This is a genomic window from Fibrobacter sp. UWT3, assembly GCF_900230125.1.
Taxonomy (GTDB): Bacteria; Fibrobacterota; Fibrobacteria; order Fibrobacterales; family Fibrobacteraceae; genus Fibrobacter.
In genome coordinates this window covers 346,029-576,714 of sequence record NZ_OCSS01000001.1, presented here as the reverse complement: position 1 = coordinate 576,714, position 230,686 = coordinate 346,029, and the positions used below count along the sequence as shown (strand labels likewise).

The following is a 230,686-nucleotide window of genomic DNA, read 5'->3' as shown; positions in this document are numbered from 1 at the left end:
GCTTCTTGCAGGCTTCGGTGAGGCCCTCGTCGCAATCGAACGGCAGGTCGGGAATGATGCAGGCCGAAACACCCGCATCCTTGCACATACGTACAAAGTTGTCTATACCCGGCGTAAAGGCAAGTGAGCCGTAGGTCATGATGTAAATCGGCGTTTCGGGGTGGCGTTCGTGAATTTTCTTCACGACTTCAAGCCCCTGCCTGGTGGAGTAACCCTTCTCGAGAGCGACGGTAGAGGCCGTCTGGATAGCGGGACCGTCGGCACTCGGGTCACTGAACGCGAGCTGGATTTCAAGGATGTTGGCGCCACCCTTCACGAGAGCGTCGGCGATGGCGATAGAAGTTTCTGCGTCCGGGAACCCGGCAATGAGATGAGACATTAAGTTCATAGATTAGACGATAGACCGCTTCGCTGGTAGACGATAGACGAAAGATCTTAATTTCAATCTACTTCATCTAGAAGCATTGCTTGGTCTTCTCCTTATAGTTAAAGTTTAATTGTTTATTAATTGGATTTATCCTTAAATACGAGAAAATGAAAATTCTTTCGTCTTTCGTCTGTAGGACCGAAGGTCCGTTCTTTCGTCTATTTGTTCATTATCTCTGCGTCGTGGATGTCTTCGTTGTTTTCGAGGCGCTTGAGTTCGGCCTTCAGGAATTCCTTCCACTTTTCGGGGCGGAACACCGGACTCGTGATAAAGATGTCCTTGTCGCCGCGGCCGCTCATGTTGATGACGAGCGCCTTGTCCTTCGGGAGTTCCTTTGCAATCTTCATGGCGGCGGCACCCGCATGCGCGCTTTCGAGCGCAAAGAGAATGCCTTCGTTACGGGCGAAGAACTTCACGGCTTCCAGAGCTTCCTTGTCGAGAATGCTCGTGAATTCCACACGGCCCGATTCACCGAGGGCGGCGAGTTGCGGCCCGATTCCCATGTAGTCGAGACCCGCAGAAATGGAGCGCGTCGGCAGCGACTGACCGTCTTCATCGATGAGGAAGCGGCTCTTGTAACCCTGCACAATACCTTCGCGGCTCGCGTTACCTGTCATGCGGCTCGCATTCTCGCCCACGTTCGGGCCAATACCACCCGCTTCCGCACCAATCAGGCGCACGTTCTTGTCTTCGATAAACGGGGTAAACACGCCGATGGAATTGCTTCCGCCACCCACGCAGGCGACGACCGCAGCGATATCGATGTTGCGTTCTGCGGCCTGGCGCTTGACTTCTTCGCCGATGATGGACTGGAACGTACGCACGATATCCGGGAACGGTGCGGGTCCGAGGGCGGAACCGAGCACGTAGTGCGTGTTCTGGAAGTTCGTGGCCCAGTCGCGCATCGCCTCGTTCACGGCATCCTTCAAAGTGCGGCTACCGCTCGTGACCGGCACAACCTTCGCGCCATACATTTCCATGGTCGCCACGTTCGGCTGCTGGCGGCGTACATCGACTTCGCCCATATACACCACACATTCGAGCCCGAGTTTGGCGCAAGCGGCGGCAGTGGCGAGCCCGTGCTGGCCGGCACCCGTCTCCGCGATGATGCGGGTCTTACCCATCTTCTTTGCGAGCAAGCACTGACCGATGGCGTTGTTGATCTTGTGGGCGCCCGTGTTGGCAAGGCCTTCGAGCTTGATGTAAATCTGCGCACCGCCTAGGAGTTCGGTCGCGGTCGGGGCAAAGTACAGCGGAGTCTCGCGGCCAATATAGTCGCGCTGGATAACGTGCAACTCCTCGAGGAATTCCGGATCGTGGATGTACTTGTTGAAGGCCGCTTCGAGGTCGTCGAGCGGGCGGCGGATGATTTCGGCAACATACTTGCCGCCGAACTTGTCAAAGAAACCATTGTTTGATGTAATCATAGTCATTAGTTGTTTTTGTTAAAGTGTCATCCTGAGCGAAGGGCGAAGCCCGAAGTCGAAGGATCTATTTTAAGGTTTTGTCTTATTGATTAAGGGTTAAAGTTTCTCGGGGTAAAAAATTAAAGGCCTTCGGGAGTCCGAAAGCCTTTTTCAATTCTTGATTTTAAGCACTTGATGAAATCAGCAAAACCGGACTCTATGTTCTAGAGCCCCACCACCAACGGTTGAAACGGATTACTGCATTCATCTTCATGTTGCCAAAATTAGGAATGTATCTTTTTGATGGCAAGGGGTCGCCCCAAAATTTTTGAAAAAAAAATTGAAGGCCCCCGGAGGAGCCTTCTGAAACACTAGATGAAAAGGCAAGTCCTAAATCCCTTTTCCCGAGAACCCTGCCGCTAGCGGCCAGAGCGGATTGCCCGTTTCATCCTTATGAAATTCAATATATATACTAATTCTTTGTCTGTCAATAGGTTACAAGCAAATTTTTGTAAATTAAAATTTAGTCAAAAACGCCTATTTTTGCAAAATTTGGAACAGTTTGCGCATTTTTTCCGCATTTTTGATGCCCGGAGCGTCTTCGACGCCGCTGGAGACATCGACAAGTTCGGGGCGGAATTTGGCCACGATTTCGCCCACGTTTTCGGGATTTATACCGCCCGCAAGCCAGAGCGGCAGGTCGCCCGCTTTTTCTCGCAGTAATGATTCGGGAATGGTCTTGCCCGTACCGCCGGGAATGCCTTCGACTTTCGCGTCCAGCAAGATGCGGGGTTCGCCGCAGGTGCGGAGGTCGGCAACGTAATCGAAATCCGCAGGTTCGCCCACGCGGGCAGCGCAGTAGCAGGCATAATCTTCGGAAGGTCCCTGAGCCGGTTGATGAGCCTGTCGAATTAGTCGAAGGGCCGGGTTAACTCCGTGGAACTGCACCGCATCCAAGACGCCTTCCTGAGCGAGCCTGATGGCGGTCTTGCCTTCGGGGGATTCCGGATCGGTAATGACGCCGACAAGGAGCGGAGATCCTTCGACTCCGTTAACACTACGCTCAGGATGACACAAGCGAATTTTCGCAGCGAAACCGCGCACGAATTCTTCGGTCGTGAGACGCTTGGTGGTGCTGAATACAAACCCGAGCATGTCGGCACCGAGTTCAGCGGCAAGCATGCCGTCTTCTTCGCGTGTGATGCCGCAGATTTTAACAAGCGGATGAGGCCGCACGCCCCCTTCGGCAAGCTCAGGGAACTTTGCGGAAAACCTTTTGGCATCCCTGCGTTCCGCGAACTTTTTCCAGAACTTGCCGCGGGCATTTTCGCACCCGCTTTCGAACGCAGCCACAACTTCCTTCGCAAGCGGCGGGTTCTTCGCGACAGCCTCGCCCACAAGGATTCCCGTGAACCCGAGGTTGCGTGCATACGCGGCGTCGCCTGCGCTCAGTATGCCCGATTCAAAAACCGCCTTCGCCGGCAACTTACCGCGCACTGCTGCAGGAACCAGCGGGTCGGTGTGGAATGTAGCGAGATCGCGCGAGTTCACGCCCGCGACAATCGTCTTCGCGGCATCTGCCCCGAGCGCCTCCAGAACAACATTCAACTTCCGGAAGTCATCATTCTCGCGGACCTCGACAAACGCCTGTATCCCGAAGCCCTGGGCACGCTTCGCCATTTTAATAAGTTGTTCGTCATCCAAGATTCTTGCAATCAGGAGCACCGCATCGGCACCGCAACGGTACGCGATATCGATTTCCTCTTCGAACAAAAGAAAGTCCTTGCGCAAAACGGCGCAGGCGTGCAGTCCCTTCTTCGTACGTTCTTCCATCGAGTCCGCAACTGCAATCAGGTCGCGGAGCGTTCCCTTGAAAAAATTGCCTTCGGTCAGCACGGACACCGCCTGGGCGTGTGCATCCGCATACGTGCTGGCAAGCCCAACCGGGTCAAGGTCCGGAGCGATGTCACCCTTCGAGGGCGATGCACGCTTGACTTCAAGAATGGCACCCGGCGTTCCGAGGAACTCGATGTGCCCGCGGCGTCGCTTCTCCGGAATCTCTATTCCGAAATTCAGGCCCAGCCGCTCGATATCCTCGCGGCGCATCCGTACGATTTTTGACAAAATATCTTCGCTCATCGGTTACCTTCAATCCGGGTTTCGGGTAAGAAAATTTAAAAAATTTTGCGTTTATATGGAAACACTTGCCAACAATAAACGAGCCGGGCGTCCCGTCACTAAAAAGTAAGTTTAATGTAAACTACAGACTCGTGGATAAACATACCCATAATACTAACTTTGGGTAACTCTAGAGGATTTATGAAACTGAGCAAGTATCCGAGTGCCCCGTTGTTTTTGCTGTTTGTCTTTTGCAGCATTTTCGTTCAGATGGGCCTGTTCGTCCATTTCCAACGTTGGCTCTCCTTCTCGTTCGAAGGTTCCGCCTTCTGGTGGCGCAGCATGCTTCTGCAGGTCGCCATCTTTGCCCCGAGCATCTTCATGATGCCAGCGGCAAGCTACTTCGCGGGCCACTACCACAAGGGCCGCGTGATGGCGTGGTCGTCCGTGGGCATGCTCGCCTCTGTCATCGCGATTGTCGTGTGCTACGTCGCGGGTGCGGAATGGGTGGCCTATGGCCTGCTGGGCCTATACGGCGTGTTCCTCGCGGTCCTCACTCCGGCAAAACTCGGGATAATGAAGGAAATCGTCAAGAACGAGGACCTCGTGAAGATAAACTCGTGGTACATGGCGCTCTCCGTGCTCGGCACCGCGGGTGCGGCGTTTTTCGCGATGGGGCTTTCGGGCCGCCCCGATTCCCCGGTAAGCATTGACCTTACGCTCTGGATTTATCTCGGGCTCAGCGCACTTTCGACCCTTGCCGCCTTCTTCATCCGCGCGGGCGTATCGCACAACGAACTCAGGATGCGCTCCCCCATGCGCAATTTTTCTGCCACCTGGAGCCACCCCATCGTGCGGCTCGCCATCCTCGGGCTCACCGCCTTCTGGGGCGTAACGCAGATATTCCTCATACTCATCCAGAGCATGAACGACATGCTCAACACGGCGGTCATTCCCATATCGATGTTCATCGTTGCCGCGGGTTACTTTGTCGGTGCACTTTCCGCCAGCTGGGCTTCCAAGGGCTTTGTCGAAACCGGGCTCATCCCGTTTGCCGCGGCCGCTTCCGCTATCACGATGTTCGCCATCCCGTTCGTGCACAACGACTGGCTGCAGGCAGTTCTCTACGGCATCATCGGGTTCAGCACCGGCGCAGGCTTTGTGATACTACGCACTGTCCTCCAGAGTTTCACGCGCCCCGATACCGCAGGCCGCATACACGCCGTCGCGAACATGATCCAGATGGCGTTCCTCGTGCTCATCATGGGCGGGCAGACGCTGCTCCTGATATTCACGCCAATTACACTCGATTACTGCTTCATGATTCTCGCGGTAATCCTCGCGCTGTGCTTTATCATGAACCTGAAGCAGACCCCCATGACGCTCCTGCGCGCATCGCTCCGCTTCGCGTTCGCCTTCGTGTTCCGCTACCGCTTTATCGTGAAGGGAGTCGAGAACATTCCCGAAACAGGCCCCGTGCTCCTCGTAGGCCCGCACTTCAGCTTTATTGACTGGGCCGTGCTCCAGATGGCATCGCCGCGCCCGCTACGCCTCGCAAGCAACCGGAACACGTTTGCCGACTGGTACCAGCGCTGGTTCATGCACGGGAAATACGTGATAGACATTAACCGCCGCGACCCCGCCCCCGCCATGGAACAAATCCGCAAGGCGCTCATGGACGGCGAAGCCGTGGTCATCTTCCCCGAAGGCGAAGTTTCCAAGACACCGTTTGTTTCAAAGTTCTCGCTCGACTACAGCAAGGCAATCGAAAACACAGGCGCGCAGATAATCCCGTTCTACATCCAGGGCCTCTGGGGCAGCCGCTACAGCCAGGCATCCGAATGCGTGATGCGCCCGCAGGCGTTCAACCGCGTGATAAGCGTCGGGTTCTCCAGGCCGCTCCCCACAAACGCATCCGAAAAGGAAATCCGTAAGGACCTGCAGTTCCTCGGCAGCGATATATGGAACCTCGCGATGGAACGTTCCGAATCCATCATCCCGCTCTGGTTCAAGGCGATGCGCAAGCGCCGCAGCCGCCCCATACTCATAGACCCCGCGGGCAACCACGTGAACGGCTACGACATGATTCGCCTTTGCCATCACTTCGGCAAGGCAATCAGGTCAATTGCGAGAAACGAGAAGAACATCGGGTTCATGCTCCCGACAAGCCGCGACGCCGCACTCGGGATTATCTCGATTCTCGGTACCGGCAAGACGAGCGTCAACCTGAACTATTCCTCCCCCGTCGACACCATCCTCGGCTGTATCGAAAAGGCAGAAGTTTCTACCGTCATCACGACGCACGCCTTCCTCGACAAGCTCTGCAACAAGAATGGTGAATTTGTCCACATTGCAGAAAAGTGCAAGATAATTTATCTGGACGACGAAGAAAAAAAGATTTCCACACTCGACAAGCTCATATCCTCGTTCATCACACGCGCATGCCCCAGAAGCATCCTGAGGCCGCTCTGGTTCACTTCCGCAAAGCTCTCTGACGATGCGGTCATCCTCTTCAGTTCCGGTTCCGAAGGCACGCCCAAGGGCGTAGAACTCACGCACAAGAACGTAATCTCGAACGCGCTCCAGGGCGACAACGTCATCAAGCTCTGCCGTACCGACGTGATGACGGCACTGCTCCCGCTTTTCCATTCGTTCGGGTTCACGCTCACGTTTATCCTGCCCCTCCTTGACGGCGTGCCCATGGTGCTCTGCCCCGACCCGACCGACATCAAGACACTCGCCCGCGTGTGCGCCCAGTACAAGACGACCATCCTCATGGGCACCCCCACGTTCCTGCGCGCGATCGCGATAAACCGCTGGGTACACCCGATGTGTCTCGATACGCTCCGCTATATTATCGCGGGTGCCGAAAAGCTGCGCCCCGAAATGCGCGAGGCGTTCAAGCTCAAGTTCGGCAAGGATATCTACGAAGGCTACGGCTGCACGGAACTTACCCCGCTCGCGACGATAAACGCGCCCAACGTGCTGCTCGATGACTTCCTCACCATGGAAAAGTGCAGCGACCCCGATACCATCGGGATGCCGCCTCCCGGTACCGTAGCCGCCATCATTGACCCCGAGACAGACGAGTTCCTGCCGCAAGGCGCCGAAGGCATGCTCGCCGTCACCGGCCCGCAGGTGATGAAGGGCTACCTGAAGGACGAGGAAAAGACAAACAACGTTGTCTTTATTACCGAAGGAAGGCGCTGGTACAAGACCGGTGATAAGTGCATCATTACCGAAGAAGGATTCGTGAAGATTCTTGGGCGATACAGCCGCTTCGCGAAACTCGGAGGAGAAATGATCTCGCTTACCGCAGTCGAACTCCGCATCGGCGAAACGAAGATTCTTGACGGCAAGGAATTCGCCGTCACGGCTGTTCCCGATTCCTCGAAGGGAGAACGCATCGTGTTGCTCGTGAAGGAAGCGGAAGACCCGGAAGATATTGCCCGCAAGTTGCGCAAGTCCGGCATGCCGCCCCTGATGCAGCCCGGTAGCGTATTCAGCGTCGAGAGCATCCCGAAGCTGGGTAGCGGCAAGTGGGATTTCCCGGGTATGAAGAAACTCGCCGTTGAACTTGTCGAAGGCAAGCAGGCTCAACCAGTTTAGCCATCCTTGCCCCTCCCGCTGTCATGCCCGGCTTGACCGGGCATCTTTTCATTCGTCATCCCCGACCTGGTCGGGGATCTTTTTGTTTCCGCTGTGTAAAAATTGCACGTAAACAAAATTTATTTGGCTCATTTTGCCTGCGAAATCGTTTTATAGTATAGATAGGGCCTTCTCTATCCGCCTTTGCGGGGGCGTTCCCGCAGTTAATGGATAAAAATGACAAGAGAGGAATTCCTCGCCATGGTCAAGGACGTACACGATCACCCCGAGCATCTGGCGAAATATCGTAAGAAGTATAAGAACGTCTACCCGTTCAGCGACGGCATTTTCAAGATGCTCATGGCGAACGAGGCAAAGCCGCAGCGCACCGTGAAAATCCTGAACGCCATGCTCGGGCTTACCGGACGCAAGGCCATCAAGACATACACCCTCGGGGTTCCGGAGAACCCAGGTGTACTCAACGACAAGACCGCCATCTTCGACATCTACGGCACGACACAGGCGGGTGAGCCGGTGCTTATCGAGGTGCAGCAGACATTCAACAAGCTGTTCGTTGACAGGCTCATCTACTACACCGGCCGCGTCGTCTCGCGCACTGTCAAGAAGTCGCAGGACTACAAGCTGCCGCACATCTACGTGCTCTCGCTTTTGACCGAGAACCAGTTCCCGAAGGAGCCGGACACTTACCTGCACCATGCGCAAATCGTGCGCAACCGACGCATTTTCTACAATAAGTTGGACATCTATCTGGTCGAAATCGAGAAGTTCTTCGCCATCGACAAGCGCACCCCGCCGAGCAAGCGCGAAACGACCGACAGGGCTGAAATGCTGCGTTTGTTCCGCGACGTACTCGAGGAAAACGAAATCCCAGAAGAAAAGCTGAAGAAACTGCTTGACAAGGACTTTATGAAAGATGTATCTTTAGTAGGGTACACTGACGAAACACTCCTGAACGAGGTTGACGGGATGACGAACATTATTTACGAAAAACAGGGATCATACCTGCAAGGCGGCGAAGACAAGGCAAACGAAATAGCCCTTGCGATGCTTGCCCGAAATTATTCCGTTGATGATATCGTGGCAATCACCAAACTCCCGAAGCAGGAAGTGGTCAAGCTGAAGCGGCAAGCCGCGAAAGAACTGGCAACGGCGTAGTTCTATTGTCATCCTCGCCCATTCCTTCGTCATCCCCGACCTGGTCGGGGATCTTTTTGTTTCCGCAATGTAAAAAAATGCACGTAAACAAAATTTATTTGGCTCATTTTGGCCGCGAAATCGTTTTATAGTATAGATAGGGCACTCCCTATTCGCCATCGCGGGGGCGTTCCCGCTATAAAACAGAATAAAATGACAGAAAATGAAAACTTTGTAGAGTCGGATATTCGCGATATCGCTCACGAATTCAACGTGATTGTGGACTCCGTGAAAGATGACAGGAGCAATTTCGTTCACGACAGATACTTTAGGTTCGCCTTTGCGAAACCCTCCCGCATGGCGGAACTCCTGACGCTGTTTTCGCGTCACAATCCCTCGCTCAAGGGATTCCTAGACACCATCGACCTTGCAAGCTTGCGAGGATCGAGCGAAAACCTTTCCAGTGACAAGCATGCAGGCTCCGCGGACCTCGTTTTCGAGGCGAATCTCAAGGACGGCGGCGTCACCGGGCTCTACGTGGGAATCATCGCCGAGCACAAGTCCACCAACAGGGACAATGTATTTCTCCAGATTTCGGAGTATTATCACCACCTGTTCCTGGAGCGCGGAAAGGACGTGCCCGTGGTGGCATTCATCGTCTATAACGGAGAGGATGGCTGGGATCCGCTCAGCGAATCGCGGTTTCCGAACTATCCCAAATATTACCACGACATCGGATTTCCTTTCAAGGTGGAATTCTTGGATGTGGGACACGCCATCGACGATGCAGAATTGAAGGCTCTTTCGCCCATTACCCTTGTCGCGCTCACCGCAATGAAGTATATTTGGGACATGGAGAAGTTCTCCGTGTCCTTCCGCGAGGCGGCGAAGTACCTGCTCAAGATGCAGAATACCGATGAGGGGAAGGATTTTATCAAACAGTCGCTTTCGTATTTCTTTTGGAAGTGGCCCTACAAGAGCGAGGTAATCAAGATGGATAGTCCGGAAGCCATTGCGAACAAGGGTTACGAAACCTTCGGCGAACATTTCTTCAATGCCGGCGAGGCGAAAGGTGTGTCTAATACCATCAGCGTTTTCGAGAAACTGGGTGTTTCTCCCGAAAAGATTGCTGAGGCGAAGGCGATGCTGGCAGAGCTCGCGAATAAGTAACCACCATCGTCATCCCAGCCCCCTCCTTCGTCATCCTCGCGACTTGTGCTGCCTGCACTGAGCTATGTCGAAGTGAGCTTTGCCGAAGCAAGGCGAGGATCTTTTCATTCGTCATCCCCGACTCGGTCGGGGATCTTTTTGTTTCCGCAGTGTAAAAATTGCACGTAAACAAAATTTATTTGGCTCATTTTGTCCGCGAAATCGTTTTATAGTATAGATAGGGTCTTCCTTATCCGCGATACGGGCGCGTTCCCGCTATAAAACGGAAAATGAGCACAAAAAACATTCCCTTTGAACAACTCCCCATCACGGACAGGTTCATGTTCGCAATGGTCTTTAGCCACAAGGAAATCGCAAAGCCCTTCCTGGAGGCGATTCTCGGCATCAAGATTCACGAACTCAAGGACCCCGAACCCGAGAAGACCATCGAAGTCAGCCCCGTCAGCAAGGGCATCCGCTACGACGTTTTCGTGAAGGAAACCGGCCCCAATGGCGAGAGCATTCGCAGTTTTGATATTGAACTGCAAATGGAAAACACCGACAACATCCCCAAAAGGACTCGCTTCTACCAGGCAATGTGCGACAGCGATGCCTTGCTCAAGGGCGAAAAATACTACAACCTGAAAGAACTCTACATCATCTTTATCTGCCCCGACGACATTTTCAAACAGGGACGGGCAGTATACAGGTTCAAGAATCTCGATGTCGACAACCCGAAAATCGAAATGGGAGACCAGTGCTTCAAAAATTGAGCTTCGCTCCAAATTCGCTGCGACTCGCAAATGCCGACATAAATGTCGTCGCTTGCTCGTCTTGCAGAATTTATTTATATATTTAACAAGTACCGCGAAATCGCCGAGAAGTCCATCCGGGATTACTTGGAATACTTCGCAACAAAGAAGCCGATTTCCCCGGAAACTAGGGAAATCGACAGATTCGTAAAATGGTACCAGACGGACAGTAACACGAGGATTCGCTATATGACTCTGCAACAGGAAATTGACATAGCCATTGACAAGGCAGAAACTCGAGCGGCCGAAGCGGAAGCTCGCGCCGATGAAGCAAATGCTCGTGCAAACGAAGCAAACGCTCGTGCAGACGAAGCAAATGCTCGCATAGCCGAAGTTGAAGCTCGCGCAAACGAGATGGAGAAGAAGCTCCGGGAGCACGGACTGCTGTAACCCTCGCGCCTTGATTATGTCATGCTCGCGACTTGTGCTGCCTGCACTGAGCTATGTCGAAGTGAGCTTTGCCGAAGCAAGGCGAGGATCCTTTTAAGCGGGCTTTTTGTTTCCGCAATGTAAAAATTGCACGTAAACAAAATTTATTTGGCTCATTTTGGCCGCGAAATCGTTTTATAGTATAGATAGGGCCTTCTCTATCCGCGACACGGGCGCGTTCCCGCAGTTAATGGATAAAAATGACAAGAGAGGAATTCCTCGCCATGGTCAAGGACGTACACGAGCATCCCGAGCATCTGGCGAAATATCGCAAGAAGTACAAGAACGTCTATCCGTTCAGCGACGGCATTTTCAAGATGCTCATGGCGAACGAGGCAAAGCCGCAGCGCACCGTGAAATTCCTGAACGCCATGCTCGGGCTTACCGGACGCAAGGCCATCAAGACATACACCCTCGGGGTTCCGGAGAACCCAGGTGTACTCAACGACAAGACCGCCATCTTCGACATCTACGGCACGACACAGGCGGGTGAGCCGGTGCTTATCGAGGTGCAGCAGACATTCAACAAGCTGTTCGTTGACAGGCTCATCTACTACACCGGCCGCGTCGTCTCGCGCACCGTCAAGAAGTCGCAGGACTACAAGCTGCCGCACATCTACGTGCTCTCGCTTTTGACCGAGAACCAGTTCCCGAAGGAGCCGGACACTTACCTGCACCATGCGCAAATCGTGCGCAACCGACGCATTTTCTACAATAAGTTGGACATCTATCTGGTCGAAATCGAGAAGTTCTTCGCCATCGACAGGCGCACCCCGCCGGGCAAGCATGAAACGACCGACAGGGCCGAAATGCTGCGCTTGTTCCGCGATGTTCTTGAAGAAAAGGACATCCCTGAGGAAAAGCTGAAAAAACTGCTTGACAAGGACTTTATGAAAGATGTATCTTTAGTAGGGTACACTGACGAAACACTCCTGAACGAGGTTGACGGGATGACGAACATTATTTACGAAAAACAGGGATCATACCTACAGGCTAAAGAGGATGTCGCTCTCGCGATGCTGGCCGAAGGCCTCTCCATTGAAATGATTGTCCGTATCACCAAGCTCCCGAAGCAGGAAGTGGTCGAACTGAAGCGGCAAGCCGCGAAAGAACAGGCAACGGCGTAATCCCTTTGTCATCCCAGCCCGGCCTGCTGTCATGCCCGCGCAGGCAGGCATCTTTTCATTCGTCTTGCCCGCCCATTCGGCCTTGCTTGCTTCGGCTTTACTCAGCACAAGCAGGGGCTGGCTCCGGCGGGGATCTCCTAGCATATCCTACCCCCTTGTCATCCTCGCGGAGGCGAGGATCCGCTAGAATCAATCAAACAGCAAAAGCCCCGGACGGTGTGCGTCCTGGGGCTTTGATTGTTTAGGGGTAAATGGAAGATTCCCCTGTGGAGGGAGCATGTGTAATTTCGAGAAATACGCCCTTAATTAACCGTCAACGTCACTTTGCAACCCGTTTCATGCCCATTCAACCAAACAACATATGTTCCAGCTTCGCTTACAGTATATGTATATCCACCATTTTCACTAATATTTTCCACTTTTGTCTTTTGAGTGCCATTCAGCTTTATTTCATAAGAACATTTGCTATTAGCACAATCTCCTATACCAAACCTGAATGTTGTATTATTTCCATTTGTGATAGTATAATTATCAAGTTTACAGTTATATGTATATGGTCCATACGTCAACGGCTCTACCGTACAATACAAATTACCTCCTACATATACATACAATGTCACATCTGTTGCATAATAATTAGACAGACTCATATCAACAACATCGTTGCCTGTATTATTACTACTTTCTGCATACTTATTGTCCGCTGCATCCTTCACAACATACGTTTTGTTTTTCATAAACTGGCCTGGATTATCCATCTTCAGTTGACTTTCCTGTTCGCCCCATTTACGTGCTTGCGGGAAATAACAATGAGCAGGAATCGTCATAGAAGTTCCCATCGGAATGCGACAAGATGTTTCCTCTCCATTCAACCAGACGACATATATACCATCACCTTTGCCCGATATAGATACATCTATTCCTCCAGAACCATTCGTTTCTGTATTAACAATCGTTCCGTCAGCTTTTTTCACTTGATATTTGCACTTGTTATTATCGCATTGTTCAATTTGGAAATGCACCTTGTCGTTTCCATTAGGCTTGCAATCTTTCAAGAAGGGGTTTTTCACTCTCGGCGTTACAGAGCACACTTCCGACCCAGCGACAAACACTCTTAACTTAGAATCCGTAGCATAATAGGTATTCGGCATTTGAATTTCTATTTGTTGGTTGGTGCTAGTTGTTCCGGTTGCGAGACTATTGTTGCCTGAAGCGTCCTTTACAACATACGACTTATTGCCATAGGCACCATCGTAATTATCTATCTTTATTTTTACGCTATTTGAGCCCCAATTATAGATTCCATCACTATAGCAAGCAACTTGCCCAGGATTGTCAACCGGAATGACCGGCTCCGCAATAAATGCAACCTCGCATTCGTGTTTTACGGTAGTCTTGCTATTGGTCAAGCTCACTTCATATTTTTTCGTAGTTCCAACAGCATTTGTGCTATTGGTAAATGAAGGTAAGGCTCCAAAATGGTATTCAAAACTAGTGTTCGTCACACTCGTTCCCGCAATGGTGTAACTACACCCATTGTCGCAGCCCGACACATTGGCAGGCGTTATCGAAACGTTATCCGTTCTACCTACAATCGCCTGTAAATTCGCGGGACACGTAAATGCAGGGTCAGGTTCCACAATATTTACCGCACAAGTAGTAGCTTCGCCATTCAACCACAGGACATAATTTCCAAAGCCAGACATTTCCACCTTAGTCTCATTTTGAGATAAGGTCTGGTCTCCATTGGTAATACTTGTTGTTGTGCCACCATTGGTTTTCTTCACATTATAGGTACATGCATTACCAGAACATATTTGAGAGAAGTTGAACTTGAAATAATCTTTGCCATTCTCATTCACCTTCGAGCATGTCGGCGACAATTCGCTAACATCCAAAGCTGCGGAGCATGAGTACGCATCGAGGAAACTTCCATTTTCCATCAAGTAGAGATAGAAAGTTCCGTCCTTCAGCGTATTTGCACCATTGATGTCAAACGACAACTCGCTAGACTCATTCGTCGTGCCTTCCGCAACCTTAGTACCCGATGAATTTCTTAGTTCATATTTTCGGTTACTAATATCATAACCATGACTCTTGATATAAGCCTTAAAGTTCGCATTTGCTCCCGGCTGATACCCCGTACCCGAGAACCAGCATTCTGTCTTCAATTCACCTTGATGGTTATTTGTCTTCTCTTGAATTTCAAACTCTGCGACACACTCTGCAAACGGATAATCCGAATTCATCGGACTCTTCACCTTATAGGTGTACGAGCCTACCGCATACTCCGCTGTGGCATAAGATTGTCCACTCGGAGTGTTGCCGTTGCCATTTGGAGTCACATTGATAGATCCGCTACCGTTCTTCGGGTATCCATCCAACATGGCGTCACCAATATAAACTTCGTATTGGCAGCCACCCGTGGGGCAGCCATCAAGGTTTATATTAAACTGCGGCATGCCTTCGCCCTGTTTTTTCGGCGAGCCCGTAACACCACAAGAGCGGTTAATTGAGCCTATCGTCGAAGGTGTTACAGAACATTCCTTCGAAGCTGTAGAACCAGTTTTGTTCACAATAGAAGCAAAGAACTTGTAAGACTTGCCCTGATACTCTGCATAAGGATTGTCAGCCTGCTCTATTTGAGCCTTCTGATCATTCCACGTCACATCCGCAGGCAACCTGGAAATATCAAATACAGTCGCGTTATCAACTTTCGCTTCCACACCATACGATGCAATATTATCTTTATTCTGAACACCTACCAGTACAGTCCATTTTCCATCAGCATAGCTAGCAGTACATTCCGAAATGTCAACGGCATTTTTACAAGATGCGACAACACTCTTGACTAAGAGAGCTGAGCTTCCACGATTTTTAAAGATAATCTGCTTTACATGTTCGGGGTCAAAGCCCTCCGCACCGACCGTCATTGCATCGTCAACACTGAAACTTGCTTTTCCGGTAGTCATGACAACCGATTTACTCGCATAACCCTGGGCACCCCATAGGGCATTTTCGCTCATTAGCCAAATTTCAACATCTACACCAGATGCAGGATCACCATTCGCTTCAGCCAGCTCAATAGAAAGGCTTGTTTCGCGAAGGTTCGCCGGATTTGTCAAAGTCACAGTCGTTTCTTGTCCAGCGGACAGCGGTTTGTCCTTGGCATCGTCAATAGCGACATGATCTGCACACTTATTGATTTTTCCAGTCCAGAAGGGGCCACAGTGCGCACGTTCATTCTTCATCTCCTTCGTCCATTCAATTTCTTCTGAATTTAGCGAGCATTCAAGCCACGCCTTTGCAGTCTTGACATCATTTTGTCCCGCATCTTTGTAACCATGCTGCCCAGCACCCGTTTCGGCAAAAGAATATCCGCTAGTCGTACATCCCACTGGGGTAGCGCCAGAGGCTCCGCCACAAGCGTCATCGCCATTGTAATAATAGTACTTCTCAGTACAATTGTACGTTTTCGAGTCATACCAACCCGAATGGCCTATCCACGGTTTAATGTAATGAGCATCTTCAGTTGTCGCCGTTGGAATCACGCCATTTGTCGCGACTGCAGCAAACGAGCATTTAACTACCGGATAATAGTCGTGGCATTCCGCCGAATAGGTATCACTCTTCCAGCCGATACCATACAGTTTAAAGTTCGGGTCAGCCAGGCTGAATCCAACAAACTCGTGGGCAACATCCATATAGCTCGTACCAATGTCGTTCAAATCAAATACAAAACCATATTCCGTCGGAGTTCCGTAATAATTCCCCGTAAATGCGGCTAATGAGAGTTTCCCATCCACACTGATTGTCGCAGACATCATTACCATGCTCGATGCATAAACTAGCGCCGGATTGTCGTTGTCATCAACCAAGACTCCATTCAAGCATTTACCGCTATTGGAGCACAACTGCGCTGTCAGGTATCCTGTTTGTCCGGCAAAAACGTTCAACATCAAGTATTCACTGCCCGATACATTAGAATGCAGCAAGAAGCCAGACTTTGAAATTTCTTGCGTATTGCGGTTATGGCTTGCAGTTTCCTTTGGCAACTGGAACAAAGCCTTCATTGTTCCATACGTACCAGCATTCACCGTACTCATCACCGTAACAGGTTGAACCGTAACACGCCCCTGGCGGCGCAAGGAAACGCTACCAGCAACCTCATCAATATTGCTCATCTCGCCCGAAATCAAGTGCCATTTAGACTTGGTATATTCGCCCGTCGCATCAATTGCCCCAACGCATGTTGCATCATCTGCATCGCCACACTTATCTATGCAATACTCCATATCAACAGAGGTGCAGCGCACATCGCCAGACTTAAATTCTTCAAAGAAGCAATGCTTATCGCTTTCATTAAAATGCGCGTAGATAACCGAATTGTCATCTTTGATAGTAAATTCGCGATAAGTCTCACTAGATATAGCCTCGGTTACCGGGCAGCTAACGCCCGAGCAACTCCAATAATTGAATTTAGGATACGATGTACGGCTAACAGTTAGTGATACCGTTTGTCCACTGAAGGCTGACACATAACAAGATTTATCATCACCGGATGTACTATACTGACATACAGAACTTGTGCTGCCAACATTAATCGATATCACAGGATCATATCCGGATATTTCTCCAACAAACGTCAAGCGAATAGTCTTCTTGAGAGCCTTAATACTCGCCCGCAATTCCTTTTCAGAATCCACAGCGATTTCCGATATATCGTAGGAATTGCCTTCCGTAGGGATAATCACGACGCAGTTTTCAACGTTCCTGCCAGCAAGCTGCAACGTCCCTGAACCGCCAACGACAATATTCCAACGATTATTTCTTTCTTCGGTACCGAAGGTAATACCGGAAGGTTCCACCCAGGTTTCATCTACACTGCAAGAAGGCCAAGATGCATCACCTCGTTGACCTTCGGGCGGGCAGACGCTAGAATTCGATTCACAATATTTAGCAATATCATTATCCGTCACATCAACACGCTTCAAGGTCGCGCTACTCGCCATATAAACAGTGGCGGTGTAAGGGCTGCCAATATGGTATCCGTCTCCAGAAAGCAACTGGAACGTAATAGAGCCGTGCGTTGCAGAGGCGTCGGTCGCTACCGAGAACAAGGTTACAATCTTACTTGTCGAAGGATCGCCCTGTATCGGGAACGAGCAGGTTGATGATTCATCCGACCTAGTACCAGAAGCACCAAGCGTATAGCTCCAATGTTCGTCAGCACTCGGGCAGGTTGTGTACAATGTTGTCGCGGGAGTATTCGGAGGAATCACGACATTGACATCCTTTGTCATACCTGCAGAAATTTTCTGATCAGGATCGACAAAAGTTATCGGCAGCGACCCACGATGATTATCACCAACAACTACCCAGAACGGCACATCGCTATAGCCATTAGCCTTTGCATTACAGGTATAGATACCCTTGGCAAGCGCCACACCCGAATACAGTTTTCCTGTTGTTGAAAGACTTCCGGAACCTCCAACGCAAGACCCCACGCTAACATCAGCCTTTTTCAACGTTGATCCATTCAGGGGAACAACATTGTAGTAATCATTCAACTCACCAAACGGATCGCCCGGCAAATAAATGACACGAGGCAACACGATAAACGACGGATTGAGATTTGCCTGATTGTTACCAGACGGAAGAGTCTCGTTATTTTCGTACTGCGATTCTAGTGTCACGCCTAATTGAGGAGCCATTGAAATATAGTAAGCATCCGTACCATTTGTTGTCGCGGTTTCCTCTTCTGTTGTTTCCGAGCCTGACGCAGACGAAGCGCCGCCACTGCCGGTTCCGCCCGTACCACCGCAAACAGAACCATCATTCGGGCAAATAACGCCTGCCTCGGACAAGGCATTAACCAATTCCTGATTATACGTAATGGAAGAAGACTGCAACTTGCCAAGCCCCGCGCAGGATTCCGCAGTCGCATAAATGGTTCCAGTCAGGTTAAACTGGTTTCCCGAACCAATATCCCCTTCGGTATAAATAAAGTAGTTCGATACAGTCACGTCATTGAGTGTATTTGCGCCCTTCTCCAGGTAAAGAAGGACTCTTGTATCGCCAGATGTTTGAGGGAGCTTTGTATAGAGAGCGTCTTTCGCAATAATAATGAACTTGCCATTCAAAATTCCCGAGGGGTTCGTACTGTTTGTTCCTCCAGAAACTTTGACCACAAGGTAGCCATTATAAAGATTCTTTTCTCTCTTGGTTGCATCGGTGGTATTTTCCCGATAGCACGCGTTCAGTTTTGTTACAAGATCATTACTGTATCTTGTAATGTTTGCTGCGCAACCCTTGTTCGCGTAGGGTTCAAACATGGTCTTGGCAGTAACCAGTACATCATCAACTTTGTAGGAAGAACCATCGCAACCAGGTTTCTTTTCCCAGATTTCATTACAACTATCCTTTACCGCCTTAGCACATTCCAATTTGGTAGAAGGTTCATCCCTAGTAACGGTTCCATTAGACATAAACCAGGGGGTCACGCCACAAATCGGGCGGAACTTGTCCCGTTCATGTCCCGGGCCACCATTCTGGTTTGTGCAGTAGGGAGACCCCGTTGGTTTCCCATCCTTGTAATTAAGACGTTTGCGATCGTGGTTTTCAAAGCCATCCCAGAAGCGCTGACCATCCACATGATACGCAAGCATTTCGACACCTTCTGTGGCATCCGAACAGTACTGCCACCCAAAAGTATTGTGTTCCCATTTATTACACCATATCCAATAAGGGTCAGTAATGGATGTAAGCGTCACATCATCATGGCCAGGTTCAAGATAATACGAATAATACAGTTTATCCTTGGATGCTTTCTCCGGATACGGAGAATATTCTGCACCATTCCAACGTTCCGCCTGACCGACCTTACCTTCATGGCCGTTATCACAGTACGCATGATTCATATCCGGAGCCATAACGCCGGGCTTGACATTGCACTTGATTATCTCATCTGTAGTTTCCGTAAACTTGTTTTCAACCAAGGAATTGTACGAACTCCAGGGATATCCCGATTTCATGTAGACCGTCTTACCGGCCCCACCTAAAATAATCGTTTCATACTTATCATAATGGTCACCATCAGAAACCAAGTTTGTATCAGCACAATTCAGCAAAGTATACGTAGCCTCGCCCCATCCATACCAGCCGTTAGGCTCTTGTTTTTTTGAACTTCCCGTACACGAAACCACAGTCTTCGGCTGACAGCCCATCCAGCTACACCACACTCTTTCGCAGGAGCAGCCGCTGTACTTTACAGAGCCATACCAAAGATTTTGCGTTCCCGGCATCCACACGTTGCCTTCACTTTTAAATACATAATTCGTCCCCTTCGATATAATATGGGCATCCTCGGCGAGGCAAAGATCTCCTTTAATGGTCATAGGCTTTGCGCTCTGGACAGTCTGGAGGTCACCGTTCAACGTGACATGTCCCCCAATTTCAAACGGGCCCGCCGAACTGGGGCTAACATTTCCTTCAAAATAAGCATTCCCAGACGCATTTATGTTACCCGTAAAATTCTTCCCCACATAAAGGTCCTTGCCCATCAAACCGTTGTTTTCGGGGCTCATATTTCCGCCAACGCAAGCGAGTTCGCCTATCGAAACATTATTACCGGTTAGTTCAGCATTTCCCGTCACAACGAATTTCTTTTCAATCCCCTGCGGGTTACCATACCAGTTACCATTCACGATGGCAGAAGTCATCGTCAAGGAACCAGCACCATCATAACTGCCACCAAAATACGCATAGTCAAATGGGATTTTTTTCTTTGTGGTTTGAGGTACAGGAAGCGAAACCTGGTACAAGCCGCTCACGTTAAAAATGGCTATTTCGCTATGTTTTGCCCCACCATTAGCTTCACCCGACGAAAGGACCTTCAATTTGTATGTAGACCCAGAAGTATTCACGCCAACCAACCAAACATGATGGTTCTGGCCCGGGCGCTGCAGCGAGCGGAGATTCGCATCAAGATTAATTGGAACGTAATTGCCGTCCATGTACTGTTTGACAAGGGCTCCTACATCATTTGCATGGAACGTCATCCAAGCACGGGCATTTTCAATACCAGCCACCGCACTCTGATACGCCATCTGTTTTTGCATGCGCGAGCCCGACGAACGGCCTTCCGAGGTAAGCCACTTGTAGGTCGCAGTCGCCGCAATAGTCGCAACAAGCATAAAGAGAAGCACGGTGACAAGAGATACACCAGCTTTCTTGCTACTAATTCCAAACTTCATATTCCGCCTCCTAATCACTGGGGCCGTTACTCGGCATAGGAACAACAACATCTACGCTACCGCCTTCACCGTTCCGTGAGATTTTCAGTTTCAACCGAAGAGCCTTTATGTTCTTCTTTTCCGCTTTGTGCGTTTCGGTAGCGTAACCGCCATCGTTAAACACATAGTTTGTGCCGACAACTTTCTTCAAATTCAAGTTACTTATTGTGATTTTTCCCTGATGAATCAAGGGTGAATAACAAGCAAACGTGAACGCCATGCAGGCATTCTCAATTTTTTGCGGAACAGAGAATCGCATTGTGCGCTTCCCCCCGCCTTTATCAGCATCAAGAGGCGGAAAGAAAAGAAAATCCTCTAGCAATTTTACGCCATCTTTCCTCGGGACATCCCCAGTACTCACACTTCTAAACCCAACCGACAAATGATCCACCCCCGGAACGAATGAAAGGCTTCTATTCTTCGCATCTCCCGAATAAGCGTTTGGAGAATCGACATTGAACGAAATCTCATACTCCTGATTAGCTTCAAGGGTTATCTTTTCACATGCCGTCGCCCATGTTTGAGTTCCTTCCAATGTATTATTTTTCATTGCGAAAATCTGATTTAACTTCCGACTGCCCTCATCAAGAATACCCGGAGAGTCATCGTCTGATTTGAAATTTGTGAAAAAATCAGATATCGTAACACTTGTACCGCCTTTTCCCAACTCCCCCAGAGAATTGACTGTCGTAACAGCCACATATTTCATATCGCCAGTCCGTGGAAAGAAATTGAACGCTCCACCAGCATCCGCTGCCGGGAACACTTGTTCATTCGCTTCCAACACACCAGGTTCAGCGGCTTCAACAGCGAAAGTCGCAACGCCATCAGCCATTTCAATACCTTCAGGAGTTCCACCGACATCCGCGCAAGGTTCATCATCGGCAAGAGTCAAACCCGTTCTCTTTTCAACAAGTTTGCACGAGCGTTTCAGCTTTGCGTCTTCCACATACCAACGAACTTCCTCAGTAGCCTCGTAGTATCCGTTAGCATCGTAACGCAGGCGACGTATAGTTAAATCACTCTGGTTGCTACTTGCCGAAACCCTGAAAGAAGAATAATCTGCGCTGCTACAAGAACCCGGCGCCGGATCCATATAAACACTAGTATGCACATCGCCGAAGTTATTGCCATCATCCGTAGTCCCCGCTTCCATCGAGCTCTTCGCGCCGGTCTGAGCCACGTCAGTCTTGAAAATGCTGGCCACGTTCTCGGCGACCTCGGAGGCCTTGAGCATGCTCTGCGTGCGGACGCGCATCTTGGTCGAATTGCTGAACGCCTGGCCCGCGACAATAACGACGATACCCACGATGGCGATATAGACCATCAGTTCCATGAGGGTAAAGCCTGCGCGCTTGTCTGTAGTAATCTTTCCCATACCGTCCACAGTCCGTTCAGTGTACACAAAAACCCGCGGCATACGCCGCGACGCGGGGCCCACACGGGTCCCGTCCTGCTTAAAATAACTTTTTTCGGGAGAGAAGGCTCAAAAAATCTTTACAAAACGGCCAAAAGTGGGATTTTTCACTAAAAAAAGGGGGTTTTGCGGTGGCCATCCGCCTAGCGGACCTATTTAACGCAAATTTCGCGTAGAATAGAAAGTTTTGAGCCCCCGAACTGTTGCAAAAAAATGCAACAGTCGAATTCGCATCCAGCTCGCCACTTTCCAGACCCCCTTGATGTGCCTAGATATCGTAGGTCTTGCCGTTGGTCTCAAGCTTCCATGGGAGCATCGCAAAGATACTCCATGATGTTTTCGACAGCCAAAAGTGGGCGTTCCCCGGCTTGGTCCCTGAGCCTGCCGAAGGGGGGCCGGGGGCGGGCTCTCGCGGCATGAGTTTATCCTGAGCGTAGTCGAAGGACCTGAGGGCCGAGCGCAGTTGACGAGCGGCCCTCCCGGCCCTTCGGGCATCTTGTGCCCCGCATCCAGCAACTGCCCTACCTCAGCGGGTTCTTGTCGCTCTTGTACCACTTCATAAACTCGGCGATGTCGCCGATGTAGGCTCCAGTGGGGCTTGTAGCCGCATTCCGCCTCGAGCTTCGTGGTGTCGGCGTTCGTCTGGTAAACGTCGCCCGGCTGCATCGGCAAGAATTCCTTCTTGGCGGGCCCGCCGCATACAAACTAAACACGGCTGTCAACCCAGTCCCCGCTACAACGCAGAATCAAAGAATTTTTTCTGAAAGACGTTCAAGTGCCTACTATCAGCCGCAGCCAAAACGACCTTATCCATTGTATCAGAATCTAAATTTCCGATTAGGCTCACTTGACCGTTTTGCATCAGCATCTTAAAGTCGGCCACGCTCTTGACAAAAAGAGCAGAACAATCCACAAACGAATCATGCTCCAAGAAAGCGAAATCCGAGGCGCAAATCTTCAACTGCGTTTCCATTCCCTTCTTTGGATAAGGGCGGGAATTAATCGTAACCAAACCCACTTGACCGGACAACTCATTCACAAACACGAGCATCTTCTGATGGTCGCAGTTCACAATCGTGCCCGTCATGGAACGGACAACATCCCCTTGAACGAGATTGATTTCAGCCATTCTTTACACTCAGGGCTGCCAGGGTTTCGCGCTCGTTCTTCACGATTTCGCGAATTTCGTCATCGGCATTGATTTCGTCAAGGATTTCGCTCATGCGGATTGAGGTGTTCTCGCCCTCTTTCCACGCAGAGTTCCAGGCGGAGGCATGCGACTTTTGCACAAGCCCGTCAAAACTTAGTTTGGCATTCTCGTCAAACGCCTTCTGCAATGTTTCCACATCCGATTCCGACAGGTAATCCGTATTACACTTTTTCGAGATGTCGAAAAAGCCCTTGTCGTACTGCGTAAACACGCGGAGTTCAGGCGAACAGTTACCCTTAATCATGTCGTAAAGGGCCGACGGGACCGGGCCATAATTCATGGCAATATACGTATCCCCCGTCACGGAACGACCGTACTGTTTGAGATGCAGCAAGTCCGCGAACCACAGGATCTTGAACAGCTTATGGATGCGTCGATCCTGTTCTGGAAGACGCTCCGCGACCCAAAGTGCAGCATTCAGCAAGACATCTGTACCATATATGGGATTAATCATAAGCCATTACCCTTTCGGCCCAATATACATATTCTTTTATGCATCTGACAACATACACGCTCATAAATGCCGCCTTTTTTCACCGATTGCACATTTGTTCACTACTAAATATAAACAAACGCGGGACGATTGTCAATAGGCCAGCCCCGTTTTTTTAAGAAAATTTTGGCTCTTTTTTTGAGCATTTTCTCCCTAGGTTTCTCAAACTGTAAACTCCGCTTAGAACATCGGCCTTGACTCGGCTGACAGAAACAGGGGCCTTCAATACATTAATCCGAACAACCTCTTTTTTCGTCAAATTTCGCGTAAATTCGGAATTTCCGAATTTTCTGCGCAAGTTTCAACCGCAATAAAGTTGCAGCGGCACGATTCTGGACATCAATTCGAAATGCTTGTCCAGCGATAAAAGCTGCACTCCATTTTGCATGGCGTTCTGCGCAATCATTATATCGGGCAAGCCGACCTTGTTTATGCCGTGTTTCAGGTTCTCCGTCTGCATAGAAACAATGCCATTCCAGTCAATTTGCATGGGAACCCTCGGCAACAAATAAAGCAGGTCTTCAAGTTCCTTCTCTTTGCGAATCCTTATGGACGGAACAAGTTCCGACAAAATCAGGTCATTAACACAAATTTCATGACGATCAATCAGCACATTGAGCGTTTCCAGGGATTTACCGCCATGAAAGCCGTCTATCCATACGGATGTATCAACGAGGATCATCGCGGCCCCTCAGAGAATCCAGATTGACATCGAGATCAACCTTGCCGAAATATTTTTTCAAACCGGAAATGTCGGGTTTGGCATTCCGTTTCTTTTCAAGGAGAATCATCGCGATTTTCCACTGCAACTCTTCAAGCTGGTGAAAAGGCAGCGATTCCACCTGCGACTCAAGCTCTGCAAATGCTGTTTCTGACATGGCGGCGACTCCTTGTTAAACGAGGTTTTCTACTCTCGAATATACCTTTTTTTCGTCCAAAAACCTAGTATTACACATTTGTTCACTATCAAATATACGCAAACGCGGGGAGGTTGTCAATACCCCCGCCGCATTTTTTGAAAAATATTTCGCGGGGGCGCGCCAGCGACCCCGCGGGCATCTTGTGCCCCGCATCCAGCAACCCACCCTACCTCAGCGGGTTCTTGTCGCTCTTGTACCACTTCATGAACTCGGCGATGTCGTCGTGCAGGCTCCAGTGGGGCTTGTAGCCGCATTCCGCCTCGAGCTTCGTGGTGTCGGCGTTCGTCTGGTAAACGTCGCCCGGCTGCATCGGCAAGAATTCCTTCTTCGCGGGCTCGCCGTAGGCGTTCTCGATTTCGGCGATAAAGTCCATCAGCTTTACGGGATGGCTGCAGCCGATATTGTATACTTTGTACGGAACGCCGTTCGGGCACTTTTCCGCGACAGGCATGTGGTCGAGCGCATGCACGCTGCCCTCGGCGATGTCGTCGATGTAGGTGAAGTCGCGAATCATGTCACCGTTGTTGAACACCTTGATGGGCTCGCCCTTCGAGATAGCGCGGGCAAAGAGCATCGGGCTCATGTCGGGGCGTTCCCCGGCCAGGGCCGGGGGCGGGGCTCTCGCGGCATAAAATTGCGGCATCACGCCGCAATGCTACGGTTCAAAGAACCTCTTTTGGAAGGGCTTTAGAACGTCTTTCGAATCTATTTTAGCCTTGAGTTCGGTTTCACCAATAATCCCAACATTAGCACAGTTCACATAAGACTTAGGCTTACTCAGAGCAGGGCAATCATCCTTGGTAATTACTGGTTGGTCTTTAGCATCGATTTCGACTTTGCTTTCGGGGTCAAAGCTATACCGGTCCGAATTGATTACGCTTCCACGAGACTGTTTTCGCGAATATAATTTCGAAGTTCTTCCGGAGCCTCAATCTCCTCCAAGATAGCCTCTAACGAGATTTCCTTATTAGGCTCCGTAGAATTGTAGGCTGACTTGTGAGAAAGATCGATTAGTTCTTCAAAGGACTTGTCTTTATACTTTTCGATAGCCGCGTCCAATTCGGCCTTGTCAGTTTCGGAAAGATAAAATTCGTTAGCCGCTTTCAATGGAGTCAAAAAGCCTCTTTCCACGCCAACGTCATAGCGTTCGAAAATCGAGTTCTTAAACTTGACCTCATCGTAAAGGACGGAAGGAACCGGGCCGTATGGCAATGCCGAATACTTTGCACCCGTAATGGAGCGGCCATGCTTTTTCAAATGTTCCATGTCGGCAAACCACAAAATCTTAAAGACCTTGTGCAGACGGCACTGCTCCTTGGGCAACTTATTTGCCACATACAGAGCAGCATTGAATATGACTTCCTTTTTGTAGTCAACCATGTCGCCTTTGCTCCTACGCTATAAATTTACCTAATCTACGACAAAATGTCACCACCAACTCAATAAATTATCGTGCAAATCGGGAGATTTGTCAATTATTTTCGTTTTTCACCCCAAATATACATTCCCATTTTGTCACAAAGTGTCAAAATGAGTTTTTTCTGTAAAAAAACACGACAGAGGGGCGCAAGCCCCTCTGTTGTGTTCATTTTACAGAATCTCCCCTAGCAGCTGGCGATAATCTGGTTCTCGAAGTGGGAATATCCGGTTTCCTCGTTGTCCCACATGATGCAGTCCTTCATCGTCAGGTTCTTGAGCTTGCAGTTGTCGCCGATAGTCACGTTCGGGCCGATGGTGCAGTTCTCGATGGAGACATTCTTCCCGATGATGCACGGGGGAATCAGCCTGGCATTGTGAATGGAATCCCGCTGGTCGACGGCGGCGCGGCTGACATTGTTGAGTTCAGGGCGTTCCCCGGCCAGGGCCGGGGGCGGGCTCTCGCGGCATAAAATTGCGGCCTCACGCCGCAATTTTTCCGCCTAGAGGGCCGAGTGCATTTGACAAGCGGCCCTCCCGGCCCTACGGGCTTCGATCCCTAACGCAGATGCGGGACTTACCTATTCCCGTACATTTTTTCGTAATACTTTTCGTAGTCGCCGCTCGTGATGTTGTCGAGCCATTCCTGGTTGTCGAGGTACCAGCGCACCGTCTTCTCGATGCCTTCCTCGAACTGCAGGGACGGTTCCCAGCCGAGTTCCTTCTGGAGCTTGGTGGAGTCGATGGCGTAACGCGCGTCGTGGCCCAGGCGGTCGGTCACGTAGGTGATCAGGTTCATGTCCTCGCCTTCGGCGCGGCCGAGCAGCCTATCGACAGTCTTAATCACGACCTTGATAATGTCGATGTTCTTCCATTCGTTGAAGCCGCCGATGTTGTACGTCTCGGCAATCTTTCCGTTATGGAAAATCACGTCGATGGCGCGGGCATGGTCTTCCACGAAGAGCCAGTCGCGCACGTTCTCGCCCTTGCCGTAAACCGGGAGCGGCTTCTTGTGGCGGATGTTGTTGATGAAGAGCGGGATGAGCTTTTCGGGGAACTGGTACGGACCGTAGTTGTTACTGCAGTTCGTGACAATCGTCGGCATGCCGTAGGTGTCGTGGAACGCACGCACAAAATGGTCGGAACCGGCCTTGCTTGCGGAATACGGGGAATGCGGCGTGTACTTCGTCGTCTCGTAGAAGAAGTCATCGCCGTAAGCCAGGTGATGCTCGGAGCTTGAGGCCGTCGTGGTGAACGGGGGCGTGATGCCTTCCGGGTGGTTCATCTTGAGAGCTCCATAGACTTCGTCCGTCGAAATGTGGTAGAAGCGCTTGCCTTCGTACTTTTCCGGGAGAGATTCCCAGTAGAGCTTCGCGGCCTGGAGCAGGGCAAGGGTACCCATGACGTTCGTCTTGGCAAACGTGAACGGGTCCTTGATGGAGCGGTCCACATGGCTTTCTGCCGCCAGGTGAATGATACCGTCGACTTTTTCATCCTGCATAAGCTTGTAGAACGCGTCAAAGTCGCAAATGTCCATCTTCACGAACTTGTAGTTCGGCTTGCCTTCAATGTCTTTCAGGTTTGCGAGGTTGCCCGCGTAGGTAAGCTTATCGAGGTTGATAATCTTGTATTCCGGGTACTTGTTCACGAACAGGCGAACCACGTGGCTTCCGATAAAGCCTGCACCACCGGTAATGACGATATTCTTCATAGAGACTCCTTACAGTTCAAATGCGAAGCCCAAATCCTTCAATGCCGGATTCTTCGTGTCCTTTTCACTCAGCAGCGGTTCAAAACCGTTGCCCACCGGCCACTTGATGCCGATCGCGGGGTCATTCCACATCAAGCCGCCTTCGTCCTTCGGGTCGTAAAGGCGGGTGCACTTGTATACGAATGTCGCCGTCTCACTGAGTACCACGAATCCATGCGCAAAGCCCTCGGGAATGTAGAACTGTTTCTTGTTCTCGGCAGAGAGCGTCACGCCTTCCCACTTGCCAAACGTCGGGCTGCCCTTGCGCAGATCCACCGCCACGTCAAAGACTTCGCCATCGATCACGCGCACGAGCTTTCCCTGCGGGTTCTTCTTCTGGAAATGTAGGCCGCGAAGCACGCCCTTCTTGCTCTTGGACTCGTTGTCCTGAACAAACACCATGTTGAGGCCAGCGGCATCGAATTCGCCCTTGTTGTAGGTTTCCATGAAGTAGCCGCGAGCATCGCCGTAAACGGTCGGCTCGATGATGGTCACGCCCTCTATAGATGTTTTGGTGAAATTAAATTTTCCCATAATACTATTCTCCTATTTCCTTTTTATTATAACTCTAAATTTGTATTCTCAAAAAAAGGATTACATACAATTGAAAATTTAAGCACGGTGGAAGTCGTCCTCCACGCGGATGATGTCATCCTCGCCGGTGTATTCGCCCACCTGGACTTCCACGATCACGAGCGGGAGACGGCCTTCGTTCTGCAAGCGGTGCACTTCGCCCATCGGGATGTAGGTCGACTCGTTCGGGCGGACCAGGAACACCTTGTCGCCGACGGTAACAGTCGCCGTACCGCTCACGACCACCCAGTGTTCGGAGCGATGCAGGTGCTTCTGCAGGGAGAGGCGTTTGCCCGGCTTGACCACGATGCGCTTCATCTTGTAGCGCTCGGTGGATTCCAGCACAGAATACGTACCCCACGGGCGGCTCACCGTCTGCGGCACGTTAATGAGGTCGGAGCCGCGGACCTTAAGCTCTTCCACAACCTTCTTCACCTTCTGGCTGCTGCTAAGCGGGGCGACCAGGAGTGCGTCCGGCGTGTCGACGATGAGCATCTTGTCGAGGTCAATCGTGGCGATAGCGCGCTGGCTACCCATCACGAGGGAGTTCTTCGAGCCCACCGCGATGTGGCGCGGGTTCACGTTGTTGCCGTTCTCGTCGTGCGGGTATTCTCCGTACAAACTATCAAAGCTTCCGAGGTCGCTCCAGCCGATGTCGCTCGGCACGACCTTCACCTTCTTGGACTTCTCCATCACGGCGTAGTCGATAGAGTTGCTCGGGATAGCGAGCATGTCGTCGCGGTCGATGCGGATGGGTTCGCCTTCCTCGATAGTCGCGTTGGCGAGTGCCTTCTGTGCGGCGGTAAGAATATCCGGGGAGTACTTCTTGAGTTCCTCGAGAAAAGTCTTCGCCTTGAAGCAGAAGATGCCGCTGTTCCAGTAGAAGTTGCCTGCGAGCAGGTACTTCTCGGCGGTCGCGAGGTCGGGCTTCTCCACGAAGCGCTTCACGTTCTCGCCGTCGGCCTCGATGTAGCCGTAGCCGGTCTCGGGGCTTGTGGGTGTGATACCGAACGTCACGAGGTTACCCGCCTCGGCGAGTTCCTGCGCACGGAGCAGGACCTTCTTGTACTCGTCCTTCTTGCGGATCACGTGGTCCGAGGGGGACACGAGCACGACGGTCTCGGGAGCAAGCTTGAGGCATGCAAGCGCAATCGCGGGTGCGGTGTTGCGGCCCACGGGCTCCAGCAGGAACTTGCTGCCGGTCAGTCCTTCAGCCTCAAGCTGGTCCTTCGCGAGGAAGAACTGGTCGGCATTGGAGACAATAAACTGCGACTCGCAGACGGTAGCGTTCGTGACGACCGTCTTGCGGAACAGGGACTGCCCGTCAAAGAGCGGGGCAAACTGCTTGGGCATGAGGGAACGGCTCACGGGCCAAAGGCGCGTGCCCGAACCACCACAGAGAATCAGGTTAATCATATGCCAAACCTCTATCCTATTAGGCTTTTCATCAAAACAATTGTTTCACAACCTTAATGTTTTTCCGCAAGATTTTCAATATATCTCTTCGCGGCCAAATAATCTGTATTCCGCAAAGCCGTAGATACAGCATTGTCAGAAATTCTTTTTCTCTCACTTGGCTTCATTGCCATAATTTTCTTAATAATATCAGCCAATTCAATCTCATCTCCCGCTTTACACAAAAAACCATTTTCACTATCAATAATTACTCCATCCATACCCTCGTTTTTTGAGGCAACGGTCAAACAACCCGCCCCCATAGCCTCCAAATAAACCAATCCAAAAGCCTCTGCTTCACTAACCATCACAAACAAGTCTGTTTCCTTCAATTTCTCTGACACATCTTCCCTAGGGATTCTGCCACAAAAATTTGTTATTGACATCAAGTCATTCGAAGTCGCATAATTTTGCAGTTTCTTTTGTTCATTGCCATCCCCAATGAAATTAATTTTTGAGATACTGTTTGCCGGCAGAAGTTGAACCGCCTTCAAAATTGTAATCGGATGTTTTCTTGCAACAAGGGTCCCTACAAAAGAAACTACCAATGGTTTCGATTTAAAATCTCGAAAGTCATTTCCAACAATAAATTTTTCAGGAATACCCGATAGACACAGGAACGTTCTATAATTAGGTCCAAAAATGCTTATAAACTTTCTTTGCAAGTCTCGTGACCGCATGCCCCAAACATCGATGTCGCTAAAATACTTTAAAAAGGCTTTGCTATTCTTTTTTTCGTCAACATCATGAATAACCATACAAGTTTTACAATTATATTCATGCTTAAACATGGATAGTAATTCAAGTTGCGGACTCCACCAATGCCCCACAATAACGTTTGGCACAAAATTTTCTTCTTTTAGAAAAGTTCTTATTTCATTAAACTGCTTCTTAACCCGCAATTTTAAAATCAATCCATGAGGAATAATCTTCTTTATAGGAAACCGACAAACATCAACTCCATCAATCTGATATCTCTTTTTTTTGTTGTCGTAAATTGTAGGAACACCACTACCAAGTTTTGATGTAAGAAAATCACGGAAAAATCTGGCAATCGTCAAAAACACTTTGGGATACAACACATAATTGTGAACAACCTTCACGTTATACCCCATTTCATTCCACTCTTGTGCAAAATAATGCACTACTTTAGTTTCTTTAAAATCACAATCTTTAGCGGGATAATTTTTTGTTAGAATCAAAATGTTTTTCATGACCAGTCCTATTTCTCAATGAATATTGTACTATAGACAAAATACATATGGGGATGTATTTATTATACATATACGGGTTTCCCGAACTCATAATGGATAATATTGAATATATCGTCAACGCAGTACACAACTTCAAAGCAACATTCTTTTCTTTACTTTTCATTGCTAGTAAAGGGATTAGCACTATTATATAAAGGTATGCCAGCGCACCAAAGAGACCCATTTCAATAAATATATGTATCAAGGGATTATCTATTTGAGTTATAGAATTAAAGCCGGCTCCAAAGAAATAGTCAATTGTATCCATCTGATTTGCGATATAGTCCCATGCAATTTCTCTGTACTGCGCCCTCATAATAGCAGAGCCCGATTGATCCATAACAGTTGTTACCCCAAACAGATTCAATACGCCCGAATACATATTATAACAAAAAGCATTTACCTTTTCCTCAAAAGAAGGCTTAAAAAAATATAGCGATACAAAAGAAACTATACTTATCGCAGATCCCCAAACAACTTTTCGAGGCAATCGTTTTAAAGATACATTCTTCTCATAGAACAAAAATAACGAACCTATAAGGAAAATAAACAAAGGTGTTCTTTTTTCACACGCAAGCAGAATATAAAGTCCTATTGCAATCAAAGCAAACTTTATTGTCAATCCGACTACATCTTTTTTTTGTATACAAATCAGCGCAAACATGTTAATAAGCGCACCCGAAGCAACAGAAAACGGCTCCAAAGCGTAAAAGTCATTCTCTCGCCTAGCATACCACGCTTCATCCCCGACAACCATATTGAAGTAGCTTACACCGAAACCAATAATTAGACATGGCAGGGAAGTCCAGAAAAGCACCTGCGGGAAGTTGCCATAATCCACCGACCCTCTATGTGTTCCAATAGCAACTGAAAAAACAATGACGAAGGCTACATAAAAGAACTGTTGCGATCCAAAACCATCTCCTATAATTATATATACCAAAGCAATCAGTTCAAAAAGAAAGATAAAAATCAAAGAGAATGGCATCCTGAATTGAAAAACGTTCTTTAGCGGCCCCCAATTTGCCGAAAAGGCAAAAGACACGAGCATAATCAAATGAGACCACTTGACCACAGGAAAGAAATGACTTAAATACATCCCAATAGGCACGCCAACAAGAGCCAGAGCCATGCCAATTAAAATTCTATTATTTATGAATCCTTCAAATAATTTCATTTGGCATATCTTTGTGCCAACAATCGGACACAATTCTCTAATGAGTATTTTTCTTCCACCATTTCCTTTAACCTAGGTTGTCTATCACGGCATTCCATTGCCTGGCAAACCGCTTGGCCAATGGCGTCAACAGAATAAGGATCCACATCAAAAGCCATGCCGCCATAATACTCTTTAGGGCCACCGATTTTTGTTATTACAATATCACAGCCACAAGCAGCAGCCTCTACAGCAACCATCCCCACCCCTTCATTTATACTCGGCAAAGCAAAGACTTTAGCCTGGGAATAAAGATCCATCAATTGTTTATCGGAAATTCGCCCCACATAAGATACATTATCCGCAGCATCAATTTTTTTTTGCATTGCAGATATCTTATCCGGAGAACAACTTCCCGCCAGCACAAGATCGAATTTGTATTTTACAGCTGCATCTATTAGCCGATTGACATTTTTTCGATTGTCCGTGATTTTGCTAACATGCAAACAAAAAGGTTTTCGTTGTTTATTGTAAGGAATCCGGGGAGTTCTATACGAAAGCGGAATGATGTATATGTCTTTAGACGGAATCCCATAAGCATGTTGAACGTATTGAAATTCATAGTGACTACGAACAAACCACGCTTTGAATAAGCCCTTGCATTTTGCCACCAAACTATTCATAGAATACATACGTAGTTTTTCTATTTTCATTACAGAGGCTAGTCTATACTTAAAAACCGGCTGAATCGTATCAATAATCGGAGAAAAAAACAATCGACTGTTATATTGAGCCAAAGAACCCGCTAAACGAAACGTATGTTCCGTTTGTCCAAAAATATGTATTGCGTCATAACAATCCCAGTCAATCACATTCCAAGGGGAAATCAAATCCACCTCATGTCCCTGACGCATCAACTCTTCCGCCCATATCTTCGCTTGCAGGCGTATCCCATTATAAGGAGACACACCATGTGAAGACTCTATCACATATGCTATTTTCATATACAACTACTTCTTTTTCGCAGCGCACAATGCATCAATGAAACCTAATCCATACTTTAAATCGGGTTCCATATAATTGCCTTCAGCCCATTCATTCCAAGACTTTAACATAACAATTTTATTCTTTTTCTTTTTTACATTTTGAAGAGTCTTTCTAGCCTGTCTTTCAAAAAGTTCAGGAGAAACACCAACAAACACTCGGCCTTTCACACCACTTCTAGAAGTATGATCCCAACGAGGAATCAAAAACGGAATAACATCTTCGTTATAATCCATATCTTCCCGCCACAAATGTTCGCAAACATATTTAAAATCAGTCTTTACAGGAGAAGGCCATAACTTTCTTCGTATATTCCATAGTTTTTTTCTAAACTTAGAGAATTCAACCGAAGCGTCAGTTCTCGATTGCATTGACGGAGTAACTGCATCAAAGCCCATAGAAATATATTTTTTATAATCTTTTTCATCATCTAGATTTGCAACAAAATACACTCCATCTGCAACATTCGATTCCTTAATCCAACTATTCCACAGTTGTATAAAGTTACCAACATCATCAAATTGTTGGGGTTTATAAATCAAAAAGAAAGGTTTTCCATCTACTCGGACATATCTAGGATCTTTGAACAGTTTCAATGCGTATTCAAAATGTTCTCGATAATCATTCGTCCCTTCGTAGCGCTGCTCCATCAGCATTTTATCACCCGACCCATCTTTATTCCATTGTTTCGCCTTCCAAGACTCGTTAGCCCAACCAAGACAAAATGGGAAATCCGGTGAGCCAGATTCCAAAACCTCATCAATAATATTGTTCATCAGTTGGCGGCCCTTTCCACCAAACCAATAATGCCAATAACAAAATCCATCTACACCAGCTTGTTTGGCTAGTTTCACTTGTTGCTGGCGGACAATTGGCAATCGAAGATCATAATACCCCAGATCGGCGGGCACCTTGGGCTGATAATGTCCTTTGAACAGTGGTTTTGCTTTACCAACGTTAGTCCATTCAGTAAAACCTTTCCCCCACCATTCATCATTCTCTTTAAATGGATGAAATTGAGGTAGGTAATATGCTAGAATTTTAAGTTCAGACATAACTTTCCCTATATATGAGGTGATTTGTATACAAGATTTGAAAAATTATCGTAATCGAGATTTGACGGCTTCTATAAATGTGAGTGGAAAAGACATCCAAAAATACCATTTATTCCCATAATACCTAAAAAGTATTTTCCAAGCATTTTTTACCTTATATCCCTTTCTATTTCCGACATGCGATACGTTCTCTGACGCAACATTTTTTCGCCTTATCAAAAGCATCCAGTTAAATACAGCGATGTATTTTTTCATAATATCTTTTTTTACATACTCATAACATTTTTCAGTGACAACTCCCTTTTGCACATACTCCGTCCAAATGTTAAGAAAACTCTCTACAAAGACCTGATAAAAATTATACCCTCCATTATTAGAGAAATCCACACCACTTTGCATTACAGATTTTCGGACAAAAAGATTCTTGTTTCGAAGCGAAGCAGACATTATGTAGAAAGGAACTTGCAACAAATGTGTTGGTATGTATCTTTCGCAATTTTCAACAAGCGCAACAGATTCCTTCAAGAAAATACAGCCGCTCATAAAAGTAATCCAATAAGAAACCGACTCCAAGAAATCGTTATGATTTGAGTATTCTTGAATTTCAGATGAGTCATCATCACTCTTTACAACACTTAAATGAATTAATCCATAATCCCCATGTTGAATTAAATCTAAGATATACGAAATAGAACCATCTTTCAGAAGATCATCATCGCCTAACAACCAAATGTATTTGCCAGATGCCCATTGCATACATTTGAGGAAATTTCGTGCAGCACCAACATTTTCAGGATTCCTACTATAGGTAATCGGCAATCCCTGATCAATAAATGATTGGACAACCTGCGGCGTATCATCATCGGAAGCATTGTCGGAAACGAAAATTTCAATTTCCGATGAATCAATTGACGTCAATTGTTCTCGGAAACTATTCAACGATGTTGATAAAATCTTAGCACGATTCCATGTCGGAATGCATATTGAAAGTAACGGTTGTTTAGTCATTGTGCCATTCCCTCTTTTTATGACGATAAATGCAATTAACCCAAGCTAGCGAAACAAAACGGAGCAATGCAAACGCTATTGTAATGCCGTAAACACCATATAGATTTCCAAATGTAATTGTTGATACGCAGCATAATATTCCGACAACAATAGAATTAAGCAACAAGGGTTCTTTTTTATGGCATCTTAAATATGTCGCCCAACAATTTATAGGGAACATTGTCCATATAGCCCAGGCCATTAGACTCAACGGAAGTATCGGCAAAAATCTATCCCCAATGTGGATTTCAAATAGCATAAAATCTATTTTTTGAATAACATACATAACAATGACAAAAGATATCAAGCACGAAGTCCCTACAAGCATCATTTGTTTCATCGTTTTGCCAAAAAGCAAATCTAAATTTTCATAATCCTTCTGCGCAATGAATCCTGAAAGTCTAGGCACCTTTGTGTTAATCCAACTTTGCGTTAGCGCCTGTAATCCATTGAGAGCTGCCAAAGTCATACCCATTTGTCCTGCAATTTTCGCCCCCTCAGTCGCAAACAATACGGGATTAAACAATTGAAAAATAAAATATCCACTAACCCAACTTAAAGCTATTCTCCATTGGTATGGGAATATTTCTTTCATATAAAGGACTTTTTCTGATTTATAATCATTCCAAATATTTTTCAAGATTTTAAAGAACGGAGATCTTACAATAATTACAGCAACAACAAAGACCCTTACAAAAGCATCGGCTCCAGACACAAACAATTTTCCACCAATAGAAAGCCCACCCCAAACAACAATCGGATGCATAACTTGTTGAACAAAACGCAACTGCGCAACTTCCTTGACTTTTCCGAGACCTTCCAAAAAAGCCGTAATCGGAGACAGCAATAGGTTAAACGCAGTTCCAACAGCAAGTAGAAGCCAAGGCAGCAGCCACTCTATATTCCTGTGTTCTGCACTGTACTTAGAGAAAAAAAACGAACCAAAAACACCTAGCGCGACAAATACAAGAATTGCGACAATAAGATACCATTTTGCACAGAATTTCAAAAGCGAAGAAAGTCTTGACCGATATTTTTCTTCGCCTTCCATTATATATTCAGGATTCAGCTTTAAATGTGACGCTTCATGAGCAACAAACTGAGTTATGACGCCCGTTAGGCCTAACTCAAAAAACACCTGCAAAGCAACAATACTGCCAAATGTATAGTAGAAGCCCTGCTCTTCCGGAGAAAGATTTTTGGCAATGAAAAATACCGTGAATAAGGCCGTCGATATCGATAATCCGCGACTCAACAAGGTGAAAAAAACCGCCTTGTCTATACCCATTTTCTGCGTTATAAACGTTCTAAAGCTCATATCATCTTGATGATATCGACATAATTTCCGCAAGTTCTTCTGGAGGAAGCAACGGTTTCATATCTTCCAAAGGACGAGACGCCATTTGTCCTTCGGGAGTCTTGTAGTTCGCTTGACGCGGAACAATTGGCTGATCAGGATCAACCCACACCATTGTCAACGAAGGTCCACTGAAATTCAAAGACTCTGTAATAACCCTAGCCATATCATCTATTTTCTTCAATTCAAAAGTCTTTATGCCATAAGCTTCCGCTACACCGCGTATATTACCAACGGTCAAGCCACTTTGGCAATCGCAACCGACATAATGTTTATTAAATACGTTTGTTTGCGTATTTCGGACCGTTGAGTACCCCTGATTATCAAGGATAAACATCTTTATTGGGAGATTATCTCTACGAATCACTTCAAGTTCTTGAATATTCATGACAAAACCGCCGTCCCCATTCACTAGAACAACTTTTTTTCCTGTTGCATACGCGCCACCTATAGCAGCAGGAAGGCCGTTACCCATAGAAGACAATCCCTTCGTCACAAATACGCCCTGATTTTTCTTAGCATTAAACGCTTGAATTGCAGCATCTACACAAGTTCCCGCCCGACCTCCAACATATACATCATCGGCAGTCATTTGTTTTGAAAGTTCATCCATAAAATAGAATGAGTTTACATATTGAGAATTCTTCAACCATTCTGGATTCAACGATGGATACTTATCATTCCATTCTTTCCCCTTTGCAATCCATTGTGTATTATCATTTTGTTTCAAATCATTTCGATTCAGTAAGCTTCTAACAAATGCACCGGCATCGCAGCACATTTTCATATACGGATGTAATGTAGTTTTCTCAAGTTCAGCTTGATCAATATCAACCATCACATGTTTTGCATTTCTTGCATACCCTGCAAAATTAAACCCCGTTTGCAAAAGAGCTAATCTAGTGCCGATAGTAATCAAAACATCCGCATTCTGAAGAACAAAATTGGCCGCTCGTTGACCGACAGCACCCGGTCTTCCCATATAAAGAGGATGGTCGCATTCTAGCAAATTCATTCCATTCCAATGAACCAACACCGGAATATTCAATTTTTCAGCAAGCTGTCTGAATTCATTTTTCGCATTAGCAATATTTATACCATGACCAACATAAAATACAGGACGTTTAGCATTATTCAGTAATTCGACAACTTCATCAAGCTGGTCCTGTTTAACAAAATATCGCGCTGTTTTTTCTGGAATAAACCCATCAAGAGAATCTTCTTCTACACGACATGCCTGAACATCGACGGGGATATCTAACAAAACTGGTCCTGGTCGCCCTTCTTTGCACATATAAACAGCCTTTTCTAATTCGTAGCGAATCTTCAACGGGTCTGTTATGCAAACTGCATATTTGGTTATCGGTTTGGCAATATCAACAATTCGAACTTCCTGAACCCCCAACTGTCTCAAATTTGGATCCTGAGCCATATCAGCCCTTTTTACTTGTCCAGTAATAACCAACAACGGTGTAGATTCAATCCAAGCACCAGCAACACCAGTCAACGTATTTGTCGCAGCAGGTCCACATGTAGTGCAAGCTACACCAATATTATTCGTGATTCGAGCATAGGATTCCGCAGCAAACGCACACGCTTGTTCATGCAGCATACACACGGATTTGATTTTTTGACAATAGCCCATTGAATCATCTATATGCATAGCCATTCCGCCTGGCAGCATAAAAATGTGTCTAACGCCAACAGATTCAAGAAATTTCAAGATATAATCGGAAACTTTTATCATATTTTACTTTTTCCACCTAGAGTCTATTTCGGTTACGTCGATATTGGATTTGTAGTTTTTTTAATAGTGGGTTCATGAACAACCATATTCATTACCGGTTAAGTTAAAATATATCCTTTTTTCTTGTTAAGTGGTATACCCTTGTGGTCTAGGCAGCCTGTTTTGACAGCCTATATTCCACCGGTGTCATGTAACCGAGCGAACTATGGAGCCGTTTCCGGTTGTAGAACAGCTCGATGTACCTGAAAACGGCCTCCCGCACGTCTTCGATGTCCTTGAAGTCTCGCCTGTAGGCCATCTCCTTCTTGAAGCTTGCGAAGAAGCTTTCCATGCAGGCGTTGTCGTAGGGGCAGCCCGGGGCGCTCATCGAGGGCGTTATCCCATTCTCCGAGAGCATCGTGCGGTAGCCCATGCTGCTGTACTGCACGCCACGGTCGGAATGGAAGATTAGTCCGTCGTGATGGCCGCGTTGCATGATGGCATTGGACAACGCGCGCTTGACAAGTTCCGTGTCGATGTTCTTGCTCACGGCATAACCCACCGCCTCCTTGTTGCATAGGTCAAGTACCACGGCAAGGTACACCCAGCCAAGCGTAGTCTTGACGTAGGTGATGTCGCCGGCCCAGACGGCGTTCAGACTGTCGGGATCGAACTTCCGCTGCACCAGGTTCTCGCTGTACATGGAGTCACATTTGCCCTTGCGGTAGGGTTTCCATTTCTTGAGCGTGACCGGATAGAGACCGTTCTCGCGCATGATGCGGCGCAGTTTCCACACCTTTACCTCGTCACCCTTGTCATGGAGTGCCGCCTGCATCTTCGGGCAACCGTACACGCGGTGGTTTTCTTCGAAGGTGTCGCGGACCTTCTGGACAAGCCGTTCTTCGCGGGCCTTCTTCTCGGCACGTTTTTCCTGCTGGCGCGACCACTGGTAGTAGGAACACTGCGGTATTCCTAGGGCTCTGCACATCTTCCTGACTGAGTATTTCTTGCGGTTCACGTGTATCGCCTCGCATTTCAGTCGTGTGGTCGCATAAAGATGTGCAGGGATTTTTTTAGGATCTCTACCGTCTCCTTCTCGTCCGCAAGCTCCTTTTCACGCTTCTTCAGGAGTTTTTCCAGTTCCCTGTTCTTGGCGGCGAGTTCCTCGACGGACACCTTGCGGATTCGCCGTTCCTCGCGGTAGCTCGGCAGGTTGTGTTCCTTGCGGTACTCGTTTACCCACCGACCGACTGTATTGGGCCCGATTCCGAGTTCCTTGGCTATTTGGTTTGCTGACTTTTCGCCTTTCAGGACCAGCTTGATGACCTGTTCCCTTGTCTCGGAGCTATAGTTGATTTTTGCCATTGTTTTACCTTTTGGGGGTTGCGCAATGAATATAGTAGCTTATGCTACCCTCTTATTAAACTCCTGCATGGTCCACCTTTTTTTTCAAAAAAAACAGAATCCGTTCGTCCTGACATTTTTATGATTATTTTAGCAATATCCGATAGCAAAAAAGTTTCATCTATAGCCAAATTATAATCATGATGAGCTAACGGATTCAAAAGAGCGTATTCTATAATAGGCAAAACATCATTAATGTCAATGAAACTGAACCGACAATCCTGACGAAGTTGTATGGGCATTTCCATAATCGCTTTAACACACAAATTACTTATGATATTTTTTGTAAAGCGCTCATATTTGTCGATTGTTCCAAAGAGTCGCAAATTATAAATATTGGAGCTATTTACGGCGTCAATATTCATAATATATTTGCCCAATCCATATTTATTTTGAGGAATTCTTTTGCCAAAATCAACTTCCGAGGCTCGAATAATCGGTGCGCTTTTATCAAATTCAGCACCACTTCCAAAATAAATCATTTTTTTCATTCGACTAGCCTGTTTTGCTAAAGAAAAATACATTCTAAGATTGCTTTCCAATTCCTCATCAACAAAATGACCATTATGAACTGATGTTGGGCGAAATGTTGCGCAATGGATTACGTAATCGATTTTATTATTGTTGAAATATTCGGTTACATTGACATCATTTGTTAAATCTAATTCTGTACTGCTTGGCGTTAGCAAATTAAACTTATTTGAAAAATACTCTTTAATCAATTTTCCCGTTACGCCACGTGGACCAGCACCAGTTATGAAAATAGTTTCCATATTGTTACCCAACAAATTTCTCAATTTCTTCTACACAAAGATTGTACACATTTTCGTTTTTATAACGTTTGTACCAATCGGCTACAAGAGCCAAACACTGTTGCATATACAGCCTTGGTTTCCATCCTAAACGGGTCTTGGCCTTGGTAATGTCCAGCATCAGCAATTGAGCTTCGTGAACAGCGTTAGGATTAGAAGAGTCCTTCAATTCGCCCTTGCCAAAATTTTTGACCAGTTCTGTTGCAACTTCCCAAACTGTAGAAACGGATTCCGATTCAGGGCCAAAGTTCCAGCCTTCGCAATATTCAGTCGGTTTATTCCACATTTTCTGAGCAAGCAACATGTAGCCAGAAAGAGGTTCCAGCACATGTTCCCACGGGCGTACCGACTTGGGCGAACGAATATCGATTGGCTTGTTTGCTTCCAGAGCTCGGATACAATCGGGAATAATTCTGTCAAGAGACCAATCGCCACCACCAATCACATTGCCCGCACGAACGGAGGCTATCGATTTGCCATGCTTTTTGAACTGTTCCGGGTTAAAGTAGCTCCGACGCCATGACTGAATGGCTATTTCGCAAGCCCCCTTCGAGGAACTATACGGATCATAACCTCCGAACGGATCGTCTTCCCTGTAGCCACGAAGCTGTTCCTTGTTATCGTAGCATTTGTCTGTGGTTATCATCACACCAACCTTCACACTATCGGTGGCACGAATCGCTTCGAGAATATTGATCGTCCCCATGACATTTGTTTCATAAGTTTCTACGGGCTTTTCATAGCTCAAACGGACAAGAGGCTGCGCAGCCAAATGAAAAACAATCTCCGGCTGGTATTCAGCAAAGATATCTTTCATTTTCTGTAGGTCTCGAATATCCGCACGAATATCGGCTTTAATTTTTGAGCCGATACCGCTCAAGACAAAATTATCCTTTACAGAATTCGGTTCCAACCCGACGCCAATCACTTCGGCTCCAAGTTCATGAAGCCAAACAGAAAGCCAACTACCCTTGAACCCCGTATGACCGGTTACAAGCACTCGTTTGCCTTTATAGAAGTTATTGAATATGTCTATCATAACTCTACCATTTTTTCCACGGAGCCCGATTACAAGCCAAAAGCTTTTCCAAGCCTTCCTTTTCTCTAATGTTGTCCATGCACTGCCAAAAACCCGTGTGCGAGTAAGACATTAGCTCACCATCACTAGCAAGTTTTGCCAGCGGCTCTTTTTCAAACACGCAAGTATCATTCGTGAGATAATTGAATATTTCAGGTTGCAACACCATATAACCAGCATTGATTGTAACACCGTCATTCACACTTTTTTCACGGAAAGACTTGACCGCATTGTTCCCTCCAATATTGAGAACACCCTTGTCTTGAGCTAATTTGACTGCAGTAAGCGTCGCTATTTTACCATGACTCTTATGGAACTCAAAAAGTTTATTGATGTCTACATCGCAAACGCCATCTCCATAAGTCATAAAAAAAGGTTCATTCCCAATGTATTCCTGGACACGTTTGATACGTCCACCAGTCATCGTATTGTAGCCGGTATCAACAACAGTAACTTTCCATGGTTCGATGTGGCTATGGTGAATCGTCATTTCATTTTTATCGTTGCGAAAATCAAAAGTCACATCAGAATTCTGCAGGAAATAGTTCGAGAACCATTCCTTGATATACTCTTGCTTGTAACCGGCACAGATGATGAATTCCGTATGACCATAATAAGCATATTCCTTCATGATATGCCACAAAATAGGCTTGCCGCCGATTTCAATCATCGGCTTAGGTCTAAATGCTGATTCCTCAGATATTCGGGAACCAAAACCACCTGCCAAAAGAACTGTTTTCATAAATCATTCCTTTTTTTTGCCAGCATTTTTCAAGAATGCATCAAAGTTCACGCAAACCAATCTATTTTTCTATTAGAATTTCGCGCAATATTTCCGCCCCTTTTCGCCAACTGTATTTTTCAAGAACAACATCAGCAGATTCAATAGGAGTATTCATCGCCACATCCAAATCCACATCAACACAATGTGGATTGATATACCATACAGTTTTACCAAAATTTTCGTGCATTACGGGGATATCAGAAACTATTACGCGACAACCCGTACTAAGCGCTTCAAGAGGAGGTATTCCAAATCCCTCATAAAAAGACGGGAAAAGGAAGGCTTTGCTATTTTTCATCAAGAACTTAATTTCGGAGTCAGAAAGATACCCCAAAAAGCGTACATTTGAAGGCAAAGGTGCATCAACCTTTCCAAAAATTTTTCCATCCGAAGATCCTGAAACAGCAAAGATATCTTTCGGATGTTTGGAAGCATATTCATAAACCCATTTCAGATTTTTATGAGGAGCTTTAGTTCCTAGTGAAAAAAAGTAATTTCCCTTTTCAAGGCCAAATTTCAAAAGTGTATTTTCATCATCTTGGATTTGTAGCATATGTTGCCATCCTGCCCCCACATTCACTATTCGATGTTTGGCAACACCAAAAAAATTACACAATTCGTTCTTTGCAAAATCCGAGTCTGTAAAAATTTTCTTTGACCACTTTGAACAAATCCAGTGTATTATGTAATACCAAATAAAAATTTTTTTCGTAAACCATTTGGGGTTCTTTTCAACATTTGCATCATAGATAAAAACATAATCAGGCTTTAGAATCGGGGCGACATGGCACATATGTAACGCAGGTAATCCCATTTTCAGCGCAAAAAAAGGCATATATATTTGGTCAAATATAATTGATGCTTTTATATTCGTTCTATGTATTTTGATATTTTGGAAACAAGGGACATCGTGCGCATCTTTAGGCAAAACCAAAAGAACATCACCACACATAAGCATAGGGTCCAATGCATTCAGCATTTCTCTCGCATAACGCTGAACTCCAGTTATGCGCTGCGAAAAGAACTTCCCATTGATGATTATTTTCGCCATGTTTCGAACATTTCCTTAATGGTTTCTTTAATATCTGTCCCCGGCCAGAATTCCTTAATGCGGGAATTATCCGCACATAGATACGGCAAATCCACTGGGCGGAACTTTTCGGGATCAACACACACTTCTACGGGACACTTGCAAGCGAGATGATATAATCCAGCAAATCAGAAAGTTTGTTAGCCTTGCCGGAACCGACATTATAAACAGTATATTCCGTATCGTTCTCCAAAAGTTTGCGATAGGTCGTCACGACATCGCGGACATCGGAAAAATCACGCGACACAGCCAAGTTGCCCACGAATATCTTCCCAGGCTTGCCAGTTTTCTCAATATCGGCAATTTGCTTCACGAAACTCGGCAACACAAAGTTCGTTGTCTGGCCGACTCCCGTATGGTTAAAAGAACGGGTGCAGACTATATTCATCCCATACTTTTTACGGTACAGTTCAGCAAAGTTTTCCTGAGCGACTTTCGTAATGCCATAAGGATTGCTCGCTTCAAGCTTATCATCCTCGTTGAGCGGAGAATCTTTCGGAGCATATTCCTCGGCAGAACCGACCAAGAGAACCTTGGCTTTGGGGCAATGTTTTTGGACCGCGTTCAGAATGTTGAGCGTTCCGCGGACATTGACTTCCAAAGTTGCAATGGGGTCTTTCCATGATGCGCCAACAGAACTGATGGCGGCAAGGTTCACCACATAATCAAACATCGCTTCGGAAAACTTCTTTTCCAGGGAATCGACATCAAGGATGTTCAATTCGGGAATATCGGCAGCATAGACTCGATGCCCATTGCTTTCGAGTTCCTTAGTCAGATACTTGCCGACAAAGCCTGCAGCCCCAATGACAAGCGTCTGTTTCATTAAATCTTGCCTTCCGCCAAGAGTTTCTGGTCATTTTCGACCATACGCTTGATGAGTTCCGGATAGCTGATTTCGCGCTTCCAACCAAGGGTCTTTTCTGCCTTGGACGCATCGCCAATGAGCAAGTCGACTTCGGCAGGGCGGTAGAACGCCGGATTCACCTTGACGACAACCTTATCAGTTCCCTTGAGAGTCGCGTATTCATCGACACCCTGACCATGCCATTCAATAGCCATACCAGCAGCTTCGAAAGCGAGGGTCACGAATTCGCGAACCGGATGGGTCTCGCCAGTCGCAATGACAAAATCATCTGCCTTGTCCTGCTGCAACATGAGCCACATAGCCTTCACGTAATCCTGAGAATGGCCCCAGTCACGCTTGGCATCAAGGTTTCCGAGTTCGAGAACATCCTGCTTCCCAGCCTTAATTTTTGCAATAGCGATGGTAATCTTGCGAGTCACAAATTCAGCACCACGACGTTCAGATTCATGGTTGAAGAGAATGCCGGAGCAGGCGAACATGCCATAGCTTTCGCGGTAGTTCTTCGTAATCCAGTGACCATAAAGCTTGGAAACACCATACGGACTACGCGGATAGAAAGGGGTTGTTTCGTTCTGCGGAATAGCCTGCACTTTGCCGAACATTTCACTAGTAGATGCCTGGTAGAAACGAGCCTTGGGGCGGGTCAGGCGGATTGCCTCAAGAATATTCGTCACGCCGATGGCATTGATATCAGCCGTAGAAAGTGGAGTTTCCCAGGAAGTCGTCACAAACGACTGGGCAGCCAAGTTGTAGATTTCATCGGCTTCAGAAATTTCAAGCGCACGGATAAGGGACGCCAAATCCGTCATATCACCAAAAATAAACTGAACCTTACCCGACAAGTGAGCTGCATTGTTGAAATCGAGTTTGCTCTTGCGGCGAACCAAGCCAAAAACCTTGTAGCCCTTAGAAAGCAGAAGTTCTGCCAAGTAAGAGCCGTCTTGTCCAGTAATGCCCGTAATAAGAGCGTTCCTGCCAGTTTTATTCATGTTGTACCTTCTTTATGCAAAAGACTAAAAACTTAGAATTGTCTTCAACCAATTTCTTAATGAATATTTCTTATACAAATCTTCCGAAATGTCCTTGTAAGGCTTTTTGAAAAAAGTACTTTCAAAATCAAGCGATTTATCAGTTTCAAAAACCATCACATTTGCCTCGTCATAAAAATCGTAATATTTTATATCTGCATTTGACGTAATCATTTTCTTCTTTGCGCCCAAGCATTCCAAAGTACGAATTGTCAACCCAGTTTGGCCACCCTGAGGAGAATCTAAAACGCATTTTGACTTTTCAAAAACCGCCATCATTTCTTTCGCAGCGATTTTATCTAGTTTAAATTCACTTAATTTGGCATTTTTATATTCGGGAGCAGTCAATTTATGGTAGATGTACTTTAGTTTTGAGGGCATATAGTGGTATATGAACTGTTTAGGCCATATCGGCTTCAACGCCCTCGCTATTTCATTGATATTCTTGTACTTTAAAGGATGCGCGGTCCCTACATAGGAGCAATCGTATTCAAATTTTTCACAAGAAGCCTTACTGCCAATATCTTCATACATTCTAGTATAAAATAGTGGCAAGAAATTGTATTTAGAATCGCGTTTGCAATCATAGCGATCAAAGGAATACAGTTTGTCAAAATAAGGATGAATAGAGGTTGAATAAGGCAAATTCTTTTCAGAGTCCCACTGGTACATTACGAATTTCGCCTGCGGGTTCATATCCTTCATCTTTTTCACCATAGTGGCAGAAAAAGCGAAAGTCATGCCACCAACAACGAATACATAATCGTATGACTTCCCAGAAATAAAGGGCAAGACCTTGTTCTTGAAATATCGCTTTGTGAAAAAACGAATGAAACTCTTATTGATTCTTCCTAAAGCCTTTGAAACATTGGAATTACTGGGGGCATCGCAGACATAGTCTACGTCATACCCCATCCTTTCCAATTCCGCAATAATTTCTTTGTAGTAACCAAAGAAAACCGGAGCTATCAGCAAAACTTTCTTAGCTTCATTCATTTTTTATTCTTTAAGATTTTCTGAATTTTTTCGTCATTTCCCCAAACAGCCTTAGAATCGTATGGCCTATCCGGGAAAGCCCCATACTTGAGCTTTATGGAATAATTGTTTTCTTTGATAAAGCGTTCAACACGATCTGCAAGTTTTTCCGGATGACCAGAGCAAATGTTTATGATTCCATTGATTTCGCTTTGGCTGACGGCCGCAGCCACCTGCCTGCAGAATTCTTCATAATCAACGAAATCCCACTGATTTTGCCCCATCGTAAACGGGAATTCCGTTTTTCCTTCCTTCTCGGCAGCCGTAATCTTTGAGAAAATAGAGCAGCCAAACTGAGAGTTGCCTACGATATAATAACCTCTTAACCATTGGAAAGGAATCGAATGTTGCGAGGCCAACAATTGAGTAATACTACGCAATGCGTTTTTGGCTATACCATAAAGACTCATCGGATTGCATGGAGTATTTTCATTGATGCTGCCTTCGAAAAAGCCTATTTCGTGCATAGAGCCCATCACGGCTAATTTTTTCACTCCAGATTCCACCATTTTCTTGATGAAATTGTAATGCTTCGGAAGGTCATCTATATGAGCATTAGAATTGTGCACAAAACCATCACGCCAAGCCAAATGCAACAAGATATCTGGGCGACCAAAATATTCAAAAGGATTGTCAACTTCAAATAAGTTGCAATCCATTTTGGTCGCACGCTCGTCGACATATTGGGTTTTAAAATCAGCCGCAACAACAGAATGTCCGTTATCAAGAATTGCCTTTACAATTCCTTGGCCTAAATATCCATTTGCTCCAGTAACTAGAATTTTCATATCTCACCTTTTAAATCTTTACTCCAGTCCCTTCCCGTTGCAGTCCTTATACCAATCGCGGAAGGCTTCTTCCAGCGTGTAGCTGAGCGGGTAGTTTTCAGATAATTTTTTTCCGTTGATATTGGTGGAAACCATCAACTTTTTCACGCGGGCGGGGCAAATACCGAGGCCCAAGCCCCCAAAAATTCCGCATACGGTCGCGGCAGCCATCATGGGCTTACGCGGGATAAAGGGAATCCAGCGCCGCATTCCGGTCGCCTTGAGCATCGTCTTGCAAATCTGCTCAATAGTAAACGACGGATAGTAACAGCAGTTGTGCAACTGGATTCTGTCGGCCTGTTCGTTTTCGGCCATGGCAAGCATCACGCGAGCAAGGTCCTTCACATAGATACACGCCTTGATGGTGTCCTTGCGGCCGGCATAGGCAAACTTGTGGCTCTTAAGCCCCTTGTAAAGGCGGGTCATGTTGCCGTGCTCGCCGGTACCGAATACGATTCCCGGACGCACGATGGATAGCTTTCTATCGGCGCTTTCAGCAGCCCATTCACGGTGAATTTTCTCAGCAACCAACTTGGAAATGCCGTAAGGAGTGTTCGGGGTCGGGAGAGTGCCTTCGGACTTCAGGTCTTCGGCAGCACCATACGGAGCAATGCTGCTGGTAAAAACAATGTTGTTGATGCCGTGCTTGCGAGCAAAATCGCACACATTTTCTGCACCGCGGATGTTTGTCTCGAAGTATGCGTGATCAGGGTGGCCCGGCGTGCGGTGAATCGCCGCGAAATTGAAAATCAGGGTGTCCTTGCCAAATTCGCCATTCATTGAAATCGGCTGACGGACGTCGACCCTTTGTGAGAATTCCGCGCCATCAGCAAGTAAATCCGCAATATAGACCTTTGCGTCTGGATACTTTTCGCGGAGAAGGTTCGCAGTGTGCGTCCCGATAAAGCCGCATCCACCGAAAATAATGAACTGATTGAACTGCATATTACTCCATTAAAGCCCAGGTTATAAAGCCTTCCCCAGTCTACGGGGAACTGCGGGGTGCGGTCCGGCAAACAAAAAGTCACTAGTCAACGTCATCGCGAGGGTCTCGTCCGTTCAATGTGCGGCAATCCGTGATATCCGTTACCACAGATTGCGTAATTGCGTATAAATTTAGAAAATTACGGAATTGTTACAAGGGGGCATGCGGTATATGGCTGGGGAAAGCACAAAATTACATGCAAGGCGGCATAATTTCGGACTCCCGGCAGGGACTTGGGAAAATTTTCGGGAAAAAAAATAAAGAGCCTATTGACAACCGTAGAAAAGCGACACACGCCATTCAGCGGTAATTTCATCGCAAAAAAAACACATTTTGCGAGAAATTTTCTCATAAAATATTGCTTTTTAGGAAATTATTTGTTATTTTTTATATCGGAGAAACAAAATGCTACTGAATTTCACCGTTTCAAATTGGAAATCCTTCAAAGGCAGAACATCCTTGTCCATGATTGCGAGCAAGGAGAAACAGCACGCGAACCACATTCAGTATTTACCAGAATACAAGCTGAACGTGCTCCCCATCGCTGTTGTTTTTGGCGCTAACGCGGCAGGCAAGTCGAACCTGGTCAAGGCAATCGAGTTCGCGGTGGGGCAGATTACCTCTACCGATTTCGACCCCTACCACAAGGAAATGGTGGACACGTTTAGAATCGATCCGGATTATTCTTCCAAAAATAGCGAGTTCGAGTTCACTTTTACAATTGACGACCAGATGTACCACTACCGTTTCGCTCTCACCCACGAAGGCTATGTTGCCTGGGAGAAGCTGGAACGTGCACGCGGCAAACGCCTGAAAATCGTATTCGAACGCGACGAAAGCAACGCTTTCAATTTCGAATCTTCTATGCCCAAGGAGGCACGCAATGCAATCCAGGGCACGCTCAGGCAAAGGCTCGCATTGTCTTACATGCAGATTCAGGACGTTCCCGGCCTTGAAGAGCTGAAAAAAATTTATTTCTGGTTCCGTTTCAAGCTTGTCGTGCTTACGCCTGCCAGTCGTCTTATCCGCTTTACGGACAAGACCATGCCGACCGACAAACTCTCCATGGTCCTGCACAAGCTGGACACGAGTATCGAGAAAATCGACTTCAAGCCGTTCAACGACTATTCCAACTTCTTTGCGAAGGACTACATCGCCGAAATCGTAAGAATCCTCTCCTCGGGAACGATCAATGTCCTGGCGATGGGAAACAATGACGATTTTTATCGATTTGAATTCCTGAACGGCGAACTAAAGTGTTACAAGATGATTTCGTATCACCGCGGAACAAACGGAACCTTAGTCCCATTTGAAATTTCCGAAAATTCCGACGGCACACGTCGATGCCTGCACTTGTTCCCCGCCTTCAATGATCTCGTGTCAATCGGTTCGGACTGTTGCTATGTCATCGACGAACTGGACAGAAGCCTGCACACCAATCTTGTAAAACAGTTGCTAGCCTCTTTCCTTGAAACCAGGAACCAGGATACTCGTTCGCAGTTGGTGTTAACAAACCACGACATAGAGCAGATGGACCAAGACGTACTGCGCCGCGATGAAATCTGGATTGCCGAACGGAGCGCGGAATTTGGATCGACAGAACTGTCCTCTCTTGACGAATTCATTATAAAGGAAGCCAAGATTCGCAAGGACCGCAACTTGCCCAAACTGTACCTCGACGGTTGCCTTGGTGGCGTACCGAATATCGAGTCTTACGCAAACCTGTTTGATTACGCCAATGAGGAATCGGATGGGCAATGACGAGAAAAGATTCAATGAGCTGATCGCAGGATTACACCGCAAGAGCAACAGAAAGGCTCTTGCCGCACCTAAACCCATTCAGACGCAAAAGACCCCTTGTTCCTCGTGGGCCGATGTCAAGCAAGGCTTTCAGTTGAAGTCGGTCAAACCCTTTATTCCGGCAGAAAGTGTTCCCGCACCTATATTGCCTCAAAAGAGAGAGCCCGACCTAGTTTCCGCCGTGAAGGACCTTCTTGTGAGAAATCCGATCGTTGTCGGGCCAGACGGCGTAGCCGTTCATTTAGATGTTCCTGACCGAGACCCCGAAAAGCAAGAGCGCGAGCAAAACGAGCAAAGAACCTTGGAATTCCGAGCCAAGCATTTATGCGGTGGACATGAATACCATTTTGATACTCGGCGAGCACAATATGCAGGATGCATTGTAGAAACCTTAAAACACCCTGCAATTATCGCAGAAGGGAACGACAAGCACTTTTATCTACGCCGATATAAGGACAAGACATTGCATATAGTTATCGTTTCGATCCCAAAGACGAGCGAAGCCACCGTTGTCGGGGTGGCTTACGAAAAAAGCAGCGATCTGGTGACCCAGTACCCGAACATCCCCGCACGAACGGCCAGTCGATCCGGAGTTCGCAATGCAGAAAACGCCCAGGTGTTTTACAAGAACAGCAATCTTTGATATGCCAAACGCAACTTCGTACAAGGGGGCGGGCACAAAAAGATTCCAGTAAAAAAATTAGGAACCTATTGACAATCGCACAAAAATAGTATACATTTGTACAGAACTGATTTAAACGATGGCTTTTGAACGCATGTAAGCCATAAGGGGCAACCAATGAGCGACTTTTACGCCGAGACGCGTGCGATTGTGGAATCCAAGGCGAACACGCTGTCGAAATACACCTACGACACATACCTCTCCCACCTGCGCAAGCTGCAGATGTACAGGCCCACGGCGGAATGCCGCGACATCACCGAGGCGTTCGTCTTCGGCTACATCGACTTCATGCACGCGCGCAAGAACAGCGCCGGCTGCATCTACCGCTCGCTTTCCATACTCCGGATGTTCATCAGGGAACTGCTCCGCAGGCGCAAGATGCGCCGCGACCCCATGCGGGACTTTCCGCTCAAGAAGGTCCGCAACCGCCGCGAGTTCCTGGAAATAGACGAGCTCGAAAAGCTGTACTCCGGCTTCAGGGAACGCTCCGAGCAGCTCAATTTCTCCGAGCGCGAGGCGCTGCGGGCATTCCTCTTCTCGTGCTTCACGGGCCTGCGCTTCTCGGACCTCCGGGCGCTCACCCCGCACGACATCCACAACGGCAAGATACGCATCTTCACGCAGAAGACCGGCGCGCAGGTCTACATCCCGATTCCCGCCCAGGCGCTAGCCCTTCTCGAGGGCACGGGCGAGACGGCCCTGCACGTGGTGGACAACTCCACGTTCAACAAGAATCTCCGCGCCGCCGCCAAGAAGCTGGACTTCCACAGCCACCTGCACGCGCACATCGCACGCCACACCTTCGCCACCTCGTGCGTCTCGTTCGGGGTGCCCATCGAGGTGATATCTAAGGTGCTCGGCCACGCCAACATACAGACGACGCTCATTTACGCGAACTACTCCAACAAGGTCATCGACCGCGAAATGGAGAAGTTCAAGATAAACGTCCCGGCGGGGTGACGCGGCTTTGGGCAACAAAAATACATAACAAGTGGGCCAAGAAGAACGGTACATAGAAGGAAAACTCGACATAGAAGTCACCTAAGGCAACTTTCTTCATTCGCCCTGAAACAATAGTTCCAGGGCTTCTTTATTGGAAATTTTTTAAGGAACCTATTGACAGTCACGCAAAAATAGTGTACATTTGTGTATGCCGGAGCGATGGAGAATAAAATATGACACTGAATACTATCGAGAAGACAAGGGAAGCCATTCGTGCGCAAGATCGCTCGAAGAAGGCCGCAATCCTGCGTCTCCAAAAAGCCGGCATAATCACGAAGCAGTGCAAACTCGCACCCATTTACCGCACCCCAACGCCGGCTAAGTAAATATTGACCGGAGGGGCTTATGCAAGACGTATATTCAGAACGTCCCAATCTTTATATTGGGTTTCATGGGTGCGAGAAAAACGAGGGAATGCGGTTGCTTACGGAACCAAATTCACTATCGTCCAGCACCCGCAATCACGAGTGGCTCGGCCATGGCTTTTACGTATGGGAAAACAACATAGAGCGAGCGCTGGATTGGGCAAAAAATCACAGACCAAACCCATACAAGGAGCCGTTTGTTATCGGCGTGGTCTACACACTGGGAAACTGCATGGATCTGACAGACAAGCACTTCATCGACTTGCTGTCGGATGACTTTCCTCGTTTTGTCGAGGATTTGCAATGGATTGGAGAACCAATACCGCAAAATACGAATCCGGACGGTTCGCCAAACCCACGGGGATTGTTGCGCAAACTAGATTGTTCCCTTATTGAACATTTGCACGCAGCAAACGAGGCTTTTGATCCAGTTAACGAATATGATACCGTTCGCGGCGCCTTTTCTGAAGGCTCCCCCGCCTACCCTGGAACTCAGTTCGGAAAGAAGGACCATATCCAGGTCTGCATCCGGAACGAAAATTGCGTCAAAGGATTTTTCTTACCACGGAAATACAGGTCGTAATTTTCCACAAAAAAAACGTAAACAAAATTTTGGCTATCTTTTAATGTATGAACGAGCCTGTCTTACAAATTGCGCAAGGTCTTGCCATTCCGTTTTTAGGGACGGTCTTGGGGGCTGCATGCGTGTTCTTTATGCGCAAGCAGATGAGCCAAAATCTCAAGCGGGGTCTACTCTCGTTTGCGGCGGGAGTCATGGTGGCGGCCTCCGTCTGGAGCTTGCTTTTGCCCGCAATCAGCGCGAGCGAATTGATGGGCAAACTGGCATTCATCCCGGCGACGGTCGGATTCTGGGCGGGCATTCTGTTCCTGTACATTTTGGATAAAATAACGCCGCACTTGCATCTGGGTAGCGCCACGCCAGAAGGCCCCAAGGCAAAACTCAAGCGCACGACCATGCTCACGCTAGCAGTAACTTTGCACAACTTGCCCGAGGGCATGGCTGTCGGTATCGTTTTCGCAGGCTGGCTTTCGGGGAACGTGGCCATCACGCTTTCGGGTGCGTTTGCGCTTGCCATAGGCATCGCCATCCAGAATTTCCCTGAAGGGGCGGTGGTTTCGCTCCCGCTCCGTGCCGAAGGGGCTTCCCGCAAAAAAGCTTTTGCACTTGGCGCGCTTTCCGGAGCGGTAGAACCTGTAGGGGCCTTAATCACGCTGCTTGCGGCCGAAGCGCTTTCGCCGTTCATGCCCTACCTGCTCTCGCTTGCGGCGGGCGCCATGATTTATGTCGTAATCGAAGAAATGCTCCCCGAAGTCAGCGAAGGAGAGCATTTTGATGCCGGCACCATCCTTTTTGCCGTGGGCTTCACGCTCATGATGGTGCTCGACAGCGCGCTATAAAATTTTACTTAGAAAATCAGCAATCCGATGTGGTAGCCGATAAAGGCGAGCCCGAGCGAAAGTGCCAAGTAGTAGCCCATGATGGTGGCTAACCACTTGAACGAGCCCGCCTCGCGGTAGGTGGTGCCCATCGCCAGCACGCAGGGAACGTTGAACATCGATGCAAACAGGAACGCGAGCGCTTCGGGCTTGGTGATGGTACTTGCAAGCGCCTCGCCCAGGTTTTCGCTTGCCGCCACGCGGGTCACAAGAGAGAACGCCTCGCCAGTATGGTTGAAAAGCGTGCTCATGATGCCAAGCGAAGCTTCCTTGCTGAACATGCCGCCCAGATAAGAGACAAACAGTTCCCAGCGCATGCCAAAGAACATCGTCACCGGTTCAATCGCATTGCCAATCTTGTACAGGAGTGTATTTTCCACATTCCCGTCGCCTGCGTAAGAGAGCGCCCAGAAAAGGGCCGCCACCATCAGGATCATCTTCAAGGCCTTCTTGAAAATTCCCCAGGTGCTACGCCCGACCATCGCGGCAATCATCTTCCAATGCGGTTTATGATACGGCGGCAGTTCCATAATCATGCCCACACGTTCATTCTGCGGGACAAGTTTTTTGCCGAACAGGCGCGAAGACAGGTAGAAGCTTGCAAAAATCAGCGCCACGTAGCCGATACCGAACAGCGGTGCGGCCGACCCGAAGAATGTAGACGCCAGGAACAGCACCACAGCCACCTTGCTCCCGCACGGGATGGCCCACAATAGAACGAGCGCAAGCAGGCGTTGCCCGCGGGTATCGAGCACGCGCGTGCCGCAAACCGCACCCGCCGTGCATCCAATTCCGGAGAACAGCGGCATAATCGCCTTACCCTGCAGGCCCAGGCGCGAAAGCCAGTTGTCGAACGCATACGAGAAACGCGCCATGTAGCCGATTTCTTCGAGAATGCGGAATACGAAAATGATGGAGAAAATGAAACTTGTCATACAAATTGTAATACAAGTTCCACCGACAAGCACCAGGTTGATGAAAGAAATCACCACAGGCCAGACGCCAAGTGCGCCGCCAACACGTTCTACGAGCGACTGCAATACAGGCTGCATTCCAAAACCGATTCCCATGCCCGGGAAAGCGAGAATCATGCACGCAATCAGCGAGACGACCATGATGCCGAACGCAAAGAACTTGCCCTTGATATGGTGCGTCGCGATGCGGTCCCACTTGCTAAAGACTTTCTCAATGGACTTGGGCGTCGCCGATTCACGCACAATCTTTGAAACCCAGCGATACTTGGCTTCACCAGTAAGAATACCGCCGTCACGCCCTTCTTCGCTATCAAGGATTGCGTCAATCGCATTTTTGCGGGCGAACGGAAGCGATTCATTCACGATACCGCAAATGAGCTTGTCTTTTTCGAGAAGCTTTTCCGCAATCCAGATTCTTTCGCAAACGCCATATTCAAAATCACCGAGGGCAGCTTCGATGCGGCTAATGATATCATCCGTTTTTTCGCCAAGCTCTCCCCCGCTAACGAGTTCCTCGCGCAGGCTCCCGCTATCCAAGCAAACAGGCGTCTTGATAGCCGAAACCATCTTCTTGAAAAATTCAGGATAACGTTCCGTTTCGGCCGCACTGAAGCCAAGCACCGGAACGCCGAGGCGCTTTTCAATCGCAGCCACGTCAATCTTCTTGCCCGCCGCTTCGGCCACATCCATCATGTTGAGCACCAGCATCACGGGCATGCGAATGCCCACAAAATCAGCCAGCATGTAAAGGCTGCGTTCCAGCTGCGACGCATCCACCAGAATGCACACGAGGTCGGCCTTGCCGCTCTGAATGTAGTCGCGGGTAACGACTTCTTCTTCGGAGTTCGCCGAAAGCCCGTAACTGCCCGGAAGGTCGATTACTTTATATGTCGTACCATCAAAAACAAATTCACCTTCGGCCTGCTCCACCGTTTTGCCGGGCCAGTTGCCCACGCGCTGGTGAAGTCCCGTTAAGTTGTTAAAAAGCGTCGATTTACCGGAATTGGGTTGCCCGAGCAAAGCAATAGTCTTGATTTCGCTCATTTTTACGATTCTACCTTGACAAAAATCTGTGAACTTTCCTTGTGGTTGACAGCGATAACCGTATCGCGGCAAAAAACGAGCACCGGCGAGCGCCCGTCGTTCTTGAGGAGCGTAAAGGCGGAACCCGGTGTAAGCCCGATAGAAACAATTCTTGAAATAAAGCGGGAATCGCCCTCAATTTGGGCGACCGTCCCGCAACGATTCTCGCCCATTTCGGCGAGGCTCAAACGGTCGACAAATTCAGCGTTTTTCATGCGCCAAAAGTAGCCGAAACCCGTTCAAAAAACCGCTCCAAATAGGTTTTGAATGCTCCGAGGAGATTTGCAACCCATTCGGTTTTGAGCAAAACCATTTGGAGTAGAAATTTTAGACTCATCTCTCTACTTTTGCTCCGCAAAAAAAAGAGGATACAATGAGCCTTCCAAAGATTAACATTGAAAGAATCAACGAGCGGTTCGGCCGTTTTGGCGAATTCTTGCTCAATCACCGCGCTATTTTGCTGGTGGCGTTTGTCGTTTTGCTTGCGGTTTCGATCGTGGGCATGAAAAAAATTTACGTCGAGGCGTCTTGGGACAGCTACTTTATCGAGGGCGACCCGATGCTTGTCGAAACGGACAAGTTCAAGGAAACCTTCGGTAACGACTATTTCGTGGGCGTGCTGGTCGAAAGCGACCATTCCATCTTGACGCCGGACAACCTGAAGCTTTTGCGCGAGCTTTCGAACGAACTGCGCGATAGCCTCTCGTATTCCGACGGCAAGGCAACTTCGATTGTCGATTTGGAATACATGCTTGGCACCGAAGAGGGCATGGAAATCACGCAGATTGTGCCCGAAGAAATTCCGACGGACGAGGCGGGCCTCGCTGAAATCGAAAAGCGTCTGGCTGACAAGCCGGAACTGGCGAAGAAGTTGATTTCGAGCGATCGCAAGCAAGCCTTCATCAACATCAAGCTGCGCCCCTTCCCCGAAGATTCCGTGTGGAAGGCCGAAGGCGAAGCGAAGGGCGTGAAGGCAGAAGCGCCCGACATGCAGACGGGCCGTGAAACAACTGAAATCATCGCGAAGGAAAAATACGCACCGCTCAACCCGCGCGCTACGGGCATGCCTTACCTCAGCTTCGAAAAGATGAGCTACATCGGGCAAGAAATGGGCCGTATTTTCATCTTGACCGTCATCTGTGCCATCATCGTGATGTTCTTGGTGACGCGTTCGCTGCGCGGAATCGTATCGCCGCTGATTACGACTTTTGCGGGCGTCATCATGACATTCGGCGTGGTCGGCTATCTCGGGCTTTACATGGACGTGACCAACATCCTGGTACCCGTGATTCTGGCCTTCGCCGTATCGATTGCATACAATATTCACATCAATTCGTTCTTCCGCAAGAACATGATGCTTACGGGCAAGCGCAAGGAATCGGTGCTTTACGCCATGCGTGAAACGGGCTGGTCGGTGCTGTTCTCTGGCCTCACCACCATCGTGGCGTTGCTCTCGTTCCTGTCGGTGATGCTCAAGCCGATCCGTTCCGTGGGCATTCTCTCGTCAATTGCGATTGCGTTTATCCTTCTCGTGGCGCTGACGGTTTCGCCGATCCTCCTGAGCTTCGGTAAAGACAAGAAGCCGAACGCGAAGGTGCTTGAACGCGGCGACACGCGCATGGGAATCATTCTCGATTCTATCGGCAAATTCGTTCTCGGACACGGCAAGCCGATTGCGATTGTATTCGCCATAGTGACTGCAATTTCTGTTTTCGGACTCACCAAGATAGAACCCGCCTTTGACGTAGAACGCACCATGGGCCGCAAGGTCGAATACGTGAACAAGATGCTCTACGTGGCAGAATCCGAAATCGGAAGTTTCTACTCTTACGACTTGGTGATTGACTTTGGAGCAAATGACAAGGCCAAGGAAGTCGAAAACCTGAAAAAGCTCGATGAATTGCAGGAGTACGCTGGGAAGTATCCGCTCACCAAGCGTTCCACCTCGATTCTTGATATCGTCAAGGATTTGGACCGCACGCTAAACGAAAATCGTCAGGACAAATACGCCATTCCCGAAACGGAAGAAGAAGTCGCTCAGCTGCTTTTGCTCTACGAAAACGCGGGCGGCAGCGAAGCAAGCTACTGGATGGATTACGATTACAGGAAACTCCGCCTGATGATTGAAATTTCAAGTTACAACTCCAACGAACTCCAGAAGGAAATCGAGGACTTGCAGAATTTCGCACGCAAGCTTTACCCGGACGCAAAGGTGACTGCCGTAGGAAACTTGCCGCAGTTCACCGCCATGCAGCAGTACCTGGAAGTCGGCCAGATGACTTCGTTCCTGATTTCTGTAGTCATTGTGGCCGTCCTTTTGATGATTGTCTTCGGCAGCATTCGCACGGGCCTTATCGGCATGATTCCGAACATTGCGCCGGGTATTTTTGTGGGCGGCTACCTCGGACTCACGGACATTCCGCTTGACATGATGACGGCGACGCTCATCCCGATGATTATCGGCCTTTCCGTTGACGATACGATTCACTTTATCAACCACGGGCATGTGGAATTTGACCGCACCCGCGATTACCGCGAGTCCATTCTCAACGTATTCCGCACGGCGGGCCCGGCTCTCGTGATGACGACGATTATCATGGTGGCGACCTTTGCGGGCTTTACCACCTCGGCCGCAACGCAGATGTTCAACTTCGGTTTCGTGGTGTTCGTGGGTCTTGTCTCGGCACTGCTCGCCGACCTGTTCGTGACACCGCTTTTAATCAAGAAATTCAAGATTTTTGGAAAATAGGAGAAAAATATGAATATGAAATTCGCAAAAACAGCCGCGACAATTATTGTCGCCTTAAGCGCCGTGGTGAGCGCAGAAACATTGACCGGTCGCGACATTGTGCAAAAAGTGCATGACCGCCCCGATGGCGACACCCGCAGTTCCGAACTTTCGATGACGCTCGTGAACAAGAGCGGCAGCAAGCGCGAACGCAAGATTACCTCGTTCGCGATGGACGTGGGCAAGGACACCAAGCAGATTATGTTCTTCCGCTACCCCAACGACGTGAAGGGCACAGGATTCCTGACTGTCGATTATGACGACATCAACAAGGATGACGACAAGTGGCTCTACCTGCCTGCCATGAAAAAGACGCGCCGCATTAGCGGCAAGAGTTCCAAGACGGACTACTTCATGGGTTCCGACTTCACCTACGACGATGTGGGCCAGCGCAACATCGACGAAGACACGCATACATTCGTGCGCGAAGAAAAGGTCGATGGCGTGGACTGCTGGGTCGTAGAATCCGTCCCCAAGAAGAGCGACGAAATCTTCTCGAAGAAAATCATGTGGATCCGCAAGGACTGCCTGATTGCCGCCAAGGTGGAATACTACGACAAGCTCGGCAAACTGCACCGTTTGCTGAAGGTCGAAAACGTCGTTCAGGTTGACGGTTTCTGGGCCATCGGCAAGATGACCATGGAAAACGTGCAGGCCAACCACAAGACCATCCTCGAATTCGGCGAACTCAAGTTCAACATCCCGCTTGACGCGAAGACATTCACCGTCCCGCGCCTGGAAAGAGGACTCTAATCGCGTCATTGCGAGGAACAAAGTGACGAAGCAATCTCTAGCAGCATTGTTGTTGGCGGCGGCATCCGCCTTCGCCCAGGAATCCCCGTTCCAATTCAACGGGTTCGTGGACACGTATCACGCCATCCAGACGGAATGGCCGCACGACCTCACGACATCGCGGACGCGCCTCCGTGCCGAACTGCGCGTGGATTACGAAAACGCCTACCTGTTTGCAAGCTTAAACGGCATACACAATAGCATTCTCGACGACCGCACCGGTGTGCAACTGCAGGAAGCGTATTTCAACTACTCGAACAGCTTCCTCGAAATCCGCGCGGGTCGTCAGATCGTGGTATGGGGCGTTGCCGACGGACTTCGCGTTACCGACCTGATTTCGCCTGTAGATTACACCGAATTCATGTCGAGCGACTACGACGACATGCGCATGGCCGTTGACGGTATCCGCCTCAAGTACCCCGGCGAGCGCGTAAACGCCGAAGTCGTCTACGTGCCCGTGCCGCGGTACTTCCAGATGCCGATAGGCGAAGACAACCCATGGCGACCGGACTTACCCGAAAACGTCAGTTTCGACTTCCCGGAAGGACCCGAGGCGCGTTTCAAGAACGGAGACTTCGGAACTCGCGTCTCTTTCTTCCTCTCGAACCTGGATTTTTCCATTTCGGCGCTCCATACGCACAACCAGTCGCCCGTCACTGTCGCTGGCTACGATCCTGAAAAGGATTCCATCGTCATCCGCGGAATCCACGAGACCATGACCATGTTCGGCGGCGACCTCTCAATGCCTCTCGGAGAATTTGTGATTCGTGCCGAAATCGCAGAATACTTCGGTGAAGCGCTCGGTTACGCAAGCAACCTCGATTACGCCCGCAAGAACACGTTCAATGCGCTCGGAGGAATCGACTGGTACGCCGGCGACAACTGGACTTTCATGGTGCAGTATTTGCACAAGTATATCGCTGATTATTCGGACAAATTAGCCGTTGAAAAGAATTCCTCAGAAATGACTTTCCGCATTTCGAAGGAGCTCCTGAACAACACGCTCAAGCTTTCGCTCTACGGCATGTTCGATATAGACAACCTTGCCTATTACGCACGCGTTTCGGGCGATTACTCCGTCACCGACCAGGTAATGATTTCGCTTGGTTACGACCACTTTGGCGGCAAGCGCGGGCAACTCGCAGGCTACGACAAGAACCGCGAAATCTGGGCGAAAGCGAAGTATTACTTCTAATAAGATCTAATGAATTTTGAAATTGAACCGACATCGCGCACGCGCAATCCCTATTCTGCATTCACGATGCGGCGCGTGTTTTGCATCGGCATTGTTGTTGCCGTCTTGCTGCATGCGGGCTTTTACGCCTGGGGATTCCTGAAGCGGACGCAGGTGGTTACCACCCGCGAAGATGCCGAGGTGATTCATGTGGAGCGCTTGCTCTTGCAGCCACCTCCGCCCCCGCCTGAAGTCAAGAAAATCGTGAAGAAGGTGGTTCGCGCAAAAATTATCCCGAACATCGTGCAAGATACGGTGCCGGAACCTGAACCGGAGCCAGAGCCGGAACCGATTGTGGTTACAGACGCGGAACCCGTTGTCGAAGCGCCTCCCGAGCCCGTGGCACCGCCTCCTCCGCCTCCGCCGCCACCTCCACCACCGAAGCCCTCGAAGGATTCGCTGATGAAAGTGACTCGCGCTTATCTGATGGGGCTGAGCAAGGCTTTCGAAAAACAGAAGGACTACCCGGCAACAGCCCGCCGCCTAAAGCAAGAAGGCACCGTGCGCGTGCAGTTTACGGTTGCAAAAGACGGAAGCATCAGCGGAGCAGTTGTGGCAAAGCCCTGTCCGTATTCTTCACTGAACGAAAGCGCGCTTGCCGCCGTACAAGCCGTGCCAAAGTTCGACCCGATTCCAGCTGTACTTGGCAAGGACACCTGGAAAATGGAGATTCCAATCAAGTATAACCTTCATTAAACAGGAACACAATGAACTACATCTTAGACTTTATCCAACAGGGCGGCGTTATCGCCTACGTACTCGTGGCGATGAATTTCATCGGCTATTCCATCATCGTATGGAAAATCATTTCGCTGATTCTCTTCAACAGGAGCATCCGCAAGCGCCTCCCCTCTAAAATTCTGCACCGCGTGGTGAGCCACAATACCGACCACCACATCATCATGGAAAGCATCCGCACCGAAATCGCGCTCGCTTTCTCGCCGTTACAAAAGGGCATGACCACGATTGAAAACATCGCGAGCATTTCTCCGTTGCTCGGCCTTTTGGGCACCGTGTTCGGCATATTCAACGCCTTCAGCGTCATCGCCGTTTCGGGCCTTTCTGACGCAGGTGCATTCGCTACAGGCATCAAGCTCGCCCTCATTACGACGGTGATTGGCCTCGTGGTCGCCATTCCGCACGTTATCGCGTTCAACTACTTGAATGCCAGCATGGAATCGGAACAGGATAACGTGGAAAACGATGTGCTTTTGCAGCTGGGCCGCATTCTCAAGGAGAAAGACCACATCCGTTCTCAGAGCGCCGATTCCGCAAACGAGGATGCATAAATGGCCAAGCGCACCCGCCGAATCCGCCCCGACATGACGCCGCTCATCGACTGCGTCTTCTTGCTGCTAGTGTTTTTCCTAGTGACATCGGTGTTCAAACAAGACGAATCGGTACTCAAGCTGATTTTGCCGGAAACACAGACCGAAACCAAGCGCGACACGCCCGAAGGCTTGTACATAGAACTCTCAGAAACGGAACTCGCATTTAACGGCCAGCGCGGCACTCCCGACGAACTCCGCGAAAAGGCCGCAACAGTGCAGAACAAGAAATCCCCTGTCGCCATCAAGATCGACAAGGGAACCACTTACGAACGCATCGCCGTCATCCTCGATATTTTACAGGTGCAAAAACTGTACAATATCCAGCTGATTAACGAGATGGAAAGCGCGGAATAAACTTTTCATACCTTATTTTCTATCTTTATCTCGCTATGCCCTATTTCGACTACACGGCAAACACCCCGGCATGCTTGCAAGTAACAGCAAAAAAAGGTAATGGAAATGGCACGAGAACTTTCATTTGTCCAAAGCGTAGAACGGAGCATTTCGAAGACATACCGTGAAAGGCTCTGGACTCCGTTCATTACTGCCATCAAGAACTACAAGCTCATCGAAGAAGGCGACAAAATTGCCGTCTGCATTTCCGGCGGCAAGGATTCCATGCTTATGGCGAAGCTCATCCAGATGCTCCACCGCCACAGCGACGTAAAATTCGACGTAGAATACCTTGTGATGGACCCCGGCTACAACGAAATCAACCGACAGAAAATCGAAAGCAACGCAAAACTCCTGGAAATCCCCATCACTGTTTTCGAGACGAACATTTTCGACGTAGCGAACAACACAGAACGTTCCCCCTGCTACGTTTGCGCCAAGATGCGTCGCGGCCACCTCTACCACAAGGCAAAGGACCTGGGCTGCAACAAGATTGCGCTGGGCCACCACCTCTCCGATGTCATCGAGACCACCGTCATGGCGATGTTCTACGGTTCGCAACTGCAAGGCATGATGCCCAAACTCCACAGCCTGAATTTCGGCGGTATGGAGCTCATCCGCCCCATGTATTGCATCAACGAACAGGACATCATCAACTGGGTAAAATACAACGGGCTACAGTTTATCCAGTGCGCCTGCCGCTTTACCGAAAAGTGCGCCGAAAACGAAGACGAACACATAAGCAAGCGCCAAGAAATCAAGACGCTTATCAAGCGTCTCAAGCGCGAAAACCCGAACATCGAAAAGAGCATTTTCAACAGCCTGCACTCCGTTTGCATCGAAACATTTCCCGGCTACAAGGCCGGCGGCGAACTGCATTCGTTCCTGGAAGACTACGAAAATCGCGAACCGCAGAAAGGGTAATTTTTAACGGTTGTAGATGTTACCTACACTCTTCCCGCGAACTGGTTCGTAAACAGCAACAGTCCCGAAATAAAGATAATGATACCGCCAGCGAGAGTCGCGACGGTGTATATTTTTGTAGCGATACGCGTGTGGGCACTCCCCTTGTCGATTCCCTTGCGGAAAGCGACTGCGGCTATACCGAAGGCCACATTCGTAATCGTCATGCCGATGCAAATGACAAGCGCTCCCAATAGCGACAACGCTACCATAGAATTCAGCAGGCAGAAAAGCACAATCAGCGCCACGGCCGGGCAAGGCACAATTCCCGTAATCGCAGCGACACCGATGATTTCACGCCAGCGGGCAATCGGCGGGAGCATCACGTTTTGCGCGGTTCCCGTCACACAGGCAGACCCTGCAGCAGCACCTTCCGCGGTTTCAATCCGAGCGGCACATTCACAGCCCCTGCGCGACTTAATCACATCGCGAATTCCAAGCACCACCAGCAATACACCCGTGAGCATAATCAGCGCGTAACTCGCCCGTTCAATTCCGATGCGACCAGTCTCAAACGCATTAAACACGGTCGCCTTGAAAATTGCATACAAAACAAGCAACAGCAGAACAGCACTCATCGTATGCGTTACGGTAATGCCTGCGCCAAGCGCAACACCCTGCCGCCAGCGACCCCGACGCGCAATAAAGTAACCCACAACAATCGACTTGCCATGTCCGGGGCCAAGCGCGTGCAGCATGCCGTACACAAGGCAGATGAAAAGGAACTTCCAGATGGCATCCCACTCGCCGCTTTTCATGGCCGAAATTGCCGCCGTCAACTTTTCGCGAAGGACCTTTTGTTCCTCCGCAATTACCATATAGAGAGACCGCGTTTTTTTCGCTGGTTTTTCAGGCCCCGCCGCAGGCACAACAGCCGCATTTTTTTCAACAGCAGGTTCCGCGGCAGTCTCCGGCACAGCAGAAGCAGAATCTTCAGCAGGCGTCACCACTTCCGTCGCGGCAGGCGCATCGCCCCCGCCCACATCAAAACGTTTCTTCTTGACAGCCGCCGGGGCAGCCACCGCAAGCAAAAGGACAAGCAAAAATACAATAGACTTTTTCATTCCAAAAAGTCAATATAACTAATAATATCCATCCACCACGGCACCGTAGTCCGAAATTCGCTTCTGCATCCACATTTCCAAATCTTGGGCCGCAGCAGCAGAATTTTTCCCCGTATCGTTCTTGCTTTCGGGCCAGGGCCAGCGGGCGGCATCATTCGCCATCGCCACCGCATTTTCTGTAAGATACACGTTCAGGCGCTCCGAAACAAGCGCAGAAAGTTTCGGTGCAAGTTCCGCCCAGCGCGCCTTGTAATCTGTAAGGAATTGCGCATTAGAGAAAAGGTTCGTGAAAAATCCAGATGCTCCCGAACCGTCCCAGGCATTAGCACCAAAGCCGCCAAACCCGCCTCGGCCTCCGGATGTTCCCGCAGTGCACATTCCCCAGTCATTCTTCTTGTCGGCCGTGCAGTTGAACGGGCTTCCGCTCGGGTTCGTACTCCCGAGAATCCACGATTGACTGCCAAAGTATTCCTTCGTCTCTTCGTTCCAGCTGTAACCAAAACCGCCATCAAAATCCCACACGGGCCCAAATACGTACTTGCCTTCCGCAGATGCCTTGTGCAGGTACATGCTACGCGGGGCCTCGAGTTCCACGTTGCGCGTGATTTCTTGCAGAATCAAGAAATCCATAAACGTGTGCACGTCAAGTAACGCCTGCACCGCATCGTAATCGGCAGTAGCAATCGCATCTTCCAATCGTTTGAAATCCGTCCGGATTCGTTCCAAATCACCTTCTGCAAGCGTCTTCGGGTATTTTACGGCAACAGGCAATTTGTATGTAGCGCTCCAGAAGTTGTCCGCCGCATCGGGGGAAAGTTCCGGACCGTCATCCTGGTCCAAACTCAGGAGGACCCCGTCTGCGGCAACATTCACGCGGTTTTCCGCCTGTTCAATCTGTTCCGTCAGCTGGTACAACCCCTTGTAATCGCCGTTGATTTCCACTTCCACAAATCGGTTTGCATTCACAAAATTGAAATTCCCCATCTCCCGCGCGATATCGAAAGCAAGCGCATTCATCAAGTTCGTCGGGTCGCGGAAATTTGCAAGCAGAACCCAGTCCTTGTTCGCGGCAAGTCCGAACATTTCCGTCTTTTCCAGGAACTTGATGCGGTAAGGCTTCTTGTCATACCAGAGTCGCGTAGAATTCCCGCGTTGCTTTATTTTCGCGGCGCGTAGTGGAATATCGGTATACTTTCCGTTCCCCGCGACCTCAATGGTGCACCCGATGTACTCGGGTTTTTCCAGGCTGTCCGTCCGCGTAAGTACTGTCGCATCTTCCGCGACAATGCGAATATAAGGCACGCCGTTATTTGGCATGGGATCCGCAGAATAACTGCTACTCGAAACGAGCATCTCGGGCACGTCTGCAATTGAAGAAGCGCCTCCTTCAGGCGGTTCCGCAAAAGAATACTTCGACATTCCCGCAGGCACTTCTCCCGCGCTTGAAGACGAAGCGAAATAAACAGGTTCAAAAACCATCGCGTCACTCGATCCGGCACTTTCGACGCCAACGCCAGCATCAACGCTGACGGAACTCTCACCGCATGCAACAAGCACGCTCGCAAAAACAACCGGAGCAAGCCTCCGTGCCAAACAATCCATACACAAACCTCTTGGAGCACCAACCCCGTACCCACATAATTAGATAAAAACGTCAAAAAAAGCACCTTTTTGCGGGTGCTTGCTTAAAATATCCGTTTAGGAAGTGTGTAAAAACAACCGTATTATTCCAGGTAAACGACTTCGCCCATTTGCGGCATAAGCACGGGCTTGCCCGATTCCTGGGCGGCGCGTTTCGCGTTTTCTAGCGGTTCCGTGTACGAATGCTTGCTTAGGCAGAACTTGGAATGGTGAACCGTCATGTAGCGGTTTGCATCCAGTTCCACCATTTCCTTGCCCAGGTATTCCGGCATGGTGTGGATGAGCGACCAGTCCTTATTGTACTGCCCGTTTTCTAGAATCGCCAAATCGATGTCGGTAAATTTCTTTCCGATTTTTTCGAAGTGCGGGCCATAACCCGTATCGCCGCCAATCCAAATTGTGCGCTTAGGAGACTTGAAGGCGAATGATGCCCACAGGGTCTTGTTCTGGTGCAAATCACGACCCGAAAAATGCCTTGCCGGAGTCGCCGTCACATTAAAGCCTTCGCCCAGGTCGGTAGATTCCCACCAGTCGAGTTCAACAAGCTTTTCTACAGGGTAACCCCAGTATTCAAAATGCTCGCCCACGCCGAGGCCAGTCACCACGCGCTTTACGCGAGGTTCCAGTTCCGTAACCACCTGGTAATCCAAGTGGTCCCAATGGTCATGCGTAATTACCAGGTAGTCAATATCCGGCATGTCGGCGGGCTTGTAGACGTCCGTTCCCTTGAACATCTTGTTCACGAAACTCACCGGCGAGCCCTGATAGAAAACCGGATCCACCAGCACCTTCTTTCCGGATAAATTAAGCAGGTACGAGGAATGCCCGAACCACACAATCCAATCGCGGTCCAGCGGCAGCGACTTCAGGTCCGTCTTGATGACGTTCATCGCGGTATCGGGAACAGTCTGACTCTTGTCACCGAACAGGAAATCCTTCCACACGGCAAACACGCTCCTGTCTCCCGTCATGGTGACGGTCTCGACCTCGTTCACGAACTGCTTGCCGTCGTAATTCGGCGACTGCTTGATGCGCTCAAGGCGCTTGCCTTGTGGAATATGGCCGAAGCTCGCCTGCGATAAGAACAACACGCCCACGTCTCCCAAAATAAAAAGTACAGATAAGATAATCGCCGTAATCATAAGCTTCTTGTTCTTCGCAAAACGCAAGCGCATCGTTCTCATTCTAGCGGATAAAGTTCGTGAAGATTTTCTTTTCGGCTACAGGCTGCACGACACCCGCCTTCTTGCCCGCTTCGATGCTCTTCAGGATCCACGCCATGTTGCGGCCCAGTTCCTTCATAATCTGCACGCCTTCCTCGTCCTTCAGCACGTCTTCGGGACTGGAGCCGTGAACCATGTTCCAGTAGCGCGACGCCACCATGGGCTGCTGTGCAAACGCCGGATACTTGTTCAGAGCATCAAGCGTAGCGCTGGTCCCTGCGCGGCGGGCAGAAGCAACTGTTGCGGCGGGCTTAAAGAGCAGTTCCGCTTCGGCAATGCCGTAAAGCCTGTCCAGGAACATCAGCATTTCGCCACTCGGGGAGGCGTAGTACACCGGAGAGCCGTAAACGACGGCGTCGGCAGTTTTCAAGATTTCCTTGGCTTCGTGAACCACGGCGTCGGTCTCTCCCTTCAGCACGCGGCCACCCACAAAGAAAATTTCCGTTTCGATGCCAGCAGCCTTGAGTTCACCGGCCACGAGGTTCAGCGCCGTGTAGGTGCAGCCCTTTTCGCGACGGCTACCATTGAATAAAACAACCTTCATCATAAACTCCTTTGTCTTTTGCCTAAAATATACAAAGAAATTATGTTATATTTCTAGGAAAAGGCAGGTAAAAAATGTCCATTGGAATTCCTGAAATAATCCTGATTGTGGTCGTGGTGCTCCTTTTGTTCGGGGCAAAGCGCATTCCTGAACTTGCGCGTTCCCTGGGTAAAGCCCAGAACGAGTACAAGAAGGCGAAAGACGCCCTGAAGGAAGAAGCCGAAGACCTGCAGAAGACGGTGGAAAAAGCCGCCGATGCTTCGGCACGCTCAGCAACCGAAGAAGAAAAGAAAGGCTAATGTCCTCGAAACAGGATCAAGAGGCTACACTGATTTCGCATTTGGAAGCGCTCCGTCGGGCGCTTTTGCGTTCTATTGTCGCCCTTGCCATCGGCATCGTGCCCCTGTTCCTTGTTTCACCCTACGTTCTGGACTGGTTCTGTGAACAAATTGCCCTGCAGGGCGGCGTCACGCTCCATTACTTTTCCCCGATGGAAGTGTTCCTGCTGCAGCTCAAGATTTCTGCACTGCTGGACTGCGTGCTGTTTTCGCCCTACATCGCCTGGAACATGTGGCAGTTCGTGCTCCCCGCCCTATACGACAACGAAAAGCGCTTCATTCGCTCCATCGTGGCCATGACCAGCGGGCTCTTTATCGCGGGCGTCGCATTCTGCCTAATCGTATGCTTCCCACTGATTGTGCGGTTCGGCATGAGCTTTGCAAGCACGACCCTACAGCCCGTATTTGGCATCTCTAACTTGGTAACACTCGCGCTCTGGCTTTCGCTGGCGTTCGGATGCATGTTCCAGTTCCCGCTGGTGACCTACGCGTTAATCCGTGCGGGCATCGTAAATTACGAGACCGTCTGCAACAAGCGCCCCTACGTGGTGGTGGCAATCCTGTTGTTCGCCGCGCTCCTTACTCCACCCGACATAATAAGCCAACTACTACTGGGCGCACCGACATATCTTCTTTTTGAAACGGGCTTATTTGCCGCAAGACGGTTCAAGAATCGAAATTAAATAGCGGTTTACTGCAAAATCATTTACAAACAACGCTCTCCCGGATTACCCGAGAGAGCTTTATTTTTGCAGTTCTACGTCCGTTTATTTCACGAAAACGGCGAGAAGTTTACGCGCCTCGTCGCCTTCGACAAAACGGATTCCACCTACGTTATGGTACTCGAATCCCGAGAACTGCTGCAAATGCAGTGCCGCAAATTCGCGGTCCTGCGAATAGCAAAGATTCAGCCGGAGGTTTCCATTGTCGCTTGTTTTCGGATGGCCATTTTTTTGAACGACCGCATCCAGGGCGCTTGAAGACGCTTCGACAATTTCCTTGACCTTTTGGCCCTCCGTAGGGCTGTAATCCAGGCATATTCCCACAACGGGCGAATTCGTCTTAGTGTAAGTGACATAGGTTTTGAAACCGAAAAACTTCTTTTCGGTCTTGATATAGGGCTTATTGAAGAGGGCGTTAGCCATCTCCATCTTGGAAATGTTTTCCATTTTCTTTCTCTTTGTTAAAAGTTTGATTTTTGCCGATTAATTGCGCGGCGGAATGTGTGCTGAGAGAAAGAACTTGTTAACAAAGTATTCGCTTTAGCGTGAATACGTAATATTCTTTGGGGACTTGATATGCGAGGGGTGTCGGAAAAACATTGTGAGTTCCGATTGGTGCAAAAACTTTTTGAACGGCGTGCTTTGCGCTCCATTTTAATGTGATAGCATCGCGGCCGCCGACTCCGTGGAAACCTGCGTTCCGTATAGTGCGCGAAAGCGCTTGTTGCCCAGCTCTGCGTGTAAGCAGAACTGCTTCGGACGAAACTTCTCGCGACAGAAAATGCGTTTTTTTGGAAGCTGAATTTTGGTTGAATTCGGCATCGCTTAATTCGACGCTTGACCTTAATTCAACATCGTAATCGTAAACAAAAGAACCTTCAACAACTGCGGCGAGAATTGCAAAAAATGCCGCCGCAATCATCAAAACGAAATTTTGTTTAATGGTCTTCATTGGTGGTTAAAATAGAATTTTTGAGGAAAAAAAATTGTTTTTTTTTCATTTGTGTCCCATTCCGCTCTAGAAAACGATAGCACCATGTAGCCATTTTCTTCCGGCTTAATTTCATGCCGTCCTTAATCCATTGGAAGGCAACATTCTGGATTGCGCCATTGAATGCAAGCCGGCGGCAAGCCTCTTTTTCGTCAATCCAGTCGTGGTCGAGCATTATCTCGTTTGATACTTCAAGATATTTTTCTCGCAATCCTGCGCTCGAAACGATTACTCGATAATCGTTTGCATGCAGTTCGACGAGTTCAAAGAAGCGTTCATACCATTTTAGACTGTTGTGGTTTTGAAACGGAGCATTTTTTTCCGTAATTTCCTGAATGAATGTTCGCGCAATTTCCTTAAATACATCGGCTAGAGCTGAAAAATTGTTATAGAATCCTGACCTTGATACTCCCGCTTTTCGACATAATTCGCTAATCGATATAGTGTCGTATTTTTTTTGTTTCATCAAAATCATAAGAGCATCCCTAAGGCATTGCCGAACAAATTCATTCTGTTTTTCGTTATAAAGTGCAACGCCATCCATATTCCTTACAGGCATAACAAATTTCTCCGTTTTGTCCATTCTGATCAAAAATCATTGTATTGGTCTATTACAATTTATATCTTTCAAACAGAAAAAACAACTGTTTTATCTGTTTATGTAAAATTCCTTTTTTCAAGGATTGCCTATGAGTTTGGACTATGCCATGAGCGACGCTGTCGAAATTGTCTATTATACGGATTCAGATTCTATTTCGGTAAATGGCAAGCACGTGATGCGTAATGTTCCCGCAAAGATTCTTCGTAATATTCTCAGTGAATATACAACAACAGGTCGAGATGAGTTCGAAAACAGAGAGTTTAAGCGAGACACATCAATTTGCATGGATCCTTTACGCCCAAACTTCGAAAGCCGATTGAATCGCGTCGTTGCGCATATCGAAGGTAGAAAAGTAAATGGCGAAATAACAAACAATGGCTTAAAAAATTTTTTTGAAATAGATCGTTACCGTCGTGGCGGATTCCGGTTTATTCCCAAGTGCAACATTGTTTTTCGTGAGGAATAGGCGAATGGTTTTTGAGACTTCGTTTGAAAGAATTCTAGAAAACTACGACTTTAAAGGATGCCTTACTGCCCAAGCGATGCTTAAAATGTTCGAAAATGCTGGCAATCGTCATTCCGATTTAGCTGGAGATGCGGTAATCGCAAGAAGTGCAAGTGGCGTTACTTGGGTTCTTGCTGAATGGGACGTTAGAATCAAATCGTATCCGAGATACGAAAATAAACTACAAGTAAAAACATGGATTGAGAAACCTTCTTCTTCTTTCGGGTGCTCGCGAAACTACGAATTATTTTCAGACGAAAAACTCTGTGCCGAGGCTACCGCAAAATGGGTTCTTTTTGACGTGAAGGCGAATAGACTTGCGAGATTGCGCCCCGAATTAATCGCATCTTATGAGCCAGAGGACAAAACTGTATTCGGTGGAATAAAACTTGAAAAAATAACGATTCCTGAAGTTTTTGATTCGGAGACAGAAATTGCAATACGCCGAAGCGACATCGACTTCAACAATCATGTACACAATTTATGTTATCTCGATTTCGCTCTTGAATCGTTACCAATGGAATTGTATGAATCTGCAAGTTTCAGAAATATTCGCATAGTCTATAAGAATGCCCTTACGAATGAGAATATCGCCATATGCAAACAAAAAAAGATTGATCGCAAATCGACGGTAGCCATTTTTTCGCCAAATGGAACGCTGTGTACGCTTGTGGAGCTAAGTTCTCGTCTGTCGGATTAAAATTATTGCATTAAAAAGGTGCATCGCCATCGCGAACAAAGCCATGATGGCGATGTAGTCTAGTGCGAACAGCAGATAGCCGTGTTCCAGATTCAGGAAGAAGATTTTTTTTGCGGAATAACTATCTTTATTCCATAATTTGAACCGCGCCCTATTGCCACCGGGTAATGGGGGAACACGCATTCTTTATCGTTAGGTCTTTGAAGATAAAGATTCCTGGAGGTAAAGAAATGGAATGGTTTACGCTTGCCGTGGCGGGCGTTCTCGAAGTGGTTTGGGCCTGCGCCATGAAATATTCGGAGGGCTTTTCCAAAACAGTCCCTTCAGTCATCACGGTAATCGGTTTCCTTTTGAGCGCCGTATTCTTGTCGCTCGCCGTAAAGAAACTGCCGCTCGGCACCGCCTACGCGATATGGACAGGACTAGGCACGGTGGGAACTTTCGCCCTGGGCGTTTATCTATTTCAGGAGCATTTCTCTATCCCGAAAGCCATTTGCGTTTTGCTTATCTTATCCGGGATTGTCGGGTTGAAATTATTGCATTAAAAAGATGTACCGCGACGGCAAACAGCACGACGATGGCGATATAGTCCACGAAAAAGAGGGCGTAGCCGCGTTCCGCATCAAAGAAGAAGAAGGGTTGTTGCAGGAACATGTATTTCCAAAGTCCGCGAATCGCGAAGGCGTAAATTCCGTAGCCCGCCACGAGAGCGGCAATCACGCGGGTTGCGATAAGCGCCGCCTTTGACTTGGACGCACCCGCAAGTCCCAAGCGGTTTGCAATCAGGCTCAAATGCAGCCCAATGTGGAGCGACATAAACACGTAATACCAATGGCTTGCGAGCAGGTGCGCCGCGCGGGCGAAACTTGCGCCAGATTCAATCCCGAGCCAGGCGAACACATGGTTCGAAAGCATGATGCCGCTCATCATCAGGAAAATCGCGCACAAAAGAATCCCGCAATTCACGACCGCCTGCAGAATACGGAATGCGTTGTAACGGCCCTTGAACAGCGAAAGGAAAAATCGCCGGTTCAGCGTGATGTGCACCGCCCACAGAACAAGCAGCACCACGCCCAGAATCTCGTGAACGGCAGTCGATTCAAAGAAGTAATTGCCGCCCATCAGCACGAGCGTCGCGACCGTCATCGCGATATCAAGCGGCATGCGAATTTTAGCGGAAATAGGCATATTAGGGAATATACATTATTTCAACTTCCCGTAGTCTTCGTCGCTCACGGGCTCAAGCCATTCGTTGCGACCGCCTTCGCCAGGGACTTCAATCGCCAAATGCTGGAACCAGGAATCCGGAGCCGCCCCGTGCCAATGCTTGACACCTGCCGGAATGTTCACCACGTCGCCGGGCTTCAGTTCCACCGCCGGCTTGCCCCATTCCTGGTAGTAGCCGCGGCCCGCCGTCGCGATGAGAATCTGGCCACCGCCCTTCTTTGCATGATGGATATGCCAGTTGTTGCGGCACGCCGGTTCAAAAGTCACATTCCCCACACCCACCTGTTCCCTGCTGATCATGTCGAGATAGCTCTTGCCCACGAAATACCTGGCGTAGGCGTCGTTCGGCTTGCCCACCGGGAACACACTCCAGTCCTTTCCCGGCACGCTTCGACCTTGCTCAGCGACCTTTGCGTCCGCCGCGTTTACAGCACCAGCCGCGTTCAAGGTCCCTGAGCTTGCCGAAGGGCCTTGTTGGCTTGCCGTCTCAGCCACCGCTTCCTTGAGCAGTCGCAACGCGTTCAGCGTGCGCGGGTAACCGCAATACGGCAAGCAGTTGTAAATCGCCTGTTCCACGTAGTCGGCCGTGCGAATCTTCAGGTTCGCGCCGATGTGCGCCTTGAGCTGCGGCTCCGTTCCCAAGTTCACGAGAATCGCCATCGTCAAGAGTTCGCGGGTATTCAGGTCAAGCCCCTTGCGGGTGTAGTAATCGCCAAAGCAGTTGCTCGCCAAGAAGTAATTGATAGTCGGCATCCCGCTCTTGCCGTTCTTCGCCATGTCGCGGAAAGTCTGGCCGAACAGCGTTCCCTGCGCATCGGCACCCGCCTCCAGGCGGGACTGCGCCGTCACCGTTCCACGGTTTTCTTCCACCTTCACGTTCTTCGCCTTGAACACGCTGCGGGCAATTTCAACCGCATCCACTGTCCGCGGGAACCCGGTGTAGGGGGCGCACTGGTAAATCGCCTCGAGAATTTCTTCGGGAGCAAGACCCTGCGCAAGCGCCGTCGCCACTTCTTCTTGCAAAAGAGCGCCCGACTGCTGCGTCACAAGCGACACTAGGCGAATCAACTCCACCTCGCGCTTTTCCACAAGCGGAGTCGCCGCCGGAACCTCGTTCTGCGTGAAGTTATCCATCACGGCACGCAGTTCCTTGTCCTGCGAAAGCGCCTTCGCCTCGCCCTGCGGGCTGCAGTCACACGCGGCAAGCACCGCACCCATACCAAGCATCGTCATAATCGTCCCTAGTTTCATGGTTTGTTCCTTTCTTATCTACGCCTTTAATATAAATAAATGCGCAAACCCCGCAAAATACCATTTTTTCATGCTCAGTATGCGTAAAACGCATAGTAAAAAACGACAAAATTCCGTTTCTTTTCCATTTTGTCATTTTATGACACTCTAAAAATATATTTTTGCTCTTGCATGGTCAAAAGGCTTCATTTTCCTCAAATAAGCCAATTGACTCAAGTTTCACCACTTGCACCAGCACGAGGAAAAATGTATATTAGTCATAGTTCAATTCAACAATGGAGGTCATCATGGCACTAGCAATCGCATCGGTACCGATACTGACCGGCGAAGCGTCGGACAGGTTTGACCTCATGATGGAAGAAAGCGAAAAGCGTCGTGGTTCCATCGATTTCTCCAAGCAAATTGAACAGGCCAGAGACATTCTCTCCAAGGCCGATTTTAGAGAATTTAAGTAATGAACTTTCTCCAACAGAATTGCCGCTTTGGGTTCTACACTCAAGGCAAGGCCGCCCTATGCAAATCATTCAAGTGCGGGGACAACGACTTGGACGATTTCTTCACAAAAGACGCATTTTTGCAGAGCGAAGAGTTGCTTTGCAAGAATTATTGTTTTTCCCTTGTCGATGACCCGGCTCAACTGGTGGCGGTTTTCACTCTTTCCAATGACAGCATCAAGAAAATTCCGGGGTCACGCAAGAAAAAAGTCGAGAAAAACATCCCCCGCGAAAAGATATACAGCAGTTATCCGGCCGTCATGATTGGCAGACTCGGCATAAGCCTTGATTTTCAGAGCAAACATCTGGGGAGTGACGTTCTCAGTTTTATAAAGGCTTGGTTCGTTGACCCGCTTAACAAGACCGGTTGCCGTTTCCTGCTGGTAGATTCCTACAACAAGGAACGAAACCTAAGGTTTTATCAAAACAACGAGTTCAAATTCCTGTTCAGCACCGAAGAACAAGAACGCGAATTCCGGGGACTCGGTCCTGACAGGCCATTGAACAGCCGTCTGATGTATTTCGATCTGATTGAATTGAAAAAGAAACAGACAGGCAAAGCAGAATAAACATTCGCGTTAGGGAAAGCCTAGGTGGCAACACCCCTACTCGGAGTCCTTGACGCAACGGATGGAGTACCCGTCATCCTTGGATAATTGCTTTTCGTACCTTGATCTGTCATAATCGATCAGGTATATACCGTATGCGCTGGAACCGTAGTAATCAGTAGAACTCCAAAAATATGCATAGTGACCAACATGGTCAAATCTCTGAGAGAATGTACGGATGCCAGAAGGAATAGCGGTAAATCCGAATGAGTCATCGCCGTTACCTTTTCCATTCCAGCCACTCTGGGCCTTGAGTTTGGCGGCAGCAGTGGACCAACCGTGAACAGTCTTAAACAAAGTGTCCCACTCGCTCCTGCTTGGCAAATGCCAACCTTTAGGACAAATACCTTGGACAGGTTCAATGTTATGGCACTCTTTGTAAAAACCACAAACACATGGTTTTTCTATATCATTAGCGAGTTTCACCGAATCAATAGCCGCTGCCCAGGTGTAAAGACGACCAGCCACATCGCAATTTTTCGGCTCATTGTTGTAGCACCAAGACCAATCGTATTTATCCTCACCCAAACCACCCTGTCCTGGGTCGTAGTTCAGATTCTCTGCCATCCATACCTGGTCACCAATTTTCACCGTCCTATAGACATTGCCGTCACGCTCATCAGTCATAGAGCCGTAGTCAATGTCAGGATTGAAGCGGCATTCTTTCGGCACATCCCAACTCCAGCCCGTATTTCCTTCCAGAAGAGCTGAACAATCCTCCTTGCCCACAGAACTGTTGCTTGACTTTGCGTCATTTCCAGATGTATTCGAATTGCTGGACTTGGTCGATGTTCCTGCCGAAGAAGGATTATCCTTGCTGTCGCTGGAGTCGTCGGTCACTTCGGCTGGCTCAGTGACCTTGGCACTGCTGCTCAGGGCGCTTGTTTCGCCGTCATCGCCACCCGCCGACGACGAGTCGTCACAGGCGGAAAGGGCGTAGAATGCCGCGAGCACCGCCACCCACAAGAAACCAAGACCCTTGACACACTTCATACCATTATCTCCTGTAAAAAATTTCACCACCCACAAACCAAGCAATGTGAAATATGGAATGTGGAATTTATACCGCAAAATCCATCATATAACGGGGTTCAAGTTGTTCAATTTTGAAATTGTTCATTCCGTGATTGTAGTTTTTCTTGGCCATATGTCATCCTTATTATGAATTCGTTAGTCAACCTTTACGCAGCGGACTGAAAAACCATGTGTTTTATACACTTCATTTCGTGAGAAACCAGAAGAATATTTATTCTGATTAGTAGAATATGTCGCCACATCTGCGTTCTTAACGGATTCTTCTGGGTAAAACCAATAAGTACCTTCATTTAAATTTTTGAATGTATGATTCCAATTATACCCAGCCCCAATCAGACTGTACCCGCTGTAGTTATGTCCGCCAAATGCAATGGCTCGCACCCCCTCCACAAGTGGATTAACGTTTCCGTCTGCATGAACTACGATGTAGAAATCGTCGTATGTCAGCAAACGCCAACCATCTGGGCAAATTCCTTGGTGATTTGGCTTAATTTGGTCGGCACAACTCTTGGTATTGCACTCACTCGGCAACTGCATCGCTTCCGCCCATTGGTAAAGTCCACCAAATTTATCGCAATTCGTTGTATCGTCATTATAACAATAACGTTCTATTTTTGAATCATCGCTTTGATCTTCAGCACCCGAAACATCAATACCGACATTCAGATTTTCAGCCATAACCGTCACAGAAGCAGACTCACCTGCCTGATTTTTTCCATTTATTGTAAGATAAAAATATATGCGCCCGTTGCGTTTATCTGTAAATTGTTTATAGGCACCGGAAAGAAGACTATCCGAAGAAAAAACCTTTTGATGATTGTAGGGTTTATACTCACTGCTACTAGAAGCAACCGATGAAGAAGACTGCTTCACAGAAGAACTGCTGCTAGACTTGGCACTTGACGAAGAATTGACCGACGAACTAGATACATCCTTCTTGCTGCTAGAAGAATCATCTGACTTCACAGAACTTGAACTCTTGGAATCGGACGAGTTCTTTGTTTCTTTCGCGGAACTGCTGAACACTTCGGCGGGCTCGGAACCCTTGACACTACTGGAAGACTTGTCTTTTTCCATATTTTCGTTACTAGACCCATTCGACTCCGCTGACGCTCCGCTCAGGGTGACACTCGAATCAGGCGACTCTACAGATGAACTGGAAACACCGGTTTCATCGCCACCCGCCGACGAAGAGTCGTCACAGGCGGAAAGGGCAAAGATTGCCGCCAACATAAAGATGGGTAGAGATTGCTTCCCCTGAAACAAGTTCAGGGTCGCAATGACACGCTGGAAAGACTTCTTCATAAAAACATCCCCGTCTATAGTTTATCCTGTTAAATATAGGTAACGCCCCTGCCAAAGTCCATACCCCCCCCATTGTAAAATTTAGGAAACAAGAATGCCGTCCGGCAAAAAGACCGTTCTAAATAAAAAGTGCAAAATTGTCATAAATTTTTGACTTTTCCACACTTTTTAGTTATATTTAGGCGTATGAAGCGCAAAATTGAAAAAAAACTGCTCCAATGGGCCGACAACCCTAAAAGGATGCCCCTCCTGCTGCAAGGAGCCCGCCAGGTAGGCAAGTCCTTCCTTCTGGAATGGCTGGGGACCACCCGTTTTGAAAACATGGTTCACGTGAACCTGGAAACACAGGTTTCCATTGCAGAAATGTTCAATGGCGATATTACCCCGCAAAAAGTCGTCCACGCGCTCGAAACCGTTTTCCAGACCCCGATCAAGCCCCACAAGACACTCATCATCCTTGACGAGATCCAATGTTCCGAAAGGGCGCTGATGTCGCTCAAAATGTTCTGCGAAGACGCTCCAGAATACGCCGTTGCGGCGGCAGGAAGCCTGCTCGGAGTAGCCATCAACCGCGAAAAATTCTCCTTCCCCGTCGGCAAGGTTCATGAACTGACGCTTTTCCCGCTAGACTTCGAGGAATTTCTCTGGGCATGCGGCGATGAAACGCTCGCCAAGACAATTCGGGAGCACTGCACAACTTTCATTCCGCTAGAAGACCCCATCCACAACAAGGCCATTGAACGATACAAGCAGTATCTGATTCTCGGCGGAATGCCCGCCGTTGTGCAGAACTTCATCGACACGGAGAGCATCGTTCTCCCGACCGAAATCCAGAACCGCATTCTGAACGAATACTCCGCCGACATGGCGAAATACGCCTCGCCAGCCCAGGCCGTAAAAATTCGCGGGTGCTACAATTCAATTCCCGTACAGCTTGCCAAAGAAAACCGAAAGTTCCAATACAAGCTGGTCCAGCGCGGCGGAACGGCGACCATCTTCGGAGAATCCCTGGATTGGCTTACGTTCGCAGGGCTTATCGTCAAATGCGAACTCATTGACAACGGATTCATGCCGCTGGCCGCCTACGTGAACATGTCCGACTTCAAAATCTACATGGGAGACGTCGGGCTGCTCACCCTTAAATCCGGGATGGCGTCGCAAGTCATACTGTCCGAAAACGAACCCGACAACGGATTCATGGGCGGGCTAACCGAGAACTATGTAGCGCAGGCCCTTGCAACAAACGGGCACAGGCTTTTCTACTGGAAGAACAAGAACACAGCCGAGGTCGACTTCGTCTTGCAAATTCAGGACAAGATAATTCCCGTCGAGGTCAAGAAGGGACGCCACACAAAATCAACCAGCCTCACAATGTTTCGCAAGCAATTCAACTGTGAAAACGCCATCCGAATTTCCAAGAAGAATTTCGGAAACACCGACGGAATACTCTCTATTCCCTGCTATGCGGTATTCTGCATTTGAGCTGGCAAGATACTTTGTTGCGAGCCGAACACCTACTTCACCCACTTATCGACTTTTTTTCCGCCTTTATAAAAAAATTTCGTTTTTTTCATTTTGTCATTTTATGACACTCTAAAAATATATTTTTGCTCTAGCACGGTCAAAAGGCTTCATTTTCCTCAAATAAGCCATTTGACTCAAGTTTCACCACTTGCACCAGCACGAGGAAAAATGTATATTGATTATAGTTCAATTCAACAATGGAGGTCACCATGGCACTAGCAATCGCATCAGTACCGATACTGACCGGCGAAGCGTCGGACAGGTTTGACCTCATGATGGAAGAAAGCGAAAAACGTCGCGGTTCCATCGATTTCTCCAAGCAAATTGAACAGGCCAGAGACATTCTCTCCAAGGCCGACTTTAGAGAATTTAAGTAATGAATTTTCTCCAACAGAATTGCCGCTTTGGGTTCTACACTCAAGGCAAGGCCGCCCTATGCAAATCATTCAAGTGCGGGGACAACGACTTGGACGATTTCTTCACAAAAGACGCTTTTTTGCAGAGCGACGAATTGCTTTGCAAGAATTATTGTTTCTCCCTTGTTGATGACCCGGCTCAATTGGCGGCGGTTTTCACTCTTTCCAATGACAGCATCAAGAAAATTCCCGGATCTCGCAAAAGAAAGATTGAGAAAAACATCCCTCGCGAAAAGATATACAGCAGCTATCCGGCCGTCATGATAGGCAGACTCGGCATAAGCCTTGATTTTCAGAGCAAACATCTGGGGAGCGACGTCCTGAGTTTTATAAAGGCATGGTTCGTCGACCCGCTCAACAAGACCGGTTGCCGTTTTTTGCTGGTAGATTCCTACAACAAGGAACGAAATCTCAAGTTCTACCAGAACAACGAGTTCAAATTCCTGTTCAGCACCGAAGAACAAGAACGCGAATTCCGTTGCCTCGGTCCTGACAGGCCATTGAACAGCCGTCTGATGTATTTCGATCTGATTGAATTGAAAAAGAAACAGACAGGCAAAGCAGAATAAACATTCGCGTTAGGGAAAGCCTAGTGTGCTAGCCCCCCCCCCTACTCGGAGTCCTTGATGCAGCGGACGGAGTAGGCGTCACTCTTTTCAAGCCTTTGCTTGCCCATGAGTTTGGATCCATAAGACAAATACTCAGCATGGGTAGTGTAATGAGAGAAATCAGCACTGGTTAGGGTAGTATGGAAATAAGCTAAATGTCCGGCAGAGGTGAATGAGCCGGAGCTGATCCTGTAACCAGCAGGAATCCCTGAAAAACCGAGGGTGTCGGTGCCGAAATATTCATTACCACAATATTCCCATCCTATCTGCGACTTGAGAGCCTTGCCTGACGTTTCTTCGCCCGCTGCATTATACAAGATAAGGAATTCATCATCATAACCACCATCAAATCTAGGCAAGTGCCAGCCTGAAGGACAAATGCCCCGCACTTTTTTAGGCATAGTGCAGTTAACGCCAGCACCACAATTCACACCATTGCCATTATCATAGAGTGCAACGGAATCTATTGCCGCCGCCCAGGTGTAAAGGCGGCCCGCCACGTCGCAGTTCTCGGTTTTATTGTCGTAGCACCAACTGCGTTCCAACAGACTCGGTGTCTTGACGCTGTCAGCGTAGTTCAGGTTCTCCGCCATCCATATCTGGTCACCTATCTGCACCGTCCTGTAAACCTTGCCGTCGCGTTCATCGGTCATGGAGCCGTAAGTAATATTCGGATTAAAGTAGGCTTCCTTTGGCACATTCCAGTTCCAACGCATTAGAGAGACCCAACCATTTGCCGTGCAATAATACTTGTTAGTTTCGGTCACAACGCCATTTGTTCTCGTCCCCACTTCTGCGTTGGTGCACGTTTTGCCATAAGTATCCATGTCAATTTCCTTGGCCTTTTCCCACGAACCATTTTTACAGACAACATAGGACGAAGAATCCTTCTTTCCGATAAATCCTTCCCTACTCGCATTGCATTCTGGCAACGCCTTTACCGTGTCCTTCACGCAACTCTTTATTTTGTTGTCGTTCCCGCCGCCGTTCTTGCAAGTCGATTTTGCGGCGTTGAAGGCCATTTCCACGCCCGCTTCGGATTCCATGTTATACATGGAGTAGGTCTTGGAGTTGGTCGTGCCGTCGGCATTCTTGATGGTAACGATAAGGTCCTTGCCGTCCACCGTGTAGGTGTATTCGGCGTCGTCGCCAAAATCATCCTTGCGCACAAAGTGCCACGTGCTGACATCGGTCTTGACCATGGCGTCACAGGCTCCCACCTCGGTGCAGGTCTCGTTCACGGTGATTTCGGGTTCAAGGATTTCGGTCGGCCGCGAACTGCTGGACTTTGCGGAACTGCTTGATGTCGTAGCGTCGCTCGACGAGCCGTCCTTGTCGGCAGCCTTGGAGTCGCTGGAGCCGTCGGTGTCCTTGCTGCCCGACGACTTTGTAGAAGTCGAACTCGGCTTTGTCTGGTCGTAGGACTTGAACCACTTCTCGCCGTCGCATTCGTAGTTCAGTTCAAGGTCTGCTACATAGACCTTCTCGCCGATGACATCCATGCTGCACTCGTAGGTTTCGAGTTCCGCCTTGTCAGCCACTTCGGCAGGGAGCCCCGTCCCTTTCGGCGAAGACGAGTCGTCGTCCCCGCAGGCGATAAACGCAGAACCGAGCACCCACGCAAGGGCAAAAACAGTAAAGTTTCTAGAGAATGTATTTTTCATAGGAAAACCTTTTGGAAATTACTCAGAGTCCTTGACGCAACGGACGGAGAAGCCGCCGTTCTTGTAGTTGGAGGTGAACAGGCGCGCTTGGTCGCTGACAAAGTCCAAGTCCATGTAGTACGCAGCGTCGCGATGGACATCCGTTGAACTCCAGAAGAGCGCTTTGTCGCCATCGTAGGAGAAGGTGCCAAAGGCTAAGATGATGCCAGCAGGCAACGCAGAAAAACCGAAGGTATCTTCGCTAGTGATGACGGTAAAGGTAAATGGATCGGTAAAAGGATGCCATGCAGTCTGGGACTTGAGCTTGGTGCCAGCCGTAGAACCGCCGCCCACCGCAGTGAAAAGGGTGTTCCATTCCGTAGTATCGGGAAGGTGCCAGCCACTGGGGCAGAGCCCCTGGACCTTACCGGACAGGTCGCACCGCTTGCTGAAGCCGCAGTCCAACGGGTTGTCCGCATCATTAGCCAACTTCACCGAATCGATGGCCGCCGCCCAGGTATAAAGACGACCGTACTTGTCGCAGTTGGAAACCTTGTTCTCGTAGCACCAACTTGTGGAATCGGAGGTGTATTTTTCCCCGTAGAACTTCACACCAGTGTAAGCATAATTCAAGTTCTGGGCCATCCATATCTGATCTCCGATTTTAACCGTCTTATAGACTTGTCCATCACGTTCATCGGTAAACTCTCCATAATCGATGTCCGGATTCAAGTAATCCCAAGCGGTTTTGCTAGACCCCTCGACATCGCTCGGGGTGACACTTGAAGAACTAGAGTTGCTGGACTTGGTCGATGTTTCGCCGCCATCACCCCCCGCCGACGAAGAATCGTCGCAGGCGGTCAGGGCGAAACCGAGCACCCCCGCAAGGGCGCAGACCGTGAACTTTTTCGCGAATGTGTTTTTCATGGGGAAACCTTTTGAGATTTAGTCAGAATCCTTGACGCAACGGACGGAGAAGCCTTCGCCTTTTTGGCAGTAGCTCAGGGACGCGGTGCGCCAGTCATAGCGCAGGGTCATAAAGTTGGGGTAATCGACTTTGTATTGTGAGGCACTCCAAAAATAGGCCAGACTGCCGACACCGTAGAAGCCGCCTCCGACGCCCCTGTCACCTGCTGGCAGCGCGGCAAAGCCGACGGCATCAACATTGGTGATGCCGTCTTTAGCTTTCCAAAGCGTTGTAGCCTTGAGCTTAACACCCGTAGTTGACGAGTTGGACCCGCCCACTGCGATGATTAGGACTCCCCATTCATCGTTGGTCGGAATGTGCCAACCGTCGGGGCAAATGCCCTGCACATTGCCCCTGAGCAAGCTGCAATAACTTCCATAGACGCACTCGTCCTCGGACATGCCCACGGCTGTGGACCAAATGTAGAGACGCCCATATGTGGCGCAATTTTCCGTCTTGGGGTCACTTTTGGTCTCTCCGTAGCAGTAACTGCCGCTTGCCGCCTCATAGTTCAAGTTCTCCGCCATCCACCACTGGTCACCAATCTTAACAGTCTTATAAATCTGACCATCTCGTTCGTCATTCAATGTTCCATATTCGCAATTGTCTTCGGTTTCAGTCTTGCAAGGTGTAGCCAACGCCACGGAACTAGATGATAAAATCGATACTTTTACTGAACTTGAACTCTTGGAGTCGGAAGAGTCCTTGTTTTCCTTCGTGGAACTGCTGGACTTGACTTCATTGTCTGAAGACACTACAGACGAACTAGACGCTTCGGTTTCATTGGAACTCGCCGACGAAGAATCATCGCAACCGGAAAGGGCAAATATTGCCGCCAACATAAAGATGGATAGAGATTGCTTCCCCTGAAACAAGTTCTGGGTCGCAAAGACACGCTGGAAAGACTTCTTCATAAAACATCCCCGTCTATAGTTTATCCTGTTAAATATAGGTAACGCCCCTGCCAAAGTCCATACCCCCCCCATTGTAAAATTTAGGAAACAAGAATGTCCTCCGGCAAAAAGACCATTCCGTTTTAATTAAGCAAAAAAAACACGAAAATTACTTGATTTTCTCCAGTTAATATATTATTTTTATAGTTATTGGAGGAAATCGTGATAAGAACCGTATCAGAAATTCTTTCAGACCTTGGTCAAAAATACAGGCAGCCCCAAATGAAGTTGCGTCAAATGACCCTGCGCGGCGAAATAACGCAAGTTATCCGCGGGCTGTACGAGACCGACAAGAACACCCCGGGCGAAGCCCTTGCAGGGGCGATTTACGGCCCATCGTATCTTTCCTTCGATTATGCCCTTTCAAGGCACGGGCTCATTCCCGAAGCCGCGCATCTCTTTACTTCCGCATCGTTCAAGAAGAACAAGACTAAACTGTACAAGACACCCTTCGGCGAGTTTTCGTATTCCGATGTCCCGCCCGACGTCTTTCCGCACGGAGTCAACATCGAAAACGCAGAAGACAGGCCCTACGCAATGGCCACCTGCGAAAAGGCCCTTTGCGACAAACTCTACAAGGAGCACCCGATTGCAGGCAAGCGCGCCATGGAAACATTCCTGTTCGAAAACTTGCGCATCGAAGTCGGTGATTTTCGGAACCTGGATTTCGACTTCATCGAAAAGGTTGCCCCCTTGTACAGAAAGAAGAATCTACAAATACTGTCCAAGATGAGGTAGGCATGGCTCACGTACTTGATTCAATGCTTGCGAAATATAATTGCAAAAACGTTTCGGACTACAGGAACGCCCTCAAGGAAATCTCGCAGGAAGTCGCCCTGTGCGGACTTTCTCGTGGAGGGTTCTTTGACAAGGCCGCCTTCTATGGCGGCACGGCGCTCCGCATATTCTATGGGCTGGACCGTTTTTCGGAAGACCTGGACTTTTCGTTGATCAAGCCAGACGAAGGTTTCGAGCTTTCACGTTATTTTGGCGTGCTTGAAGAAGAACTCTACTCTGTCGGCCTGGAGATGTCAGTCGAAGCGAAAAGCAAGCCGCACGGATCTCCGGTGCAGTCGGCCTTTCTCAAGGGCAACACGCTCAAGCACTTGCTTAAAATTGTTCCCGCAAAGCACTCTCCCTTGCCCGTTCCCGGGAACGAAATCCTGAAAATCAAATTCGAGGTGGACACGAATCCGCCAGAGTCAGCCACCTACGAAAGCAAGTATCGGCTGCTGCCATCGCCTTTCATGGTCCGCCTCTACGACAAGCCCTCACTTTTTGCGGGCAAACTCCATGCGCTACTTTGTCGCGGATGGAAAAGCAGGGTCAAGGGTCGCGATTTCTACGACTTTGTATGGTATATCTCGCAAAACACGGGCGTAAACCTGCCGCACCTGCAAAAAAGAATGGAACAGACCGGGCACTGGAAAAGTGCGGACTCATTGACTTTTGATGGACTCAAGGATATACTAAAGGAACGTTTCCACTCCGTCGATTTCGAGGAGGCGAAAAGGGATGTCCGCCCGTTCATTGCCGACAGCGACAAACTGAATCTCTGGAGCGAGAACTTTTTCTGCGCCATCACCGAAGAATGGAAACAATAAGCCAGTTCCGCCCATAAGGCGCAATCAGCCTACTTCACCCACTTGTCGACTTCTTTCTGGGCTTTGTCGCGTTCGTTCTGGGCCACGTGTCCGTAGATGGCAAGGCCGGGGGTCACATTCGCGCCGGTTACCTTCTTGAGGCGGGCTACACCCGAAAGGCCGCTGCCTTCGTGGGTCACGAATGGGTGAATCGTCTTGCCTTTCAGGTTATACTTCTCGAAGAAGGTGAACATGGGCATGGGCATTTCGCCCCACCACACCGGGTAACCGACGTAAATTTCGTCGAATTCTTCGGGGTTCACGTTCACCGGCTTGATGGCCGGGCGCGCGTCCTGCGCAAGTTCCTTCTTGGCCACGTTGATGCAGTCGTCGTATTTCTTGGGGTATTCCTTCGCGGGTTCCACGTGCAAGAGCGTGCCGCCCGTCTTTTTCGCAATCATCTCGGCAATAATTTCGGTATTGCCCTTGGAAATGTTCCCGACGGAATAGTTTTCGTCGGCGCGGGAATAGTAAACGACGAGGATTTTCTTTTCTGCTGCCATAGAGACTCCTAAAAGAAGTGTTAAAAGAATCAAGGTGATTTTTTTCATGGGATCCGCCTTTTTCGTTAAAAATTTCCTTGAACCGGTTGGCTATAATATAAATAAATTCAAGACTGCCGCAAAATGCGAAATTTTTATGCCCACTATGCGTGTAGCGCATAGCGAATTTATTATATTCTCCCCCAAAAGGGGCATTTTATGTTTGTCGAGACCTACATTTTGCGATTGCTGGCCGGGTTCCTGGAATACGGGACCCTTTCTACCGTAGCGGACAAGCTCTACACTTCGCAGCCGGCGGTGAGCCGCGCGTTCAAGAAGTTGGAAGACGAAATCGGTGCTCCGCTCTTTGAGCGCAAAAAGAACCGCATCGAACTGAACGAGAAGGGACGCACGGTCGCCGAATACGCGAAGCGCATCATGGATTTGCAAGGCGAGATGATGGAAAAGGTGAGCCCGCAGGGGGCAGGCACGCGCACGTTCTCCATCGCATCGGTGGCCATCCTCCCCGCCATGCGGATGATGCAGGAACTGCAGGAAAAGCACCCGGGGGCACAGGTCACCTACAAGATTATCGACAACGAGGCGGGCGTGCTGAAGGCGCTGAACGAGGGTTCGGCGGATATCGGCATCACGCTCAAGGCCCCCGCGCAAAGAAATACCGCGCCGAAAAATACATGCAGGAGCGGCTCTCGATAGCACTCCCCAAAAAGCACCCGCTGGCCAAGCGCAAGTCCATCCGGCTCCGGGAACTCAAGGGCGAGACCATCATCCAGCGCAGTAACGTAGGGTTCTGGGAGCAGGTCAAGCGCAAGAAGATTCCCGACGTCACCTTCATCAAGCACGACAGCGTGAAGGGCATTTCAAAGCTTATCGAGCAGTCTTCGCTGTTGACATTCGTTTCGGACCAGAAGTTCGACTACGACATACCCAAGAGCCGCAAGATTGTGCCGCTCGCCGACCGCGAAATGAACGTGGAATTTTTCAAGGTGACTCTGGCGTCAACTCCCTAGCAGGTGGAAGTTCAGGTACCACGAAAAGGCGTGGATGCGCCTGGACATGGGTTCGGCATATTCCGAGGAATAGGCAGCCATTTTCACGTAGGTATCAAGCCTGTGGCCCAGATCCAACCAGGAGAACAGCCTGTATTCCACCGCGGTGTTGTTGAGGAGCAAAAAATCCCAGCCCGAAACGCCATATTCCGCAGTCGTTCCCTCGATGGTCTTCATGGCATCTATCGTCGTCTTGTTGTAGATTCTCCACCTCTTGTATAGGGTTTCTATCATCAAGCTGTATTTCACGCCGGAATTGTACTGGTAGCTATCCATGTCGGGCTTGTAATCCGGGTGAAATTCCTGAATAATGTCGTCGTAGCCCATGTCGGCAGAACCAAGCATAATCCAGTAAACCTGGTTCATGACACGGAACCGCAAGTTGGGTGTCAGCCAAAGGGCTATGTCCATGGCACCGCCAAGCGAAAGCGTGCTTACCGTGGCAAGGTCGCCGTAAAAAGTATCGTAATCCAGATTCACCGAAAAATCAAGCCAATGGCCTCGCCCGTGGATACCCCTGTTCACAAGTTTCCCCATGATATCCATCTGCAACACTTTCCCTTCGAGTCCGCCTTCGCCGAAGAAGTTTAAAGTGAAATAATCAAACGGTCTCCTTACCCTCGTGTAGGGTCGACCATACTCAAGGGAAACCGCCATCATTCCGTGACGGTCGTTCCATTCCGCATCCAGCTCGTCGGCATCTTCGCCACCGAACCGATAGTCAGAACCGAACCTGGAGCCAATACCCGTGGCAACCGTCAACTCGATTGGTGTCAAGCCCGTATAAAAATCCCTGTTGCCGAACACCCTGCGCTGGGCATAGCCGGCGGGTTCCAGGGCAAAAGCGAGCAGGTGCCTGTACCAGGGCACCTTGGAACCGTTGTACGATGCGCGGGAAAGTCTGTAAAGAACTTCGCCGAACATGGAGCCAGCTACTGTCGTAGAAATTAAGTCATTCGGCGCCGGGTATTCTGTTTCGCAGAACATTTCCCAGGTGGAACTCCCAAGGGCGGCAAACACCATGCTTCCGTAAAAACCGTAACCGCCGGCACGGGCCGTAGCGTAGTACATGGACCCCTGGTACGGATGCCCGTAAAAATTGATAGCCCAATGGTTATGGTCCCATTCCCAGCCTTCGCGGAAGTTGCGTTTCCAATAGCTGGGGCCCGTATGTGCGTAACTCTTGTCCAAGACCCAGTAATCCCAAGCCCACACAAAAGCGTTGAGCCCGAGCACTTCGGTCCCGACGATAAGCGGATTCACGTGGGTGCCAAACAGGCTGTCTTTGGGAATAATGGTCGTGTCGGGCGCACTTTCTCTGGGTACCAGGGTGTCGCCCATGTTCCTGCGGAAATTGACCAGATCCCGCGCGTCCTGCACGCTGAAAACAGCGTCCTTATCTAGAATCTTTATTCGGAGACTGTCCGGAAGTTGCGAGAATTCCTCGTCCATTTTTTGCGCATATGCGGCAACGCAAAAAGTCACGGCAAGAATAACAAACGCTTTTAGAACTTTCAGGAACTTCACGGCACAATTTTAAGAATTATCACGTCGTTTAAAAAGGGCATATTCGCAACTTTCTGACGGAGCGACAAAACCAAGGGATAAAGGACACATACGCTTCTTGATTTTCCGTGTTCAAAATTGTATGTTGATAAAATGCGTTTCCCGCTTAAAGCCTTATTTGCAGCATTCCCTGTACTGGTACTTTTCGCCTGTTCTTCGGTCGAAATTTCCCATAACAACGCGTCCCTGCCGCGGCACCACTTGCCTAACGGACATTTCGAGAATACGGACGACAGCTGCCCGCCCATTCGCGATACCATGGAAGCAGACTCGCTTGTACCCAAGTTCCGTACGCGTATGTACAGGTTGCCGATAGTCCGCGGCAACGAGGATCTCTGGCGAGATTCAACGGCAAGTTCGGCCGCATGGATTGGACACAGTACCTACTATATATTGTGGCGCGGTTACGGAATTTTGACCGACCCGATGTTCAGTACATACTCCTCGCCCATTCAACTTGTTGGCCCTAAGCGAGGAACCCCTCCCGGCAGGTCTTTAGATAGCCTGCCCAATGTAGACTTGGTAATCGTAAGCCATGACCATTACGACCATTTGGACCGTACAAGCATCGTAAAAATATTCAACCGATGGAACCACGTGAAATTTGCAGTTCCCTTGAAAGTGGCGGCAATTCTTGAAAGTTGGGGAATACCTTCAAAAAATATCATAGAACTGGATTGGTGGGATTCGACAATAGCGGGCCCCCTGAAAATCACGTTCGTACCGGCGCACCATACGAGTCGTCGCGGAATTTTCGCCTCTAGCGCAAAATCAACACTATGGGGCGGGTGGATTCTGGAACGCCCAACGGAAGATTCCCTGCATACAACAAAAATGTGGTTCGGGGGCGACCTTGCCATGGGTGACGGGTCATACTACAAGGAAATCGCAGAAAGATTCGCCCCTATTGACGTGAGTTTCTTGCCCATAGGCAGTTACAAGCCTAGCCGTTATACCCGCGTACACGCAAGCCCACGGCAAGCAGCACAGTTACATCTGCTAACCAAATCAAAGTTGAGCCTTGCCATGCACTGGGGAACCTTCGGTTTTGTTTACGACAGGCTCGAAGACCCGCCGAAGGATCTCGCAAGAGCCAGAAAAGAACTGGGCATTCCCGACACGGCATTCTATGTCCCGAAACACGGCGAAATAGTCCCGCTATTCAGATAATGAATATTCATTTCAAACTGGAAAAACAAAGTAAACGCAAATAGAGATTAACACCGATAAGGCTCTTGCATTTCTTGAAGATTTCAATAGCGAAATTATTCCCAAATCCTAGAAAAATTCTGGCTCCAAGAAAAAAAATGACTTTTTATCACTTTTTCAACCTGAAAGCCTTGGGTGACATGCCCGTCATGCGCTTGAAGAACTTGCCGAAAAAGCTCACGTCGGGGAAATTCAGTTCGTCCGAAATTTCCTGGACATCCATCTGGGTAGACTGCAGAAGGACCTTGGCATCGAGAGCGATGTAGTCGTCTATCCACTGCTTTGCGCCCTTGCCGCTTATTTCATCAACGACAAACGAAAGGTACTTCGGGGTTACAAAAAGCATATCGGCGTAGAACTTGACGCTATGTTCCTTTTGGTGATGTTCTTCCACATTGCGGAGAAACGCGTTGAACAAGGCTTCCTTGCGGTTCGATGTCTGTTGCGTCGCGTTTTTTCGATACAAAAAGCCAACGCATTCAAATGCGAGCGACAATAACTGGTTCTTGATGATTTGATAATAGAACGGATTGCCATGTAGCAACTGCATTTTTTCTTGCAGGTGCTTAAACGATTTGACAACCTGCTCGAAGTCCTGCCTGTCCCGCTGCAGGTAAGGCGACCTTTTAGCCAACAGCAACAGTTGCATACTGTCCTTGACTTGTGACATCAGGTCGTTGAGCATGTCTGTGGAGCAAGCGACACAGAGAGTCTTCACGTCGTCGCTGATTTTTAGGGCGCGGAGGACCTGCCCCGGGAACGCTAGGAATATACCGCCTTTTTTTAGTTCGTAGGTATTCATGTTGACTTCGATGGTGCAACTGCCATTCTCGATAATCAATAGAATAACGCCCTGCATCCTGAAGTACCCTGTAATATCAAGGCCCTCAATGGAATCGAACACGCCAACCTTGCCGGGCAAGAGGCTCACCTCTTTCAAAAAATCCAACAGGGACAAATCCGCTGTCCTGATTTCTGCACCCGCTGTAGGCAAACTTCTTTTTTTCGACGGATTCATACTGGAAAGATAATAAAATGTCCATTCTTCTATTGGTAAAAATTTCCCGCATTTTAGTCAAAAATACCTTTTTCAGCAATTCTGATAGTAAAAATGTCTTTTTTTAGAGAAATTTTGACCTAAAATTACAAGACCCAATTTGGTAACTTTGTCACTATGAAAACAAAGTTCATTTTCTTCATCGTATTTTCGTTTATCTGTATCGGTTGTCAAGGCGAAGGAACACCTCGAAAAGACATCCGCGGCCCTGTAAAAGTCTCTGTCAAGATTGCGACACTGTCCGACATTTCTGAGAGCAAGGTGTATAGCGGTTCGCTAGCCGAAAAAATGGCCACAGCAGTCAGTTTTTCTTCGCCGGGGACGGTCAAGACGCTGAACGTAGCCGAAGGGAAAAAGGTGAGCAAGGGGGCACTCGTGGCAACCCTTGATGACACGGCGGCCAAAAGCGCACTGGATATTGCAACCGCCATGAAGAACCAGGCCGAAGATGCGCGCAGCCGCATGGAAAAACTTTACCAGAACAAGAGCATTTCCGAAATCCAGTGGATGGATGTGGAAAGCAAGTACAAGCAGGCTCTCGCCTCGGAGAAACTTGCGCAAAAGGCTCTTGACGATTGCAAACTGTATGCGCCCGCCACGGGAATCGTTTCGGGAAAGGCCGTAGAATTAGGGCAGAACGTGCTTCCCGGCGCCCCGGTTTTCAGGATTCTGGATATTTCAAGAATCAAGGTCCGCGCTTTCATCCCCGAAAAAGAAATTGGCAAAGTCAAGGTAGGCGACGGCGTAAAAATCCGCATCGCATCCTTGGGAGACAAGGTTATACAAGGAAAAATCACAAACAGGAGTGTTTCTGCAAACGCGCTATCGCGCTCTTACGAAATCGAGGCAGAGCTTGCAAACAGGAACGGTGAACTGTTGCCGGGTATGATTGCCGAAATGGAAATTTCCGGCAAAACAAGGCAAGAAGGGGTCGTATTGCCTGCAACGGCTATCATGCTTGACGAAGACAATAACAACTTTGTCTGGAAAATTAATGGCGGAAAGGCGACCCGCGCCGATATTGACGTGACGCTCAACCTGGGCGGAACCGAAGGAATCCTTGTTCGTGGTTTGCAGGATGGCGACAGCATAATTGTCGCCGGGGCAAACAAGGTGGGCGAAGGCGAAAAAGTGCAGGTCGAATCCAATAACACGGAGAAATAAGCATGAGTTCTCCAAAGAAACGTTCGTTTGTCGAAACGGCCATGCGCTACAGGGCGATAGTTTTCCTTATCGTCTTTATACTCTCGCTGTTCGGAATTTACGGGCTATACGAAATGCGCAAGAACGAATTCCCCGGATTCACGGTACGTCAAGGCGTGGTGATTGCGGTTTACCCCGGAGCAAATGTGCAGGAGGTAGAAAAGCGGGTCACGAAACCCCTCGAAGATTACATCTTTACCTATGGTGACGTGCAGAAGCACAAGACCACCTCCGTCACGCGTGACGGCATGTCCATTATCCAGGTGCAACTCGAAGATTACGTGAACGACAAGGACGCCTTCTGGAGCAGGTTCAAGCACGGCATAGAAGGCTTCAAGATGAACCTGCCCGCAGGAGTTGCCGCCATCGTAGTCATGGATGATTTCGGAGAGGCATCTTCGCTATTACTTTCGCTGGAAAGCAAGAACAAGACTTACGCCGAATTGAGCGATTATCTGGACGAGCTCACCAACAAGCTAAGCCGACTAAAAACGGTCGGTCGGATAAACCGTTTCGGCGAACAGAAAGAGCAGATTTCCGTTTACCTTGACAATGAGCGGCTTTCGCACTATGGTCTCGGATTCAAGTCGACTGCGCTGTTCCTTGCGGGCAAGGGGCTCGTGAATATATCGGGTACGCTGAAAGACGGCAACACGGAATCGCCCATATATGTAGAATCGGGCGTGAACTCCGTCCGCGATGTAGAAGAGACCGTCATTTTCAGCACGCCGCAGGGTGAAACAGTGCGGCTGAAAGACGTGGCGAGAGTGGTGCGTGAATACCCGAAACCCTCCTCTTACATCGAGCAGAACGGCAACAAATGCGTCGTGCTAAGCGTCGAGATGAAATCGGGAAACGACGTGGTAAAGATGGGGTCCGAAATCGAGTCCGTGCTAGAGGAATTCGGCAAGGCCCTCCCTGAAGAAGTAAAGATGCAGCGCATCACGGATCAGAGCCAGGTAGTGGCCCACAGCGTTTTTGATTTTTTGAAAGAACTCCTGATTGCAATTGTCGCCGTGGTCATCGTCGTGTTGCTCCTGCAGCCAATGAAGGTTGCCTTGGTGGCTGCGGCGACTATCCCCTTGAGCATATTCATTTCGCTTGGAATCTTTTACGCCTTCGATTTCGAACTGAACACGGTGACGCTTGCGGCCCTTATCGTAACGCTCGGCATGATAGTGGACAATTCCATCGTCATCCTAGACGATTACCAGGAAAAAATTTCGGAAGGGGTATCCCGCTGGCGAGCTGCCGCCGACAGCGCGTCCCACTTTCTCAAGTCCATTTTTTCGGCCACCCTTGCCATCAGCATCACCTTTTTCCCATTCCTCTACACGTTCAAGGGAATGATTGCTGATTTCGTGAAGTTGTTCCCCTGGGCGCTCACCATTGTGCTTTCCGTTTCACTACTGATCGCGGTACTCGTCGTACCCTATCTGCAGTTCGCATTCCTCAAGCCAAAGAACAAGAAGCCGAGCAAGTTCAACTTCGAGGCCATTGCCGGGAAAATCCACGAAAAGACACTGAAGGTCTGCTTCAAGTTTCCAAAGCTCACGCTCTTCTGCGCCTTTTTGGCTGTCTGCGTTGGCCTTTACGGTATGATTTCGAGGCCGATTAAGCTCTTCTCCACGGCGCAGCGCAACCAATTCTCTGTAGAAATATTCATGCCCATGGGAACGGCCCTCGAAAAGACGGCACAAGTGGCGGACAGTCTCGAAAAGATTCTTTCGGCAGACAAGCGGGTGGTTTCCATCACGAATTTCGTGGGGGCATCTTCGCCCAGGTTCCACCTGACATACGCTCCGCAGTTCGGCGGTTCAAACTTTGCGCAGTTTATCGTCAATACCCAGGGAGTCGACGCCACCGAAGAGATGATTCAGGAATACGCCGCCTCGTATGCGGACTACTTTCCCGAAGCACAGGTGCGGTTCAAGCAGCTGAGCTACAGCGAGGCGGCCTACCCCATCGAAGTGCGGATATCGGGCGATTCGCTGGAAAGCCTCCAGAGGGCATCGGAAATCGTGAGCAGTTACTTGCGGCAGTTGCCCGGCGTGTACCAGGTGCGCTCCAGCCTGAGGGAACCCCTGAACGGAGTACAGGTCTCGCTCAACGACGATGCGGCAAGGCTAGGCATTACCCAGATGGAAACACAGGCGCTGCTCATGGCGCGCTACAGCAGCGGAATCCCGCTTGCAAGCATTTGGGAAGGCGACAGGAATATTCCCGTAGTGCTGAAAAGTACCCATAGCGACAAGGCCGACGCAGCGGTTCTCGCAAACGAAAAGATGCCGACATACGGCGGACTCGGCAACGTCCCGTTGAGACAGGTGGCAGACCTGACCCCCGTTTTCCATGTAGGACAGATTGACCACAGGAATGGTCGCCCTACGGTAAACGTGACGGCGGAAGTTTACCCCGAAATAAGCGCGAACGACCTGATAATGAAACACGGTTCTCGCATAAAGGAATGGCTGAAAGGCGAAAACGTTGATGTGACATTTGGTGGCGAAACGGAAGTCGTCTTCGAACAGATGCCCGTGTAATTTCGGCGCTAGCCTGTGCCGTCGTCATCATATTCTTTATTCTGCTTTGGCATTTCAAGAATGTAAGGACCGCGATAATGCTCATAGGCTCCCTAGCGTTGTGCACCTTCGGAACCGGGGTCGCCCTGAACGCGATGCATCTCGATTTCAGCATGACCGCCGTTCTCGGCGTTGTCAGCTTGCTCGGAATCATGGTACGAAACGGCATCATCATGATTGACTATGCCGAAGAGCTCAAGAAGAACGAACATTGCGACGCACAGACGGCCATCTTCAATTCAGCGCTCCGCAGGATGCGCCCCATATTCCTGACATCGGCGGCGGCATCGGTCGGCGTGATTCCCATGATTCTTGGCGGGAGTACTCTCTGGATGCCTATGGGTGGAGTGATTTTTATCGGGACGCTCATTACCATGTGCTTCATATTGACCGTATTGCCGGTTCTGTACTGGAAGGTAAGCGGCGTACGGGTGAGGCAGAGGAAAAGTGTGTAGTGTGGAATGTGAAGTGAATTTGGATTAAAAATTATGAATAAATTGTATGTTAAAATAGCGGCTTTTATTTTTGGCTTGCATTCTTTTTTGCTGGCGGCGGATATTTATACGCTCGATGACTGCCTGCGCATAGCACGCGAAAACAACGCGACCCTCAAGAGCGCCAAGGTGAACCGCCAGATGGCCGAAGAAACCGAAGGCAGCGCGTTCCCTGCGTATTTCCCGAAGATTTTTGCGGGCGGTTTTGCATTCATGGCAAACGACTACTTGGTAAAGCAGAAGATTGACATGTCATCAGAAATAGAGGGAATGGGTCAGCAGCTTGCACCGACAATTGCGCAGATGGGCCTCGACCCCGCCATGCTTGCGGGCCTGCCGACCTCGTATTCCATGGGCATGATAGACAAGGGAATCATAGGCCACTTGACGCTGGTGCAGCCCCTATTTGTGGGCGGACAAATTCACAAGGGAAACCAGCTCGCCAAAATCGGGACAAAGGCGGCCAAGTTGCAGGAGCACCTTGCCGAAACCGAAGTCCGCAAGAATACGGAAACCTACTACTGGCTGATTGTTTCGCTCAAGGAAAAATTGAAGACCATTGCCGAGGCCGAAAAACAGGTGGAAACGATTCGGGCCGACGTGCAGGTGGCCGTAGAGGCGGGTGTCGCCGTCAAAAACGACCTGCTCCGCGTGGATCTCGAAAAGAAAAAACTGGAGAGCAACCGCATCAAGGTAGAAAACGGCATATCGGTCGCAAAGCTCATGCTGGCACGGCAAATGAACCTGGACAACAGCGAATTCGACCTGGCCGAAACCTCTCTCGATAAAATCAATCCGCCCGAAGAGTACAAGATGTCCGCCGACGAGGCGGTGGAACGCAGGGCCGAAAGCAAACTGCTCGCCGTAAATCGCGAAGTCGCCGAAAAGGAACGTTCCATGGAAAGGGGAAAAGTTCTCCCCACCGTTGCGGTAGGCGCGAGCCTATTGTACCAGAATCTACTGGACGACGATGCCGTAAACGGAATTTTGTTTGCTTCGGTGACAGTCCCCATTTCGGACTGGTGGAGCAACAGTTATTCTACGGCAAAATACGACCTGAAGGCGCAAAAGGCGGCAATTGACGAAGCCGAGAACAAGAACCTTATCAAGGTGGATATTGACGCCAAATGGAATACGCTCGTAGAATCCTTCCGACAGATAGAAATCAGCCGCGATGCCGTTGCCCAGGCCGAAGAAAACTTGCGGATGCAGCGAGAATTCTACAATGCCGGTACCGCGACACTCAGCAACATGCTTGAAGCAGAGACGCTACGGCAGCAGGCAAGCGACACTTACACCGAAGCGGTAACGGGCTACTACACCGCCATCTGCGCTTATCTAACCGCAACCGGTCGGTAACTATTTCCCGCTGGTCGCCTTATCGACAAACAGCGCGCGGGCATTGCCTTCAAGAATCATGTCGTAATAGGGCGCAAGGTCTGCCTCTTTTTTCAGATACGCCTTGAGCCGTTCGATGCTTGCGGTAAGCACCTTGGGCGCCACGTAGGGGTAATCGGAGCCGTAAAGCAAGTGGTCGGGCGTGGTGATGGTAAGCATCATGCGGATGGTCTCCGCGGAGTGCGCTCCGGCAAGGTCGTAATAGAGCGAGGCCAGGTTCTTTTCCCAGACGATTTTTCCGATGAGTTTATTCTGCTGCATCACGGGTATCAGCGACTTCATGCGGGGTAACGCGAGCGGCAGGTATGCACCGCAATGGGGCACCACCACCTTCACGTTCGGGTAGCGGGTCAGCACGTTCCTGGAAATCATGTTGGTGACGGCACGGGTCGTTTCGGAAAGATACTCCTGCATGGCAAGCGGAGTCTGCTTCATTACGTCCTTGTTGACTGGCTCCGGCCTGTGAGGGTGCAGAATCACGACGGCGTGCTTTTTATTCAGGTAGTCAAACAGGGGGTCCAGTTCGGGCGCACCCAGGTACTGCCCCTTTACGTTGGTCGCAAGCTTGATGCAGTCGACCTTGAGCGTATCGAGGGCGTAAGCCGCTTCGGCGATGGACTTTTTCACGTCGGGCAGCGGGAGTGCCGCGCAGTACATGAATCGGCCGGGGTGTTGCTTTTTCAGGGATGTGCCGACCTCGTTCACCTTGCGGATGATGGAGGCACTTTCGTTTGCGTCGCCGAAATAGGGCTGCGGGGCAGCAAGCGTCAAAACGGATGTCTGCACCTGGGCCTCGTCCATCCATTTCAGGTGGGCACTCACGTCCCATTTGGGGAGCAGGAAACCTTCGTCCAACTGCGCGTTATGCTTTTGCAAATTGGCCAAATAATCCGCAGGAATCACGTGGGAATGAACGTCGATGGCACCGCCGGCAAAGGCGGCCGCGGCCAGGAATGCGGTCAAAACAACGCTTGCAGTTAAGTAATTCTTAAAATTCATGGCAATCCCGATGATGGTCGACTATGGGTTACGGGTGCAGAACGTCTTCCAGCCATTCTTCGATTTCCTCGCGGCTGGTGCCGATGGCGAATCGTTTGCTTTCGAGCCAGGTGGAATTGGGCGTAAGTTCCTGCAGCAGTTTGGCGCTTTGGCCCAGCGGGCTTGAAGCCGACGTGCAGAAGGTGAGCAAGGTCTTGCCGGAAAAGTCGTAGCTTTCGAGGAACGTGCTTATGATGCGGGGTGCAATCCCGTGCCATATCGGGTGCGCGATGATGACGGTATCGTACTCGTCCATGTTCTCGACAGCGGTTGCGATTTCGGGGCGGGCGGATTCGTCTTTCTGTTCGCGGTCGGCGCGGCAGTCCGTATAATAGGCGATGTCTTCGTCGGTGTAAGGGATTTTTGCGGTGATTTCGAATAATGTTGCGTCCAGGTATTCCGCGGCGTATTCGGCCAGAGGCTTGGTGTTGCCCGTTCTGGAGAAGTAAGCCACGAGCGTCTTGCCGCGGGATTTACTCGCCGATGTCGCGGAACTGGATGTCGCCGAACTTGAATTAGCCGAGCTGTTCGAAACGGTTGATTCCGAACTTGAAGAAGTTTCGTTCTTTGAAGTCGCTGGGCTTGAAGTCGCGGAGCTTTTGCCATCTTGCGAGACGCTAGATTCGATAGCTTCTCCAGTGCCTGTCGGCGAAGACGAGCCGTCGTCGGAACACGCGGCAAAGAGGCTCAAAAACAGAGCCAGGAGCAAAGTCGAAAACAACGTAGGCGATTTCATCGGACTACTTCCTGATGAACTTTTCGTCGGTCTTGGGCATGGTGTTGTCGGGCGTGTAGCGTTCGACAGTCATTTTCAAGTCGTACTTGTCGCGGAGTTTCGCGATGGTCTTCATCATGGGCGAAGCATGGTGCACATCGATGGCTGCCTGGCTTTCCCACGCGTCAATCAGCAAGATGGTCTCGGGATCGTCCAGCGACTGGAAATATTCGTAGCGGATGTTTCCCTTCTCGGCGCGGATTTTCGCCACAGTCCCGCTAGAAACCATCTCTTCGGCGAACTTCCTTGCCGCCCCGTTCTTACCCGTATAGCGCAGGTTTACCGTAATATTGCTCATGGCGCTCTCCGCAAACACGCTCGCAGCGAGCGCAAAGATTGAAAATAGCGTTAAAAACTTGAGTTTCATTTTGCCACTCCGAAATGTTTCGCATATAATATAAATATTTTCGGAGCATGCGCAAAATGCTTATTTTTCATGCCCAGTATGCGTGAGACGTATAGTGGAAACAAACGCTTTTATGGTTTTCTGTCGAAAAAAATCTTCGGTGATTATTTCTTGAAGATATCGCTGTGCGTTCCCGTATCGACCAAGGTCAACACAAGTACACCATTATCTTTCAGATAAAGCAATAACCAATCTGGTTGAATATGGCATTCCCAGACGCCTTTGAAATTTCCCGTCAATTCATGGTTACGATGTCTTGCCTCAAGCGGTTGATCAAGTCGCAATTTTTCAATGACTTCTTCCAGAAGGGAAATGTCCAACCCCCGCTTCCGAGCAAGTTTCACTCCCGCCTTAAAACGAGATGTCTTAATAAGCTCATAGACCATTACTTGCAATCCTCAAGGAGTTCCTTAGCAGAGGAATACCTTTTCGCCCTGGGGTTCCTAGCAAGGCCTTTTGCCTCTTCAATAGCGGCCAACGTCGAATCCGAGAACTCGCGTTGAGGCGGAACGATATCGAAAGGGATGCAGCGCTGATTAATCGCCTGTTTCAAGAAAAGTCTAATAGCCGTAGTGATATCCAGTCCAAGTGATTCAAATAAATCTTCCGCCTGGTCCTTGGTGGCTTTGTCGATTCTTGTCTGCAAAACTGCATTTGCCATATGAATTACCTCGTTTTTGTACAAATCTAATTCATTTTCAATGCAAATGCAATACATTTGGCCACTAATTTGCGAATTTGGGACCGATTTAGGCCATTTATCTTCACTCATCTTTCCTCCCTCCGCCTACATGCATAAAAGGCGGGGCTTTGATTGTTTGTCATTGCGAGCGAAGCGTGGCAATCTCTTACCAGAGATTCTACACGCTTGTGCACTAAATATAAATTACCAGAACGCGATTGTCAAGAGGTTTATGCATTTTTTTTCTTCATCGGTACGCAAGGTTGTGTACCAGGCGTTTGGCTTATATCCTCACGCTGAGCACGGCGCCTTTGGTGTCGTCGTAGAATAGCGGGGCGATGGTGACCTTGGGCGGGGTCTGCTTTTCGCCGAGTTTATCCTTGTAGAACACGCTGCCGATGTACCAGCCGATGGAAGCGCCCATCAGGGTGCCCGCGACGGCGTCGGAGAACCAGTGGGCCTCGCCTTTTGCGCCGAGCACCATGCTTGTAGCGATGTAGCCTGCATACAGGGCGCAGCCCGCCACGACGAGGGGCTTGTCGCGGTTGTAGCTTGCGATGCTTATGGCCATGGCAGCGTTGGTCATGGAATGCCCCGAGGGCCAGCCGTAAAAGACTCCGCGCCTAAAAAATCCCCATTTGAAATCGCGGGAACGCTCGCCGCTGTTAAGTTCCGCGTCAGGGTGCTCGCGTGCCGAAATCGCCTTGAGGATGTTGTTGTAGAGGTACGCCACGGCGGTGGCCTGCACGGCGACGGCACCGGTGTTGTTCAGCGCGCGGTTGTCGCTGATAAAGTACATGTAGCCCGGAACAAGAATCGGGAAGAACGTCCCCATCATCATGCCGGGAGTAAATGCAATGCCGTAAACAAGTTGATCCTGACGGGCCGCAAAACGGGCTACCATCAAGTCGTTGTTTTCCATCGAAAACTTGTACGTAAGCGCTCCGCCGAGCAAGTGGAACCCGAGCGGCCAGCCGAACGCACTCAGCAACATGTTGTGTCCTAGATGGTCGAACGGAGAAAGTTTTTGAGCGCTATCGACAGTCACCGAGGTTGTTACGGAATCTGCTTCGACAGCAGCGGAACCCGTGGCACAGGCAAAAGCCAAAACCACCATCCAACGAAGCGCTATTTTGTCTAGACGAAAAATCAAGATTTGACCTCGTTTATTATTTCGAGAGCGCCTTCACCCATTCGCGGACAACGGTTTCGGAATCCTTGACCTTGCTTCCGCGCACAGAAAGGGCGGTTTTCTTGTCGAATGCGGCGCCCTTCGCCAGCATCAGCTTTTCGAGCGTAGGGAGGCTCCCAGCACCATCGGACGACCCTTCGTGAGAGAAGAACGCATAGACGTTTTTGCCTTGCAGGTTTGCCTGCTTCAGGAAAGTCATCACGGGCATCGGCACGTCGTACCACCAGACCGGAAAGCCGACAAACACTGTCTTGTAGCGCTTCATTTCTTTATCGCTCAGGGAGAGGTTTATCTCGGGATAAATGTTTTCGTCCTTTTCCTTTTTGGCAACATCAGCGGTCTCGTTGTAGCTAACAGGGTATTCTTCCTTGCGCAAGATGCGGGCGTAATCGGCTCCGACTTCGTCGGCAATCCAGTGCGCCATGCTCCGCAGATGCCCAGACCAGGTGAAATACACGACCAGCACATCGCCTTTTTTCGAGAAATCCGCATCGGCGTTCTGGTCGGCCCTGTTGCGTTCGGCGCAGCCTGCCAAGGAGAGCAGGGCAAGCGCGAACGTTAAGACCGGGATGAAAATTCTTGCGAGTTTTTTCATAGAGCGTTTCCTTTTGGGCTATCTTTCTTAATTATAAATTAGATAAAAAAATACCGATTCACAATAGTAAAAATACGGCCGGAATTAACGGTTTTACGGTTCGGATTTTTTATATTGTCAGCATGAAAATCGTCCCTTACAACCCAAAGTACCGCAAAGACTTTGTCGAAATGAACCTGGCGTGGATTTCATCCATGTTCAAGGTGGAACCCGAAGACGAACGCGAACTTTCAAGTATCGAGACCGCCATCGCAGCAGGCGCGGAAATCTTTTTCGCCGTTGACGACAGCGACAACGTAATGGCATGCTGCATGATCGCCCCTCGCGATTCCGGGGAATGGGAAATCATGAAATTCGCCGCCAAGGGCATGTACACGGGAACCGGTGCGGGCAGCGCCTGCCTCAAGGCCTGTGTCGAGTACGCCCGCGAAAAACAGGCGAAAAGCATCGTTCTCGTTTCCAACCGCAGGTGCACACACGCAATTCACTTATACGAAAAATTCGGCTTTGCAGAAATCCCCGTCGACAAGGAAAAATTCCCCTACGACCGTGGCGACATCTCCTTTGAAATGAAATTATTCGAGTGATTCGTCAAATCCTTCATCAAAGAAGTTTCGCCACCACCTCGCCGATATCGCCGTCGACGCATAACGAGCGGGGTCCGATGTCGTCGGGAGCGTAGGCCTGTCCGTAGTTGATGCAGGCGTAGGTGGCGTTCGAATTCAGGGCGGTCATTTGCCAGAACGGGTACTTGATGATTCCGGGGGTGTTCATGCCTACGCCCAGTTCCAGGAACAGCACGTTTCCGCCGCGCATGGCGTTACATCTGTCGAGAAATTCGCGGTAACGTTTTGCAGCACGATGCCAGCCGTCGTCTTCTACGAAGGTGGAATCGGAACGCAGGTTCATGGACATGGGGCGGCCGCAAATGGGGCACCTGGGCAACAGTTCCGCAGGGACGGTCATGGCGCCGAACAAGCCCGTCTCTTTTGAAAATCCCTGGGCGTCGAACATGGCACGAATCTGCTTTTCGTTGTCGTAGGTGCAGGGGTGGCACGGCTTACTGCATTGGAAAAGCCCGTAATCGCCCTGGGTGTAAAAGAGCCGTTCCTTGTCAAAGCCCGCTTTTTGGAAACAATGGTCCACGTTGGTGGTAAGGACAAAGTAATCATTATCCCGTAGGATTTTCAGGAGGTTTTCGTAGACGGGTTTCGGGGCGTCCATATAACGGTTTATCATGACATAGCGGCTCCAGAAGGCCCACTTTTCTTCGGGAGTCCCGTAAGGGAAAAAGCCACCGGAATACATGTCCGAAAAGCCGTACTTTACAGAAAAGTCGGCGAAGTACTTGACAAAGCGTTCCCCGGAATAGGTAAATCCCGCCGATGTCGAAAGTCCGGCGCCCGCGCCCACGACGACGGCATCCGCCCTTGCCAGCGCCTCTTTCAGTCTCAACACTTCGGCAGAAAAATCATCCGTTGAATTTTTCGAAAATCCGCGCATAGATAGCCTCGTCCTTTTCGCTGAAAACGTTAAAGACAACCTTCATGGGGTTTTGTGTACGGCGCTTCCATTCCAGCACCGTATCCACCGCGATTTGGGCGGCACGTTCCGGCGGAAAACGGAATACGCCTGTAGAAATGCAGCAGAAGGCGATAGATTCCACACCGTTCCGGGCCGCAACTTCGAGACAGTTCCTGTAGCACGATTCCAGCAACTCGCAGTCCCGTTCCGTAAGGCCGTAGCCCACGATTGGCCCCACCGTGTGCAACACGTATTTGCAGGGCAGGTTGTAGGCCGGCGTGATTTTTGCCTGTCCTGTGGGTTCGGGGTGCCCTTGCCGTTTCATCAGGGCGTCGCAAGCGCTACGGAGACGAACTCCCGCGAAAGTGTGGATGCAGTTGTCGATACAGCTGTGGCAAGGCTGCCAGCAACCCGTCATGCCGCTGTTGGCCGCGTTTACGATTGCATCCACCCTGAGGGTGGTGATGTCGCCGCGCCACAAAAACAGGGAATCGCCAAACAAGTCCGGCGCACCCGCGCTGAAGCGCCTGCCGATACTTTCAATGTCCGCGATGTCCGTTATTCCGCGACCACGGATGGATTCCTGCAGGTATTCGTCCTGAATCCTGTAGAATTCATCGCTTGCGGGGGAGGCTTCCCGCACGTTCATCAAGGAACGCAACAGGATTTTCTGTCCTTCGGCGTCCGCGGGGATGGTCGTGCCGCTGTACCTGGGACTTTCCGCCAATAGATACTTTATCAGGAATAGTCTGCGCTCTGCTTGGTTCATGATTCCTCCCGGATGGTTCAGGGACGGTCTTGAGTTGTGCGGCGAGGCCCTTCAGAGTCGTCTTCTCCAGTTCCATTTCCAGCGCCGTCTGCGCCGAATTCAGGGCTGGGTCCAACAGGCGATGGATGTTCCTGCCTACAGGGCACAGCGGATTCGGTTCCGGGTGGAAGCTGAAGACGATCCGTTCCTCGTCGTTATCGTTGATGGCCTTGTAGACATCCAGGAGCGTTATCTTGTCGGCAGGACGCGCAAGGTGAGAGCCCCCTACGCCGGGAGCAGTCTCAACCAGGCCCGCCTTTTGCAACTGCAAAAGAACCTTGCGGATGATGACCGCATTCACGCCGGTGCTGCCCGATATGAATTCCGAGGTCACCCGTTCCGCACCCTCGAAGAAGTGGATGCAAAGCAAGGTATGGACCGCCGCCGTAAAACGAACGCTGACTTTCATAATCCACAATTTAACAATTGTTGCCTGCGTTCACGCGTGCCTTGGCCTATTTGTAGAACATTCCCGCCGTCATGTCCAGGTAATTTTCGCCGGAGTAGTTCGTAAATTCCTGCTTCATGGCGCTCTTGAATGCCGCCGGGTTCACGTTCTTGAGGGCGATATTCTTCATCACCTTCAGGTACTGGATTTTAGCACGGGCATCTTCCAGGTTTTCCACCGTGTAGTGCGACGTGAGAATCAGGGAAATCCCGCGGTCGATGTAATCCGTGAGCTGCGCGATGATGGCATCGGCGTGCTTGCTCCCTGCCACGATGGAATGGACATCGTGGCCCATCATGTGGGTGTAGACAACGTTGATTTCGGGAAATTCGATATCGAATGCCTCCTGGGTCGCGACAATGCGCATGTCGATACCCGCGAGATTCAAAGTCTCGCCTTCGATAAAGTCTGTCGTCGCGTAAATGGAGCTGTCAAAAGCATCGCCAAAAGCCGCCGTGAAATTTTTGACCAGGGCCGCACCGCCTCCGTTATGGTTGTAATCGTCGGCATGGCGGGTGCTGTACACGGGAGCCCCCTTCATGAAAGTCGCGCCCGCGCCATGGTAGGCAATCACCGAGCCCACGAATTCAACCGAAAGGCCCTTGATGTAGGCTTCCAGTTCCCTAATGTTGTCGAAGAAACAGGGGGCTTCGACCATGAACATCTTGCCGCCCTTTTCCAGCAAGAAACATTCGTCGGTTATCAGGTCGTTTGTCTTGTAGGCATGCAGCTTGACCACCCCGAAATCGTAGACTTCCACGACGCCCTTGCCAAGATTTACGGTCTTGAAGTTGTTCTTTTCCATTTTGAATCTCCTTGGGCCAAGCCCGTTTTTGTTTAATTTTAAGTAGTTGTTCTTTAATTATTACAACACAAAATATATCCAATTATCGTTGTAATGTCAATAGAACAACCAAGGATTTCGTGTAAAAATTTACTTACACAAAAATTGAGGGTTAGTTAGAGTTTTCGGACGTTTATTCCACCGAGAATGTCGCCTTCACGTTCCCTTTTCCGAGGATTTCTTTGAGGCGTTTCTTGTTCACGTTGTCGATACAGGCCAGGCGCGTGAAGTTCCAGGAATTCTTGTCGTAGTAGATGGTGATGGAATTGCCCTGATAAAGGATGATGTCGCCCGCTTCGGTGTCGATTTGCGTGTCGTTGCGCGGAAAACTGCGCGGCAGGTCAGCCACCTTCTCGAAGCTGCCGTAGTCGAGCATGTCGAGCGTCATGTCGCCCTGCGCGAGGAATTCAGCGAAGGCCTTGGCCGAGGAATTTTCTTCGAGCGTCGCCGTGAAGGTGGTGTCGTTCACATGGATCTTGAGTTTCACGGGGGCCTCCGTTTGGGCTTCAGGCTGCGACGAATGGCTCGCCGCATCGCTGCAGGCCACGAGAAAGAACAACGCTATAAGGACAATGTTTCGCATACACACAATATAAATAATTGCGTACGCATTTCAAAATACTTATTTGCTATGACTCACTATGCCTTTTGCGCATAGTGAACCGATGGCGAGAACCGAAACAAGCGTCAAAACGGCACCCACAACTAGGACAATCGAGACACTTGTGGCAATGTCCCCCATGCCGACCAGCGGAGAGACGATTCCGCCCATCAGGAAGCCCGATGCCCCGATGGCCGCTGCAGCGGTACCTGCATTTGTACGCTCAGCGTTCAATGCCAAGGCCGTTGCAGGAGGCTGACTCATGCCGAACATGAACGTAAGCCCCATGAAAGCGACCTGCAGAAGCGGGAGTAAAGCGTGCGTCATGAGTGCGGCAGCAACGGCAATTGCGAAAACGAACATCCCCGCGCCAGCGATTTTGAGAGCCTTGCGTTCATCGCCGACTTTGCCCGACAAGGCGCATCCAAACGCCGTAAACAACGCGTTCAGCGCAAAGCACAGGCTAAAGCCGACAGGCGAAAGGCCGTAGATTTTTTGGTAGATAAAGGGCGAAGACGCGATATACCCGAACAAGATAATCATCGGAAACGTGCATACCAGAAAATACAATACGTAGGTGCGGTTCTTGAACACTTTTGCATACAAGCTAAAACTCGCAAAGACAGATTTTTTGCTGCGGCGTTTTACCGGGAGCGATTCCTGGAATTTCCCTGACATAAAGAGCAGCAGAGCCCCATACAGGAGCAATACTGCGAAAGTTCCCTTCCAGCTCATGAAATTCAGCAAGAATCCGCCTAGCACCGGGGCTATAATCGGGGCGACTCCATTCACAGCGCTCACCATGGCAAGGAACTTGGTGAGGACGGGACCGCGGTAGGAATCCGCCGAAATGGAACGTGCTATCACGATGCCGCCGGACGCCGCCATGCCCTGCAGCAAACGAAACACGTTGAAGGTTACGATGTTCGGCGCGACAATGCAGGCGACAGTCCCGCAAACAAAAAGCAATAGACAAACTAGCAGCAACTTTTTGCGGCCGTACTTGTCGCTCAGTGGGCCTACAAAGAGTTGCCCCACCGAAAGCCCGAGCATGCTCATGGTGAGGCTAAGCTGTGCCATCGAGGGGCTTGCCGCAAAGTAATCGGCAAGGCTCGGGAGGGCCGGCAAGTAAAGGTCCGTCACGAAGGGGCCAAATGCCGAAAGCAGTCCAAGCAAAAGCATAAGGAAAGTGAATTTCTGTTTTCCGCTCATAAATTCCTCTTGACGAAACCGCACGGAATCGCCATAAAAAAAGCCCGCAAAGCCATACAACTGGACTTATGCGGGACCGCTACACGTTGATTTCGCAAGCGAATTTAGGAAAAAATTTTTCCGTTGGCAAGTTCTTGACAAAGGCAAAAAATATTTTTATTTATGGGCACGAAATTTCATTGCGTATAATGGTTCAGCGTGAAACTCAAACATCAGGGTTTTGCGCCTTTTTTATTGCGCAGGGCCCGCAACAAAAGAGGTTAAAATGGACTTTTACATGAAACTCCCGCGCGGCAAACGCGAATTCACCCTTTTTCTCGTGACGCTTTCGATTATCTCGATGAACATCATCGCGCCGCTCATCACCTGTTTCGAGATGGGCTTTAGCATGGAAAGCTGGGCACACGTATTCCCGATTATGCCGATACTCTGGCCGTGCGTTATCGCGACGGTACTTGTCACATACAAGCCTGCGGCATTCCTGACTTCAAGGCTTACGCAGAAGGGCGACAGTTTCCATGCGGTGATTACACTCAACATCATGTGCACGGTTTTCCTGATGTCCATCATCTTGACGATTGTAGGTACCTGGGTCGGAAACCGCGAAATCACAATGGAGCCGCTGGTAAACTTCTTTTACAAGTGGCCTCGCAACTTTGCCATTTCGCTCGCGGTAGAAATCTTGATTGCGCAGCCGATTGCCCGCCGCGTGATGCTAGGCCTGCACAAGTACCGCGACGCCCGCCGGGAAGTCGCTGTTTCTAACTGAGCCGTAAATAATTTTATCTATCTTTTCGATTGTGACAAGCATCGAAGAACAATTCAATGGCAAGAAACTTCTTGTCAAGAAACTCATTCCTTTCGGGTTCACGAAGGAAGGGTCTAACTATGCGCTCGTCCGCGAAATACTTGGCGGGCAATTCCGTCTTGAAATCAGAGTGGGACGAGGCAAGAAAGTTTCAGTCAAGGTGTTCGATAACGATTCCGGCGAAGAATATCTACTGTTTTCAGTGCTGTCAGTGCAGGGCGCTCTCGTGGAATTTGTCCCTTTTTTAGTTGAAAATCCAGGTCTCCAACTGGTGTAAATCTAGGCTATTAGCGCTTCATTGTCAAGTAATTTCATGCTCTTTTCCCGAAGTTTTTCGACAAGTTCGGGGATTTCCGCATAGCCGTCCAACCGTCTCCAGTTCTTTTCGCGGTGGAGGACCTCAGCGGCCATCCAGCGTTTGAACATTCCAATGTCCCTGTAGCGCTTCACGTTCTTCTCGATGGCGTCGAGACCGTTGAAGGTGGACTCGATTATGTTGGTCGTTATGAGCGACTTGCGCAGGAGCGCGGGGATGCCCAGCCGGTGGACCGTAAGCAGCCTCTCGCCGCCCTCGGAAAGCGATTTGGCGGCACTCGTGTTTATGCCTTCGAGCCACTCGTGGACCTTGAGAAGTTCCCTTCTCGCGTCCTCGTAGCCCACCATCCCGATGGCGTTGTTGTAGCGCCTGTCGAACTCGGCCCGGTACATCTCGGGCAGATGGGACTCGACGTTGCGCCTCTTGTGGATCACGCAGCGCTGGTGCTTGAGGTCCTTGCCGAAGCGGTCCTTGAGGGCGCGGTTGAGGCCCGTCCCGCCGTCGGTCACGAAGATGATGTCGGGGTGCAGGGCGAGGCCCCTGCTCTCCATGTCGGAAAGGAACGAACGGCACATTTCGGTGTTTTCCGAACTGCCCTGCCAGAGGCCAAGCACGCGCTTGTAGCCTTCCGCGTCAACGCCTATGGCGGCCATCACGACCTCGCCGCAGCGATGCATTGCGTCCATGAAGACGGCAACCGCCTCGAAGTCCTCCAGCCTGCGCTCGTTCAGTTCCTTCAGTTTCCTTGTGCATGCGGCAACGACCTTGCGCGACACCGACGACTTGCTTACGCCGAACGCCTCCCCGGCAGTCGAGAACACATCCTCGTAACGCCTCCCGGACAGGCCTGAGAGGCATGCGTGCAGCAGGTGCTCGGAGAACGCGTCGGGGTCTTTCAGACGGGCGTAGATACGCGATTTGACCTCGCCGTTTTCGTCCCTGAGCCTGGGTACGCGCACCTTCGCCTTGCCACCCGCGATGTACACGGAACCACCCTGGCTGGACCACTTCTTGAAGCCCTTCCTGGGGTGGTATGCTGCACCGCCGAGCTGTTCCCTTTCGGCCAGGAGTATCGCCTCCACGAGCCTTGCGCCCATCTCCCTCGACAGCGCGTCAAGGCAGCTTTTCCCCTGTTCGGCAAGGTCGGCCAGAACCACCCCGACACTGGTCGAAATGTCGATTTCTTCGCGGCGGACGATTGACAGTTTGGGGGTTCTTTTTGTACTTTTCATCATGGTGGTTATCCTCTTGCTTGGTGTTTTTTTGCTGAACCAAATTTACAAGTTGGAGACCACCTTTTTCTTTTTGGTTGCAGAAATTTCAACTAACTTTGGGGCATCTTCCTCTCGTGGGCCGCATCCGCAAAGAAGTTTCCGCTATTACGGATAAATTCATCAGCGAATGTTTCGAGACGCAGATTTTCAAAAGGAAATCAGCAAACGACCTGATTGGCTACGCGGAGCAAAAATACGGAGACAAGCCCGAATATCTGTGGGAACGGTTTCCGCAATTTGCCGCCATCCGCAAGCACGAAAACAAGAAATGGTATTGTCTATTGGGGACTGTCGAAAAGTCAAAAGTTGGCCTCAAGGGCGACGAGATTATCGAAGTGGCGAACTTCAAGATAGTCCCGAAGGAATTGCCGGGGCTCCTGAAAAAGCCCGGCTACCTCCCCGCATACCATATGAACAAGAAAAGCTGGGCAACGGTCATCCTTGACGGGACCGTGCCGCTAACCGAAATCAAGAAATTGCTGGATAAAAGCTACACGCTGGTCTAGAAACCTTGTTCGCGGAGGAAATTCCTAACGAGCAGGATTTTATCACCAAAATCCTGTTTACGCTCGTTCTTTTCGGCGTATTCGGCTTCCTTGAGAAAACGTTCAGCGTCTTCCCCTTGAAGCGTCGGTATGGATCTTATTGCCACTGCCATAGGTTTATTCCTCCGCTAAAAAATAGGTTTTGAATGTCTAATTGTCAATATGGCATTTACGCACATATCCCTAAAATAGCATTTAAAAATGGCAGAAAATGACAAAAAGCAACCAAGGTCACATTTGTGACCTTGGACAGCAGCGATAATCGTCGCGGTTAGATGGCTTTTGCTTACTTCAAGTTCGTCTTGAAGAATTCGTTCAGCTTTTCGAAGGGGATTTTTTCCAGGTTGTCGTAGAGGTCCACGTGGGAGGCTCCGGGGATGACGAGGAGTTCCTTGTTGCCGACGGTCTTGCTCCAGTTCTTGGTGGCGTCGAGTTTTGCGGGGACATTCGCCTTCTTGCCGGTCATCTTTTCGAATGCGCCTTCGCCGAAGTAGCGGCTGTGGGCCTTTTCGCCGTGGATGATGAGCACCGGGTTACGGATTTCGTCGGCGTATGCGAGGAGCTTCGTGTTCATGAGCGAGGTGCCTGCGGAAGCGGCCCAGCCCTTGTTGCTGTTGAGGGAACGCTTGTGGTAGCCGCGCGGGGTCTTGTAGTAGGCGAAATAATCCTTGACAAAGTAAGGAGCGTCGTCCGGGAGCGGGTCCACCACACCGCCGGCCAGGTCGTAGGTGCCGTTCTTGAAGTCCTTGGTGCGCTGGGCCATCAAAGCCTTGCGGGCCTCGTTGCGGGCGTCGGCGTTGTTTGCGGCGTCAAAGTAGCCGTTTGCGGATACGCGGCTCATGTCGTACATGGTCGAAGCAACTGTCGCCTTTACGCGGGTATCAATGCCGGCAGCGTTAATCGCCATGCCACCCCAGCCGCAAATGCCGATGATGCCGATGCGTTCCGGGTCAACGTTGTCGCGGGTCGAGAGGAAATCCACGGACGCCATGAAGTCTTCGGTGTTGATGTCCGGGCTGTTCATGTAGCGCGGCTCGCCGCCCGATTCGCCGGTGAAACTCGGGTCGAATGCGATGGTCAGGAATCCGCGTTCCGCCATCTGCTGGGCGTAAAGGCCGCTGGACTGTTCCTTGACGGCGCCGAACGGGCCGGAGACTGCGATTGCGGGGAACTTGCCATTCACCTTGAGGCTCGTGTCCTTGGGCACGAACATATCGGCGGCGAGTTCAATGCCAAAATGGTTCTTGAATGTGACCTTGGAATGTTCGACCTTGTCGCTCTTAGGGAATACCTTGTCCCATTCGGCGGTGAGCGTGAGCTTGTTCATATTTTCGTCCTTTGTCTGTTGTGCCGCTTCTGTTGCGGGTGCGGCTGTTTTGGCCGCATCCTGTGCAGCATTGTTTTCTTTTTCGGGGGTACATGCCATCAGGGTGCATGCGGAAACCAAGGCAAACGCCGCTTTTAAGAATCTGGATTTCATGATTTATCTCCTTGTGGTTAAACTTTCTTTCCCATGGCGAACGCTTTTTTCAGGAGCGAGGAATTCTTCTTGACATCGCCGGCGCATTCGGCTCCCGTGGCGCAGAGAGCACCCTTGAGTTTTACGCCGTCGAAACAGGCAATCCACCCGCCAATGCCGCGTTTCGCGATGTTCATAGCCTTTGCGTCGGTGTCGGCGGCAGAAGTGAGCAGGTAAATTTCGCGGAACTTGTAATCGCTGGAATAAAGGGAATTCGCGCGGTCGAGCATGGTCTTGAGCTGGCCGCTCATCTCGTAATAGTAAATCGGCGTCGCGAACACGATGACATCAGCCGATTCCATCTTCTTGGTGATGGCGGGAGCGTCGTCCTTGATGACGCACTTGCCCTTCTTCTGGCAAGCGAGGCAGCCCATGCAAAAGCCGATCTTCTTGCCGCGCAGCGATTCGAATTCCACCTTGTTGCCCGCCTCGGCGGCACCTTTCGCAAATTCCTGCGCCAGGGTTTCGGAGTTGCTACCCTTACGCAAGCTGCTGGACAAGACCAATACTTTTTTCATAGGTTCCTCTCGGTTGAAGTCTTTACATGTTCAAATATACCTTCATTTTTCAGATATTGCAAATACTTTGTTTTCATAACTAGATATGCTTGTAAGGCATAGAATTGAAGCAAAAAGTTTGTTTTATCGTGCGACTTTCGTTGAATTTTACTTGCAATTATTCTTAAAATTTTGTATTTTAGGAAAGGAGGTTCCCCATGCCCTGTATTTTGCCAGTTTCTGATTTGCGCAATTATAACGAAGTTCTTCAGAACGTGACCGAAGATTCTCCAGTCTTTTTGACCAAGAACGGTCACGGTTGTTACGTTGTAATAGACATCAAGGAATACGAACGAATGGTCGCCGAACTGAAGTTACAGAAGGCTCTTGCCGAAGGCGAACGCTCCGCCGAACAGGGACGATGGCTTTCCGCCGCTGATGTGCGGAAAAAATACGAGGTCTAGATGCCCTCCATCGTATTTTCGCCAAAAGCCGTCGAAGATTTAGACGGCATCAACGCTTATATAGAATCCGAGCTAGGCAGCCCTAAAACGGCAAATGAAAAAATCATTGAAATTCTTGACGCCATTGACAACCTAGCCGTTTTCCCCGAGATTGGCCCTTCGTTAAGAGGTAAGGTAAATAGCTTGACGAAGTATCGTTGCCTTTCTGTCAGCGGGTATTTGGTCTTTTACCGGAACGAACGTGATAAAGTTTTTGTCATTCGAATTTTGAATAGCCGGATGGACTATCTGAGGATTTTGGGATTGTAATGCCGGGAACGGCAAAAAAACTGGCAGAATTTTACGGAACGACACACCTTCTTTGAGCCTTCTTTTTGGACTAGTTCCAAAATGGAACTAGTTGCCGTTCTAACACGCTCTCCGCCTACATGCGAAAAAAGGCGGGGCTATATGACATCAAGGTTATAGATTACGGAATCTTGAACTGAAGGATTTCATCGGCAGTCAATTCATCAATTTTCTTTCCAACACGCTCGGCATATTCTCCGAGCTTAAAGATATTCAATTTGCTTTTTGGAGAGGGCTTGTACGGATCCGGTGTCGCCATGTATTCTTCCATGGAGTCCGCCAGAATTACCGCAGGCTTTCTAATTCCATTCATAGGTATAGACCTCCAAAAGTTTTTGCGCAGCACCCTTATCAAGCATAAAATGATACGGATGCAGGGCCCCTAAAAAAGACGCTCCAATAACTTCAATATAGTGATTTAACAGCTCTTTGTTAAGGGCAAAACCATGCACAATTCCCTCGCCCCCCCCATTGCATGGACAAATGATTCCCCAGTTTCGGTATCCTTGAGGCAGAGTTTACATTATTTAGCTAGTAAGGAATCCTTACATACTGAGATTACTTCCGATTCATATCCTTTTAATTTTTCTTAGCAGAAATACGATATTTCGTTGAAATGAGCAATCCATTTCGCAACAACATCCTCATGACGTGCTTCAATAATCCGAAGAATATTTTGCAAGACATGCACCGGTTCCAGAGGAACACCTTCGTTGGACCAGAAATAAACCCAGAAAGATCCTATCTTAAAGATTTGCGGCATTGTTGAACCCACCTTTCTGAGAAAATTCCATTATCAAATGAGCCGTAGATTCAATCACCTTCTTATAGCGATTGATTTCCTCATCTGAAAAACCGAATATATCTTCCCATGTATAGGAGGGTAAATAGCATGTCGCCCGATGGAAGCCGTCTTTTGCGTCGGGTTTTTCGATGTACACCTTAACGCGGCCGTCCTTGCCCATTTCAGAATGGACAATTTCCGCGTTATCGTCAAGTGTCATGAAGGGGTACATCATATTGCTTGATGGCAATATAACATTTTCAGGCCTTGTTTGGCTAGTATTCATCATTCCTCCCTCCGCCTACATGCATAAAAAGGCGGGGCTTTGCTTGTTTTACACCGTGCGCGAAAAGTAGTTTGGCTATGTAGAACTTTAATGTTGAAGCGCCGCCTGATGTTTAAAATTTTAAACAAAAAGGACTTTAAAAGGGCTTTTGGTGATTCGACAGGATTCAATGGCACTTAAAAGCACGGATCTTGTCAACATTCCATTAACAACAAAAAAGTTCTACTTATCCTAAAATAACCTGTTCAGGACGCCTTTTAGGTTAAACCAGCACCGGAGCGAGGTATTTTGCAAGCACATAGCCGCCAAAAACCAGCCAAACATACAGGATCGTCGCCAAAATAAACGGTTTCGGTCCCGCCTGCTTGAACTTGTCAAAGCTCGTTTCCATGCCTAGCGCGGTCATCGCCATCGAAAGGAAGAACGTATCCACAGTTTCGATTCCGTGCAACAACGCCGGGCTAAAGAAATCAAACGAATTGAAAATCACCACGGCGAGGAACCCAAAGGCGAACCAAGGCACGGCGATTTTCTTTTTTCCCGCCTTGGCATCCGTATCTCCCAAGCGACCTGCCACAAAAAAGGCAAGCACGAGCAAAACAGGCACGAGGTACATCACCCGGATCATCTTCACAATAATCGCGTTGCTTGCGATGACCGCATTCCCAGTCCCGTTTCCCGCTCCCACCGCATGCGCCACTTCGTGGATCGTCGAACCGATATAAAGCCCAGCCTGTTCCGGCAAAAGGTCCAGAACGCCGTTGCGGTAAAGAATGGGATAGAGGAACATCGAGAGCGTTCCAAAGAGCACGACCGTCGAAACGGCGACCGCCGTCTTGTAAGGCTTGGTCTTTAACGCCGCTTCCGCTCCAAGAACCGCAGCCGCGCCGCAGATTGCGCTACCGCAAGACGTAAGCACCGCCGTTTCCTTGTCCATCTTTAACACGCGCGAACCGATTAGATATCCACCGCCGAGAGTCACCGTCACAATGATTGCGTCGATGACGAGAGCAGGTGCGCCCACCCCCACAATCTGCGCCAAAGTCAACCGGAAGCCGTACAGCACAATCCCCAGGCGCAAAATCTTTTTCGAACAAAAGGCAACGCCCGGAGTCCAGGAGCTCGGCATTCCCTTTCGAAGCGTATTCGCATACACGATTCCGAGCAAAAGACCCACGATCAGCGGACTTAAAGAAAGCGCTTTGACCGCAGGAATTCCTGCGATGACAAAAGCGACGCCCGTGATGAGGGCTATCCAAAGAATCCCATGAAAGAAGTCCATTTTATCTTTGCTAAGCATATTCACCTCGCTTGCTAGCTTCATTTTGCAAGGCGTAACTTAGCAAGAGATCTTTTTAGCGGGAAGCCCCCACTTTGGAATGGACTATAACCATTTGGTTATACTAAAGCTCTTTTTTAAAACGATTGACGAAGTCGATAAAGGTCTGCACAAGCGCCGGAGATTTGCCAAGCCTTTCAAGATACGAAAAGTACCGCGGCATCGAAAAGCCTGTAATGTCCACGACTTTGAACGTTCCGTGCAGAAGTTCCCGGTTGATTGCTCGCACGGAAACGATTCCTGCCGCATGGGAATTTTCCAAGTACCGCTTGATGCTCTCGGTACTGCCCAGCTGCATTTGAACGTTCAAATCGCCAAAAGAAATTCCCCGCGACTTGAGCGCATGCTGGATGACTTCGAGAGTTCCCGATCCGTCTTCACGCAAAACGAGCGGAGTCACCTTCAACTCGTTCAAGCTGATTTCATCTCGCCGCGCCAAAGGATTTTTCACATGCGCCACCAGAACGAGTTCATCTTTTAAGAAAGGCGTTACCTTGAACCCTGCAGGTTCCGCATCGCTTTCGATAAAGCCCAGATCGATTTGACGTTCCCGCAGAGCATTTTCGATGACCGTCGAATTTCCGTTCTGCAAAGAGATAGAAACCTGAGGAAATTTTTCGTTGAACTTGGCAAGAAGCGGTGGGAGAACATATTGGGCAATCGTCGTACTCGCACCCAACCGAAGCATTCCCGCATGCTTTTGCTGCAAAAGTCCAAGTTCGTAATTCAAAGCCTCATACGATTCGAGAATCTGTTCTGCATGTTTTAAGAAGACTTCCCCTTCGCGCGTCAAAAGGAGCTTGGAGCCCACACGTTCAAAAAGGCGAACCTTCACATCTTCTTCCAGTTCCTGAATCCGTTTGGTTACAGCAGGCTGACTGACACCGAAACGCTTTGCCGTCTGCGAAAAATTCAACAGCCGCGCCGCCGTCACAAAAATCAAAAGTTTCAAATCGCTCATAACTAAAAGTTATTCATTTTTTCAATTCACTGTCAGGAGAAATCAATTGTCAATCATCAATTAACAGTGATTCGCAAGGGAAGTTTTACTGCGCAGTAGAGGCTCTATTTAAAGGCTATGTAGAACTTTAATGTTGAAACACCACCTGATGTTTAAAATTTTAAACAAAAAGGACTTTAAAAGGGCTTTTGGTGATTCGACAGGATTCAATGGCACTTAAAAGCACGGTTCTTGTCAACATTCCATTAACAACAAAAAAGTTCTACTTATCCAGTAGTTTTCTACACACTTGTGCACTAAATATAAATTACTAGATGGCGATTGTCAAGAGGTTTTGAGTAAAATTACGCTACGTACAACGTCTTCTGGAAATCGGTGAAGATTTTCTTCAAATCCTTGCCTGTTACACCCATTTTATCGCAGGCATCCTTGATGGTGCCGTACTTGAGCTTGACGAGTTCGGGCAGCTGATTCAACGATAGTTCATCGACTCCGTTTTCCACATACTGCTGCAAGACGAATTCCATGAAGGGAACTTGTTTCTCGGATACTTCGTTCAGGATTTCCTCGTGCATCAAGCGCACTCTTTCGGCACGCTCCATGGGGCTCTTGTTGTATGCGATAAGTTCCAGCACGTCGAGCAGGTCGCATTTTTCGTTCTGCGTCAAGGCCTGCACTTGGCGGAGCCTTTCTTTGCTGAAACCGTTGTCGCTCAAGTTCTGCAGCAACGCTTCGCGGGTCGTGGGGTCAGACCAGCGGGCTCGCAAATCTTGACTGTCCTTGAAGAACTCCGGAATCTTGCCGAAGAGAATTTTGATAAACTGTTCGAGCGTTATGAGTTCGCCATCGAACATGAACTTTTCATGCCACTGGGCGCGCAAGCGCAAAACATGCCCATCAGAAAGTTTAATTTCAACGCAATTTTTTCTTTCGTTTTTGCGTCGCATGTGCACGGGAGATTGCCGCAGATTTTGCAGGGTTTCGGTTTGCGTGGCCCGCCGCTAGAGCCGTTGCCTCCATCAGATTTTCCACCGTCGGGCGGTTCCGGCGTATCTACAATCGGTTCGCCATCCCACTCGGGGTCGCTAAAGTTCTTGCTCGCTCCCACGAAGTCGTAAATGGTGAAGAAATACTTCCCGTCAAAAAGTCTTGTGCCGCGACCGATAATCTGCTTGAATTCGATGATGTTGTTTACAGGTCGCATCAGTACGATATTACGAACGTTCTTGGCATCTACACCTGTCGAGAGTTTTTGCGATGTCGTAAGGATTGTAGGCAACAGTTTTTCATTGTCTTGGAAAGTCTTCAAATCAGCTTCGCCCTTGTCGCCATCGTCACTGGTGACTCGCTTACAATAATTCACGTTGGGCTTGCGAGAATGCTGATTTATCATATCACGCAAAATAGCTGCATGGGCCTGCGTCGCACCGAACACAATCGTTTTTTCATCGGGGTCAATCTGTTTCAGGAATTCTTCAACCCTAAACTCATCGCGTTCTCGAATCTTGATGTTGCCGTGATAAAAATCCGTTTCCGTATAAATTTTATTCGGGTCAATTTCGCCGCTTTCTACATCGTCTTCGGGATCGTAGATGTAGTTGTCAATATTGCTAGAAGAAATCCGGACGCGGTAGGGCGTCAAGAAACCGTCTTCGATTCCCTGCTTCAGAGAATACACATAGACAGGCTTTCCGAAATACTCATAGGTGTTGGCGTTTTCGTTTTTCTTGGGTGTTGCTGTTAAACCCAAGTGATACGCCCGTTGGAAATAATCGAGGATATCACGCCAACGGCTTTCGTCATTGGCGGCACCGCGATGGCATTCATCAATGATGACTAGGTCAAAGAAATCTTCGGGATAATTTTCATAAACGAATTTTCCATTCAACGAGGTCATCATCGTCTGGAAAATGCTGAAATAGATGCTCGGGCCCTTGGGCACGCCTTTTGATTTGGCGATGGATTCCGGCGTAATGCGGCACATGGCATTTTCGTCAAATTGTCCGAAATCATTGAGAGCCTGATTCGAGAGAATATTGCGGTCGGCAAGGAACAAGATGCGCGGCAAGCGTTCCGTTCCATCGACATTCCAATGCGCCTTGAAAATTTTCCAGCAGATTTGGAAAGCGATGTAGGTTTTGCCCGTTCCCGTTGCAAGCGTGAGCAAGACGCGGTCCTGCTTTCGGGAGATGGCGTCCATAACGTTATTGACAGCGATTTCCTGATAGTAGCGGGGAGACTTGCCGCCATCCCTGTTGAACGGAACTGCATTCAGTTTGTCGCGGAGCGGATTTTTTTCAGGATAAAGTCGTTCCCAGAGTTCCTGCGGTGTCGGGAATGCATCGACAAAGCCTTCCTTACCCGTCTGCATGTCGATTGCCCAGATTTTATCGCCGTTGCAGGAATACGTGAAGCGGATGTTCATGCGTTCTGCATATTCCTTGGCTTGCGGCACACCCTCGCTTACATCGAGTTCGTCCTTTTTCGCCTCAACGATGGCAATCTTGATGCCCTTGTAAACCAGAAGGTAGTCGATTTTCTTGGGGTTGCGTTCAGCATGGCCGATTCGCCCCGGCGCGATTTCGTAAGCGGACTGCTCCGTATAAATGGCGCTGTCCGGCGTCACTTCCCACAAGGCTTCTTTCAGCTTGGGGTCAATCTTCTTTCTTCTGGTATCGGACTCGTTCATAATCTAGTGGGCAGTGGTTAGTGATTAGTGGTTAGGGAAGTGTCATTCTGAGCGAAGAGGCAAAGCCTCGTAGTCGAAGAATCTAGGGCTTTTTTCATTAAGATTCCCTCTCAAAAGTTTTCTTCAGAATCGATTTTTTGAGTTCGTCGCAGTTGGCGATGATTTGCTTGTAGTTTGCTTCGAGGCGTTTGACGTTCTCAGAGAGTTTGTCTAGGCGGGCGACAATTTCTTTTTGAACAGGAAGAGGCGGGAGGGGGATTCGAAGTGCTTTTATTTTTTCCAATGTTAGACGTGTTATCGCCGCACCATCCATTTTTTTCCGCATCTGCTTATAAATTGCTTTAGAATTTAAAAGGTACACCAGTGTCTTTTCATAAATTTTAGTTTTATCTACTTTTATAAGAGCCACACTAGACAGCAACGAAAATTCATAATCCAATGTATTTATAACAGCAATTCCCGTTGTTGCACCATCTTTTATTAGCAATACATCACCTTTTTCTGGATTACATCTTGCAAATATTTCTTTATGAACTTCTTTTGACACATAAGTAACATCAGACAAATCAATACCATTAGCCTTTATGTTTTTAGCCGTAATGTACTGATAATCCCCTTTTGCTTTATTTGGTGGAGAATTATGGGTGCCATCAACAATCTTTCCACAAATTTCTTGCAAGGTTTTCCATTCCCAGCCGGAGGGTAAATCTGCACTGGATTCTTCACTACGCTCAGAATGACGTGATTGGGGATTCAGTTCTTTTTCAAGGGTGGTTTCGAATAGTTCTTTGGCGTTTTTGAGGTTGGTTTCGGCGTTTGTTTTGAGTGTGTCTATTTTTGAGAATTCTTCGTCAAGGAATTTGACTATGCGTTTCTGTTCCGAAAGAGGGGGAATGGGTACATAAACTTTAGAAACAATATCCGTATTTAAATTTCTAACAGTAGAACCTTTAGCCTCTTGATCAAATTGTTCTTGTGCTATCGGTGATGATAGAAGATGGTAAAAGAAATTAACATCTAAATATTTCTGATAATTCTTTAATACTAGCCATCCGTCGTGAATACATCCATTTGTTTTTAAAATATACGGTCTACCAAAACTCATCGAATTTGACAAAAGAAAATCGCCACTTTCCACATATCTTGATTTTTTATTCCAGATGGTTTAATTTTTTCTTCCGTACTAAAGATGTATTTCCCAGTTGGATCTGTATCGCCAATTTTTATCCAATTAATTCCATCAGCATCACTTGTTATATATTCTTTGATTGGACGAGGAGAACCTCCGCGTGCAATCTCACAAACTTCACCAAGTTTCTTCCATTCCCATTTGCTCATAACATTCTCCGGTTGCTTAGACCCATTCGACTTTGTTTATCCCGGACTTGTTCCGGGACTCAGGGAGACTCTTTGTTTAATGCACTAGATTGCTTCGCGTTGCTCGCAATGACGTTTCTTCTTAAAGCAATGTCTCCAAGATCTTTTCGTTTTCCTTGTTGAGTTTCTGCATTTCCTTGATGATGGTTTGGGCGTCGCGGAGTTCGACTTCGGTTTTCTTGTTGGGATTTTTCACCGAGAGGTCGTATGTTTCGGGGTTCAAGTCCTTGACGTTTACGGTCCACGATTTTTCGCCGTCTGTCTTTTTCTTCTGCAACTTCACGAATTCCGCAAGGTCGTCTTCGGTGAGCGGGTTCGTCTTGCCCAGGTTGCGGCCAAAGTCCGGCTGGTAGTACCAGATTTTTTCGGTGGGGCGACCCTTTTCGAAGAAGAGCACGACGGTCTTTACACCTGCGCCTGTAAACACGCCGCTCGGCAAATCGAGAATCGTGTGCAGGTCGCAGTTTTCCAGGAGTTCCTTGCGCAACATGACCGACGCGTTGTCGGTGTTCGAAAGGAAGGTGTTCTTGATGACGATGCCCGCGCGGCCGCCCGCCTTGAGCAGCTTGACAAAATACTGCATAAAGAGGTAGGCAGTTTCGCTTGTCTTGATGGGAAAATTCTGCTGGACCTCGGCGCGTTCCTTGCCACCGAAGGGCGGATTCGCGATAATGACGTCTTTCCGCATTTTCTGTTCCACGTTCGCCATGTTTTCGGACAAGGTATTCGTGTGCAGAATGTTCGGGGCGTTCACGCCGTGCAATATCATGTTCATGATGCCGATGATGTAGGCAAGGCCCTTCTTCTCTTGTCCGTAGAAGGTTTTCTTCTGCAAGGTTTCCCTGTCGGCAACGCTCTTGACTTTCTGCTTCATGTAAGCGTAGGCTTCGCAAAGGAACCCAGCACTTCCGCAAGCCGGGTCTAGCACGGTCTCGCCGATTTTCGGGTCGATGATGCGGACGATGGTGCGGATAAGCGGACGCGGCGTGTAGTATTCGCCTCCGTTACGGCCTGCGTTGCCCATCCTGCGGATTTTGTCTTCGTACAGGTGGCTCATCTCGTGCTTATCTTCGCTGCTCTGGAAACTCAGCGCGTCGGCATACCACAGGATTTCGCGGAGGTTGTAGCCACTGGTAATCTTGTTGCGGAGTTCGCCGAAGATTTCACCAATCTTGTACTCCAGCGATTGCGGCGTGGTGGCGGTTTCCTTGAATTTCTTGAGGTAAGGGAACAGCTTGTTGTTCACGAAGTCCGTGAGGTCGTCACCGGTGAGTGCCTTGGCGTGGTCGGGTTCGCCGTTCTTGGTCTTCGGGGCGGCCCAGGTGTTCCAACGGAACTTCTTATCGATAATCCGTTCGTAGGTTTCGCCCTTGAGTTCGGCTTCTTCTTCGCGCTCGGCTTCGAGGTTGTCCAGGTACTTGAGGAACAGGACCCACGAGGTCTGCTCCACATAATCCAGTTCGTTGCTGCAACCACCCTCTTTCCAGAGGATGTCATCGATATTGTTAAAAGTCTGCTCAAACATAAGGGCCTCATTTGCTAGCCCTTATACTGGTGCATTCAACTGCAAGCAAAATTCCGCGGTCATTTCGGCAAGCTCAATGACCTTTATCTCGCCCAGCAACCACGCGTTTGCAAAAAAGAAAAAGCGTGGCGTCGAATGCACATACTGAAACCGAGGCTCTGGTAAACCTGTACCACAATAAGTACAAACGACCCACGCCCATTGCTGGACGTGAGTGTTCGCCTTACTCTCGTGATACATTGAAAATTTACCAGATTTTCGGTTTCGAGAATAAGAGCTAACTCAACGTTAAACTCGCGCCCCAAACCGCGAGGAATGGGGCTATGTCAGTGGGAAATAGTAGTAAAAAAGAGACTGGATTCTTCGACTTCGCCTTGCGGCTACGCTCAGAATGACGATAAAAGGGAGACGCCCCGTCAAGCGGGGCATGACAAATGTTGGCTAGAGATTGCTTCGGCCCCACTTCGGCTACGCTCAGTGACCTTGGGCCTCGCAATGACATGTTTACGTGATGGATTCAGGCTCGATGGCCGGAATGACGAAAAAAAACGGTGACCCCGGCACAGTGGCCGGGGTGACAAATGGAGCGGGAATGACAAAAGCCCGGGGGTTTTAGGGGGCAGAGCCCCTTAGGCGAGGGGGTGCTGGAAGACTTGCCCTAGTTCGGTCTGGATCCTGCTCCTTCGAACCTAACTCAACTAAGGCAACAAGTTGCCTAGTTTCGTTTATCGACTTCGCCCTACGGGCTCCGCTCAGGATGACACTAGGGCAAGGCTGCAAGCAGGGGGAGGCTTCCCCCGTCAAATCAATCAGTTATTCCTTTCGGGCATTATTTTTGCAAATTTATACCTGCGGGGCTTGAATTTTATTAGTTTTCGGGTATGGAACTTCGAGTTTTGCGGTATTTTCTGGAGGCGGCGCGGTTGGGGAATGTCTCGCGCGCGGCGGATAATCTTTGCGTGACGCAGCCGACGGTGAGTCGCCAGCTCAAGGAGTTGGAGGAGGAGCTGGGCGAGAAGCTTTTCGAGCGCACGAACTACGCGATTCGGCTGACGCCTGCGGGGGAACTCTTGCGGGAGCGTGCTGAGGATATCCTTTCGATGGCGGACAGGACGGTGCAGGATTTCAAGTCGCTGAAGGAAGACGAGGTGGTGGGTGAAATCGCCATTGCCTGTGCGGAATCGCGGAACGTGAACTTTCTTTCGAAGTGCATCGGGATTCTCCGGGACGATTATCCGAAGATTAAGTACAACTTATATTCGGGCGACAGCGAGCGCGCCCTGGAAAAGCTGGACAAGGGCATTTTTGATTTCGCGGTGGTTGTAGACAACGTTGATTTGGAGAAGTACAACTGCCTTGCTGTGCGTTCGGTGGATCGCTGGGGCGTGGTGATGCGTCGCGACGACCCTTTGGCCAAGCGGGATTTCATCGAGCCGAAGGACTTGCTCGACAAGCCGCTGTTGGCGTCGCGCCAGGCGATGGTGGCGGATTTACCGAAATGGTTCGGCGACGATATTTCGAAGCTGAACGTGATTGTGGGGCTGGATCTTTCGTACAACGGTTCGGTGCTTGCCAAAGAGGGCACGGGCTACCTGCTCACTTTCGATGGCCTAGTGGATACGAGCCGCAGTTCGCGCCTGTGTTTCAGGCCGCTCATGCCCGAGCTCACCACCAACATGTACATCATTTGGCGGCGGGGCCAGCAGTTCACGCGGGCGGGGGAACTTTTCCTCGACACGCTCCGGCACGTGCTAGGGGAATAGGCGCCCCCTTCGCCGGTATATGAAACGCGCCGTTTCATACAAAGGCGTTTTTATCAATTTTCCACAAATAGAAACATAATTTTTGCTTTAAAATCATTGATTTTGTTTCATAAGCAAGGTATATTTATAAAAAACGCAAGAAGGAGAAGCCTTATGAAAACGAAAATCCTACCCATACTGACAACAGCATTCACATTGTTGTGTGCCGCATGCAGCGACGACAGCACCAGCAACGCAATTACCGGCAGCGACGACGATCACGGCTCCGTTATCGCAGGCAATGAGACCGTCAACACGTTCGAGACCCCCGGCACCGGTAAAGAATATGAGTGGGGCGGCGAGATAAGCGAATCAATTACATCGGATTTCTCGTCCAGGGATGCGGATATTGCCGGAGCCGCGCCCACGACCGAAGCGAAGAACTCTGTTGATGTTGCTGAACCCAGCCTCGACCTTGGAGAGCCTGGAGACATTGAAGGGCACTGGGGCGGAGTTTCTAACGAAAGGATGTCGGGACTGCTCACGGCCGGCGAGTGGAACGACCTGGACAATTGGAACACCTGGATTGAAAAGCTCGACAGCAACAGCTACAAGACCATGCCGGAATACTGGGAGTTCTTCCCGAACAAACTAGTTGCCGTGAAGGTCATAGACGGCAGCGAGTCGGGCATCGCGAACGTGCGTGTAGAACTCCTCAAGGGCGACAAGGTGGAATTCTCCACCAAGACCGACAATTCCGGGTTCGCCTACTGCTGGGCAAGCTTGTTCAGCAACGACGCGCAGGCCACAGGAGAAGAAGTATTCTCGCTGAAGGTCGACGGCAAGGTTTCTGAAGCAGCAGTCAAGGTGACCAGCAAGGACGACGAAACCATCAATGTCAACATCATCACGAGCGACGCCAAGAAGGCCGAAGCCTCTGCAGACATCGCATTCATCGTGGATGCCACGGGGTCTATGGGCGACGAGATCGCCTTCCTCAAGTCCGACCTCGAATACATCATCGACCACGCCAGTACCGGCAACAATGTGAATCTGCGCACGGCGGCGCTTTTCTACCGCGACCAGACCGATTCATACATCACACGCGGCCAGAATTTCGCCAGCGACGTCACCACGACCCGCGAATACATCTCCAAGCAGTACGCAAACGGCGGCGGCGACTACCCCGAAGCAGTCCACTCCGCACTAGAATCCGCACTGCAGGACCTCTCGTGGAACGAATCCGCACGTGCACGCATCGCGTTCCTCATCCTCGATGCACCCGCCCACCACGAGAGCGACGTAATCGAAAGCCTGCAAAAATCCATCAAGGAATTCGCGAAGAACGGCATCAAGATTATCCCGGTGGCGGCAAGCGGTGTCGACAAGGATACGGAATTCATGCTGCGCTTCTTCGAAATCGCAACGGGCGGCACGTACGTGTTCATCACCAACGACAGCGGAATCGGCAACGACCATATCGATGCCAGCGTCGGTGACCACGAAGTGGAAAAACTCGCCGACCTGATGATTCGCCTTATCAAGAAGTACACAGAATAACCGGAATCTAGCCGCTAGCGGCCGGACTTGATTCCGAGCTTATTCATGCGGTAGTTCATCATACGTGGGGAAACCCCGAGATCACGGCCAGCGGCGGAAATATTTCCGTCGTTGCTTTTTATTGCCTCGGTAATTATTTCGCGCTCGTAGTTTTCCATGAGAACCTCGAGCGTCGCGTTCTTTTCGCCAAAGCGCGCCACGTTGCCCGTACTCAGGCTTGTCTGGAGCGAAGGCGGCAAGTTGTAACTGTGCACGCAATCGTCCGACGCAGTGAGCACGGCGCGTTCCATGCAGTTTTCGAGTTCGCGCACGTTGCCCGGCCAGTGGTAGCTCATCAGCAGGTTGATCGCGGTCGTCGAAAGGCGCACAATCTTCTTGCCGTAGCGCAGGTTCATCTTCTCGATAAAATGTTCCGCGAGCAAAATGATATCGGACTTGCGCTTTGCCAGGTCGGGCATCGATATCGGGAAGATGTTCAGGCGGTAGAACAAGTCTTCGCGGAACTTGCCCTGCGCGATGAGCTCCTCGAGATTACGGCTTGTCGCCGCAAGGAACCGCACGTCGGAACGGAGTTCCTCGTTACTGCCCACACGGCTGAAGGTACGTTCCTGCAAAAAGCGCAGGAGTTTCACCTGGGTCTGCATCGTAAGGTCGCCAATTTCGTCAAGGAACAGCGTACCGCCATTTGCCGCTTCGGCACGGCCAATGCGGCGATTCACCGCGCCCGTAAACGCGCCCTTCTCGTGGCCAAAGAGTTCGCTTTCCACAAGGTTCTCGGGGAGTGCCGCGCAGTTGAGAGTAATAAAAGGCTTGTCCTTCCTTGCAGACAAATTCACAATCGCGCGGGCAATCATCTCTTTACCCGTACCGCTACCGCCACGGATAAGCACGGTCGCATCGCTCGGGGCCACCTGGCGCACCTGCTCGTACACATGGCGCATCTCGCTGCAGTTGCCCACGAGGTCGCCCGGGTTGTTCGAAAGCATGTCGCGGAGTTTGCGGTTCTCCTCGAGCATGGCCTCGTGCTCCTTGTGCATCTCGAGGCATTCGTTCGCCGCATCGCCCGTGATATTCGCGATAATCTCGAGCAGGGCAACGTCGCGGTCCAGGTCAGTCGTGCCGTCCACGGGGCGGTCGATTGATAGCGTTCCGATAACCTCGCCGTCGTGAATGAGCGGCACGCAGATGAACGCCACCTGAAAGTCGTAATGGCGGCTCCCCGTGCGGTTCAAGAAGCGGGAATCCTTGCGCAGGTCAGGAATCACGTGGCTCACGCCGCGTTCGGCAACATGGCCCGTAATGCCCTCGCCCATACGGTACAGGCCTTTCTGTTTTTCGGATTCGTCAAGACCGCGCGAGGCCTCAATCTTGAGGGTGTCGCCGAACAGGAGCGCAAACGTGCCGCGCAACATGCCGAGTTCCGTTTCCAGAATATCAAGAACGTTTTCCAACAACTTCTCCACGTTGCGTTCGTGAATAATCGCAACGCTAATCTTCTGGATAACCGAGATTTCTGGACCTATGGGTGTTGACATATGTGACATAAGATAGAAAATGTTGGTTTAGAGTGATGCGATGTGTCATTCTGAGCGAAGAGGCAAAGCCTCGTAGTCGATATAGAATTGTTAGCAACTTGTTGCTATACAATTCATAGGTTCGAAGGAGCAGAATCTAAAAGCAACTATAGATCCTTCGACGCGCTTCGCTTGCTCAGGATGACACGCTTATCATAATCTTTCCCTTATTCGTTTCAAGGCTTCGCAGGTGCGTTCGTAGTCACCGAAGGCGGTCAGGCGGAAGTACCCCTCGCCGCAGGGGCCAAAGCCGCTGCCGGGGGTGCCCACAACCTCACAGGTGGCAAGCAGGCGGTCGAAGAAGTCGAAGGACTTTTCGCCGTCAGGAATCTTCCACCAGATGTACGGGGCATGCTCGCCGCCGAACACCGTGTAGCCCGCCGCGGTAAGTTCCTTGCGGATAACGCCCGCGGTCTTCATGTAGCCCGCAATAACGGCCTTCGTCTGCTGCCAGCCGACCGGGGAGTAGATGGCCTCGGCTGCACGCTGGGTCACGTAGCTCACGCCGTTGAACTTGGTGCACTGGCGGCGGTTCCACATGGAGCGGAGCTTGGAAAGTTCATGCGGGATCACCGTGTAGGCGCAGCGCACGCCGGTAAAGCCGGCAGTCTTGCTGAAACTGCGGAACTCGATGGCGCAGGTGCGGGCGCCCGGAATCTCGAAGATGGAGTGCGGAAGGTTCTCGTCCTGGATGTAGCAGTTGTAGGCGCCATCGAACAGGATAATCGCGCCGTTCTCATTCGCGTAGTCCACGAACTTCTGGAGCGTCTCGCGGCTGAGCACCGTACCCGTCGGGTTGTTCGGGCTGCACAGGTAGATCATCTGCACCGGGTTCTTGGGCAGGTCGGGCTGGAAGTTGTTCTCGGCAGTCGACGCAAGGTAGGTGACCTTAGAAAAATGTCCGTCATTCTGCAACACGCCGGCGCGCCCAGCCATCACGTTGGAGTCCAGATAGACCGGATAGACGGGGTCCGGGATAGCAATTTTTACATTTTCTGTAAAAAGTTCCTGGATGTTCGCGACGTCGCACTTGGAACCGTCGCTCACGAAGATATCGTCCGGGTCCATCTCGATGCCGCGGGAGGTGTACTCGCCGGCGACAATCGCCTCACGCACAAAATCGTAACCCTGCTCGGGCCCATACCCGCGGAAACTCCCCTTCTCGGCCATCTCGTCAACGGCCTTGTGCATGGCCTTGATGACCTCGGGAATGAGCGGAGTGGTCACGTCGCCGATACCCAGGCGCACGATGTCGGCATCGGGCTTCTTTGCCTGGTATTCGGAAATTTTCTTTGCGATGGTAGAAAACAGGTAGCTACCAGGCAGCAAGTCGTAGTTTGGATTGATAATAGACGCGTTCATTAAATGGTTCCTCTAAAAACTTCCTGTGCGGGGCCGGTCATGAGAACCGGGCCATCGTTTTCGTGCTTGATGTGGAGCGTTCCGCCATCGAGAATCACGTCGGCTTCTACGCCCACGCGGCCCGTGCGCTGGGCCGCAACGAGGGTTGCGCAGCTCCCGGTTCCACAGGCCATGGTGACGCCGCAACCCCGTTCCCAAACCCGCATGCGGATTTGGGTGGGCGCCCCCTGAACTGCTGGCAAAACCTGCGCGAATTCAATGTTACAGCGGTCCGGGAACTGCCTGTCGCATTCGAGCACGCGCCCCCAATCTTCCAGCTGAATCTTCTCGATGTCGTCCACGAAAATAACCGCGTGCGGGTTCCCCATCGAGACCGTCTCCGCGGTAAAGTCAAAGCAGTCTGCCGTAAGCTTGATGCTCCCGAGAAAATCCCTCGGGTTCCCCATGTCGACGCACACGCGGCCATCGTCCAGGAGCGCAGGCTTCACGAGCCCGCTTCTGGTGTGCAGGTTGAAAACTTTCTGACCCGGTTTTGCAAGCCCGCGGCTCACGATGAACTTCGCGACACAGCGGGTAGCGTTACCGCACATCGCCGCCTCCGAACCGTCGGCATTGAATATGCGCATCTCGAAATCGACACCGTTCGGCGCGGACTTCGAAGCAGGACCGACACCCGCATCGCCAAGCACCAGGCAACCCTCGGCATCCATCGGGGTCACGATTACCACGCCATCGGCACCTATGCCAAAACGGCGGTCACAGAGGCGAACGACCTCTCTCTCGAATGCGGGTCCGAACTCTACCTTCTGACCCGGCTCCAGCAGCACGAAATCGTTGCCCAGCCCGGTCCACTTTGAAAATTCCATAAAGACGTCCTTTTACATTTATTTTTGCCCCTATAATGCAAAGAACGTGCCATTTTTACAAAATTTGTTAAAAATGACGAAATTCTCTAAATTTCGCCAAATTTTTAGGAAATAAGTGAAAAATAGACCACTACCATATTTTACATAATATGTAGATAAAAGTAATTTATTTTACATTTTATATAAAAAAAATTGGAGCAACGCGCCAATTTGAAACCGAAAAAAAATACGCAAATTCATGTTCAAGATCAGTTTTGTAAACATTTTTTTTCTCATCCTAAAGTAAAAATATATATTATGATTATGAATTTTCTATAGGAGTGCCTATGCCCATTCTGACCAGCCACCTCAACTCAAAAATTTTCACACGGGCCGTATTCCTGGTTTCTTCCTTTTTTTTATTTCCGACATCGCTTTTTGCCGATTGGGCTGGCGCAGTAAAAAAGCCTTCCACCATAGAAAAAAGCGGCAAAACCTTTTACGAAATTGAAACTCCCGAAAATCTCGCCTGGTTCGCAACTCAAGTGAATAAGGGCAGCACAAGTTACAACGCCATTCTAAAAAATAACATAGCCATCATTGATTCTTCCATAACGGAAAATTCAATCAACTGGACACCCATCGGTTCAGACTCCACTGAAAACACACGATACAAAGGTGTGTTCGACGGCAATGGATTTACCATATCAGGAATTTACTCCAAAGCAGATTACGCAGGGCTTTTCGGCGTGGTCGATTCCGGAGCGGTCATCAAAAATCTGAGTGTTGAAAACATCCGCCTCAAGTCAAACGGGAAATCATCAGTTGGAGAAAGACGTCCTGTAGGTGGCATAGCAAATGTCTTTGGCGGTGATTCCCTGCTCAACTGCACCTTCAACGCCAAAAATGTCTTTATCGATAGTGCAAGTTTTGGGGGATTGGTAGGACTTTTAAATTCCCCAAACGCTATAATCGATAACGCCTTAAGCCAAGGGACTTTTGTTCGTGGATCCGAAATCAGTCCATCTTTTTACATAGGAATGGCAGGTATCGCAGCCGTTGTAAGATCGTCAAAATTGAAAGTAAGAAATTCCAAAAACTACACTTTCTCCGAAGTAGGAAGTGGAAAGACCTCGAATTATCGCGGTGTGCATGATGCAGGTTTTATCTACAAGGTAACAAACAGTGATGTCTCTTTTGAAAACAGCGAAAACAACGCATCCATTGATTCCGTATTAGCCGACATTTCTGGTTTTGTCAAGCTCGCATCCTCTTCAAAAATTTCTTTTTTGAATAGTAGTAACAACGGGTCATTTACAACATACGACGGTTTAGCATCAGGATTTGTGACAACATGCAGCAACAAGGGAACTTTAATTTTTGAGAGTTCTTACAACAACGGGAATATCGCTTCTCGTAAAACATCAGACAGTGGATATTTGAGTTACGCAACCATTGCAGGCGGTTTTGTGGGGTCCAATGCGGGTTGCAGCATGCATTTTGAAAATTCCGTAAATGACGGCGAAATTAACGCAGGGCATGCAGGCGGCTTTGTGGGGGAAAATCGTACGAAAATTGATTTTTACGACTGTATCAATAGGGGAAAAATCACCTCAATCAACAGTTCATATTACAGCCCGCTTGCCGGAGGATTCATAGCATACGACTCCTCACAAACCTTAACAATGAAAAACAACTATAATGAAGGCTTAATCAGCGGTTATTTTGCTGGGGGATTTATTTCACAAAGAGACGGCAAAGGACTTGCAAACATAGAAGCAATCCATAATAAAGAAAAAATTTCTGGTAGATTCTATGCGGGAGGCATAGCAGCAATCTTCAGCGCCGACGACTCGCTATCCACCATCAAAAGTTCACAAAACGAAGCAGAGGTCGAATCCATTCGCGCTAATTTTGTAGGAGGGATATTTGGGAAATCTACCGGAATTCACATTGAAGGCGTACGCAACCTTGGCACAATCAATGGATTCATGTGGAACCCCTCAAATCACTACAATGCAGCCGGCGGAATCGTGGGTGTGTTTCAAGGATACGCATCGCGGATAATGAACAGCGTAAATGAAGGAAATATCGTCATTACGAAAAAAGATACGGTACAAAATGAACTTGCTGCAGTCGGCGGCATTGTAGGCTTATGGGCTGCAGATCACGGATACACGACTAGCGAAATATATCCAGAAATGAGGTATTGTGAAAACAAAGGCACTATTGAAGCGACCAGCGACCCTGATACAGTACACAGCCTACAACTTTCCGATGAATTCAGCATTGGAGGCATCATAGGGCTGGTGGGTCACTTGTCGGGAACGAATTACACGTTAACTGCCCCAGGATATATTTCAAACAACATAAATAGCGGTGCAATAAAAACAACTCTCAATCACGCCTCCAATGAATGTACTGGCGGAATTGTAGGATATTGGTACAAAACATCAACGCTGAGCAGTAGCCCTTTGGGACTCCTTGCCAATTTGAACAAGGGAAACGTGATTTCCCGTCGTTCTGCAAACGGAATTATGGGATGCACTTTTGTTAAACCTTCCTCAGGTTCGCTTAGCATTGCGGATTCCATTACCAATGGAACCAACAGAAAAGCATTACAAAACAATTGTCTATTTTACGACAAAGATTTGCTTGGATATGAATTTGACTCCTTGGGAACGGGCATAAGCACAACGAATGCCCAAACAGAAAGTTTCGCCTGGATGTTGAACACTTGCGGAGGGACACTAGAAAATACAGGTTATTGGAGTAAGCATGGCAAAAATTATCCAATTTTTGCCGACAAGGATAATCACGCCATATATAAAGTAACCTTTTGGGATTCTTCCAAGGTCATTAACGTGAACAAGTACGAAATTGGCGAAAGTTTTACAGACTATACTGGAAAGATAATCGATATGCCAAATGATCCAGACCCAAGCGATGCCGATGAAGATATGATGTTTGGCTATTGGACTTACGGAACGCAAGTAATTGACTCAAAATCAATCATCAATGGGGATTATAATTTATATGCCAACTATGTTCAAAAAAATTCTACTATTGAAACACTGGTTTTCAAGACTGAGTCCGATGCAGTCATAACAGAATTTGTGATTACCGACAAAACTGCAGAAATTACCTTGCCGGATGCCCCTATAAAAACAGGATACAATTTTGTTGGCTGGTACTATGGTAATCAGTTGATTGGACAACCGGGTGAGCAATTCGTTCCCGGGACCATCACAACTTTAATTGCCAAATACGAAGTTATCTTGTATAAAATTTCATTCATCTCCGGAATGGATACGCTACAGACAAATAACCTTGCTTATGGGGAAATGCCCGAATACAAGGAGAAAATTCCTGTTTGCGAGGTTGCCGGTTATCAATTTGTGGGTTGGACGCCTGACATTGAACCTGTTACATCCGAAAAAATGTATTACGCTACATGCGGACGTTCCAGTGCAGAAAGTTCCTCAAGCATTGCCACATCCTCCTCAAGTATACTTTCTTCATCGTCTATAAGCGTTTCATCAAGTTCGTCAAATACGCAAGAATCAAGTTCTTCAGTCACTCTATCAAGTTCTTCTGAGGAGCACCCGGTTGTGGTACGGTCAACCTTGCGGAAACCCTTTGTTCTGACAACGAATGGCTTGACGATTACGATGTCAGAAATTCAGGGACATTCAGTGCGCATTTTCGATTCCCTTGGACATTTAATTGTCGTAAAATCGTTTAACGGAAATTTCACGAGCATCACACTTCCGGCACCAGGAAACTACATCATCAAAGCAGGAAAAATAAGCCGCAACGTGATACTGAAATAACCAACACAGCCGCGCGTCAGGAGGGTCTTAGGGAGGACTAGCCGTGCGTACGTCCTCCCTAGTCTCACACCCCCGCCCTAATCTTTAACACAGCGTATATAGCAGGTTGCTGTTTTCGATACTGTGTCGTAGGTGAACGAGAGGTCCGTAGCCAAGCGCCAGCGACGCACGGAATTCGCCGTAGGCAACCCCCTTGAACACATGTAGTAGGCATTGCCCATGTAGTTGAATGCGCCGTCGTTGCGCACTCCGGCAAGTTCCGCATTAAACCCGAAGTAGTCCATGCCACCAGAAGACTTGCTCTTAAGCACCGGAGAGAGCGATTCGCCCGAAGGGCGCCACTGCGACACAAAATCGGTGAACGCCTCGAACTCGTCCTTGTCCGGCACATGGAACCCAGTGGGGCACAGCAGAGAATCTTCCTTGACTGCCGCGGCCTCTGCCAAACGGTAGAGGCGCCCATACTTGTCGCAGTTTGCAGCCGAGTCGTTGTAGCACCAACTGCTGTCAGTCTCGAAATTCAGGTTGGCCGCAAACCAGAGTTGCGAACCCATGCCGATAAGCGGGTACTTCTGCCCGTCACGTGCATCGGTAACCGTATCGCGGTAGAGCGAATCCTTGAAGTACTTCCACTGCCCACGGCAACGGTAGATCGAGTATTCAATCTTCGCGATTTCGTCGTAATTGTAACTCGTGCAGCCGCGATTCGCCTTCGCCTCCAGGTCAGTTGCAACGCGCACGTGGCCAGCATCGCACACATACTTGGTCACGGAATCGTTACCCAGCATCAGGTCAGGCACGGTATCGCACTTGAGGCCGTTCGTGTTGTAATACAAGGTGCGTTCAGCATCCGTCAACGAACGCAGGGTACCGTACTCGCAGTAGAAGGGAGTCGTGGAATCGCTCGCAAACGTGATGTACCTCTCGGCAGAATCGCACTTGATAAAATTCGCGTAGTACTCGTCACGCGGGACATCCAGCCACAAGCGGTTATAGCAATAGTAGAAGGCACTGTCGTTTATGGCTCCGTATTCGCCCTCACGTTCCTCATAGCACATGCCTATGACGCTTTCTATTTCATCGCATTCCTGCCACCTCTCGAAAAAATCGTGATAATAGAACCACTCGGTGGTATCAAGCGCACCCCTGCGCATCTCGTAGCCTTTCGCAGGCCCGTAAGTGCAGGTATTGCGTAACACTTTCGAAGAAATGTGCCAGCCGAGCGAATCGCATACGAACTCGCCACCGTCGAACCTACTCAGGGAATCCTTCAGCGTCCTGATTTCACAAAGGTTGTCCTTTTTGCAGGCCCCCAGGCCGAGGATCTTCGCGAAGAACTGCCGCCTAAAAATTTCCCCGGCGACAACGCGCTTTTCTATTGTTCCGTCATCGTAACCGTAAATAAACGAGCTGTGCAGGGAGGAATCTGCAAGATTGTCCGCAGCGCCGGTAAACACGTCGAAATACGTGAAAGAGCCTGTCGAGAAAAAGGCTTCTTCGAACGCAGACTTCACGTCGTCGTACATTTCCGCCGGAATGAACGGTTCAAAGGCCTTCTGGATGACATACGCCGCTTCATTCGCATCGGAATAATTTGCGGACGACAGAATCGATTCGTCCCCTACGGAATCAGAAACGAAAGAGAACACGTTGAGCAGTTCAGTATTCGCGAGCCTCACCGCAGAATCGGGAGAAACGCCCTGCGCCACAAGGAAACGCGCACGACCGGTCACGAAATGCCCCGCAAGCGATATGAACGCCGGTACCGTATCCGAAAGGTCTACCAGTATGTCGAAGGACAGCTTCCTGTCGGACTTGTATTCCGCACCGGGTACACGGATGTACCGAATCTCGAAATTCTCGGAACGCAGTAAGGCATAGTCCCCCCTCAGCGGGATGGAATCGACAAAAAATCCCTTACCCTCTTCCTTCTCCATGTTGAATTCACGGCCCGTCTCGTTCAGCAGGGAATCCAGTTCCAATACATGCACCGAGGCGGTCTGGCCCGAAAAAGAAAGTTCAGACCAAGCCCTAATGCTACGGGCGTGCACCTGCTCGGACACCTGCTTGTCTGCATCCTTGTTCGGGTCGTCGATTTCGGAGGTGGCATCGTTCGACTTTGAGCAGGCCACCAGACAAAGTAACATCGCGGCCACAAGCGGCAAAATCCTGTTCTGCAAATTCATCATGCACCTCACCTACTTCGCATCTTCCACACAACGCACAGCGGCACCCCAGTCCGTATCGCCGAACGAACTTTCACCGATATCGGGCTCAGCGTATGTCATGTAGTAATACGGCAGTTTCTTGAATGTTTCGGCAGTGTACCAAAAATAGGCATTCCGGTATTCACCCTCGTAAGTTCCGTCCACCTTGCGACGGCCCGACGGGAGCGCGTCAAACCCGAACGTGTTCAGCGTCGGCGTATGCGCACCGCCGGCCCAGTCCTTTTTGCCCATCAACGTGAGAGCAAGTTTCCCTTCGGGGCCGTACTTCTCGACAAAGGCAAAAAGCGTGTCCCAGTCCGCCTTGGAGGGCACGTGCCAGCCCTCGGGGCAAATACCCCTGTGCGGCAGCTTGAGTTTCACGGTATCGGCCTTGACGTCATCGGGCAAGTCCATCGCCGCAGTCCAGGAATACAGCACGCCGTAGGGCCCGGAGCAGTACGATTCCCAGTTCTCGAAGCACCAGGTGTTGCCGGCCAGGTTCGGAGTCTTTACGGAATCCCTGTACCTGAGGTTCGCGCCCATCCAGCGTTGGCTCCCCATGGGTACAATCAGGTACGACTTGCCGTCGCGCGGGTCCTCGACCCATTCATCCAGCGTGTCGGCAGGGATGACCTTCCAGGCACTGTCGCAAACGAAGGAAGAATACCCGACGTGCACGGTATCGCCGCGGGTATCGCTGTTGCAGAAGGCTCCGAGATTCTGGTCGAGCTTGGGCATTTTTACCCAGCCGGAGTCAGAGCAGAAATACGCGTTTTCAATCTTGCCCTTGCGGGACTTGATACAACCCACTTCCAGGTCGAGTTCCGCCTTTGTAACATAGCGCCAGCCAGATTCCTTGTCGAACACGTATGCCTTACCAAGTTCGTCGTACACGAACAGGCCGTCCTCGGCATCGGGGTAACGCAGCGGCATGCTTTCTATCCCGGCAAATTTCCACTTTGTGCCATCGCAGGTGTAATACTTCGGCACTCGCACGACAGAACTAGTTACGGCAAATTTTGTTTTGTGCACGGAATCCTTCAAGTCGAAGGAACATTCCGTTTCGCCCATGAGAGACAGCCAGAGTAAGTGCGCATACGTCCGGAATTCGCTAGATTCCGGATAGAAATCCGCCCCATCCATACACCATTGACCGCGACCGTAATCCAAGTCAATCGCATACGCGAGGAACCCTAGCGAATAGAAAATCTCGTCATCCGAAAGGTTGTCCAACGTTGCAAAAAGGCTAGATGCGCCCTGGCGGATTTCGCCAAAGTCCTGTGCCGTGGTTGTCGGGAAAAATTTCTCGAGCAACACCGTTGCCGTAAGCAGTTCCACCGAGCGGTTGCTGCCGTCGATGCGGAGGGACTTGAGCGACGGGCTATCGCTCCCAAGCGCGAACCACTTGCGCACGTCCTTCTCCGCCTGTTCCCAGGCTTCCGCAAAAGTCTCGCCCTTGTCCTTCACGAGCTTTTTCGCCTTCGCGGATGCGAGGTCGGTAAACATGTTCAGGTTCACGGAAGAATCCTTCGCGAGATCGACAACGCTAGAAATCGACGACTTGTATTCACGCCGCATGCAGGGCCACTTGGCCATCCCGGATATGACAATCTCCGCATACGGGGAGGTGAACGAATCTGCGACAACCGTATAGTTCCCCGCGGCATCGATGCTCCCGGTTACCGACTTGCCCGACCTCTCCATGCCGTCCGTGAGTTCGAACAGTTCCACCTTCGCACCTTCGAGGTAATTTTCGGCCTCGACGCTACCACTGACAGATCCGGCGTAGAACGAAGTCTTTTCCGGATTATCTGGATTCTCGGGAGTCTCGGGATTGTCGAGAACCTTCGTGGAAGCAGAATCGCCGGAACAGGCGGAAAGCGCCGCCGCGGTGAAAAGCGACAAACTAATACATGCAAAGAAACTCTTCTTCATATTCAATCCTCCTTACTTGGCGTCTTCCACGCACCGCACGCTTAGGCCCAGGTCAGGCCCGGCGGACTTACCCACATAGACATCGTCCTTCGAGTTCCACAGGTAGTAGTACTGGTACTTGCCCTCTTCCTGGGTCACGAACCAGAAATAGGCATGCGACGCGTCGTTCTTGTACGATCCGTCCAGTTCGCGACGGCCCGTAGCGACAACATTGAACCCGAAGGTATCCAGGGGTTTCATCGCATCGCTCACGACGCCCCACGAGATGCCCCCCATCAGGCTATGCGCGAGCTTGCCCTGCGGGCCGAACTTCTCGGCAAACGCGAAGAGCGAATCCCACTCCGCCTTGGTCGGCATGTGCCAGCCCTCGGGGCAAATGCCCCTGTGCGGCAACGTGAACTCGTATGTAGCGGGGTCGGTGCCTTCGGGCAGGTCCATCGCCGCAGTCCAGGAGTAGAACGCAGGCCTCCAGAGATTGCCCGCGAGGTTCGGGCTCGCAGTCGAATCCACATACTTGAGGTTCGCGCCCATCCAGCGCTGGCTACCCATGCGCACGATCGGGTAGCTGTTTCCGTCACGGGAATCCTTCAGCCATTCGTCCAGGGAATCCGGCGGGATAAGCGTCCAGTCATCCCTGCAAAGGAAGGGCGTGAGCCCGGCATACGCGGTATCGCCGAGGGTCTTCTTGGTGCAGTAGCGGCCAAGCTTCTCGTCCATTTCCGTAACCTTGTAAAAAGAACCGCCTTCACACACGTAAGCCGCATGTGTAAACCGGCCATAGACCAGCGAGTCATCCGCGACGCATTCAAGACCTTGGGTATCCGAAGTTGATTCGGGAACCGAGACCCAACTTCCGCCCATGCATACCGCAGTCGAAAGGTAAATCCCTTCGCGGGACTTTGTGCAACCGGACTTGTACTCGTCCTCGGAAGGATTCGCGTAGCGCCATCCTGTTACCTCGTCATAGACATAGGAGTAGCCCTCCCGCCTGAGATAGTCCCCGTCGACCCGACCGGCCGTATCCGTAACATTCATTCTCTCGTAACCGAACGCATAGTGCCACGCTCCCGAGTCACACTTATAGACGGGGAAACTCTCCTGCACGTAAGTGAGCGATTTCTTCGGGTCAAATACCGGGTGGATTTCGCCCTGCCGTTCTTCCGTACATTCTTCCGCGTCAAGTATCGAAAGCCAAAGGGTGTGCATGTAGGCCTGGACCGCCTTTTTTTCAAAGACTTTATTCTTGATGTCGCGGCACCAATCCAGTTCGCCTGCAGAAATGTCATAGAAGAGAGCAACCCCGCCAATAACGCGGATAGTATCGTTCTTGGTAAAATCACCGCCATGCGAGAAGGTTTCGGCAAGTTCGCTGCGCCACTGAGGAGCGCTCTTCGCGATAGCCCTTTCTCCAAGACGATCCATAAGCGCAGAGGCGGCAAACGCTTCAAGAGCCACGTCACCTTCGGGCAAGGCAAAGAGCGTACGCACTTCCTTTTCCGCCTGTTCCCAGGCCTTCGAAATTTCCATATTACTGTTCTTCACGAGTTCCTTCAACCTTTCCGAAAAGAAGACAGAGAACAGGTTCAGGCTTACGGTAGAATCCTTGGACAGGTCGACAATGACCGATATCTTGGAATCAACTTCCTTGCCGGAACAGGGCTGCACGGACTTGCCGGACACGATGAGTTCTGCATACGGGGAAGTGAAGCCGGTAGTGGAGACCGAGTAATGGTCTTTGGAGTCAAGCATCCCCATCATGGCAGTCCCCGTCTGGACCAGATTTTTATCAAGCTCAAACAGCACAGCACTTGCTTCCTTGAGCGATTCCCCTTGCACGCTCCCTGCAAGAATCGTCACGAGAGCGCCTTCCTTGGAAGAGTCCTTAGAGGCTTCCTTGGAGGGGTCGAGTTCCTCGGGAAAATCAAGAGACCCAGGGGTACTGGATTCATCTGAACAAGAAAGAGAGAGAAGTGCCACGAGCAGTGACGGCAACAGATACTTTTTCACAAGTCCTCCTTTTGTAGTACAAATTATAAAATTTTGATTATTTGAGATAGGCGAATTTTTTAAATTGCACACGCAATTGAGGTTTACCCATGAATTTTAGGGATTTTGGAAAGTATAACCAGTTCAAGGAACAGTTCGCCGGCATGTCTCCCGAGATGAAGGAGCAGATGATGAAGATGGCGAAGGAACAGATGAAGGCGAAAACACGCGAATTTGTTCAAAAATGGCTTTCCACGCCCATCCTTACGGCAGTGGCCCTCGTGCTCGGTGCCATCGTGGGCGTGCTTACCGCATTTTTCGGGTCAGGGCTGCTTTATTTCAGCAATCTGCGCGATGCGCACCCGCTTTACTGGATTCCGGTACTCGCATTTGCAGGTGTATTGATTGCATTTGCATACAAGAAGTTCGGCAAGGGGACCGAACGCGGGATGGACATGGTGTTCGCGGTCGCCCACGGCAAGGAAAGCAATATTCCGCTCCGTATGATCCCGATGGTCATTGCGGGCACGTGGCTCACGCACCTGTTCGGGGGCAGTGCCGGCCGTGAAGGCGTCGCGATGCAGATCGGTGCCACCCTCGGGCACAACATCAGCACCAGGTTCCACTTCGAGAACGCGAGCCGCGTATTGCTTGTCGCAGGCATGGCGGCGGGCTTCGCGGGGCTCTTCCAGACCCCGCTCGCGGCAATAGCGCTCGCCCTCGAAGTACTGCTCGCCGGCCACCTGGAGTTGGCCGCACTCCTGCCCGCAACGGTCGCCGCATTTACCGCATGCAAGGTATCGCAGATGTTCGGAGAGGGCATCGCTGTCGCGATGAACGACATTTTTCCAGACAGTACCGCCAGAATTCTCTGGAACGATTACGGGCTAGATATCAATTTCATTCTGAGACTTGCAATCCTCGGCGCGCTATTCGGGATTGTGGGCGGCGGGTTCGCCAAGGTTCTCTCGCTCGCGAAATCGTTTATCGGCAAGAAGTTCCCCAACCCCGTCAAGCGGATCGCCATCGGGGGCATCGCGATAAGCGTGCTTTTGCTCGTATTCTGGCAGGGACGCTACGCGGGCCTCGGCACGAACCTTATCGACATGATTTTCTCCGGTTCTGCGGCGAATGCGACAAACGGCATCTACGCGTTTGACTGGTTCCTGAAATTCGCGCTTACCATCGTGACAATCGCCGTCGGGTTCAAGGGCGGCGAGGTAACCCCGCTATTCGCCATCGGGGCGACATTCGGCACTTTTGTCGCGACGATGGTCGGAGTTCCGCTCCCGCTTGCCGCGGCCCTCGGGTACGCCGCCGTGTTCGGGGCTGCGACCAACACGCTGTTTGCCCCGATGCTTATTGGCGCAGAAGTTTTCGGGTTCGACTTGCTCCCCGCATTCTTTATCGTTTGCGTGGCGGCATACACCAGCAACGGCGGGCAGTCCATTTACCAGCAGAAGAAGCTGCGGATCCGGTAGGGTTCACTTTAGTATCAGTACTGGCGTCTCTATCGGGAGTTTTCCCCGCTCCGCTTCTTCCAGCGGGGCCCTGATGCGGTCAAAGAACGCCCTAAGCGCCTGCGGGTTTGCACTTTCCCATAAGCCGCTCGCACCGACGTCCGACAGTAGATTGTGCTTTTCGAAAGTCCCGTAGTCACTTCCGATTACATGCAACCTGAATGTATTTACGGAATCCTGGTAGAACGAGATTGTCGCCCTAGAGAAGCACAGGCACCCACCGGAAAAGGATTCCCGCTTAGGTGTGCGCAGCAGCGAAAGCAGTTCCTGAAGCTGGCTGGAGTCGAGTTCAACATTCCCGCGTTTATGTAATCCTTGAACAGCTTCAATTTTATTTTTCTTGTCCGCAAGGTTCTTCGGCATGACAATTCTCGAAAAGCGGACTACCGCGCGCTCCGAATCCTTCAGCAAGTCGTAAAGGGGCGTACTGAGAGCCGTATCGCGTTCAAGAATCATCCCGTCCAGGGCAAAGTCGGGTTCACCCGACACTTCTGCCGTCCCTATGGGGCATGGCCGGAATTTCACGCCCTGATTGCGCAGGAATACGTTCACCTTCCCCATCGTCACAGGCTTCTCGGGCACCCACACGCCGGTATCGTCACCGACACGTCCGATTTTTTCGGCAATGCGCAGTTCCGCTACAGACAAAGTATCATAAAAGAGCTGTACACGCACGCCCGTCGCACATTCCGTATGGAACGTGTCGAGTAGCGTTTCCTTCGCGTCGGCAAGGCGCAGCAGCTGAACAAAGTTCTGGTAGGTGCGTCCGCTAATCACCCTGCCCTTGGCGCGGTCGCCGAGCCCTACCGGAGTCACAAGCATCATGTTCGCGCTGTCGAGTACATCGAAAAGCGGCCTGGTCTCGTGCGGTTTTTCGTCGGCGGAAGCCCCCCGAGCGTATAGCACCGCAAAGACAACCGCCGCAACCACGCAAGCCGCAACCGCAATACCGATGATTTTCTTTTTCTTTCTCTTCTGCACGCTCAAAATATAACTTGTTTCGCAAGATACGTCTTATTTCAAGCTATATGCTTATTTCTATACGAAATAAACAGTTTAATAAGTGGAAGGCGTCGGCCAAGGATGGGGAGGGTGCAGGGAGGGGCCCGTGCGGCCTTCGCAACTCTGAGCTGGGGCCCCTCCCGCGTAAATTTCATACCAGACTTTAAAAGTTTTTTTTCTATCTTTTTTTTCTGAAAAAAACATAAAGAGGTCTATCATGACGTTTGAAGAAATGTACGCCCTGGCATGCCAGCGCAAGAAGGAAATGCCCGAAGGCAAGGGAACCACGGAACTGTTCAAGAAGGGTCCGCACGCCATCGGCAAGAAGCTCGTGGAAGAAGCCGCCGAAAGCTGGCAGGCCGCCCGCTTCGAAAGCCGCGACGCCCAGTGCCTCGAACTTTCCCAGGTGCTCTACTACGTGGCCGTGATGATGGCCGAAAAGGGCTTAACTCTCGAAGAGGTGTACGCGAAACTATGATCAAGGTAGCTCTCCCGAACAAGGGCATGCTTTTCGAACCCACGCAGGAACTCCTGAAGGCCTGCGGCTACAAGGCATCCAAGCCCTACAAGACTCTGACTCAGCTCGATACCAAGAACGGAATCGAATTCTTCTTCCTCCGCCCGAGCGACATCCCGATGTACGTGGGCCGTGGCATCATTGATGCGGGCATCACCGGCATCGACTTCAACGCCGAAGCGAAGAGCCCCGCGGTGAAGGTTCTGGACCTCCCCTTCGGCGCCTCCAAGATGTGCGCCGCCGTCCCGAACGAAAGCCCGGTGCAGAGCCTCGACGAACTGAAGGACAAGACCATCGCCACCAGTTTCCCGAACATCGTAGAAGACTTCTACAAGAAGCCGATGGATTTCGTGGTGCTCGAGGGCGCCGTTGAAATCTCCGTGAGCCTCGGCGTCGCAGACGCCATCGTCGACGTGGTGGAAACCGGCACGACCCTCAAGCAGGCAGGGCTCCGCATCGTGGGCGACCCGCTGTTCCGCAGCAACGCCGCCTTGTTCTGCAACCCGCAGAAGACCGAACTCGAAGAAGTCAACACGCTTATCCGCCGCATCGAGGGCAAGCTCGTGGCCCAGTCGTACATGATGATCGAGTACGACTGCCCGGCAGAACTCCTGCAGAAGGCATGCGAACTCACGCCCGGGCTCGACGCCCCGACCGTGACCAAGCTGCACGGCCGCGAGTGGTACTCCGTGAAGGCGATGGTCCCGCAAGAAGAGGCGAACTCCATCATGGACAAGCTCTGGGACGCTGGCGCCCGCAGTATCCTCCTGTTCGGTATCAAGAGCGCACGAATCTAGTATGCATTCTCTTGCCTACCTAGCACGCCAGCCCATCCTCGACCGGGACGGGAAGATTTTCGCCTACGAACTTCTGTTCCGCGACTCGCCCACGAGCGATACCGCGGTGATTGCAAGCGACATGCTCGCGACCGCCCAGGTGCTCGAAAACGTGCTCAACAACATCGGGCTCCCGAAGCTCATCGGCGACCACAAGGCTTTTGTGAACTGCAGCCGCGACATGCTGCTCGACAACCTGTTCGGGCTCTTGAACCCGCGCTGCTTTGTGCTCGAGGTTCTCGAAGACGTGGAAGTCGACGACGCCCTCGTGAAGGCCGTCGCGCACTACCACGCCCGCGGGTTCGAAATCGCGCTCGACGACTTCATCTTCAATGACGAGTTCCTCAAGCGCTGCGCCCCGCTCTACCCGTTCATCTCGTACGTGAAGATGGACCTGGTAGAAAACAGCGACGACGACATGGCGCGGGCCGCCGCGTTCTTCAAGGCGAAGAACATCAAGATTCTCGCCGAGAAGGTGGAAACGAAGGCGAGCTTCAAGAAGTGCCTCGCCGCAGGGTATGACTACTTCCAGGGGTTCTTCTTCGCGAAGCCCGAACTCGTGACCGGAAAGAAGATTGACGCGACCTCCGCGGCGATTCTCCGCATATTGCTCCTGCTCCGCACGCACCCGAGCCTCGACGAACTGTGCGAGTGCCTCTCGGAATACGGCGACGTGGCCGCAAACCTGCTCCGCTTCGTGAACTCCGACGCGCAGTTCAGGAGCCAGAACATCGCGAACGTGCGCGACGCCATCGTGTGGATCGGCATGCGGAACATCCAGGAATGGCTGATGCTTATGCTGTACGCCCGCCCCGAGATGGGCATGACGCCACAGAGTTCGCCCCTGTTCCAGAACGCAAGCCACCGCGCGAAGTTCCTCGAGATACTGGCCCGCGTGGTGAGCGGCACCGACAACGACCTGCCCGCAAAGGCATTCATGGTCGGGCTCATCAGCCGCATGGACGCGCTCGTCGGCGCCCCGCTCGAAAGCATCCTTACCGAATCCGGCGCAGACGAGGACATCCGCGAGGCGCTGCTCCAGCGTTCCGGCCGCCTGGGTAAACTGCTCCAGCTTGCCGACGCCGTCGAGCAGGACGACCAGCAGAAGATTCTCGTACTCCTGAAGGACTTGAAAATTTCTTCTACCTTGTTGAACCGTTGTGTGAACGACGCGTATACGTGGGCCCATGAGCGTTGAACCGGAAAGCCTCGAGGCATTGATCGCAGAGTTTTCGAACCTGCCGGGTATCGGGCACAAGACCGCCCGCCGCCTCGCCTATCACGTACTTTCCAAACCGAAAGCCGACGTGGAGCGCTTTGCCACGAGCCTCACCAACGCGGCCGACAGGGTGCACCCCTGCCCCAAGTGCCACGCGTTCACCGACCTCGACACGTGCTCCACCTGCACATCACGCGCAGGAGCCAAGTCGCTCTGCGTGGTGGAAAAAAGTTCAGACATCATGCCGTTCGAACGTTCGGGCGTATTCAAGGGCCTGTACTTCGTGCTCGGCGGCGTGATTTCCCCGCTGGATGGAATCGGGCCCGAAAGCCTGCACCTGCCCCAGCTGGTAGCGCGCATCAAGGACGAGGGCATCGAGGAACTGGTACTCGCCCTCGGGTCTAGCCCGGAGGCCGACAGCACGTCGCTCATGATAGACCGCATGCTCGCCGGCACAAACGTCAAGCGTACGCGCCTTGCCCGCGGTATCCCGATGGGTAGCGACCTCGAGTTCGTGGACGAGGTAACCATGCTCCGTGCCTTCGAAGGGAGGGTAAGCCTGTGAACCCGGTAAAGTTCGGCGATTTCACCGTCACGTCTGCGGAATTCGTGAAGGCGGCAGTCAGCCTCAAGGGCCTCCCCGAAGAACGGCTCCCGATGGTAGCCTTCCTCGGGCGCTCCAACGTGGGCAAGTCATCGCTCATGAACGCCCTCATGGGGCAAAAAAAGCTGGTCAAGGTCAGTTCTACCCCCGGAAAGACCCGCGAAATCAATTTCTTCAAAGTCAACAACCAGTTTTTTCTTGTAGATTTACCTGGTGTAGGCTTTGCCAAGGTGAGCAACACGAAGCGCGACCAGATGTCCGAATTTATCCGCGAATACGTGGAAAAGTGCAAGAACCTGCGCGGGCTTGTGTACCTGGTGGACATACGCCACGGAGGCACCCCCACCGACATCGATACGGTGGAGAGCATCCGTAATACGGGCTGCCCGGTGCTGGTGATTGCCAGCAAGCGGGACAAGGTAAACCAGTCGGAACTGGCGAAAGGGCTGAGGCAGATTCAGGAACGCCTTTCCCTACCCGAGAAGCCCCTCTGCGTAAGTGCCGTCAAGGGACACGGGATTGCAACGCTCTGGCAAGACATACTGAGTGCGATAAACGGGACGAACATTGTAGATGGAAGTACAGACGAACGATAAGAAGCTTACCCTCGTGGGACGCAAGTTCCACGCCTTGGGTTTGTTCCTGCTCCGCAGACCCGTGGGGCAAGAGATCGCGCTGTTTGTCCGTGCCTTAATGTCGCTGTTCAACAAGAGCCGCAGTTTCAAGACCGACTCGCGCAACATCATATTGCAGACTTTCTTTACCGGTGTCGAAATTTTCCCGATTCTTTTTGTGGTGGCCACCCTCTTCGGCACGGTCGTCATCATCGAAGTCATTACCATGATGGGCAAGATGGGGTTCGACGACGTGGTCGGCGGGCTCATGGTGGTGGTCATCATCCGCGAGCTGGGACCAATCCTCACGGCATTCCTCATAGCAGGCCGTAGTGGTTCATCGCTCACCACCTACATCGGCGGCATGGTCATCAATTCCGAAGTGGACGCGCTTGCCACGATGGGCGTGGACCCCGTGCGCTACCTCGTGATGCCGGGGCTCATCGGAGGCGCCATCGCCACATTCATCATGAACATCGTGTTCAGCACGAGTGCCATCTGTGCGGGTTACCTCATGACGAAAATCGCCATAGCCCTTACCGGAAACGCGCTCAACCTCCAGCTCACCTGGGACTACCTTTCTACCGAAATCCTGAAAGCCCTGACATTCACGGACTTTATCTTCATCGTCGTCAAGCCGATTGTGTTCGGCTGCATCATTACCACGAACGCCTGCTACCAGGCCATGAATATTCCGCGCGACATTCGCCAGGTGCCGAAGGCTACCGGCAGGTCCGTCATCAAGTCCTTCTTCTACATTGTCTGTGCCGACGTGTTCCTGTCACTGTTCTACTTTATCGATTACTTTAACGAAATCTCGAAGATCATCTAATGTATAACGAAGCCCTCAGACTCGAAGACCTGCACCTTTCCTACCGGGGATTGGTCGGCACCTCGATCTCGAAACCGAGACCGCTGGGGTTCTTCGAATCGGGCATACAGCCGGGCGAGCAGGAACTTATCTCGGGTGCAAACCTTGTCGTGCAGAAGGGCGAGACCATCTGCATCGGCGGCGGTTCGGGCCAGGGCAAGAGCGCACTGCTCCGCGTGATTTCTGGGCTTGCACGCCCCAATGCCGGCAAGATGTATATCTTCGGCGAATACATTCCGCCCGAAAGGCTTACCGCACTGAACATCGCCAAGCGCCAGGTGGGGCTCGTGTTCCAGAACGGGGCACTCATCTCGAACCTGCGCGTGCGCGACAACATCGCGCTCCCGCTGCGCTACCACAAGGTCGGTTCCGCCACCGAGATCGAGGACAAGGTCCGCATGGCAATGGACCTGATGCGCGTGCGCGACTATGCCGACTTTTTCCCGCACATGCTTAGCGTGGGCATGCAGAAGCGTGTGGCGATTGCCCGCAGCTGGGCGATGGGCCCGCAGTTACTGCTGATGGACGAACCGACCGCAGGTCTCGACAACTACAATCGCCGCAACCTGCTCCCGCTTATCGACAACATGCGTACGCTGTTCAAGACGACCATCATCATCGTGACGCACGACCTCATGGTGGCCAAGGAACTGAACTGCAAGATAACCTTCCTCACGCACAAGCAGTTGACCGAACCGCGTTACTTTGACGAGTGGCTACACAGCGATACGGCTATTTCGAAGGAACTCTTCCGCGACTTGCGTACCAGCGGGTAGACTAGACGAAAGAACGGCCTGCGGCCTATAGACGAAAGAAAAAAGGTTTATATAATGCTCCTTCCTCTTCCAGACGATTTTCATGCACACCTGCGCCAGGGCGACCTGATGCCCGGCTACGTGCGCGATCTGGTGAGCCAGTTTGGCCGCGCCATCATTATGCCGAACACCGTACCCGCGATGACCAGCGCGAAGGCGATTGCCGAATATAAAGCGCAGATATTGGATGCCGCGAAGGACGTGCGGCCTGACTTTGTCCCGCTCATGACCTTCAAGCTGAACCCGAACTACACGGAGCAGGACTTGAAGGACATGATGGCGGTAGGCGTCGTCGCCGGAAAGTACTACCCTGCAGGCGTCACCACGAACAGCGCAGACGGCATCAGCGACTTCGAGGCGGTTTTCCCGGTAGTCGCGATGATGGAAAAACTCGGGCTCGTTCTTTGCGTGCACGGCGAGGAACCCGGTGAATTCTGCCTGGACCGCGAGCCCGCATTCATCAAGCGCGTAGAGACGCTTGCGGCTAAGTTCCCGAAATTGAAAATCGTCTTTGAGCACCTGAGTTCCGCAAAGTCGGTCGAGGCGGTGAAGCGGCTGCCCGCAAACGTGGCGGCGACGTTCACGGTACACCACCTGATGATGACTCTCGATGACATCGTAGGCGACGCCCTCAGGCCGCACCACTTCTGCAAGCCGCTCCCGAAGCGGCCTGAAGACCGTGCCGCCATCCGCGAGGCCGCCTTCAGCGGCAACCCGAAGTTTTTCCTCGGCACGGACTCCGCCCCGCACCAGCAGGGCAAAAAGGAATGCCCGTGCGGGGCGGCGGGCGTCTACAGCGCCCCGGTGGCCCTCCCCCTGCTGGTCCAGGAATTTGAACGGGCCGGCCACCTCGACAAGCTGCCCGATTTTATCGCCGGTTTCGGAGCCGATTTCTACGGGCTCCCACGGACCACCAAGCAGGTCGAAGTCGTGCAGGAAAAGTGGACCGTGCCTGCAGTCGTAAACGGCGTCGTCCCCCTCGCCGCCGGCCAAACATTAGACTGGAAGATTAAGGTTTAATTTAGGGTCTAATTAAACGTCAACGTGAACTTGACGCCCACGCCATACGCGGACATCTCGCCGATATCGTCCTTGTCGTCGGCGCTGCCGTAGGTAAGCGTCCCTACGATGCCCATTCCCCATTCGTCGCCGGCCCACCATTCCTTGCCGACACCGACCTGGAAACCGATACCCGCTTCGGAGGATCCACCCGCTCTAGAGTTGCCCACCTCTTCGATGGTAAACACAGACAAGCCGAAACTTCCGGTAACGAACATGTTGTCCAAGAAGTAGTAGGTAGCACCGAAACCGAACAAGATGAGACTTTCGCTCTGGTTCGTAGTCGCAACGGTCCGTTCGTACTCATCCTTGAGTTCCAGGTCAGAAAGGTTCTGCACTTCCGTAATAGTCAGATGCAGGGCAAGGTTCGGAGCCACGCAGCCACCGATCTTGGTATCTGCGTCGAGCGAAATGCCGTCGCCTTCAATCGTCATGCCTTCATAACGGGTAGCCTTATATTCGTAACCGAAATTCTGGTAGCTCAAGCCCAATGTGAGATTCAAGAAAAATCCGTCATGCGTATGGGGTTGAGAAATTGCGAGAGCCGATGTGGCTAGAATAGCCAACGCGAGAATGAACTTTTTCATATTTCCTCCTTATTAAAAAGAATGTAGGCGAAAATTAGCATTTTTCGTTCCCCTTCCGGTCTAAAAAATATACATTATGAACAGAAATACAACACGGATTGATTTATGCGCGCAATACTTGCAACCCTATACTACCTCGTCGTCTTTGTCGGCATGATTATCCTCGGCGTACCCTACATTATATACAAAGGATACATCCGCGGACACAAGGAAGAAATCACGAACGTCTGCCAGTTCTTCTTCACGCACATCGCCTTTAAGTTGTTCCGAATCAAGATAAAGATAGAAGGCGAAGAGAACATCCCGAAAGGCCGCAAGGGTTTTGTCATCGTGGCGAACCACCAGAGTTTCCTCGATATCAACGTCATCTGGCCCGCAATAGGCAACGCTGCCTTCATGGCAAAGGCTAGCCTCTGGAAGGCCCCCGTATTCGGCTGGGTCATCAGCAGCATCGGCTGCATTCCCGTGCACAAGAACCCGCGCATGAACGCAGGCATGGGAAAGCTTGTCGCAGAACGCATCAAGAACGGCTACAACTTCGCCGTATTCCCCGAAGGCCACCGCACCGAAGACGGCCATATGCTCAAGTTCCAGAACGGAATCTTCCGCATGGCGAAGGACCAGAACTTTGACATCTTGCCCATCACGCTCGTGAACACCGGGGAAATTCTCCCGAAGGTCAAGTGGTCCATCCGCGGAGGCGAAGTCAGGATGGTTATCCACCCGATGGTGAAGGCCAGCGACTATGCGGACAAGAGCATGGCAGAACTGCGCGACGAACTGCACGATTTGGTGGAGTCAGCGATGCCCTACAAGCAAGCGGAACTTGCACAAGCGAAATTAGATGCCGAAAGCGGCACAAAGGAGGCCTGATATGGCACAGCGTTTACCCAGTGAGGAACAGATTATTGCAATTTTGCGCGACGAGCCGATGGTCGGAAGCCAGCTGCGTGGAGCACTCGGGCTCCCCAAGAAGCAGAAGATGGCGTTCAAGCAGATGCTTGCCGACATGGTGGAACGCGGACTTCTAAAGCGCACGAGCCACAAGGAATACCAGCTCGGCGACGGCGAGAGCCTCGAGGAAAAGCGCGAGAAGCGCTTCAAGAAGATTGCGGAACAGGGCGCAGAAGACAACCGCAGGCCCGCTGCCCGCAGTCGCAGGCAAAACGACAAGGAAAACGAGACCCGCGTAAAGCGCGGCATCCTGCACCAGATTGGCGACGAACAGTGGGAAGTGCACGAACTCGATACCGGCAAGGTTTACGAGATGTGCCACCGCAGGCAGGCGCCGGGCAAGGAAGGCGAGACCATCAGCTTTACGCTGTACCCGCACCCGAAACTCAAGCACAGCTACCTCGCGAAGGTGGACCGCAGCGCCGAGGCGATGAACATTTCGTGGGACGAGGTCAAGACGAAGTTCATGGAAGAGAGCAACCTGCCCAAGGACTTCTCGCCCGCCATCAAGAAGTTCGTGGAAGGCATCAAGGAACCCGGCCCGAAGGATTTCAAGGGCCGCGTCGACTACCGCAAGCTTGACGTGCTCTGCATCGACCCCGAAGGCGCCATGGACCACGACGACGCCATCAGCGTGGAACGCACCGAGAACGGATACAGGCTCGGCGTGCATATCGCCGACGTGAGCTACTACGTACCCGAAGGGAGCGACCTCGACGAAGAAGCGCTTGAACGCAGCTATACGCAGTACCTGCCGTGGACGGCGGTGCCCATGCTCCCCGAAAAACTTTCGAGCGGCGTGTGCAGTTTGCATCAAGGCGTGGACCGCTGTGCATTCACCTGCATGATGGAACTTGACAAGCAGGCGAACGTGCTCAGCTGGGATTTCCACAGGAGTATCGTGAACGTATCGAAAGGCATCACGTACCAGGAAGCGGTGAAGATGATGGAGGCGGGCGACGATTCCATCAAGGCGCTCGCCGAAGTGACCGCGATGCTCAAGAAGAACCGCACCAAGGAAGGCCTGCTCGAATTCAAGAGCACCGAATACGGATGCAAGTTCAACGAGGCGGGCGAACCCGTGCAGATTGTACCGCGCGAGACCGACGAGAGCAACTCGTGGGTCGAGGAATGCATGCTCATCGCGAACAACTGCTGTGCGAAGGAACTTTCCAAGCGCAAACTGCAGGGCATCTACCGTATCCACGAGGCGCCCGACACCAAGGACATCATGGAACTGTACTACATGTACCCCGACCTGTTCAAGGATGCCCCCGTGATGTTGCGTGACCTGGGCAAGCCCCGCAGTGGCGACACCAACCTGAACCCCGTCGCTTTCAAGCTGTACCAGCATCTGGTGAAGCGCGCCGGCGACGACGAGACGCTCATGAACCGGATCCTCCGCAGTATGCAGAAGGCGCACTACGACAGCAACAGCTTCGGGCACTTTGCATTGAACTGGCAGGACTACAGCCACTTCACCAGCCCTATCCGCCGTTATGCCGACCTCTGGTGCCACCGCGAACTTGCGCGCAAGGGCAAGGAAATCAACGCCGAGCGCGCGAACAACGTGATCGAAGTCTGTGACCTGATTTCTGCAAACGAAATCAAGAACATGAAGGTGGAACGCATCTCCATCAAGGTGTGCAGCTGCTGGATATTGAAAAACCGCATCGGCGACGACTTCGAAGCATCCGTCACGGGCATCGAGGAATGGGGCATCTACGTGAGCATCAAGGACCCCATCGCCGAGGGCCTGGTGCGGTTCCGCGACATTGCGGGCGACGACTTCTACGTGTTCAATCCGGACCAGGGCCTCGCTTTCGGCAAGAAGAGCGGGCGCACGTTCCGTCGTGGAGACATCGTGAAGGTGCGCCTCCTCCGCGTGGACCCGCTGCGCGGCCAGGCGGACTTCAGCATCCTCGAGAAGATTTCGAGCGAACCCAAGAAGCGCCGCCGCCAGGGCGAATCCCGCGATGTGCAGGAACGCGCGGACCGCGCTGCGGCCGCCGAAGCGCTCGGCTACGTAAGCCAACCCGACGACTTCGATGACGATTTTGACAACGGCTACATGCCGCCCCGTGCACGCAATCGCGAGCAGAGGCGCAAGGCGGCCTTTGCCGACAGGGGCGATTTCGCCCGTGGAGGCAGGGGCGGTCGCGGAGCCGGCGGCGGCAAGCCGCGGGCACGCAAGACCGACGCTCGCGGGGGCCGTGGCAAGCGCGGGAGAAGGTAAACAGGAATCGTTATGGCAGCATACAAGAAAGTCGCGCTCTATGCAAGTTACCAGACCGGGGAAACCCTCCCCGGTTACGTGAGGTTTGCACTCTCGCACCTTGCACAGACAGACTTTCACGTAGTACTGCTGACAAACGAGCGCCCCCTTTCGGAAGAATCGCTCAAGTTCATCGCCGACAACGACATCGAACTCTTCCTCACACAGAACCACGGGTTCGATTTCGGGATGTGGCACCGCTACCTGCAACTCAAGGTACAGAGCCCGGCATCGAACGGGTCACAGGGCGCCATGGGAAGCCTCGACCGCCTGCTGGTCTTGAACGATTCCATCGTGTACTTCCAGGACAACTTCGCGAAGTTCTTCGCCGAAGCGGAAAAGCGCGATGCCGACGTGGTATCGCTCACGCAGAGCGGTGAAATCACGCCGCACCTCCAATCGTTCTTCCTGTATATGAAGCAGCCTGCGCTCGGGGCATTCTTCATGCATCTCTTCGAGACGCCCGAGCAGGAAGACTTCGAGAGTACGGTAAGGCTCATGGAAGTGGGCCTCAGCGAAAAGTTCGCAGAAGCGGAAGTCAGCATGGAATGCCTCTACCCCACCAAGAACAAGCCCCTGTTCGCAAGCAAGGAACTTATTGAACAGGGCGCAGGGTTCATCAAGCGCAAGCTTCTACAGCGCCGGTTTACCTTCGGTGAAAAGAAGCACTTTATCCGCATGGGGTTCAAGGAACTGCTCAACGCGGACTATGCCGGCATCATCAAGAGCACCGGCCTCGCACCCGATTTCAACGAAGATTGGCTACCAACCCCGGTCGATTCAAGCCTGAAGCACGGGGCCGACCTCGTGTGGGAAGGGGCTTTCGACAAGGTCGGGTGGCCGCTGCTCCGCACCGCCATCAAGGCGAAGTACAAAATGCTCGGCAAAACCCTCGAAGGTGACGAGTATAGATAAGACAAGGGAGGGGTCCACCCCCTCCCTAAGACTCTCCCGGCACTATATGAAACTAGGGAAGGCAACGCCCTCCCTAAGACCTACCTGACACTCAATAAACCGCTACGTTCTGGTCTTATTCCTTGGGTTTACGCGGTTTATTTTCGTGGGCGCCTTCCGGCGCCATTTATTTTTTTCGATTATTTCTTTACGATTTCGGCGTCTTTCACGTCCTTGCCCTTCAGTTTGTCGGAGGTCGCGCCTGCGGGGGCAAGGTTACGGTTAATCAACTTGTACTGGACAATGCCCCAAATGTTCGAGACGATCATGTAGATTACAAGGCCCGAGGGCATCACTGCGCTGAACAGGAGCATCATCGCGGGCATCATCCAAATCATCATCTTCTGCTGGGCCGGGTCCATCGCGGTATTGCTGCCCATGGTAACCTTCGTCTGGAAGTACATCGTCGCCACCATTATCCACGGGAGAATAGCAAGGCCCGAAGGCATGATGATAGGAATGGAAATTCCGCTCCACACCACGTCGCTACGGCTCAGGTCCGTCACCCACAGGAACGCATGCTGGCCGCGCAGTTCAATCGCGCGCCCGAGCACAAAGAAGAGGCCCATGAATATCGGCATCTGAATAAGCATCGGGAGGCAGCCCGTGCAGCTCTGGAGCGGGTTTATGCCGTTCTTCGCGTAGAGTTCCATCATGGCGGCCTGCTTCTTCTGCGGGTCGCTCCTGTACTTCACGTTAATCTCGTCCATCTGGGGCTTGAGCGCAGCCATGCCGCGGGTCGCCTTCATCTGCTTGAGGGTGAACGGCGTGGTCACCGCACGCACGATAATCGTAAGCAGGATAATCGCCACCGCATAGTTCGGGATAAGCCCGTAGAGGAAGTTCAGGAGCTTGAGGAGCATCTTGCAAATCCACACGAACCACACGTCGGCACCGCACCACTGCCAGCCCGTCACGATAACCTTTTCGTACTGCTGGTTCAGCGCGGCAAGTTCATCCCACTTGAGCGGGAGCACCATCACGTTGTAGGCAAGCGTATTGCTTCCGCGCAGATCATCCTTGAGAGAAATCTTGTAGGTACCCGGGTCGCCCTCGTTGTCCTTCACTTCCATGCGCGTTGCATCGATGACGACAGGCACAGCTTCGTCGAACTGCACCGTCATGGCCACGTACTTGCGGCGAAGGCCCGCCCAGGCAATCTTGCTCTTTTCCCCGTTGAACCTCTTGAGGGAATCGCGGCTCATTTCGCGTTCCACAGAGTTGTCCGCATTGAAAATCACTTCGCTGTAGTAGTACGTTCCGCCGGAACCGATTCCCATGAAGCCCTTGCTCTTCGGGATGGACTCGGTTTCCTTCATACCGCCGTTCCAGGCGAGTTCGTACTTCGAGGGGGTAAACCCGACAAACTTGTTTTCCTGGCGCACGGCCGGGCCGTCCTTCGTAAAGCCATAGCTGCGGACAACCTGGCTGCCGTGAACGTCGGTAAACGTGAACTGCACGCTGGTATCGCTATCCACCGTAATCCATTCGGGAGCGTCCGTCGCAAACACGGCGTCGCTCAGGTTCGCACCGTCAATCGAGAGGTCGAGCGCACCTTCCGCCGTATCCAGGAAGAGTTCGGGGTAGTTGCCCGCGGTATCCTTCAGCGCCTTCACGATGAGGCTCTTGATCTTGCCGCCCTTGCCGTCGAGGGTCATCACGAACCTATCGGTTTCGACCGTCACCGAGCGGCGTTCGGGAGCCTTCGGGGCCACCGCAGCAGTATCAGCAGCGGAATCGGCTACCGCGGAATCCACGGCGGCGGGCTCGGCAGCGGCAACTGCAGAAAGCACCGGGGCGGCCTTCGCCTCGGGAGCAGCATTGGACGGGAGTACCAGGTTACCGGCGGGCTTGGCGGCCACTACGGAATCCTGGACGAGGGCAGCGGCCTTCTTCGCCTTTGCCTTCGCCATCGCCTCTTCGTTCGGCTTGTTCATGTACATCCAGCCGAAGACAATCAGGGCCATCAGGATGGAGCCAATAAGGGTATTCTTGTTCATTTCTTTTCCTTTCTGGGCGGGACCGGGTCGATACCGCCCTTGCAGAAGGGGTTACATCTCAGAATCCTAAAAACAGCAAGATAGAAACCTTTGAAGGGCCCGTGGACCCGGAAAGCCTCTATCGCATACTGGGAGCATGTCGGGTAGAACCTGCACACTCCCCGAAAAAAATAGGGATGTATCCGCTGGTAGAGCCTTATCGGGAACACCAGCGCCTCCACCACGAAATCCCTAGCCTTCGACATCCGGAGCTCCCGCGGCATCGGTCCGCCATTCCATCTTGCGGAAAATCTTGAAGGCGGATTCCCGGAGGCGATCCGCCGTCATCACGTCCGAAGGGTCGGTCACGATGACCATCGCCCAGACGGGCTTCTTTATCGAAGGTACCATCCCGAAGAACAGCGGGCGCAAAACCCTGCGGCACTTGTTGCGGTAGACCGCGTTGCCGTTCTTCTTTTTCGCCAAAAAACAAAAACGACAAAAACCGTCCGGGCTTTCAATCCAACGCATCGAGAGTGATGGCGTGCGGACGAACTTTCCCTGGACGGCTACTTGCCGATAAGCCGGCTGACTGGGCAGCCGATAAGAACGCAGAGCGGCCATTAGGCCAACCCCGGCTTACTTCTTGTAGATGGAATCGCTGATGGTGAGGCGCTTGCGGCCCTTGGCACGACGACGGCTCAAAACGGCACGACCCCAGCGGTCTTCCATACGGGCCATAAAGCCGTGCTTGTTGACGCGCTTACGATTGTGAGGCTGGAATGTTCTTTTCATGATAAAACCTTTTTAGTGCAAAATTTTGAGTCCCAAAAATAGTAAAATACCCGCATAAATCAAGGGGTCGATAGCCACGAAATGCCCTTTTCGCCACCGAAACGGGGATTACCACAGGGACAGCCCCAACTAATCAACAATTTATCAACATGTAGTAGGCTTGAAGGCGCAGCCTGCGGGCCCGGCTAGCCGACATCCATGAAGATGCGCACCTGGTTCTTGCCGCGCGACTTGAACCCGTCCAGCAGGGCATCGACCTTCTTGAGCAGGCGTTCGCGGTCGAACTCGTTCTCGTCGCGGCAAGGCACTATCCCCCGCTAATCGATATGCGCACATCGGGCGTGTTGTTCCAGATGAACCCGCTTATCTTCTCGCGGAAGGCGTCCGCCCGCATGAAGGCGTCCACGTCGGAATCGGCAGCCATAATGAACAGGAAGGTTTCCTCGCCATATCGCGCACCGCATTCCCCCACGCCCTCGTTCACCGTTTCCCAGAGAGCATGCGCCACGTTGCACACGATACGGTCGGCCACGACATGCCCGAACGAATCGCCCAGGGCCTTGAGGCCGTCAATCGTGAACATGAACATGTAGTAGCGGTCGCGGCTGTGCCACACGATATTCTCGAGGTACTGGATTACAAAGCGGCGGTTGTAGAGTTCAGTCAGGTCGTCGTGCTTGGAGAGGTAATCGAGCTTGCTCACCAGGCGCTCCCTCTGCACCTTCTCGCGCACGTAGGCGTTGATGGCGAACGAGCAGATAAAGAATATGCTACCGCCCACGAGCACGAAGTTCGCGGCAAAGTCCAGGTACACGATACCCTTGCTCGGTACCGGCGCCAACAGGTGCGGGAAAAACCATGCCAAGACATAGAGTGTCACGCCTACAAGCATGGTCAACACCGCAGATGTGAACCGTATCTTGCGGTTGCTGATAAAGCTGCTCAGGAACGGCCCCACAAGCATGTAATAGGGCATGGCGCTATCTACCCCCGAACAGAGAAAGAACAGCAGCGGGGTCGAAATGGACGTATAGAAGAAAATCAGGAGGAAGAAGCCCACCGAGTAATGCGACGTCCGCATTACGAAGAGACCAACAAGGACGCACACCACCAGGTCAATGAAGAGCACCAGTTCGGCAAGGTTACTCACGTCCTCGACCACTGTAATCAGCGTGCCCGCGAGGGAGACCACCGTGAATATGACCTGGATAATCCAGAACAGTTTCTCTTCCAGGGTTTCGAGGTTATTCCACTTCTTTTTCAGAACCGCAATCATGGGCCGCTCCTTTCTAACTCCATAATATAACTTGAAAAACATGTAATTGCCATATAAAATCCTGAAAATTTTATATTTTTCTTTGTAAAACCGAAAAACGGAAGGCTTTCATGGAACTCACACCGCTCGATATCCGCAACCAGACATTCCACAAGAAATCCCTCGGTGGCATCGACGCCGAGGAGGTCAAGGCATTCCTGGACACGGCAGCCACCGCATTCGAACAGCTGTCGCGCACCCGTACCGACCTGACCGAACGCCTGAAGATAGCCGAAGAACGCGTGAACTACTACCGCCAAATCGAAAAGACCATCCAGGACGCAGTCATCACGATGCAGCGTACCGTGGACGAAGTGAAGGCCAGCGCCGAGAAGGAAGCGGAACTCATCATCGCCGAAGCGAAGGCCAGGGCGGTCCGCGAAGTGGAGTCCACCAAGAAGCAGGCCGAAGACCTGCGTGCCGAAATCGAGCAGCTGAAGCAGCTCCGCAGCAACTACTTTATCCGTTGCAGGGCCCTTATCCGCGGGCAAGAGGAACTCCTCGCCGCCATGGAAAACGACCAGCGCGAATTCCAGGCCCCCGCACCGCAGCGCAACCAGGGCAGCGAGCCTCCCCAGCCGATCGGTTCCATAGGCAACGTGCTCGCCTAACGGTCACTCGCCACCCATGCGCATAAACATCAAGGTACATGCGAGAAGCAAACGGGAGAGCGTAACCGCCCTCCCCGACGGCAGCTACAAGGTCGAAGTGAAAGCGCCCCCGGTCGAAGGGGCGGCGAACGAGGCCATCTGCGAACTGCTGGCCGAACACTTCAAGGTGCACAAGCGCGACGTAAAGGTCGTGCTCGGTTCCACGAACAACAAGAAGGTCGTGGAAATTTCCGGACTCTAACGGTTTTTCTTCAAGATGCCGACGACACTGCGGTCGCGGACGAAGGTCGCCTTCGCGACTTCCTGCACCTGCGCGGGAGTCACCTTCTCGAGGGCGTCAGCCCAGTTCAAAAAGATGTGGTAGTCGCCGTACATCTCGTACCAGGCAAGCATTGTCGCCACGTTCTCCATGTCGGTAAAGCTACGGATTAGCCCCGCGTAGGCGTGGTTCTTCACCTTCTGGAAATCGCGTTCGCTCACGGGTTCGTTCTTGAGCCTTTCAAGTTCTTCCCACACAATCTTCTCGACCTTCGCGACATCCGCATCGAGCTTCATGCTCACCATCACGGAGAATTCGGAGACATACTTGTTCGGGCTGTTACCCGCCTTTACGCTCACCGCGAGCTTCTCCTCTTCCACCAGGCGCTTGTACAGCCTGCCCGAGCGCCCGTTCAGCACGCCTTCCGCGATATCGAGCGCATAGAGACTCGGGTCGCCCACTTCGGCCGTCTTGAACACGAGCGAATACAGGTTCGGAGCATCGGGGCGCACCTGCGTAAAGCGCTTCTCGCCCACCTGTTCCGGGTCGCGCACCGTAATCGGCGGGAACGCCTCGCCCGCAGGGATATTGCCAAAATACTTCTTCACCATCTCCATCGTGGAGGCAGTATCCAGGTCGCCCGCCAGCACGAGAATCGCGTTGCGCGGCTTGTAGTACCTGCGGTAATGCTCGTCGGCCATCTCGCGGGTGAGGTTCATGATATCGGACGGCCACCCGATGGTCGGCACGCGGTAGGGGAACGCCTCGTAGATAAGCGAATTCATCGTCTCGAAGAAGCGGCCCGTGGGCTTGTCGTCGTAACGCATGCGGCGTTCTTCCCGCACCACGTCGCGCTCGGAGTAGAACTCGCGCAATACCGCGTTCTGCATGCGGTCGGATTCAAGCCACATGAAAAGTTCAATCTTGTCCTTCGGGAGCGTCACGATGTAGGCCGTCATGAGGTCGGTCGTGAACGCATTGAGGCCCGTACCGCCCGCGGACTGGTAGGCGCCCCAGAGTTCATCCTTCACAAAGAGTTTGCGCTGTTCGTTCAGGAGGGAATCGTGCTCGGCGGTAAGTTTCTTGACGGTCGCGGTATCGCCCGCAAGCTTTGCCGGACGGATAAGCGCCTGCAGGCTGTCCTCGCGCGCCATGAACGCCGCATCGGCAATACTGTCGGTAACGCCCACCTTCTTGGTGCCCTTGAAGAGTTCGTGCTCCAGGATATGCGCGAGGCCCGACTTGCCCGGAACCTCGTGAACCGAGCCCGTCACGTAGAACAGGCGGCAGCTCACCGTGGGTGCCTGCTTGTTCGGATGCAACAGCACCGTAAGTCCGTTGTCGAGAACCTCCTTGTGGACAGGGAGATTCACACCCGCCTGTGCGGGCATTGCAAGCGAAACGACAAGCGCCGGAACCGAGGCGCATTTCAGTGCATATTTCAAGATGGCGTTCATGCCCTAAATTTACACATTTTTTGCAGGGAGCCGGGATTATTCCTCCATGAAAATCCCGATGGAAAGGTTTACCGAGGAATACGCCGAACTCTTGCCGGTAAGAGTCGCGTATATGGACTTGCCCGCATCCATCAGGTTCGCAAGGACAATGTTGTTCTTGCGCGGGATGTACCCGAGCTTGTTGCCCGCGCCGTCCTTCACCACGATTGCATACCTGTCGTAGCGGTTGTCCGGTTCCCGCAACAGGGTAAGGCGGTCGCCCTCGCGCAGTTTTTGTGCAAGGGATTCTATACCCTTCACAAAGAACGTGCCCGTCACGAAGGAATCCAGAAGGCGTATCGACCTCGCGAAGGGAACCGGAATCGAGAGCCCACCCTCGCCGTGCAACAAGGCAAGCATGCCGCCCGCCATACCCGCATTTACAAGTTCTGTCGTCATAATGCCTCCTATACGGTGCCGTTCAGTTGTTGCAGGTGAATCTCGCACGCGGCGATGCGGTCATCGAGCTTCGCGCATTCCTCTTTCAGGTCATGGATGCGTTTCATCACGTTCTCGGGTTTCGAGAGCAACTCCGCCTGGTCGAACGGGAAGGCTGACCGCACCTTCTTCAACCGCAGGGCGAGTTTCGAGAGCGTGTCGCGGTACTGTTCGCAGCGCTTGCGCAGGGAATCGATGCACGAAGGTTCATCGTTCTTCTTCTCGCCGCATTCCACAAGCACGGCGATGGCCTCGAGGGTAGCGAGATCGCCCGAGTTGTAGGCCTCCACGGCCTGTTGCAGGCAGGCGATGTCATCGGGAGTCGCACCCGGGTGCAAATCGGGGTGCAGTGCGCGAACCACCTGCTGGTAGAGTTTCTTGGCGTGTACCGCCTCCTCGTCGCTGTACTCGCGGAAAGTCATCTTGGAAGCCCGTTCCGCATCGGCAGCCTTCCTGCGCAAGACCTGGTTGTACTCTTCCGCCTCGGCATCGAGAATCGCGTCAATCGCCTCCATGTCGGGTTCGGCACCGCGGTTCAGGTAAGAACGCACCAGATCAATGCGGCGCCGGAGCAGGCGAAACCTGTAGTACTTGCGCGTCAGTTCCAGTTCGAGCCTACCGAACCGCTTGCCATATTCTGCCTTCAAAAGTTCAGTTTCCACGCCGGTCGCACGGTCCAGCTGCGTACGCACCACGACAATCTCTTCACGGAGGCGGGCAACCTCCGCCCGTAGCGATTCATATTCAGGATGTAAAATCAAGTCGTTCATACCGGCCTCCTGTTGATTTCTTCATGTTCAAATCTAAAATAATTTAGTGTCATAAAATGTCATTTCGATAATTTCTGCAAAATATTTTTTCAGTTCCCGTTTTTTTGATGTATATTCTAGGCATGGCTACAGTAATTCTCAAATGGAACCCCGCTATTTCGAGCTACACGCTCGGGCGTAGCGACCACGGCTTTGAACAGGCCCGCGAAGAAAAGAACTACATGCTCAACTGGAGCATCTGGGAACACGAGCAGGTCCATGCCGGCGACAGGTTCTTTATGCTCCGCGTCGGGGACGGCAATACTGGAATCGTGATGAGCGGCCAGGTGGTATCGGAACCGTACCGCGACGAGGACTGGAGCGGGAAGGGGCGCATCACCTACTATGCGGACATCCTGCCCGACTTCATGATCGACAGCGAGCAGGGGCCAGTACTCGAGACCGCCACCCTGCAAGGAGAAATGCCCGACTTCCAATGGGACGGCGGACATTCCGGAATGATTCTCCCCGAGGGCCATACCGAGAAACTCGAATGGCTCTGGTGCGACTTCCTGTTCCGCTGCTACTACCAGGCGTATAGCGAGGCGCTCGTGTGCAACGTGCCCCGCCTCCCCTCGCCCGAGGTATTCCACTTCTACAGGAACTACGCCCCAATCCCCATGCAGCTTTCGCTCATCCAGGAACGCGGCGGCACCTGCGAGATATGCGGATACAATTACGGAGAAATTTTTAAAGACGGGCTCGGCATGCACCACCTGTACCACATTTTCGAAGGGGACGGGAATATCGAGAACGACGGCCCGCGCAAGCATTTCCACTGCGTGTGCAAAAACTGCATGAACTACCACGAGAACATGCCGCCCGCAGAAATCGGGGATGACAGGGAGATCCCCGCCTATTTCGAGGACCTGCTGGCCGCACGCGCGACCTAGCGCTCAAGCGTCTTGATTTCGCCGCGCCTTACGCGTTCTTCGCTGTACGGGTCGATGTGCACGAGCGCATCCACCACGTTCTCGCCCGCATCGATGAGCCTGCGTTCCACATCCTCGGCCAGGTCGTGGGCCGCAAGGAGCGTCATTTCAGCAGGCACCACCACATGCAAATCCACATGCAGGTCAGAACCCACGTAACGCGTGCGGAACCCGTGTATGCTGATGACGTTCGGGCAGGCAAGCGCCACTTCCTTCAGCTTCTGCGCGACCTCCTCGCTCGCGCCCACATCGGCGACGCGGTGAATCCCGGGCCAGGCAATCTCGTAGCCGGAATGCAGGATAAAGCAAGAAACGATAATCGCGCCGACGGAATCCGCGAACCAGAGCGTCGGGAAAAATATCCCGAACAGGACCGCAATCAAAACAGGAATAGAACTGTACGCATCGCTCCGGTGGTGCCAAGCATTCGCCTCCACGGCCTCGCTACGCATGGCACGCCCCTTCGCCCGCGTATAGCGGAAGAGGGCCTCCTTCACGACGATGGAGACCGCAGCCATCACGGCCGCAATCCACTCGGGGTGCGACTGCTCGCCGTTTACAAGGGCCATTATGGCATTGTAACCGAGCCCGATACCCACCGCGCATACGGCAAGCCCGATACCCACCGAGATGAGCGTCTCGAAACGCCGGTGCCCGTACGGGTGGTCCGCATCGGGGGGCGCGTTCCAGAACTTGGAACCGATGATTATCGCGATGTCGGTAATGAAATCCGATGCACTGTGGATGGCGTCAGCAACAAGCGCCTGGGAGCCACCAAAATAGCCCGCGAAGAACTTGCCCACGGAAAGAGCCACGTTCCAGACAAGCCCTACCAGCGTTACGCTGCGGACCTCGGAGCTGTCGTCTTTCTTTCTGATGCGCGTCATTGCAGGATAATATAACAAAAAAGTTAACGAAATAAATATATTTTTAAGCAGAAAACAGAATCGTAGGAAACTGACTATGAGTACTTGCAAAAATTTTGTGGTGGCGGCGCCCGCGGATACTGCTGAATATTTTGCGACAATCACCCTCGCAACAACCGAATTGTTTGTTTCGGTACACGTGCTGGACCTTGTGGACAAAACAGCGTTCCCGATCAAGACCAACCAATTCATCGACAAGTTCATGGAAGAGTGCGAAACCATGCAAGAAAGCATCACCAATATCATGGTGAACCTCGCTGCCGCCGAAAGTGTCGAAACCATCAAGAACTTTACGATTCTTTCCACGTTGCCCGAGCGCATGAAGAACGCCAAAGTCATTTCCGAGATATTCCACGGAAAAATCCATGGCTGGTGCAAGGCCATATTTGTGCGAATCGACAACGAAGGGCCTTTACGCCGTGTCTTGTTCTTTGTTGAAAACGTAAACGAGCAAGTGTCCAGGATTGAAGAGCAGAAAAAACTCCTGGAAGACAGTCGTGAACGGCATAACATAATCATTACGTCGATGAACGAAAAAATCTACACGGATTCCCTGTCTCGCGTAATGAACCGCAAATACTTTGATGAAAAGCTCTCGTCGCAAAATTGTCAAGCACTGGTAATGGCCGATATAGACCTGTTCAAGGGAATCAACGACAATTACGGGCACCAGTGCGGAGATGAAGCCATTACCGCCGTGGCGGCCATGCTCCATTCTGCAGTGCGTAGCATGGACTGTGTGGTGCGTTATGGGGGCGACGAGTTCCTGATTTCGTTTAAGGGTATTGCGCCCCATGTTTTGAAGAAGAGACTTGAACAGATGTGTGCCGCTGCCGGAAAAATCCAGCTGCCCAGTTACCCAAACGTGAAACTGTCCATGAGCTTTGGCGGAACATTCGGCGACGGGATTGTTTCGGACATGTTCTCTTTCGCAGACAAGGCCCTTTACGAATCAAAGAAAAAACGGAACTGCGTCACATTAGAAGATGCCCCAAAGTTAGTTGAAATTTCTGCAACCAAAAAGAAAAAGGTGGTCTCCAACTTGTAAATTTGGTTCAGCAAAAAAACACCAAGCAAGAGGATAACCACCATGATGAAAAGTACAAAAAGAACCCCCAAACTGTCAATCGTCCGCCGCGAAGAAATCGACATTTCGACCAGTGTCGGGGTGGTTCTGGCCGACCTTGCCGAACAGGGGAAAAGCTGCCTTGACGCGCTGTCGAGGGAGATGGGCGCAAGGCTCGTGGAGGCGATACTCCTGGCCGAAAGGGAACAGCTCGGCGGTGCAGCATACCACCCCAGGAAGGGCTTCAAGAAGTGGTCCAGCCAGGGTGGTTCCGTGTACATCGCGGGTGGCAAGGCGAAGGTGCGCGTACCCAGGCTCAGGGACGAAAACGGCGAGGTCAAATCGCGTATCTACGCCCGTCTGAAAGACCCCGACGCGTTCTCCGAGCACCTGCTGCACGCATGCCTCTCAGGCCTGTCCGGGAGGCGTTACGAGGATGTGTTCTCGACTGCCGGGGAGGCGTTCGGCGTAAGCAAGTCGTCGGTGTCGCGCAAGGTCGTTGCCGCATGCACAAGGAAACTGAAGGAACTGAACGAGCGCAGGCTGGAGGACTTCGAGGCGGTTGCCGTCTTCATGGACGCAATGCATCGCTGCGGCGAGGTCGTGATGGCCGCCATAGGCGTTGACGCGGAAGGCTACAAGCGCGTGCTTGGCCTCTGGCAGGGCAGTTCGGAAAACACCGAAATGTGCCGTTCGTTCCTTTCCGACATGGAGAGCAGGGGCCTCGCCCTGCACCCCGACATCATCTTCGTGACCGACGGCGGGACGGGCCTCAACCGCGCCCTCAAGGACCGCTTCGGCAAGGACCTCAAGCACCAGCGCTGCGTGATCCACAAGAGGCGCAACGTCGAGTCCCATCTGCCCGAGATGTACCGGGCCGAGTTCGACAGGCGCTACAACAACGCCATCGGGATGGTGGGCTACGAGGACGCGAGAAGGGAACTTCTCAAGGTCCACGAGTGGCTCGAAGGCATAAACACGAGTGCCGCCAAATCGCTTTCCGAGGGCGGCGAGAGGCTGCTTACGGTCCACCGGCTGGGCATCCCCGCGCTCCTGCGCAAGTCGCTCATAACGACCAACATAATCGAGTCCACCTTCAACGGTCTCGACGCCATCGAGAAGAACGTGAAGCGCTACAGGGACATTGGAATGTTCAAACGCTGGATGGCCGCTGAGGTCCTCCACCGCGAAAAGAACTGGAGACGGTTGGACGGCTATGCGGAAATCCCCGAACTTGTCGAAAAACTTCGGGAAAAGAGCATGAAATTACTTGACAATGAAGCGCTAATAGCCTAGATTTACACCAGTTGGAGACCTGGATTTTCAACTAAAAAAGGGACAAATTCTCACATTAGTTCCGTATGAGCCAAAATAATCGGCAACCATTTGCCTCCGCCAAGCATCAAAATACCTGAAAACATCAGTAATACTTGTTATTTTTAGGTCTGTCTTATGAAAAAGTTGCTGAAAATCGCCATCGTGCTCGCGGTACTCGCGGGCATCGCCTACGGCGTGAAGTTCTTCTTCTTTACGGAGAAGGCAAGTGATGCCGCGGGCCCGCTCGTGAGCGCGAAGGTCACGCAGACTACGATTTCGACGACAATTTCGGCAACGGGAACGCTCGAGCCGGTCGACCAGGTGGAAGTGGGCACGCAGGTCTCGGGCGACATCGCGAAAATCTACGTGGATTTCAATTCCAAGGTCAAGAAGGGCCAGGTGATAGCCGAACTCGACAAGTCCAAGCTCAAGGCGACACTCACGCAGGCAGAAATCGCCTACCGGAGCGCAGAAAACGACTACAAGTACAAGGAATCAACCTACAACCGCGTGAAGAAACTCTCGGAGAGCAATTCCGCGAGCGCCGTGGAACTGGAAACCGCCGAATACAACATGAACGCGGCAAAGTTCGCCGTGGAACGCAGCAAGAACGAGGTGAACCAGGCAAGGCTCAACCTGAGCTACGCGACCATCAAGAGCCCGATTGACGGCGTGGTCCTGAAGCGCGCAGTAGAAGTAGGCCAGACGGTGGCCGCCTCCATGAGCACGCCCACCCTGTTCGTCATCGCGAAGGACCTGAGCCAGATGAAGGTGATGGCCGCCATCGACGAGGCGGATATCGGCCAGGTGAAGCAGGGCCAGAAAGCGACATTCACCGTCGACGCGTTCCAGGGAGAATCGTTCAACGGCGCGGTACAGGAAGTGCGCCTGAACCCGACAACAACGAGCAACGTGGTGACATACACGGTGGTGATTACCGCAGAGAACCCGGAACAGAAGCTCTTGCCCGGCATGACGGCGACCTGCACCATCGTGACGCAAGAGGTGAAGGATGCCATCGCGATTCCCGTGAAGGCTCTCAAGTTTACTCCCGCAGACGGGACCCCGATGGCAGACCCGAAGGACATGCCGCGCCCGCCGCGCATGGGCCGCGACTCGCTCGCAGGCGACAGCGCATTTGCGAAGGGAGATTTTCCGCCTCCGCCGCCCGACATGGGCGCAGGCGGCCCGCCCCCAGGCGGTCCCGGCGGCTCCGGAAAGTTCGGCCCGCCGGGCAAGACGTTCAAGAAGCGCGCCGGAGCGAAGAAACCCGCGGGCGACCACGTGTGGGTCAGCATCGACGGGAAGGCGGCCCCCCGCAGGGTCAAGACCGGCATCAGCGACGGCGTGAACATCCAGATTCTGAGGGGGCTATCCGTCGGCGATTCCGTCGTGGTGAGCCAGGAAAGCGTCAGCGCCGCCAGTACCGAGAAGGCAAAGGCCTCGAACCCGTTCATGCCTACGCCGCCGGGCAGGAAGAAGAAATAAGGCCGGCGCATCGCCAGTCCCGTCATCCTGATACAAACAAGTCCGCCCGAAGCGGACTGTTTTGTTTATACTGGAATTTTATTGCGGGTTACCCGCGCTCGTACCGCACGTAGGCGAAGCGCTTGCTGTCGGGAGCCCAGGAATTCACGTTGATGGTTCCCTGACCGCCGAACAGCTTGATGATGGTGCGGGGTTCGCTCCATCCAGTATCATCGCTGCCGGTCATCAGCCGGATTTCCACGTTCTTGTTGGGCACGTGTTCGCCGGGGCGCACGTCGCGCTCATGGTACGCAAGCATCACGACCTTCGTGCGGTCGGGCGAAATATGCGGGAACCAGGTGTTTGAGTGTGCATCGAACGTCATCTGCGTCTGCTCGCTGCCGTCAGCCTTCATGCGCCAGGCCTGCATGCGGCCGCTGCGTACCGAGTTGAACCAGATGTATTCCCCGTCGCAGTCGTATTCCGGGCCATCGTTCAGCCCGAATGCGGTCGTGAGCTGCGTCTCGTTCCCGCCCGCCGTCGGAATCGTGTAGATATCGTATTCGCCGTCACGTTCGGCGCAGTATGCGAGCATTTTGCCATCGGCGGTAACGCCATGCAGGTAGCTCGGCGCAAGCGGGGTCACGAGTACCGGCATACGGCCATCAAAGAAAATCTTGTAGATGCGCGAAAGGCCGTCTTCCTTGGTGTGGTGGCTCACGTAGAGTCCCTCGTCATCGGGAGAGAGCACGTGGTCGTTGTTGCAGTTGTTGACAAAGTAACTCGGGACTTCGGTAATCGCGCCCGTCTCTATCTCGTACCTGTAAATGCGACCTTCGCTGTTGTACGTGAGGAACTTCCCGTCGGCGCTCCAGTTTGGCGCCTCGATAACGCAGTCGAATTTCTTGAGCAGCTTGGATTCACCGGTTTCGATGTCGAAAATCTCGAGGAACGACTTGTCGCCACTGCGGTTCCAGACTTCGCCCGGGCTGAGTTCGAACGGGTAGCTTACGCCCCATGCGGCGCGGAGGTTATCCATCTGCGTCATCATCTGCATGGTCTTGCTGTGGGGCATCTCGGGGCATTCCTTAAGGCCCTTCTCGAGGGCCGCCTTGCAGCCCAGCACCTCATATTCGTAGCAGTTCTCGATGCGGGGTGGCTTCACGGATTCCACGAGCGTTCCGGCGACATCGAACAGCTGGATTTCCACCATGTCGTTGAGGTTCTGCACACGGATAAAGCCCGCGGTTCCGTAGATGACGCCCTCGTTCTTGAGCGGCGACACCATCGACGTCTTGAGATGCGCGACCTGCCCGCCCGCATACACGAGGTCGATCCAGTCCGTCGCATCTACGCCCGTATGGAACTTGACGCACTTCGTCTTCGTCTGCACGATATGATTCGCGACGCAGTCCTCACCCGACGTCATCCCCGCACATTCCGCACCCGATGTCATTCCCGCACATTCCCCGCCCGATGTCATCCCCGCGGAGGCGGGGATCTCCCTGCAAATTTCAGGATCAGTTAGGAAAATGTCCGCGAACGTCAAGCTGTAAATACCCAAATCCAGCAGCGCACCGCCCGCAAGTTCAGGCTTTTGCAGACGCCCGATATGCGAAAGCGGCATCGAGAAGTCGGCCTCCACGCTTTCCACCTTGCCAATCTTCCCGGCCAGAATCCAGTCCTTCACCATCTGCACCGCAGGCAGGAATCGGGTCCACATCGCCTCGCTCATAAACACGCCCTTCTCTTCGGCAAGGGCAACCACTTCGGACGCCATCAGGGCATTCGCAGTAAAGGCCTTCTCCACGAGCAAGTTCCTGCCGTGTTCCAGACAAAGTAAAATGTTGTTATAGTGTTCGGAATGCGGTGTCGCGATGTAGATCAAGTCCACCGCAGAATCCTGCGCGAGTTCCTCGTAACTGCCGTATGCCCGGCCGAACCCGTAATCGTCGGCAAACTTTTTCGCCTTGTCAAGCGTGCGCGAAGCCACCGCGTAGCATTCCACGCCCATACCGCGTTTTTCGAGAGTCTTGACCGCAGCGGCCATCTTCGTGGCGATATGGCCACACCCGAGAATTGCAAAGTTCAGGACCTTCATCTTGTTCCTCTTGGATTCTTTCGCTCCCGACGGGCGCTCCAGAATGACTTTTCGTGTTTCGTTTTGTAAAAATACTCTCTTTAGGCTAGCGACAGGAGCATTTTTCACATATAAATGGACTCTTGCGTAAACACAGGCAGACGTTTCCAACCCGTTTTTTGGGCAAATTTCGCCGTTTCTGGCGTTGTCTATGGACAACTTGTAAATAAAAATAACGTTCCCCGCAGGCAATTTTGACATATATTATGTTAGATTAACAAAGTATCGTTATCAAGACGATGAGGATGTTATGGGAAAAATCTGGTTTAGAACTGTTGCGACGCTCACCCTAGTTTCCGGGACGTCTTTCTCTTTCGCGGCCGATTACGTACCGCCCTCCACGGCGGTCTCGAAAATCAACAGCTACCGCGGCTACTCGGAACTGACTTCGGCCGCATCCGGCATGGATATCGACCAGTACACCTACAACATGACCACGTGGCAGATCAGCAACGGCGGTTTTTACAAGGCGATGGCCGACAAGTACAAGAGCGCATACACGAGCGGCAACAAGTCGGAATGGCGTTCCAAGGACGGCGGTGACCTCGGCACCATCGACAACAACGCGACCATCCAGGAAATGCGCCTGCTGGCGGTGCGCTACAAGGAAACAACGAACAGCAATTACAAGAACACGTTCAAGTCGAGTTTCAACAAGGCATTGAACTTTATCCTCACCATGCAGCGTTCCAAGGGCGGGCTTCCGCAGGTGTGGCCCAAGCGCGGCAATTACAGCGACCAGATTACACTGAACGACAACGCCATGATCCGCGCCATGGTGACCATGATGGACATTGCGAACAGGACTTCGCCCTTCGATAGCGACATCATCGACGACGCGACCCGAAACAAGATGAAGTCCGCCCTCGACAAGGCCATAGACTACCTGCTCAAGGCACAGATTGTGAACAACGGAAACTTGACGGTATGGTGCGCGCAGCACGACACGAACAGCCTCGCTCCGGTGGGTGCCCGCGCGTACGAACTCCCGAGCAAGTCCGGCAACGAATCGATGGGCGTGGTATGGTTCCTGATGAACTGGCCGGAACAGACCGAAGCCATCCAGAAGGCGGTCAAGGGCGCCATCGCCTGGTACAAGAAGAACAAGCTGGCGGACAAGGCGTTCAGCAAGACGGCGGGCATCGTCGACAAGGCGGGATCCTCGCTGTGGTTCCGCTTCTACGAGGTGAACAGCGACGACTACTTCTTCTGCGACCGCGACGGCGCAAGCACCAAGACGCAGGACTTCATGAAAATCAGCGAGGAACGCCGCACGGGTTACCAGTGGGCGGGCGATTACGGTTCCGCAATCCTGAGCGCGGAATCGGCGTACCTTGCGGCGCTCGAGAAGGTGGCGGGCACCTACGTGGAGCCTCCCCCGCCAGCAGCCATGTGCGGGAGCGATTCCTGCAAGGTGTTTATCGACGGAGTGAACTTTGTTGAAATTGACGGCGTGAAGGAATCGACCAACGGCGGGTTCGTGGGCGAAGGCTACGCGAACGTGACCAATGCGGCAGGGAGTTTCGTGGCCTACGGCGTGACGGCAAAGACCGAGGGCAAGTACACGCTCTACATCAGTTTTGCTAACGGCGGGAACGCGGAACGCGGATACAGCGTCACTGCCGGCGACAAGACCCTCATCGAAAGCGGGAGCATGGAATCGACCGGCGGCTGGACCACCTACAAGACGCAATCCGTCGAAGTGGAACTGCCCGCGGGCTACAGCGAACTCAAGTTCACGAGCCTCTCGAAAGACGGCATGGCGAATATCGATTACATCGGCTGGATGAGCGAGAACCTGCTCGCGGGCAAGGTCAATGTGGGCGATACCGGCACGACTCCGGGCGATACCAGCACGACGGCTATCGGCGTGCTGGATGTCCGCGCGGCAAGTCCGGCGAGAACGGCAGACCGCTACTTCGTGGACTTCGGCACCCACGGCAACAGCGCGGGCGTGTACCTTAGGCGCGGCAACGGCAAGGTGTTCCGCGTAAACGGCAGCAGCCATTCCGGAGCACAGCGATAGGATTCAAGACGACAAGGGAAAAGAAATATGCAGAACAACTGGACATCCAAATTTCTTTTAGCGACGCTCGCTTTCACGGTGAGCGCATCCGCGGTCGAAAAAAAGAAAATCGATTTCGTCGTCGGCGTGGACGGTGACTTCAAGGCGGCCATGAATGCGGCCAAGTCCGCAGGCGCAAGCGAATCGAGCCACTACGTCATATTCTTCCCCGATGGCGAATACAACATCGGGAGCCTTACCGGCGACAGTAACCAGATGACGACCTTCACGGCATCTAACACTTCGCTCGTGGGCCAGAGCGCCGACAAGACGGTGCTCTACAACAAGTCCATCAACGAGGGCATCAGCGTTACGGCGACGCTCAAGGTAAGCGCGAACGGCGTCTACATGCAAGACATCACGCTCTACAACAAGGCAAATTACGGCAACGAGAACAATTGCGGTAGCGCCTGCAGGCACGATGCCTTGATGACTGTGGGCGACAAACTTGTCTACAAGAACGTAAAGCTTCTAAGCACCCAGGACACCTACTACACCAAGTTGAACGGAGGCAAGGGCCGTAGCTACTGGGAAGGCGGGCAAATCGAAGGCACGGTAGACTTTATCTGCGGTGACGGCGACGTGTTCTTTGAAGGCACAAACCTGGTGATGCGCCGTAGCGGCGGCTACATTACCGCTTCGCAGAACAATACCGAATGGGGTTACGTATTCAACAATGCGACAATTACCGTAACGAACAACAGTTTCAACGGGACATTCTATCTCGGGCGTTCGTGGGGAACCGCAAGGACAGTATTCCTGAACACCAGGATGATCGCGCAACCCACCGCCGAGGGCTGGCAGAAGAACATGAATTCGGCCCCCAAGGTCTTTGGCGAATACAACAGCAAGGACGGCAACGGGAACCCCGTCAACACGAGCAAGCGCCGCACCTACTTTGACGGCAGCAAGGACGGTTCCACTGCAACGCTCAAGACGGTCTGGGACGCAAACGACGCCGCAAAATACACGCTCCAGAACGTGCTCAAGGGTAACGACAGCTGGGACCCGACCAAGTTGACCGCACAGGCGGGCACTCCGAAAATCGCACAGGAAGGTGCCGAAATTACCTGGGCCGACGACAACAACGCACGCGCCTGGGTAATCTTCGTAAACGGCAAGTACAAGGCGAACGTGATTACGCCGAGCTTCTCGCTCGAAGGCGTCGCGGTGGGCTCAAAGATTACGGTGCGTGCGGCCAACAGCATGGGCGGTCTCGGCGCATACTCCAACGAAGTCACGACCATTGACGCGAACGCCACCTACTACAAGGTGACTCTTGGCGAAGCCATCGGCGGCATGGTCAGCACAAACCTCAGTGGCGACAAGGTCATGGAAGGCAAGACGGCGACATTCACCGCCACTCCCAACTCCGGCTGGAAATTCGCCGGCTGGAGCGGCAAGAGCGCCGCGGGTATCGACGCGAGCAAGGCGATGGTCGAAATCGCCGCGGCAGGTGATATCGAACTCGCCCCCTCGTTCGCCGGCGATGGCTCGGGCAAGTTCCAGGCCGAAGAAGGCGCCATCGAGAACGGCATCAACGAGAGCAGCAACGCAGGTTTCGCAGGTGCGGGCTACGTGAACTTCAACGCAGGGACATCGAGCGTGCAGGTGCCCGTGTATGCCGATGTGGAAGGCGAATACAAGCTCACCCTGACGTACGCGAACGGGAGCAAGAGCACGCGCAGTCTTTCCATCAAGGGTGAAGCCGGCGAAACGCAAGAAGTTGCATTCGAGGCGACGGAAAGCTGGACCACCTACGTGACGAAGGAAGTCTCCATCACGCTACCGCAGGGCGCGAGCACCATCACGTTCGCAACAGTGGGCGGGAACGATGGCCCGAACCTCGACCAGCTGGAACTGACCGCAGTGAAAGTGACACAGCCCGAGCCCCCCGACTCTACGACTGCAATCGGCGGGCTCGCCAGCGGCCTCGCGGATCCCCATCTGGAATACTCGCCCGCAACCCGCGTGCAGGTTTTCAGTGCGACCGGCAAGCTGGTACGTGAAAGCGTAGGCCGCGCAACAAGCATGGCTGGCCTCCCCTGCGGGATATACATCCTGAGGGTGCACGACGGCTCCCGCAATACGCAAAAAACGGTCCGCGTGAAGTAATATTCCCGAAATTGGGGATTAAATGGTCAAAAAATCTTCATTCAATCCCCAATTTTCAGAACAAACTAAACGATTTTCATAGAAGAAAGCAAAAAATGGCTTTTTCGGGGCGTGTTTCCTCACGATAACACCCTTTTTTCCGCCCCTACTAGGCAAAATCCAACATACAAACTAACAAAATGGGGATTAAACGCACCCCAAAAGGGTCTTTTAATCCCCAAAATCCCGTGAAATCGCCTTATTCCCCGAAAACGAGCGCTACATACAAGTTAAATAACTGCTCGCCCCACAGGTACATGAGCGGCGCGGCCACCGCAAGGAACGGCCCGAAGGGAATCTGGCCCGAGGTCTCGGCGGCATCCTGACCAGCGGCATCTTGGCCAGCGGCATCCTGACCAGCAGCATCCTGACCAGCGACATCCTGGCCAGCGGCATCCTGGCCAGCGGCATCCTGACCAGCGGCATTGCGACGAGCGGCAATCTTGCCATAGGGCACCATCACGACGATTCCGAGAATCGCGGCGACAATCAGCGTCTCAACCGCGCCCGTCACGCCCATCAAGGCACCATAACCCGCAAGGAGCTTCACGTCGCCGAACCCCATGGCATCCTTCTTCAGGAGCTTTGTCGCAGTCCAGCCCACCAGGTAGAGCCCGCCACCCGCAACAACCGCCCCGAGCAGGCTCTGGAACGGAGTGACACCGCCGGGAATAATCGAAATCAGGAGGCCAGCAACAATCCCGCCCACCGAGATTGAATCGGGAATCAGCTTGTACTTGCAGTCCACCGCGCAAACCGGGTAGGCCCCGAGCAGCAACCAGAACATCGCGAGCGCCGACGCCCACACCGCGGGCTCAGTGACCGGCGCCGTGAAAAATGCGGCCGATACGGGCACGCCGCCCACCACCGCGACAGCCGCAAACAGCGCGACTGCCCCCAGCAAACCGCATAGCGCCTCCCCAATCGGGTAAATCACGCTGATGGGTTGCTTGCAGCAGGCGCTCTTCCCGCGGAGCCATAGCCACCCCACGATAGGAAGGTTGTAACGGATAGGGATATGCTTCTTGCACAGCGGGCAGTGGCTCGGCGGGTTTATGAGCGAAATCCCGCGAGGCATGCGGTAAACAATCACGTTGTAGAAACTCCCGACGCACGCGCCGAGGGCAAAAAACACCAAAAGCCAGTACCAGAGGGGGATTTCCTGCATAAAAAACCTCAAAAACAGTACATACTAGAATATATAAACAAAGTCGGGTGTTTGTTTTTCCGAATTAAAAAGATAAATTTAAAAATGCAGGACGCTCCCCCGAGCGCCCCGTTATTTCGTGTTTAAAAAAGGAATCCTATATGCGTTTGAGAATTTCTTGTCTGATTCTTGCCCTAGCAGCATGCATCGCCGTCCTCTACGGCTGTTCAAGAGAATCCTCCATCGTGGAAAATCCCCGCCTCAGAAACAATCATTCCATAGTATTCGCTTTCGACAAGCCCTTCGATAACGCCGAGGCTTTCGCGGATTCCATCAGGCACGCAGACATGCCCGCCGATTCCATCGCCGATACCATTACCGTCACCGTGAACGATTCCGTCTACTTCATGGGATTCCTGCCGCTCTATGCCGAAAAGATCTACCGATTCGAATGGATTTTTGGCGATTCCGTCATCACAAGCGAAAACACCCGCGTGCAAAGCTGGTCCTACGACAGCGCGGGCGTGTACTTCCCCATCTTCCGTGCCGTAGACGGTAACAACGCCATCGATACCGCCGGCATCCACCGCCGGCCGCTCTACATCCGCGTCATCGACACGCCTCCCCTGCTCGACGTCCCGCGCGATACCGTAAGGGCACGCCACAAGAAGCCCGCCACATTCACCGTACGCGCCATCGACACCTGCGGCACCATCGAGAAATTCAAGGTAGACCTCGACGCGAAGGGCAAGGACACCGCGAAGGTCTGGAAGGCCGAAAAGATTGAAGGCACGGACAGCCTCACGATTACCATTCCCTATGTCGAAGGCGACGTGGATTCCCTCGGGAACCAGACCATCTTTGTAATCGCCATCGACGACGACGGCAACGAGACCCTCGACACCGTGTACCTGCACTTCAACCAGCCCCCCACCATCGAGATGCTGCAGCCGGTCGACAACGCCTCACTCAGCAACAAGAAGCGCCAGGCGCTCTACTACCGCGCCGAAGACAAGGACAATCCGGGTTCGCTGCGCTACTTCATCCGCATGGCAAAGAGCCCCGACGGCCGCAACCCGCCCATCTTCACCGACCCCGAAGAAAGCCTCATCGCCGCAAACATCGTCGAGAAGAGTTTCGAGATTATCGAAATTACGCCGGATTCCCTCGTTCGCAACAAGGTCAACCTCGCGGGCATCATCTACTGGGATGTGTGGGTGACCGACGGCTACGACACCGTGTACGCAAAGCACGTCAAGGACGGCGACAAGGAACGCCCCTGGAAGTTCTACCTGGGCGAGACCAGCGGCAACGCGAACCTCGAGGATATCGACGGCAACATCTGGGGCTACGCCAAGTACCAGGGATGGACCGGACGCCACTCCACCATCCGCATCACTGCCGAAGACACCCTCGGTAACAAGTTCTACACGCACACGAACGAGAGGGGCGTGTACGACATCAACCTTAAGCCGGGCATATACAACGTCCTTGCGACCGACACCTCGGGCTACCGCTTCGCCGACACGCTGCTCAAAAAGCGCCAGGTGTTCCCCGACGACACGGTATTCCTCGACACCTTGGTCCTCCGCGACACATCAAAACCCATCATCACATTCGACCCGATAGACACGCTGAATGTCCGCGACTTCCAGTTCGCCTTCAAGCTTTACGACTTCGGTTCGCAGGTGGCTAGCGCAACGGCATGGCTCGACGGCAAAGAGGTCGAACCCTCGTACTTCACCACCAACAGCTGGAGCAGGAACCACACCGGGCTCCTTGACGGGAACCACGCATTCAAGCTGGTCGTGAAAGACAGCGCGGGCCTCGTTTCCGATACCGCAAGAATGAACTTCCGTGTAGACGCATCGCTGATTACGCTTTCCATCGACGGCAAGACATCGAAGATGGTGAATTCCACCCAGGCAATCACGTTCACCGCAAAGGTCGAGAACGCCATCCCGATGCCGGATTCCCTGAACTGGATGAGCAACATCGAAAATGGCCCGACCTTCCGCAGCGAGGTGAACCCGACCGATAGCACCGCAACACTCGTGATAGACCTGTCGATGATGCCCTCAGGCTTCGAGCAGGGAACATTCTACGAGATGGTCGCGAAGACAGACGACAACATCCAGACAAACAAGGTCCGTTTCGGATTCTTCGACGACGGCCCGATTGTCTACTTCGAATCGCCGACGAACGATACGTCCGTTTCCATCAACGACTCGATCAGTTACACCCTATTCGCATTCGGCAACAACACCGACGCCAGCAACCTAACATATACCCTAACTTGGGTATGCAACGAAGGGACGCCCTGCCCGACAGACAACTCGACGGAAGGCAAAATTTCCTGGAGCACTACGGGCCAGAAAAAACTGATTGTCGAAATAACCAACGCCGATTCCGAACACAAGAAAGACACGCTCCTCGTGAACGTAATCCCCGACCCGCCCACCATCCGCGTAAAGCAGGAAAGTAACGACGACCGCCATAAGATCAATTCCTACGCAGACGTTACCGTAAGCGCAAGCGACAAGTACGGCACCATCACAAAGATTGACTGGGGCTGCACCAACGGCACCATGTTCACCTTCGACGAGGAAAAGCAAATCGACCCGCCCGCAAAGAGCATCACCGACGTCCCGGTACAGCTCCTCATGTCGGGCACGGCGACAAACAACTTCCGCTGCATAGTCCGCGTGACCGACGATGACGGCGAAACCGCAAGCGACACGCTTACCTTCAGGGTGCTTCAGGACCTGCCGTTCATCTCGATAAACCAGAAGAACAAGACGCTCACCATCAAGGACCAGACGCAAATCAGTTTCGTTGCGGTCGATACCCTCGGGCAGCTTGTAGGCTACGAGCTCGCCTGTGACAGCGTCAAGAGCAACCTGAAGAACAACTGGACCGATATCTCGGCGAGCGCGCCTACCGTCACCATGCCGCCCGAAGCCTGCACGTGGTACTGTGCCATCCAGGTAACCGATGACGACGGCAACAAGGCCCGCGATACGGCGACATTCACCGTGCTGCAGGACCCGCCGACAGTCCAGGTGCTCGGGAACTACACCGTCACCATCAAGGATACCATCAGGCTCGACGCCATCGCGAACGACCGCTACGGCGAAATCGCGCTATACGAATGGGGCTGCGGTTCTGCCGGGGCAAGCAGCATCGGGTTCACCTACTCGAGCCCGAACTCTCCCAGTTTCTCTGCAGTAATGCCCGCAACGGCGCAGGATAACTACCGCTGCATTATCCGCGTGACCGACGATGACGGCAACACCGCCCGCGATACCACGCTTATCAACATCATCCAGGCGCCGCCCACGGTCATTGTCGCGAACGAGTCGGCAATCGTGCGCGAAGGCTACAACATCGTGCTGAACGCGACCGCCTACGACTACCCCGACTATCCGGGCGAAATCGTGAAGCGCGAATGGAGCTGCGGCGCACCCGCCGAAATCGCGAACCGCTGGAAAACCGTCTCGCAGTTCGATACCGTCTGGAAGGCACCCGCCGCCGTAGCCACGTTCTACTGCATCGCCCGTGCGACCGACAACGACGGCAACACCGCGATGGACACCATGAACATCAACTTCTCCACCGAACTGCCCATCATCAACGTGAAGGACGAAGAAATCTTCATTACCGCGGGTGAACAGTTCGAGCTCAACGCATCCGTCAACAACGTGTGGCAGGGAATCAGCTGGTTCACCTGGGAATGCTTCGACAAGGCTACCAAGAAGACTCTCGAGTCGAAGGTCACCAAGTACGACTACTACGCGAACGGTTCGAGTTTCTACGACTACCGCGAAGGCAACTTCACGATAGACGGCAAGGACATATACTGCGTGGTCACCGCCGAAGAATCGAGCACCAAGGCTGAATTCAGCGACACGACCTTCATCAACATCATCAAGGTATCGCCCGTGGGCGTGATTACCGCGGCCGATACCGTTTACCTGTGGAGCGGTGACGAATCGTTCGACAAGGGCGAGCCCTACTACTTCTACACCTCCGAATGGGGCGGACAGAACTCCACGCTCGGGACCATCGGCAACGCAAGCATGCAGGATTTCTGGTGGAATTTCAGTAACGTAGACGGCAACTACTACCAGGGTAACAGCGACGGTTCTCTCGACACCAGCACGCTCGAGTTCAACTCCGCGTTTATCCGCAGCACCCGCGAGAACTCCATGACCATCTGCCTCGACTACCGAGACAGTTCCGCGGAATACGTGACGCAGGCGTTCTACGCAAGGCACCGCGCCGAAGAAGTCTGCCGCAAGGTATACTTCCGCAAGGCATGGCGCAACCTCGCCACCAGCGACACCGTGCTCGAGACAACCAAGATGACGACGCCACCGGTTCTCGAAACCATAGGGAACAAGCCCGTCATCGCCTACCTCAAGAACAGCACGACCGTCGTGACCAAATACCTGGATGGTTCTACCTGGAATGCGCTCAGCACAAGCGGGATTACCGCAGCCGATTCCATTTCCGCAATCAAGATGGCAAGCGATGGTTCCAACCTCTACCTCGCCGTACTCACCAGCGCAGGCAAACTCAACGTGTACAAGTCCGCCAGCGGCACGTCCGCATGGGCCAGCGTTGGTAGCACAGTTACCGAAGATGCGGCGAGCGTGAGCCTTGTATGCAAGCCCGGTGTAACGGACCGTCCGGTCGTAAGCTACATCCTGAAGAACAAGCAACCCAAATTCGGCCACTGGAACGGGACCACATGGACCGAGGTGAGCATCCCGACCAGGAACTCCATCAAGGTCCGCGAACTGCAAGCGGCCTTCACGGAAAACGGGGCGCTTACAGCAATCTATGTCGACACCACCTCCAGTTACAAGGCTTACTACGTGATGTTCGGCAGTGACTACAGCGTGAAGAAAAAGGATTCCGAAATTTCGAGCAACGTAAATGGCGTGAACCTCGCCGTTTCGGGCAACACGCTCTACATGGGATTCCTGAACCGCGATACCGAGAAGTACGGCCCGTACGTGTACAAGGGCAGCGCGAGCACCAATTCCATTGACTGGAACAAGTCGGGTGTATATGGGGCATCCATCCACGAAGGCCTGCTCGCCTACCACATCAGCATCACCACCTTCGACGGCAAGCTCTATGCCATCGTCGACGACAAGGGCAAGCCCTCGCTCGCGCAGAGCCACGTGTTCAAGCTCGAAGGGAACACCTGGAAACTCATGGGCGAAAACGAGCTCCCGTACTTCAAGGCCGTGTTCTACAACAACAATAACTACTACCTGAGAGGCTTTGTCCCGAGTATCGCAGTCGCAGGCAACGGAGGCGTGTACATCTCGATGCTCGCCTGGGAAAATGCGGGCGGCAGCGGTAAGAACTTCGGGCCCATCGTCATGAAGTACGTGGCAGATTCCTGGACGGTTCACTAGAAACATTTAAATATCGGAGATTTTAATGAATATCGAAATTGCAGCGATTTGTGATGCGGCCACCGCGAACGGCATTGGCGGAAGGCTCAATATACTGGGCGCATTCGACAGGGTGTTCCCCGCAAAGTTCCCCTTCGTGATTCCGCAGTGCGCGGCGGCCTTCCGCATCCGCTACCTGCGTTCCGAAACGGGCACGCACAAATTGGCGCTTTCCATCGAAGATGTTTGCGGGCACCCCATCGTGCCGGTAATGGAATCGAACATTCCCTTCGAGCCGGTCGCCACCGGGCTCGATACCGCGGCAATCAACCTGGTGCTCAACATGCAGCGCCTGCAGATTACCCGCCCCGACAAGTACATCGTGCGGCTCATCGTCGACGACGAGGAACTCATATTCCTGCCGCTCTACATTCTCGAGGACCCGCGCGCAAAGCAGGCCAACCCGCCCGCCGATGGCGAGGTGAGGAACTAGGCAGGCGATGCACCCGCAAATCCGTTCACGGCTAGCGGCATTTTCCCTGATGGCGGGGGCGTTCACGCTCCTTGCCTGCAGCGGTATAAACGACAGCTGGGAGGTGAAGGGCGGAGGCTACATTAAGTACAAAGTAAATGACGGCGAGAGCCACACCATCGAGCTCGGTCCGGACGATGTGGAAATACCCTTTATCCGAAACAGCCACCATTACCTGTACGTAAAGACGCAACTCGAGGAAAGCGGTCGCGGGGACCAGATTGCCTTCATGGTGAACAACCCCAAGTTGGGCAACAACGCTCCCGTGCAGGAATATTCGTGGTTTAGCATGGAATTTTCCGAGCAGGGCCGCATTTTCGCCGAAAACAGCACCGTGCACATTGACCAGAAGGACGATTCCACCTGGACCGCCGACCTGGAACTCTACACAGCGGACTGCCGGAACGGTCACTGCATCGACACGCTCCCCAAGTTGAAAATCACCGGCCGATTCCGCTACTGGATACCCGAAGAATACCGCTAGACCCCCGAAAAAGGGGTAAAATCGCCCCTTGACAAAACGGGTACAAGTTTCTACTATTGGGCTACCTTAATGGTCGATTAGCTCAGTTGGTTAGAGCGCCACCTTGACATGGTGGAGGTCACAGATTCGAGTTCTGTATCGACCACTGCAAAAGGCCCTGCAATGCAGGGTCTTTTTTTGTGATGAGGTTAAAGATCTGCGCGGATTATTTGCGTGGGCACCTGCGGTACGTTTACGACTAGGGAGAGCTTCGCACTCCCTAATCTCAAAAAAAAAGAAACCGCTCGGAGAGCGGTCCCTTGAATTGCTTTTAAGGCAAACTAAGATTACTTCTTAGCCTTGCTCTTGGCAGCGTCAGCCTTGAGAGCAGCACCGGCCTTGAAGCCGACGGTCTTGGAGGCCTTGATCTTGATGGTGGCGCCAGTCTGCGGGTTGCGGCCGGTACGGGCAGCGCGAGCCTTGACAGCGAAAGTGCCGAAGCCGATCAGCTGGACGTTGCCGTCCTTCTTGATGCCAGCGGCGATGCCGTCGAGCACAGCGTCGAGAGCGCGAGCAGCAGCAGCCTTGGATTCAATACCAGCTTCCTTGTTGGCGAGGATGGCGTCGATGAGTTCTTGTTTGTTCATTTTTTAACTCCTTGAGTTGTTGAGATTAATTGTATGGTGATATTATACCTTTTTTTTAAGCATGTGGAATACTTTTTTTAAAAAAAGTGTCTTTTTCTGAACCCTTTAAAATCAAGCCTCGGGCGGTGGTCCGACCTCCGTAGACTCTACTTCGGCAGCGTGTTCGTGGAACCTCTTGAGGTACACCAGGCATATGCAGGTGAAGGGTATGGCAACAAGTAAACCTAAGAAGCCCAACAACTTACCCCATATAGAAAGCGACAGGAGAATGCCCACCGGAGGCAGGTCCATGGAGCCTCCGACAATGCGCGGCACAAGGAAAAAATCCTCGATAACCTGCACCACCAGGTAGATGGAGCCGATGATGAGCGCGACTTCCCAGAACGGCAGTCCGGTGTTGAGAGCGTGGACGACCGCCAGTAGTAGTGCGAGCGGGATGGTCGTGAGCTGCATGTACGGTATCATGTTGAGCGCTCCGGAGAAAAGCCCGAACGCGACCCCCATAGGCAGTCCCATCACGCCAAAGCCAATGGCGTAAAGGATTCCGACGATAAGTGCAACCAGCGCCTGAGCTCGGAAGTAGTTACCCATGAATTTGTCTGTATCCATTGCAAATAAACTAGCCTTACGGCGAAAACGCACCGGGAACGCATTCAGGATGCCGTTACGAATCTTGTGCATGTCGAGCATGATGAATACGAGATACATGAAGATAATCGCAACACTCGAGAACCACACGGCAACCGTACCCGTGTACGAGAGCACGCCCCACGCGCCGGGCAACACCTTCGAGGCGATATTCTGCACTTCGCTCCAGAAATCCATGTGCTGCATGGCGGCCGCTAGTTTGTCCCAAGAAACCATCTCGCGGACCGTTTCCCACAGGTTGGCGGGCAGGAACTCGTTCAGTCGTGAAGACCATTCGGAGTCGGTGAACATCCTTGCAATCAACACGCCTAGTGTCTGGACTTCGTGCACGATTTGTGGAATAAACAACTTGCCTACGCCGAAAAGTATCAGAGCAAACGCAAGCAGCACGATAATAACGGCAATCACGCGCTTTTTTACCAGCGTCTGCAGCTTGTTCACAATCGGGTCGACAATGTAGGCGATAAGGAACGCGGCAAAGAACGGGAACAGCACTCCGCGCAGGTAGTACACGAACGCAAGCGAAATCCCGAGACCGACCGTCCACAATATAAACCGCATAACGCGATCGAGCGTCCAGTGCTTAGACATCTTTCCTCCCATTTTTCGCGGGGCGTCCAATCACCCCGAAAAATTTCAGTTCAAGAACCACGAATACGGCAACCATCAGGGCAAGCACAATAAACATGGCACGTTCAAAATTCCGGTCGATTCCCCACGCACGAACCGACTTCACCTCGATTTCGTCGGGAATCCCGCGCATTACCCCGTCGCCGTTCACCACCTCGAGCGAAAGCGCGCGGTGCAGGTACGTGCGGCCATCATCCTCTTCCATGCCCATGGCCGAAATCCACCACACGGCGGTCCTGAACTTGTTTATTGCAAAGCGCTCGCTGGTAAATGAACGCGAAGCCGGGACGCTCATGACCACGGGGCGCAAGGTTTCGCGGAAGCCTTCCTTGGTATATACCGGGTCGTCCGTCAGGATACGCACCGTAACGGAACGCATATACTTTGTAGCGAACACGACTTCCATGGAATCGAACCGCGAAAAGTCGAAATGGCCTACGGGACGGCTGTTCACCGAATTGAGGTTGAACCCGACACCCACCGCCGGGTACGCGACACCCGAGCGCACGTTAATGTTTACGCCGAGCAGCGAATCGCCCGCGACCACATCGCAGGTGGAGGTGCCGCCGAAGGCGGAGTCGTCGAGCGGATAGAGCGGATACGCTCCATAGGGGAAGAACGTGCACCCCATCTGTCGGAATGCGCCGAAAGCCCACGCCCACACTCCGAGCGCTACCAGAAAAACCACAAGTAAGACAACCTTACTTCTTAGATTCATCGTTCCCCGTCTTGTGGCGAAGTCCCACGGCAGCAATAGTCAGCAAGATAAACGAGACAAGCACTATGCCGAAGTACAGGTTGCTTATCCCCCAGAAAGAAACTTCATACAACTTGAGGGTAAATTTTTTCCCGCGGGGGTGATTCCAGCCCGGCACAATCTCGACGCGCGCGACCGTTTCCTGGTGGCGCTTGTTGTATTCCTTCGACACCTGGGCGGTCTCGTACCAGAAATCGGGCGTATAGAACTCTTCCATCGGGACGGCCACGCGCTGCCTGCCCTCCTTCACGGGGACTTCCTTCAGCAAAAGCTTGAACGTCGCGGGCTTCCCGATGTCGGTCACGTCCGGGTCGAACGTCCACACCTTCACGATGACTTCGCTTATGCCCCGGGCCTCCACGTCCACGAAAACAGTGTCCACGAAGGTCCAGTTCCGGTAATTCTCTTCGCCCTGCGAGTCAAGGTTCCACAGGAGCCCGCACCACGCGAACTTCACGGAGTCGGCCCCGAGCATGCACGAGAATTCGGCTTCACCGCCATTCACACTGAGGCTCGCTTCCGACGCCCCTCCATCGGAGCGGTCGTCATAACCATCGAGCGTTACGCCCTCGGGCACGGGCAACAGGTCTTCCTTGAACGAACGATCAGGGAGCAATGCGTAGGCGACAAGTATCGCAATAGCGATAAGCGCAAGAAGCGCGTATGTCTTTTTCATCTTATTCGAATATCTTCTTCAGGTGGAGGTTGTACTGTATCTCGTCCAAGGGGTCGACCTCGGGCATTTTTTCTCCAAACCACTTGTTTACCAGCGCATCGATTGCACGGATAAAGAAGAAATGATGCTTCCCGCTGCTCGGTTTCTGGAACGGCGAATCCAGCGTACGCTTCAGAATCGCAAGCATCTGCGAGGGCGGCAGGTGGAACATCTTGCAACAGGTCGTCACCTTGCCGGGAATCCCGTAGTCGGGAATATTGCCGTCCACAAGAGGCTCGCCGTGGTCTATGCAGCAGGCCCCAGCCATGTCGGGATCGGGCGCGTTTTTTGCCTTGAGGGCATTATACCACATCTCGCGGGAACGGTCGGGAATGTCGCCACGCAGCGCCATCGTCTGGTCGCACGGGAAAAACGTCGAGAAGCACTTGGGGCAAATGCGCAGGTCCAGATGGCCTATCTTCGACGCCACCACCTCTGTTTTGCAAAACGGACAATTACTCATGTAAGGGAATATAGCAAATATGTAGCATAACCGCCCGCAACTAATATTTATATTTATCGCATGCGTTACGGTGACATTTCTACATTCCAGAGTGGCGTTGCCATCCCCCTGTTTAGCCTTCGCAGCAAGTCCGGGGTCGGCATCGGCGAATATCTTGACCTTATCCCGTTTGCCAAGTGGTGCAAACTGTGCGATTTCAACATTATCCAGCTTTTGCCGGTAAACGATACCGGAGCGGAGGCTAGCCCCTACAGCGCACGCAGCGCGTTCGCCCTGAACCCCGTGTTCATCAACATACAGGCGGTGAGCGGCTCCAGCGAGTTCGAAGACGAAATCGAGCAGGCGAAAGACGAATTCGACAACCAGGAACGGATAGACTACTACAAGATTTCTACCTGGAAGCGCAACATCCTCAAGAAGATTTTCAACAACCGCTACGACCAGCTGAAAAAGGACAAGGAACTCCAGAAGTGGATTGACGCGAACGCCTGGGCAAAGGGCTACTGCGCGTATGCCATGCTCAAGGCGCAGAACAACGAATCGAGCTGGAAGGACTGGAAAAAATACCAGAACCCGACCTCCGAAGACATCGAGAAACTCTGGAGCAAGAACCAGAAGGAAATGCTCTACCAGGCATGGATGCAGTTTATCGCCGAAATGCAGTTTACCGCCGCGGTAAACGAAATCTCGAAGCTCGGCATCCACATCAAGGGCGACATTCCTATCCTCATCAACGAGGACAGCGCCGACGTGTGGGCCAACCGCAACTACTTCTCGCTCGACGACCGCGCGGGCGCACCCCCCGACATGTTCAGCTACAGCGGGCAGAACTGGGGATTCCCCACCTACCGCTGGGACGTGCTCGAGAAGGACGGATTCCGCTGGTGGAAAGACCGCCTCGCGCAGGCAAGCAAGTTCTACCACGCCTACCGCATTGACCACGTGCTCGGATTCTTCCGCATCTGGTCGATTCCGCAGCGCGAAGTCACCGGAATTCTCGGGCGTTTCAACCCGTGCATCCCGCTTACCTGGGATCTGCTCCACAGCGCGGGCTTCAGCCGCGAGACCCTCGAGTACCTGCGCCGCCCGAACTACTCCGTAGACCAGCTGCGCGAATTCCTGGGCGACGAGACCGAGAACATCATCTCCGTCTACTTCGAGAGCCTCCCGAACGAGGCGACCCGCTTCGTGTTCAAGCCGGAATTCTACAACGAGCGCGCGATTACCAGCCTCGACGAACCGCAGAACGTGAAGGACGCCCTCCTGAAGGTCTACTGGAACCGCATATTTATCCCGGCGGGCGACGAGAATACGTTCTACCCGTTCTGGTACTGGTACAACCAGCCCGTGCTCGCCACGCTCCCGCAGAACGAGCAGGAAACCCTCAAGCGGCTCATACACGAGAACGAAGCCGCGCAGGAAGGCCTGTGGGAACAGAACGCCACCAAGCTGCTCTCCGTACTCGCAAACGAGACCGACATGCTCGTATGCGCCGAAGACCTCGGTGCCGTACCGCACTGCGTTCCGGTGGTGCTCAAGAAACTCAACATCCTTTCGCTGCGTATTGAACGCTGGGCCCGCAACTGGGATGCACCGTACAGCCCGTACTACGACATGGCGGAATACCCGCGCCTCTCCGTGTGCACCACGAGCTGCCACGATACCTCGAGCCTGCGCGGGCTCTGGACGGAGCCCGATTTTGACCGCGACCTCTACTGGTCGCACGCGCAGCTTTCCGGCACCGCGCCCGAGACCCTCACCCCGCCGGTGGTCCGCGACATCCTCGCGCACGTGTTCTCCTCGAACAGCCTGTTCTGCATTTTGCCCGTACAGGACTACTTCGCGCTTTCCTCGACACTTTCCGAAGTGCCCGCCGAAGAGGAACGCGTGAACATCCCGGGTACCGTCGGCGGCAAGAACTGGACGTACAGGATTCCCGTAACCGTCGAGGAACTCGAGTCGAACAACTCGCTCAATTCCGAAATCCGCAAGCTGGTCGACACCCGCAGGCGCCGCCCCATGTGGAAGATCTAATCCCGCGCCGCCCATGAACGCTCCTGCCTGGGTCAAAGACGCTATCTTCTATCAGATTTTCCCTGATAGGTTCTGTCGTAGCCCCAAATACAGTGCCGTAGGCAAGTTCGTGCAATGGGAAAGCAAGCCCACACGCACGAACATGTTCGGCGGGAACCTTGCGGGCATTACCGACAAACTAAAGTACATCGCAGATCTCGGCGCGACGGCGATTTACCTGTGCCCGATTTTCAAGAGCAATTCGAACCACCGCTACCATACGGTGGACTACTTCGAGATAGACCCGGTCCTCGGCACGCTCAAGGATTTCGACAACCTTGTAAAGAAGGCGCACGCCCTCGGGCTCCGCGTCATCCTAGACGGAGTGTTCAACCATTGCTCCCGCGGGTTCTTCCAGTTCAACAGCCTCATGGAACTCGGGGAAGATTCCCCCTACGTCGACTGGTTCCACGTGCACAGCTGGCCCATACACGCCTACTCGGGCAAGCCGAATTACGAATGCTGGTGGAACTACCCCGCCCTCCCGAAATTCAATACGGACTGCGCGGACGTGCGCGAATACCTGTTCAGCGTCGCCGAATACTGGGCAAAGCGCGGCATAGACGGCTGGCGGCTCGACGTGCCGAACGAAATCGACGACGATAGTTTTTGGCAGGAATTCCGTAGGCGCGTGAAGGCGATAAACCCCGAAGCCTACATCGTGGGCGAAATCTGGGACAATCCCGAGCGCTGGCTCAAAGGCGACCAGTTCGACGGCGTCATGAACTACCCGTTCCGCAAGGCGGTAATGCAGTACCTCTTCGACGAGAATCCCATTTCCACAGGGGAATTCTGCGAGAAGGTGCGCAGCGCGTTCCCCGAGAACCGCTTCGGCACCCCGATGAACCTGCTCGGGAGCCACGACACCACCCGCATCGCATCGCAACCCCGCACGAGCCCCGAACGCATAAGGCTCGCGCTCGCCCTGCTGTTCTTTATGCCCGGAGCCCCCTGCATCTACTACGGCGACGAAATCGGCATGGAAGGCGGCAAGGACCCCGACTGCAGGCGAACATTCCCGTGGGACCAGCTGAAGGCCCGCAAGGCGCTGCCCATCTACAAGTTTATCCGCGAACTCACCCGCATGCGCCACGAAAACCCCGTACTCCGCGACGGGAAGGTGGAAATCGAGAGCGACGGGGCGGGTTTTAGCGTCACGCGCACCCTCGGCAAAAAGAAGATGGCGCTAGCCGTCTCATTCGCGGGCGCCGAACCGGCTTTTGAAATCCAGTAAAAAAGCCCAAACCTGGCACCAAACCGCCAACTGCCAACCACAAAAATTCTATCTTTGACCCGCAACTAAATGCGTATTAATGCCTTATTAAGGGATTACAGATGAACAAACATAAATTCGGCATGCGAGAATTCTTTATTCTCCTCGTCATTGCACTCTCGGCCTACACGGTTTGGCCCTCTATTCAGGTTCACTCCAAGAAGGGTGACGAAAAGAAGGCCTTCCTCAAGGAAAATCCGAAACTTTCTTCCAGGTCCATCAATTTCGGCCTCGACCTCGCCGGCGGTACGAGCATTACGCTCCAGATCGACAAGTCCGGTCTCAAGGAAGACGACGATATCCAGGACATCCAGAAGCAGTCCCTCGAAATCATTCGTAACCGCGTTGACCAGTACGGCCTTTCCGAACCGCAGATTTCGCCCTCCGGCGACGACCGCATCCTGGTCGAACTTGCCGGCGTAGACGATTCTACCGCAAAGGCCCTCGTGGGTTCCACCGCAAAGCTTGAATTCAAGATTCTCGCCGAGGCGGAAAAGTTCAACACGGTAACGACGCTCCTGAACCAGTATCTGACCCGCCAGACCACCGACGTGGCCAGCGATTCTACGGTTGCCGACTCCGCCGCCGCGGATTCTACGGTCGCCAAGGTCGATTCTGCCAAGGATACCGCCAAGGCCCTCTCCGACGAAGAACTGCTCGGCGGTTCCGTCCAGACGGCAAAGGCTGAAGATTCCACCGTTTCTGACTCCGCCGCCGAAACCGTACCGGCATCCGAGGTCGGCAAGGCTTTCAGCGATTACTACCTCCAGTTCGGCAACGGCGGGTTCATCGCCGAAGAGAACATCGAGAAGGTCAAGAAGATCCTCGAGCTCGAAGGCGTCAAGAAACTCATCCCGCGTGACGTCGCCTTTGCCTTCGGTAGCGGCCTCGAAAAGATTAACCGCGATTCCCCGGTCAAGGCCAAGCGCCTCTACCTCCTCAAGCGCCGTGCAGAAATGGGTGGCGACGACATCGTAGACGCCCGCCCGGAACGTGTTGCTGACGGTGTGAGCGCCGGTGAAGTGGCAGTGAAACTCCGCTTCGGCGGCATCGGCCCCAAGAAGTTCTCCGCCGTTACGGCCGCGAACATCAACAAGCAGATGGCTATCGTCCTCGACAACCAGGTCATTAGCGCCCCGGTCATCAAGGACCGCATCCCGAACGGCGACGCCCAGATTACCGGCCTCGACGACATGGCCGAAGCCAACCGCCTCGCCGTCGTGCTCCGCGCGGGCGCCCTCAAGGCCCCGATGAAGATTATCGAAAGCCGCAGCGTGGGTGCCACCCTCGGTGAAGAGAACATCTCCCAGGGCTTCGGTTCCGGCGCCATCGGTCTCATCATCTGCTTGCTCTTCATGGTGGCCTACTACCGCCTCGGTGGTTTCATCGCGAGCCTCGGTATGATTATCAACACGCTCGTGACCGCCGCCGTGATGTCGCTCTTCAACGCGACCCTCACGCTCCCCGGTATCGCAGGCTTCATCCTCGTCGTGGGTATGTCTCTCGACGCGAACGTGATTATCTACGAACGCATCCGTGAAGAACTCAAGAACGGCCTTACCGCCCGCGCTGCCGTGGCGAAGGGTTACGAACGTGCATTTACCGCGATTCTCGACTCCAACCTCACCACCGTGCTTACCGGCCTTATCCTCTACAAGATTGGTACCGGCTCCGTGAAGGGTTTCGGTCTTACGCTTACCATCGGTATCCTCACCTCGCTCTTCTGCGCCATCACCGTGACCCGTGCAGTGCTCGACTGGAAGCTCGCCAAGCGCGACGCCACCACGCTCTCCATCGGTAACGGCATCAAGGCCATCAACGAGGCGAACCTCCAGATTATCCCGAACCGTCGCAAGTTCGGCATGATTTCTGCAATCCTGATTGTCGCAAGTATCGCATGCATCGCCATCAAGGGGTTCGACTTCAGCATCGACTTCACCGGCGGCCAGGTCTACACCATCCAGTACCAGGACGACGCCAAGCACGAGACCGACCTGAACAAGGCCCTCTCCGCGGCAGGCATCTCCGGCACGAAGGTCCGCTCGCTGGGCGGTACTTCCGCGAACTCCTACCAGGTGAGCCTCCGTACCGACGACGCTAACTTCGAAGCCACCATGCAGAAGGCCTTCGACAACGCCGGCCAGAAGTGCAAAATCGTCGCCAAGGACACCGTGGGTCCGACCATCGGTGCTGAGCTCCGCTTCAATGCTATCTTGTCCGTAATCCTCGCCTGGCTCGGAATCCTGCTCTACGTGTGGTTCCGTTTCGGCAAGTTCGGTCTTGGCTTCGGCGTGGCCGCAGTGCTCGGCCTCGTGCACGATACCATCATCACGCTCGGCTTCATCTCGGCATTCAGCCTCTCCTTCGACGGCGCCCTCATCGCATCGCTCCTGACAATGATTGGTTACTCCGTGAACGACACCATCGTGAACTTCGACCGTATCCGTGAAAACACGAGCGTCTACGGTTCCGCGAACTTCGGCGAAACCATCAACCGCTCCATGAACCAGTGCTTCAGCCGTACCATGGTGACCTCCCTCACGACCTTGTTCGTGTGCGTGATCCTCGCCGTGATGGGCGGTTCCTCCATCCGCGACTTCGGCCTCGTGCAGTGCTTCGGTATCCTCATCGGTACCTACTCCTCCGTGTGCATCTGCTCTCCGATCGTTCTGTGGTGGTCCAACCGCTTCAAGAAGGGCGTGTAATCAAATTAAAATGTTGAGAAAAGCCCCGGCCCTGCCGGGGCTTTTCTATATTTACCCGCGTTCGATCAAAGGGGGCGGTATGCTCAAGTATTTCAAAATCGAATCGGGCCGCATTGTTGGCGCCCCGAACGAAGATGCGGCTGACATCGTCATCATGGGCTCCCTCAGCCAGGAACAGCGCAGCGTCCTGGTCAAGGAATACGAGATAACCGAGCATACCATCGCCTCCGCATTCGACTCCGACGAGCTTTCCCGTATCGAGTACGACGACGACTTCACGACCATCGTGTTCAAGAAGCCGAAGAACTATTCCGCCGAGGACAATTTCCAGTTCCGCGTGGAATCCTTCGGCATATTCATCTTCAAGGACTGGGTGTTGCTCCTGACCGACAGCGACATCCCCGTGATGGACGAACGCCGCTTCTCGAAAATCGACAGCCTCAACACCTTCGTGCTCCGCGTACTGAGTTTCGCGATATCTCACTTTAACGAACACTTGCGCATTATCAACCGCATCAACGACGACTTGGAACTGCGCCTCAACACCTCGATGGAAAACAAGTACCTGCTCAGCATGTTCAGCCTGAACAAGGGCTTGATTTACTACGTGAGCGCACTCAACAGCAACGACACGCTCCTGAAGAAACTCCAGATGGGCCGCAGCCTCAACTGGACCGAGGCCGAACGCGAACTGCTTGAAGATATCCAGATTGAGAACGGACAGAGCCTGCAACAGGCAAACATCTACGCAAACATCTTGACATCCATGATGGATGCGCGCGCAAGCGTCATCAACAACAACGTGAACCAGCTGATGAAGAACTTGACCATCGTGACGATCTCGATATCGCTCCCGACGTTCTTCGCTAGTTTGTTCGGAATGAACGTAAAGTTGCCCTTCGGCATGAACGGCGACGCGCTCACCGGCTCGGGCATAGCCTTCTGGGGCATCATCGCCGTCTGTATCCTTTCTGTGATTGTGTTCCTCGCCTTCTGGATGCGCAGGAAATGACACGCAGTGTCATCCTGAGCGAGCGCAGCGAGTCGAAGGATCCTGTTTAGTTCCCCGCAGTCGCACTGCAGCGTACTCCCTCGTCATACCGCAGTCGCGTAGCGACAAGAGTATCCATAGACACGCTTGCTGGGCTACGCCCAGCTTCGGTGTGACGTTCTTTGGCACGACATAAGTGAAATCTAGTTCCCGCGGTCGCTCATGCTTGCAATTTTTCATCAACCCAAGTTTCGGTTGCAAATTCTACTTTGCAAAAGTACCTATGAAGACAGTTTATATTATCTTTACATAGTCTATAACATAAGCGGAGATATAAGATGGTAAAGATTCTATTTTACCGAGTTAGGCGAATCCCTAAAAAGAGAAAACATACAAGGAATCTCCTATGAAAAGAATTGTATTACTTCTCTCTAGCCTTTTCCTTATATGGGCGTGTTCCTCTAAGGACGACGAGAACATCACTAATCCAGAAAATACTTCAACGCAGAAGGAATCATCTGTTACTATTGATTCCAATCTTGATATTTTGGATACATCCTTTATTGAACTGCTATCCGTCGATTCATGCATCGGCCACATGGATTACAAAAAGCCCAATCTAGGCATTGATACATTCTACGCAAAAAAATATAATGAAAACGCTTATTCAATCCGTGTTTTGACCAACCAAATGTGCCCACCGGCAGAGCCACCTGATTACGTAGAATACTCCTACAAAGGAGATACCCTAGTAGTACTCGCTAAAAAAAAGAATCCATCCTTTGACGTGGCTTGCACTTGTATGTTTTGGATTGACCTTTTGGTAAAAGGCGAAATAAACTTCAATTATATTGAAGCAAACGCCCTTGTTTATATAGTAAAGAAAGAATCCGACGAGGAGAACTAATTCCCGCGGTCGCTCATGCTTGCAAACATGGCGACAATTTCGTCGGTAAAGTTGTTCTTCGGGAACTTGTCCGCAATCTGCAGCGCCTGCTCCAGGTGTTCCTGGGCTTCGGCCTTCGCCTTCTCGAAACTCTTCTTCGCGTTCAGGCGTGCAATTATCTCGCCCGCGACATCGTCTGTCGCGACACGCTTGATAAGCGATTCCATCTCGGAACGTTCTTCCGCACTGCAGTCCTCGAAGTAGTACAGCAGCGGGAGCGTTATGAGCCCGTTGGAAAGGTCGGTGAACTTCGCCTTGTCCAGGTTCTTCGAGCCGAACCCGTAATCGAGCAGGTCGTCGATAATCTGGAACGCAAGCCCGAAGTGTGCGCCCATCCTGGCACAGTCATCCACAAGTGGCTTGTCGAAACCCGCCATGATGCCACCAATGCGTGCGGCAGCCTCGATGAGCGCGGCAGTCTTGCGGTCAATAATCTCGTTGTACATCCCACGCGAAAGCGTCATCTCGCCGCAGTGGTCGAGTTCCATGATCTCGCCTACGATAAGCTTGTCGGCAGCATCGGAGATGATTACCAGGATGTTCCTCGCCTCTTCGTCAATCACGCAGCGCATGGACTGCGAAAGCACGTAGTCGCCCACCAGCACCGCAACCTGCGTACCCCATTCCTTGTGGGCGGTAATCTGCCCGCGGCGGAGTTCCGTCCCGTCGATGATGTCGTCGTGCACGAGGCTTGCAAGGTGCAGGAGTTCCACGCTCGCGCAGGCATGGGCCACGCGGGCCTTGTCGGGCGCATTTGCCCCGCAGTTCGCGATAAGGCACAGGAGCGTCGAGCGTATGCGCTTGCCCTTGCGGCCAAACAGCGAAACCAGCCTGTCAGATATACCCGCGGGGGCGTTCTCGGCCACCTGCATAATCACCTGTTCGGTCATGGCGAGCTGGTCCTTCACCAGTTCGCGGGCCTGGCCCAGCACTACCTGAAAATCGGCTTTCGACGGGCTCATCTCGCTAGACATCCAGGTCGTTCAACACCTTGTAGGCGTTGCTTTCGATGAACTTGCGGCGCGGTTCCACGTCTTCGCCCATGAGCATGCTGAAAATCTGGTCGGCGAGCACGGCATCTTCCACGTAGCACTGCTTGAGGAAGCGGCTCTTCGGGTCCATGGTCGTGTCGTTCAGCTGCTCGGCAGACATTTCGCCAAGGCCCTTGAATCGCGTGATGGTCACGTTCTTCTTGTCCTCGACTTCGGCCATCGCCTTGTCCTTCTCGTTCTCGTCGAACAGGTAGCGGTCCTTCGTGCCCACCTTCAGCTTGAACAGCGGGGGCATTGCAAGGAATATGTGGCCTGCATCGATAAGCGGGCGCATGTAGCGGAAGAAGAACGTGAGGAGGAGCGTCTGGATGTGAGAGCCGTCCACATCGGCATCGGTCATGATGATAATCTTGTCGTAGCGGAGCTTTTCAATCTTGAACTCCGTACCGATACCCGTACCGATGGCGTTCACCAGGTTCTGGATTTCCTCGGTATCGAGCACGCGGTGGAGGCTTGCCTTTTCCACGTTCAGAATCTTACCGCGCAGCGGGAGAATAGCCTGGAATTCGCGGTTGCGTCCGCTCTTCGCGGAACCGCCTGCAGAGTCACCCTCGACAATAAACAGTTCGCATTCCTTCGGGTCGCGGCTACTGCAGTCCGCGAGCTTGCCGGGAAGGCCGCCGCTTTCAAGAACGTTCTTGCGGCGTGCGAGATTGCGTGCACGGTGCGCCGCCTCGCGGGCGAGAGCCGCGTTGTACACCTTGTCAAGAATCACCTTGATGGCGGCCGGGTTTTCCTGGAAGAATTCCTCGAGCTTTGCGCCAAAGGCACTGTTCACGTAGCTTGCGATTTCGGAGTTGCCAAGCTTGCGCTTGGTCTGGCCTTCGAACTGCGGCTGCGAAACCTTGATGGCGATAACCGCAGTAAGGCCTTCGCGAATGTCGTCGCTCGTAATCTGCGCATCCTTCTTGCCCTTGGGCATCTCCGCCGCAAACTTGTTGATGACGCGCGTAAGTGCCGTCTTGAAGCCCGTAACGTGCGTACCGCCGTCGTAGGTGTTCACGTTGTTCACGAAGCTGAAGAAGTTTTCCTGGTAGCCGTCGTTGTACCACATGGCGACTTCGAGCGGGTACTGGCCATCAGGGAGCACCAGGTGGATGGGCTCGTTAAAGAGCGGAGTGCGGTGTTCGTCCACGTAGCGCACGAACTCGGAAACGCCACCCGGGTAGCAGAACGTCTCGGAGCGTTGGTTCTCGGAGTCGCGCTCGTCGGTAAGCGTGAGCCTGAGCCCGCTCATGAGGAACGCAAGTTCGCGGAAGCGCGTAGCCAGCGTGTCGTACACGTAGACGGTCTCGGTAAAAATCGTATCGTCGGGGTAGAACTCGACGCTCGTGCCGGTCGTGCCGTCGCTCTCGCCGATATCCACCTGCGGGCCGCAGGGAATGCCCTTCGAGAATTCCTGGCGCACCACGCGGCCGTTGCGACGCACCGTCACGATAAGCTTGTTCGAAAGCGCGTTCACGCAGCTCACGCCCACGCCGTGCAGACCGGCAGAAACCTTGTACGAATTGCTGTCGAACTTGCCGCCCGCATGGAGCTTGGTCATCACCACCTCGATGGTGCCCACGTGTTCCTTCGGGTGAATGTCGGTCGGGATGCCGCGCCCGTTATCGGTCACGCGGATGCCGTTGCCCGGCAAAATGGAAATTTCAATGTGGTTGCAGAATCCGGCCAGAGCCTCGTCCACGGAGTTGTCGACGACTTCCCATACCAGATGGTGAAGCCCGCGGATGTCGGTCGAGCCGATGTACATGGCGGGGCGGACACGTACCGCCTCCAAGCCCTCAAGAACGGTAATGCTCGAACCGCTGTAATCTTCCTCGGCCTTCTTCAATTCTTCAGATTCTTCTGCCATATTTCCTCTAAAAACATTTCACAGGAGCGAGCCTCGGGAGCCGGTTCAAACGAAGCGAATCGCCTTAACCACAGGCTTTCCGAGCAGCGCATTGCACCTGTCAATAATAGCATTTTTTTGCATGAAAAGTTCGCTTTTCCAGGCCGCAGAAGCCGCTTTCAGCACAAGCGTATGCTTGTCCAATTTCACGGGTTGCACATGCGCGCAAACAGCCTTTCCGACCACTTCCTCGAAGCGGTCCGAAAGGGTCTTGAAGTCCATACTTTCGGAGACATGCGCCTTGTCGAGAACCTTCGCAATGAGCACGCTGATATCGACAGCGCCCTCTCCCGTCACACCCTTTTTTCTACGGACAAACATCTTTTACTCCACATCGAACATTTTCGCGGGTAACAAATGCCTCTGTTTTGCCCTCAGCACTTCTAAAACAACCGTACTTTCGCCGCCCTGAGGCGCGGAAGTCTTTATCGTTACTTTCTTGAGAGTCCCTGGCAGCGGGCAGGAGTTGTCGCAATATTCGAACTCGCTTACAGCATTCGCCCCGTTCACGACTACGTTCATCTTCATCACGCGCTTGTTTTTCTGCGAATAGTAAAGCGTTGGCTTGGACGGGTCCTTGGGAGTAATCTTCCATAAATTTCCCTCCGCAACAGGATTGTTATAATCTTCGGGAGAGCCCATCTGCTTGTTCACATCGGCTGGGTTCTGTGCGGGCATGTTCTGCGCCGGGAGTTTTTTCCCGGTTTTCAAGTCCGTGACCTTCATGCGTCCGTTGTTCTGTACCATTTCCATCTGCATCATGCTGGACTTGATTGTTGTAATGGACTTGCTTTCTCCCGCTGTAAGCAGGGCCATGTTCACCACCTGAGGAGCCATATTGGGAAGCGTCACCGTAGTTCGCATCTGCATTTCGCAGGTGTCCGGGAAGGCAGATTTCTTCTGGTTGTCAAATACGGTCTGAAGGCTCAGCGCATGCGCCTGAAACGCCACAAACGAGACGATAGCAAATATTCTAATTACTTTATTCATGTTTCAAATCCTTATAGTAGCGAAAGATTTTTCGTTGACTTAATAGTCCCATTCACTTTAAGCATCAAGCAAGTTCTATTCATGTCGATGCCGGTCCAGTCCACATGCACCAGCTGGTCACCCGGAGCGAGCGTCCCGCTAAAGATAGATTTTACAGGCGTACCCAAAGCCGTCACCAGACTCAGTTCCACGTATGACCAGTTATCCATCGTGATAACGAGTCCTTCCGGCGTACGGATTACAGGAACGGATCCAGGCGCATTGTAGCCGAAATCAACATTATAGACAGAATCCGGATTGACTTCATCCGGAGCGGGCAGTGCCCAGACAGGTGTATTGCCATAGAGCATGTACCCCGTGGAATCGAACACGCAAATGCCGCGAGCCACGCGCATCGCCATTCCGAGACTATCGTGACTCGGGTCGTCATCCGCATTCCACATCGCAGGCCAGCCTGGCAAATGCAAAGCGAACTTCACCGGATTCTGCCACGTATTGCCAGCGGCAAGCGACGAGTCGCAATGGACTGTCACCTGCCAGCGACCGGAACCGAGGCTTTCCATCGAGGCCGAAGAACATTTGGACTTATCGTTGAGTTCGTAATCCGGCGCAAGGCCCTCTTCCACGAAGAAGTAGTAGCGCACGTCGAAGTTCTTCAACGAGACATTACCCGTATTTTCCACCATGAAGTGAATCTCGCTTGCCAGCTTGTCGCCACGCACATCGGCAGCAAGCACGCGGACCTTGGTCTCGAGCGATACGGGGTCTTCCATCTCGGCGCAAGAACCGCCAATCAAGTTATTGTCATTGTCAAGGACGACAATGCCGGCATCTTCATAGAAACCATCAATATTCGCAACCAGGCCGGAATTCGGGTCCACGAAGGACGGGTCGTCGGAAGCACTCCACGGAGTAAAATCGGAATTATAGAGACCGAAATGCGGTCCGCTGCCACCGAACACAGTTCCGGCAACAGGAATCGTCTCGGCAAACGACCATTCCACATAACCCGTGTTGGCACTCTCGGAATGCACTGCAGGGAATGTTGGTCCGTAGTTCGGCCAATAACGGTCAACTCCAGCCTGCGAGGCATCCTCGCCACGGAAGTAGTAGCGGACAGAGAACCCATTCACGGGCTCATTGGATACGTTGCGCAGACGGATTCTCGGGCGGAGCGTGGATGTTTCCGGATACCCCTCGTAGCGCAAGTACGACTTAACCTTACGAGCCGTATCGGCAGGTACAATTCCAGCCACCTTGTCCGAAGTACTTATACCCCAGGCAATCATCGAGGCCGGAATGTTGGCGGTCGTGAGAGCCGCTCCGCCAATCTGGACACCGGCAGGGACCTTCAGCATAAGCGTATGCGTACCCGCCGCAAGATGGATGGATACGCCAGAAACTGTCACCGCACGCCAGGTATTGGAAACGGAGGCTGTCCCCGTCAGCAGATTTGATTCACCGACATAAATCGATTTATCGCCAACGGTCGCAGACCTTGCGTACAGCACGACATTATAGTCCGCGGAATTTTCGACGATTACGGACATCGTGAGTGTCGCCGAATCGTCCGATACAAGGTACTTGTTACCGGCTACGGAGCAGGAGAACTCATTCGAGAATCCGCCCACCGCCTCCATATCCTTCACGGCGATGACGATGACATCGGAAACCTCACCCGCATCGGTGACGGGCTTCGAAAGTTCCTCGACTTCAGCAGCAGTCAACGCACGCGAGTACATGCGTATATCCGCGATGTTCCCGATATAGAAATGCGCCGCAGGAGATTCGCCCATCGAGAATATGCCTTCTAGTTCACGTTCCTGATTTATTCCCGATTCCCTGACAGCTTTTAGTTCACCATCGACATAGAACTTGACATGGGCAGAATCAACGGTCACGACGACATGCGCCCAAGACTTTTGTTGTGAGGGGAGTATTGAACCAGAATTCCAGATAAACGGACCTTCAACAAGTCGCAAGGATTGCTCATTTTGCATAAGGCGAATATCGAGTCCACCAGGTCCCCCAAACCCAAGAATATTATGCCATTCGTGATTGCCGTAGCCCAATTTGATTCGAGCCTCGAAAGAGTACGAGGGAGTGCTCCCGAAATCAACAAGGCCATTTTTTCCAACTGCATAATCGGTATTTCGATTAAAATACAAGCCGACATCACTGCCCCAAGGGTTATTCACTTTTCTCAAGTCCAAGTCATGCCCCGTACCGAGCAGTTCGTGAGCAATCTTGCCGCTGCTTTCTCGGGCTGGGTACCACAGGGCAAGTTCCGTCGGATATGGATACAGCTTTTCATCCGAAACATATTTCTGCTCCGCATGGTTGTGACCGTAGTCTTCCACACGCATTTCCATGGAGAGGTAACAGCCGGTACATTCGGCAAGCTGCTTTCGGGAAATACGAATACTTGCAGACACATGACCGGCAGAATCCGGCACCACATTCATAACACGCATCGTATCGCCCCCGAACACAGGAGTCACGACCACGTGGGCAATACCCGACTCGGAATCATACACATCCGCAGTCGCCGTAAAGATGCGGTCAAGGACCTCGGAAGAATCCTGCACGGAGAAGTTCCTGATGGCAGGACGTAGAGAATCCGTATAGACTCGCGGACCGGCAATCTGCATATCCATACCGAGAGCAGAAACGCCCACGTAGCGCGATTCATAAATTCCGGACGCAATCTTGCCCAAGCCGGACGCCCCAGAAGTCTTGGAACCGTCATAGATTACCGTATCGGGAATCTCGCCGCGAATTTCGGCTATGACTGTTCCTTCGCGATAGAGCGATACCAGCCCGTAACCCGGATGCGTACAGCTTGCGCCGTATGCCATGTAGCCGTTATCGAGACCGAGCCACAATGAATCTGGCGGAACGGAGCAAACAAACTGCGCATTCACTGTCAAAGCACGAGCCACTGCCGGAGCAGCAGGGAGTTCTTCCATATTTCCTTCCGCATCGGGTTCGCCAAGGGCAACCACGAACACGTAGCTGGTATCAATGGCCTTACCGCGAGAAGGCAAGGCAATTCGGGCAAAACCGTTGGAATCCGCAGTAAAAGCAAGTTCTACGGGCGGAGTAGCATCACCACGGTTGGCCCACAGCGAATCATCATCTACGTACAGCCTAAATCTCGATATGCCGTCCACACGGACCGTGCGGTTTGCAGTCGAGGCGATTTCAGGCAAAACAGTCACGCTGAAGTTAGGAGTTTCCGCAATACCGGAAGCCATCGCCGTAAACACGGAGAAGGTCCTTGTCTCGGCAGAAATCAGCAAGTAGGCCCACTGTTCCTTATCCGTATAGCATCTTATATCCGTTGCTGTCGAACATGTCGCAACAGTATCGGAAGCACCTTCAACAAGAGCCTTGCCATACTTATCAAGATAGCCATAAAGAACATCTGTAAGCGGAACAAACTGTTTATTTACAAAATCAACCTTATACAGCCTTACCGTCTGCGGAGTCGCATGCATAGCCTCCATCTCTTCATAACTTATTTTCATCTGAATTCGTGGCCGCGCAGTATCAGCGAAAGTCATTCTCGGAAGGACTTCCACAATCGGGCCCTTGAGAGCCAGGTTGTTGAAAACCTCGAAAGAGTAATCCGACGCCTCAACTGTTCTGACCGTGACATTTTTGACGGTATCGACCGAATTCTTCGGGAATGTAACACTGGCTTCTTCAAACAGGGACTTGACCGTATTGCCCCTTGTCGGCTCCACAGCGCGCCCCACAATCATCTTGAACTCAGCAAAATTATACGCAGTCTTATCTCCCCATAAAAGCATGAACTGGGTGTTTCCCTGTAACTTGTTGACATCGAACCAACCCAAGCGATACCAGCCTTCTTCATCATTGCTATCCAGTTTCACACCGTTTTTCCACTTGATAGAATCCAGCATGGGACCAGGAATGACATAGAAGGCGGTATCATTCAAGTAAGCCACATCGTATGTGTAGTTTTTCTTTAGGTACGCGCGCAATTCAACAAGTTCCTTGGGGCGTTTATCCTCGATGGAATCGACCGACTTAAATCCTATGGTCATATCCGAGGAATCCGGGAAATGGCCAGCGATATTCAAGTGAGTGTGAGTACTGGAGTCTAGCTGTTCCAATACAGCAGAATTTATAACAACATTTTTCACCCATTCGTTGTCATTTCTATACAGGCGCTTCATTGACAAAGATTCGCTATTCGGACGCACAGGTGTTACCGCAAGAGAATCTCCGGATTTTCGATAGATTATATCTTCCTTAAGCGAATCAGCCTTGACATATAGGGTGTCGTTGGTGGCAGACAAACTAATTGACGAGACACCTCCCGAAATCTTAGCTGAATCAACCCTCAAGTTGCTTATTGCGGCATCGACCTTATCACCGACAAGATTGCTGAGCACCGTTGTAACAGAATCAAATTTCACATAGAATCGATTGCTGTCGGCATCAAAGATCCGCGATGAAAGTTGGACAGGGAATTCAAGTTTCTTGTCCCCAAATTTAGAAACATCGACACTATCCCTGAAAAAAGCTTCCAGCGATTTGACACTTGCAATTTCAGGCGAGTTCACCATATTTTTTATGACACTATCGCCACGCATCATTCGGGCTGCCCATACAGAGTCGGAATAATCGCCGTAATAGTAGTGCGCACGCGAGCCAAATTCGTAGTACTTGTAACAGGGCGTGGTTCCATCGTCCGTAAACGTCCAATCTTCCCCAGAAACCTTGCAAGTATCCGTTCTCAGATTTCGCCAATTTGCCGTGGCAGGGTAATTTAGCGTATCAATCGTCACGCTCCCCATGGATTTATTACGGGCTACATAGATTTGTACAGACGCACCCTCTGAATAGAATGGAGTTTGCGCAACATCCTTACGATTGCTCGTTGTTGTAACAATACACTGCCGGCCATCTACACGCCCTCTATTGAATGAAACATTATCAAAAACGGTATCACACCCAATAGTATCAACTACACTACTATTAAGAACGATAGCTTGGAAATAATCCTGCGCAATTTCAGGACTGTAAAAATATAAATCTAAACGAGCCGATTGCATGTGGTCTACATCTTCATCTGCGAATAAGAATGTGTTCAATCCACCATCGAGTTTTGAAGCAGGGAACATCGGTAGATATTGGACCTCAAACGGAGTCAAGAGGCCGTATGTACGATCGTATTTCCATACATTGCCATCATAATATGAACCCGTCATAGCTTCAAGCCTAGTATCGGGATCATCTTCCAAGGCTTTCCAATAACCACTCTCCCCATCTCCAAAAATGGTTGGATTTGTAGTTTTTTTAATAGTGGGTTCATGAACGACCATATTCATTACCGGTTAAGTTAAAATATATCCTTTTTTCTTGTTAAGTGGTATACCCTTGTGGTCTAGGCAGCCTGTTTTGACAGCCTATATTCCACCGGTGTCATGTAACCGAGCGAACTATGGAGCCGTTTCCGGTTGTAGAACAGCTCGATGTACCTGAAAACGGCCTCCCGCACGTCTTCGATGTCCTTGAAGTCACGCCTGTAGGCCATCTCCTTCTTGAAGCTAGCGAAGAAGCTTTCCATGCAGGCGTTGTCGTAGGGGCAGCCCGGTGCGCTCATCGAGGGCGTTATCCCGTTCTCCGAGAGCATCGTGCGGTAACCCATGCTACTGTACTGCACGCCGCGGTCGGAATGGAAGATTAGTCCGTCGTGATGGCCGCGTTGCATGATGGCATTGGACAACGCGCGCTTGACAAGTTCCGTGTCGATGTTCTTGCTCACGGCATAACCCACCGCCTCCTTGTTGCATAGGTCAAGTACCACGGCAAGGTACACCCAGCCAAGCGTAGTCTTGACGTAGGTGATGTCGCCGGCCCAGACGGCGTTCAGACTGTCGGGATCGAACTTCCGCTGCACCAGGTTCTCGCTGTACATGGAGTCACATTTGCCCTTGCGGTAGGGTTTCCATTTCTTGAGCGTGACCGGATAGAGACCGTTCTCGCGCATGATGCGGCGCAGTTTCCACACCTTTACCTCGTCACCCTTGTCATGGAGTGCCGCCTGCATCTTCGGGCAACCGTACACGCGGTGGTTTTCTTCGAAGGTGTCGCGGACCTTCTGGACAAGCCGTTCTTCGCGGGCCTTCTTCTCGGCACGTTTTTCCTGCTGGCGCGACCACTGGTAGTAGGAACACTGCGGTATTCCTAGGGCTCTGCACATCTTCCTGACTGAGTATTTCTTGCGGTTCACGTGTATCGCCTCGCATTTCAGTCGTGTGGTCGCATAAAGATGTGCAGGGATTTTTTTAGGATCTCTACCGTCTCCTTCTCGTCCGCAAGCTCCTTTTCACGCTTCTTCAGGAGTTTTTCCAGTTCCCTGTTCTTGGCGGCGAGTTCCTCGACGGACACCTTGCGGATTCGCCGTTCCTCGCGGTAGCTCGGCAGGTTGTGTTCCTTGCGGTACTCGTTTACCCACCGACCGACTGTATTGGGCCCGATTCCGAGTTCCTTGGCTATTTGGTTTGCTGATGGATTTGTAGTTTTTTTAATAGTGGGTTCATGAACGACCATATTCATTACCGGTTAAGTTAAAATATATCCTTTTTTCTTGTTAAGTGGTATACCCTTGTGGTCTAGGCAGCCTGTTTTGACAGCCTATATTCCACCGGTGTCATGTAACCGAGCGAACTATGGAGCCGTTTCCGGTTGTAGAACAGCTCGATGTACCTGAAAACGGCCTCCCGCACGTCTTCGATGTCCTTGAAGTCACGCCTGTAGGCCATCTCCTTCTTGAAGCTAGCGAAGAAGCTTTCCATGCAGGCGTTGTCGTAGGGGCAGCCCGGTGCGCTCATCGAGGGCGTTATCCCGTTCTCCGAGAGCATCGTGCGGTAACCCATGCTACTGTACTGCACGCCGCGGTCGGAATGGAAGATTAGTCCGTCGTGATGGCCGCGTTGCATGATGGCATTGGACAACGCGCGCTTGACAAGTTCCGTGTCGATGTTCTTGCTCACGGCATAACCCACCGCCTCCTTGTTGCATAGGTCAAGTACCACGGCAAGGTACACCCAGCCAAGCGTAGTCTTGACGTAGGTGATGTCGCCGGCCCAGACGGCGTTCAGACTGTCGGGATCGAACTTCCGCTGCACCAGGTTCTCGCTGTACATGGAGTCACATTTGCCCTTGCGGTAGGGTTTCCATTTCTTGAGCGTGACCGGATAGAGACCGTTCTCGCGCATGATGCGGCGCAGTTTCCACACCTTTACCTCGTCACCCTTGTCATGGAGTGCCGCCTGCATCTTCGGGCAACCGTACACGCGGTGGTTTTCTTCGAAGGTGTCGCGGACCTTCTGGACAAGCCGTTCTTCGCGGGCCTTCTTCTCGGCACGTTTTTCCTGCTGGCGCGACCACTGGTAGTAGGAACACTGCGGTATTCCTAGGGCTCTGCACATCTTCCTGACTGAGTATTTCTTGCGGTTCACGTGTATCGCCTCGCATTTCAGTCGTGTGGTCGCATAAAGATGTGCAGGGATTTTTTTAGGATCTCTACCGTCTCCTTCTCGTCCGCAAGCTCCTTTTCACGCTTCTTCAGGAGTTTTTCCAGTTCCCTGTTCTTGGCGGCGAGTTCCTCGACGGACACCTTGCGGATTCGCCGTTCCTCGCGGTAGCTCGGCAGGTTGTGTTCCTTGCGGTACTCGTTTACCCACCGACCGACTGTATTGGGCCCGATTCCGAGTTCCTTGGCTATTTGGTTTGCTGACTTTTCGCCTTTCAGGACCAGCTTGATGACCTGTTCCCTTGTCTCGGAGCTATAGTTGATTTTTGCCATTGTTTTACCTTTTGGGGGTTGCGCAATGAATATAGTAGCTTATGCTACCCTCTTATTAAACTCCTGCATGGTCCAGTATTCAAATTGTTATCTTTCAAGAATTTCTTCCAGTTACTCATCGAGAAGGCTATGATATCGACATAATTCGAATCAAAATAGTCTCCCATAGCAAAACCACGTTTATCATATTTTTGATGTATATTCAAGGTGTGTGACATTTTTTCTGCAGAGAATAACAGCGTATCGATAAAAAAATCTTCCTTCAACTCGGGCGTTTGGTTTTCGCAGCTTTCCAAAGGCGGTTCACCCGTTATTTCCTGAGCATAGCTGTGGAGTTTACGAACCACAACCAGCTTCAATTCTTTCCTATGCCTCTTTATCGCCAAACTAAAACGCCGCGGCTCATACTTAAGAATTTGCTGCCTTCCCGAAATTTCGCCTTTCAAAGGGATTCCGCCAACAAGCGAAGAATCTGGCAACTTCCACCCGCGAATATCGGCCTTGACCAGGTAATCTGCCGTGGGTTCGTACCGGTACATTCCGGGATTTCCGGTATCGGGATTGGCTTCGGAAACATAGATTGCCGGGACCGTGTTATGTAGATTCTTGGGATATGTGGGAGTCAGGTCCCTCATGGTTTCTGCATGCTTTACATGGAATGTCGCCTCCGCAGACACGGCAGTATCTGTCGCGTTCGCGGGATACGCCGTAATTTTCAGCGTATACAAACCTTCTTCCGCGACCGATGTTCCTTTTATCTTTCCATCCCAGCGGACCTGGTAGGCGCTGTCGCTCACGTTAGCCCGCATTGTTTCGGTCGTATCCTGCAACACAGCGATGCAATCGCCGGTAGCATCCATAATGCACGCCCTTACCTTGGCATCCCTGTACTTGACACCATACTTCGCCACCATGGAACCAAGCTTGAAAGCACGCCGTTCACACAGGCTATCCGGTGTCGTTTCGTCGGCACAGACAAGCGCCGTATCCTTTTCCATAAGCGTAAAATCGGGCAAGGTTGTATCGGGGAGCACAATCTCGAGTTCGGGGAGCTTTATCTTAACCTTTACCGAATCCCTGATTACATACGGGTTGTTCGCGATGTTTTCGGTAATTTCGGCATAGACCGTCATGTTTCCTTCCGCCGGGAACCTTCCCGATTCGGGACCGGCCCACCTGAAACTGATTCCGTACGCTCGCGGATCTACGGTCCAGCCAACCGTCAGCGGGTTGAGCGTATCGCTACTGATGAGTCCGTCCGCTACCCAGTAGAAACCGTCGTTTTCCTTTTCCCCGAAATAGACCTTCATTTTTGGCAAGAAAGTATCCGCAAACGCATTTACTTGCGATACATGGAAAGCCGCCGTTGCAGTCATCACCACATGGCCCTCGTTCCCGGTTAGAAGCATCTTGCTGTTCACGGAAGAAAGCGGGCGCAGCTCGGGGAAATCCTCGAAATACTGCCCCGACGATGTCGGCAAGGCGACCATACCGTAATCATGCTGTCGAGTTTCGCAATTTTGCGCATTGTTCCCGTCTGGTCCCTCGCAGGTATGGTCAAAGCCGAGAGAATCGTATGCAACCTCCAAGGTATCGCCCGCAGCCAAACCCTTCCATTGCAGGTGGTAGCCGTCTTCCTGTTCATAGAACCATACGGCGGACTTACCAGAGGAGGTATCATTTGGGGCGCCATAGTACGGATTACGCCAGGCCTTCGACACCGATTCATCGAACATACCCACGCCAGCGGCATCCTTGGCATACACACGCATCATGTAACTGCTATTGAACAGTCCCGACAAATGCAGGGAAACATCCAGCGTATCCTTGCCGACAGTTAGACTGTCTTTCGGATTGACTACGAAATGGTGTTTTACACCCGCCGATTCAATCATTCCCAAATCGACCCACGCCGTATCAGTCACCCACTGGGAATCGGGACCGTCAACACAAATGGAATCGGCCGCAGCAGCACAGGTTCCCAATTCGATAATGTACGTCCCTTCAAGATAGTTTCCGTTTCCGAGATTGCGGTCAAGGTACCCCAAAACGGCTTCATTGCTCTGCGAGACCCTGGAAACATTCCGGTACTTGTCATTTTGCAGGGCTGATACCACGGAAATTCCCGATGTTTCCCAAACAAGTTCACCGTCTGCGCCAAGCGATTCGACATTGGCATAGCGAAGCCGATAAATCGTATTCAACGAATCCGCAAGCCTGTAAGGCGGAGCGATACCCGTAATGGCAACCAGTTCCGTAGTCGCACGGTTGTTGTACGGGGAAGTGATTGCGGGAGTCCGTTCACCCATGTAGAACAAGTCCGTCTTGACGGTTGCGTTTCCTGCGGCATCGATACAGGCGGCTTCCAGATAGCACTTGCCATGCCGGCCTTCCAGGGAATCCAGCGCAAAAGTCACCGAGTCTTTCTTTAGTGCGTTATCCGGGATGCGTTTCCAGCCGGTCGTATTCCCGCACCCGCCTATACGGTAATGGCAATACACGCCGGTGCGGCTCGTTTCCACATCGTAGCGTTCATCCACCACTATTTTCGCCGAGTAAACCTTGTCGGAATCCGGATAGACAAGCTTCGTACTCACCAGGCTCTCAATGTATGGTGCAGTCTTGTCGACACGGAGTTTCTTCGAAAAATCGTAGGCGGAGGCGTTTCCTGCAGCATCGCGCACGTGCGCATGTATTCTGTAATCACCATCTTCCAGACGCATGCCGGACATTTCCGTCCATGACGCATTCACTATATCCCCATTTTTCACCCATACGGAGTCGCCAGCATGGTCAACCTTCGTGGTATCGTCCAGGTGGATAAAGTTCCAGGCGACAGTCACTGGGATGCTATCGCGACCGCCCAACGATTCCATTATCTTGTACGAGATTTCGAGGAGGCTGTCGGCGGTAGCATAACCATATGCGCCATCGCGAGCGGGGCGAGACAGTGCGGAATAGTCAGTGGCGTAAGTTGAGGATGCGCCGCCCTTAACGGATACGTTCGATATAACTGGGGCTCGCGTATCCACGAAGAAACTGTCAAATGCGACAGACGAATTAACGAAGTCGTTCGGATCGGGCCAGAGGGTATCCGCAATACTCCCCGGATGGGAGCTGATTGCATCGACGAGGCGTACCATCTTGCCGTAAACGGCGCTGTCGGGCACGGCGTAGTCCACGGCATAGGCTTCTATGCAATAATTTCCATCGCCATTGTTCTTGATAGCATCGCGCGTGACGCTGTTCCACTGTATTGTGAACTCCTTCGATGCCACATCGGCCATTGCCGGGAAATCCGCGACGCGGGTCTTGCAACGGTTCAAGGAATCGCCGTCCATCTTTTTCAAGGCAAGCCGCATCGCGCGGATATCGGGAATTCCATTCCCAGTCCACGAGAAGCGTGCAGCGAAGGATACGCTGTCAGGGTTGACGACTGCGCCCTCGGATGCGAGCGCGAACGCGGGCGGGGTCCTGTCAACTTTAAACGGCACTTCGTAGGTATTCGAGGAATCCTTGGACGCGGTGTCGGCAATGTTCTTGATATCGACAAAGAACTTCCAGAGGTATTCACCCTCGTGCGGGTCCTCGTCAGCGTGACTCGAAGCGAAATATGCGCTCGAAGAATCGTAAACTTTACCGGAATCGCTTGCACCGGACGCAATCAATGATGAATCAATATACCAATCAATTTTCGGATCCATATCGAGTAACGGGTAGGTTACGACCGTATCCGCAGACAACAACACAATCGAATCCTTCGCCGACTCCGTTTTGAACCCCTGATAGCCCAGTGCGCTCGCATATGCCTTAAATCCCTGTATTTTATTTAAGACAACATCACGTTGAGGCCATACAGGGTCAAGTTTATTTGCCGTCGCCTTGAATAAGTAGTAAAACCGCTGCGTATTGGAAAGGCCAATCTTGTTCACCGTCGAAATCGTGACAGTATTCTGGTTGTCTTTCTGGATGGCGAGAAGGTTCTTGTAACCGTAATCGCCCGGCACAAAATCGAATTGACCATTTTTCTTGACCGGGTGCGCGACCTTGTCAATCGTTATCCTTCGTTCAACTTTCACTGAATCTCCCGATTCATCCACCTGCATCACCGAGTCCGCAAACACAATCGGATTTGTCCAATTTCCGCTGCCACTCCGTGCGTACACAGTGCATGCATTGGAACTCGTATCCGGCTTGGTAATATCACATTCCCAGGCGATTTCCTCCTGATAGTTGAAGTTCATGCGGATTTGACGCAACCTGTGCGGCATCAGGTCATCAACGACAAAAGAGTACTTTTCAATCCAGTCCTCGACGGTAATCGCGGGGACTTCATAACGCTCCACATGACGGATGGGGACATAGTTCGAGGTGTCCTTTCCTTCAGGGGTAAGTCCGTCCACTTTTTCCCAGCGGTCTATTTTCACTCCCATCTGAGACCAGTCGGATTCAGACTTAAATTTCAAATCACCCTTTCTAAACTCAGAATAATTCTTTTTCCCGTTCGATGCTGCTACTTTTCCGCCAGCACCGAACAGACCAATCTCGCAAAGTTGCTGTTTGTTCGCTTTGTCAGCCTCATAGTAGCACCCCGGTTCTACAGCCCGCAAGGACGAATCCGATACAAAAAGCCCCAAGTTTACGAAAGGCTTCTCGTAGAGGAAATCCTCCATTAGTCGCGTCTTACCGGAAACATTACCGTCCAGAACCTTGTTGTAGGAAAATTCCGCAGAATACAACGTATCAAGCATACGACGCGCCTTGGCATTCTCGTGGGATGACATAATGTCCTCCACTCCGGAATCCATCATTGACAAAGTCAAAAAGCCGGCCCCTGCTAACGCAGCACCTAGTTTAGCGGCAGTTTGTGGAACAGGAAAAGCCGATAAAGCAATGTCAGCAGCCAAAACCGTAGATACTGTCCACCCTAAAATAATCACATTAGCAGTAACCAACGGAGCAATTTTCGCATCATTCGCATGAGCAGCAGCATCAAAAGTAAATCGACGGACATCAGCATTTTTGTCTGTGAATGCATCTGTATTTTCAGCCAGACCCGACTTTTCAGGAATCAAAGTCGTTCCGACATCTTGTAACGTAATACCACCAAGAAAACCAAGGCCCAAACCCGTTATTGAATTTACATATACGGCGGCACCACTTCCATCACCATCAACCAACTGCGTAGCGATATTACCTATCGGAGCTGAGAGCGCCTCCGGTATGATAAAATTCAGCATATATTTCCAATACCCCTCGTTAGGGTCAGAAAATGTCATTCCCCCCTTTCCTGCAAGCAAACGAATCATCGGCATATTTTCATTCATTGGCCGATTTTTAAGAGACGTTATCCCCTCTGCATCTGGGAAAATGTACTTGGAAAGCGAATCATCTTCTTTAAAGCCATAATCATCCTTTAAGGCGAATTCATCCACAGCTAGTGTAACCAAACGATTAATCGTACTCATCCCATACGTCGCAGCAACTATTTCTGTAGCAATCGTTTGCGATACCGGGTCCTTACCTGCAATAATCGCCGCAGTAGCCCAAGCAAGCATATACTGCACACTAGCCTCTCCAAGTTGCCGACCAAATTTTCTCATATCTATCAACAAATTCAGACTACCCGTCCCTTCATGCGGACTGTCAAGAGTGATCACCTTATCAACATCGTCATTGTAGACATTCGTGTCGGTCACGTATTCATGCGATGCCACGCCGCCCATGGAGTGGGCTATGAGGATATTGCGGGAAGGAATGGTACGATACTCGTGTACAGAATTTTCTCTATAATCTTTTAAGTTAACGGCACCTCTTGCCCGAACCTCTTGCGCTTCTTCAAACAAGGACCTACGCACGGAACAGTTGCTGTTTCCCTTCCACGTTCTGTCGCCAATTTCATGGGCGTTATGCGCAGGGGACGCCGCTGGATTCGCAAAAGCACGTTGAAGATAGATATATTCGGAACCATACGTTATGGTATCCTCAAAAACAGCGGAATCAAGCCAATATGTCAGTTTCTTGCCAGAATTTTCATTCCAATCTTCACTAGAATCGGGTTGATAGGTTCGGTCATAGGCTCCCAGCATACCAACAGCATCTCCAAGTTTCCAAATACTATCTGTACTAGAAACCGTATAGGCGTCAAATATCCCATCACCATTACAGCTACTTTCAAAGCCTTTCTCTTCCGGTGCAGCACCATGAATAAGCACAACATTGTACCGAGAAAGAGCCTCCATCGGTTTTGCAAGCAACAACCCAAAATTACTAGCCACGACAATGACCAGTGCAATCACTTTACGCATAGATATTTCCTTTTTACTCACCCTACAATTACTTTGTCACAATTAAGTCCTCTGATGAGTACGAAATAGAATTACCCGAAGAATCTATGAAAGTATTGGAATACAACCACGTTTCTGGGTAATCCCGTTCAAAGCCATTCTTTGAAAATTTCGCAATCAAATCGCCTTCAACAACATCTTTTTTATAAACATACGCAGCAACGAACGCACCATAAAATTTCGGAACATTTCCCGTATAATGGTCGTACACTAAAGAATCTACGACTTTACCTTCATTGAAAAGCATGATGGTCCCCGTAGGCTTGCCTAGCCTTTTCAAGCACACCACATCGCCATCTATATAAGTAACATCATCGCCCCCCTCGAGCCAGCCGAGCTCTCCCGTGAATCTAAGTTTCTTCACATTGCCTGTCGCAGTATCCAACACCGCATAGGGACAATCGTCCTGCTGCACCATTTTCAATAAAATATTTCCATCTTTCCAAGGATGTCCATACTTTGCGCCACCACACTTGCATGGAGTTTCGCACCTCCATTTTCCAACAACTCTAGGGGTCTCTCCAATTTTCCAAAAACCAAATTCTTCATCTTCATTAAAAAACAAGGCTGACGAATCTCTCCAAAATCCATAAACAAGGCCAACATGTTCTTTTAATGTATCACCCCACAAAGGGGGCCTTTTCTTTCTATAATTCACAAGAAACAATCCATCATTTGTAATTCCAGGGTCGCATTCGTCACTACCCATAAATATTTCATGGCATTCTTCATACTTTCTGTAATTAGTTAAAAGAGCTAGAGAATCATCGACAAGCGCAACTAAAACCCCATTGAACCGTTTCTCCCAATGAACGTAATCACTATCACCGCACCCCCACATGCCTACGCAAGCAAGTGCGGCTAAAGCAATAGCGAATAGCCTTTTAAATTCAACCATCATAAAGGAGACCTCCTTTGCCACCAATCCAAAGCCAGGAACGGTTCAGGAATATGTGACGATAATCACACGTAAATATACTCTATATTTTGTACAAAATCAACTATAGTGGCTGGCGATTTCTTCCTGGAAATTGAAATTCATGCGAATCTGGCGTAACCTGTGCGGCATCAGGTCATCAACGACAAAAGAGTACTTGTTTATCCAGTCCTCGACCGTAATCGCGGGAACTTCGTAACGCTCCACATGACGGATGGGGACACCTTTCTTGTTTTCAGAGCCGTCCGGATGCAAGCCGTCCACTTTTTCCCAGCGGTCCACCTTCACGCCCATCTTGGACCAATCGGATTCAGATTTAAAGCGGAGAGGCGTTGTCAAGCCCGAAAGGGATTGATTCTTATGAGTAGATGTCAAATCGTTTGATGATTTGAACAAACCTAAAGCACAGTTTACGCCATCCTTAGAACCAATGTAATAGCAGTTTCGGTTCAGGGTCGATATCTCTCGATTAGCAGAAGACATTCCCTGCAGTTGATTCAATGTCGCCGCATCATTCAACGCCAGGTTCACGAAAGGACGTTCGTAGAGAAAGTCTTCCATGAGGTATGGGGTATAAGAAGAACCCTCTGACAAACCAATCGGAGAGAAGGTGTTCTTTGCAGCCTTCATGTCGTCAAGGTAATTTTTTTGAAGAGGAATACTGTGTGACTTGACAAGGTCGTAAATTCCCGTAGACAAAGCAGCACCAACATAAGAACTCGCAACCACAGCAGTCCCGATACCCAAAGCAATTTTCGCACCATCAGACACACCTGTCCAAGCGAAAGCATCAATAAGGAGCATCGCAACCGAGGTGATTTCCAAAATGGACGACAAATCACCAACAGACGTAAAATCACCTAGCATTGTTGCAACTTCGCCTGATGCAGCAGGAGCCGCATTGAAATATTCACGTTTGACATCAACACGAGTGTCGTTAAGGACACCCACATTTCGTCCTTCACTAGACGCTGCAGGAACAATACTGCTTCCGTTATCTTGCATCGGCATCCCGGAAAAGCCAAGCAAAGAAGACACTAGGGCATTCACGGTACGGGCAGACCAATCACCCGTTCCCATTAGTTGTGCCCCGTAGTTCGCAATCGGGAAAATAAAGTTATCTGGGAGCAAATAGCCAAGATAGTTGAATACGCCTAGATCCAGTAATTCCGGGTCGGTAAAAGTCATTCCATCTCTACTCGCCAGAATTCTAAACATGGGAAGAGAGTCAACTTTATTTTCAAAATCGAGTTTATTCAACGAGTCAATGGTTCCATAACCATGCTGAAGGGGATCGACATAATGGACCAAGGGATCATCGTAATAGTATATTTCGGGAGCGAACGCATATGTCAAAGCATTGCCATATTCTTCAATGGCAAATACTTCGGCCATCATCACAATTCCAGCATAAATTGCGGGCTCTGCACCTTTCGATAAAAACAAGGTTGTCGCAAGGCCCGCAACCAACGGAGCGGCCTTTAAAAAATTCGTACATGTCAAGTTCCAGAAAGATTTGGATTTGTAGTTTTTTTAATAGTGGGTTCATGAACAACCATATTCATTACCGGTTAAGTTAAAATATATCCTTTTTTCTTGTTAAGTGGTATACCCTTGTGGTCTAGGCAGCCTGTTTTGACAGCCTATATTCCACCGGTGTCATGTAACCGAGCGAACTATGGAGCCGTTTCCGGTTGTAGAACAGCTCGATGTACCTGAAAACGGCCTCCCGCACGTCTTCGATGTCCTTGAAGTCTCGCCTGTAGGCCATCTCCTTCTTGAAGCTTGCGAAGAAGCTTTCCATGCAGGCGTTGTCGTAGGGGCAGCCCGGGGCGCTCATCGAGGGCGTTATCCCATTCTCCGAGAGCATCGTGCGGTAGCCCATGCTGCTGTACTGCACGCCACGGTCGGAATGGAAGATTAGTCCGTCGTGATGGCCGCGTTGCATGATGGCATTGGACAACGCGCGCTTGACAAGTTCCGTGTCGATGTTCTTGCTCACGGCATAACCCACCGCCTCCTTGTTGCATAGGTCAAGTACCACGGCAAGGTACACCCAGCCAAGCGTAGTCTTGACGTAGGTGATGTCGCCGGCCCAGACGGCGTTCAGACTGTCGGGATCGAACTTCCGCTGCACCAGGTTCTCGCTGTACATGGAGTCACATTTGCCCTTGCGGTAGGGTTTCCATTTCTTGAGCGTGACCGGATAGAGACCGTTCTCGCGCATGATGCGGCGCAGTTTCCACACCTTTACCTCGTCACCCTTGTCATGGAGTGCCGCCTGCATCTTCGGGCAACCGTACACGCGGTGGTTTTCTTCGAAGGTGTCGCGGACCTTCTGGACAAGCCGTTCTTCGCGGGCCTTCTTCTCGGCACGTTTTTCCTGCTGGCGCGACCACTGGTAGTAGGAACACTGCGGTATTCCTAGGGCTCTGCACATCTTCCTGACTGAGTATTTCTTGCGGTTCACGTGTATCGCCTCGCATTTCAGTCGTGTGGTCGCATAAAGATGTGCAGGGATTTTTTTAGGATCTCTACCGTCTCCTTCTCGTCCGCAAGCTCCTTTTCACGCTTCTTCAGGAGTTTTTCCAGTTCCCTGTTCTTGGCGGCGAGTTCCTCGACGGACACCTTGCGGATTCGCCGTTCCTCGCGGTAGCTCGGCAGGTTGTGTTCCTTGCGGTACTCGTTTACCCACCGACCGACTGTATTGGGCCCGATTCCGAGTTCCTTGGCTATTTGGTTTGCTGACTTTTCGCCTTTCAGGACCAGCTTGATGACCTGTTCCCTTGTCTCGGAGCTATAGTTGATTTTTGCCATTGTTTTACCTTTTGGGGGTTGCGCAATGAATATAGTAGCTTATGCTACCCTCTTATTAAACTCCTGCATGGTCCAATTCTTCTCTTATACTCTTTTCAATCAACATGTTCAACGCACCCGTGCCCTCGTGTGGAGAATCAAGCGTCACAATCTTGTCCACATCTCCATTGTAGAAGTTGCCCTGTACATACTCGCGGGAAACGACACCGCCCATGCTGTGAGCAATTAGAATATAACGGGATGCAAGTTGACGGAATAAATCTGGATGATTGTGCATAGAATCAAGAGCTTCTTGACCATGTAAGTTCTTCGAAGTATCATTTGGATCTACTACAAACCAAGCCTTCACTTCTTGGGCTTCTTCAACGAGTGCCCGACGTTTACCAAATGTTTTATCCTTATTCCAAGTTCTATCCCCCAATTCATAGGCGTTGTTATGGGAAGTATTCGCCGGATTTGAGAAAGACCGCCAATTATACACATATGATTTTTTTACATAATCTTTTTTTTCGGTCCATCCAGTGGATTTGTAGTTTTTTTAATAGTGGGTTCATGAACAACCATATTCATTACCGGTTAAGTTAAAATATATCCTTTTTTCTTGTTAAGTGGTATACCCTTGTGGTCTAGGCAGCCTGTTTTGACAGCCTATATTCAACCGGAGTCATGTATCCCAGCGAACTATGGAGCCGTTTCCGGTTGTAGAACAGCTCGATGTACCTGAAAACGGCCTCCCGCACGTCTTCGATGTCCTTGAAGTCTCGCCTGTAGGCCATCTCCTTCTTGAAGCTTGCGAAGAAGCTTTCCATGCAGGCGTTGTCGTAGGGGCAGCCCGGGGCGCTCATCGAGGGCGTTATCCCATTCTCCGAGAGCATCGTGCGGTAGCCCATGCTGCTGTACTGCACGCCACGGTCGGAATGGAAGATTAGTCCGTCGTGATGGCCGCGTTGCATGATGGCATTGGACAACGCGCGCTTGACAAGTTCCGTGTCGATGTTCTTGCTCACGGCATAACCCACCGCCTCCTTGTTGCATAGGTCAAGTACCACGGCAAGGTACACCCAGCCAAGCGTAGTCTTGACGTAGGTGATGTCGCCGGCCCAGACGGCGTTCAGACTGTCGGGATCGAACTTCCGCTGCACCAGGTTCTCGCTGTACATGGAGTCACATTTGCCCTTGCGGTAGGGTTTCCATTTCTTGAGCGTGACCGGATAGAGACCGTTCTCGCGCATGATGCGGCGCAGTTTCCACACCTTTACCTCGTCACCCTTGTCATGGAGTGCCGCCTGCATCTTCGGGCAACCGTACACGCGGTGGTTTTCTTCGAAGGTGTCGCGGACCTTCTGGACAAGCCGTTCTTCGCGGGCCTTCTTCTCGGCACGTTTTTCCTGCTGGCGCGACCACTGGTAGTAGGAACACTGCGGTATTCCTAGGGCTCTGCACATCTTCCTGACTGAGTATTTCTTGCGGTTCACGTGTATCGCCTCGCATTTCAGTCGTGTGGTCGCATAAAGATGTGCAGGGATTTTTTTAGGATCTCTACCGTCTCCTTCTCGTCCGCAAGCTCCTTTTCACGCTTCTTCAGGAGTTTTTCCAGTTCCCTGTTCTTGGCGGCGAGTTCCTCGACGGACACCTTGCGGATTCGCCGTTCCTCGCGGTAGCTCGGCAGGTTGTGTTCCTTGCGGTACTCGTTTACCCACCGACCGACTGTATTGGGCCCGATTCCGAGTTCCTTGGCTATTTGGTTTGCTGACTTTTCGCCTTTCAGGACCAGCTTGATGACCTGTTCCCTTGTCTCGGAGCTATAGTTGATTTTTGCCATTGTTTTACCTTTTGGGGGTTGCGCAATGAATATAGTAGCTTATGCTACCCTCTTATTAAACTCCTGCATGGTCCAAGTGTAACATAAATATAAGATAAAAGAAAGAAGTGTCCAAATGCAGACATTTAGGCATGTATTCCAAGTTGGAATAGATAATCAACGCAGATACAATAACATATATATATGTATCGAGAAATCACCGCCCCGTTCCGGCACCCGCAGTCCAAGATTCAGATTCGATGAACTAAATTTTGCCCGAAAAATGATCTTTACTGTGCTCACATACCTGGTAATCGGCCTAATCGCCATCTTCGGACTGTTCTACATAGCCCTGGAGGCGCGTTTTTACCGCGCGCTGGGTACGGTGCGCCTCGGGCAGTCCGACGTGGAACCAAAACCGCGCGTGAGCGTGCTGATTTCCGCCCGCAATGAGTCGGCGGGCATCCGGGCGACGCTCGATTCCGTTCTCGCGCAGGACTATGCAGGGCAGTGGGACGTGTGGGTCGCCGACGACCGGAGCGACGACGATACGCCGAAAATCCTCGAGGAATACGCCGCCAAGAACCCGCGGCTGCACATTTTGACCATCCGGGAGATTCCCGAAGGGGTAAGCCCCAAGAAGCACGCCCTCAGCCAGCTTATCGACGCCTGCGAGGGCGAGATTCTCTGCCTTACCGACGCCGACTGCATCGTGAAGCCCACCTGGGTCGCCGGAATCGTGGCAGAATTTGAACCGGGCATCGAGCTCGTAGCGGGGCATTCGTACATTCCGACCGTTCCCGGCAAGTCGAGCGTGCTTATCTGCATGCAGGCCGTAGAGACCCTCATCTACCGCGTCGCGGGTACCGCAGGCCTCGCCATGCACCTGCCGCTCACGAGCACCGGCAACAACCTCGCCTACCGCAAGAGCTTTTTCAAGAGCGTGCACGGGTTCGAAAGCGTGCTCAAGATCCAGAGCGGCGATGACGACCTGCTGATGCAGAAACTCGCCGCAGACCGCCCCTGGGCCATGCGCTACTGCATCGCCGAATCGACCTTCGTGACGACGAACGGCAAGGAGACCCTCAAGGAACTCTGGGAACAGCGCAAGCGCTGGGCCTCCAAGACCATCTACTACACGCCGAAAATCGTGTTCGTGCTCTCCATGGTGTTCCTGTTCCTCGTGATGCAGTGCGTCGCGGCGGCACTCTCGCCGTTCAGTTTCGAAATTTTCATAGCCTTCGCGGCCACATTCGTGGCAAAGTGCGTCGGCGACCTGGTTTTAATACTCCGCGGGCTTAGGGTATTCCGGCAGGAGCACCTGCTAAAGTGGTGCATCCCTGTGGAATTCATCCACGCCCCCTTCACCGTGCTGGCCGTACTCTTCGGCCTGTTCGGACGCTTCAAGTGGAAATAACGATGGCAACTACGACAAAGAAAACGACAAAGACAGAATCTACAGCAAAGACTGCGGCAAAGACCGCCACGACAAAGAAGGCGACAAAACCCGCCAGCGAGGGCATAACCCTCATCATCGCAGAAAAACCGAGCGTCGCGGCCGACCTCGTGAAGGTACTCGGTGCCAAGTCGTTCAAGAAAAACAACGGATACTACGAAAGCGACACGACCATCGTGAGCCACGCCATCGGCCACCTGGTAACCATCGCCGACCCGAAAGATATCGACGAGCGCTACAAGGCATGGGACATGAAGACGCTCCCGATGCTCCCCGAAAAATTCCCGCTCGTCGCCACCCCCGCCACCAAGTCCCAGCTTTCCATCGTGGGCAAGCTCATCAAGCGCAAGGACGTGACGACCATCGTGAACGCATGCGATGCGGGCCGCGAAGGTGAACTGATTTTCTTCTATATCCTTGACTACGTGCTCAAGGGCAAGTTCACGGGCAAGACCATCAAGCGCCTGTGGATGCAGAGCATGACCCCTACCGCCATCAAGGACGCGTTCGAGCACCTGCGCACCGCCGAAGAGATGGAAAACCTGAAAAATGCAGCCCTCTGCCGCAGCGAGGCCGACTGGCTCGTGGGCATGAACGGGAGCCGCGGGCTCACCGCCTACAACAGCAGCATGGGCGGGTTCCAGATTACGCCGTGCGGGCGCGTGCAGACCCCGACGCTCGCCATCATCGTGAAGCGCGAGGAAGAACGCCAGCAGTTCAAGCCCGAAAAGTTCTGGACCATCGATGCGGACTTCGACAACGGCGGCGTGAACTACCAGGGCAAATGGTTCGAAGGCGACGGAAAGGACCGCAAGAAGCAGATTTTTGACGAGAAGAAGGCGAACGAGATTCTCAAGAAGTGCAAGGGCAAGCCCGGCAAGATTGAGGAATCGACCGCGCCCAGCCAGCAGAAGTGCGGGCAGCTCTACGACCTCACCACGCTCCAGCGCGAGGCGAACAACCGCTTCGGCTTTAGCGCTAAGACGACGCTCTCGATTGCGCAGGCCCTGTACGAACGCCACAAGGTAACGACCTACCCGCGTACCGACAGCCGCTGCCTGCCCGAAGACTACGTTGCCCCCGTGAAGGCGACCCTCGGGAAAATCGAAGGCCCGCTCGCCAAGTTCGCGCAGGAGGCGCTCGACAAGAACTACGTGAAGCGCACCCCGAAGGTCTTTGACAACACGAAGATTTCGGACCACTTCGCCATTATCCCCACGGGAGTCACCCCGAAGGGCCTTACCGAAGCCGAAGAGAAAATCTACACGATGGTGTGCCAGCGTTTTATCGCGGTGTTCTTCCCGCCGGCACAGTACCTGAACACGACGCGCATCACGACCGTCGAGGGCGAGACGTTCATTACCGAAGGCAAGATTCTCGTGGACCCGGGTTTCAAGGCGGTCTACGGCAAGGACAGCGATGACGAATCGAACGTGCCGCCCCTGAAGGGAGCCGACGCGAAGACGCTTGATATGCGCAGTAACGAGGACTTTACCAAGCCGCCTGCGCACTACACCGAAAGCACGCTCCTTTCCATGATGGAAAGCGCAGGCAAGCTCGTCGAGGACGACGAGCTGCGCGACGCCATGAAAGAGCGCGGGCTTGGTACACCTGCGACACGCGCCGCCATTATCGAGAAACTGGTAAGCGACAAGTATGTTGTCCGTGACGGGAAGGAAATGATCCCGACGGCGAAGGCATTCGACCTTATCAAGGTCCTCTCGGCCATGAACTGCGAGGCGCTCACGAGCCCGGAACTCACCGGCGAGTGGGAATACAAGATGGACCTCATCAGCAAGGGCAAGGAATCCCGCGAGAACTTCATGAAGGGAATCGTCGACATGACGAAGAACATGGTGAAGAACATCAAGGGATTCAAGGAAGAGAACACCACCGGCGAGGCGAAGTTCAGCCCCGTGAACGGCAAGAAGGTGTTCGAGACCGTGAGCCGCTACACCACCGAAGACGGCATTGTCATCCGCAAGATGATTGGCGGCAAGCACCTCTCCGACGAAGAAATCGTGGAACTCCTCACCAAGCGTAAGATTGGCCCGCTGCCCGGGTTCCGCAGCAAGCGCGGCGCGGAATTCACCGCGGTGCTCATCATCAACGACCAGAACAAAATCGAGTTCAAGTTCGAGGAAAAACCCGAGGAAATCGAAATCGGCGAGAAGGTGGGCAAGTCGCCCATCGACAACACCGACGTGTTCGAGACGCTCACCGGCTACGTGAGCCAGAGCTACATCGACAAGAAGCCCTCGGGCCTGAACCTGCCCAAGGTGCTGCTCGGCAAGGAAATCCCGATGGAAGCCATCCAGAAGCTCCTCGCGGGCGAAAAGACCGAACTCATCAAGGGCTTCCGCAGCAACAAGACGCGCAGGCTATTTGACGCCTACCTCACGCTCGAAAAGGGCAAGCTCAAGTTCGACTTCCCGCCGCGCGAGTTCAAGCCGCGCAGGTTCTTCAAGAAGAGTGCCGCAAAAAGCGAAGGGTAGTTGGCTGGTCATTGGTCAATAGTTATTAGTTATTGGTTGCTGGTTGGCTAGGGTTGCGAGATGTTTGTTGCGAGAAAAAGAATCCTCTTTATCGTTGCAATGGCATTGACGCTCTGCGGGCTTGCGACGGCAACACCACAGGGGCTCCCCCAAGAGCTCCAGCCGCTGTGGGATTCAATGACTCTCGAAGAAAAGGTCGGGCAGATGATCATGGTGTACATGTCGCCCCCGGATTTTGTCATCGAGAATAACCTTGGCGGCGTACTCGTGATGGGCGCGCATCTCTCGACCAGGAACCAGCTCCAAAAGAACCTCAAGAACATCGCCTCGAGGGCAAAAATTCCGCTTCTTGTGACCATCGACCAAGAAGGTGGCCACGTGAACCGCATACGAAGTCTCGACCGCAAGTGGGAAAAGGCCCCGAGTGCGAAGGAAATGCGCGAGATGGCGCCCGAAAAAATCGAACGAACCGCACGTGAAATCGGCGCCACCCTCAAGAAGACGGGAATCAACCTGAACCTCGCCCCGGCTATCGACCCGCCCTCCGATATAAACGGCAGGGAAACCTTCATGGAACTCCATGGACGTTCCTGGGGTGGCATCGAGAATATCGAGAAGGCCCGCGCGTTCGTGAAGGGAATGAAGGCTAGCGGAATCATCAGCGCCGCAAAGCACTTCCCGGGCTATGACAGCGAAACCAATAGCGACCTGCAGATGGCAGAAAGCGATGCGACCGAAAATAAAATCCGCGAGAACGTGGCGCCATTCAAGGCGCTCGCCCCGGATGCCCCCGTCATCATGATGAGCAGCGTGCGGTACACGAAAATTTCAGATGCGCCCGCGGTCTTTGAACCGAAAATCGTGAAGATGGCCCACGACATCGACGACGATATCGTGGTGCTTACCGACGACCTCTGGGGAACGAATCTGCGCGCATGGATAAGCGGTCCCGAAGCTCCGCTCCCGAACCCTTACCCCGCATCGGAATTCAAGAAGGTCGTGAAGGCGGCACTCGATGCCGGCAACGATATGTTCATGACGACCTACCCCACAAAAGCGGTAGACATGAAGAACACCCTACTTGAACTCGCCCGGCAAAGCGACGATTACCTTGTACGTATCGAGAAGTCTGTCGCCCGCATATTGAAAATGAAGTTCCGGGCCGGACTATTGACTAGTCATTAGTTGTTAGTTATTAGTCAATGGTTATTGGTTGCTGGTTGGTTCGGGTTGGGCAATGTTTATTGCAAATTAGACTTTGGGGCTCAAGACACGCGCCTTCTTGGGGGTGGAAAGGTTCTTCACCTCTTTCAAAATACGTTCCGGCCCGACCTTCCTGTAGGCAAGTTTCAGGATTTCTGCACAGGCAAGTGTATCGTCCATCGCGCGGTGATGCCTAAAGTCGCTGAGCCCGAGCGATTCCGTCAGGTTGTGCAGGCTGTAGCTAGGCAATCCCGGGAAAAACTTGCGCGAAGTCTTCACGGTGCATAGCCTCGGCGGGTCAAACTTCACGCAGCAACGCTTGAGTTCCGTGCGCACCATCCGGCAATCGAACTGCACGTTGTGCGCCACGAAGATGCGCCCGTCCAGGAGTTCCGCAATCTTTTCGGCAAGCGCCTGGAACTGCGGCTGACCGCTTACCATCTCGTCGGTAATGCCGGTCAGGTTCTTGACAAACGGCGTTATGGGCACGCCCGGGTCCACAAGGCTATGGAACTCCCCTACCTGCTCGTCGCCATCCAGCAGGGCAATCCCTATTTCGGTAATGCGGTTCGCATCTCCCGCTCCGCCGGTCGTTTCCACATCCACGACTGCGAATTTCAGTAATTCAGGCTTCGGGGCGGTCATCAGCGTATCGGGATTTCGATATCGAGCGTGGCGTGGTTCGCGCGGTCTTCGACCTTCGCCTGCATCACCTTCGACTTCGGGCGACCGTAAACAGGCACCACCAGCAGGTTCGATATACCGGCATCCTCGCTCGGGGTTGCCTCGGAATCGCGAACCGTCTTCGTGAATATCGCCTTCTTGCCGCCATCGTACAGCGAGTACGTGAGTTCACGCGTAAGCCCGGGCTTGATCTGCTTCGTGGGTACCTGGAAGTACACGTAGCCGCCCTTCGGCACCTTGCGGAGGCTGTCCTTGATTTCTTCTTCGGTAGCGAAGTCCGCCTCCATCGCCATGCGCACGTTCTTCTTTACCTTGTCCGGGCTCTCGTACAGCACGGAAACCTCGAAGCGGGCGTCCTTCGGTACGGCGGATTCGCGCACGTCACGAATGTTTGCATTGTTCTGGTAGTATTCCCAGCGGCCGTTGTCGTGCAGAATCACGGTCGAACCGTTCGAGGTCTTCGCGACGATATCTTCTGCAAAGGAGAACACCATGCAGGCCGCCACTGCGACGACGGCAATCCTAAAAGCGCGCATAAAATTCATTTGCATTACCCAAAATCCTGTTTGCGGGCACAAACGCCCTCACGTTCTGAATATAAATAAAAAAAGTGGATTCTGCGCCGTTTTTGACGCCTTAAAAGCATAAAAAAGTAAAAACAGCACTTATCGCCCCCTAAAACCGCCACATTTGTTACATTTCCCTGCATGGAAGGAAAAATACGATTTGCGCCGAGCCCCACGGGCTACCTGCACGAAGGCCACCTGCTTTCGGCACTCTATGTGTGGGCGGCGGCACGCAAATGGGGCCTGCAAATACACCTGCGCATCGAGGACCACGACCAGGGTCGCGCCCGCCCCGAATACATCGACAGCATTTACGAAGACCTGGAATGGTTTGGATTCCGGTGGGATTCCCAGAGCATCCAGAGCGCGCGAACAGCCCTCTACGAAGCCGCACTCGAAGGCCTGCAGAAAAAGGGACTCGTGTACCCGTGCTACTGCAGCCGCAAGCAGCTGGAAGCAGAAAACCCCAAGAGCGAGACCGGCGAAATCGTTTATCGCGGGAAGTGTTTCCTGCGTCATACCGAAGCCTTGCGCAGCAAGGCAAAAACCTCCATGGACACACTTGTCGCTTTGCGACTGCGGTGTGACGAGCAACCGCACAACCTGCGCATCGTGATTTCCGACAAAGTAATACACTGGCACGACATGCGCCTCGGCGACTTCAATGAGAATCCGAAACTGCAATGCGGCGACTTCCCCATCCGTGACCGCGAGGGGCAATGGACATACCAGTTCGCCGTCTGCGTCGACGACATCGAGGAAGGAATCACCCATATCGTGCGCGGCGAGGACATTCGCAGTTCAACCGCAAGGCAAATCGCCCTCATGCGTCTGCTCGGGCGCGAAACCCCGCCGCTGTACCTGCACCACCCGCTTATCGTGGACCCCGCAGGCAAAAAGCTTTCCAAGCGGGAGCGCGCACACAGCCTGCGGCAGGACCGCGATGCGGGCATTACCGCCGGGGAAATCCTGGGCAGGGTATGCCACAAGGCGGGTTTTCTGCCGAACAGCACCCCCCTGAGCCTTGAAAATGCCATTTCGATTGTAGAACAATCCCTGTAAACTTGCCTAAACAGCAAAAAATCTTATATTCTTAATATGCCGCAAGCAACACAAGTGTCTACCGTGAAGAAGATATGCGCAGAAGCTGCCCTGTTCGAAAACAAGGACAGGCTGTTGCATTTTTCTATCAAGAACGAATTCCAGACACCCCTGCTGCTTGAAGCCGGAGACGCCTTCTACGACAGATGGCTCCATTCCGGTACGCCTATCCCGCTGGACACGTTCCTTCCCGAATCGCAGACATTCACCGCGAAGCAGAAACAGGAACGCGAGCAAATCCTTTCCTCCGTGTTCCGGGAAAAGCGCCAGGATTTCGGGAAGTCCGACCTCTACCTGCTCCTCGGGTTCCTCAAGTGGGACGGCAACGCGCTCGCACCGAGCCTGCTTGTCCCTATCGACGTGGATGCCAAAGGCAAGTCGCTCACGCTTTCCAAGACGCTCCCGATGGAAAACATCGTGTTGCGCGAACGCATGCCCGATATCGGGCTCCCGAGCGCCGAAGACGCGATAGTCAACGGGCAGTTCAGCATATCGCTCTACTTTTCGCTTTTCGAAAAGGCCGTCTCGACCGAGCGCAACTGGAAATTCACCCGCCACGGCATCTGCCTTGCCTTCCTCAACTCGAGCAGGCTCAGGCTCAAGAAATGCATGGAGGATTTCCACAGCGAAAAACGCATTGCGGCGAACTCCTTCCTGAATTCCCTCCTCGACGACGAAGGGTTCCAGATCAAGGAATCCGTATTCGACGATGCAGATTTTGACCAGATATTCAACCCGACCGAGCACCACTTCCTCTACACGACGGACTCGCATACCACGAAGGTCACGATAGACGCCCTGCAAGAAAGTACGCTCGGCTATGCCATACAGACGCTGCCCGGCACGCAAAAGATGCGGGTCGCCGCGAACATCGTTGCCGAGACACTCGCACAGGGCAAGAGCACGCTGGTCGTTACCCGCCGCAACCTGAGCCGGCAGGCCTTCTTGCAGGAATGGGACCCGCAGTTCCGCCAGTTCAGCGGACCCGAACGCGACACGCTGGTCGAACAGGTGAACGCCGCGAGGAACTACTTCCGCTCTTACTACAAGTCCATCAACCAGGTTGTCGAGCCCAGCAATACGAGCCTCACGAACGTGCTCAAGGAATTCGCCTTCACGCCGAAAGTGCGGGCCAAGTTCGTTGATTCCATATTCCAGGAATCGAGCGCGCTCGACTACGAACGCTTCAACCAGTTGCGCAACACGCTCGAACAGATTGTCGCCCTGTACTTCAGCCAGAACGGCATCACCGCGCGCAAGACTTTTGAAAACGTGAAGGTCGCAGACCTCACTCCCGAAAAGAAGGCCGAGATCGAAGCCATACTCCAGACTGCCGAAGAGAAGGCACGCGCGCTCGGCCCGCTGATTGAACTTTTCGAGAAAGAAAAAATCTTCCCCACGGGCGTCTACCTCAACGTTCTTGCCGATGTCATCGAACTCATCCGCAACAACTTCGACGCGCAGACTCCCGAATTTGAAGACTGGGACCTCAAGTCCTCCAGCTGGAGCGCCTACCAGGATACTCTCCGCGCGCTCCCCGAAGCAGGTGACAGCTGGGTGCGCTACCACAGGCAGACATCCGACATCTACACCGAAGATGCCATCGACGAGAACATCCTCTCGTTCCGCGACGAATTTGCAGAAAGCCTGAAGACAACGCTCAAGGGGCTTTCGGACCGTTACCGCAGTTCCAGAAGGCGCCTCATGAAGGTGCTCAAGAACCCGAAAGAAGTCACGTCGGACGCGCACCTGCTCGACCTTATCGACACGCTCCTCGAGCTGCAAGACAACAAGCGCGCCTACAAGGACACGGCGGTCCTCGGGAACCATCTGCTCGGCAAGGACTGGCTCTACGAGAAATCGAACTGGGTAAGCCTGAACAAGAAGATTACCTACCTCTACGAATTCCGGGAAAAATTCAAGGACACCCCGCAGTTCGACCTGATGCTCACCGTTCTCGGGCACTGGCACAAGATCAAGGCGATTCTCCCGCAATTAGACGAATACGGGAACACCCTCCAGGAACTGCTTTCTACAACGCGTTCGCTTTCGCAGGCATTGAACCTCACGACACCGCTCGAGAGCCTCACCTTCGAAAAATGGCTTGCGCAGATTGCCACCTGGCGCGAAAACTGGAACAGCATCGATTCTCACATTGAACTTTCCGTACTGTTCCAGAAGGTCGCAGAACTCGGGTGCACGAGCCTCGTACGCTACCTGCAGAACCCGGGCGCCATCAACGAAGAAATCGTGAAGGCCTGCACCTACAACTGGGCAGGCACGCAGATACAGAAGATTGGCAAGGCGAACCCAGAACTGTTCGCGAAATCGCCCAAGGCCCATTCCCAGCTGAGCAAGCAGTACCGCACATTGCTCGACCAGTTCTGCAACGCGAACTTCCGCGAAGTCCATGCCATTGCCGACACGGGCAAGCTCGCCATACTTAGTATCGACGAGGCGTTCTCGCTCAGCAAGGACAGGCAGTTCGATACCGTGATTCTGCTCGATGCGGACTGCATCTCGGTCGCAGAGGCAATCCCGCTCGTGCTTCTTGCAAAAAAGACCATCCTGGTCGGGAACCCGCACGTGCCCACCATCGAGCAGCACGCCTACGACGCGTTCCTCGACGTGGCTCCCCCGCACACGACGTTCTTTATGGAAAATATCATGACGGCTACGCTCCGTCGCGGTATTCCCACGCGCGAACTCTGGCACTCGGAATTCTACACAAACCCCACGCTCTTCCAGTTCGCGAACTCGCATATCTACAACGGCGGCATCAAGCAGTTCCCGCTCCCGTTCAAGAGCAAGGCCAAGAACTGCCAACTGAAAGTTATTGCAGACAAGGTTCTCGATATCGCGAAGGCAGCCGTCCAGCATGCCGAAAAGCACCCGGGCCAGACCCTCGGAATCATCGCATTCAGCGAGGACCGCTGCCACGAAATCGAAACGGCAATCAGCGCACTCGCCGAAAAGTCCGCAAAGAAATCGTTCTTCGTGCAGTCGGAGATGCCCATCAGTTTCTACGTGAAGACTCCCGACCGCGCCGTAGACCGCTACCGCGACGTGATATTCATTTGCGCCGAAAACGAGGGCATAGACAAGATTACAGCAGACCGCAAGTTCGCCGTATGCACGACGCTTGCGCGCAACGAGACGGTTACCTTCATCACGAAGCAAGACCTCGCCATGCAAAAAACGGCAAAGCCCTCGATTTTCTGGGACTGGATCAGCTACCTGCAGGGCAAATCGGATGACGCACCCGCCGAATCGCACATCGCAGATTCAGAACTCCGCGAACAGGTCATGGACTTGCTGAAGCGCGAGAACATCAATGCGGAGGAAAGTTTCTCCGAAGGCGGCATCCCAGTCGGGCCCGTCGTGGTGGACGCGAACAACGCGAACCGCTTCCTCGCCGTCATCGAGGACGACTGTACCAGCGAGCGGTTCCGCGAATCCGTGGAAGACCGCGAATACATCCGCCCGATAATACTCCGCCAGCTGGGCTGGAAGGTTATTTCTATCTGGACTCCATTCTGGTACCTCTCGTACAACGACGAGACAAGCCACATCGTAACGACCATCGCGATTGAGCAGAGCGTGGCCCCGCCGCCACCCGAAGAATCCGAAACGGGCGATGCGACCGACGAAGAAAACGCACCCGAAGTAACGGCAGTGCCGTACCAGGCGGTGCACCCGAAAATCGAAGGGACGGCACACGACAAGCCGATTGCCGAACTTGACTGCATCGCGCTTATTGTGCAGATGAAGTTCTACGTGGACCACGAGGCGCCCATTCACGAAGAGATGCTGCTTTCCCGCCTGCTGGAGCTCCACCACGTGGACCGCGCGGGCCCGAAGATTCTGCAGGCATTGAACGACGCCATCAAGCAGGGTTGCCAGAGGCACAAGTTCATCAAGACCGGCAAGTTCTTCTATTCTACGAAGAACCTGCCCGTAGTGCTACGCGACAGGAGCATGCGCCCCGATAGCGAGCGCAAGTTCACCTACGTTTCGCCCGAAGAACGCGCCCTCATACCGACGAACCTGGACGACTTCGCCGTAAAGCAGTTACTAGGACTTTTATAAAACAGAAAAAGCAAAGGCTCGTTTAGCACGAGCCTTTTCATTCACGGGCAAGGCCGCGACTAACGAAAGCAATTTACCTTAGTTTAACTACAAGCGCGTTGATGTTATAAACAGAAAGTTCGCGAGCCTTGTCGTCAGCGGCCTTCTTTGTAGACCAACCACCGCCACGCAACTTGTAGAACGGCGCGTCGAACACCACGTTGATGTTGTAGCCGGTCGCGGCAGAAATCTGTGCCCTGCGGCGCTGGGCGGCATCAAAGTCACCCACGGCTTCGAACTGGAGCACGTAGAGCCCATTGCCCTTCGAATCCTTCGAGTCCTTCTTGCCCGGAACCGCCGAATTCACGTTGGTCGTATCGCGGAGCGATGCGCTGAGTTCGGGCTTGTATTCCTTGCCACGGAAGAGGGAATCGATATCGGTAGGTTCGCCCGCCCACACGAGGGTAGAGAGGGCGCACGCAAACAGGCTTATAGCAATCTTTCGCATATCAATAATTTAGAAAAAAAGACCCCAGCTTCGGTGTGACACTTTACTTGACCACGCCCTTGCCGCGCTTCACGCCCCAGACTTCGGTCAGTTCCTTCTTGGCCTTCTTGCCCTTGTCGGCAAGCTTCACGAACGAACTGTACTTGGTGATGTAGGCGCCAGTACCCACCAGACGGTGCTTGTCCGAAAGCATGTTCCAGGCCACGTAGAAGTTGCGCGGGTTCTTCACGCAGTCACCCATGCCATCCGGAGTGGTCTTCGGGTCGGGCGAGAAGAACTTGTCGTTGCAGTAGAGCTTACCGCTCTGGTGTGCAACAAACGTTCCCAGGTTGGTAAAGTAGTCCACTTCGTACTGGAAGTACACTTCGCTCTTGTCCACCGAGGCATATTCATCCTTGGACCCGATAATGGAGCCCATGTCGGACTGCACAAAATGACCGAGCGTACCCGGATGGTCAGCCTTTACCTTGTCCATGTTCTCGTTCGTCTTCACGGGGAATATCTCGCCCACCGGCATGTCGGGCGTCACCCTCGACGGATCGGCAATGTTGTACGAAATCGTGGTCACGGTAATCTTGGCATCACCCACGACCTGCACCCACGGAGAAGGCAAGCGCTTGGTGGAGTTGTAGTTCGTCGGGGAATTCCAGGTCCAAGAAGCATCATCCGCAGAACGCAGCGTATCGGCACCCGGAGCAAAACCGTTCGAGGTATCGGCCCAAATCAGGGCATCGGCACGGAAGCGGATGTAGTCGCCCACGTGCGGAGTCGGGTTGTTCGGGTCGGCGTTGTAGTAGCGAAGATTGATGGTATCTTTCTTCGGCTGCGGCACGTTACCCGCCGTCGAGTGCATGTAACGGGCAGACTCGCTCGCGATATCGATGGCGGAGTTCAGGTAATAGCTGAACGCCTGCGCGCCAAAGCCCGCATCCAGTACAGTCACCGGTTCAGAAATGATAATCCTCACCTGGTCATAAACAGCGCCGTCACCTTCGTTAGACACGCGGGCCGCAAGAATCACCGGAGCCATGCGGTCAGTAAGGCCCTTCTCGAAGAAGGTCTTCACTTCCTTGCCCTTCCATTCGTACTTCGTGAACGAGGCAATCTTGTTGTCGGGGTTCACCTTGGTCTTCACGTCCTTCGTAAACGCGTCATCCACGGCAAACACGAGCGTCTGTCCACCATCCGGGCTACGGTCGTAGGCCTTCCTGACAGTCGCGGAGTCAAACTGCGTAGAGCAATACATCTCGGTGTCGCGAGAGTTGTTCGAAATGCCCATATCGTACGGGTTAATCTTGTCGAGGTTGCTCTCGTCAAAATGCAGGCAGATGTACGTCGGGACGGAGTCCGCATGAATCGCACGGTCGTAGATAATCGCCATCGAATCCGCCTTACCGTCGAGGTATTCCTGGCTTTCGCTATGGAAGTCATGGTAAATGTTCATTTCGCCAAGCGGGGCGCCCTTCACGTCGAACATGTCGACAATGAGCGGCATCGGTGCAGGCGGCTTGTAGAAGTGCATGTTGCCATAGGGGGCAGCAATCGCGTTGTTGTCGAGGGCAGCAACTACCATCGAGGCCGCAGTAGTAGAATACTCCACGTTGCTGCGAATGCGCACGAGAGCCACGCCCTCGTTAAACGGCGACACCTGCGAAACAATACCGTTCGATGCGTCGATGACGTCAAGCACGAACGAGCATTCCTTGCACACGCTGTTGGTTATCGGGTTCATCGCGATAACGTAGAAGTCCACGTCGGCGCTTACCCAGTGGAAGTACTCGTCACCATCCGCATCCGTATCCGGGTCCTGCGTAACCGGGTTCCAGGTAAGCACGTTACCCAAAGAATCCTTGGTAGCGGGTTCCGCAAACGTGATTGTCGGTGCATAGAACGTAAGCTTAGCCGAAGTGTTGCCCACGGAAGCGGTCACCTCCTGCGTACCGCTTGCAAGGCCTGCCAGCGGGACTTCCACCCAGAGGGTATCGATACCCGTCGGATTCACCGTTCCGGAGTAGGGCGTTGTCAGCGGGGTCTGGTCGGCAGGGTCGTTCGTCTTGTAGAGCGCTGCGCCCGCAGTAAGGGATAGCGAGTAGTTCTGGCCCGGAGCCGAAATCAGGTCAACACCGCCCTGGTCATCGGGAGCGGAGATATACACCGGAATGCGCGTACCCGCCATAGCCTTGTCAATAAACTTCCACTTGGTTCCGGAATTGTAGACTGAAGCTTCCTTGTCGACGTTATCGAACACCACGTCGCGGGAAACAATACCGAGGTTACCCTTGATGCGGAAGGAGTAGTAAGTCTTCTTGCCATTGACTTCGATGACAAGGCGGTAAGAGCCGGGAGCGAGGCCGCCAATCTTATCCGGGTACACAACAGGCACCTTCGGGTTGGTCAGGTCGATACCGCCGTGGCTGATGGTACCGAGCGGGAGCGCCGCACAGTCACTGCAGTTTGCCGGAATTTCGCCCTTGCGGGTAGAAATGGAGTAAGCAATCGGCACCGATATATCGCCACCGCATTCCTTAGTAACCTGCTGGTCCGCCTGCCCGGCGGTACCGAGAGCCACGGAGGCGCAGTCGCCACCGCCGGAGGTTTCCACGCAGATATTCATCTGCAGGCCACCCGTGCTCGTCTGCTGGGTCGAGAAGTCAAGACCGGTAGACTGCTTGATGTACATGTTCGTCTTGATAATGACGTTCGTCATTGTTCTGCGACGGTCGCAGAAAAAGATGTCAATCGGGTAGTCGTTGCCCGGTACGAGGAAGTTCGCGCCATACTTGGCATTCAGATTCTTGAGTACCACGTGGCCGGGGGCAGCAAGGTGCGCACCGCCGTTATCCACGGCAAGTTTATTGTTGATAAATACCCAGATGTCATCGTCACCGCGGAACGTGAATTCCTGACTTTCGTTATAAGTGAATGTCGCATGCGACTGGAAGCAGTATTGCTGGTTGCGCAGCAGTTTCTTGTTGCCGTTCATCTTCTGCCAGTCTTCACGTACACCCCAGTTCCACACCGGAGGCTGGCTTCCCTCATTGAACGAATGTACCGCACCACAATCAATACCACCACTCCAGCCAGCCGTATTGCAGTAATGATCGAACGCCTTGACCGAATCATAGAGCGGCACCGGAGCGGCAGCTTCTCTCTTCGTTCTTGCTGCCGGAGTCGGGCCCATCTTGACACCACCAATCACAACTACGCCGGCATCGCCGAAGGCACCGGTAGTAACCGTCGCGGCGTCTGCACCATACGTGTACGCATCAAAGTCTTCCGGCCATTCCAGTGGGTAGAAACCACCGGAGAAAGCACAACTCGAAGAGTCGGCATTGCACCCACTTTTTGTCAGCGGGTTACCAGCCAGGTCGTAATGAGTTGAGTCGGAATCAAAGCCCCAGCGAGTATCCTTGCCGTAATGGCGGAAGGGCATGTCGTAACACTGCATTTCGTTCTTGCCGGCAACATAGTTGAACATCGCATGGAAGTTTGCCTCGGCCTCGGCCGGAGAATTGCCAAAACACATCTGCGCATCTGCTGAGCCAGAATATACAGGCTTTCCATCCGCACCCAAGTCTTCCTTAACCAAACCCGTAAAGACACCCACACACTGCCCCGGACCCACCGGGTTTCCATCAGAAGTGAAAGCCGAGTTTAACGACTCATCAGTATCATAAATAATCGCAGCAAGCGTAAACGTGCAAGTACCTTCCACGTTAGGGTATTCCACGTACCAACCACCCGAACCGTCATCGGGCCACAAGGCGTCGTCGGGAATAAAGAATAGCTGATTCACGCTGTAGACA

The 230,686-nt window shown here is 51.7% G+C and carries 199 protein-coding genes, 1 tRNA gene and 6 pseudogenes (2 of these 206 only partly in view); 81 read left to right on the top strand and 125 right to left on the bottom strand.

The features are described from left to right. The 3 genes from trpA to CRO08_RS02370 form a co-directional block, all read right to left on the bottom strand. Positions 1-388: the 5' portion of a tryptophan synthase subunit alpha gene (gene trpA / locus CRO08_RS02380; protein WP_097034904.1), read on the bottom strand. Its footprint begins 365 nt before the window's first position; the window shows 388 of its 753 coding nt (coding positions 1-388); the start codon lies at positions 386-388; the stop codon falls past the left edge of the window. Positions 389-585: 197 nt separating this feature from the next. Next, positions 586-1,854 carry a tryptophan synthase subunit beta gene (trpB, locus tag CRO08_RS02375; protein WP_176495033.1) on the bottom strand — a complete coding sequence of 423 codons (1,269 nt, stop codon included), beginning with the start codon at positions 1,852-1,854 and terminating at the stop codon, positions 586-588. Between the two features lie 516 nt (positions 1,855-2,370). Beyond that, complete coding sequence (locus tag CRO08_RS02370) at positions 2,371-3,972, bottom strand: bifunctional indole-3-glycerol phosphate synthase/phosphoribosylanthranilate isomerase (RefSeq protein ID WP_097034902.1); 1,602 nt, start codon at positions 3,970-3,972, stop codon at positions 2,371-2,373. Between the two features lie 180 nt (positions 3,973-4,152). On the opposite strand from CRO08_RS02370, the gene CRO08_RS02365 reads away from it, so the two are divergent. The 6 genes from CRO08_RS02365 to CRO08_RS02340 all read left to right on the top strand — a co-directional run bounded on the left by CRO08_RS02365 (position 4,153) and on the right by CRO08_RS02340 (position 12,211). Further along, complete coding sequence (locus CRO08_RS02365) at positions 4,153-7,560, top strand: MFS transporter (protein ID WP_097034901.1); 3,408 nt, start codon at positions 4,153-4,155, stop codon at positions 7,558-7,560. 216 nt (positions 7,561-7,776) lie between these two features. Beyond that, positions 7,777-8,715, top strand: a complete 939-nt coding sequence (locus CRO08_RS02360; protein ID WP_097034900.1) for a PD-(D/E)XK nuclease family transposase — start codon at positions 7,777-7,779, stop codon at positions 8,713-8,715. A gap of 192 nt (positions 8,716-8,907) precedes the next feature. Next, the gene (locus CRO08_RS02355; RefSeq protein WP_097034899.1) at positions 8,908-9,864 is read left to right on the top strand and encodes an Rpn family recombination-promoting nuclease/putative transposase; all 957 of its coding nucleotides are present in this window, start codon (positions 8,908-8,910) and stop codon (positions 9,862-9,864) included. Between the two features lie 269 nt (positions 9,865-10,133). After that, complete coding sequence (locus CRO08_RS02350; protein WP_097034898.1) at positions 10,134-10,616, top strand: Rpn family recombination-promoting nuclease/putative transposase; 483 nt, start codon at positions 10,134-10,136, stop codon at positions 10,614-10,616. A 42-nt stretch (positions 10,617-10,658) separates the two neighbouring features. Beyond that, positions 10,659-11,045: a hypothetical protein gene (locus CRO08_RS16890; RefSeq protein WP_097034897.1), complete on the top strand. Its 387-nt coding sequence runs from the start codon at positions 10,659-10,661 to the stop codon at positions 11,043-11,045. A gap of 239 nt (positions 11,046-11,284) precedes the next feature. After that, positions 11,285-12,211 (top strand): PD-(D/E)XK nuclease family transposase, encoded by a 927-nt coding sequence (locus CRO08_RS02340; protein ID WP_097034896.1) that lies wholly within the window; start codon positions 11,285-11,287, stop codon positions 12,209-12,211. 302 nt (positions 12,212-12,513) lie between these two features. Here CRO08_RS02340 and CRO08_RS02335 read toward each other — a convergent pair whose 3' ends face one another. From CRO08_RS02335 to CRO08_RS02185, 31 genes and pseudogenes are all read right to left on the bottom strand, one after another. Beyond that, positions 12,514-20,466: a pilus assembly PilX N-terminal domain-containing protein gene (locus CRO08_RS02335; RefSeq protein WP_097034895.1), complete on the bottom strand. Its 7,953-nt coding sequence runs from the start codon at positions 20,464-20,466 to the stop codon at positions 12,514-12,516. A 10-nt stretch (positions 20,467-20,476) separates the two neighbouring features. Further along, positions 20,477-21,883, bottom strand: coding sequence for a prepilin-type N-terminal cleavage/methylation domain-containing protein (locus CRO08_RS02330; RefSeq protein ID WP_097034894.1), 1,407 nt, complete (start codon positions 21,881-21,883; stop codon positions 20,477-20,479). A 560-nt stretch (positions 21,884-22,443) separates the two neighbouring features. Then, positions 22,444-22,609: pseudogene (locus tag CRO08_RS17540) on the bottom strand (NAD-dependent epimerase); the annotation flags it as partial. Between the two features lie 46 nt (positions 22,610-22,655). Next, complete coding sequence (locus CRO08_RS02320; protein WP_141398203.1) at positions 22,656-23,051, bottom strand: hypothetical protein; 396 nt, start codon at positions 23,049-23,051, stop codon at positions 22,656-22,658. After that, positions 23,044-23,586: a Panacea domain-containing protein gene (locus CRO08_RS02315; RefSeq protein ID WP_097034891.1), complete on the bottom strand. Its 543-nt coding sequence runs from the start codon at positions 23,584-23,586 to the stop codon at positions 23,044-23,046. The genes CRO08_RS02320 and CRO08_RS02315 overlap by 8 nt, the downstream gene beginning before the upstream one ends. Before the next feature lie 340 nt (positions 23,587-23,926). Next, positions 23,927-24,307, bottom strand: coding sequence for a PIN domain-containing protein (locus CRO08_RS02310; RefSeq protein WP_097034890.1), 381 nt, complete (start codon positions 24,305-24,307; stop codon positions 23,927-23,929). Then, complete coding sequence (locus tag CRO08_RS02305) at positions 24,294-24,503, bottom strand: hypothetical protein (RefSeq protein WP_097034889.1); 210 nt, start codon at positions 24,501-24,503, stop codon at positions 24,294-24,296. The genes CRO08_RS02310 and CRO08_RS02305 overlap by 14 nt, the downstream gene beginning before the upstream one ends. Before the next feature lie 208 nt (positions 24,504-24,711). Then, positions 24,712-25,137, bottom strand: a pseudogene (locus CRO08_RS02300) (NAD-dependent epimerase/dehydratase family protein); the annotation flags it as partial. 281 nt (positions 25,138-25,418) lie between these two features. Beyond that, complete coding sequence (locus CRO08_RS02295; protein ID WP_097034887.1) at positions 25,419-25,925, bottom strand: Panacea domain-containing protein; 507 nt, start codon at positions 25,923-25,925, stop codon at positions 25,419-25,421. Between the two features lie 224 nt (positions 25,926-26,149). Beyond that, entirely contained in the window at positions 26,150-26,455 is a 306-nt protein-coding gene (locus CRO08_RS02290; protein ID WP_097034886.1) for a hypothetical protein, read from the bottom strand. 83 nt (positions 26,456-26,538) lie between these two features. Then, positions 26,539-27,672: a dTDP-glucose 4,6-dehydratase gene (locus CRO08_RS02285; RefSeq protein ID WP_097034885.1), complete on the bottom strand. Its 1,134-nt coding sequence runs from the start codon at positions 27,670-27,672 to the stop codon at positions 26,539-26,541. A 9-nt stretch (positions 27,673-27,681) separates the two neighbouring features. Further along, on the bottom strand, positions 27,682-28,245 hold the full coding sequence (rfbC, locus tag CRO08_RS02280; RefSeq protein WP_097034884.1) for a dTDP-4-dehydrorhamnose 3,5-epimerase: 564 nt from the start codon (positions 28,243-28,245) through the stop codon (positions 27,682-27,684). A 78-nt stretch (positions 28,246-28,323) separates the two neighbouring features. Beyond that, positions 28,324-29,700, bottom strand: a complete 1,377-nt coding sequence (locus CRO08_RS02275) for a mannose-1-phosphate guanylyltransferase/mannose-6-phosphate isomerase (protein WP_097034883.1) — start codon at positions 29,698-29,700, stop codon at positions 28,324-28,326. A 53-nt stretch (positions 29,701-29,753) separates the two neighbouring features. Further along, entirely contained in the window at positions 29,754-30,953 is a 1,200-nt protein-coding gene (locus CRO08_RS02270; protein ID WP_097034882.1) for a glycosyltransferase, read from the bottom strand. Continuing rightward, entirely contained in the window at positions 30,913-32,169 is a 1,257-nt protein-coding gene (locus CRO08_RS02265; RefSeq protein ID WP_141398202.1) for a hypothetical protein, read from the bottom strand. Before CRO08_RS02265 ends, CRO08_RS02270 begins: the two co-directional genes overlap by 41 nt. Beyond that, positions 32,166-33,152 (bottom strand): glycosyltransferase family 4 protein, encoded by a 987-nt coding sequence (locus CRO08_RS02260; protein ID WP_141398201.1) that lies wholly within the window; start codon positions 33,150-33,152, stop codon positions 32,166-32,168. The genes CRO08_RS02265 and CRO08_RS02260 overlap by 4 nt, the downstream gene beginning before the upstream one ends. A gap of 6 nt (positions 33,153-33,158) precedes the next feature. Next, positions 33,159-34,247, bottom strand: coding sequence for a glycoside hydrolase family 99-like domain-containing protein (locus CRO08_RS02255; RefSeq protein WP_097034879.1), 1,089 nt, complete (start codon positions 34,245-34,247; stop codon positions 33,159-33,161). 45 nt (positions 34,248-34,292) lie between these two features. Next, positions 34,293-35,255 carry a glycosyltransferase family 2 protein gene (locus tag CRO08_RS02250; protein ID WP_097034878.1) on the bottom strand — a complete coding sequence of 321 codons (963 nt, stop codon included), beginning with the start codon at positions 35,253-35,255 and terminating at the stop codon, positions 34,293-34,295. Continuing rightward, on the bottom strand, positions 35,248-36,612 hold the full coding sequence (locus CRO08_RS02245; protein WP_097034877.1) for a lipopolysaccharide biosynthesis protein: 1,365 nt from the start codon (positions 36,610-36,612) through the stop codon (positions 35,248-35,250). The genes CRO08_RS02250 and CRO08_RS02245 overlap by 8 nt, the downstream gene beginning before the upstream one ends. Before the next feature lies 1 nt (position 36,613). Then, positions 36,614-38,398 carry a thiamine pyrophosphate-binding protein gene (locus tag CRO08_RS02240; protein WP_097034876.1) on the bottom strand — a complete coding sequence of 595 codons (1,785 nt, stop codon included), beginning with the start codon at positions 38,396-38,398 and terminating at the stop codon, positions 36,614-36,616. Between the two features lie 148 nt (positions 38,399-38,546). Further along, positions 38,547-39,395 carry an IS3 family transposase gene (locus CRO08_RS02235; protein ID WP_176495013.1) on the bottom strand — a complete coding sequence of 283 codons (849 nt, stop codon included), beginning with the start codon at positions 39,393-39,395 and terminating at the stop codon, positions 38,547-38,549. A gap of 17 nt (positions 39,396-39,412) precedes the next feature. Beyond that, on the bottom strand, positions 39,413-39,742 hold the full coding sequence (locus CRO08_RS02230; RefSeq protein WP_097034692.1) for a transposase: 330 nt from the start codon (positions 39,740-39,742) through the stop codon (positions 39,413-39,415). Positions 39,743-39,786: 44 nt separating this feature from the next. After that, positions 39,787-40,554: an NAD-dependent epimerase/dehydratase family protein gene (locus tag CRO08_RS02225; RefSeq protein WP_097034875.1), complete on the bottom strand. Its 768-nt coding sequence runs from the start codon at positions 40,552-40,554 to the stop codon at positions 39,787-39,789. Positions 40,555-40,558: 4 nt separating this feature from the next. Beyond that, a complete protein-coding gene (gene rfbG, locus CRO08_RS02220) occupies positions 40,559-41,632 on the bottom strand; it encodes a CDP-glucose 4,6-dehydratase (RefSeq protein WP_097034874.1) in 1,074 nt (357 codons plus the stop codon). Between the two features lie 4 nt (positions 41,633-41,636). Next, the gene (gene rfbF / locus CRO08_RS02215; protein WP_097034873.1) at positions 41,637-42,413 is read right to left on the bottom strand and encodes a glucose-1-phosphate cytidylyltransferase; all 777 of its coding nucleotides are present in this window, start codon (positions 42,411-42,413) and stop codon (positions 41,637-41,639) included. A gap of 61 nt (positions 42,414-42,474) precedes the next feature. After that, a complete protein-coding gene (locus tag CRO08_RS02210; RefSeq protein WP_097034872.1) occupies positions 42,475-43,506 on the bottom strand; it encodes a glycosyltransferase family 1 protein in 1,032 nt (343 codons plus the stop codon). Between the two features lie 127 nt (positions 43,507-43,633). Next, complete coding sequence (locus CRO08_RS02205; RefSeq protein WP_097034871.1) at positions 43,634-44,371, bottom strand: NAD-dependent epimerase/dehydratase family protein; 738 nt, start codon at positions 44,369-44,371, stop codon at positions 43,634-43,636. Continuing rightward, positions 44,371-45,402, bottom strand: a complete 1,032-nt coding sequence (gene gmd, locus CRO08_RS02200; RefSeq protein ID WP_097034870.1) for a GDP-mannose 4,6-dehydratase — start codon at positions 45,400-45,402, stop codon at positions 44,371-44,373. Before gmd ends, CRO08_RS02205 begins: the two co-directional genes overlap by 1 nt. Positions 45,403-45,426: 24 nt before the next feature. Further along, positions 45,427-46,437 carry a hypothetical protein gene (locus CRO08_RS02195; protein WP_097034869.1) on the bottom strand — a complete coding sequence of 337 codons (1,011 nt, stop codon included), beginning with the start codon at positions 46,435-46,437 and terminating at the stop codon, positions 45,427-45,429. After that, complete coding sequence (locus CRO08_RS02190) at positions 46,434-47,264, bottom strand: NAD(P)-dependent oxidoreductase (RefSeq protein WP_097034868.1); 831 nt, start codon at positions 47,262-47,264, stop codon at positions 46,434-46,436. The genes CRO08_RS02195 and CRO08_RS02190 overlap by 4 nt, the downstream gene beginning before the upstream one ends. 18 nt (positions 47,265-47,282) lie before the next feature. Next, a complete protein-coding gene (locus tag CRO08_RS02185) occupies positions 47,283-48,248 on the bottom strand; it encodes an NAD(P)-dependent oxidoreductase (protein ID WP_097034867.1) in 966 nt (321 codons plus the stop codon). Between the two features lie 505 nt (positions 48,249-48,753). Here CRO08_RS02185 and CRO08_RS02180 point away from each other — a divergent pair. The 6 genes from CRO08_RS02180 to CRO08_RS02160 all read left to right on the top strand — a co-directional run bounded on the left by CRO08_RS02180 (position 48,754) and on the right by CRO08_RS02160 (position 53,556). Then, positions 48,754-50,049 (top strand): ATP/GTP-binding protein, encoded by a 1,296-nt coding sequence (locus CRO08_RS02180; protein ID WP_176495032.1) that lies wholly within the window; start codon positions 48,754-48,756, stop codon positions 50,047-50,049. Beyond that, complete coding sequence (locus tag CRO08_RS02175; RefSeq protein ID WP_097034865.1) at positions 50,039-50,731, top strand: hypothetical protein; 693 nt, start codon at positions 50,039-50,041, stop codon at positions 50,729-50,731. The genes CRO08_RS02180 and CRO08_RS02175 overlap by 11 nt, the downstream gene beginning before the upstream one ends. Before the next feature lie 156 nt (positions 50,732-50,887). Then, a complete protein-coding gene (locus tag CRO08_RS02170; protein WP_097034864.1) occupies positions 50,888-51,730 on the top strand; it encodes a site-specific integrase in 843 nt (280 codons plus the stop codon). A 215-nt stretch (positions 51,731-51,945) separates the two neighbouring features. Continuing rightward, positions 51,946-52,098 (top strand): hypothetical protein, encoded by a 153-nt coding sequence (locus tag CRO08_RS16885; protein WP_176495031.1) that lies wholly within the window; start codon positions 51,946-51,948, stop codon positions 52,096-52,098. A 19-nt stretch (positions 52,099-52,117) separates the two neighbouring features. Further along, a complete protein-coding gene (locus CRO08_RS02165; protein ID WP_097034863.1) occupies positions 52,118-52,720 on the top strand; it encodes a hypothetical protein in 603 nt (200 codons plus the stop codon). A 47-nt stretch (positions 52,721-52,767) separates the two neighbouring features. After that, positions 52,768-53,556 (top strand): ZIP family metal transporter, encoded by a 789-nt coding sequence (locus CRO08_RS02160; RefSeq protein ID WP_097034862.1) that lies wholly within the window; start codon positions 52,768-52,770, stop codon positions 53,554-53,556. Positions 53,557-53,564: 8 nt separating this feature from the next. On the opposite strand, the gene feoB is transcribed toward CRO08_RS02160, so the two are convergent. Together feoB and CRO08_RS02150 are read right to left on the bottom strand one after the other, a co-directional pair. Further along, positions 53,565-55,613, bottom strand: a complete 2,049-nt coding sequence (gene feoB, locus CRO08_RS02155) for a ferrous iron transport protein B (RefSeq protein WP_255252215.1) — start codon at positions 55,611-55,613, stop codon at positions 53,565-53,567. Positions 55,614-55,615: 2 nt separating this feature from the next. Then, positions 55,616-55,867: a FeoA family protein gene (locus tag CRO08_RS02150; protein ID WP_254794573.1), complete on the bottom strand. Its 252-nt coding sequence runs from the start codon at positions 55,865-55,867 to the stop codon at positions 55,616-55,618. A 158-nt stretch (positions 55,868-56,025) separates the two neighbouring features. Between CRO08_RS02150 and CRO08_RS02145 the strand changes: the two genes are divergently transcribed. From CRO08_RS02145 to CRO08_RS02115, 7 genes are all read left to right on the top strand, one after another. Further along, positions 56,026-58,401 carry an RND family transporter gene (locus CRO08_RS02145; protein WP_097034861.1) on the top strand — a complete coding sequence of 792 codons (2,376 nt, stop codon included), beginning with the start codon at positions 56,026-56,028 and terminating at the stop codon, positions 58,399-58,401. A 15-nt stretch (positions 58,402-58,416) separates the two neighbouring features. Beyond that, a complete protein-coding gene (locus CRO08_RS02140; RefSeq protein ID WP_097035698.1) occupies positions 58,417-59,193 on the top strand; it encodes an outer membrane lipoprotein-sorting protein in 777 nt (258 codons plus the stop codon). 22 nt (positions 59,194-59,215) lie between these two features. Continuing rightward, positions 59,216-60,427: a DUF1302 family protein gene (locus CRO08_RS02135; RefSeq protein WP_097034860.1), complete on the top strand. Its 1,212-nt coding sequence runs from the start codon at positions 59,216-59,218 to the stop codon at positions 60,425-60,427. Between the two features lie 9 nt (positions 60,428-60,436). Then, on the top strand, positions 60,437-61,162 hold the full coding sequence (locus CRO08_RS02130; RefSeq protein ID WP_097034859.1) for an energy transducer TonB: 726 nt from the start codon (positions 60,437-60,439) through the stop codon (positions 61,160-61,162). Between the two features lie 11 nt (positions 61,163-61,173). Then, positions 61,174-61,755, top strand: coding sequence for a MotA/TolQ/ExbB proton channel family protein (locus CRO08_RS02125; protein WP_073053817.1), 582 nt, complete (start codon positions 61,174-61,176; stop codon positions 61,753-61,755). Continuing rightward, on the top strand, positions 61,756-62,151 hold the full coding sequence (locus tag CRO08_RS02120; protein ID WP_072809024.1) for a biopolymer transporter ExbD: 396 nt from the start codon (positions 61,756-61,758) through the stop codon (positions 62,149-62,151). Positions 62,152-62,256: 105 nt separating this feature from the next. After that, positions 62,257-63,114 carry an ATP-binding protein gene (locus tag CRO08_RS02115; protein ID WP_072813202.1) on the top strand — a complete coding sequence of 286 codons (858 nt, stop codon included), beginning with the start codon at positions 62,257-62,259 and terminating at the stop codon, positions 63,112-63,114. 23 nt (positions 63,115-63,137) lie between these two features. On the opposite strand, the gene CRO08_RS02110 is transcribed toward CRO08_RS02115, so the two are convergent. From CRO08_RS02110 to CRO08_RS02095, 4 genes are all read right to left on the bottom strand, one after another. Then, positions 63,138-64,217: a nickel/cobalt transporter gene (locus CRO08_RS02110; RefSeq protein ID WP_097034858.1), complete on the bottom strand. Its 1,080-nt coding sequence runs from the start codon at positions 64,215-64,217 to the stop codon at positions 63,138-63,140. A gap of 18 nt (positions 64,218-64,235) precedes the next feature. Then, the gene (locus CRO08_RS02105; RefSeq protein WP_097034857.1) at positions 64,236-65,819 is read right to left on the bottom strand and encodes a CotH kinase family protein; all 1,584 of its coding nucleotides are present in this window, start codon (positions 65,817-65,819) and stop codon (positions 64,236-64,238) included. 122 nt (positions 65,820-65,941) lie between these two features. Further along, on the bottom strand, positions 65,942-67,042 hold the full coding sequence (locus CRO08_RS02100; protein ID WP_176495030.1) for an MBL fold metallo-hydrolase: 1,101 nt from the start codon (positions 67,040-67,042) through the stop codon (positions 65,942-65,944). A 1-nt stretch (position 67,043) separates the two neighbouring features. Beyond that, positions 67,044-67,625: a flavodoxin family protein gene (locus tag CRO08_RS02095; protein WP_097035696.1), complete on the bottom strand. Its 582-nt coding sequence runs from the start codon at positions 67,623-67,625 to the stop codon at positions 67,044-67,046. A 74-nt stretch (positions 67,626-67,699) separates the two neighbouring features. Here CRO08_RS02095 and CRO08_RS02090 point away from each other — a divergent pair, with 74 nt between their 5' ends. Both CRO08_RS02090 and tatC read left to right on the top strand, forming a co-directional pair. Next, complete coding sequence (locus CRO08_RS02090) at positions 67,700-67,924, top strand: twin-arginine translocase TatA/TatE family subunit (protein WP_088637362.1); 225 nt, start codon at positions 67,700-67,702, stop codon at positions 67,922-67,924. Continuing rightward, entirely contained in the window at positions 67,924-68,646 is a 723-nt protein-coding gene (gene tatC / locus CRO08_RS02085; RefSeq protein WP_097034856.1) for a twin-arginine translocase subunit TatC, read from the top strand. Before CRO08_RS02090 ends, tatC begins: the two co-directional genes overlap by 1 nt. Before the next feature lie 84 nt (positions 68,647-68,730). On the opposite strand, the gene CRO08_RS02080 is transcribed toward tatC, so the two are convergent. From CRO08_RS02080 to CRO08_RS02070, 3 genes are all read right to left on the bottom strand, one after another. Further along, on the bottom strand, positions 68,731-69,132 hold the full coding sequence (locus CRO08_RS02080) for a hypothetical protein (protein ID WP_097034855.1): 402 nt from the start codon (positions 69,130-69,132) through the stop codon (positions 68,731-68,733). A gap of 76 nt (positions 69,133-69,208) precedes the next feature. Further along, positions 69,209-69,637 carry a hypothetical protein gene (locus CRO08_RS02075; protein ID WP_097034854.1) on the bottom strand — a complete coding sequence of 143 codons (429 nt, stop codon included), beginning with the start codon at positions 69,635-69,637 and terminating at the stop codon, positions 69,209-69,211. Beyond that, on the bottom strand, positions 69,624-70,220 hold the full coding sequence (locus tag CRO08_RS02070) for a TetR/AcrR family transcriptional regulator (RefSeq protein WP_176495029.1): 597 nt from the start codon (positions 70,218-70,220) through the stop codon (positions 69,624-69,626). The genes CRO08_RS02075 and CRO08_RS02070 overlap by 14 nt, the downstream gene beginning before the upstream one ends. Positions 70,221-70,365: 145 nt before the next feature. Between CRO08_RS02070 and CRO08_RS16880 the strand changes: the two genes are divergently transcribed. From CRO08_RS16880 to CRO08_RS02055, 3 genes are all read left to right on the top strand, one after another. After that, a complete protein-coding gene (locus CRO08_RS16880) occupies positions 70,366-70,743 on the top strand; it encodes a hypothetical protein (protein ID WP_176495028.1) in 378 nt (125 codons plus the stop codon). 4 nt (positions 70,744-70,747) lie between these two features. Further along, positions 70,748-71,482, top strand: a complete 735-nt coding sequence (locus CRO08_RS02060) for an acyl-[acyl-carrier-protein] thioesterase (protein ID WP_097034852.1) — start codon at positions 70,748-70,750, stop codon at positions 71,480-71,482. Positions 71,483-71,712: 230 nt separating this feature from the next. Beyond that, positions 71,713-72,027, top strand: coding sequence for a multidrug efflux SMR transporter (locus tag CRO08_RS02055; protein ID WP_097035695.1), 315 nt, complete (start codon positions 71,713-71,715; stop codon positions 72,025-72,027). Here the strand turns inward: CRO08_RS02055 and CRO08_RS02050 are convergent. Next, positions 71,987-72,670, bottom strand: a complete 684-nt coding sequence (locus CRO08_RS02050; RefSeq protein ID WP_097034851.1) for a DUF4405 domain-containing protein — start codon at positions 72,668-72,670, stop codon at positions 71,987-71,989. The two genes, CRO08_RS02055 and CRO08_RS02050, sit on opposite strands and share 41 nt — an antisense overlap. Before the next feature lie 15 nt (positions 72,671-72,685). Beyond that, positions 72,686-73,960, bottom strand: coding sequence for a carboxymuconolactone decarboxylase family protein (locus CRO08_RS02045; protein ID WP_097034850.1), 1,275 nt, complete (start codon positions 73,958-73,960; stop codon positions 72,686-72,688). 287 nt (positions 73,961-74,247) lie between these two features. Between CRO08_RS02045 and CRO08_RS16875 the strand changes: the two genes are divergently transcribed. Both CRO08_RS16875 and CRO08_RS02035 read left to right on the top strand, forming a co-directional pair. Beyond that, complete coding sequence (locus tag CRO08_RS16875; protein ID WP_173319863.1) at positions 74,248-74,415, top strand: hypothetical protein; 168 nt, start codon at positions 74,248-74,250, stop codon at positions 74,413-74,415. After that, positions 74,415-75,023, top strand: a complete 609-nt coding sequence (locus tag CRO08_RS02035; protein WP_097034849.1) for a GNAT family N-acetyltransferase — start codon at positions 74,415-74,417, stop codon at positions 75,021-75,023. The genes CRO08_RS16875 and CRO08_RS02035 overlap by 1 nt, the downstream gene beginning before the upstream one ends. A 36-nt stretch (positions 75,024-75,059) precedes the next feature. Here CRO08_RS02035 and CRO08_RS02030 read toward each other — a convergent pair whose 3' ends face one another. Both CRO08_RS02030 and CRO08_RS02025 read right to left on the bottom strand, forming a co-directional pair. Beyond that, entirely contained in the window at positions 75,060-76,055 is a 996-nt protein-coding gene (locus CRO08_RS02030; RefSeq protein WP_097034848.1) for a fibrobacter succinogenes major paralogous domain-containing protein, read from the bottom strand. A 177-nt stretch (positions 76,056-76,232) separates the two neighbouring features. After that, positions 76,233-77,402 carry an FISUMP domain-containing protein gene (locus CRO08_RS02025; protein WP_097034847.1) on the bottom strand — a complete coding sequence of 390 codons (1,170 nt, stop codon included), beginning with the start codon at positions 77,400-77,402 and terminating at the stop codon, positions 76,233-76,235. 186 nt (positions 77,403-77,588) lie between these two features. Between CRO08_RS02025 and CRO08_RS02020 the strand changes: the two genes are divergently transcribed. The 3 genes from CRO08_RS02020 (at position 77,589) to CRO08_RS02010 (ending at position 79,911) form a co-directional block, all read left to right on the top strand. Then, a complete protein-coding gene (locus CRO08_RS02020; protein WP_097034846.1) occupies positions 77,589-78,884 on the top strand; it encodes an ATP-binding protein in 1,296 nt (431 codons plus the stop codon). A 251-nt stretch (positions 78,885-79,135) separates the two neighbouring features. Beyond that, positions 79,136-79,303, top strand: coding sequence for a hypothetical protein (locus tag CRO08_RS16870; protein WP_173319863.1), 168 nt, complete (start codon positions 79,136-79,138; stop codon positions 79,301-79,303). Then, positions 79,303-79,911, top strand: coding sequence for a GNAT family N-acetyltransferase (locus CRO08_RS02010; protein ID WP_097034844.1), 609 nt, complete (start codon positions 79,303-79,305; stop codon positions 79,909-79,911). Before CRO08_RS16870 ends, CRO08_RS02010 begins: the two co-directional genes overlap by 1 nt. Before the next feature lie 41 nt (positions 79,912-79,952). On the opposite strand, the gene CRO08_RS17260 is transcribed toward CRO08_RS02010, so the two are convergent. From CRO08_RS17260 to CRO08_RS01990, 3 genes are read right to left on the bottom strand one after another with little or no spacing between them, the layout of a single operon-like run. Beyond that, on the bottom strand, positions 79,953-81,614 hold the full coding sequence (locus CRO08_RS17260; protein ID WP_255252210.1) for a fibrobacter succinogenes major paralogous domain-containing protein: 1,662 nt from the start codon (positions 81,612-81,614) through the stop codon (positions 79,953-79,955). A gap of 18 nt (positions 81,615-81,632) precedes the next feature. After that, a complete protein-coding gene (locus CRO08_RS01995) occupies positions 81,633-82,520 on the bottom strand; it encodes a fibrobacter succinogenes major paralogous domain-containing protein (protein ID WP_097034843.1) in 888 nt (295 codons plus the stop codon). Between the two features lie 18 nt (positions 82,521-82,538). Further along, positions 82,539-83,474, bottom strand: coding sequence for a fibrobacter succinogenes major paralogous domain-containing protein (locus CRO08_RS01990; protein ID WP_176495027.1), 936 nt, complete (start codon positions 83,472-83,474; stop codon positions 82,539-82,541). 261 nt (positions 83,475-83,735) lie between these two features. Between CRO08_RS01990 and CRO08_RS01985 the strand changes: the two genes are divergently transcribed. Next, the gene (locus CRO08_RS01985) at positions 83,736-84,251 is read left to right on the top strand and encodes a hypothetical protein (RefSeq protein ID WP_255252209.1); all 516 of its coding nucleotides are present in this window, start codon (positions 83,736-83,738) and stop codon (positions 84,249-84,251) included. Between the two features lie 2 nt (positions 84,252-84,253). Beyond that, entirely contained in the window at positions 84,254-85,117 is an 864-nt protein-coding gene (locus CRO08_RS01980) for a nucleotidyl transferase AbiEii/AbiGii toxin family protein (RefSeq protein ID WP_097034841.1), read from the top strand. A 29-nt stretch (positions 85,118-85,146) separates the two neighbouring features. On the opposite strand, the gene CRO08_RS01975 is transcribed toward CRO08_RS01980, so the two are convergent. Then, positions 85,147-85,659 carry a flavodoxin gene (locus tag CRO08_RS01975; RefSeq protein WP_073189543.1) on the bottom strand — a complete coding sequence of 171 codons (513 nt, stop codon included), beginning with the start codon at positions 85,657-85,659 and terminating at the stop codon, positions 85,147-85,149. Positions 85,660-85,857: 198 nt separating this feature from the next. Here CRO08_RS01975 and CRO08_RS17255 point away from each other — a divergent pair, with 198 nt between their 5' ends. Next, on the top strand, positions 85,858-86,355 hold the full coding sequence (locus CRO08_RS17255; protein ID WP_255252208.1) for a LysR family transcriptional regulator: 498 nt from the start codon (positions 85,858-85,860) through the stop codon (positions 86,353-86,355). Further along, positions 86,334-86,669: a hypothetical protein gene (locus CRO08_RS17250; RefSeq protein ID WP_255252207.1), complete on the top strand. Its 336-nt coding sequence runs from the start codon at positions 86,334-86,336 to the stop codon at positions 86,667-86,669. Before CRO08_RS17255 ends, CRO08_RS17250 begins: the two co-directional genes overlap by 22 nt. Here the strand turns inward: CRO08_RS17250 and CRO08_RS01965 are convergent. Then, on the bottom strand, positions 86,658-88,235 hold the full coding sequence (locus tag CRO08_RS01965) for a DUF3943 domain-containing protein (protein ID WP_141398200.1): 1,578 nt from the start codon (positions 88,233-88,235) through the stop codon (positions 86,658-86,660). The two genes, CRO08_RS17250 and CRO08_RS01965, sit on opposite strands and share 12 nt — an antisense overlap. 132 nt (positions 88,236-88,367) lie before the next feature. Here CRO08_RS01965 and CRO08_RS01960 point away from each other — a divergent pair, with 132 nt between their 5' ends. Then, positions 88,368-89,444 carry an MBL fold metallo-hydrolase gene (locus CRO08_RS01960; protein ID WP_097034839.1) on the top strand — a complete coding sequence of 359 codons (1,077 nt, stop codon included), beginning with the start codon at positions 88,368-88,370 and terminating at the stop codon, positions 89,442-89,444. Between the two features lie 148 nt (positions 89,445-89,592). Here the strand turns inward: CRO08_RS01960 and CRO08_RS01955 are convergent, their stop codons facing one another. Then, on the bottom strand, positions 89,593-90,501 hold the full coding sequence (locus CRO08_RS01955; protein WP_097034838.1) for a helix-turn-helix domain-containing protein: 909 nt from the start codon (positions 90,499-90,501) through the stop codon (positions 89,593-89,595). A 156-nt stretch (positions 90,502-90,657) separates the two neighbouring features. Here CRO08_RS01955 and CRO08_RS01950 point away from each other — a divergent pair, with 156 nt between their 5' ends. The 4 genes from CRO08_RS01950 (at position 90,658) to CRO08_RS01940 (ending at position 96,178) form a co-directional block, all read left to right on the top strand. Continuing rightward, positions 90,658-91,704 carry an efflux RND transporter periplasmic adaptor subunit gene (locus tag CRO08_RS01950; RefSeq protein ID WP_073114449.1) on the top strand — a complete coding sequence of 349 codons (1,047 nt, stop codon included), beginning with the start codon at positions 90,658-90,660 and terminating at the stop codon, positions 91,702-91,704. Positions 91,705-91,706: 2 nt separating this feature from the next. Further along, positions 91,707-94,286, top strand: a complete 2,580-nt coding sequence (locus CRO08_RS01945) for an efflux RND transporter permease subunit (protein WP_217990560.1) — start codon at positions 91,707-91,709, stop codon at positions 94,284-94,286. Beyond that, positions 94,241-94,780, top strand: a complete 540-nt coding sequence (locus CRO08_RS17135; RefSeq protein ID WP_217990572.1) for an efflux RND transporter permease subunit — start codon at positions 94,241-94,243, stop codon at positions 94,778-94,780. Before CRO08_RS01945 ends, CRO08_RS17135 begins: the two co-directional genes overlap by 46 nt. Before the next feature lie 75 nt (positions 94,781-94,855). Then, a complete protein-coding gene (locus tag CRO08_RS01940) occupies positions 94,856-96,178 on the top strand; it encodes a TolC family protein (protein ID WP_176495026.1) in 1,323 nt (440 codons plus the stop codon). Here CRO08_RS01940 and CRO08_RS01935 read toward each other — a convergent pair whose 3' ends face one another. From CRO08_RS01935 to CRO08_RS01905, 7 genes are all read right to left on the bottom strand, one after another. Next, positions 96,179-97,216, bottom strand: a complete 1,038-nt coding sequence (locus CRO08_RS01935; RefSeq protein ID WP_097034836.1) for an amidohydrolase family protein — start codon at positions 97,214-97,216, stop codon at positions 96,179-96,181. A 28-nt stretch (positions 97,217-97,244) separates the two neighbouring features. Further along, positions 97,245-97,991 (bottom strand): flavodoxin, encoded by a 747-nt coding sequence (locus CRO08_RS01930; protein WP_097034835.1) that lies wholly within the window; start codon positions 97,989-97,991, stop codon positions 97,245-97,247. A 4-nt stretch (positions 97,992-97,995) separates the two neighbouring features. After that, positions 97,996-98,328: a putative quinol monooxygenase gene (locus tag CRO08_RS01925; protein WP_097035692.1), complete on the bottom strand. Its 333-nt coding sequence runs from the start codon at positions 98,326-98,328 to the stop codon at positions 97,996-97,998. Positions 98,329-98,540: 212 nt separating this feature from the next. Further along, complete coding sequence (locus CRO08_RS01920; RefSeq protein WP_097034834.1) at positions 98,541-98,822, bottom strand: type II toxin-antitoxin system YafQ family toxin; 282 nt, start codon at positions 98,820-98,822, stop codon at positions 98,541-98,543. After that, the gene (locus CRO08_RS01915; RefSeq protein ID WP_217990558.1) at positions 98,822-99,208 is read right to left on the bottom strand and encodes a type II toxin-antitoxin system RelB/DinJ family antitoxin; all 387 of its coding nucleotides are present in this window, start codon (positions 99,206-99,208) and stop codon (positions 98,822-98,824) included. The genes CRO08_RS01920 and CRO08_RS01915 overlap by 1 nt, the downstream gene beginning before the upstream one ends. A gap of 193 nt (positions 99,209-99,401) precedes the next feature. Further along, positions 99,402-100,271: a phosphatase PAP2 family protein gene (locus CRO08_RS01910; RefSeq protein WP_141398199.1), complete on the bottom strand. Its 870-nt coding sequence runs from the start codon at positions 100,269-100,271 to the stop codon at positions 99,402-99,404. A 16-nt stretch (positions 100,272-100,287) separates the two neighbouring features. Then, on the bottom strand, positions 100,288-100,905 hold the full coding sequence (locus tag CRO08_RS01905; RefSeq protein WP_097034831.1) for a flavodoxin: 618 nt from the start codon (positions 100,903-100,905) through the stop codon (positions 100,288-100,290). Positions 100,906-101,027: 122 nt separating this feature from the next. Between CRO08_RS01905 and CRO08_RS01900 the strand changes: the two genes are divergently transcribed. Then, positions 101,028-101,492: a GNAT family N-acetyltransferase gene (locus tag CRO08_RS01900; RefSeq protein WP_097034830.1), complete on the top strand. Its 465-nt coding sequence runs from the start codon at positions 101,028-101,030 to the stop codon at positions 101,490-101,492. A 16-nt stretch (positions 101,493-101,508) separates the two neighbouring features. On the opposite strand, the gene CRO08_RS01895 is transcribed toward CRO08_RS01900, so the two are convergent. The 6 genes and pseudogenes from CRO08_RS01895 to CRO08_RS01870 all read right to left on the bottom strand — a co-directional run bounded on the left by CRO08_RS01895 (position 101,509) and on the right by CRO08_RS01870 (position 106,312). Next, a complete protein-coding gene (locus tag CRO08_RS01895) occupies positions 101,509-102,408 on the bottom strand; it encodes a Sir2 silent information regulator family NAD-dependent deacetylase (protein ID WP_097034829.1) in 900 nt (299 codons plus the stop codon). Further along, positions 102,377-103,198 carry a protein-ADP-ribose hydrolase gene (locus CRO08_RS01890; protein WP_097034828.1) on the bottom strand — a complete coding sequence of 274 codons (822 nt, stop codon included), beginning with the start codon at positions 103,196-103,198 and terminating at the stop codon, positions 102,377-102,379. The genes CRO08_RS01895 and CRO08_RS01890 overlap by 32 nt, the downstream gene beginning before the upstream one ends. A 31-nt stretch (positions 103,199-103,229) precedes the next feature. After that, a pseudogene (locus CRO08_RS01885) lies at positions 103,230-103,646 on the bottom strand (Rrf2 family transcriptional regulator); the annotation flags it as partial. A gap of 46 nt (positions 103,647-103,692) precedes the next feature. Beyond that, the gene (locus tag CRO08_RS01880; RefSeq protein WP_097034827.1) at positions 103,693-104,490 is read right to left on the bottom strand and encodes a hypothetical protein; all 798 of its coding nucleotides are present in this window, start codon (positions 104,488-104,490) and stop codon (positions 103,693-103,695) included. 172 nt (positions 104,491-104,662) lie between these two features. After that, a complete protein-coding gene (locus CRO08_RS01875; protein WP_255252206.1) occupies positions 104,663-105,112 on the bottom strand; it encodes a cyclophilin-like fold protein in 450 nt (149 codons plus the stop codon). 39 nt (positions 105,113-105,151) lie between these two features. After that, positions 105,152-106,312: a multidrug effflux MFS transporter gene (locus CRO08_RS01870; RefSeq protein WP_176495025.1), complete on the bottom strand. Its 1,161-nt coding sequence runs from the start codon at positions 106,310-106,312 to the stop codon at positions 105,152-105,154. A 307-nt stretch (positions 106,313-106,619) separates the two neighbouring features. Between CRO08_RS01870 and CRO08_RS01865 the strand changes: the two genes are divergently transcribed. Further along, the gene (locus tag CRO08_RS01865) at positions 106,620-107,111 is read left to right on the top strand and encodes a hypothetical protein (protein WP_217990556.1); all 492 of its coding nucleotides are present in this window, start codon (positions 106,620-106,622) and stop codon (positions 107,109-107,111) included. Positions 107,112-107,142: 31 nt separating this feature from the next. Further along, a complete protein-coding gene (locus CRO08_RS01860; RefSeq protein ID WP_097034825.1) occupies positions 107,143-107,427 on the top strand; it encodes a hypothetical protein in 285 nt (94 codons plus the stop codon). Between the two features lie 2 nt (positions 107,428-107,429). Here CRO08_RS01860 and CRO08_RS01855 read toward each other — a convergent pair whose 3' ends face one another. After that, positions 107,430-108,701: an IS256 family transposase gene (locus tag CRO08_RS01855; RefSeq protein ID WP_097034567.1), complete on the bottom strand. Its 1,272-nt coding sequence runs from the start codon at positions 108,699-108,701 to the stop codon at positions 107,430-107,432. A gap of 95 nt (positions 108,702-108,796) precedes the next feature. Here CRO08_RS01855 and CRO08_RS01850 point away from each other — a divergent pair, with 95 nt between their 5' ends. After that, a complete protein-coding gene (locus CRO08_RS01850) occupies positions 108,797-109,246 on the top strand; it encodes an MmcQ/YjbR family DNA-binding protein (RefSeq protein WP_176495024.1) in 450 nt (149 codons plus the stop codon). On the opposite strand, the gene CRO08_RS16865 is transcribed toward CRO08_RS01850, so the two are convergent. From CRO08_RS16865 to CRO08_RS01840, 3 genes are all read right to left on the bottom strand, one after another. Continuing rightward, positions 109,243-109,398, bottom strand: coding sequence for a hypothetical protein (locus CRO08_RS16865; RefSeq protein ID WP_173352310.1), 156 nt, complete (start codon positions 109,396-109,398; stop codon positions 109,243-109,245). The two genes, CRO08_RS01850 and CRO08_RS16865, sit on opposite strands and share 4 nt — an antisense overlap. 173 nt (positions 109,399-109,571) lie before the next feature. Further along, positions 109,572-110,765: an alpha/beta hydrolase gene (locus CRO08_RS01845; RefSeq protein WP_097034823.1), complete on the bottom strand. Its 1,194-nt coding sequence runs from the start codon at positions 110,763-110,765 to the stop codon at positions 109,572-109,574. A gap of 17 nt (positions 110,766-110,782) precedes the next feature. Further along, positions 110,783-111,322, bottom strand: coding sequence for a flavodoxin family protein (locus tag CRO08_RS01840; RefSeq protein ID WP_097034822.1), 540 nt, complete (start codon positions 111,320-111,322; stop codon positions 110,783-110,785). A gap of 197 nt (positions 111,323-111,519) precedes the next feature. Between CRO08_RS01840 and CRO08_RS01835 the strand changes: the two genes are divergently transcribed. Beyond that, entirely contained in the window at positions 111,520-111,765 is a 246-nt protein-coding gene (locus CRO08_RS01835) for a type II toxin-antitoxin system prevent-host-death family antitoxin (protein ID WP_097034821.1), read from the top strand. Then, complete coding sequence (locus CRO08_RS01830; protein ID WP_097034820.1) at positions 111,766-112,074, top strand: type II toxin-antitoxin system RelE/ParE family toxin; 309 nt, start codon at positions 111,766-111,768, stop codon at positions 112,072-112,074. Between the two features lie 160 nt (positions 112,075-112,234). Here CRO08_RS01830 and CRO08_RS01825 read toward each other — a convergent pair whose 3' ends face one another. The 8 genes and pseudogenes from CRO08_RS01825 to CRO08_RS01790 all read right to left on the bottom strand — a co-directional run bounded on the left by CRO08_RS01825 (position 112,235) and on the right by CRO08_RS01790 (position 121,074). After that, positions 112,235-112,426 (bottom strand): hypothetical protein, encoded by a 192-nt coding sequence (locus CRO08_RS01825; protein ID WP_097035690.1) that lies wholly within the window; start codon positions 112,424-112,426, stop codon positions 112,235-112,237. A 433-nt stretch (positions 112,427-112,859) separates the two neighbouring features. Beyond that, positions 112,860-113,132 carry a hypothetical protein gene (locus CRO08_RS01820; protein WP_088657437.1) on the bottom strand — a complete coding sequence of 91 codons (273 nt, stop codon included), beginning with the start codon at positions 113,130-113,132 and terminating at the stop codon, positions 112,860-112,862. 313 nt (positions 113,133-113,445) lie between these two features. Further along, positions 113,446-114,483 (bottom strand): YeiH family protein, encoded by a 1,038-nt coding sequence (locus tag CRO08_RS01815; protein ID WP_097035689.1) that lies wholly within the window; start codon positions 114,481-114,483, stop codon positions 113,446-113,448. Positions 114,484-114,586: 103 nt separating this feature from the next. Further along, a complete protein-coding gene (locus CRO08_RS01810) occupies positions 114,587-115,483 on the bottom strand; it encodes a LysR substrate-binding domain-containing protein (RefSeq protein ID WP_097034819.1) in 897 nt (298 codons plus the stop codon). A gap of 344 nt (positions 115,484-115,827) precedes the next feature. Next, positions 115,828-118,172, bottom strand: a pseudogene (gene hsdR, locus CRO08_RS01805) (EcoAI/FtnUII family type I restriction enzme subunit R). A 97-nt stretch (positions 118,173-118,269) separates the two neighbouring features. Further along, positions 118,270-119,007, bottom strand: coding sequence for a restriction endonuclease subunit S (locus CRO08_RS01800; RefSeq protein ID WP_369684796.1), 738 nt, complete (start codon positions 119,005-119,007; stop codon positions 118,270-118,272). A gap of 27 nt (positions 119,008-119,034) precedes the next feature. Further along, positions 119,035-119,501, bottom strand: a pseudogene (locus CRO08_RS17535) (restriction endonuclease subunit S); the annotation flags it as partial. Between the two features lie 130 nt (positions 119,502-119,631). After that, positions 119,632-121,074 carry an N-6 DNA methylase gene (locus CRO08_RS01790; RefSeq protein WP_097034818.1) on the bottom strand — a complete coding sequence of 481 codons (1,443 nt, stop codon included), beginning with the start codon at positions 121,072-121,074 and terminating at the stop codon, positions 119,632-119,634. 881 nt (positions 121,075-121,955) lie between these two features. On the opposite strand from CRO08_RS01790, the gene CRO08_RS01780 reads away from it, so the two are divergent. Further along, the gene (locus CRO08_RS01780; RefSeq protein WP_073114410.1) at positions 121,956-122,837 is read left to right on the top strand and encodes a LysR family transcriptional regulator; all 882 of its coding nucleotides are present in this window, start codon (positions 121,956-121,958) and stop codon (positions 122,835-122,837) included. A gap of 153 nt (positions 122,838-122,990) precedes the next feature. Next, positions 122,991-124,376, top strand: coding sequence for a VWA domain-containing protein (locus CRO08_RS01775; protein WP_097034816.1), 1,386 nt, complete (start codon positions 122,991-122,993; stop codon positions 124,374-124,376). A gap of 14 nt (positions 124,377-124,390) precedes the next feature. Here the strand turns inward: CRO08_RS01775 and CRO08_RS01770 are convergent, their stop codons facing one another. The 3 genes from CRO08_RS01770 to dapF form a co-directional block, all read right to left on the bottom strand. Then, positions 124,391-125,911, bottom strand: a complete 1,521-nt coding sequence (locus tag CRO08_RS01770) for a sigma 54-interacting transcriptional regulator (RefSeq protein ID WP_097034815.1) — start codon at positions 125,909-125,911, stop codon at positions 124,391-124,393. A 192-nt stretch (positions 125,912-126,103) separates the two neighbouring features. Beyond that, entirely contained in the window at positions 126,104-127,312 is a 1,209-nt protein-coding gene (locus CRO08_RS01765) for an LL-diaminopimelate aminotransferase (RefSeq protein ID WP_097034814.1), read from the bottom strand. Beyond that, positions 127,312-128,178 (bottom strand): diaminopimelate epimerase, encoded by an 867-nt coding sequence (gene dapF / locus CRO08_RS01760; RefSeq protein ID WP_097034813.1) that lies wholly within the window; start codon positions 128,176-128,178, stop codon positions 127,312-127,314. Before dapF ends, CRO08_RS01765 begins: the two co-directional genes overlap by 1 nt. 326 nt (positions 128,179-128,504) lie before the next feature. Here dapF and CRO08_RS01755 point away from each other — a divergent pair, with 326 nt between their 5' ends. Continuing rightward, positions 128,505-131,990 carry an InlB B-repeat-containing protein gene (locus CRO08_RS01755; protein WP_097034812.1) on the top strand — a complete coding sequence of 1,162 codons (3,486 nt, stop codon included), beginning with the start codon at positions 128,505-128,507 and terminating at the stop codon, positions 131,988-131,990. Between the two features lie 77 nt (positions 131,991-132,067). Here CRO08_RS01755 and CRO08_RS16615 read toward each other — a convergent pair whose 3' ends face one another. The 3 genes from CRO08_RS16615 to CRO08_RS01740 are packed head-to-tail and all read right to left on the bottom strand — an operon-like array spanning position 132,068 to position 138,139. Continuing rightward, a complete protein-coding gene (locus CRO08_RS16615) occupies positions 132,068-134,179 on the bottom strand; it encodes an FISUMP domain-containing protein (protein ID WP_141398197.1) in 2,112 nt (703 codons plus the stop codon). A gap of 9 nt (positions 134,180-134,188) precedes the next feature. Beyond that, positions 134,189-136,132, bottom strand: coding sequence for an FISUMP domain-containing protein (locus CRO08_RS01745; protein WP_097034811.1), 1,944 nt, complete (start codon positions 136,130-136,132; stop codon positions 134,189-134,191). 12 nt (positions 136,133-136,144) lie between these two features. After that, a complete protein-coding gene (locus CRO08_RS01740; protein ID WP_097034810.1) occupies positions 136,145-138,139 on the bottom strand; it encodes an FISUMP domain-containing protein in 1,995 nt (664 codons plus the stop codon). A gap of 89 nt (positions 138,140-138,228) precedes the next feature. On the opposite strand from CRO08_RS01740, the gene CRO08_RS01735 reads away from it, so the two are divergent. Next, complete coding sequence (locus CRO08_RS01735) at positions 138,229-139,599, top strand: chloride channel protein (RefSeq protein WP_097034809.1); 1,371 nt, start codon at positions 138,229-138,231, stop codon at positions 139,597-139,599. 3 nt (positions 139,600-139,602) lie between these two features. On the opposite strand, the gene CRO08_RS01730 is transcribed toward CRO08_RS01735, so the two are convergent. Beyond that, complete coding sequence (locus tag CRO08_RS01730; protein WP_141398196.1) at positions 139,603-140,619, bottom strand: hypothetical protein; 1,017 nt, start codon at positions 140,617-140,619, stop codon at positions 139,603-139,605. 238 nt (positions 140,620-140,857) lie between these two features. Here CRO08_RS01730 and hisE point away from each other — a divergent pair, with 238 nt between their 5' ends. The 8 genes from hisE to pyrC are packed head-to-tail and all read left to right on the top strand — an operon-like array spanning position 140,858 to position 147,136. Then, a complete protein-coding gene (gene hisE / locus CRO08_RS01725; protein ID WP_072812962.1) occupies positions 140,858-141,118 on the top strand; it encodes a phosphoribosyl-ATP diphosphatase in 261 nt (86 codons plus the stop codon). Next, on the top strand, positions 141,115-141,954 hold the full coding sequence (hisG, locus tag CRO08_RS01720; protein WP_097034807.1) for an ATP phosphoribosyltransferase: 840 nt from the start codon (positions 141,115-141,117) through the stop codon (positions 141,952-141,954). Before hisE ends, hisG begins: the two co-directional genes overlap by 4 nt. A gap of 1 nt (position 141,955) precedes the next feature. Then, positions 141,956-143,191: an EAL and HDOD domain-containing protein gene (locus CRO08_RS01715; RefSeq protein ID WP_072812957.1), complete on the top strand. Its 1,236-nt coding sequence runs from the start codon at positions 141,956-141,958 to the stop codon at positions 143,189-143,191. Beyond that, on the top strand, positions 143,181-143,777 hold the full coding sequence (recR, locus tag CRO08_RS01710) for a recombination mediator RecR (RefSeq protein ID WP_072812954.1): 597 nt from the start codon (positions 143,181-143,183) through the stop codon (positions 143,775-143,777). Before CRO08_RS01715 ends, recR begins: the two co-directional genes overlap by 11 nt. Then, positions 143,774-144,412, top strand: coding sequence for a ribosome biogenesis GTP-binding protein YihA/YsxC (gene yihA / locus CRO08_RS01705; protein ID WP_097034806.1), 639 nt, complete (start codon positions 143,774-143,776; stop codon positions 144,410-144,412). The genes recR and yihA overlap by 4 nt, the downstream gene beginning before the upstream one ends. After that, positions 144,390-145,262 (top strand): ABC transporter permease, encoded by an 873-nt coding sequence (locus CRO08_RS01700; RefSeq protein WP_255252202.1) that lies wholly within the window; start codon positions 144,390-144,392, stop codon positions 145,260-145,262. Before yihA ends, CRO08_RS01700 begins: the two co-directional genes overlap by 23 nt. Continuing rightward, complete coding sequence (locus CRO08_RS01695) at positions 145,262-146,077, top strand: ABC transporter ATP-binding protein (protein WP_097034805.1); 816 nt, start codon at positions 145,262-145,264, stop codon at positions 146,075-146,077. The genes CRO08_RS01700 and CRO08_RS01695 overlap by 1 nt, the downstream gene beginning before the upstream one ends. A gap of 54 nt (positions 146,078-146,131) precedes the next feature. Then, on the top strand, positions 146,132-147,136 hold the full coding sequence (pyrC, locus tag CRO08_RS01690; protein ID WP_097034804.1) for a dihydroorotase: 1,005 nt from the start codon (positions 146,132-146,134) through the stop codon (positions 147,134-147,136). An 8-nt stretch (positions 147,137-147,144) separates the two neighbouring features. On the opposite strand, the gene CRO08_RS01685 is transcribed toward pyrC, so the two are convergent. After that, on the bottom strand, positions 147,145-147,762 hold the full coding sequence (locus CRO08_RS01685; protein WP_141398195.1) for a hypothetical protein: 618 nt from the start codon (positions 147,760-147,762) through the stop codon (positions 147,145-147,147). Between the two features lie 105 nt (positions 147,763-147,867). Between CRO08_RS01685 and CRO08_RS01680 the strand changes: the two genes are divergently transcribed. The 3 genes from CRO08_RS01680 to CRO08_RS01670 are packed head-to-tail and all read left to right on the top strand — an operon-like array spanning position 147,868 to position 151,906. Beyond that, positions 147,868-148,635 (top strand): 1-acyl-sn-glycerol-3-phosphate acyltransferase, encoded by a 768-nt coding sequence (locus CRO08_RS01680; protein WP_097034802.1) that lies wholly within the window; start codon positions 147,868-147,870, stop codon positions 148,633-148,635. A gap of 1 nt (position 148,636) precedes the next feature. After that, on the top strand, positions 148,637-150,952 hold the full coding sequence (locus tag CRO08_RS01675) for a ribonuclease R family protein (RefSeq protein ID WP_097034801.1): 2,316 nt from the start codon (positions 148,637-148,639) through the stop codon (positions 150,950-150,952). A 12-nt stretch (positions 150,953-150,964) separates the two neighbouring features. Then, the gene (locus CRO08_RS01670; RefSeq protein ID WP_141398194.1) at positions 150,965-151,906 is read left to right on the top strand and encodes a hypothetical protein; all 942 of its coding nucleotides are present in this window, start codon (positions 150,965-150,967) and stop codon (positions 151,904-151,906) included. Positions 151,907-152,085: 179 nt separating this feature from the next. Here CRO08_RS01670 and yidC read toward each other — a convergent pair whose 3' ends face one another. The 6 genes from yidC to CRO08_RS01645 form a co-directional block, all read right to left on the bottom strand. Next, the gene (gene yidC, locus CRO08_RS01665) at positions 152,086-153,945 is read right to left on the bottom strand and encodes a membrane protein insertase YidC (RefSeq protein ID WP_097034800.1); all 1,860 of its coding nucleotides are present in this window, start codon (positions 153,943-153,945) and stop codon (positions 152,086-152,088) included. After that, positions 153,942-154,190 (bottom strand): membrane protein insertion efficiency factor YidD, encoded by a 249-nt coding sequence (gene yidD / locus CRO08_RS01660; RefSeq protein WP_072813221.1) that lies wholly within the window; start codon positions 154,188-154,190, stop codon positions 153,942-153,944. Before yidD ends, yidC begins: the two co-directional genes overlap by 4 nt. Continuing rightward, positions 154,177-154,548, bottom strand: a complete 372-nt coding sequence (locus CRO08_RS01655; RefSeq protein ID WP_097034799.1) for a ribonuclease P protein component — start codon at positions 154,546-154,548, stop codon at positions 154,177-154,179. Before CRO08_RS01655 ends, yidD begins: the two co-directional genes overlap by 14 nt. Positions 154,549-154,563: 15 nt before the next feature. Further along, positions 154,564-154,719 carry a 50S ribosomal protein L34 gene (rpmH, locus tag CRO08_RS01650; protein ID WP_072813226.1) on the bottom strand — a complete coding sequence of 52 codons (156 nt, stop codon included), beginning with the start codon at positions 154,717-154,719 and terminating at the stop codon, positions 154,564-154,566. A gap of 185 nt (positions 154,720-154,904) precedes the next feature. Further along, positions 154,905-155,027 (bottom strand): hypothetical protein, encoded by a 123-nt coding sequence (locus tag CRO08_RS17240; protein ID WP_255252201.1) that lies wholly within the window; start codon positions 155,025-155,027, stop codon positions 154,905-154,907. After that, positions 155,027-155,995 carry a GGDEF domain-containing protein gene (locus tag CRO08_RS01645; RefSeq protein WP_176495023.1) on the bottom strand — a complete coding sequence of 323 codons (969 nt, stop codon included), beginning with the start codon at positions 155,993-155,995 and terminating at the stop codon, positions 155,027-155,029. Before CRO08_RS01645 ends, CRO08_RS17240 begins: the two co-directional genes overlap by 1 nt. A 110-nt stretch (positions 155,996-156,105) precedes the next feature. Here CRO08_RS01645 and CRO08_RS01640 point away from each other — a divergent pair, with 110 nt between their 5' ends. Together CRO08_RS01640 and CRO08_RS01635 are read left to right on the top strand one after the other, a co-directional pair. Beyond that, on the top strand, positions 156,106-156,645 hold the full coding sequence (locus CRO08_RS01640; protein ID WP_072813232.1) for a DivIVA domain-containing protein: 540 nt from the start codon (positions 156,106-156,108) through the stop codon (positions 156,643-156,645). Between the two features lie 16 nt (positions 156,646-156,661). Further along, the gene (locus CRO08_RS01635; protein WP_072813235.1) at positions 156,662-156,886 is read left to right on the top strand and encodes a DUF167 domain-containing protein; all 225 of its coding nucleotides are present in this window, start codon (positions 156,662-156,664) and stop codon (positions 156,884-156,886) included. Here CRO08_RS01635 and CRO08_RS01630 read toward each other — a convergent pair. The 3 genes from CRO08_RS01630 to CRO08_RS01620 are packed head-to-tail and all read right to left on the bottom strand — an operon-like array spanning position 156,883 to position 159,608. Next, positions 156,883-158,361, bottom strand: coding sequence for a pitrilysin family protein (locus CRO08_RS01630; protein WP_097034797.1), 1,479 nt, complete (start codon positions 158,359-158,361; stop codon positions 156,883-156,885). The two genes, CRO08_RS01635 and CRO08_RS01630, sit on opposite strands and share 4 nt — an antisense overlap. A 36-nt stretch (positions 158,362-158,397) precedes the next feature. After that, positions 158,398-158,799: an HIRAN domain-containing protein gene (locus tag CRO08_RS01625; RefSeq protein WP_097034796.1), complete on the bottom strand. Its 402-nt coding sequence runs from the start codon at positions 158,797-158,799 to the stop codon at positions 158,398-158,400. 8 nt (positions 158,800-158,807) lie between these two features. Next, the gene (locus CRO08_RS01620) at positions 158,808-159,608 is read right to left on the bottom strand and encodes a hypothetical protein (protein ID WP_097034795.1); all 801 of its coding nucleotides are present in this window, start codon (positions 159,606-159,608) and stop codon (positions 158,808-158,810) included. A gap of 122 nt (positions 159,609-159,730) precedes the next feature. Here CRO08_RS01620 and CRO08_RS01615 point away from each other — a divergent pair, with 122 nt between their 5' ends. Then, on the top strand, positions 159,731-160,540 hold the full coding sequence (locus CRO08_RS01615; RefSeq protein ID WP_097034794.1) for a hypothetical protein: 810 nt from the start codon (positions 159,731-159,733) through the stop codon (positions 160,538-160,540). Here the strand turns inward: CRO08_RS01615 and CRO08_RS01610 are convergent. Beyond that, entirely contained in the window at positions 160,537-161,466 is a 930-nt protein-coding gene (locus tag CRO08_RS01610; protein ID WP_097034793.1) for a cation diffusion facilitator family transporter, read from the bottom strand. The genes CRO08_RS01615 and CRO08_RS01610 overlap by 4 nt on opposite strands. A 76-nt stretch (positions 161,467-161,542) precedes the next feature. On the opposite strand from CRO08_RS01610, the gene CRO08_RS01605 reads away from it, so the two are divergent. From CRO08_RS01605 to CRO08_RS01595, 3 genes are all read left to right on the top strand, one after another. Then, positions 161,543-162,553, top strand: a complete 1,011-nt coding sequence (locus tag CRO08_RS01605) for a GGDEF domain-containing protein (RefSeq protein WP_097034792.1) — start codon at positions 161,543-161,545, stop codon at positions 162,551-162,553. Positions 162,554-162,595: 42 nt separating this feature from the next. After that, positions 162,596-163,867 (top strand): IS256 family transposase, encoded by a 1,272-nt coding sequence (locus CRO08_RS01600; protein WP_097034567.1) that lies wholly within the window; start codon positions 162,596-162,598, stop codon positions 163,865-163,867. A gap of 156 nt (positions 163,868-164,023) precedes the next feature. Beyond that, positions 164,024-165,376: an efflux RND transporter periplasmic adaptor subunit gene (locus CRO08_RS01595; RefSeq protein WP_097034791.1), complete on the top strand. Its 1,353-nt coding sequence runs from the start codon at positions 164,024-164,026 to the stop codon at positions 165,374-165,376. An 88-nt stretch (positions 165,377-165,464) separates the two neighbouring features. Here CRO08_RS01595 and CRO08_RS01590 read toward each other — a convergent pair whose 3' ends face one another. Then, entirely contained in the window at positions 165,465-167,456 is a 1,992-nt protein-coding gene (locus tag CRO08_RS01590) for a Gfo/Idh/MocA family oxidoreductase (protein WP_097034790.1), read from the bottom strand. A 289-nt stretch (positions 167,457-167,745) separates the two neighbouring features. Here CRO08_RS01590 and pelA point away from each other — a divergent pair, with 289 nt between their 5' ends. Beyond that, positions 167,746-169,521 (top strand): pectate lyase, encoded by a 1,776-nt coding sequence (gene pelA, locus CRO08_RS01585; RefSeq protein ID WP_097034789.1) that lies wholly within the window; start codon positions 167,746-167,748, stop codon positions 169,519-169,521. Positions 169,522-169,548: 27 nt separating this feature from the next. Continuing rightward, complete coding sequence (locus CRO08_RS01580; protein WP_097034788.1) at positions 169,549-171,675, top strand: pectinesterase family protein; 2,127 nt, start codon at positions 169,549-169,551, stop codon at positions 171,673-171,675. A 238-nt stretch (positions 171,676-171,913) separates the two neighbouring features. Here CRO08_RS01580 and CRO08_RS01575 read toward each other — a convergent pair whose 3' ends face one another. After that, on the bottom strand, positions 171,914-172,882 hold the full coding sequence (locus CRO08_RS01575; RefSeq protein ID WP_097034787.1) for an A24 family peptidase: 969 nt from the start codon (positions 172,880-172,882) through the stop codon (positions 171,914-171,916). A 140-nt stretch (positions 172,883-173,022) separates the two neighbouring features. On the opposite strand from CRO08_RS01575, the gene CRO08_RS01570 reads away from it, so the two are divergent. The 4 genes from CRO08_RS01570 (at position 173,023) to CRO08_RS01555 (ending at position 179,433) form a co-directional block, all read left to right on the top strand. Further along, positions 173,023-178,293 (top strand): hypothetical protein, encoded by a 5,271-nt coding sequence (locus CRO08_RS01570; RefSeq protein ID WP_141398193.1) that lies wholly within the window; start codon positions 173,023-173,025, stop codon positions 178,291-178,293. A 25-nt stretch (positions 178,294-178,318) separates the two neighbouring features. After that, positions 178,319-178,765, top strand: coding sequence for a hypothetical protein (locus CRO08_RS01565; RefSeq protein WP_097034785.1), 447 nt, complete (start codon positions 178,319-178,321; stop codon positions 178,763-178,765). Positions 178,766-178,772: 7 nt separating this feature from the next. Beyond that, positions 178,773-179,288: a hypothetical protein gene (locus tag CRO08_RS01560; RefSeq protein ID WP_141398192.1), complete on the top strand. Its 516-nt coding sequence runs from the start codon at positions 178,773-178,775 to the stop codon at positions 179,286-179,288. A gap of 71 nt (positions 179,289-179,359) precedes the next feature. Continuing rightward, positions 179,360-179,433: transfer RNA gene (locus CRO08_RS01555), tRNA-Val, on the top strand. 181 nt (positions 179,434-179,614) lie between these two features. On the opposite strand, the gene CRO08_RS01550 is transcribed toward CRO08_RS01555, so the two are convergent. The 5 genes from CRO08_RS01550 to CRO08_RS01530 form a co-directional block, all read right to left on the bottom strand. Continuing rightward, entirely contained in the window at positions 179,615-179,914 is a 300-nt protein-coding gene (locus CRO08_RS01550; protein WP_072813260.1) for an HU family DNA-binding protein, read from the bottom strand. Positions 179,915-180,025: 111 nt separating this feature from the next. Beyond that, positions 180,026-181,153 carry an AI-2E family transporter gene (locus tag CRO08_RS01545; protein ID WP_097035685.1) on the bottom strand — a complete coding sequence of 376 codons (1,128 nt, stop codon included), beginning with the start codon at positions 181,151-181,153 and terminating at the stop codon, positions 180,026-180,028. Further along, positions 181,146-181,910, bottom strand: coding sequence for a hypothetical protein (locus CRO08_RS01540; protein WP_141398191.1), 765 nt, complete (start codon positions 181,908-181,910; stop codon positions 181,146-181,148). The genes CRO08_RS01545 and CRO08_RS01540 overlap by 8 nt, the downstream gene beginning before the upstream one ends. Next, entirely contained in the window at positions 181,894-182,625 is a 732-nt protein-coding gene (locus CRO08_RS01535; RefSeq protein ID WP_097034782.1) for a hypothetical protein, read from the bottom strand. The genes CRO08_RS01540 and CRO08_RS01535 overlap by 17 nt, the downstream gene beginning before the upstream one ends. 1 nt (position 182,626) lies before the next feature. Further along, positions 182,627-183,127: a hypothetical protein gene (locus tag CRO08_RS01530; protein ID WP_097034781.1), complete on the bottom strand. Its 501-nt coding sequence runs from the start codon at positions 183,125-183,127 to the stop codon at positions 182,627-182,629. Positions 183,128-183,187: 60 nt separating this feature from the next. On the opposite strand from CRO08_RS01530, the gene CRO08_RS01525 reads away from it, so the two are divergent. The 5 genes from CRO08_RS01525 (at position 183,188) to CRO08_RS16610 (ending at position 191,076) form a co-directional block, all read left to right on the top strand. Next, the gene (locus CRO08_RS01525) at positions 183,188-185,161 is read left to right on the top strand and encodes a 4-alpha-glucanotransferase (RefSeq protein WP_097034780.1); all 1,974 of its coding nucleotides are present in this window, start codon (positions 183,188-183,190) and stop codon (positions 185,159-185,161) included. Positions 185,162-185,174: 13 nt separating this feature from the next. Continuing rightward, entirely contained in the window at positions 185,175-186,434 is a 1,260-nt protein-coding gene (locus CRO08_RS01520; protein WP_097034779.1) for a glycoside hydrolase family 13 protein, read from the top strand. Between the two features lie 101 nt (positions 186,435-186,535). Next, positions 186,536-189,178 carry a protein translocase subunit SecD gene (secD, locus tag CRO08_RS01515; protein WP_097034778.1) on the top strand — a complete coding sequence of 881 codons (2,643 nt, stop codon included), beginning with the start codon at positions 186,536-186,538 and terminating at the stop codon, positions 189,176-189,178. A gap of 79 nt (positions 189,179-189,257) precedes the next feature. After that, a complete protein-coding gene (locus CRO08_RS01510; RefSeq protein ID WP_097034777.1) occupies positions 189,258-190,190 on the top strand; it encodes a magnesium transporter CorA family protein in 933 nt (310 codons plus the stop codon). A 385-nt stretch (positions 190,191-190,575) separates the two neighbouring features. After that, on the top strand, positions 190,576-191,076 hold the full coding sequence (locus CRO08_RS16610; protein WP_141398190.1) for a hypothetical protein: 501 nt from the start codon (positions 190,576-190,578) through the stop codon (positions 191,074-191,076). Here the strand turns inward: CRO08_RS16610 and CRO08_RS01500 are convergent. The 18 genes and pseudogenes from CRO08_RS01500 to CRO08_RS01415 all read right to left on the bottom strand — a co-directional run bounded on the left by CRO08_RS01500 (position 191,073) and on the right by CRO08_RS01415 (position 214,820). Next, positions 191,073-192,089: a polyprenyl synthetase family protein gene (locus tag CRO08_RS01500; RefSeq protein WP_255252200.1), complete on the bottom strand. Its 1,017-nt coding sequence runs from the start codon at positions 192,087-192,089 to the stop codon at positions 191,073-191,075. The two genes, CRO08_RS16610 and CRO08_RS01500, sit on opposite strands and share 4 nt — an antisense overlap. After that, entirely contained in the window at positions 192,082-194,022 is a 1,941-nt protein-coding gene (gene gyrB / locus CRO08_RS01495; protein WP_072813271.1) for a DNA topoisomerase (ATP-hydrolyzing) subunit B, read from the bottom strand. Before gyrB ends, CRO08_RS01500 begins: the two co-directional genes overlap by 8 nt. A gap of 45 nt (positions 194,023-194,067) precedes the next feature. Next, positions 194,068-194,382, bottom strand: a complete 315-nt coding sequence (locus tag CRO08_RS01490) for a DUF721 domain-containing protein (protein WP_073114486.1) — start codon at positions 194,380-194,382, stop codon at positions 194,068-194,070. A 3-nt stretch (positions 194,383-194,385) separates the two neighbouring features. Then, complete coding sequence (locus CRO08_RS01485; protein ID WP_141398189.1) at positions 194,386-195,051, bottom strand: hypothetical protein; 666 nt, start codon at positions 195,049-195,051, stop codon at positions 194,386-194,388. An 11-nt stretch (positions 195,052-195,062) separates the two neighbouring features. Beyond that, positions 195,063-199,193 carry a LamG domain-containing protein gene (locus CRO08_RS01480; protein ID WP_176495022.1) on the bottom strand — a complete coding sequence of 1,377 codons (4,131 nt, stop codon included), beginning with the start codon at positions 199,191-199,193 and terminating at the stop codon, positions 195,063-195,065. A 1,277-nt stretch (positions 199,194-200,470) separates the two neighbouring features. Beyond that, positions 200,471-201,319 carry an IS3 family transposase gene (locus CRO08_RS01475; RefSeq protein WP_176495013.1) on the bottom strand — a complete coding sequence of 283 codons (849 nt, stop codon included), beginning with the start codon at positions 201,317-201,319 and terminating at the stop codon, positions 200,471-200,473. 17 nt (positions 201,320-201,336) lie between these two features. Further along, positions 201,337-201,645 (bottom strand): helix-turn-helix domain-containing protein, encoded by a 309-nt coding sequence (locus CRO08_RS01470; protein WP_097034773.1) that lies wholly within the window; start codon positions 201,643-201,645, stop codon positions 201,337-201,339. Between the two features lie 56 nt (positions 201,646-201,701). Beyond that, a complete protein-coding gene (locus CRO08_RS01465; protein ID WP_176495013.1) occupies positions 201,702-202,550 on the bottom strand; it encodes an IS3 family transposase in 849 nt (282 codons plus the stop codon). 17 nt (positions 202,551-202,567) lie between these two features. Then, the gene (locus CRO08_RS01460) at positions 202,568-202,897 is read right to left on the bottom strand and encodes a transposase (protein ID WP_097034692.1); all 330 of its coding nucleotides are present in this window, start codon (positions 202,895-202,897) and stop codon (positions 202,568-202,570) included. A gap of 44 nt (positions 202,898-202,941) precedes the next feature. Continuing rightward, positions 202,942-207,648 carry a hypothetical protein gene (locus tag CRO08_RS01455; protein WP_255252199.1) on the bottom strand — a complete coding sequence of 1,569 codons (4,707 nt, stop codon included), beginning with the start codon at positions 207,646-207,648 and terminating at the stop codon, positions 202,942-202,944. Positions 207,649-208,536: 888 nt separating this feature from the next. Next, a pseudogene (locus CRO08_RS17530) lies at positions 208,537-208,986 on the bottom strand (hypothetical protein); the annotation flags it as partial. Positions 208,987-209,233: 247 nt separating this feature from the next. Beyond that, a complete protein-coding gene (locus tag CRO08_RS16605) occupies positions 209,234-210,145 on the bottom strand; it encodes a hypothetical protein (RefSeq protein WP_141398188.1) in 912 nt (303 codons plus the stop codon). A gap of 96 nt (positions 210,146-210,241) precedes the next feature. Beyond that, positions 210,242-211,684 (bottom strand): hypothetical protein, encoded by a 1,443-nt coding sequence (locus CRO08_RS01440; RefSeq protein WP_141398187.1) that lies wholly within the window; start codon positions 211,682-211,684, stop codon positions 210,242-210,244. Positions 211,685-211,802: 118 nt separating this feature from the next. Continuing rightward, complete coding sequence (locus tag CRO08_RS01435; protein ID WP_176495013.1) at positions 211,803-212,651, bottom strand: IS3 family transposase; 849 nt, start codon at positions 212,649-212,651, stop codon at positions 211,803-211,805. 17 nt (positions 212,652-212,668) lie between these two features. Then, positions 212,669-212,998: a transposase gene (locus CRO08_RS01430; RefSeq protein ID WP_097034692.1), complete on the bottom strand. Its 330-nt coding sequence runs from the start codon at positions 212,996-212,998 to the stop codon at positions 212,669-212,671. 55 nt (positions 212,999-213,053) lie between these two features. Next, positions 213,054-213,479 carry a triacylglycerol lipase gene (locus tag CRO08_RS01425; protein ID WP_097034693.1) on the bottom strand — a complete coding sequence of 142 codons (426 nt, stop codon included), beginning with the start codon at positions 213,477-213,479 and terminating at the stop codon, positions 213,054-213,056. Positions 213,480-213,624: 145 nt separating this feature from the next. Further along, entirely contained in the window at positions 213,625-214,473 is an 849-nt protein-coding gene (locus tag CRO08_RS01420) for an IS3 family transposase (protein WP_176495013.1), read from the bottom strand. A 17-nt stretch (positions 214,474-214,490) separates the two neighbouring features. Next, on the bottom strand, positions 214,491-214,820 hold the full coding sequence (locus CRO08_RS01415) for a transposase (RefSeq protein ID WP_097034692.1): 330 nt from the start codon (positions 214,818-214,820) through the stop codon (positions 214,491-214,493). Positions 214,821-215,082: 262 nt separating this feature from the next. Here CRO08_RS01415 and CRO08_RS01410 point away from each other — a divergent pair, with 262 nt between their 5' ends. The 3 genes from CRO08_RS01410 (at position 215,083) to CRO08_RS01400 (ending at position 219,935) form a co-directional block, all read left to right on the top strand. Continuing rightward, positions 215,083-216,216, top strand: a complete 1,134-nt coding sequence (locus CRO08_RS01410) for a glycosyltransferase (RefSeq protein ID WP_097034768.1) — start codon at positions 215,083-215,085, stop codon at positions 216,214-216,216. A gap of 2 nt (positions 216,217-216,218) precedes the next feature. Further along, positions 216,219-218,750, top strand: coding sequence for a DNA topoisomerase III (locus CRO08_RS01405; RefSeq protein WP_097034767.1), 2,532 nt, complete (start codon positions 216,219-216,221; stop codon positions 218,748-218,750). A gap of 99 nt (positions 218,751-218,849) precedes the next feature. Continuing rightward, entirely contained in the window at positions 218,850-219,935 is a 1,086-nt protein-coding gene (locus tag CRO08_RS01400; RefSeq protein WP_176495021.1) for a glycoside hydrolase family 3 protein, read from the top strand. Positions 219,936-220,001: 66 nt separating this feature from the next. Here CRO08_RS01400 and CRO08_RS01395 read toward each other — a convergent pair whose 3' ends face one another. Together CRO08_RS01395 and CRO08_RS01390 are read right to left on the bottom strand one after the other, a co-directional pair. Next, positions 220,002-220,598 (bottom strand): PolC-type DNA polymerase III, encoded by a 597-nt coding sequence (locus CRO08_RS01395; protein ID WP_097034765.1) that lies wholly within the window; start codon positions 220,596-220,598, stop codon positions 220,002-220,004. Further along, on the bottom strand, positions 220,598-221,188 hold the full coding sequence (locus CRO08_RS01390; protein WP_176495020.1) for a hypothetical protein: 591 nt from the start codon (positions 221,186-221,188) through the stop codon (positions 220,598-220,600). The genes CRO08_RS01395 and CRO08_RS01390 overlap by 1 nt, the downstream gene beginning before the upstream one ends. 156 nt (positions 221,189-221,344) lie before the next feature. On the opposite strand from CRO08_RS01390, the gene gluQRS reads away from it, so the two are divergent. Together gluQRS and CRO08_RS01380 are read left to right on the top strand one after the other, a co-directional pair. Beyond that, positions 221,345-222,265 (top strand): tRNA glutamyl-Q(34) synthetase GluQRS, encoded by a 921-nt coding sequence (gene gluQRS, locus CRO08_RS01385; protein ID WP_097034764.1) that lies wholly within the window; start codon positions 221,345-221,347, stop codon positions 222,263-222,265. A gap of 36 nt (positions 222,266-222,301) precedes the next feature. Further along, entirely contained in the window at positions 222,302-226,393 is a 4,092-nt protein-coding gene (locus tag CRO08_RS01380) for a hypothetical protein (protein WP_141398186.1), read from the top strand. Positions 226,394-226,466: 73 nt separating this feature from the next. Here the strand turns inward: CRO08_RS01380 and CRO08_RS01375 are convergent, their stop codons facing one another. Together CRO08_RS01375 and CRO08_RS01370 are read right to left on the bottom strand one after the other, a co-directional pair. Then, positions 226,467-226,880 (bottom strand): SPOR domain-containing protein, encoded by a 414-nt coding sequence (locus tag CRO08_RS01375; protein WP_097034762.1) that lies wholly within the window; start codon positions 226,878-226,880, stop codon positions 226,467-226,469. Positions 226,881-226,923: 43 nt separating this feature from the next. Continuing rightward, positions 226,924-230,686: the 3' portion of a fibro-slime domain-containing protein gene (locus CRO08_RS01370; RefSeq protein ID WP_097034761.1), read on the bottom strand. It continues 719 nt past the right edge of the window; the window shows 3,763 of its 4,482 coding nt (coding positions 720-4,482); its start codon lies off the right edge, out of view — the gene reads right to left on this strand; its stop codon occupies positions 226,924-226,926.

What these genes read in the sequence shown, in the direction of transcription:
- trpB (WP_176495033.1), bottom strand. Translation starts at nt 1,854, where the DNA reads ATGATTACATCAAACAATGGTTTCTTTGACAAGTTCGGCGGCAAGTAT.
- CRO08_RS02370 (WP_097034902.1), bottom strand. Translation starts at nt 3,972, where the DNA reads ATGAGCGAAGATATTTTGTCAAAAATCGTACGGATGCGCCGCGAGGAT.
- CRO08_RS02365 (WP_097034901.1), top strand. Translation starts at nt 4,153, where the DNA reads ATGAAACTGAGCAAGTATCCGAGTGCCCCGTTGTTTTTGCTGTTTGTC.
- CRO08_RS02360 (WP_097034900.1), top strand. Translation starts at nt 7,777, where the DNA reads ATGACAAGAGAGGAATTCCTCGCCATGGTCAAGGACGTACACGATCAC.
- CRO08_RS02355 (WP_097034899.1), top strand. Translation starts at nt 8,908, where the DNA reads ATGACAGAAAATGAAAACTTTGTAGAGTCGGATATTCGCGATATCGCT.
- CRO08_RS02350 (WP_097034898.1), top strand. Translation starts at nt 10,134, where the DNA reads ATGAGCACAAAAAACATTCCCTTTGAACAACTCCCCATCACGGACAGG.
- CRO08_RS16890 (WP_097034897.1), top strand. Translation starts at nt 10,659, where the DNA reads ATGTCGTCGCTTGCTCGTCTTGCAGAATTTATTTATATATTTAACAAG.
- CRO08_RS02340 (WP_097034896.1), top strand. Translation starts at nt 11,285, where the DNA reads ATGACAAGAGAGGAATTCCTCGCCATGGTCAAGGACGTACACGAGCAT.
- CRO08_RS02335 (WP_097034895.1), bottom strand. Translation starts at nt 20,466, where the DNA reads ATGAAGTTTGGAATTAGTAGCAAGAAAGCTGGTGTATCTCTTGTCACC.
- CRO08_RS02330 (WP_097034894.1), bottom strand. Translation starts at nt 21,883, where the DNA reads ATGGGAAAGATTACTACAGACAAGCGCGCAGGCTTTACCCTCATGGAA.
- CRO08_RS02320 (WP_141398203.1), bottom strand. Translation starts at nt 23,051, where the DNA reads ATGGCTGAAATCAATCTCGTTCAAGGGGATGTTGTCCGTTCCATGACG.
- CRO08_RS02315 (WP_097034891.1), bottom strand. Translation starts at nt 23,586, where the DNA reads ATGATTAATCCCATATATGGTACAGATGTCTTGCTGAATGCTGCACTT.
- CRO08_RS02310 (WP_097034890.1), bottom strand. Translation starts at nt 24,307, where the DNA reads ATGATCCTCGTTGATACATCCGTATGGATAGACGGCTTTCATGGCGGT.
- CRO08_RS02305 (WP_097034889.1), bottom strand. Translation starts at nt 24,503, where the DNA reads ATGTCAGAAACAGCATTTGCAGAGCTTGAGTCGCAGGTGGAATCGCTG.
- CRO08_RS02295 (WP_097034887.1), bottom strand. Translation starts at nt 25,925, where the DNA reads ATGGTTGACTACAAAAAGGAAGTCATATTCAATGCTGCTCTGTATGTG.
- CRO08_RS02285 (WP_097034885.1), bottom strand. Translation starts at nt 27,672, where the DNA reads ATGAAGAATATCGTCATTACCGGTGGTGCAGGCTTTATCGGAAGCCAC.
- rfbC (WP_097034884.1), bottom strand. Translation starts at nt 28,245, where the DNA reads ATGGGAAAATTTAATTTCACCAAAACATCTATAGAGGGCGTGACCATC.
- CRO08_RS02275 (WP_097034883.1), bottom strand. Translation starts at nt 29,700, where the DNA reads ATGATTAACCTGATTCTCTGTGGTGGTTCGGGCACGCGCCTTTGGCCC.
- CRO08_RS02270 (WP_097034882.1), bottom strand. Translation starts at nt 30,953, where the DNA reads ATGAAAAACATTTTGATTCTAACAAAAAATTATCCCGCTAAAGATTGT.
- CRO08_RS02265 (WP_141398202.1), bottom strand. Translation starts at nt 32,169, where the DNA reads ATGAAATTATTTGAAGGATTCATAAATAATAGAATTTTAATTGGCATG.
- CRO08_RS02260 (WP_141398201.1), bottom strand. Translation starts at nt 33,152, where the DNA reads ATGAAAATAGCATATGTGATAGAGTCTTCACATGGTGTGTCTCCTTAT.
- CRO08_RS02255 (WP_097034879.1), bottom strand. Translation starts at nt 34,247, where the DNA reads ATGTCTGAACTTAAAATTCTAGCATATTACCTACCTCAATTTCATCCA.
- CRO08_RS02250 (WP_097034878.1), bottom strand. Translation starts at nt 35,255, where the DNA reads ATGACTAAACAACCGTTACTTTCAATATGCATTCCGACATGGAATCGT.
- CRO08_RS02245 (WP_097034877.1), bottom strand. Translation starts at nt 36,612, where the DNA reads ATGAGCTTTAGAACGTTTATAACGCAGAAAATGGGTATAGACAAGGCG.
- CRO08_RS02240 (WP_097034876.1), bottom strand. Translation starts at nt 38,398, where the DNA reads ATGATAAAAGTTTCCGATTATATCTTGAAATTTCTTGAATCTGTTGGC.
- CRO08_RS02230 (WP_097034692.1), bottom strand. Translation starts at nt 39,742, where the DNA reads ATGGCAAAAATCAACTATAGCTCCGAGACAAGGGAACAGGTCATCAAG.
- CRO08_RS02225 (WP_097034875.1), bottom strand. Translation starts at nt 40,554, where the DNA reads ATGGAAACTATTTTCATAACTGGTGCTGGTCCACGTGGCGTAACGGGA.
- rfbG (WP_097034874.1), bottom strand. Translation starts at nt 41,632, where the DNA reads ATGATAGACATATTCAATAACTTCTATAAAGGCAAACGAGTGCTTGTA.
- rfbF (WP_097034873.1), bottom strand. Translation starts at nt 42,413, where the DNA reads ATGAAAACAGTTCTTTTGGCAGGTGGTTTTGGTTCCCGAATATCTGAG.
- CRO08_RS02210 (WP_097034872.1), bottom strand. Translation starts at nt 43,506, where the DNA reads ATGGCGAAAATAATCATCAATGGGAAGTTCTTTTCGCAGCGCATAACT.
- CRO08_RS02205 (WP_097034871.1), bottom strand. Translation starts at nt 44,371, where the DNA reads ATGAAACAGACGCTTGTCATTGGGGCTGCAGGCTTTGTCGGCAAGTAT.
- gmd (WP_097034870.1), bottom strand. Translation starts at nt 45,402, where the DNA reads ATGAATAAAACTGGCAGGAACGCTCTTATTACGGGCATTACTGGACAA.
- CRO08_RS02195 (WP_097034869.1), bottom strand. Translation starts at nt 46,437, where the DNA reads ATGAATGAAGCTAAGAAAGTTTTGCTGATAGCTCCGGTTTTCTTTGGT.
- CRO08_RS02190 (WP_097034868.1), bottom strand. Translation starts at nt 47,264, where the DNA reads ATGAAAATTCTAGTTACTGGAGCAAATGGATATTTAGGCCAAGGAATT.
- CRO08_RS02185 (WP_097034867.1), bottom strand. Translation starts at nt 48,248, where the DNA reads ATGCAGTTCAATCAGTTCATTATTTTCGGTGGATGCGGCTTTATCGGG.
- CRO08_RS02180 (WP_176495032.1), top strand. Translation starts at nt 48,754, where the DNA reads ATGATTGCGAGCAAGGAGAAACAGCACGCGAACCACATTCAGTATTTA.
- CRO08_RS02175 (WP_097034865.1), top strand. Translation starts at nt 50,039, where the DNA reads ATGGGCAATGACGAGAAAAGATTCAATGAGCTGATCGCAGGATTACAC.
- CRO08_RS02170 (WP_097034864.1), top strand. Translation starts at nt 50,888, where the DNA reads ATGAGCGACTTTTACGCCGAGACGCGTGCGATTGTGGAATCCAAGGCG.
- CRO08_RS16885 (WP_176495031.1), top strand. Translation starts at nt 51,946, where the DNA reads ATGACACTGAATACTATCGAGAAGACAAGGGAAGCCATTCGTGCGCAA.
- CRO08_RS02165 (WP_097034863.1), top strand. Translation starts at nt 52,118, where the DNA reads ATGCAAGACGTATATTCAGAACGTCCCAATCTTTATATTGGGTTTCAT.
- CRO08_RS02160 (WP_097034862.1), top strand. Translation starts at nt 52,768, where the DNA reads ATGAACGAGCCTGTCTTACAAATTGCGCAAGGTCTTGCCATTCCGTTT.
- feoB (WP_255252215.1), bottom strand. Translation starts at nt 55,613, where the DNA reads ATGAGCGAAATCAAGACTATTGCTTTGCTCGGGCAACCCAATTCCGGT.
- CRO08_RS02150 (WP_254794573.1), bottom strand. Translation starts at nt 55,867, where the DNA reads ATGAAAAACGCTGAATTTGTCGACCGTTTGAGCCTCGCCGAAATGGGC.
- CRO08_RS02145 (WP_097034861.1), top strand. Translation starts at nt 56,026, where the DNA reads ATGAGCCTTCCAAAGATTAACATTGAAAGAATCAACGAGCGGTTCGGC.
- CRO08_RS02140 (WP_097035698.1), top strand. Translation starts at nt 58,417, where the DNA reads ATGAAATTCGCAAAAACAGCCGCGACAATTATTGTCGCCTTAAGCGCC.
- CRO08_RS02130 (WP_097034859.1), top strand. Translation starts at nt 60,437, where the DNA reads ATGAATTTTGAAATTGAACCGACATCGCGCACGCGCAATCCCTATTCT.
- CRO08_RS02125 (WP_073053817.1), top strand. Translation starts at nt 61,174, where the DNA reads ATGAACTACATCTTAGACTTTATCCAACAGGGCGGCGTTATCGCCTAC.
- CRO08_RS02120 (WP_072809024.1), top strand. Translation starts at nt 61,756, where the DNA reads ATGGCCAAGCGCACCCGCCGAATCCGCCCCGACATGACGCCGCTCATC.
- CRO08_RS02115 (WP_072813202.1), top strand. Translation starts at nt 62,257, where the DNA reads ATGGCACGAGAACTTTCATTTGTCCAAAGCGTAGAACGGAGCATTTCG.
- CRO08_RS02110 (WP_097034858.1), bottom strand. Translation starts at nt 64,217, where the DNA reads ATGAAAAAGTCTATTGTATTTTTGCTTGTCCTTTTGCTTGCGGTGGCT.
- CRO08_RS02105 (WP_097034857.1), bottom strand. Translation starts at nt 65,819, where the DNA reads ATGGATTGTTTGGCACGGAGGCTTGCTCCGGTTGTTTTTGCGAGCGTG.
- CRO08_RS02100 (WP_176495030.1), bottom strand. Translation starts at nt 67,042, where the DNA reads ATGAGAACGATGCGCTTGCGTTTTGCGAAGAACAAGAAGCTTATGATT.
- CRO08_RS02095 (WP_097035696.1), bottom strand. Translation starts at nt 67,625, where the DNA reads ATGAAGGTTGTTTTATTCAATGGTAGCCGTCGCGAAAAGGGCTGCACC.
- CRO08_RS02090 (WP_088637362.1), top strand. Translation starts at nt 67,700, where the DNA reads ATGTCCATTGGAATTCCTGAAATAATCCTGATTGTGGTCGTGGTGCTC.
- tatC (WP_097034856.1), top strand. Translation starts at nt 67,924, where the DNA reads ATGTCCTCGAAACAGGATCAAGAGGCTACACTGATTTCGCATTTGGAA.
- CRO08_RS02080 (WP_097034855.1), bottom strand. Translation starts at nt 69,132, where the DNA reads ATGGAAAACATTTCCAAGATGGAGATGGCTAACGCCCTCTTCAATAAG.
- CRO08_RS02075 (WP_097034854.1), bottom strand. Translation starts at nt 69,637, where the DNA reads ATGAAGACCATTAAACAAAATTTCGTTTTGATGATTGCGGCGGCATTT.
- CRO08_RS02070 (WP_176495029.1), bottom strand. Translation starts at nt 70,220, where the DNA reads ATGGATGGCGTTGCACTTTATAACGAAAAACAGAATGAATTTGTTCGG.
- CRO08_RS16880 (WP_176495028.1), top strand. Translation starts at nt 70,366, where the DNA reads ATGAGTTTGGACTATGCCATGAGCGACGCTGTCGAAATTGTCTATTAT.
- CRO08_RS02060 (WP_097034852.1), top strand. Translation starts at nt 70,748, where the DNA reads ATGGTTTTTGAGACTTCGTTTGAAAGAATTCTAGAAAACTACGACTTT.
- CRO08_RS02055 (WP_097035695.1), top strand. Translation starts at nt 71,713, where the DNA reads ATGGAATGGTTTACGCTTGCCGTGGCGGGCGTTCTCGAAGTGGTTTGG.
- CRO08_RS02050 (WP_097034851.1), bottom strand. Translation starts at nt 72,670, where the DNA reads ATGCCTATTTCCGCTAAAATTCGCATGCCGCTTGATATCGCGATGACG.
- CRO08_RS02045 (WP_097034850.1), bottom strand. Translation starts at nt 73,960, where the DNA reads ATGAAACTAGGGACGATTATGACGATGCTTGGTATGGGTGCGGTGCTT.
- CRO08_RS16875 (WP_173319863.1), top strand. Translation starts at nt 74,248, where the DNA reads ATGGCACTAGCAATCGCATCGGTACCGATACTGACCGGCGAAGCGTCG.
- CRO08_RS02035 (WP_097034849.1), top strand. Translation starts at nt 74,415, where the DNA reads ATGAACTTTCTCCAACAGAATTGCCGCTTTGGGTTCTACACTCAAGGC.
- CRO08_RS02030 (WP_097034848.1), bottom strand. Translation starts at nt 76,055, where the DNA reads ATGAAGTGTGTCAAGGGTCTTGGTTTCTTGTGGGTGGCGGTGCTCGCG.
- CRO08_RS02025 (WP_097034847.1), bottom strand. Translation starts at nt 77,402, where the DNA reads ATGAAGAAGTCTTTCCAGCGTGTCATTGCGACCCTGAACTTGTTTCAG.
- CRO08_RS02020 (WP_097034846.1), top strand. Translation starts at nt 77,589, where the DNA reads ATGAAGCGCAAAATTGAAAAAAAACTGCTCCAATGGGCCGACAACCCT.
- CRO08_RS16870 (WP_173319863.1), top strand. Translation starts at nt 79,136, where the DNA reads ATGGCACTAGCAATCGCATCAGTACCGATACTGACCGGCGAAGCGTCG.
- CRO08_RS02010 (WP_097034844.1), top strand. Translation starts at nt 79,303, where the DNA reads ATGAATTTTCTCCAACAGAATTGCCGCTTTGGGTTCTACACTCAAGGC.
- CRO08_RS17260 (WP_255252210.1), bottom strand. Translation starts at nt 81,614, where the DNA reads ATGAAAAATACATTCTCTAGAAACTTTACTGTTTTTGCCCTTGCGTGG.
- CRO08_RS01995 (WP_097034843.1), bottom strand. Translation starts at nt 82,520, where the DNA reads ATGAAAAACACATTCGCGAAAAAGTTCACGGTCTGCGCCCTTGCGGGG.
- CRO08_RS01990 (WP_176495027.1), bottom strand. Translation starts at nt 83,474, where the DNA reads ATGAAGAAGTCTTTCCAGCGTGTCTTTGCGACCCAGAACTTGTTTCAG.
- CRO08_RS01985 (WP_255252209.1), top strand. Translation starts at nt 83,736, where the DNA reads ATGAAGTTGCGTCAAATGACCCTGCGCGGCGAAATAACGCAAGTTATC.
- CRO08_RS01980 (WP_097034841.1), top strand. Translation starts at nt 84,254, where the DNA reads ATGGCTCACGTACTTGATTCAATGCTTGCGAAATATAATTGCAAAAAC.
- CRO08_RS01975 (WP_073189543.1), bottom strand. Translation starts at nt 85,659, where the DNA reads ATGGCAGCAGAAAAGAAAATCCTCGTCGTTTACTATTCCCGCGCCGAC.
- CRO08_RS17255 (WP_255252208.1), top strand. Translation starts at nt 85,858, where the DNA reads ATGTTTGTCGAGACCTACATTTTGCGATTGCTGGCCGGGTTCCTGGAA.
- CRO08_RS17250 (WP_255252207.1), top strand. Translation starts at nt 86,334, where the DNA reads ATGCAGGAGCGGCTCTCGATAGCACTCCCCAAAAAGCACCCGCTGGCC.
- CRO08_RS01960 (WP_097034839.1), top strand. Translation starts at nt 88,368, where the DNA reads ATGCGTTTCCCGCTTAAAGCCTTATTTGCAGCATTCCCTGTACTGGTA.
- CRO08_RS01955 (WP_097034838.1), bottom strand. Translation starts at nt 90,501, where the DNA reads ATGAATCCGTCGAAAAAAAGAAGTTTGCCTACAGCGGGTGCAGAAATC.
- CRO08_RS01950 (WP_073114449.1), top strand. Translation starts at nt 90,658, where the DNA reads ATGAAAACAAAGTTCATTTTCTTCATCGTATTTTCGTTTATCTGTATC.
- CRO08_RS01945 (WP_217990560.1), top strand. Translation starts at nt 91,707, where the DNA reads ATGAGTTCTCCAAAGAAACGTTCGTTTGTCGAAACGGCCATGCGCTAC.
- CRO08_RS01935 (WP_097034836.1), bottom strand. Translation starts at nt 97,216, where the DNA reads ATGAATTTTAAGAATTACTTAACTGCAAGCGTTGTTTTGACCGCATTC.
- CRO08_RS01930 (WP_097034835.1), bottom strand. Translation starts at nt 97,991, where the DNA reads ATGAAATCGCCTACGTTGTTTTCGACTTTGCTCCTGGCTCTGTTTTTG.
- CRO08_RS01925 (WP_097035692.1), bottom strand. Translation starts at nt 98,328, where the DNA reads ATGAGCAATATTACGGTAAACCTGCGCTATACGGGTAAGAACGGGGCG.
- CRO08_RS01920 (WP_097034834.1), bottom strand. Translation starts at nt 98,822, where the DNA reads ATGGTCTATGAGCTTATTAAGACATCTCGTTTTAAGGCGGGAGTGAAA.
- CRO08_RS01915 (WP_217990558.1), bottom strand. Translation starts at nt 99,208, where the DNA reads ATGAGTGAAGATAAATGGCCTAAATCGGTCCCAAATTCGCAAATTAGT.
- CRO08_RS01905 (WP_097034831.1), bottom strand. Translation starts at nt 100,905, where the DNA reads ATGAAAAAACTCGCAAGAATTTTCATCCCGGTCTTAACGTTCGCGCTT.
- CRO08_RS01900 (WP_097034830.1), top strand. Translation starts at nt 101,028, where the DNA reads ATGAAAATCGTCCCTTACAACCCAAAGTACCGCAAAGACTTTGTCGAA.
- CRO08_RS01895 (WP_097034829.1), bottom strand. Translation starts at nt 102,408, where the DNA reads ATGCGCGGATTTTCGAAAAATTCAACGGATGATTTTTCTGCCGAAGTG.
- CRO08_RS01890 (WP_097034828.1), bottom strand. Translation starts at nt 103,198, where the DNA reads ATGAACCAAGCAGAGCGCAGACTATTCCTGATAAAGTATCTATTGGCG.
- CRO08_RS01880 (WP_097034827.1), bottom strand. Translation starts at nt 104,490, where the DNA reads ATGGAAAAGAACAACTTCAAGACCGTAAATCTTGGCAAGGGCGTCGTG.
- CRO08_RS01875 (WP_255252206.1), bottom strand. Translation starts at nt 105,112, where the DNA reads ATGCGAAACATTGTCCTTATAGCGTTGTTCTTTCTCGTGGCCTGCAGC.
- CRO08_RS01870 (WP_176495025.1), bottom strand. Translation starts at nt 106,312, where the DNA reads ATGCTTTTGCTTGGACTGCTTTCGGCATTTGGCCCCTTCGTGACGGAC.
- CRO08_RS01865 (WP_217990556.1), top strand. Translation starts at nt 106,620, where the DNA reads ATGAAACTCCCGCGCGGCAAACGCGAATTCACCCTTTTTCTCGTGACG.
- CRO08_RS01855 (WP_097034567.1), bottom strand. Translation starts at nt 108,701, where the DNA reads ATGATGAAAAGTACAAAAAGAACCCCCAAACTGTCAATCGTCCGCCGC.
- CRO08_RS16865 (WP_173352310.1), bottom strand. Translation starts at nt 109,398, where the DNA reads ATGGCAGTGGCAATAAGATCCATACCGACGCTTCAAGGGGAAGACGCT.
- CRO08_RS01845 (WP_097034823.1), bottom strand. Translation starts at nt 110,765, where the DNA reads ATGAAATCCAGATTCTTAAAAGCGGCGTTTGCCTTGGTTTCCGCATGC.
- CRO08_RS01840 (WP_097034822.1), bottom strand. Translation starts at nt 111,322, where the DNA reads ATGAAAAAAGTATTGGTCTTGTCCAGCAGCTTGCGTAAGGGTAGCAAC.
- CRO08_RS01835 (WP_097034821.1), top strand. Translation starts at nt 111,520, where the DNA reads ATGCCCTGTATTTTGCCAGTTTCTGATTTGCGCAATTATAACGAAGTT.
- CRO08_RS01830 (WP_097034820.1), top strand. Translation starts at nt 111,766, where the DNA reads ATGCCCTCCATCGTATTTTCGCCAAAAGCCGTCGAAGATTTAGACGGC.
- CRO08_RS01825 (WP_097035690.1), bottom strand. Translation starts at nt 112,426, where the DNA reads ATGAATGGAATTAGAAAGCCTGCGGTAATTCTGGCGGACTCCATGGAA.
- CRO08_RS01820 (WP_088657437.1), bottom strand. Translation starts at nt 113,132, where the DNA reads ATGATGTACCCCTTCATGACACTTGACGATAACGCGGAAATTGTCCAT.
- CRO08_RS01815 (WP_097035689.1), bottom strand. Translation starts at nt 114,483, where the DNA reads ATGCTTAGCAAAGATAAAATGGACTTCTTTCATGGGATTCTTTGGATA.
- CRO08_RS01810 (WP_097034819.1), bottom strand. Translation starts at nt 115,483, where the DNA reads ATGAGCGATTTGAAACTTTTGATTTTTGTGACGGCGGCGCGGCTGTTG.
- CRO08_RS01790 (WP_097034818.1), bottom strand. Translation starts at nt 121,074, where the DNA reads ATGTTTGAGCAGACTTTTAACAATATCGATGACATCCTCTGGAAAGAG.
- CRO08_RS01780 (WP_073114410.1), top strand. Translation starts at nt 121,956, where the DNA reads ATGGAACTTCGAGTTTTGCGGTATTTTCTGGAGGCGGCGCGGTTGGGG.
- CRO08_RS01775 (WP_097034816.1), top strand. Translation starts at nt 122,991, where the DNA reads ATGAAAACGAAAATCCTACCCATACTGACAACAGCATTCACATTGTTG.
- CRO08_RS01770 (WP_097034815.1), bottom strand. Translation starts at nt 125,911, where the DNA reads ATGTCAACACCCATAGGTCCAGAAATCTCGGTTATCCAGAAGATTAGC.
- CRO08_RS01765 (WP_097034814.1), bottom strand. Translation starts at nt 127,312, where the DNA reads ATGAACGCGTCTATTATCAATCCAAACTACGACTTGCTGCCTGGTAGC.
- dapF (WP_097034813.1), bottom strand. Translation starts at nt 128,178, where the DNA reads ATGGAATTTTCAAAGTGGACCGGGCTGGGCAACGATTTCGTGCTGCTG.
- CRO08_RS01755 (WP_097034812.1), top strand. Translation starts at nt 128,505, where the DNA reads ATGCCCATTCTGACCAGCCACCTCAACTCAAAAATTTTCACACGGGCC.
- CRO08_RS16615 (WP_141398197.1), bottom strand. Translation starts at nt 134,179, where the DNA reads ATGATGAATTTGCAGAACAGGATTTTGCCGCTTGTGGCCGCGATGTTA.
- CRO08_RS01745 (WP_097034811.1), bottom strand. Translation starts at nt 136,132, where the DNA reads ATGAAGAAGAGTTTCTTTGCATGTATTAGTTTGTCGCTTTTCACCGCG.
- CRO08_RS01735 (WP_097034809.1), top strand. Translation starts at nt 138,229, where the DNA reads ATGAATTTTAGGGATTTTGGAAAGTATAACCAGTTCAAGGAACAGTTC.
- hisE (WP_072812962.1), top strand. Translation starts at nt 140,858, where the DNA reads ATGACGTTTGAAGAAATGTACGCCCTGGCATGCCAGCGCAAGAAGGAA.
- hisG (WP_097034807.1), top strand. Translation starts at nt 141,115, where the DNA reads ATGATCAAGGTAGCTCTCCCGAACAAGGGCATGCTTTTCGAACCCACG.
- CRO08_RS01715 (WP_072812957.1), top strand. Translation starts at nt 141,956, where the DNA reads ATGCATTCTCTTGCCTACCTAGCACGCCAGCCCATCCTCGACCGGGAC.
- recR (WP_072812954.1), top strand. Translation starts at nt 143,181, where the DNA reads ATGAGCGTTGAACCGGAAAGCCTCGAGGCATTGATCGCAGAGTTTTCG.
- CRO08_RS01700 (WP_255252202.1), top strand. Translation starts at nt 144,390, where the DNA reads ATGGAAGTACAGACGAACGATAAGAAGCTTACCCTCGTGGGACGCAAG.
- CRO08_RS01695 (WP_097034805.1), top strand. Translation starts at nt 145,262, where the DNA reads ATGTATAACGAAGCCCTCAGACTCGAAGACCTGCACCTTTCCTACCGG.
- pyrC (WP_097034804.1), top strand. Translation starts at nt 146,132, where the DNA reads ATGCTCCTTCCTCTTCCAGACGATTTTCATGCACACCTGCGCCAGGGC.
- CRO08_RS01685 (WP_141398195.1), bottom strand. Translation starts at nt 147,762, where the DNA reads ATGAAAAAGTTCATTCTCGCGTTGGCTATTCTAGCCACATCGGCTCTC.
- CRO08_RS01680 (WP_097034802.1), top strand. Translation starts at nt 147,868, where the DNA reads ATGCGCGCAATACTTGCAACCCTATACTACCTCGTCGTCTTTGTCGGC.
- CRO08_RS01675 (WP_097034801.1), top strand. Translation starts at nt 148,637, where the DNA reads ATGGCACAGCGTTTACCCAGTGAGGAACAGATTATTGCAATTTTGCGC.
- CRO08_RS01670 (WP_141398194.1), top strand. Translation starts at nt 150,965, where the DNA reads ATGGCAGCATACAAGAAAGTCGCGCTCTATGCAAGTTACCAGACCGGG.
- yidC (WP_097034800.1), bottom strand. Translation starts at nt 153,945, where the DNA reads ATGAACAAGAATACCCTTATTGGCTCCATCCTGATGGCCCTGATTGTC.
- yidD (WP_072813221.1), bottom strand. Translation starts at nt 154,190, where the DNA reads ATGTCGAAGGCTAGGGATTTCGTGGTGGAGGCGCTGGTGTTCCCGATA.
- CRO08_RS01655 (WP_097034799.1), bottom strand. Translation starts at nt 154,548, where the DNA reads ATGGCCGCTCTGCGTTCTTATCGGCTGCCCAGTCAGCCGGCTTATCGG.
- rpmH (WP_072813226.1), bottom strand. Translation starts at nt 154,719, where the DNA reads ATGAAAAGAACATTCCAGCCTCACAATCGTAAGCGCGTCAACAAGCAC.
- CRO08_RS01645 (WP_176495023.1), bottom strand. Translation starts at nt 155,995, where the DNA reads ATGATTGCGGTTCTGAAAAAGAAGTGGAATAACCTCGAAACCCTGGAA.
- CRO08_RS01640 (WP_072813232.1), top strand. Translation starts at nt 156,106, where the DNA reads ATGGAACTCACACCGCTCGATATCCGCAACCAGACATTCCACAAGAAA.
- CRO08_RS01635 (WP_072813235.1), top strand. Translation starts at nt 156,662, where the DNA reads ATGCGCATAAACATCAAGGTACATGCGAGAAGCAAACGGGAGAGCGTA.
- CRO08_RS01630 (WP_097034797.1), bottom strand. Translation starts at nt 158,361, where the DNA reads ATGAACGCCATCTTGAAATATGCACTGAAATGCGCCTCGGTTCCGGCG.
- CRO08_RS01625 (WP_097034796.1), bottom strand. Translation starts at nt 158,799, where the DNA reads ATGACGACAGAACTTGTAAATGCGGGTATGGCGGGCGGCATGCTTGCC.
- CRO08_RS01620 (WP_097034795.1), bottom strand. Translation starts at nt 159,608, where the DNA reads ATGAACGACTTGATTTTACATCCTGAATATGAATCGCTACGGGCGGAG.
- CRO08_RS01615 (WP_097034794.1), top strand. Translation starts at nt 159,731, where the DNA reads ATGGCTACAGTAATTCTCAAATGGAACCCCGCTATTTCGAGCTACACG.
- CRO08_RS01610 (WP_097034793.1), bottom strand. Translation starts at nt 161,466, where the DNA reads ATGACGCGCATCAGAAAGAAAGACGACAGCTCCGAGGTCCGCAGCGTA.
- CRO08_RS01605 (WP_097034792.1), top strand. Translation starts at nt 161,543, where the DNA reads ATGAGTACTTGCAAAAATTTTGTGGTGGCGGCGCCCGCGGATACTGCT.
- CRO08_RS01600 (WP_097034567.1), top strand. Translation starts at nt 162,596, where the DNA reads ATGATGAAAAGTACAAAAAGAACCCCCAAACTGTCAATCGTCCGCCGC.
- CRO08_RS01595 (WP_097034791.1), top strand. Translation starts at nt 164,024, where the DNA reads ATGAAAAAGTTGCTGAAAATCGCCATCGTGCTCGCGGTACTCGCGGGC.
- CRO08_RS01590 (WP_097034790.1), bottom strand. Translation starts at nt 167,456, where the DNA reads ATGAAGGTCCTGAACTTTGCAATTCTCGGGTGTGGCCATATCGCCACG.
- pelA (WP_097034789.1), top strand. Translation starts at nt 167,746, where the DNA reads ATGGGAAAAATCTGGTTTAGAACTGTTGCGACGCTCACCCTAGTTTCC.
- CRO08_RS01580 (WP_097034788.1), top strand. Translation starts at nt 169,549, where the DNA reads ATGCAGAACAACTGGACATCCAAATTTCTTTTAGCGACGCTCGCTTTC.
- CRO08_RS01575 (WP_097034787.1), bottom strand. Translation starts at nt 172,882, where the DNA reads ATGCAGGAAATCCCCCTCTGGTACTGGCTTTTGGTGTTTTTTGCCCTC.
- CRO08_RS01570 (WP_141398193.1), top strand. Translation starts at nt 173,023, where the DNA reads ATGCGTTTGAGAATTTCTTGTCTGATTCTTGCCCTAGCAGCATGCATC.
- CRO08_RS01565 (WP_097034785.1), top strand. Translation starts at nt 178,319, where the DNA reads ATGAATATCGAAATTGCAGCGATTTGTGATGCGGCCACCGCGAACGGC.
- CRO08_RS01560 (WP_141398192.1), top strand. Translation starts at nt 178,773, where the DNA reads ATGCACCCGCAAATCCGTTCACGGCTAGCGGCATTTTCCCTGATGGCG.
- CRO08_RS01550 (WP_072813260.1), bottom strand. Translation starts at nt 179,914, where the DNA reads ATGAACAAACAAGAACTCATCGACGCCATCCTCGCCAACAAGGAAGCT.
- CRO08_RS01545 (WP_097035685.1), bottom strand. Translation starts at nt 181,153, where the DNA reads ATGTCTAAGCACTGGACGCTCGATCGCGTTATGCGGTTTATATTGTGG.
- CRO08_RS01540 (WP_141398191.1), bottom strand. Translation starts at nt 181,910, where the DNA reads ATGAATCTAAGAAGTAAGGTTGTCTTACTTGTGGTTTTTCTGGTAGCG.
- CRO08_RS01535 (WP_097034782.1), bottom strand. Translation starts at nt 182,625, where the DNA reads ATGAAAAAGACATACGCGCTTCTTGCGCTTATCGCTATTGCGATACTT.
- CRO08_RS01530 (WP_097034781.1), bottom strand. Translation starts at nt 183,127, where the DNA reads ATGAGTAATTGTCCGTTTTGCAAAACAGAGGTGGTGGCGTCGAAGATA.
- CRO08_RS01525 (WP_097034780.1), top strand. Translation starts at nt 183,188, where the DNA reads ATGCGTTACGGTGACATTTCTACATTCCAGAGTGGCGTTGCCATCCCC.
- CRO08_RS01520 (WP_097034779.1), top strand. Translation starts at nt 185,175, where the DNA reads ATGAACGCTCCTGCCTGGGTCAAAGACGCTATCTTCTATCAGATTTTC.
- secD (WP_097034778.1), top strand. Translation starts at nt 186,536, where the DNA reads ATGAACAAACATAAATTCGGCATGCGAGAATTCTTTATTCTCCTCGTC.
- CRO08_RS01510 (WP_097034777.1), top strand. Translation starts at nt 189,258, where the DNA reads ATGCTCAAGTATTTCAAAATCGAATCGGGCCGCATTGTTGGCGCCCCG.
- CRO08_RS16610 (WP_141398190.1), top strand. Translation starts at nt 190,576, where the DNA reads ATGAAAAGAATTGTATTACTTCTCTCTAGCCTTTTCCTTATATGGGCG.
- CRO08_RS01500 (WP_255252200.1), bottom strand. Translation starts at nt 192,089, where the DNA reads ATGTCTAGCGAGATGAGCCCGTCGAAAGCCGATTTTCAGGTAGTGCTG.
- gyrB (WP_072813271.1), bottom strand. Translation starts at nt 194,022, where the DNA reads ATGGCAGAAGAATCTGAAGAATTGAAGAAGGCCGAGGAAGATTACAGC.
- CRO08_RS01490 (WP_073114486.1), bottom strand. Translation starts at nt 194,382, where the DNA reads ATGTTTGTCCGTAGAAAAAAGGGTGTGACGGGAGAGGGCGCTGTCGAT.
- CRO08_RS01485 (WP_141398189.1), bottom strand. Translation starts at nt 195,051, where the DNA reads ATGAATAAAGTAATTAGAATATTTGCTATCGTCTCGTTTGTGGCGTTT.
- CRO08_RS01470 (WP_097034773.1), bottom strand. Translation starts at nt 201,645, where the DNA reads ATGAATATGGTCGTTCATGAACCCACTATTAAAAAAACTACAAATCCA.
- CRO08_RS01460 (WP_097034692.1), bottom strand. Translation starts at nt 202,897, where the DNA reads ATGGCAAAAATCAACTATAGCTCCGAGACAAGGGAACAGGTCATCAAG.
- CRO08_RS01455 (WP_255252199.1), bottom strand. Translation starts at nt 207,648, where the DNA reads ATGCTTGATACGTTGTATTCTGCGGAATTTTCCTACAACAAGGTTCTG.
- CRO08_RS16605 (WP_141398188.1), bottom strand. Translation starts at nt 210,145, where the DNA reads ATGATGGTTGAATTTAAAAGGCTATTCGCTATTGCTTTAGCCGCACTT.
- CRO08_RS01430 (WP_097034692.1), bottom strand. Translation starts at nt 212,998, where the DNA reads ATGGCAAAAATCAACTATAGCTCCGAGACAAGGGAACAGGTCATCAAG.
- CRO08_RS01415 (WP_097034692.1), bottom strand. Translation starts at nt 214,820, where the DNA reads ATGGCAAAAATCAACTATAGCTCCGAGACAAGGGAACAGGTCATCAAG.
- CRO08_RS01410 (WP_097034768.1), top strand. Translation starts at nt 215,083, where the DNA reads ATGATCTTTACTGTGCTCACATACCTGGTAATCGGCCTAATCGCCATC.
- CRO08_RS01405 (WP_097034767.1), top strand. Translation starts at nt 216,219, where the DNA reads ATGGCAACTACGACAAAGAAAACGACAAAGACAGAATCTACAGCAAAG.
- CRO08_RS01400 (WP_176495021.1), top strand. Translation starts at nt 218,850, where the DNA reads ATGGCATTGACGCTCTGCGGGCTTGCGACGGCAACACCACAGGGGCTC.
- CRO08_RS01395 (WP_097034765.1), bottom strand. Translation starts at nt 220,598, where the DNA reads ATGACCGCCCCGAAGCCTGAATTACTGAAATTCGCAGTCGTGGATGTG.
- CRO08_RS01390 (WP_176495020.1), bottom strand. Translation starts at nt 221,188, where the DNA reads ATGCAAATGAATTTTATGCGCGCTTTTAGGATTGCCGTCGTCGCAGTG.
- gluQRS (WP_097034764.1), top strand. Translation starts at nt 221,345, where the DNA reads ATGGAAGGAAAAATACGATTTGCGCCGAGCCCCACGGGCTACCTGCAC.
- CRO08_RS01380 (WP_141398186.1), top strand. Translation starts at nt 222,302, where the DNA reads ATGCCGCAAGCAACACAAGTGTCTACCGTGAAGAAGATATGCGCAGAA.
- CRO08_RS01375 (WP_097034762.1), bottom strand. Translation starts at nt 226,880, where the DNA reads ATGCGAAAGATTGCTATAAGCCTGTTTGCGTGCGCCCTCTCTACCCTC.